This window comes from Micromonospora desertarenae (genome assembly GCF_056150265.1).
On the sequence record NZ_JAXCFQ010000008.1, the window covers coordinates 56570 to 287255 of the forward strand.

Annotated in this window: 204 protein-coding genes and 2 riboswitches (2 of these 206 cut by a window edge); of the genes, 96 read left to right on the forward strand and 108 right to left on the reverse strand. The window is 75.2% G+C overall.

The window, feature by feature from the left end:
- On the reverse strand, positions 1–630 hold the beginning of the coding sequence (locus SM577_RS18060; protein ID WP_474587464.1) for a hypothetical protein. 651 nt of this gene lie to the left of the window's left edge; the window shows 630 of its 1281 coding nt (coding positions 1–630); its start codon is at positions 628–630; its stop codon lies beyond the left edge, outside the window.
- A gap of 366 nt (positions 631–996) precedes the next feature.
- Positions 997–1866 carry a hypothetical protein gene (locus SM577_RS18065; RefSeq protein ID WP_474587465.1) on the reverse strand — a complete coding sequence of 290 codons (870 nt, stop codon included), beginning with the start codon at positions 1864–1866 and terminating at the stop codon, positions 997–999.
- Between the two features lie 228 nt (positions 1867–2094).
- On the opposite strand from SM577_RS18065, the gene SM577_RS18070 reads away from it, so the two are divergent.
- Positions 2095–2688 (forward strand): GNAT family N-acetyltransferase, encoded by a 594-nt coding sequence (locus tag SM577_RS18070; RefSeq protein ID WP_474587466.1) that lies wholly within the window; start codon positions 2095–2097, stop codon positions 2686–2688.
- Between the two features lie 139 nt (positions 2689–2827).
- Here SM577_RS18070 and SM577_RS18075 read toward each other — a convergent pair whose 3' ends face one another.
- Positions 2828–3724: a phytanoyl-CoA dioxygenase family protein gene (locus SM577_RS18075; protein WP_302922281.1), complete on the reverse strand. Its 897-nt coding sequence runs from the start codon at positions 3722–3724 to the stop codon at positions 2828–2830.
- Positions 3725–3880: 156 nt separating this feature from the next.
- Here SM577_RS18075 and SM577_RS18080 point away from each other — a divergent pair, with 156 nt between their 5' ends.
- Positions 3881–4609, forward strand: coding sequence for a helical backbone metal receptor (locus SM577_RS18080; RefSeq protein WP_474587467.1), 729 nt, complete (start codon positions 3881–3883; stop codon positions 4607–4609).
- Positions 4610–4620: 11 nt separating this feature from the next.
- Here the strand turns inward: SM577_RS18080 and SM577_RS18085 are convergent, their stop codons facing one another.
- Both SM577_RS18085 and SM577_RS18090 read right to left on the reverse strand, forming a co-directional pair.
- Positions 4621–5505, reverse strand: a complete 885-nt coding sequence (locus SM577_RS18085) for a TerC family protein (protein WP_302922342.1) — start codon at positions 5503–5505, stop codon at positions 4621–4623.
- 231 nt (positions 5506–5736) lie between these two features.
- Positions 5737–6432, reverse strand: a complete 696-nt coding sequence (locus SM577_RS18090) for a CBS domain-containing protein (protein ID WP_474587468.1) — start codon at positions 6430–6432, stop codon at positions 5737–5739.
- A 213-nt stretch (positions 6433–6645) separates the two neighbouring features.
- Here SM577_RS18090 and SM577_RS18095 point away from each other — a divergent pair, with 213 nt between their 5' ends.
- Both SM577_RS18095 and SM577_RS18100 read left to right on the forward strand, forming a co-directional pair.
- Positions 6646–7203, forward strand: a complete 558-nt coding sequence (locus SM577_RS18095; protein ID WP_474587469.1) for a hypothetical protein — start codon at positions 6646–6648, stop codon at positions 7201–7203.
- A 183-nt stretch (positions 7204–7386) separates the two neighbouring features.
- A complete protein-coding gene (locus SM577_RS18100) occupies positions 7387–7779 on the forward strand; it encodes an FKBP-type peptidyl-prolyl cis-trans isomerase (protein WP_302922277.1) in 393 nt (130 codons plus the stop codon).
- Positions 7780–7839: 60 nt separating this feature from the next.
- On the opposite strand, the gene SM577_RS18105 is transcribed toward SM577_RS18100, so the two are convergent.
- On the reverse strand, positions 7840–8190 hold the full coding sequence (locus SM577_RS18105; RefSeq protein ID WP_302922276.1) for an STAS domain-containing protein: 351 nt from the start codon (positions 8188–8190) through the stop codon (positions 7840–7842).
- 162 nt (positions 8191–8352) lie between these two features.
- On the opposite strand from SM577_RS18105, the gene SM577_RS18110 reads away from it, so the two are divergent.
- Entirely contained in the window at positions 8353–9372 is a 1020-nt protein-coding gene (locus SM577_RS18110) for an SMP-30/gluconolactonase/LRE family protein (RefSeq protein ID WP_302922275.1), read from the forward strand.
- Positions 9373–9450: 78 nt separating this feature from the next.
- Here the strand turns inward: SM577_RS18110 and SM577_RS18115 are convergent, their stop codons facing one another.
- A complete protein-coding gene (locus tag SM577_RS18115; protein WP_302922274.1) occupies positions 9451–10713 on the reverse strand; it encodes a L,D-transpeptidase in 1263 nt (420 codons plus the stop codon).
- Between the two features lie 785 nt (positions 10714–11498).
- Between SM577_RS18115 and SM577_RS18120 the strand changes: the two genes are divergently transcribed.
- Positions 11499–12449: a sugar phosphate isomerase/epimerase family protein gene (locus tag SM577_RS18120; protein ID WP_474587470.1), complete on the forward strand. Its 951-nt coding sequence runs from the start codon at positions 11499–11501 to the stop codon at positions 12447–12449.
- Positions 12450–12474: 25 nt separating this feature from the next.
- Positions 12475–14562 (forward strand): PQQ-dependent sugar dehydrogenase, encoded by a 2088-nt coding sequence (locus SM577_RS18125; protein WP_474587471.1) that lies wholly within the window; start codon positions 12475–12477, stop codon positions 14560–14562.
- A gap of 64 nt (positions 14563–14626) precedes the next feature.
- On the opposite strand, the gene SM577_RS18130 is transcribed toward SM577_RS18125, so the two are convergent.
- The 4 genes from SM577_RS18130 to pdhA all read right to left on the reverse strand — a co-directional run bounded on the left by SM577_RS18130 (position 14627) and on the right by pdhA (position 20041).
- Complete coding sequence (locus tag SM577_RS18130; protein ID WP_474587472.1) at positions 14627–16291, reverse strand: right-handed parallel beta-helix repeat-containing protein; 1665 nt, start codon at positions 16289–16291, stop codon at positions 14627–14629.
- A gap of 170 nt (positions 16292–16461) precedes the next feature.
- A complete protein-coding gene (locus tag SM577_RS18135) occupies positions 16462–17841 on the reverse strand; it encodes a dihydrolipoamide acetyltransferase family protein (RefSeq protein WP_302922270.1) in 1380 nt (459 codons plus the stop codon).
- Positions 17838–18854: an alpha-ketoacid dehydrogenase subunit beta gene (locus SM577_RS18140; protein ID WP_302922341.1), complete on the reverse strand. Its 1017-nt coding sequence runs from the start codon at positions 18852–18854 to the stop codon at positions 17838–17840. Before SM577_RS18140 ends, SM577_RS18135 begins: the two co-directional genes overlap by 4 nt.
- On the reverse strand, positions 18851–20041 hold the full coding sequence (pdhA, locus tag SM577_RS18145; RefSeq protein ID WP_302922340.1) for a pyruvate dehydrogenase (acetyl-transferring) E1 component subunit alpha: 1191 nt from the start codon (positions 20039–20041) through the stop codon (positions 18851–18853). Before pdhA ends, SM577_RS18140 begins: the two co-directional genes overlap by 4 nt.
- Before the next feature lie 72 nt (positions 20042–20113).
- Between pdhA and SM577_RS18150 the strand changes: the two genes are divergently transcribed.
- On the forward strand, positions 20114–20620 hold the full coding sequence (locus SM577_RS18150) for an Lrp/AsnC family transcriptional regulator (protein ID WP_302922269.1): 507 nt from the start codon (positions 20114–20116) through the stop codon (positions 20618–20620).
- 7 nt (positions 20621–20627) lie between these two features.
- Here the strand turns inward: SM577_RS18150 and SM577_RS18155 are convergent, their stop codons facing one another.
- The 3 genes from SM577_RS18155 to SM577_RS18165 form a co-directional block, all read right to left on the reverse strand.
- Positions 20628–21599, reverse strand: coding sequence for a DNA polymerase domain-containing protein (locus SM577_RS18155; protein ID WP_302922268.1), 972 nt, complete (start codon positions 21597–21599; stop codon positions 20628–20630).
- A 73-nt stretch (positions 21600–21672) separates the two neighbouring features.
- Complete coding sequence (locus tag SM577_RS18160) at positions 21673–21999, reverse strand: hypothetical protein (RefSeq protein WP_302922267.1); 327 nt, start codon at positions 21997–21999, stop codon at positions 21673–21675.
- Positions 22000–22248: 249 nt separating this feature from the next.
- Positions 22249–22479 carry a hypothetical protein gene (locus SM577_RS18165; RefSeq protein WP_109900784.1) on the reverse strand — a complete coding sequence of 77 codons (231 nt, stop codon included), beginning with the start codon at positions 22477–22479 and terminating at the stop codon, positions 22249–22251.
- Between the two features lie 183 nt (positions 22480–22662).
- On the opposite strand from SM577_RS18165, the gene SM577_RS18170 reads away from it, so the two are divergent.
- The 4 genes from SM577_RS18170 to SM577_RS18185 all read left to right on the forward strand — a co-directional run bounded on the left by SM577_RS18170 (position 22663) and on the right by SM577_RS18185 (position 26510).
- Positions 22663–23391, forward strand: a complete 729-nt coding sequence (locus SM577_RS18170; protein WP_302922266.1) for a histidine phosphatase family protein — start codon at positions 22663–22665, stop codon at positions 23389–23391.
- A complete protein-coding gene (locus SM577_RS18175; protein WP_302922265.1) occupies positions 23375–24244 on the forward strand; it encodes an NAD(P)H-hydrate dehydratase in 870 nt (289 codons plus the stop codon). Before SM577_RS18170 ends, SM577_RS18175 begins: the two co-directional genes overlap by 17 nt.
- 148 nt (positions 24245–24392) lie before the next feature.
- The gene (locus SM577_RS18180; protein ID WP_474580711.1) at positions 24393–25880 is read left to right on the forward strand and encodes a S8 family peptidase; all 1488 of its coding nucleotides are present in this window, start codon (positions 24393–24395) and stop codon (positions 25878–25880) included.
- Positions 25881–26009: 129 nt separating this feature from the next.
- Positions 26010–26510, forward strand: a complete 501-nt coding sequence (locus SM577_RS18185; RefSeq protein ID WP_302922263.1) for a hemerythrin domain-containing protein — start codon at positions 26010–26012, stop codon at positions 26508–26510.
- A gap of 42 nt (positions 26511–26552) precedes the next feature.
- Here the strand turns inward: SM577_RS18185 and SM577_RS18190 are convergent, their stop codons facing one another.
- Both SM577_RS18190 and SM577_RS18195 read right to left on the reverse strand, forming a co-directional pair.
- Complete coding sequence (locus SM577_RS18190; RefSeq protein WP_302922262.1) at positions 26553–27407, reverse strand: metallophosphoesterase family protein; 855 nt, start codon at positions 27405–27407, stop codon at positions 26553–26555.
- A 97-nt stretch (positions 27408–27504) separates the two neighbouring features.
- Entirely contained in the window at positions 27505–28311 is an 807-nt protein-coding gene (locus SM577_RS18195) for an SDR family NAD(P)-dependent oxidoreductase (RefSeq protein ID WP_302922261.1), read from the reverse strand.
- 151 nt (positions 28312–28462) lie between these two features.
- A riboswitch (ZMP/ZTP riboswitch) is annotated at positions 28463–28552 on the forward strand.
- An 18-nt stretch (positions 28553–28570) separates the two neighbouring features.
- Here SM577_RS18195 and SM577_RS18200 point away from each other — a divergent pair.
- Positions 28571–30007: a glycine hydroxymethyltransferase gene (locus tag SM577_RS18200; RefSeq protein WP_302922260.1), complete on the forward strand. Its 1437-nt coding sequence runs from the start codon at positions 28571–28573 to the stop codon at positions 30005–30007.
- Between the two features lie 164 nt (positions 30008–30171).
- Here SM577_RS18200 and araB read toward each other — a convergent pair whose 3' ends face one another.
- The 8 genes from araB to SM577_RS18240 form a co-directional block, all read right to left on the reverse strand.
- Positions 30172–31830, reverse strand: coding sequence for a ribulokinase (gene araB / locus SM577_RS18205; RefSeq protein WP_474587473.1), 1659 nt, complete (start codon positions 31828–31830; stop codon positions 30172–30174).
- 262 nt (positions 31831–32092) lie between these two features.
- Entirely contained in the window at positions 32093–32353 is a 261-nt protein-coding gene (locus SM577_RS18210; RefSeq protein ID WP_109905009.1) for a hypothetical protein, read from the reverse strand.
- 67 nt (positions 32354–32420) lie between these two features.
- Entirely contained in the window at positions 32421–33863 is a 1443-nt protein-coding gene (locus SM577_RS18215) for an aminotransferase class I/II-fold pyridoxal phosphate-dependent enzyme (protein ID WP_474587571.1), read from the reverse strand.
- Positions 33812–34939, reverse strand: coding sequence for an alpha-hydroxy acid oxidase (locus tag SM577_RS18220; RefSeq protein WP_474587474.1), 1128 nt, complete (start codon positions 34937–34939; stop codon positions 33812–33814). The genes SM577_RS18215 and SM577_RS18220 overlap by 52 nt, the downstream gene beginning before the upstream one ends.
- Complete coding sequence (locus tag SM577_RS18225) at positions 34932–35909, reverse strand: alpha/beta hydrolase (protein ID WP_474587475.1); 978 nt, start codon at positions 35907–35909, stop codon at positions 34932–34934. Before SM577_RS18225 ends, SM577_RS18220 begins: the two co-directional genes overlap by 8 nt.
- Positions 35906–36043 (reverse strand): hypothetical protein, encoded by a 138-nt coding sequence (locus tag SM577_RS18230; protein ID WP_474580706.1) that lies wholly within the window; start codon positions 36041–36043, stop codon positions 35906–35908. Before SM577_RS18230 ends, SM577_RS18225 begins: the two co-directional genes overlap by 4 nt.
- Positions 36040–37263 (reverse strand): cytochrome P450, encoded by a 1224-nt coding sequence (locus SM577_RS18235; RefSeq protein WP_302922255.1) that lies wholly within the window; start codon positions 37261–37263, stop codon positions 36040–36042. The genes SM577_RS18230 and SM577_RS18235 overlap by 4 nt, the downstream gene beginning before the upstream one ends.
- Positions 37264–37325: 62 nt before the next feature.
- On the reverse strand, positions 37326–38630 hold the full coding sequence (locus SM577_RS18240; protein ID WP_302922254.1) for an SGNH/GDSL hydrolase family protein: 1305 nt from the start codon (positions 38628–38630) through the stop codon (positions 37326–37328).
- Between the two features lie 279 nt (positions 38631–38909).
- Between SM577_RS18240 and SM577_RS18245 the strand changes: the two genes are divergently transcribed.
- From SM577_RS18245 to SM577_RS18255, 3 genes are all read left to right on the forward strand, one after another.
- Positions 38910–40484, forward strand: a complete 1575-nt coding sequence (locus SM577_RS18245; RefSeq protein WP_474587476.1) for a class I adenylate-forming enzyme family protein — start codon at positions 38910–38912, stop codon at positions 40482–40484.
- Positions 40481–41692 carry an MFS transporter gene (locus SM577_RS18250; protein WP_474587477.1) on the forward strand — a complete coding sequence of 404 codons (1212 nt, stop codon included), beginning with the start codon at positions 40481–40483 and terminating at the stop codon, positions 41690–41692. Before SM577_RS18245 ends, SM577_RS18250 begins: the two co-directional genes overlap by 4 nt.
- 139 nt (positions 41693–41831) lie before the next feature.
- Positions 41832–42236, forward strand: a complete 405-nt coding sequence (locus tag SM577_RS18255; protein ID WP_302922251.1) for an MmcQ/YjbR family DNA-binding protein — start codon at positions 41832–41834, stop codon at positions 42234–42236.
- Positions 42237–42255: 19 nt separating this feature from the next.
- Here the strand turns inward: SM577_RS18255 and SM577_RS18260 are convergent, their stop codons facing one another.
- A complete protein-coding gene (locus SM577_RS18260; protein WP_474587478.1) occupies positions 42256–43305 on the reverse strand; it encodes an L-dopachrome tautomerase-related protein in 1050 nt (349 codons plus the stop codon).
- Positions 43306–43484: 179 nt separating this feature from the next.
- Positions 43485–43952 (reverse strand): SLOG cluster 4 domain-containing protein, encoded by a 468-nt coding sequence (locus SM577_RS18265; protein WP_474587479.1) that lies wholly within the window; start codon positions 43950–43952, stop codon positions 43485–43487.
- A gap of 136 nt (positions 43953–44088) precedes the next feature.
- Here SM577_RS18265 and SM577_RS18270 point away from each other — a divergent pair, with 136 nt between their 5' ends.
- Positions 44089–44781 (forward strand): SGNH/GDSL hydrolase family protein, encoded by a 693-nt coding sequence (locus tag SM577_RS18270; protein ID WP_474587480.1) that lies wholly within the window; start codon positions 44089–44091, stop codon positions 44779–44781.
- A gap of 36 nt (positions 44782–44817) precedes the next feature.
- On the opposite strand, the gene SM577_RS18275 is transcribed toward SM577_RS18270, so the two are convergent.
- Complete coding sequence (locus SM577_RS18275) at positions 44818–47088, reverse strand: ATP-binding cassette domain-containing protein (protein WP_302922247.1); 2271 nt, start codon at positions 47086–47088, stop codon at positions 44818–44820.
- Positions 47089–47150: 62 nt separating this feature from the next.
- Between SM577_RS18275 and SM577_RS18280 the strand changes: the two genes are divergently transcribed.
- On the forward strand, positions 47151–48122 hold the full coding sequence (locus tag SM577_RS18280; protein WP_474587481.1) for a helix-turn-helix transcriptional regulator: 972 nt from the start codon (positions 47151–47153) through the stop codon (positions 48120–48122).
- Between the two features lie 82 nt (positions 48123–48204).
- Here the strand turns inward: SM577_RS18280 and SM577_RS18285 are convergent, their stop codons facing one another.
- From SM577_RS18285 to SM577_RS18340, 12 genes are all read right to left on the reverse strand, one after another.
- Positions 48205–49563 (reverse strand): ATP-grasp domain-containing protein, encoded by a 1359-nt coding sequence (locus SM577_RS18285; RefSeq protein ID WP_474587482.1) that lies wholly within the window; start codon positions 49561–49563, stop codon positions 48205–48207.
- 2 nt (positions 49564–49565) lie between these two features.
- Positions 49566–50537 carry an alpha-ketoacid dehydrogenase subunit beta gene (locus SM577_RS18290; RefSeq protein WP_302922244.1) on the reverse strand — a complete coding sequence of 324 codons (972 nt, stop codon included), beginning with the start codon at positions 50535–50537 and terminating at the stop codon, positions 49566–49568.
- The gene (locus SM577_RS18295; protein ID WP_474580696.1) at positions 50538–51509 is read right to left on the reverse strand and encodes a thiamine pyrophosphate-dependent dehydrogenase E1 component subunit alpha; all 972 of its coding nucleotides are present in this window, start codon (positions 51507–51509) and stop codon (positions 50538–50540) included.
- Positions 51506–52303 (reverse strand): DUF3050 domain-containing protein, encoded by a 798-nt coding sequence (locus tag SM577_RS18300; protein ID WP_474587483.1) that lies wholly within the window; start codon positions 52301–52303, stop codon positions 51506–51508. Before SM577_RS18300 ends, SM577_RS18295 begins: the two co-directional genes overlap by 4 nt.
- A gap of 1 nt (position 52304) precedes the next feature.
- Positions 52305–53234 (reverse strand): phytanoyl-CoA dioxygenase family protein, encoded by a 930-nt coding sequence (locus SM577_RS18305; RefSeq protein ID WP_302922241.1) that lies wholly within the window; start codon positions 53232–53234, stop codon positions 52305–52307.
- Positions 53231–54322, reverse strand: a complete 1092-nt coding sequence (gene hppD / locus SM577_RS18310; RefSeq protein WP_474587484.1) for a 4-hydroxyphenylpyruvate dioxygenase — start codon at positions 54320–54322, stop codon at positions 53231–53233. The genes SM577_RS18305 and hppD overlap by 4 nt, the downstream gene beginning before the upstream one ends.
- 65 nt (positions 54323–54387) lie before the next feature.
- Complete coding sequence (locus tag SM577_RS18315; protein ID WP_474587485.1) at positions 54388–55626, reverse strand: beta-ketoacyl-[acyl-carrier-protein] synthase family protein; 1239 nt, start codon at positions 55624–55626, stop codon at positions 54388–54390.
- The gene (locus SM577_RS18320; RefSeq protein ID WP_474580693.1) at positions 55623–57239 is read right to left on the reverse strand and encodes a class I adenylate-forming enzyme family protein; all 1617 of its coding nucleotides are present in this window, start codon (positions 57237–57239) and stop codon (positions 55623–55625) included. Before SM577_RS18320 ends, SM577_RS18315 begins: the two co-directional genes overlap by 4 nt.
- Entirely contained in the window at positions 57236–57763 is a 528-nt protein-coding gene (locus tag SM577_RS18325; RefSeq protein ID WP_474587486.1) for a beta-ketoacyl synthase chain length factor, read from the reverse strand. The genes SM577_RS18320 and SM577_RS18325 overlap by 4 nt, the downstream gene beginning before the upstream one ends.
- Complete coding sequence (locus tag SM577_RS18330) at positions 57760–58842, reverse strand: beta-ketoacyl-[acyl-carrier-protein] synthase family protein (RefSeq protein WP_474587487.1); 1083 nt, start codon at positions 58840–58842, stop codon at positions 57760–57762. Before SM577_RS18330 ends, SM577_RS18325 begins: the two co-directional genes overlap by 4 nt.
- Positions 58835–59080, reverse strand: coding sequence for an acyl carrier protein (locus SM577_RS18335; RefSeq protein WP_302922235.1), 246 nt, complete (start codon positions 59078–59080; stop codon positions 58835–58837). The genes SM577_RS18330 and SM577_RS18335 overlap by 8 nt, the downstream gene beginning before the upstream one ends.
- Complete coding sequence (locus SM577_RS18340; protein WP_474580690.1) at positions 59080–59346, reverse strand: acyl carrier protein; 267 nt, start codon at positions 59344–59346, stop codon at positions 59080–59082. The genes SM577_RS18335 and SM577_RS18340 overlap by 1 nt, the downstream gene beginning before the upstream one ends.
- A gap of 15 nt (positions 59347–59361) precedes the next feature.
- Here SM577_RS18340 and SM577_RS18345 point away from each other — a divergent pair, with 15 nt between their 5' ends.
- Positions 59362–60090 carry a 4'-phosphopantetheinyl transferase family protein gene (locus SM577_RS18345; RefSeq protein ID WP_474587488.1) on the forward strand — a complete coding sequence of 243 codons (729 nt, stop codon included), beginning with the start codon at positions 59362–59364 and terminating at the stop codon, positions 60088–60090.
- Here the strand turns inward: SM577_RS18345 and SM577_RS18350 are convergent.
- The 11 genes from SM577_RS18350 to SM577_RS18400 all read right to left on the reverse strand — a co-directional run bounded on the left by SM577_RS18350 (position 60018) and on the right by SM577_RS18400 (position 70812).
- A complete protein-coding gene (locus SM577_RS18350; protein WP_474587489.1) occupies positions 60018–61385 on the reverse strand; it encodes a class I adenylate-forming enzyme family protein in 1368 nt (455 codons plus the stop codon). The two genes, SM577_RS18345 and SM577_RS18350, sit on opposite strands and share 73 nt — an antisense overlap.
- 518 nt (positions 61386–61903) lie before the next feature.
- A complete protein-coding gene (locus tag SM577_RS18355) occupies positions 61904–62206 on the reverse strand; it encodes a hypothetical protein (protein ID WP_302922232.1) in 303 nt (100 codons plus the stop codon).
- A 68-nt stretch (positions 62207–62274) separates the two neighbouring features.
- Positions 62275–62598, reverse strand: a complete 324-nt coding sequence (locus SM577_RS18360) for an antibiotic biosynthesis monooxygenase family protein (RefSeq protein WP_302922231.1) — start codon at positions 62596–62598, stop codon at positions 62275–62277.
- Positions 62598–63842, reverse strand: coding sequence for a beta-ketoacyl synthase N-terminal-like domain-containing protein (locus SM577_RS18365; protein WP_302922230.1), 1245 nt, complete (start codon positions 63840–63842; stop codon positions 62598–62600). Before SM577_RS18365 ends, SM577_RS18360 begins: the two co-directional genes overlap by 1 nt.
- Positions 63839–65113, reverse strand: a complete 1275-nt coding sequence (locus tag SM577_RS18370) for a beta-ketoacyl-[acyl-carrier-protein] synthase family protein (RefSeq protein ID WP_474580687.1) — start codon at positions 65111–65113, stop codon at positions 63839–63841. Before SM577_RS18370 ends, SM577_RS18365 begins: the two co-directional genes overlap by 4 nt.
- A 174-nt stretch (positions 65114–65287) precedes the next feature.
- Positions 65288–65692 carry a cupin domain-containing protein gene (locus SM577_RS18375; RefSeq protein WP_302922228.1) on the reverse strand — a complete coding sequence of 135 codons (405 nt, stop codon included), beginning with the start codon at positions 65690–65692 and terminating at the stop codon, positions 65288–65290.
- Entirely contained in the window at positions 65685–66437 is a 753-nt protein-coding gene (locus SM577_RS18380) for an SRPBCC family protein (protein WP_302922227.1), read from the reverse strand. The genes SM577_RS18375 and SM577_RS18380 overlap by 8 nt, the downstream gene beginning before the upstream one ends.
- Positions 66434–68017 carry an acetyl-CoA carboxylase biotin carboxylase subunit gene (locus SM577_RS18385; RefSeq protein WP_474587490.1) on the reverse strand — a complete coding sequence of 528 codons (1584 nt, stop codon included), beginning with the start codon at positions 68015–68017 and terminating at the stop codon, positions 66434–66436. The genes SM577_RS18380 and SM577_RS18385 overlap by 4 nt, the downstream gene beginning before the upstream one ends.
- Positions 68018–68027: 10 nt before the next feature.
- Complete coding sequence (gene accB / locus SM577_RS18390; protein ID WP_474587572.1) at positions 68028–68672, reverse strand: acetyl-CoA carboxylase biotin carboxyl carrier protein; 645 nt, start codon at positions 68670–68672, stop codon at positions 68028–68030.
- A gap of 92 nt (positions 68673–68764) precedes the next feature.
- Entirely contained in the window at positions 68765–70477 is a 1713-nt protein-coding gene (locus SM577_RS18395; protein WP_474587491.1) for an acetyl-CoA carboxylase carboxyltransferase subunit alpha, read from the reverse strand.
- Positions 70474–70812 carry a TcmI family type II polyketide cyclase gene (locus tag SM577_RS18400; RefSeq protein WP_302922224.1) on the reverse strand — a complete coding sequence of 113 codons (339 nt, stop codon included), beginning with the start codon at positions 70810–70812 and terminating at the stop codon, positions 70474–70476. The genes SM577_RS18395 and SM577_RS18400 overlap by 4 nt, the downstream gene beginning before the upstream one ends.
- A gap of 420 nt (positions 70813–71232) precedes the next feature.
- On the opposite strand from SM577_RS18400, the gene SM577_RS18405 reads away from it, so the two are divergent.
- The 4 genes from SM577_RS18405 to SM577_RS18420 all read left to right on the forward strand — a co-directional run bounded on the left by SM577_RS18405 (position 71233) and on the right by SM577_RS18420 (position 75147).
- A complete protein-coding gene (locus SM577_RS18405; RefSeq protein WP_474587492.1) occupies positions 71233–72039 on the forward strand; it encodes an AfsR/SARP family transcriptional regulator in 807 nt (268 codons plus the stop codon).
- Between the two features lie 121 nt (positions 72040–72160).
- Positions 72161–72508 (forward strand): TcmI family type II polyketide cyclase, encoded by a 348-nt coding sequence (locus SM577_RS18410; protein WP_302922222.1) that lies wholly within the window; start codon positions 72161–72163, stop codon positions 72506–72508.
- A 14-nt stretch (positions 72509–72522) separates the two neighbouring features.
- Positions 72523–73872 carry an FAD-dependent oxidoreductase gene (locus tag SM577_RS18415; RefSeq protein ID WP_302922336.1) on the forward strand — a complete coding sequence of 450 codons (1350 nt, stop codon included), beginning with the start codon at positions 72523–72525 and terminating at the stop codon, positions 73870–73872.
- Positions 73873–74106: 234 nt separating this feature from the next.
- The gene (locus tag SM577_RS18420) at positions 74107–75147 is read left to right on the forward strand and encodes a helix-hairpin-helix domain-containing protein (RefSeq protein ID WP_474587493.1); all 1041 of its coding nucleotides are present in this window, start codon (positions 74107–74109) and stop codon (positions 75145–75147) included.
- A gap of 276 nt (positions 75148–75423) precedes the next feature.
- Here the strand turns inward: SM577_RS18420 and SM577_RS18425 are convergent, their stop codons facing one another.
- Positions 75424–76251, reverse strand: coding sequence for a hypothetical protein (locus SM577_RS18425; protein WP_474580682.1), 828 nt, complete (start codon positions 76249–76251; stop codon positions 75424–75426).
- 245 nt (positions 76252–76496) lie between these two features.
- Between SM577_RS18425 and SM577_RS18430 the strand changes: the two genes are divergently transcribed.
- From SM577_RS18430 to SM577_RS18440, 3 genes are all read left to right on the forward strand, one after another.
- Positions 76497–76703: a hypothetical protein gene (locus SM577_RS18430; RefSeq protein ID WP_302922219.1), complete on the forward strand. Its 207-nt coding sequence runs from the start codon at positions 76497–76499 to the stop codon at positions 76701–76703.
- Positions 76704–76839: 136 nt separating this feature from the next.
- Positions 76840–77493, forward strand: a complete 654-nt coding sequence (locus tag SM577_RS18435) for a class I SAM-dependent methyltransferase (protein WP_474587494.1) — start codon at positions 76840–76842, stop codon at positions 77491–77493.
- A 64-nt stretch (positions 77494–77557) separates the two neighbouring features.
- Positions 77558–78517, forward strand: a complete 960-nt coding sequence (locus tag SM577_RS18440; protein ID WP_474587495.1) for a TIGR03557 family F420-dependent LLM class oxidoreductase — start codon at positions 77558–77560, stop codon at positions 78515–78517.
- A gap of 79 nt (positions 78518–78596) precedes the next feature.
- Here the strand turns inward: SM577_RS18440 and SM577_RS18445 are convergent, their stop codons facing one another.
- The 5 genes from SM577_RS18445 to SM577_RS18465 all read right to left on the reverse strand — a co-directional run bounded on the left by SM577_RS18445 (position 78597) and on the right by SM577_RS18465 (position 87079).
- Positions 78597–80165, reverse strand: a complete 1569-nt coding sequence (locus tag SM577_RS18445; RefSeq protein ID WP_302922216.1) for a right-handed parallel beta-helix repeat-containing protein — start codon at positions 80163–80165, stop codon at positions 78597–78599.
- A 187-nt stretch (positions 80166–80352) separates the two neighbouring features.
- Positions 80353–82449 (reverse strand): APC family permease, encoded by a 2097-nt coding sequence (locus SM577_RS18450; RefSeq protein WP_474587496.1) that lies wholly within the window; start codon positions 82447–82449, stop codon positions 80353–80355.
- A gap of 144 nt (positions 82450–82593) precedes the next feature.
- Positions 82594–82986, reverse strand: coding sequence for a hypothetical protein (locus SM577_RS18455; RefSeq protein ID WP_302922214.1), 393 nt, complete (start codon positions 82984–82986; stop codon positions 82594–82596).
- A 324-nt stretch (positions 82987–83310) separates the two neighbouring features.
- Positions 83311–84081 (reverse strand): DUF5995 family protein, encoded by a 771-nt coding sequence (locus SM577_RS18460; RefSeq protein WP_302922213.1) that lies wholly within the window; start codon positions 84079–84081, stop codon positions 83311–83313.
- Between the two features lie 106 nt (positions 84082–84187).
- Positions 84188–87079, reverse strand: coding sequence for a helix-turn-helix transcriptional regulator (locus tag SM577_RS18465; RefSeq protein WP_474587497.1), 2892 nt, complete (start codon positions 87077–87079; stop codon positions 84188–84190).
- A 260-nt stretch (positions 87080–87339) separates the two neighbouring features.
- On the opposite strand from SM577_RS18465, the gene SM577_RS18470 reads away from it, so the two are divergent.
- Together SM577_RS18470 and SM577_RS18475 are read left to right on the forward strand one after the other, a co-directional pair.
- Positions 87340–89583: an adenylate/guanylate cyclase domain-containing protein gene (locus SM577_RS18470; protein WP_474587498.1), complete on the forward strand. Its 2244-nt coding sequence runs from the start codon at positions 87340–87342 to the stop codon at positions 89581–89583.
- A gap of 115 nt (positions 89584–89698) precedes the next feature.
- A complete protein-coding gene (locus SM577_RS18475; RefSeq protein WP_474587499.1) occupies positions 89699–90595 on the forward strand; it encodes an aldo/keto reductase in 897 nt (298 codons plus the stop codon).
- 40 nt (positions 90596–90635) lie between these two features.
- On the opposite strand, the gene SM577_RS18480 is transcribed toward SM577_RS18475, so the two are convergent.
- From SM577_RS18480 to SM577_RS18505, 6 genes are all read right to left on the reverse strand, one after another.
- Positions 90636–91310, reverse strand: a complete 675-nt coding sequence (locus tag SM577_RS18480) for a flavin reductase family protein (RefSeq protein WP_474580676.1) — start codon at positions 91308–91310, stop codon at positions 90636–90638.
- A 119-nt stretch (positions 91311–91429) separates the two neighbouring features.
- Positions 91430–91993 (reverse strand): dienelactone hydrolase family protein, encoded by a 564-nt coding sequence (locus SM577_RS18485; protein ID WP_474587500.1) that lies wholly within the window; start codon positions 91991–91993, stop codon positions 91430–91432.
- Between the two features lie 89 nt (positions 91994–92082).
- Positions 92083–92463, reverse strand: a complete 381-nt coding sequence (paaI, locus tag SM577_RS18490; RefSeq protein WP_474580747.1) for a hydroxyphenylacetyl-CoA thioesterase PaaI — start codon at positions 92461–92463, stop codon at positions 92083–92085.
- A 31-nt stretch (positions 92464–92494) separates the two neighbouring features.
- The gene (gene paaK / locus SM577_RS18495; protein ID WP_474587501.1) at positions 92495–93802 is read right to left on the reverse strand and encodes a phenylacetate--CoA ligase PaaK; all 1308 of its coding nucleotides are present in this window, start codon (positions 93800–93802) and stop codon (positions 92495–92497) included.
- 177 nt (positions 93803–93979) lie between these two features.
- Positions 93980–94945: a zinc-binding dehydrogenase gene (locus tag SM577_RS18500; RefSeq protein WP_474587502.1), complete on the reverse strand. Its 966-nt coding sequence runs from the start codon at positions 94943–94945 to the stop codon at positions 93980–93982.
- Between the two features lie 266 nt (positions 94946–95211).
- A complete protein-coding gene (locus SM577_RS18505; RefSeq protein WP_302922205.1) occupies positions 95212–95661 on the reverse strand; it encodes a MarR family winged helix-turn-helix transcriptional regulator in 450 nt (149 codons plus the stop codon).
- A 136-nt stretch (positions 95662–95797) separates the two neighbouring features.
- On the opposite strand from SM577_RS18505, the gene SM577_RS18510 reads away from it, so the two are divergent.
- From SM577_RS18510 to crcB, 4 genes are all read left to right on the forward strand, one after another.
- On the forward strand, positions 95798–97018 hold the full coding sequence (locus SM577_RS18510) for an MFS transporter (RefSeq protein WP_474580674.1): 1221 nt from the start codon (positions 95798–95800) through the stop codon (positions 97016–97018).
- Between the two features lie 145 nt (positions 97019–97163).
- Entirely contained in the window at positions 97164–97922 is a 759-nt protein-coding gene (locus tag SM577_RS18515) for a class I SAM-dependent methyltransferase (protein WP_474587503.1), read from the forward strand.
- A 248-nt stretch (positions 97923–98170) separates the two neighbouring features.
- The gene (locus SM577_RS18520; RefSeq protein ID WP_474587504.1) at positions 98171–98701 is read left to right on the forward strand and encodes a fluoride efflux transporter FluC; all 531 of its coding nucleotides are present in this window, start codon (positions 98171–98173) and stop codon (positions 98699–98701) included.
- The gene (crcB, locus tag SM577_RS18525; protein WP_474587505.1) at positions 98698–99060 is read left to right on the forward strand and encodes a fluoride efflux transporter CrcB; all 363 of its coding nucleotides are present in this window, start codon (positions 98698–98700) and stop codon (positions 99058–99060) included. Before SM577_RS18520 ends, crcB begins: the two co-directional genes overlap by 4 nt.
- Positions 99061–99178: 118 nt before the next feature.
- Here the strand turns inward: crcB and cobA are convergent, their stop codons facing one another.
- The 12 genes from cobA to cobN form a co-directional block, all read right to left on the reverse strand.
- A complete protein-coding gene (gene cobA / locus SM577_RS18530) occupies positions 99179–100837 on the reverse strand; it encodes a uroporphyrinogen-III C-methyltransferase (RefSeq protein ID WP_474587506.1) in 1659 nt (552 codons plus the stop codon).
- Entirely contained in the window at positions 100834–101424 is a 591-nt protein-coding gene (locus SM577_RS18535; protein ID WP_302922199.1) for a precorrin-8X methylmutase, read from the reverse strand. Before SM577_RS18535 ends, cobA begins: the two co-directional genes overlap by 4 nt.
- Positions 101421–101657 carry a 4Fe-4S binding protein gene (locus SM577_RS18540; RefSeq protein WP_474587507.1) on the reverse strand — a complete coding sequence of 79 codons (237 nt, stop codon included), beginning with the start codon at positions 101655–101657 and terminating at the stop codon, positions 101421–101423. Before SM577_RS18540 ends, SM577_RS18535 begins: the two co-directional genes overlap by 4 nt.
- The gene (cobJ, locus tag SM577_RS18545; RefSeq protein WP_474587508.1) at positions 101645–103498 is read right to left on the reverse strand and encodes a precorrin-3B C(17)-methyltransferase; all 1854 of its coding nucleotides are present in this window, start codon (positions 103496–103498) and stop codon (positions 101645–101647) included. The genes SM577_RS18540 and cobJ overlap by 13 nt, the downstream gene beginning before the upstream one ends.
- Positions 103495–104733, reverse strand: coding sequence for a precorrin-6y C5,15-methyltransferase (decarboxylating) subunit CbiE (gene cbiE / locus SM577_RS18550; protein ID WP_474587509.1), 1239 nt, complete (start codon positions 104731–104733; stop codon positions 103495–103497). Before cbiE ends, cobJ begins: the two co-directional genes overlap by 4 nt.
- On the reverse strand, positions 104730–105881 hold the full coding sequence (locus SM577_RS18555; protein ID WP_474587510.1) for a cobalt-precorrin-5B (C(1))-methyltransferase: 1152 nt from the start codon (positions 105879–105881) through the stop codon (positions 104730–104732). Before SM577_RS18555 ends, cbiE begins: the two co-directional genes overlap by 4 nt.
- The gene (gene cobM / locus SM577_RS18560; protein WP_474587511.1) at positions 105878–106738 is read right to left on the reverse strand and encodes a precorrin-4 C(11)-methyltransferase; all 861 of its coding nucleotides are present in this window, start codon (positions 106736–106738) and stop codon (positions 105878–105880) included. The genes SM577_RS18555 and cobM overlap by 4 nt, the downstream gene beginning before the upstream one ends.
- Positions 106735–107460: a precorrin-2 C(20)-methyltransferase gene (cobI, locus tag SM577_RS18565; protein ID WP_474587573.1), complete on the reverse strand. Its 726-nt coding sequence runs from the start codon at positions 107458–107460 to the stop codon at positions 106735–106737. The genes cobM and cobI overlap by 4 nt, the downstream gene beginning before the upstream one ends.
- 155 nt (positions 107461–107615) lie before the next feature.
- Complete coding sequence (locus SM577_RS18570; protein WP_302922193.1) at positions 107616–108992, reverse strand: cobyrinate a,c-diamide synthase; 1377 nt, start codon at positions 108990–108992, stop codon at positions 107616–107618.
- A complete protein-coding gene (gene cobO, locus SM577_RS18575; protein WP_474587512.1) occupies positions 108989–109600 on the reverse strand; it encodes a cob(I)yrinic acid a,c-diamide adenosyltransferase in 612 nt (203 codons plus the stop codon). The genes SM577_RS18570 and cobO overlap by 4 nt, the downstream gene beginning before the upstream one ends.
- A gap of 76 nt (positions 109601–109676) precedes the next feature.
- A complete protein-coding gene (locus SM577_RS18580) occupies positions 109677–111965 on the reverse strand; it encodes a VWA domain-containing protein (protein WP_474587513.1) in 2289 nt (762 codons plus the stop codon).
- Positions 111962–115630 carry a cobaltochelatase subunit CobN gene (cobN, locus tag SM577_RS18585; protein WP_474587514.1) on the reverse strand — a complete coding sequence of 1223 codons (3669 nt, stop codon included), beginning with the start codon at positions 115628–115630 and terminating at the stop codon, positions 111962–111964. Before cobN ends, SM577_RS18580 begins: the two co-directional genes overlap by 4 nt.
- Before the next feature lie 319 nt (positions 115631–115949).
- Positions 115950–116079, reverse strand: a riboswitch (cobalamin riboswitch).
- A 311-nt stretch (positions 116080–116390) separates the two neighbouring features.
- On the opposite strand from cobN, the gene SM577_RS18590 reads away from it, so the two are divergent.
- Positions 116391–117110 carry an MBL fold metallo-hydrolase gene (locus tag SM577_RS18590; protein WP_302922190.1) on the forward strand — a complete coding sequence of 240 codons (720 nt, stop codon included), beginning with the start codon at positions 116391–116393 and terminating at the stop codon, positions 117108–117110.
- A gap of 16 nt (positions 117111–117126) precedes the next feature.
- On the opposite strand, the gene SM577_RS18595 is transcribed toward SM577_RS18590, so the two are convergent.
- The gene (locus tag SM577_RS18595; protein ID WP_088994030.1) at positions 117127–117462 is read right to left on the reverse strand and encodes a hypothetical protein; all 336 of its coding nucleotides are present in this window, start codon (positions 117460–117462) and stop codon (positions 117127–117129) included.
- Positions 117463–117620: 158 nt separating this feature from the next.
- The gene (locus SM577_RS18600) at positions 117621–118832 is read right to left on the reverse strand and encodes an MFS transporter (RefSeq protein WP_302922189.1); all 1212 of its coding nucleotides are present in this window, start codon (positions 118830–118832) and stop codon (positions 117621–117623) included.
- A gap of 154 nt (positions 118833–118986) precedes the next feature.
- Here SM577_RS18600 and SM577_RS18605 point away from each other — a divergent pair, with 154 nt between their 5' ends.
- The 3 genes from SM577_RS18605 (at position 118987) to SM577_RS18615 (ending at position 121930) form a co-directional block, all read left to right on the forward strand.
- A complete protein-coding gene (locus tag SM577_RS18605) occupies positions 118987–119973 on the forward strand; it encodes a LacI family DNA-binding transcriptional regulator (protein ID WP_474587515.1) in 987 nt (328 codons plus the stop codon).
- Positions 119974–120250: 277 nt separating this feature from the next.
- Positions 120251–120955 carry an alpha/beta hydrolase gene (locus tag SM577_RS18610; RefSeq protein ID WP_302922187.1) on the forward strand — a complete coding sequence of 235 codons (705 nt, stop codon included), beginning with the start codon at positions 120251–120253 and terminating at the stop codon, positions 120953–120955.
- Between the two features lie 33 nt (positions 120956–120988).
- Positions 120989–121930: an AraC family transcriptional regulator gene (locus SM577_RS18615; protein ID WP_474587516.1), complete on the forward strand. Its 942-nt coding sequence runs from the start codon at positions 120989–120991 to the stop codon at positions 121928–121930.
- 39 nt (positions 121931–121969) lie between these two features.
- Here the strand turns inward: SM577_RS18615 and SM577_RS18620 are convergent, their stop codons facing one another.
- Positions 121970–122662, reverse strand: a complete 693-nt coding sequence (locus tag SM577_RS18620) for a TetR/AcrR family transcriptional regulator (protein WP_302922185.1) — start codon at positions 122660–122662, stop codon at positions 121970–121972.
- 66 nt (positions 122663–122728) lie between these two features.
- Between SM577_RS18620 and SM577_RS18625 the strand changes: the two genes are divergently transcribed.
- Entirely contained in the window at positions 122729–123916 is a 1188-nt protein-coding gene (locus SM577_RS18625) for an FAD-dependent oxidoreductase (protein WP_474587517.1), read from the forward strand.
- 9 nt (positions 123917–123925) lie between these two features.
- Here SM577_RS18625 and SM577_RS18630 read toward each other — a convergent pair whose 3' ends face one another.
- On the reverse strand, positions 123926–124384 hold the full coding sequence (locus SM577_RS18630) for an NUDIX domain-containing protein (RefSeq protein WP_302922183.1): 459 nt from the start codon (positions 124382–124384) through the stop codon (positions 123926–123928).
- A gap of 367 nt (positions 124385–124751) precedes the next feature.
- On the opposite strand from SM577_RS18630, the gene SM577_RS18635 reads away from it, so the two are divergent.
- From SM577_RS18635 to SM577_RS18710, 16 genes are all read left to right on the forward strand, one after another.
- Complete coding sequence (locus tag SM577_RS18635) at positions 124752–125531, forward strand: LppM family (lipo)protein (RefSeq protein ID WP_474587518.1); 780 nt, start codon at positions 124752–124754, stop codon at positions 125529–125531.
- A 115-nt stretch (positions 125532–125646) separates the two neighbouring features.
- Entirely contained in the window at positions 125647–125991 is a 345-nt protein-coding gene (locus SM577_RS18640) for a hypothetical protein (protein WP_088994040.1), read from the forward strand.
- Between the two features lie 11 nt (positions 125992–126002).
- Positions 126003–126611: a glycine zipper family protein gene (locus SM577_RS18645; RefSeq protein WP_474587519.1), complete on the forward strand. Its 609-nt coding sequence runs from the start codon at positions 126003–126005 to the stop codon at positions 126609–126611.
- Positions 126608–127306 carry a carboxypeptidase-like regulatory domain-containing protein gene (locus SM577_RS18650; protein ID WP_474580656.1) on the forward strand — a complete coding sequence of 233 codons (699 nt, stop codon included), beginning with the start codon at positions 126608–126610 and terminating at the stop codon, positions 127304–127306. Before SM577_RS18645 ends, SM577_RS18650 begins: the two co-directional genes overlap by 4 nt.
- Positions 127307–127324: 18 nt before the next feature.
- A complete protein-coding gene (locus SM577_RS18655) occupies positions 127325–128566 on the forward strand; it encodes a phage tail sheath family protein (protein ID WP_302922179.1) in 1242 nt (413 codons plus the stop codon).
- Position 128567: 1 nt separating this feature from the next.
- Positions 128568–129047, forward strand: coding sequence for a phage tail protein (locus SM577_RS18660; protein ID WP_474580655.1), 480 nt, complete (start codon positions 128568–128570; stop codon positions 129045–129047).
- A gap of 1639 nt (positions 129048–130686) precedes the next feature.
- On the forward strand, positions 130687–130812 hold the full coding sequence (locus SM577_RS18665) for a hypothetical protein (protein WP_302922177.1): 126 nt from the start codon (positions 130687–130689) through the stop codon (positions 130810–130812).
- Positions 130812–131564, forward strand: a complete 753-nt coding sequence (locus SM577_RS18670; RefSeq protein ID WP_302922176.1) for a CIS tube protein — start codon at positions 130812–130814, stop codon at positions 131562–131564. Before SM577_RS18665 ends, SM577_RS18670 begins: the two co-directional genes overlap by 1 nt.
- Positions 131561–133156 (forward strand): contractile injection system protein, VgrG/Pvc8 family, encoded by a 1596-nt coding sequence (locus SM577_RS18675; RefSeq protein ID WP_474587520.1) that lies wholly within the window; start codon positions 131561–131563, stop codon positions 133154–133156. The genes SM577_RS18670 and SM577_RS18675 overlap by 4 nt, the downstream gene beginning before the upstream one ends.
- Complete coding sequence (locus SM577_RS18680; RefSeq protein WP_474580653.1) at positions 133156–133494, forward strand: hypothetical protein; 339 nt, start codon at positions 133156–133158, stop codon at positions 133492–133494. The genes SM577_RS18675 and SM577_RS18680 overlap by 1 nt, the downstream gene beginning before the upstream one ends.
- The gene (locus SM577_RS18685) at positions 133491–133985 is read left to right on the forward strand and encodes a GPW/gp25 family protein (RefSeq protein WP_474587521.1); all 495 of its coding nucleotides are present in this window, start codon (positions 133491–133493) and stop codon (positions 133983–133985) included. Before SM577_RS18680 ends, SM577_RS18685 begins: the two co-directional genes overlap by 4 nt.
- Positions 133982–136705, forward strand: a complete 2724-nt coding sequence (locus SM577_RS18690) for a putative baseplate assembly protein (protein WP_474587522.1) — start codon at positions 133982–133984, stop codon at positions 136703–136705. The genes SM577_RS18685 and SM577_RS18690 overlap by 4 nt, the downstream gene beginning before the upstream one ends.
- Complete coding sequence (locus tag SM577_RS18695; RefSeq protein ID WP_302922171.1) at positions 136686–137204, forward strand: phage tail protein; 519 nt, start codon at positions 136686–136688, stop codon at positions 137202–137204. Before SM577_RS18690 ends, SM577_RS18695 begins: the two co-directional genes overlap by 20 nt.
- The gene (locus SM577_RS18700; protein WP_474587523.1) at positions 137201–138130 is read left to right on the forward strand and encodes a carbohydrate-binding protein; all 930 of its coding nucleotides are present in this window, start codon (positions 137201–137203) and stop codon (positions 138128–138130) included. The genes SM577_RS18695 and SM577_RS18700 overlap by 4 nt, the downstream gene beginning before the upstream one ends.
- A 206-nt stretch (positions 138131–138336) precedes the next feature.
- Positions 138337–138792 (forward strand): hypothetical protein, encoded by a 456-nt coding sequence (locus SM577_RS18705; protein ID WP_474587524.1) that lies wholly within the window; start codon positions 138337–138339, stop codon positions 138790–138792.
- Positions 138793–138815: 23 nt separating this feature from the next.
- Entirely contained in the window at positions 138816–139586 is a 771-nt protein-coding gene (locus SM577_RS18710; RefSeq protein WP_474587525.1) for a hypothetical protein, read from the forward strand.
- Here the strand turns inward: SM577_RS18710 and SM577_RS18715 are convergent.
- The 8 genes from SM577_RS18715 to SM577_RS18750 are packed head-to-tail and all read right to left on the reverse strand — an operon-like array spanning position 139531 to position 147189.
- On the reverse strand, positions 139531–140178 hold the full coding sequence (locus tag SM577_RS18715) for a bifunctional 4-hydroxy-2-oxoglutarate aldolase/2-dehydro-3-deoxy-phosphogluconate aldolase (protein ID WP_302922167.1): 648 nt from the start codon (positions 140176–140178) through the stop codon (positions 139531–139533). The two genes, SM577_RS18710 and SM577_RS18715, sit on opposite strands and share 56 nt — an antisense overlap.
- Entirely contained in the window at positions 140175–141188 is a 1014-nt protein-coding gene (locus tag SM577_RS18720; protein WP_474587526.1) for a sugar kinase, read from the reverse strand. The genes SM577_RS18715 and SM577_RS18720 overlap by 4 nt, the downstream gene beginning before the upstream one ends.
- A complete protein-coding gene (locus SM577_RS18725; protein WP_474587527.1) occupies positions 141185–142162 on the reverse strand; it encodes a DUF6807 domain-containing protein in 978 nt (325 codons plus the stop codon). Before SM577_RS18725 ends, SM577_RS18720 begins: the two co-directional genes overlap by 4 nt.
- Complete coding sequence (locus tag SM577_RS18730; RefSeq protein ID WP_302922164.1) at positions 142159–142818, reverse strand: hypothetical protein; 660 nt, start codon at positions 142816–142818, stop codon at positions 142159–142161. Before SM577_RS18730 ends, SM577_RS18725 begins: the two co-directional genes overlap by 4 nt.
- Positions 142802–143680, reverse strand: a complete 879-nt coding sequence (locus SM577_RS18735) for a carbohydrate ABC transporter permease (RefSeq protein WP_302922163.1) — start codon at positions 143678–143680, stop codon at positions 142802–142804. Before SM577_RS18735 ends, SM577_RS18730 begins: the two co-directional genes overlap by 17 nt.
- Positions 143680–144663: a carbohydrate ABC transporter permease gene (locus SM577_RS18740; RefSeq protein WP_474587528.1), complete on the reverse strand. Its 984-nt coding sequence runs from the start codon at positions 144661–144663 to the stop codon at positions 143680–143682. Before SM577_RS18740 ends, SM577_RS18735 begins: the two co-directional genes overlap by 1 nt.
- Positions 144664–144691: 28 nt before the next feature.
- Entirely contained in the window at positions 144692–146038 is a 1347-nt protein-coding gene (locus tag SM577_RS18745) for an ABC transporter substrate-binding protein (protein ID WP_474587529.1), read from the reverse strand.
- 20 nt (positions 146039–146058) lie between these two features.
- A complete protein-coding gene (locus SM577_RS18750) occupies positions 146059–147189 on the reverse strand; it encodes a LacI family DNA-binding transcriptional regulator (RefSeq protein WP_302922160.1) in 1131 nt (376 codons plus the stop codon).
- A 230-nt stretch (positions 147190–147419) separates the two neighbouring features.
- Here SM577_RS18750 and SM577_RS18755 point away from each other — a divergent pair, with 230 nt between their 5' ends.
- The 9 genes from SM577_RS18755 to SM577_RS18795 all read left to right on the forward strand — a co-directional run bounded on the left by SM577_RS18755 (position 147420) and on the right by SM577_RS18795 (position 160915).
- Positions 147420–148748, forward strand: coding sequence for a Gfo/Idh/MocA family protein (locus SM577_RS18755; protein ID WP_474587530.1), 1329 nt, complete (start codon positions 147420–147422; stop codon positions 148746–148748).
- Between the two features lie 24 nt (positions 148749–148772).
- Positions 148773–150203, forward strand: coding sequence for a glucuronate isomerase (gene uxaC / locus SM577_RS18760; protein WP_302922158.1), 1431 nt, complete (start codon positions 148773–148775; stop codon positions 150201–150203).
- Between the two features lie 56 nt (positions 150204–150259).
- Positions 150260–151564 (forward strand): enolase C-terminal domain-like protein, encoded by a 1305-nt coding sequence (locus SM577_RS18765; RefSeq protein WP_474587531.1) that lies wholly within the window; start codon positions 150260–150262, stop codon positions 151562–151564.
- Entirely contained in the window at positions 151555–153045 is a 1491-nt protein-coding gene (locus SM577_RS18770; protein WP_302922156.1) for a mannitol dehydrogenase family protein, read from the forward strand. Before SM577_RS18765 ends, SM577_RS18770 begins: the two co-directional genes overlap by 10 nt.
- Before the next feature lie 140 nt (positions 153046–153185).
- Positions 153186–154334 carry a Gfo/Idh/MocA family protein gene (locus SM577_RS18775; protein WP_474587574.1) on the forward strand — a complete coding sequence of 383 codons (1149 nt, stop codon included), beginning with the start codon at positions 153186–153188 and terminating at the stop codon, positions 154332–154334.
- Between the two features lie 476 nt (positions 154335–154810).
- Positions 154811–155953, forward strand: coding sequence for a pectate lyase family protein (locus tag SM577_RS18780; RefSeq protein ID WP_474587532.1), 1143 nt, complete (start codon positions 154811–154813; stop codon positions 155951–155953).
- Between the two features lie 166 nt (positions 155954–156119).
- The gene (locus tag SM577_RS18785; RefSeq protein WP_474587533.1) at positions 156120–157730 is read left to right on the forward strand and encodes a pectate lyase family protein; all 1611 of its coding nucleotides are present in this window, start codon (positions 156120–156122) and stop codon (positions 157728–157730) included.
- A 97-nt stretch (positions 157731–157827) separates the two neighbouring features.
- Complete coding sequence (locus SM577_RS18790) at positions 157828–158547, forward strand: HD domain-containing protein (RefSeq protein WP_302922153.1); 720 nt, start codon at positions 157828–157830, stop codon at positions 158545–158547.
- A gap of 157 nt (positions 158548–158704) precedes the next feature.
- The gene (locus SM577_RS18795; RefSeq protein ID WP_474587534.1) at positions 158705–160915 is read left to right on the forward strand and encodes an FUSC family protein; all 2211 of its coding nucleotides are present in this window, start codon (positions 158705–158707) and stop codon (positions 160913–160915) included.
- A gap of 17 nt (positions 160916–160932) precedes the next feature.
- Here the strand turns inward: SM577_RS18795 and SM577_RS18800 are convergent, their stop codons facing one another.
- Complete coding sequence (locus SM577_RS18800) at positions 160933–162765, reverse strand: AMP-dependent synthetase/ligase (RefSeq protein ID WP_302922151.1); 1833 nt, start codon at positions 162763–162765, stop codon at positions 160933–160935.
- Between the two features lie 358 nt (positions 162766–163123).
- On the opposite strand from SM577_RS18800, the gene SM577_RS18805 reads away from it, so the two are divergent.
- Positions 163124–164371, forward strand: a complete 1248-nt coding sequence (locus SM577_RS18805; RefSeq protein WP_302922150.1) for a M14 family zinc carboxypeptidase — start codon at positions 163124–163126, stop codon at positions 164369–164371.
- A 54-nt stretch (positions 164372–164425) separates the two neighbouring features.
- Here SM577_RS18805 and SM577_RS18810 read toward each other — a convergent pair whose 3' ends face one another.
- Entirely contained in the window at positions 164426–164938 is a 513-nt protein-coding gene (locus tag SM577_RS18810) for a hypothetical protein (RefSeq protein WP_474587535.1), read from the reverse strand.
- A 368-nt stretch (positions 164939–165306) separates the two neighbouring features.
- On the opposite strand from SM577_RS18810, the gene SM577_RS18815 reads away from it, so the two are divergent.
- Entirely contained in the window at positions 165307–166815 is a 1509-nt protein-coding gene (locus SM577_RS18815) for an Nramp family divalent metal transporter (protein ID WP_474587536.1), read from the forward strand.
- Between the two features lie 49 nt (positions 166816–166864).
- Here SM577_RS18815 and SM577_RS18820 read toward each other — a convergent pair whose 3' ends face one another.
- The 5 genes from SM577_RS18820 to SM577_RS18840 form a co-directional block, all read right to left on the reverse strand.
- Positions 166865–168268, reverse strand: coding sequence for a (Fe-S)-binding protein (locus SM577_RS18820; RefSeq protein ID WP_474587537.1), 1404 nt, complete (start codon positions 168266–168268; stop codon positions 166865–166867).
- A gap of 1 nt (position 168269) precedes the next feature.
- Entirely contained in the window at positions 168270–169535 is a 1266-nt protein-coding gene (locus SM577_RS18825) for an FAD-binding oxidoreductase (protein ID WP_302922146.1), read from the reverse strand.
- Complete coding sequence (locus SM577_RS18830; RefSeq protein WP_474580634.1) at positions 169535–171001, reverse strand: FAD-linked oxidase C-terminal domain-containing protein; 1467 nt, start codon at positions 170999–171001, stop codon at positions 169535–169537. The genes SM577_RS18825 and SM577_RS18830 overlap by 1 nt, the downstream gene beginning before the upstream one ends.
- A 29-nt stretch (positions 171002–171030) precedes the next feature.
- Entirely contained in the window at positions 171031–172614 is a 1584-nt protein-coding gene (aceB, locus tag SM577_RS18835; RefSeq protein WP_474580633.1) for a malate synthase A, read from the reverse strand.
- A gap of 209 nt (positions 172615–172823) precedes the next feature.
- Positions 172824–173213 (reverse strand): YybH family protein, encoded by a 390-nt coding sequence (locus SM577_RS18840; RefSeq protein ID WP_302922143.1) that lies wholly within the window; start codon positions 173211–173213, stop codon positions 172824–172826.
- Between the two features lie 163 nt (positions 173214–173376).
- On the opposite strand from SM577_RS18840, the gene SM577_RS18845 reads away from it, so the two are divergent.
- Complete coding sequence (locus SM577_RS18845) at positions 173377–174279, forward strand: bifunctional helix-turn-helix transcriptional regulator/GNAT family N-acetyltransferase (RefSeq protein ID WP_474587538.1); 903 nt, start codon at positions 173377–173379, stop codon at positions 174277–174279.
- Between the two features lie 6 nt (positions 174280–174285).
- Here the strand turns inward: SM577_RS18845 and SM577_RS18850 are convergent, their stop codons facing one another.
- Positions 174286–175383 carry a PQQ-dependent sugar dehydrogenase gene (locus SM577_RS18850; RefSeq protein WP_302922141.1) on the reverse strand — a complete coding sequence of 366 codons (1098 nt, stop codon included), beginning with the start codon at positions 175381–175383 and terminating at the stop codon, positions 174286–174288.
- Between the two features lie 245 nt (positions 175384–175628).
- On the opposite strand from SM577_RS18850, the gene SM577_RS18855 reads away from it, so the two are divergent.
- Positions 175629–176009 carry a YccF domain-containing protein gene (locus SM577_RS18855; protein ID WP_302922332.1) on the forward strand — a complete coding sequence of 127 codons (381 nt, stop codon included), beginning with the start codon at positions 175629–175631 and terminating at the stop codon, positions 176007–176009.
- 35 nt (positions 176010–176044) lie between these two features.
- On the opposite strand, the gene SM577_RS18860 is transcribed toward SM577_RS18855, so the two are convergent.
- Positions 176045–176812, reverse strand: coding sequence for a Stf0 family sulfotransferase (locus SM577_RS18860; protein ID WP_474587539.1), 768 nt, complete (start codon positions 176810–176812; stop codon positions 176045–176047).
- 46 nt (positions 176813–176858) lie between these two features.
- Positions 176859–177971, reverse strand: a complete 1113-nt coding sequence (locus tag SM577_RS18865) for a hypothetical protein (protein ID WP_474587575.1) — start codon at positions 177969–177971, stop codon at positions 176859–176861.
- Between the two features lie 243 nt (positions 177972–178214).
- Between SM577_RS18865 and SM577_RS18870 the strand changes: the two genes are divergently transcribed.
- Positions 178215–178643 carry a DoxX family protein gene (locus SM577_RS18870; RefSeq protein ID WP_302922139.1) on the forward strand — a complete coding sequence of 143 codons (429 nt, stop codon included), beginning with the start codon at positions 178215–178217 and terminating at the stop codon, positions 178641–178643.
- Positions 178644–178683: 40 nt separating this feature from the next.
- Here the strand turns inward: SM577_RS18870 and SM577_RS18875 are convergent, their stop codons facing one another.
- Both SM577_RS18875 and SM577_RS18880 read right to left on the reverse strand, forming a co-directional pair.
- Positions 178684–179676, reverse strand: coding sequence for an acetylxylan esterase (locus tag SM577_RS18875; RefSeq protein WP_474587540.1), 993 nt, complete (start codon positions 179674–179676; stop codon positions 178684–178686).
- A 55-nt stretch (positions 179677–179731) separates the two neighbouring features.
- On the reverse strand, positions 179732–180769 hold the full coding sequence (locus SM577_RS18880; RefSeq protein WP_302922137.1) for a LacI family DNA-binding transcriptional regulator: 1038 nt from the start codon (positions 180767–180769) through the stop codon (positions 179732–179734).
- A gap of 414 nt (positions 180770–181183) precedes the next feature.
- Here SM577_RS18880 and SM577_RS18885 point away from each other — a divergent pair, with 414 nt between their 5' ends.
- The 6 genes from SM577_RS18885 (at position 181184) to SM577_RS18910 (ending at position 189397) form a co-directional block, all read left to right on the forward strand.
- Positions 181184–182176 (forward strand): ABC transporter permease, encoded by a 993-nt coding sequence (locus SM577_RS18885; protein ID WP_302922136.1) that lies wholly within the window; start codon positions 181184–181186, stop codon positions 182174–182176.
- Positions 182173–183099, forward strand: a complete 927-nt coding sequence (locus SM577_RS18890) for a carbohydrate ABC transporter permease (protein WP_474587541.1) — start codon at positions 182173–182175, stop codon at positions 183097–183099. Before SM577_RS18885 ends, SM577_RS18890 begins: the two co-directional genes overlap by 4 nt.
- Before the next feature lie 54 nt (positions 183100–183153).
- Complete coding sequence (locus SM577_RS18895) at positions 183154–184794, forward strand: ABC transporter substrate-binding protein (RefSeq protein ID WP_474580627.1); 1641 nt, start codon at positions 183154–183156, stop codon at positions 184792–184794.
- A gap of 120 nt (positions 184795–184914) precedes the next feature.
- The gene (locus tag SM577_RS18900) at positions 184915–186444 is read left to right on the forward strand and encodes a GH39 family glycosyl hydrolase (protein ID WP_474587542.1); all 1530 of its coding nucleotides are present in this window, start codon (positions 184915–184917) and stop codon (positions 186442–186444) included.
- A gap of 54 nt (positions 186445–186498) precedes the next feature.
- Entirely contained in the window at positions 186499–187185 is a 687-nt protein-coding gene (locus SM577_RS18905; protein WP_474587543.1) for a YesL family protein, read from the forward strand.
- A 91-nt stretch (positions 187186–187276) separates the two neighbouring features.
- Positions 187277–189397, forward strand: a complete 2121-nt coding sequence (locus tag SM577_RS18910) for an alpha-glucuronidase (protein WP_474587544.1) — start codon at positions 187277–187279, stop codon at positions 189395–189397.
- Between the two features lie 8 nt (positions 189398–189405).
- On the opposite strand, the gene SM577_RS18915 is transcribed toward SM577_RS18910, so the two are convergent.
- Complete coding sequence (locus SM577_RS18915) at positions 189406–190167, reverse strand: ABC transporter permease (protein WP_302922129.1); 762 nt, start codon at positions 190165–190167, stop codon at positions 189406–189408.
- A gap of 151 nt (positions 190168–190318) precedes the next feature.
- On the opposite strand from SM577_RS18915, the gene SM577_RS18920 reads away from it, so the two are divergent.
- On the forward strand, positions 190319–190741 hold the full coding sequence (locus SM577_RS18920; RefSeq protein WP_302922128.1) for an acyl-CoA thioesterase: 423 nt from the start codon (positions 190319–190321) through the stop codon (positions 190739–190741).
- Between the two features lie 40 nt (positions 190742–190781).
- On the opposite strand, the gene SM577_RS18925 is transcribed toward SM577_RS18920, so the two are convergent.
- Positions 190782–192299, reverse strand: a complete 1518-nt coding sequence (locus SM577_RS18925; protein WP_474587545.1) for a peptidoglycan DD-metalloendopeptidase family protein — start codon at positions 192297–192299, stop codon at positions 190782–190784.
- A 175-nt stretch (positions 192300–192474) separates the two neighbouring features.
- On the opposite strand from SM577_RS18925, the gene SM577_RS18930 reads away from it, so the two are divergent.
- The 4 genes from SM577_RS18930 (at position 192475) to SM577_RS18945 (ending at position 198437) form a co-directional block, all read left to right on the forward strand.
- Entirely contained in the window at positions 192475–193590 is a 1116-nt protein-coding gene (locus tag SM577_RS18930) for a DUF4185 domain-containing protein (protein ID WP_302922126.1), read from the forward strand.
- A gap of 108 nt (positions 193591–193698) precedes the next feature.
- Positions 193699–195531, forward strand: coding sequence for a glycoside hydrolase family 3 protein (locus tag SM577_RS18935; RefSeq protein WP_474587546.1), 1833 nt, complete (start codon positions 193699–193701; stop codon positions 195529–195531).
- Between the two features lie 8 nt (positions 195532–195539).
- On the forward strand, positions 195540–197360 hold the full coding sequence (locus SM577_RS18940; RefSeq protein WP_474587547.1) for a serine hydrolase domain-containing protein: 1821 nt from the start codon (positions 195540–195542) through the stop codon (positions 197358–197360).
- A gap of 561 nt (positions 197361–197921) precedes the next feature.
- Complete coding sequence (locus SM577_RS18945; protein ID WP_302922123.1) at positions 197922–198437, forward strand: winged helix-turn-helix domain-containing protein; 516 nt, start codon at positions 197922–197924, stop codon at positions 198435–198437.
- Positions 198438–198561: 124 nt separating this feature from the next.
- On the opposite strand, the gene SM577_RS18950 is transcribed toward SM577_RS18945, so the two are convergent.
- Positions 198562–202926 carry a S8 family serine peptidase gene (locus tag SM577_RS18950; RefSeq protein ID WP_474587548.1) on the reverse strand — a complete coding sequence of 1455 codons (4365 nt, stop codon included), beginning with the start codon at positions 202924–202926 and terminating at the stop codon, positions 198562–198564.
- Positions 202927–203263: 337 nt separating this feature from the next.
- On the opposite strand from SM577_RS18950, the gene SM577_RS18955 reads away from it, so the two are divergent.
- The gene (locus tag SM577_RS18955) at positions 203264–203806 is read left to right on the forward strand and encodes a winged helix-turn-helix domain-containing protein (RefSeq protein WP_474580619.1); all 543 of its coding nucleotides are present in this window, start codon (positions 203264–203266) and stop codon (positions 203804–203806) included.
- 45 nt (positions 203807–203851) lie between these two features.
- On the opposite strand, the gene SM577_RS18960 is transcribed toward SM577_RS18955, so the two are convergent.
- Positions 203852–204748: an AurF N-oxygenase family protein gene (locus tag SM577_RS18960; protein WP_474587549.1), complete on the reverse strand. Its 897-nt coding sequence runs from the start codon at positions 204746–204748 to the stop codon at positions 203852–203854.
- Between the two features lie 48 nt (positions 204749–204796).
- On the opposite strand from SM577_RS18960, the gene SM577_RS18965 reads away from it, so the two are divergent.
- The 12 genes from SM577_RS18965 (at position 204797) to SM577_RS19020 (ending at position 219152) form a co-directional block, all read left to right on the forward strand.
- Positions 204797–205513, forward strand: a complete 717-nt coding sequence (locus SM577_RS18965) for a TetR family transcriptional regulator (protein ID WP_474587550.1) — start codon at positions 204797–204799, stop codon at positions 205511–205513.
- Positions 205514–205589: 76 nt separating this feature from the next.
- A complete protein-coding gene (locus SM577_RS18970) occupies positions 205590–205880 on the forward strand; it encodes a DUF4873 domain-containing protein (RefSeq protein WP_474580617.1) in 291 nt (96 codons plus the stop codon).
- Complete coding sequence (locus SM577_RS18975; RefSeq protein WP_474580616.1) at positions 205870–206742, forward strand: short-chain dehydrogenase/reductase; 873 nt, start codon at positions 205870–205872, stop codon at positions 206740–206742. The genes SM577_RS18970 and SM577_RS18975 overlap by 11 nt, the downstream gene beginning before the upstream one ends.
- A complete protein-coding gene (locus SM577_RS18980; protein WP_302922116.1) occupies positions 206739–207554 on the forward strand; it encodes an alpha/beta fold hydrolase in 816 nt (271 codons plus the stop codon). Before SM577_RS18975 ends, SM577_RS18980 begins: the two co-directional genes overlap by 4 nt.
- A gap of 155 nt (positions 207555–207709) precedes the next feature.
- Positions 207710–208414: a dihydrofolate reductase family protein gene (locus tag SM577_RS18985; RefSeq protein ID WP_302922115.1), complete on the forward strand. Its 705-nt coding sequence runs from the start codon at positions 207710–207712 to the stop codon at positions 208412–208414.
- Positions 208415–208428: 14 nt separating this feature from the next.
- Complete coding sequence (locus SM577_RS18990) at positions 208429–209070, forward strand: hypothetical protein (protein ID WP_474587551.1); 642 nt, start codon at positions 208429–208431, stop codon at positions 209068–209070.
- A 50-nt stretch (positions 209071–209120) separates the two neighbouring features.
- The gene (locus tag SM577_RS18995) at positions 209121–213752 is read left to right on the forward strand and encodes a hypothetical protein (RefSeq protein WP_474587552.1); all 4632 of its coding nucleotides are present in this window, start codon (positions 209121–209123) and stop codon (positions 213750–213752) included.
- Positions 213753–213822: 70 nt separating this feature from the next.
- Positions 213823–215025 (forward strand): D-alanyl-D-alanine carboxypeptidase family protein, encoded by a 1203-nt coding sequence (locus tag SM577_RS19000; protein ID WP_302922112.1) that lies wholly within the window; start codon positions 213823–213825, stop codon positions 215023–215025.
- Between the two features lie 67 nt (positions 215026–215092).
- On the forward strand, positions 215093–216142 hold the full coding sequence (locus SM577_RS19005; protein ID WP_474587553.1) for a zinc-dependent alcohol dehydrogenase family protein: 1050 nt from the start codon (positions 215093–215095) through the stop codon (positions 216140–216142).
- Between the two features lie 70 nt (positions 216143–216212).
- Positions 216213–216812 carry a TetR/AcrR family transcriptional regulator gene (locus SM577_RS19010; protein WP_474587554.1) on the forward strand — a complete coding sequence of 200 codons (600 nt, stop codon included), beginning with the start codon at positions 216213–216215 and terminating at the stop codon, positions 216810–216812.
- Entirely contained in the window at positions 216809–218437 is a 1629-nt protein-coding gene (locus tag SM577_RS19015; RefSeq protein ID WP_474587555.1) for an acyl-CoA dehydrogenase family protein, read from the forward strand. The genes SM577_RS19010 and SM577_RS19015 overlap by 4 nt, the downstream gene beginning before the upstream one ends.
- Before the next feature lie 61 nt (positions 218438–218498).
- Positions 218499–219152, forward strand: a complete 654-nt coding sequence (locus SM577_RS19020) for a spermine/spermidine synthase domain-containing protein (RefSeq protein WP_302922108.1) — start codon at positions 218499–218501, stop codon at positions 219150–219152.
- An 8-nt stretch (positions 219153–219160) separates the two neighbouring features.
- On the opposite strand, the gene SM577_RS19025 is transcribed toward SM577_RS19020, so the two are convergent.
- Complete coding sequence (locus SM577_RS19025; protein ID WP_474587556.1) at positions 219161–220411, reverse strand: YncE family protein; 1251 nt, start codon at positions 220409–220411, stop codon at positions 219161–219163.
- Positions 220412–220457: 46 nt separating this feature from the next.
- Here SM577_RS19025 and SM577_RS19030 point away from each other — a divergent pair, with 46 nt between their 5' ends.
- Together SM577_RS19030 and SM577_RS19035 are read left to right on the forward strand one after the other, a co-directional pair.
- Positions 220458–221063, forward strand: a complete 606-nt coding sequence (locus tag SM577_RS19030; protein ID WP_302922106.1) for an RNA polymerase sigma factor — start codon at positions 220458–220460, stop codon at positions 221061–221063.
- On the forward strand, positions 221056–221787 hold the full coding sequence (locus tag SM577_RS19035) for a hypothetical protein (protein WP_474580607.1): 732 nt from the start codon (positions 221056–221058) through the stop codon (positions 221785–221787). The genes SM577_RS19030 and SM577_RS19035 overlap by 8 nt, the downstream gene beginning before the upstream one ends.
- Here SM577_RS19035 and SM577_RS19040 read toward each other — a convergent pair.
- Complete coding sequence (locus tag SM577_RS19040; RefSeq protein ID WP_302922104.1) at positions 221784–222161, reverse strand: VOC family protein; 378 nt, start codon at positions 222159–222161, stop codon at positions 221784–221786. The two genes, SM577_RS19035 and SM577_RS19040, sit on opposite strands and share 4 nt — an antisense overlap.
- A gap of 166 nt (positions 222162–222327) precedes the next feature.
- Between SM577_RS19040 and SM577_RS19045 the strand changes: the two genes are divergently transcribed.
- Positions 222328–223377, forward strand: coding sequence for an SEC-C metal-binding domain-containing protein (locus SM577_RS19045; protein ID WP_474587557.1), 1050 nt, complete (start codon positions 222328–222330; stop codon positions 223375–223377).
- A 30-nt stretch (positions 223378–223407) separates the two neighbouring features.
- Here SM577_RS19045 and SM577_RS19050 read toward each other — a convergent pair whose 3' ends face one another.
- Both SM577_RS19050 and SM577_RS19055 read right to left on the reverse strand, forming a co-directional pair.
- A complete protein-coding gene (locus SM577_RS19050; protein WP_474587558.1) occupies positions 223408–224268 on the reverse strand; it encodes a class II fructose-bisphosphate aldolase in 861 nt (286 codons plus the stop codon).
- Between the two features lie 17 nt (positions 224269–224285).
- Entirely contained in the window at positions 224286–225218 is a 933-nt protein-coding gene (locus SM577_RS19055; protein ID WP_474580604.1) for a 1-phosphofructokinase family hexose kinase, read from the reverse strand.
- 223 nt (positions 225219–225441) lie between these two features.
- On the opposite strand from SM577_RS19055, the gene SM577_RS19060 reads away from it, so the two are divergent.
- Complete coding sequence (locus tag SM577_RS19060; RefSeq protein WP_474587559.1) at positions 225442–227403, forward strand: YncE family protein; 1962 nt, start codon at positions 225442–225444, stop codon at positions 227401–227403.
- A gap of 159 nt (positions 227404–227562) precedes the next feature.
- Here the strand turns inward: SM577_RS19060 and SM577_RS19065 are convergent, their stop codons facing one another.
- Complete coding sequence (locus tag SM577_RS19065; RefSeq protein ID WP_474587560.1) at positions 227563–228762, reverse strand: citrate synthase; 1200 nt, start codon at positions 228760–228762, stop codon at positions 227563–227565.
- A gap of 68 nt (positions 228763–228830) precedes the next feature.
- Here SM577_RS19065 and SM577_RS19070 point away from each other — a divergent pair, with 68 nt between their 5' ends.
- Complete coding sequence (locus SM577_RS19070) at positions 228831–229964, forward strand: citrate synthase (RefSeq protein ID WP_474580601.1); 1134 nt, start codon at positions 228831–228833, stop codon at positions 229962–229964.
- A 112-nt stretch (positions 229965–230076) separates the two neighbouring features.
- Here the strand turns inward: SM577_RS19070 and SM577_RS19075 are convergent, their stop codons facing one another.
- Positions 230077–230686, reverse strand: partial view of a permease prefix domain 1-containing protein gene (locus tag SM577_RS19075; protein ID WP_302922097.1) — the 3' portion only. The gene runs 86 nt beyond the window's last position; only the last 610 of its 696 coding nucleotides appear in the window; the start codon falls outside the window, past its right edge — the gene reads right to left on this strand; it ends in the stop codon at positions 230077–230079.

A 230686-nucleotide genomic window follows, 5' to 3' on the forward strand; every position in this document is an offset into this window, starting at 1 on the left:
GCCACCGGTGTTGCCGCCGGTCGGCTGCACCTGGCACTCGGCGAGCTGGCGCAGCCCCTGCGGGCGCGGGCCGAACCGGTCGATCGCCGTGGTGATCCGGTCCAGCGTCGCCCGCCGCTTGCCGGCCAGCGGTTGCAGGATCGAGTTGCGGATGAAGGCCTCGCCCTTGTCGCCCTCGGCGGCGAGCCGGCGGTCGGCCTCGGCGATCTGGGTCTGCAGCAGGTTCAGGTTGCGCTCCACCTCGGCCCGGGCCCGGCGGGGCACCTCGGGCAGCTGCCCGGCCACGTCCGGGCAGGCGATCGCGGAACCGCCGTTGGGCGCCTCGCCCTCGCGGACCTCCTGGCACTCCTCGACCGTCTGCTGGCCGTCGCCCCAGTGGTTGCGCACCCACCGGCCGTTCTGCCAGGTACGCGTGGTGCCGTCCCGCCCGCTCGGCGCGGTCGCGCCGGGACTGGGCGCCACGCAGGCCGCGGCCGCCGGCCGGGTGCGGTTCGACCGCCGGTCCTCGGCCGACGAGATCTGGGTCACGGCGACGACGCCACCGAAGACCGCGAGCGTGCCGACGACGGCCAGCAGACGCTTGCTCCGCGCGTTACCGGATGACCGGCGCGCCCGTGTGGACCTGCGCATCGAATTGCACTCCTTCTCGATCCGGTACTTGATTCGTGACCTCGGCGGACCGACGGAATTGAGGTGGCACGCCCCGACGGAAACCGTCCGGGCGGACCGGTGGCATGTCGACGACCGACGATGCCCTTTCCGCACCGTCTCCCGCGTCCCGTGACGCGGATGGGGAGATCCTGTCCATTCCCGCAGGAGTACGAAGCGGCAGCCGCCACGGTTCAATGCGGATCGGACAAAAATTCGCGGCCGGTCACGACGGCCGCACCGGGACCCGGTCGGCGCCCGAACGGCATGGGCGCGCTCGGCTCCCGGGCGGCAACGAGGCGGTCCGCGCCGGAACGGCGACCGGCCGTGCCGGGGCGGAAAGGGGAATCAGTCCACGCAGAGATGGTCGAAGGCGAAGCCGTTCGCCAGTTCGTCGCGCCGCGCCCGCAGCCCGCGGATCTCGGCGCGCAACTCGTCCCGGGAGACCAGGGCCGGCGGATCGGCGTCCAGAGCGGTCAACCGCTCCCCGACGGCGACCGCCGCCAGGTCCTCGGCGAGCCGGGCGGCGTCCACGCCGCACGAGAACCGGTGCTCCCAGACCGACACCCGCTCCACCAGGCAGGCGCCGGGGCGCACCTCGACCCAGCTCCAGCCCTCGGCCGGCCCGTCCTTCCAGGTCACGTGCAGCCCCCGTACGATCGGGTCGGCCAGCCGGCGCGCCACGTACGCCTCCACGGCCGCCGCCCGGGCCAGCGCGCCGAGATCGTTGACGGGCCCGGTACGGCCGTCCGGCAGCCGGCCGAGGATGTCCCGGAAGCCGGTCCCGGCCTCCCCCGGCTCGCCGCCCTCGGCGTACCCGCGCGCGTCGATCACGTACGCCACGATCCGCCGGCCGTGCTCGGCGGCCCGCAGCGTCGGCGACTCGATCCGCAGCACCTCCAGGCCGACGGCCGCGCCGACCGCGTTCTTCATCCGTTCGGCGCGCTGGGCCGCGGAGCCGGCCGGCGCGGCCGGGCCGATCTCGACGGCGAACAGGGGCCGGCCGCTGTCGCCGGCGCAGACCACGAAGTCGAGGCCCGCCCGGATGGCCGTGCTCCACTGGTGGCCGGTGATCCCCGGCGGGCGGCGCTGCACCAGGTCGCCCATCCGCCGGTCGGCGTGCACCACCTGCCCACCCCGGGTCAGCACCGGGGCGCGGCCGTCGTCGGTCGGGATCGCGCGCAGCCAGGAGGCGTGGTCACTACCGGTGCTCGTCATCGCCTGATCCATCCGTCGTCCGTGGGCCGGCCCGAGTCTAGGCGGTCGATCATGGTCGCCGCCTCGTCGGTGCGGCCGACCCGCCCGGGCCGGCGCGGCGCAACCGTCGACCGGGACGAGCCCGGCGGGCCGCCGCGCACCGGCGGGTCGGCGACCCGGTGCCGGGCACCGCGGGCCGGTCGGGCAAAACCGGTTGAGCCGCGGGGGTGGCCGGGCTGGGATGGGCCGGTGACCGTATTCCTCACCACCGAACGGCTGGTGCTGCGCGAGTTCACCGAGACCGACGCGGACCTGCTGGTCGACCTGGACAGCGACGCCGAGGTGATGCGCTACCTGACCGGCGGGCGCCCCACTGCGCCGGAGGTGATCCGCGACCGGACCCTGCCGGCGATCCTCGCGCTCTACCGGCGACCGCCGGGCCTCGGCTTCTGGGCGGCCGTGGACCGGGCCGGCGGCGAGTTCCTGGGCTGGTTCGAGTTCCGCCCGACCCGCGACGGCGACGTCGGCGAGGTGGAACTCGGCTACCGGCTGCGCCGCTCGGCGTGGGGTGGCGGCCGGGCCACCGAGGGCTGCCGGGCCCTGATCGAGAAGGGCTTCACCGAGCTGGGCGTGCGGCGGATCACCGCGAACACCATGGCGGTCAACTCGGCCTCGCGCCGGGTGATGGAGAAGGTGGGCCTGCGGCACGTGCGCACGTACCACGGCGACTGGCCGGAGGCGATTCCCGGCTCCGAGCACGGCGAGGTCGAGTACGCCCTCACCCGCGAGCAGTGGCGCGCCGACCGCGACCGCGTCGGGCCGGCGGCCGGCCGGACCGGCTGAGCCGCCGCGGCGACCCGGTCCGCCGGCGACCGCACCGGCGGGCCGGCGGGGACGCGGCGGCCGCCAGTGCCCGTCCTCGCCGGGGTTCAGCCGGGCCGCCTCGCGGTGCGGGTGGCCGGCCGGGGGCCGTCCGGCCGGCTCATTCGGCGCCCATCACCAGGCCCTCGATGGTGTGCTTCTGCCGGATGGGCACCAGCGCGTCCACCACCGGGCACGGCAGGTGGGCGCGGACCGACTCGGGCAGGCTCTCCCAGTAGCCCCTGGTGACCGCCATGTCGTGGTGGCCGGCGTTGCCGGCGCCGGGGGCGTCCACGCCGAGCACCAGCACCGGACGGGCCAGCGACGACACGTTCGGGGTGCCGCGGTGGATGGTGAGCGCGGACCGCGCGGAGATGTCGCCCCGCCGCGGGTACTTGCGCACCGCACGCCGCTCGTAGCGCGGGTAGCGCTCCTTGGGCGGGAACATCTCGTGGTCGAAGTCCCGGCCGTCGTCCCACTGGGTGCCCGGGGCGATCTCGAACGGGCCCATCTCCTCCACCGTGTCCACGGTGGTCAGGTTGAACGCGAGCGAGGTCAGCCGGCGCTGGCGGCGGGTGTCCTCCGGCATCGGGAAGTCGCGGTGCCACGGCTGCATGGCCGCACCCGGGAACGGGATGTCGAAGCCCAGCTCGACGATCTCGTAGTCGGGGCCGAGGACCGCCCGGCAGACCGCCACCACCCAGGGGTGGGTGACCAGGTCGACGAAGCCGCGCAGCTGTTCCGGGTGGATCTCGACGTACCAGCGCTCCGGGCCCCGCCCGACCGCCCCGTCCGGCCGGGAGCGCGCCTCGCGGAAGGCCGCGTCGATGTCCTCCCCGACCCGGTCCACCCAGTCGACGGAGAACGCGCCCGGGCACGCCGTGATGCCGTCACGGTAGAGGTCGCCGAGCGCCTCGACGGGCACCTCGTCGTCCCCGAACCGGTCGGTGCCGCGCGACGCGACGCGGGTGTCGGACTGCCCGGCGCGCGGCGCGGGTGGACCGGAGTGGGGCCTCATCGGGAACCTCCTGGTGGGGTCGACGCGAGTATTCCAACGTTGTAGAGCGCTGGCAAGGGCGCCGCCGCGGGGTGCCCGGGCCACCCGGACCGGTGCGGGGCCGGGCCGGCGGGTCGGGCATGATCGGCACGACCTGCGCACGAGGAGGTACGCCGGATGCGGGTGGTGTCGCTGGTGCCGTCGCTGACCGAGGCGGTGGCCCGTACCCTGCCCGGGCTGCTGGTCGGCGCCACCGACTGGTGCACCCACCCGGCCGGGCTGGACGTGACCCGGGTCGGCGGCAGCAAGTACCCGGACCTGGACCGGGTGCTCGCCCTGCGGCCGGACGTGGTGCTGCTCAACGTCGAGGAGAACCGCCGCGCCGACGCCGACGCGCTGGCCGCCGCCGGGGTGCCGGTGCGGATCACCTACCCGCGCACGGTGGACGGGGCGCTGGCCGAACTGGCCGCGCTCCTGACCGAGCTGGGCGCCCCGGCCGAACCGGACTGGCTGCGTGCCGCCCGCCGGGCCTGGGCGGCGCCGCCCGCGCTCCCGGTCCGCCGGGCCGTGGTGCCGGTCTGGCGGAGACCGTGGGTGGTGCTCGGCTCCGACACCTTCGCCGGCGACGTGCTGCGCCGGCTCGGCGTACGCAACGTCTACGCCGGGCACGCCGACCGCTATCCCCGCCCCGGCCTCGACGAACTGCGCGCGCACCCGCTCGACCTGGTGGTGCTGCCCGACGAGCCGTACTGGTTCACCGAGCGGGACGGGCCGGCGGCGTTCCCCGGCGTACCCTGCGCCCTGCTCTCCGGGCGGCACCTGACCTGGTACGGCCCGTCGCTGGCCGAGGCGCCCGCGGTGCTGGCCGCCCAGTTGGCCCGCCCGGTGACGCACCCGCCCGGCTGAGCGGCGGCCCGCTAGCCGCCCGCGTGGCGGCGCTCGTGCCGGGCGGTGACCACGCTCCAGCCGATGGAGATCGAGAGGGTCAGCACCACCACGGCCAAGGTGATCCAGACGGGCAGCTTCCCGACCGGGGTCTCGGCCAGCATCAGCTTCAACCCGGCGAAGGCCAGCAGCACGGCCAGCCCGTACCGCAGGTAGCCGAAGTGGCGCAGCAGGCCGGCCAGGCAGAAGTAGAGGCTGCGCAGGCCGAGCACGGCGAAGGCGGTGGCGGTCCAGACGACGAAGGTGTTGGTGGTGATGGCCAGGATCGCGGCCACCGAGTCGATCGCGAAGATCACGTCGGTGGCCTCGATGGCCACCAGCGCCACCAGCAGCAGGGTGGCGTGCCGCCGGCCGCGCACCCGCACGATGAACCGGTTGCCGTGGAAGCGGGGCTCGGTCGGCACCAGCCGGCGGAACACCCGGACCGCGACGTTGCGCTCCGGGTCGACATCCGGCTCGCCGCGCACCGCGAGCCGCCAGCCGGTCCAGATCAGGAAGGCGCCCAGGACGAACCCGACCCAGGCCAGCCGGTGCAGCAACTCCGCGCCGGCGAAGATGAAGACCAGCCGGAAGCCGAGCGCCCCGATCACGCCCCAGAACAACGCCTTGTGCTGGTAGCCGGCGGGCACCCGGAAGTAGCCGAAGAGCAGCGCGAAGACGAAGACGTTGTCCACCGACAGCGCCTTCTCCAGCAGGTAGCCCGAGTAGTAGGCCAGCGCCGGTTCACCGCCGCGCCAGAGCCAGATCAGCAGGCCGAAGGCGAGCCCGGCGGTGATCCAGACCGCGCTCCAGGCCACCGCCTCGCGCAGTTCGATGACGTGGTCGCCGCGGTGGGAGAGCATGTCCACCGCGAGCATGACGGCGAGCACCCCGCCGACCGCCAGCCAGGCCCACAGCGGTGCCGTGAACGTCGCCTCGTCCACCCGGCGCCCTCCGCATCCGTGCCGGCGGCTCTGTGCACGCGTGACGCGCGGCGGCGGCACCGGAGACGCGTCGTACCGAGCCTAGGCGAGCCGCCCGGCGCCCGGCGGCGGTCCGGCGAAGTCCGCCGGGCCCCGCCCCGGCGGGGACGGGACCCGGAGACGCGCTCAGGCCACCGGGGTGGGCCGGCCGTCCACGTCGACCAGGGCGTGGTCGTCCACGTCGTACGCGATCGTGTTCGTCACCCGCACCACGCCGCTGACCTGGCCGGCCAGCCGCCCCGCCAGCTCGACCGCGGTACGCCGGTCGAGCCGGCCGTCCAGGGTCACCTCGCCGTCGCGGACCCGCACGGTGACCAGGCCGTCCTCGACCGCGAGCACCCGGCGCAGCACCTCCTGGACGACGTCCTCGCGGATCTCGGCGTCCGTGCGCAGGTGCACCCGCAGCAGGTCGCCCCGGGTGACGATGCCGACCAGCCGGCCCAGGTCGTCCAGCACCGGCAGCCGCTTGACCTGCTCCCGGTCCATCTGCCGGGCCGCGGCGGGCAGGCTGGCGCCCGGGTACGTGGTCACCGGCGGCGCGGTCATCAGGTCCCGGGCCAGCAGCGCGTCGGCCTTCTCCCGCGCGCTGCGCCGGCGCCGGCCGGCGAAGACCCGCCGCTCGTCCGGGTGGCCGGCGCGTTCGATCTTGTGCAGCAGATCCGCCTCGGACACCACGCCGAGCACCCGGCGGAAGCGGTCCACCACCGGCACGGCGCTGATGCCGCGCCGGACCAGCACGTCGACGATCGCCCGGTACGGGGCTTCCTCGTCCACCGTCGCGACGTCCCGGGTCATCACGTCGCCCACCTGCCATGTCCTCATCACGACCTCCTCGCCGCTGTCACCTGCGACGCTACGGCCGGCGCCGGCGCCGGATCAGGGTCACCGGACCGGTACCCACCCGGCCGAGCGGACCGGTGCGACCGGGGTCCAAAGTCCCGGGCGGTTCGGGCCCGGTCGGCCCTGACCCGCCCGGCACCGGCGGGCGTCCAATGGAGATGCCACCGGGAAGCGCGGTGCGAGGCACGAAGGGACGTGGAGACCATGACCGCGACGATCAAGCGGACCACCGCCGAGACCACCGCTCCGGTGACCGAGACCCGCCGGGAACGGGCCACCCGCTACCTGCTCGCCGGCCTGCGGCTGGCGCTGGGCTGGATCTTCCTCTGGGCCTTCCTGGACAAGCTGTTCGGCCTGGGCATGGCCACCGAGGCGAAGAACGCCTGGCTGGACGGGGGCAGCCCGACCAAGGGCTTCCTCACCTTCGGCGCCACCGGCCCGTTCCAGGACTTCTACCAGGGCATCGCCGGCGCCGCCTGGGCCGACTGGCTCTTCATGATCGGGCTGGCCGCCATCGGCACCGCGCTCATCCTCGGCATCGGGGTGCGCGTCGCCGCCGCGGCGGGCGGGCTGCTCCTGGTCATGATGTGGACGGCCGTGCTGCCCCCCGAGAACAACCCGTTCATGGACGACCACCTCGTCTACGCCGCGGTGCTCGCGGTGCTCGCCCTGACCAACGCCGGCGACACCTGGGGCCTCGGCCGGATGTGGGGCAGGCTCCCGATCGTCCAGCGGTACGGCTGGCTCCGGTAACCGATTCCGAACCCTGCCCGCGGCGGGCGTCACCACCGGTGACGCCCGCCGATCCGCGCGCGGCGGACCGGCGCGGGGGCGGTGGGGCCGCTCGCGAGCGGGTCCGCCGGGCATCGGCGGGCCGCTATCCGGCAGGATCGGCGGTGACCGGACATCACGACCAGTACGGCAGGAGACCCGCGAATGAACCAGGCAGCAGGCGACCGCCCGGGCAAGCCCGAGGTGGGTCCGATCGAGGGCGCGCCGCCGGCCGACCTCGTGATCGAGGACATCACCGTCGGTGAGGGCCCGGAGGCCCGGCCGGGACAGCTGGCCAACGTCCACTACGTGGGGGTGGCGCACTCGACCGGCCGCGAGTTCGACGCGTCGTGGAACCGCGGGGAGGCGTTCGAGTTCCCGCTCGGCGGCGGCCGGGTCATCGCCGGCTGGGACCAGGGCGTGGTCGGCATGCGGGTCGGCGGCCGGCGCCGGCTGACCATCCCGCCGCACCTGGGCTACGGCGACCGGGGCGCCGGCGGGGTCATCAAGCCGGGCGAGACGCTCGTCTTCGTCGTCGACCTGCTCGGCGTCCGCTGACCGGCTGAGCCGACGCGGCCGGGGCGGTGACATCCGTCGCCGACCCCGGCCGCCGCTCGCTCAGCAGGCCACCAGTTCCCGGTCGGAACACTCCTCGACGATCGGGATGACCCGGTGCAGCCCGGTGGCGCGCAGCACCCGGCGGACCGTCGGGTCGGGACCGACCAGCACCAGCTCGCCGCCCCGGCCGCGGACGCGCAGGTGCGCGGCGACCAGCGCACGCACCCCGGCGGCGGAGAGCACCCGGACGCCGGACAGGTCGACCCGCAGCACCGACCGGGCCGGGGCGGCCCAGAGGGCGGACCGCAACGCGCCGACGGTGGCGATGTCGATCTCGCCGGTCACCCGCACCTCCACCGCGTGACCAGCCGCGCTGATCTGCACGTGGAGGCGGTCGTCGCGTTGTCCCATGCCGTCGAATCTAGCCGGCACCCCTGACAGTTCCGACCTGCCGCGGGCCGAATCCGGGTACACCCAGGGTTCGACCCCGAGGCTCACGGGATCCCCCTCAGGGATGACCTTCCCGCCCGCTCGGGGGCGGCGCGGCGGGCATCGGCGGACGAGAATGGCCGGATGGCCGTCCCCCGTCCGCGCGCGCCCTGGCTGATCCGTCCCGTCCGCGAGCCGGCCACCGTGCCGCCGCCGCTGGCCGGGCCGTGGGCCCCGACCGACACCCGGCTCGACGCCGCCGAGCTGCTGCCCCTGCCCGCCGGGGCCACCGGCCCGGAGGACGTGCTGGTCGACCCGGCCGGGCGGGTGGTCAGCGGGGCCGAGGACGGCCGGATCTGGTGGTGGCCGGTCGACGCGCCGCCGGGCAGCGGCCCCCGGCTGCTCGCCGAGACCGGCGGCCGGCCGCTCGGCATCGAGCTGGACCCGCGCGACGGCAGCCTGGTGGTCTGCGACGCGTACCGGGGGCTGCTGCGGGTGACCCCGGACGGGGCGGTGCGGGAGCTGACCGGCGCCGGGGCGCGACCGCACCTGGCCGACAACGCCGCCGTCGCCCGCGACGGCACCGTCTACTTCACCGACTCGTCGTACCGCTTCCCGGTCTCGCACTGGAAGCGGGACCTGCTGGAGCACCGGCCGAACGGGCGGGTGCTGGCCTACCACCCGGGCACCGGGCGCACCGAGGTGGTCCGGGACGGGCTCTACTTCCCCAACGGGATCGCGCTGACCCCGGACGAGTCGGCACTGATGCTGGTGGAGACCGCCACCCACCGGCTGGTCCGGCTCACCCTGCCGGACGCCGGGCTCACCGTGCTGGCCGACCTGCCGGCGTACCCGGACAACCTGACCGGGGTCGGCGACGGCACGTACTGGGTCGCGCTGCCGAGCCCTCGGCTGGCGGCGATGGAGCGGCTGCTGCCGCACCCGCGGCTGCGCCAGTTGGTCGCGGTGCTGCCGGCCGCGGTGCAGCCGAAGCCGCTGCGCTACGGCCTGGTCGCGCTGGTCGACGGCGCGGGGCGGGTGCTGCGGACGCTGCACGGCCCGCGCGGCGGCTACCACATGGTCACCGGCGTCCGGCAGCACGGCGACCGGCTCTGGTTGGGCAGTCTCACCGCGACCGGAGTGGCCCGGGTGCCGCTGGACTGAGCCCCGGCCGCCGGTCGGCGCCACGGGACGGCGCGACCGGCCCGCCGCGGTGGCGGGCCGGTCGGCGTACCCCCTGGATCAGCCGCCGGTGACCGACGGCACCGGCGCCGGCGAGCCACCGGCCACCGCACCCGGGTGCGGCAAGTGACTCGGCGCCGGCCCCAGCCCGGCCGGCACGGGCAGCGCGCTGCCCTTGACGAACTCGTCCCAACCGACGTTCCACGCGGTCCAGCCGTTGCCCTCGGTCAGGGTGACCTCGGTGCCCTTGATGGTGACCAGGTCGCCGACCTGGGTGACGCCCATCAACCAGTCCGCCGCCTCGTTGGAGACGTTGGTGCAGCCGTGCGAGACGTTGGTGTTGCCCTGGTCCCCCACCGACCACGGCGCCGCGTGGATGAACTCACCACCCCAGGTGAGCCGCTGGGCGTCCTCGACGTCCACCACGTACGGGTCGGCCGAGCCCCGGGTGTCGAACGTGGTGAACTCGTGCTTCTCCATGATCACCATCTTGCCGCTGGAGGTCGGCGTGCTCGGCTTGCCCATGCTGACCGGGATCTTGCGGACCAGCTTGCCGTCCCGGTGCACGGACATCTGCTTGGTGGCGTTGTCGATCTCCAGCGACACCTGCCGGCCGATCTTCGAGGTGGCCCGCCGGTCCTCGTCGCCGACGTACTCCTTGCCGATCGGCAGACCCTCCAGCCCCGACCGGACGCTGATCGTGGTGCCCGGCCGCCAGAAATCGGGCGCCCGGTAATAGACCTGGCTACCGTCGGACACCCAGGACCAGGTGCCCGGCTGCGGCGGATTCGTCTTCACGAACAGGCGCCGCTGCACATCCGCTCTGGCCTCTTTCGGAATGGGCGGGTCGAACGCGACGGTTACCGGCATCGCGGTCCCGTACGTCCGATTGCCGGCGAAATACAACGTACTGGTGATCGCCGGTTTCGACGATTTCGGCATGGTGGTGAAGGTGGTCTTCCGGATGGTGGTGGCACCGGAGTCGCCGGTCGCGGTCACCTCGGCGGTGTAGGTCCGCTTCGGTTCCAACGGCGCGCTCGGCACCCAGCCCGAGCCGTCCTCCCGTGGCTCGGCCTTGACCTCCCTGCCCTTGTCGTCGGTGATCCGCACGGCGGTGACCCGGCCGCCCTTGACGGTGGTGCCCACCTCGGCGCTGATCGGGATGTCCCGGGCCCGGTCGGCGGGTGTCAGGCTCACCTCCGGCGGGGCCGAACGGCCCTTGGCCGACTCCGCGCCCTTGCGGTCGGCGGTGCATCCACCCAGGACCAACGGCGTGGCCGCGATGCCCACCGCCAGCAGCGTCAATCGCCGCCTCAACTCCATGATGCGTCCCCCCGTTTACGACTTCCCTTCGCCATATTCTCGCCGCCGGTCCCCGCCGGCCGCGCAATTTCGACGGATTCGGAAAAGCAGTGTGCGACCACTTTTCCCGCGATGTTCTCGATGGCCGGTAATTAGCCGCCGAGCCGATTGGCGCACCGGATCCGCCCGTTCGACCACCCGCGGCCCGGCCGTCCCCTGCGGCCCTGACCGGGATGCCGCCGCCCGCTTCGACACCAGCGTCGGATCTGCCCGTTCCGCGCCGGGCGGCCCGACCGCCCGGCAGCAGGCTGGATCCGCGGCATGCCGGCGCTCCCGTCGCGGGAGCAGGCGCGACCTGCCGCACACCGGGTGGCGCTCCCCCGGGCGCGACCCGCGGATCCGCCCCGGCTCGTGCCGCCCACCGCAGGCCGCGGCGGGCGTGGTTCGCGCGGCGGGGGGCCGCATCCGGCACGTCCTCGGCCGTCCGGCCGGGCCGTGCGGAGTGGACGCCCGGCCACGCCCCTCGCCGGCTTTTGTCGGCGCGAGCAGAAGTTTCGTCGGCGCCAGCGAACCTTTGCCTTCGCTCATCGATAAGGGTACGGTGGCGAAACAGATACAAACTTGTCCATTGGTCGATCCGTTGCCCCGCCCTTGCGGGTGGCCCGCCCGCCTCGACGGGTGGCGTCGCCGCGTCCTGACCACGACCGCTCCGCCGGGCCCGTGCCCGGCCGGTCCGGCGTGCCCGGCGGCCGGCCGGTCGGCCCGAACGGCCGGGCCCGCAACGCCCGGCAGGAAGGACCAGCACCATGGACGAACTCGCGTCCCGACCACCGGCGCCCGGCCCGGCGCCGGTCAGCCGCCGCGGGGTGCTGCGCGCCGCCACCGTCTCGGCCACCGCCGTCGGCGCCGCCGGGCTGCTCGGCGCGCCCGCCGCGGCCCACTCCGGGACGGCGCACGGCCGGCGCCGAGTCCCGACCGACCGGATCAGCATCCAGCTCTACACGCTGCGCGACCAGCTCGCCGCCGACCTGCCCGGCACGCTCGCCGCGCTGCGGCGGATCGGCTACCGCCGGGTCGAGCACGCCGGCTACGTCGGCCGCACGGCCGCCCAGTTCCGGGCCGCCCTGGACGACGCCGGGCTGCGGGCCACCTCCGGGCACGTCGGCATCCCGCAGCCGTTCGACGCGGACGCGTGGGCGCAGGTGCTCGCCGACACCAACACGGTGGGCTGCCGGTACCTGGTCCACCCCTGGTTCGGGCTGGACGCCGAGGGCCGGCCGATCCGGGACCCAGAGCGCTACCGCGCGCTGGCCCGCGACCTGAACCGCGCCGGGCGGATGGCCGAGCGGGCCGGGCTGCGGTTCGGCTACCACAACCACCAGCTGGAGTTCGTACCGCTGACCGACGGGCGGACCGGGTTCGAGATCCTGGCCGCCGAGACCGACCCCCGGCTGGTCCACTTCGAACTCGACCTGTTCTGGACCTGGCGCGGGGCGCGGGACCCGGTGGACGTGATCCGCGCGCACCGGGGCCGGATCCGCCAGGTGCACGTCAAGGACATGGACCACAACGCCAGCTTCGCCGACCTCGGCGACGGCCTGATCGACTTCGGCCGCATCTTCGCCTACGCCCGGGAGGCCGGGATCGAGGAGTACATCGTGGAGCGCGACGACGCGGGCACCCCGCCGCGCGCCCCCGCCGACGCCCTCGACACCGCCCGGGTCGGCTACGCCTACCTCGCCTCGCTCCGCTACTGAGCCACGACCTCGGGGGAACGCCCAGATGAGAAGAGCCGCACTCCTGCCCGCCCTGGTGCTGGTGGCCGCCGGGCTCACCGCGCCGGCCGCACCGGTCACCGCCGCGCCCGCCGCCGCACCACCGGACAGCAGCTTCCAGAAGGTCACGCTCAACGACTACCCGGGTGAGCCGATGAGCCTCGCCGTCCTGCCCGACCTGCGGGTGCTGCACACCTCGCGGACCGGTGAGGTGCGCATCCACGACCCGCGCACCGGGCTGAACACCCTCGCCGCCGACGTGCCGGTGTACGAGCACGACGAGGAGGGCCTGCAGGGCATCGCCATCGACCCGGACTTCGCCCGCAACAAGTGGGTCTACCTGTACTACTCCCCGCCGGGGAACACGCCGGTCGACGACCCGGCGACCCCGGACGTCAACGAGGGGGACGCGCCGCTGGTCGGCACCGAGGCCGACTGGCAACGGTTCCGCGGGGTGCTGCGGCTGTCCCGGTTCAAGCTGGACGGGATGACGCTCGACCTGCGTACCGAGCAGAAGATCATCGACGTGCCCACCGACCGGGGCATCTGCTGCCACGTCGGCGGGCAGATCGACTTCGACGGCAAGGGCAACCTCTACCTGTCCACCGGCGACGACACCAACCCGTTCTTCTCCGACGGCTACACCCCGATCGACGAGCGCGCCGACCGGAACCCGGCCTTCGACGCCCAGCGCACCTCGGCGAACACCAACGACCTGCGCGGCAAGCTGCTGCGCATCCAGGTCAAGCCGGGCGGCGGCTACCGCGTCCCGCCGGGCAACCTGTTCCGGCCGGGCACCCCGAAGACCCGGCCCGAGATCTACGCGATGGGGCTGCGCAACCCGTTCCGGTTCGCCGTCGACCGGCGTACCGACGACGTCTACCTCGCCGACTACTCCCCCGACGCCGGCTCGGCGAACCCGCAGCGGGGACCGGCCGGGCACGGCCGCTGGATGCTGGTGGACAAGCCGGCCAACTACGGCTGGCCGTACTGCGTCACGCCGACCATGCCGTACCGCGACTACGACTTCGCCACCGGCACGCCCGGGCGGTACTTCGACTGCCGCCGGCCGGTGAACGACTCGCCGCACAACACCGGACAGCGCCGGCTGCCGCCGGTCGAGGCGCCGCAGGTCTGGTACCCGTCCGCGGCCTCCGGCGAGTTCCCGCAGCTCGGCACCGGCGGGATCGGCCCGATGGCCGGCCCGGCGTACGACTACGACGGGCGCAGCACCTCCCGGGTGAGGTGGCCCGCCTACTACGACGGCATCCCGCTGTTCTACGAGTGGACCCGGGACTACATCAAGGAGTTCCGCCTGGACCGGGCCGGCGAGGTCGCCGACATCCGGCCGGTGGTGCCCTCGCTGGTGGTGGACAACCCGATGGACCTGGAGTTCGGCCCCGACGGCGCGCTCTACGTGCTGGAGTACGGCGACGGGTACTTCGCGGAGAACCCGGACGCCCAGCTGTCCCGGATCGACTTCGTGCGGGGCAACCGGACCCCGATCCCGAAGATCAGCGCGGACCCGACCGCCGGGCAGGCGCCGCTCACGGTCAGCTTCTCCAGCGCCGGTACGGTCGACCCGGACGGTGACCCGCTGCGCTACGCCTGGGACTTCGACGCCGACGGCTCGGTCGACTCCACCGAGCCGAACCCGACCTGGACGTACCAGACCAACGGCTCGTACTCGCCGACGCTGAAGGTCACCGACCGCACCGGCCGGTCCGCGGCGGCCACCCTGCCGCTGCTGATCGGGCCGCGGGCGCCGATCGTCGAGTTCGTCACCCCGGTCGCCGGCCAGCCGTTCGAGTTCGGGCAGACCGTCGCGTTCCAGGTGAAGGTCACCGACGACCGGCCGGTGGACTGCTCCCGGGTACGGGTCACCTACATCCTCGGGCACGACGAGCACGGGCACCCGCTGTCGACCGCCTCGGGCTGCACCGGCAGCATCGCCACCTTCGTCGACGGTGGGCACAGCGGCGCGCCCAACCTGTCAGCGGTCTTCGTGGCCGAGTACACCGACGCGCCGACCGAGCCGGGCGTACCCCCGCAGACCGGGACCGCCACGGTGGTGCTGTACCCGTCGGCACCCTGACGGGCGGGCCGGCGGCGGCCCCGGGTCACCGGGCCGCCGCCGGCCGCCGGTCGGCACCGACGGCTCACCCCTCGTCGTCGTGGCCGTAGTTGCGTTCCCACCGGCCGCCGTCCGGCGGGGTGTCCGCGCGGATGGCCGCGTCGACGTTGCCGGCCAGGTCGTTGTCCACCACCCGGCACTCCACGCAGCTGCCCTGGTCGGTGATCCACAGTCCGTGGGTCTGGGTGGACGGGTCGCGGTTGTCCCAGATCCGGTTGCCCCGCACGGTCGCCGCGGTGAGCTCCGCGTTGACAGTGATCCCGGCCCGCACCGGCGGCGGGGCCGGCAGCTCGTACGGTGTCCCCGGTTTCGGGGTGTCGCCGCTCCAGGCGGTGAACGCGCCGGGCCGGATCGGCGCCAGGGTCAGCGTCTCGGCGTCGTTCGCCGCCACCACCGCGATCGCCCGGCCGACCCGGACCACCTTGCCCCGGTGCCCGTCGTTCGGCCAGGTGGCGGTCCGGTCGACCACCGACTTCTCGCTGTACCGCACCGAGTCGCCGTGCCCGGTCATCGCCGGCGCCACCTGCCGGCCGTTGTTGCGGATCCGGTTGCCCACCACCATCGCGTCCCGGACCGGCCGGTCGAACCGGATCGCGTCGCCGCTGTTGCCGTAGAAGTCGTTGCTCTCGATGACGATCTCCTCGGCCCTGTCCTGCCCGGCCGAGCCGAGGCTGCGCTGGTGGTAGCCGTGCCGGCCGTTGCCGCTGACCCGGTTGCCCCGGATGGTGTACGGCCCGGGGGTGTTGCCGATGCTGATCCCGTCGCGCAGGTTGCCGTCGATCACGCAGTCGGTGAGGATGCCGCCCCGCCCGGCGGTGTGCGTGGTGCCCTTCGCCGAGACGTGGAAGCCGGCCTCCAGGTTGCCGGTCATCGTGCAGGCCGTGACGATCAGGCCGTTGGCGCCCCAGTCGGAGATGCCGAAGCGGTTGCCCTGGGTGTGGCAGCCGAGCACCCGGATGCCCCGGGGACGCAGCCCACCGGACTCCTGGAGTTCAAGGAAGATGCCGTTGGTGGCGTTGGCCACCGCGCTGCAGTTGACGATGGTGAGCCGCTCGATGCTGCCCCACCCGCCGATGCCGACCCCGATCCCGGCGCCGCCCATCTCGGTGCCGTTGTCCTGCCGTCCGCACCCCACCACCAGCACCCGGTCGATCACGCAGTCCTGGAGGAAGTCGCAGCCCAGCCCGGTGGCCGCGGTGTGGTGGATGTAGAGGTTGCGGAAGACGCCGCGGACCACGTACTGCAACCCGAGGCCCTTGGCCAGCGGGCTGTACTCCGCCGACGCCACCTGCGAGCCGTCGATCTCGAAGTCGGCGAAGGTGCAGTCGGCCAGGTGCCGCTCCCGGTCCGCGCCGTGCAGCTGCGCGGTGTGGAAGGCCAGCGGCACCGGCTCGGCCCGGTTGCCGGCGTTGCTGAGCGCGAACCGGGTCGCCCCCGGTCCGGCGCCGACCAGCGACACGCCGCTGCGCCAGACGGTGCCCGCGTCGCGGATCGAGTAGACCCCCGGCGGGCAGTGGATGACCCGGGCCCGCCCGTCCGCCTCGTACGCGTCGCCGAGCAGGTCGACCAGGGCCGCGAGGGCGGGCTGGTCATTGGTCACCCCGTCGCCGGTCAGCCCGTGGTCGCGGGCGTCGCAGAGCAGCGGCGCCCCGGCGACCGGATGCGGCCGGATGCCGGAAGCCACGGTCATGCCCGGGTGCGCCACGTCGTCTCCCCTCGGCGACTGGGCAGCCCGCTTTCCCGGTCCGCCGGCCGGGAAACGCCCGCCGGCCCGAGCACGCCGCCGGCTGGACGGCCCGCCGGCGGCCCCGGCCCGGGCCGGGCCTGGCCGGGGCCGCCGGTGCCGGTCAGCCGATGGCGTCAGACGGTGGCGATCAGCAGCGCCGGCCGCTCCACGCAGTCGGCGACGTGCCGCAGGAAGCCGCCGGCCACCCCGCCGTCGCAGACCCGGTGGTCGAAGGTGAGGCTGAGCTGGGTCACCTTCCGGACCGCGAGCTGGCCGTCGACCACCCACGGCTTGTCCACGATCCGTCCCACCCCGAGCAGCGCCGCCTCCGGGTGGTTGATGATCGGGGTGGATCCGTCGACGCCGAACACCCCGTAGTTGTTCAGGGTGAAGGTGCCGCCGGTGAGCCGGGCCGGCGGCAGGGTGCCGGCCCGGGCGGCCGCCGTCGTCGCGGTCAGCTCGGCGGCCAGTTCCGCCGTGGTGAGGCGCTGCGCGTCGCGGACCACCGGCACCACCAGGCCCCGGTCGGTCTGCGCGGCGATGCCCAGGTGCACCCCGGCGGACTGGACGATCCGCTGCCCCTCGGTGTCCACCCGGGCGTTGAGCTGCGGGTAGCGGCGCAGCCCGGACAGGCAGATCCGGGCCAGCAGGGCCAGGATGCTCACCGGCGCGTCCGGGGTCGCCGCGTTGATCGCCGCCCGGGTCTCCAGCAGGGCGGTGGCGTCCACGTCCACCCAGATGGTCACCTCGGGGATCTCCCGCCGGCTGCGGGACAGCTTGTCGGCGATCGCCTTGCGGATGCCGGTCAGCGGGACGACCACGTCGCCGGCCTCGGCCGGGCCGAGCCCGACGTGCGCCGGCGGCGGGTCGGCCGGCTCGGGACGGTCCGGCACCGCGGCCAGCCGAGCGGGCGCCGCCGCGGCCACCGCGGCCTCGACGTCGGCCCGGCGGACCACCCCACCGGGCCCGGTGCCACGCAGGGTGGCCAGGTCCAGGCCGTGCTCGCGGGCCAGCCGGCGCACGATCGGCGAGATGACCAGGGTGGCCGGCGCGCCCGGCGGGGTAGCGGTGGCGGGTGCCGGGGCGGGCGGCGCGGCCACGGGCTGCGGGGCGACCGCGAGCCGGGGCCGGCGCCGCCGCCGGGACCCGCCGTGGCCGGTGCCGTAGCCGATCAGCACGTTGCCGGAGCCGGCCCGCTCCTCCTCCCGGTAGGTGGCGTGGCCGGCGGGTTCGCCGCCGCCGGCCGGCGCCGCGGCGGCGTCCAGCGGGGCGATGGTGATCAGCGGCTGGCCGACCGGGCGGACCTCACCCGCCGCGCCGTGCAGGGCCACCACCCGGCCGGCGTACGGGCAGGGCACGTCGACGACGGCCTTGGCGGTCTCCACCTCGACCACCGTCTGGTCCACGCTGACCGTGTCGCCGACGGCGACCCGCCACTCGACGATCTCCGCCTCGGTCAGCCCCTCGCCCAGGTCGGGCAGGAGGAACACCTGGGCCCCGTCGACGGTGGTCATGCCGCGCTGCCTTCCGCGAGCCAGCGCGGGTCCGGCTGGTCGTCCCACTGCAGGCGGGCCACCGCGTCCAGCACCCGGTCCACGCCGGGCAGGTGGGTGTGCTCCAGCATCGGCGCCGGGTACGGGATGTCCAGCCCGCTGACCCGCAGCACCGGGGCGTGCAGGGCGTGGAAGCAGCGCTCCTGCACCCGGGCGGCGATCTCGGCGCCCACCCCGGCGAAGCCCTGCGCCTCCTGGATCACCACGCAGCGCCCGGTGCGGCGGACCGAGGCGGTGACCGTGGCGTCGTCGAACGGCACGATGCTGCGCACGTCCACCACCTCCAGGTCCCAGCCCTCCTCCCGGGCCGCCTCGGCGGCCTCCAGCGCGACCGGCACCGCCGGCCCGTACGCCACCAGGGTGGCGTCGCGGCCGGGCCGGCGCACGACCGCCCGGCCGAACGGCTCGGTACGCGCCGGCAGCTCCGCCTCGGCGCTGGAGAAGTAGAGCTTCTTCGGCTCCATGAAGACCACCGGGTCGGGGTCGGCGATCGCCTCCCGCAGCAGCGAGTACGCGTCCTCGACGGTGGCCGGGGTGACCACCTTCAGGCCGGGCGTGTGCGCGTAGTACGCCTCGCTGGAGTCGCAGTGGTGCTCGACCCCGCCGATGCCGCCGGCGTACGGCACCCGGATGACGATCGGCACGCTGAGCGCGCCCCGGGTCCGGTTGCGCAGCTTCGCCACGTGCGAGGCGATCTGCTCGAACGCCGGGTAGGCGAACGCGTCGAACTGCATCTCCACCACCGGGCGCAGCCCCGACATGGCCAGGCCGACCGCGAAACCGACGATGCCGGCCTCCGCGAGGGGGGTGTCGAAGCAGCGCTTGTCGCCGAACCGGGCCAGCAGCCCGTCGGTGATCCGGAAGACGCCGCCGAGCTGCCCGACGTCCTCGCCGAAGACGACCACCCGGTCGTCGGAGGCCAGCGCGTCGGCGAGCGCCGCGTTGAGCGCCTTCGCCATCGTGGTGGCCATCAGGCGTCCCCTTCCTGCTCGGCCGCGGCCAGTTCGGCGCGGACCTGCTCCCGCTGCTCGACCAGTTGCGGGGTCGGCTCGGCGTAGACGTGGTCGAACAGGCTCAGCGGGTCGACGGTCGGCTGGGCGTTCATCCGGGCCCGCAGGTCGGCCGCGTACTCCTCGGCCTCGGCGGCGACCGCGGCGACGGCCGCCTCGTCCAGCACGCCGCGCGCGCGCAGGTAGGTCTCCAGCCGGGCGACCGGGTCCCGGTCCCGCCAGGCGTCGACCTCGGCGCCGTCGCGGTAGCGGGTGGCGTCGTCGGCGTTGGTGTGCGGCTCCATCCGGTAGGTGTGCGCCTCGACCAGGAACGGCCCGTTGCCGGCCCGCGCGTGCGCCACCGCGCGGGTGAGCACGGCGAGCACGGCCACCGGGTCGTTGCCGTCGACCTGCTCGCTGGGCACCCCGTAGCCGACGCCCTTGTACGCCAGCGACGGCGCGGCGGTCTGCCGGGACAGCGGGACGCTGATCGCGTACCGGTTGTTCTGTACGAAGTAGACCACCGGCGCCCGGAACACGGCGGCGAAGTTGATCCCCTCGTGGAAGTCGCCCTCGCTGGTGGCGCCGTCGCCGATGAAGGCCAGCGCCACGGTGTCCCGCCCCTGGTACGCCTCGCCGTAGGCGAGCCCGGCGGCGTGCACGCACTGGGTGGCCAGCGGGGTGCACTGCGGCGCGGTGCGCCGGGCGGCCGGGTCGTACCCGCAGTGCCAGTCGCCGCGCAGCAGGGTGAGCACCTCGACCGGGTCGAGGCCCCGGGAGACCAGCGCCATCGACTCCCGGTAGGTCGGGAAGACCCAGTCGGTCTCGCGCAGCGCCAGCACCGCGCCGACCTGGCAGGCCTCCTGGCCGCGGGAGGACGGGTAGACCGCCAGCCGGCCCTGCTTGGTCAGGGCGGTGGCCTGGACGTCGAACCGGCGGCCGATCACCATCCGGCGGTACATCTCGGCCAGCGCCTCGGCCGGCGGTTCGGGGTAGTCGGCGCGGGCGGGCAGCGGCGTGCCGGTCGGGTCGAGCAGGCGTACCGGCTCGGCGGCCGGCAGCAGCCCACGGGCCGGGTCGGGCGGGGCGGTCGACCGGCGGGTGGATGCCCTGCGGACCGCCTGGGGTGTGGTCGTCACGGCGGGGACCTCCTGGACGTGTGGTGGGCCTATGCTCCTGCTGTCGGATGATTGACTCAAGATCCGCGCCAATTGCGGGACGGATGGCAGGCAGGAGGCGTCACGGTGAGCCAGGAATCCGGGCCAGGGGTGGACTCGACGACCGGAACGGGACGATCGGCCCGCCCGCTCGACGAGGTGGACCGGCTGATCCTGGACGAGCTGGTCCGCGACGGGCGCACCTCGGTGCGCACGCTGGCCGAGCGGGTGCACGTCTCGCGCACCAACGCGTACGCGCGGGTCGAGCGGCTGCTGCGCGACGGGGTGATCACCGGCTTCCGGGCCCGGGTGGCGCCGGAGGCCGCCGGGCTGGGCACCTCGGCGTACATCGCCCTGAAGATCGAGCAGAACACCTGGCGGGAGGTCTCCGCGGAGCTGGCCCGGGTGCGCTACATCGAGCACGCGGCGCTGCTCGGCGGCGACCACGACGTGCTGGCGCTGGTCCGCGCGCCGGACAACGCCACTCTGCGGGACGTGGTGCTCAACCGGGTGCAGAGCATCGCCGGGGTGCTCTCCACCCGCACCTGGCTGGTCTTCGAGGAGTTCGACGGCGAGCGCAGCCCGTGGGTGTGAGCCGGCGTCACCGCTCGGGCGGCGCCTCCAGGCCCTCCCGGTCCGCCAGCTCCAGCAGCGGCTCCAGCGAGAACCGCCGCTCGTCCAGGCCGGCGTGCGGGTCGCCGCGCTCGGCGAACCGGGCCGGCATCGACGGCACGGCGAAGTCCTCCGGCCGCGCGTCGTCCAGCTCCGACCAGTCCAGCGGCGCGGAGACCAGCGCCCGCGCGGTGGGCCGGATGGAGTACGCCGAGGCCATGGTGTGGTCCCGGGACATCTGGTTGTAGTCGACGAAGACCGGGCGGTCCCGTTGTTCGCGCCACCAGGTGGTGGTGACCAGCTCCGGCAGCCGGCGCTGCATCTCCCGGCCCAGCGCCAGCACCGCCCGCCGACAGTCGCCGAAGCTCCACCGCGGCTCGATGGAGAGGTAGATGTGCAGGCCGCGCCCGCCGGTGGTCTTCGGGTAGCCGGTCAGGCCCAGCTCGGCGAGGAACGCCCGCACCTCGTGGGCCACCGGCACCACCTGGTCGAAGCCCACCCCCGGCATCGGGTCGAGGTCGATCCGGAGCTGGTCGGGGCGCTCCACGTCGGCGGCGGAGACCGGCCACGGGTGGAACCGCAGCGTGCCGAGGTTGGCCGCCCAGATCACCACCGCCAGCTCGCTCGGCGCCACCTCGTCGGCCGTCCGGCCACTGGGGAAGGTGATGTGCGCGGTGCGGACCCAGTCGGGCGCGCCCGCCGGCAGCCGCTTCTGGTAGAAGGCGTCACCGCGGTTGTCCTGCCGGGTGCCGATCTTCGCGCCCGGGAAGACGCCGCGCGGCCACCGTTCCAGCATGGTCGGCCGGTCGCGCAGCGCGCGCAGGATGCCGTCGCCGACGGCCAGGAAGTAGCGCACCACGTCGAGCTTGGTCAGCCCGAGCTCGGGGAAGTAGGGCTTGTCCGGGCTGGAGACGCGGACGACCCGCTCCCCCACCTCGATCTCCTCGGCCGCCGTCGCCACGCCTCACACCGTAGCGGCGACCGGCCCGCGCCGGGGGCAGCGCGCCGAGCGTGACGGCGCCGGCGCGGCTCGCTCAGGCGACCAGCAGGACGCCGACGACGATCAGCGGCAGTCCGACGAAGAGGAAGATCCCGACGCCGGTGAGCACCCGCCCGCCCCCGCCGGTCTCCTGCTCGGGCGCGAGCCCGAAGGTGGTCCGGGCGTCGAGCATGCCGATCCGGCTCAGGGTCAGGTCGCCGGTCACCCCGAGCAGGGCGCCGACGACCACCAGCGCGATGCCGAAGCGGGTGACGAAGTCGCCGCCGGCGACCGCCACCCAGATGCCCGCGGCGGCGGCGACCACCACCAGGGCGACGACGAAGAGCACCAGCGCCTCGCGCAGACCACGGACGACCGTCATCGCCGACCCCACCTCCGTCTCCCGACGGCGGCGCCGCCGTCCGGGACGGACATTGTGCACGGTGGGGACGCCGGACCGCTGCCCCGGACACGGAGCGTGGTCGGCGAGGCGGCGCGCCCGGCCGGGTCGGCGCGGCGACCGGGCACGTGGGGCGGGCCGGCACGACGCGGCGCGGAGACCGGCTCGGCGGCGGCCGGCGCCGGGCACACGGAGGCCGGGCCGGGGTCGCCGGCCCGGCCCCGGTCGAGGTCAGCGACCTTCCTGCTGGAGGCGGTTCATCAACATCTGCTTGCCCTGGTCGCCGGCCTTGCGGTTGTTCTCCTGGATCTTGCGGAACCAGGTGGCGAGTTCCGTGTCGCCCCGGGCGTCGGCGTCGGCGATGTACGTCTCCATCCGATACACGTGCTCCAGCGACATCTGCAACGTGTGGATGAGGTCGTAGTTCTTGTCCCTCACCGGGCTCATCTGTTCCTTGGTCATGGTCGCCACGGCGCAACCTCCCCTGTCGGTCATCGTGGAGCCAGCGCTTACCCGGCCGGGCCGGGTTCACGCCCGCCGGACGGCCACGGTGCCCGACCCCGCCGGCCGGCGCCGGCCGGCCACCGGGCCGGGCCGCCGCGCCCGGGCGATTACCCGCCGGGAGGCCCGGGTACGGGTTGCCCCATGGAACTGGCAGCGCTCTGGATCGTCCGGCACGGCGAGAGCACGGCGAACGTGGCGGCGAGCGCGGCCGAACGCTCCGGCGCCGAGCTGATCGACCTCACCCACCGGGACGCCGACGTGCCGCTCTCGGCCACCGGCGAGGAGCAGGCCCGGGCCACCGGCCGGTGGCTGGCCGGGCTGCCCGCGTCGCGCCGGCCGGACCTGGCGGTGGTGTCGCCGTACCTGCGCGCGGTGCGCACCGCCGAGCTGGCGCTGGCCGGCACCGACATCCCGGTGAGCCGGGACGAGCGGCTGCGCGACCGGGAGCTGGGCATCCTCGACGGGCTCACCGGCCACGGGGTGCGCCAACGGTTGCCGGAGGAGGCGGCGCGCCGGGCCCGGCTCGGCAAGTTCTACTACCGGCCGCCGGGCGGAGAGTCCTGGACGGACGTGGCGCTGCGGCTGCGTACCCTCCTCGGCGACCTGCGGCGCGACCACCCGGGCCGGCGGGTGCTGCTCTTCGGCCACGACGCGCTGGTCTTCCTCACCCGCTACCTGGTCGAGCAGCTCACCGAGGCGGAGCTGATGGCGTTGACCCACGGGCAGGTCATCGCGAACTGCTCGATCACCGGCTGGTCCGCCGACGGGCACGGCCGGTTGACCCTCGACGTGTTCAACGACGTCGCGCACCTGCGCCAGCAGGGCGCGCCGCCGACCCGGGAGGACGAGGTCCATGCCGAACCGGTCTGACACCCCGGTCATCACCCCGCGGCTGCTGCGGGACTGGGCGCTGCCCGTGCCGACCGGCGGCAAGGAGGCCCGCGGCACGGTGCTGGTGGTGGGCGGCTCGCGGTTCACCCCGGGCGCGGTGCTGCTCGCCGGGGTGGCCGCGCTGCGGGCCGGCGCCGGCGTGCTGCAACTGGCCGCCGCCGAGTCCACCGCCGCCGCGCTGAGCATCCAGGTGCCGGAGGCGCTGGTGGTGGGGCTGCCGGAGACCGCGGAGGGCGCGGTCGCGGGCCAACCCGGCGACCGGTTGACCGAGCTGGTGGCCGAGGCGGACGTGGTCGCCGTCGGCCCCGGCCTCAAGGAGATCGACGAGACCCGCTCGCTGCTCGGCCTGGTGCTCGACGCGGCCGGCCCGCAGACCGCGCTGGTGCTCGACGCGTACGCCCTGGGCGCGCTCAGCCACTGCCCGGACCTGCTGGTCGGCTCCGGCCGGCCGGTGGTGCTGACCCCGAACCTGACCGAGGCGCGGCACCTGCTCGGCCGGGAGCCCGGCGACGACCTGGACGCCGAGGCGGCGGAGCTGGCGCGGCGGTACGACGCGGTGGTCTCCCTCTACGGCCACATCGCCACCCCCGACGGGCGCGGTTGGCGGGAGGAGAGCGGCGACGCGGGCCTCGGCACGTCGGGCAGCGGCGACGTCCGGGCCGGGCTGCTGGCCGGGCTGCTCTCCCGGGGCGCCGAGCCGGCGCAGGCCGCGTGCTGGGCCGCGTTCGCCCACGCGGTCAGCGGGCAGCGGCTGGTGCCCCGGTTCGGCCGGATCGGTTTCCTCGCCCGCGAGCTGCTCGACGAGATCCCGCACACGCTCGCCACAGTCTGACACCTTTTGTCCGCCCGAGCGGGTGTGTGTAACGCCACACCGGCTCTCGGCGCTTGTTGCACAGAAGCAAGCATCCTGCCTGCTTCTCGCCGGTCCGCGCTCCCCCGAGGGCGCGTCAACCGGCGGGTAACGGCCCCTGGGAGTCTGTGTGAAGAACCTCCGTCGCAAGACACTGGCCGCCGCGTCCGCCATGACGCTCGGCGTCGGTTTGGCCGTCACCGGTGGGCTCGCGCCCGCCGCGGCGGCCGCCGGCCCGGACACCACGTTCCTGGTCCTCGCGCCGCAGGGCGCGAAGACCGACAAGGCGGCGGCCCGGGTGGCTGCCGCCAAGGGCACGGTGGTGGCCAGCTACGACCAGATCGGCGTGCTCGTCGTCCGCTCGACCAACCCCGACTTCGCCGCCGACGTGGCGGGCGCGGGCGTCGAGTCGGTGGCGTCCACCGCCGGCCTGGGCACCGCCCTCGACGAGGGCGAGACCGTCGAGGTGGCCGCGGCCGACGCCGTGGCCGCCAGCGCGGATCCGACCAAGGAGCCGCTCTTCGGTCAGCAGTGGGACATGCCGATGATCGGCGTCCCGCAGGCCCACGCGATCAACGCCGGCAGCGCCGACGTGGTGGTGGGCGTGCTGGACAGCGGCATCTCCAGCAGCCACCCGGATCTGGCCAGCCAGATCGCCAAGGACAAGAGCGCGTCCTGCCTCGGCGGTGTCGTCGACACCACCGAGTCGGCCTGGAACCCGACCACCTCCGACCACGGCACCCACGTGGCCGGCACCATCGCCGCCGCGGTCAACGGCGTCGGGGTGACCGGGGTCGCTCCGGGCGTGAAGGTAGCCGCCGTCAAGGTCGTCAACAACGACGGCTACATCTTCCCGGAGGCCGCGGTCTGCGGGTTCCTCTGGGCGGCCGAGCACGGCATGCGGGTGACCAACAACAGCTACTACATCGACCCGTGGGAGCTGAACTGCCGCAACGACGCCCGCCAGCGTCCGGTGTGGCAGGCCGTGCAGCGGGCCATCCGTTACTCGCAGAGCAAGGGCGTGCTGCACGTGGCGTCCGCGGGTAACTCCAACTACGACCTCGCCCACAAGATCACCGACACCGGCAGCCCGAACAACGGGACGCCGGAGGTCCGCGAGGACCTCACCAACGCCTGTCTCGTCCTGCCGGGCGAGGCGCCGGGCGTGGTGACCGTCTCGGCGGTCGGCCCGACCGGGGAGAAGAGCTACTACTCCTCGTACGGCCAGGGCGTGGTCGAGGTGACGGCCCCGGGTGGCGACACCCGGTTCCGCACCCAGGGTGCCCGTTCGACGGTCACCGACGGCATCCTGTCGACCACCTTCAACACCGCCACCCGCACCGACGGGTGGGGCTACAAGCAGGGCACCTCGATGTCCAGCCCGCACGCCGCCGGCGTGGCCGCGCTGGCCCTGTCCGCCCACCCGGGCATGACGCCGGGCCAGCTCAGCTCGTTCCTGCAGCGGACGGCCGAGGCGAAGTCCTGCCCCACGGGGGTCTACAACCCGGTGCCGCTCTTCCCGACCGGCCCGAACGTGTACGACTCGACCTGCTCCGGCGGGGCGCGCAACTCGTTCTACGGCGCGGGCATGGTCAGCGCGTACAACGTGGTGCGCTGAGGCGACAGCACGACCAGTGGTGGGGCCCGGCGGCGATCCGCCGGGCCCCACCCGCTTGGGTGACACCAGTTTCCGCAGCTCACCACCGGGGTACCGGACGGACATCCGTCGAATTTAGGAGGTCACCCGGTGTCCACCGATGCCATCGTCCTGCTCAAGGAGGACCACAAGGAGATGCGCCGCCTGTTCAAGGCCTTCCAGGATGCCGAGGAGGGGCCGGCGAGCAAGCGGAAGCAGCTGGTGGGGCAGATCATCGAGGCGCTCACCGTGCACACGTACCTGGAGAACGAGGTGATGTACCCGGAGGTCCGCAAGCTCCTGCCGGACCTGGAGGACGACATCCTCGAGTCGTACGAGGAGCACCACGTCGCCGACCTGCTCTGCGCCGAACTGTTCACCATGGACGCCGAGGACGAGCACTTCAACGCCAAGACGACGGTGCTGATCGAGAACGTGCTGCACCACGTCGAGGAGGAGGAGCAGGAGTGGTTCCCGAAGGTGCGCGAGGCGCTCGGCCGTAAGCAGTTGCAGGAGATCGGCGAGCGGATGATCGAGCTGCGCGACGGCGCCCCCCGCAAGCCCACCGACCCGAAGGCGCTCAAGAAGTCGATGCACGCGGTGACCGCCTGAGCGGCGACGGCGCGACGGGCCCCGGCGCGTCGGGGCCCGTCGTCATGCCGGGGGCGCCGGCAGGATCCGCCGCAGCCGCCCCGGCGGTACGCTGCGCTGCCGCCACTCCCGCGGATAGCCCACCGAGACCTCCTCGAACCGTACGCCGTCGTGCCAGGTGGTCCGGGGGATGTGCAGGTGCCCGTAGACCACCGCGGCGGCGTCGAAGCGCCGGTGCCAGTCGGCGGTCGCCTCGGTGCCGCACCACTGGGCGAAGATCGGGTAGCGCAGGATCCGGGTCGGCTCGCGGACCAGCGGGTAGTGGTTGACCAGCACGGTGGGCAGCGCCGGCTCCCGCTCGGCCAGCCGCCGGCGGGTCTGCTCGACCCGGGCCGCGCACCAGTCCGCCCGGCTCGGGTACGGGTCGGGGTGCAGCAGGAACTCGTCGGTGCAGACGATCCCGGTCCGGTACGCCTCGGCCAGCGCCGCCTCGCGGGTGTCGATCCCGTCCGGCAGCCAGCTGTGGTCGTAGAGCAGGAACAGCGGCGCCACCCGCACCGGGCCGCCCTCCCCCCGCCACACCGGGTACGGGTCCTCCGGGGTGAGCACGCCCAGCCGCCGGCAGAGCGCCACCAGGTGCTGGTAGCGCTCCAGCCCGCGCAGCGTCACCGGGTCGTTCGGCGGGCTCCACAGCTCGTGGTTGCCGGGTGCCCAGACCACCCGGGCGAAACGGTGCGCCAGCAGCCCGAGCGCCCACTCGACATCGGCCACCGTGTCGGCCACGTCCCCGGCGACCAGCAGCCAGTCGTGCGGCGACTCGGGGTGCAGGCCCTCGACGACGGCCCGGTTCTCGCGGTGGTTGACGTGCAGGTCGCTGATGGCGAACAGGCTGCCGCCCGCGCTCCCGTCGGCCACCATCCCTCGATCCTATGGACCGCCCCGCCCCGCCGCGACCCCGGCAGCCGGGCCGGCGGCGCCCTCGGCCCGGACCGGGCGCGTTCCGCGCGACGCCCCCTCAGCCGCCGGAGCCGGGCTCGGCCATCCGGCGGTGTTGCGCGGACTTGAGCTTGTCCGGGACGATCTTGCCGGCGGCGGTCTGCACCTTGTTCAGCAGCGAGCCGGCGGTCACCGTCTGGTCGCCCCGCATCAGCGCCGCGAACCCCTGCTCGGCGACCCGTCGCGGGTCGTCCTTGCGCCCGGAGCCGACCCGGGTGTCCCGCATGTCGGCCCGATCGAAGAACTCGGTGTCCGTGGGGCCGGGCATCAGCGAGGTGACGGTCACCCCGGTGTCCTTCAGCTCGTTGCGCAGCGCCTCGGCGAAGGACTGCACGAACGACTTCGAGGCGTTGTAGACGGCCTGGAAGGGTCCCGGCATGGTCGCCGCGATCGACGAGGTGAACAGCACCCGGCCGGCGCCGCGTTCGACCATGCCCGGCAGCAGCAGCTTGGCCAGGTGCACGGTCGAGCGGACGTTGAGGTCGACGACGGTCAGCTCGTCGGCCAGCTCGGTGCCGCCCACGAACTCCCCGCCGGCGCCGCGGCCGGCGTTGAGCGCCAGCGCATCCACCGCCCGGCCGGTCGCGCGCACGGCCGCCACCAGCTCCTCCACCCCCTCGGGGCGGGCCAGGTCGACCCGGACGGGTTGCACCCGGGGCCCGTTGTCGCGGCGCAGCCGCTGCGCCGCCGTGCCGATGCCCTCGTCCTCGGCGGCGACCACCACGTCGAATCCGTGCTCGACGAACTGCACCGCCAGCTCGTACCCGATCCCGCTGGACGCCCCGGTCACCACGGCGAGTGGTCGACCGGTGGTCGGTGTGCTCATGCTGGCTCCTCTCGTACGCCCGGCCGCGCCGCACCGGTTTCGCGGCCCGCCTCCTGGTGTGCCCCGGGACGGGCGGTCCAACCGCCCGGCACGCAGCCGGCCGGGCGGACGGAGGTGGAGCCGGGCAGCGGGTCGCCGACCCGGTAGGATCAGCCCGGGCCGTGACTGGCGCGTGGGGATGGAGCACCATCGGGAAGCGGTCCCGTCACGAGGACGCACGCCGAGCGCCTGGGCCTTCCGCACGTCACCTGGAGGTCTCATGTCGCTGAACGCCGAATCCACCGCCTTCCGCAGCGCCCTCGAGGTGATCCGCGCGGTCGAACCGCGGGTGGCCGACGCCATCGGGGCGGAGCTGGCCGACCAGCGCGAGTCGCTGAAGCTGATCGCCAGCGAGAACTACGCCTCCCCCGCCACGCTGCTGGCGATGGGGAACTGGTTCAGCGACAAGTACGCCGAGGGCACCGTCGGCCGCCGCTTCTACGCCGGCTGCCAGAACGTCGACACCGTCGAGGCGCTCGCCGCCGAGCACGCCCGCGAGCTGTTCGGCGCCGCGCACGCGTACGTGCAGCCGCACTCCGGCATCGACGCCAACCTGGTCGCGTTCTGGGCCATCCTGGCCGACCGGATCGAGTCCCCGGCGCTGCGGAAGGCGCAGGTCCGGCAGGTCAACGAGCTCACCGAGGCGGACTGGTTCGCGCTCCGCCGCGAGCTGGGCAACCAGCGGATGCTGGGCATGTCGCTGGACGCCGGCGGGCACCTCACCCACGGCTTCCGGCCGAACATCTCGGGCAAGATGTTCGACCAGCGCAGCTACGGCACCGACCCGGCCACCGGCCTGATCGACTACGACCAGGTCGCCGCGGCGGCCCGGGAGTTCAAGCCGCTGATCCTGGTCGCCGGCTACTCGGCGTACCCCCGGAAGGTCAACTTCCGGATCATGCGGGAGATCGCCGACTCGGTCGGCGCCACCTTCATGGTCGACATGGCCCACTTCGCCGGCCTGGTCGCCGGCAAGGTGTTCACCGGCGACTTCGACCCGGTGCCGCACGCGCACATCGTCACCACCACCACGCACAAGTCGCTGCGCGGCCCGCGCGGCGGCATGGTGCTCTGCCAGCCGGAGCTGGCCGACCAGGTGGACCGGGGTTGCCCGATGGTGCTCGGCGGCCCGCTGCCGCACGTGATGGCCGCCAAGGCGGTCGCCCTGGCCGAGGCGCGCCGGCCCGACTTCGCCGACTACGCCCAGCGCATCGTGGCCAACGCCCAGGCGCTCGCCGAGGGGCTGCTGCGCCGCGGCGGCAGGCTGGTCACCGGCGGCACCGACAACCACCTGGTGCTGATCGACGTCTCCGGCTACGGGCTGACCGGCCGGCAGGCCGAGCAGGCGCTGCTCGACTCGGGCATCGTCACCAACCGCAACTCGGTCCCGCAGGACCCGAACGGCGCCTGGTACACCTCCGGCATCCGGATCGGCACCCCGGCGCTGACCAGCCGCGGGCTGGGCACCGCGGAGATGGACCAGACCGCCGAGCTGATCCACACCGTGCTCAGCCAGACCACGCCGGGCAGCAACGCCGACGGCACCCCGTCGAAGGCCAAGTACGTGCTCGACCCGGCCGTCGCCGACAAGGTCAGCCGCCAGGCCAGCGAACTGCTCACCGGCTTCCCCCTCTACCCCACCGTCACCCTCGCCTGACGCGCCCCACCCCGGCACCCCACCCGCCCCGGCCCCGCCCCGCCCCGCCCCGCCCCGCCCCGCCCCCCCGGTTGATCATGAGGTTGGCGGCATGGGTCCGGACAATTCGCACCGCCAACCTCATGATCGACGGGGTGGGGGCGGGGGCGGGGGGCGATGGGGGGTCAGTGGGGGTGGTTGCGGAGGGCGCGGAGGCGGTGGAGGGTGTCGGTGCCGCCGCGGCCGAAGTGGTCGTGCAGGGTCCGGTACTCGGCGTACAGCTGGTCGTAGCGGGCGGCGCGGGCGGGGTCGGGGTGCCAGGTCTCCCGGCGCGGGGCGCCCATCGCCGCCGACGCGGCCGGCACGTCGGGGTACGCCCCGGCGGCCACCGCCGCGTGGATCGCCGCGCCCAGCGCGGCCGGGTGCGCCGAGTCGACCACGTGCAGCGGCCGGCGCAGCACGTCGGCGTAGATCCGCAGCAGCAGCCGGTTGTCGGTCAGCCCGCCGGCGACGGTCAGCTCGTCCACCCGCACCCCGGCGTCCTCGAACGCGGCCACCACGGTCCGCGCCCCGAACGCCGTCGACTCCAGCAGCGCCCGCCAGATCTCCTCCGGCCGGGTGGCCAGGGTCAGCCCGACCAGCACCCCGCTCAGCTCGTGGTCCATCAGCACCGAGCGGTTGCCGCTGTGCCAGTCCAGCGCGAGCAGGCCGTGCCCGCCGACCCGCTGCTCGGCGGCGAGGGAGTCGAGCAGCTGGTACGGGGTCACCCCGAGCGCGCGGGCCCGCTCCGCGTACGACGCCGGCAGGGCGTTGGCCACGTACCAGGCGAAGATGTCGCCGACCCCGCTCTGCCCGGCCTCGTAGCCCCAGGCGCCGGTGGTGACGCCACCGTCGACCACGCCGCACACCCCCGGCACCTCGTGGCAGGCGTCCGCGTTCATGATCAGGCAGGTGGAGGTGCCGAGCACGGCGAGCATCCGCCCCGGCTCGACCGAACCGGCCGCCGCGGCGGTGACGTGCGCGTCGATGGTGCCGACGGCCACCGCGACGCCCACCGGCAGGCCGGTCCAGCCGGCCGCCTCCGGGGTGAGCCCGCCGGCTCGGGCGCCCAGCGGCGCGAGCGGACCGTCGACCCGGGGCAGCAGGCCGTCCAGCCGGGGGTGCAGGGCGCGCAGGAACTCCGCCGACGGGTACCGCCCGTCCTGGCGCAGCCCCTTGTAGCCGGCGGCCGAGGCGTTGCGGGTCTCCCGGCCGCAGAGCTGCCAGACGATCCAGTCGGCCGCCTCGATCCAGCGCTCCGCGCGGTCGAAGACCTCCGGATCCTCCTCCAGCACCTCCAGCGCCTTGGCCAGCTGCCACTCCGCGGAGACCCGGCCCCCGTAGCGGGCCAGCCAGCGCTCGCCCCGCTCGGCGGCCAGCGCGTTGATCCGGTCGGCCTGCCGCTGCGCCGCGTGGTGCTTCCACAGCTTCGGGTACGCGTGCGGCCGGTCGGCCAGCCCTGGCAGCTCGCAGAGCGGGGTGCCGTCGGCGCGGGCGGGCAGCACGGTGCTGGCGGTCGCGTCGACGCCGATGCCGACCACGTCCTCGGGTCGTACCCGGGCGGCGCGCAGCGCGGCGGGCACCGCGGCGCGCAGCACCTCGCGGTAGTCGTCGGGGTGCTGCAGCGCCCAGTCCGGCGGCAGCGGCGGGCCGCCGGGGAGCCGCTCGGTGAGCACCCCGTGCCGGTACGGGTGGACGGCCTCGCCGAGTTCGGCGCCGTCGGCGACGTCCACCACCAGCGCCCGGCCGGAGAGGGTGCCGAAGTCGACCCCGACCACGTACCGGGGCCGCCCGGGTTGCGCCACTGCTCCTCCTCCCCACCGCGACCGGGCGGCGCGGGAGCGGCCGGGCGGCGGCGGGAGGCAACGGTAACAACAACGCCGGGTGAACGGCACGCCGCCGGCGGGCCAGCCGGGACCGGGGCCCGCGCCGACCGGCGCTGACGCACGGGCGGCATCCGGCGGGCGGGCCGTGGGTGGCGGATCGTGGGTGGCGAGCCGTGGGTGGCGGGCCGTGGGCGGCGGGGCCGGCTTCGGCGCGACCGGGTACGGGGGGACGCCGGGCGGGTCAGCCGATCTGCCGCTTGAGGTGGTAGCGGTGCACCTCGGTGCTGCCCTGGACGTTGTTCACGTCCTCGGCGGCGGAGACCAGTTCCCAACCCTCCCGGCCGGCCCGGTTGAGGTGCGCGATCGCCGTGTCGCCGTACGCGGTGATGTCCCGGCGCGACCCGTCCGGGCCGTACCAGATGAAACTGACGTGGAAATTGCGGCCCTGCCCCTGATAGCGGCGGACCAGCAGGGCGTACTCCCAGGCGACCATGGCGTCCATTATGACCGTCCATGCAGGACGCGGAAACGCGGGCAGTCGCGGATTGCCATGCGGTGAACGCGTTGTGTCAGGCCACCCGGTCGGACGTGCCGCGGCGGGCCAGCTCGTCGGTGACCAGGGCGGCCAGCCGGTCCAGGCCGAGGTCGATCTCGGCCGGGGTCACCGCGCTGACCGACAGCCGCAGCGCGGCCACCGGGGTGCCGGCGTCGTAGAAGTGCGCCATCGGCGTCCAGAGCAGCCCGTACTCGCGGGCCGAACGGTGCAGCAGCGCGTCGTCGACCGGGAACGGCACGGTCACCACCACGAAGAACCCGCCGGCCGGCACGCTCCAGCGCACCGGCGCGGCGTCCGCCGGGAACCGCCGGGCCAGCCCGGCGACCAGGTGCCGCAGGTTCCGGGTGTACGCGGCCCGCTCGCGCGCCGTCGCCGCGACCAGGCTGCACCCGTGCTCCAGCAGCGCCCCGCCGACCACCGCCTGGGCGATCGCCGAGGTGTTCACGGTGACCATGCTCTTGATCTTCGCGAGCTGGTCGGCGAGCGGCCCGACCCTGCCGTCCGCGCCGGCCACCCGCTGGTCGGCGACGACGTAGCCGACCCGCGCGCCGGGCAGCACGGTCTTGGCGAACGACCCCAGATAGACCACCCGCCGCCCGGTGTCCAGCGCCTTGAGCGTGGGCACCCGCTGGGCGTCCCCGGCCGGGAAGAGGCCGTACGGGTTGTCCTCCAGCAGCAGCAGGTCCTCCGCCTCGGCCAGGGCGAGCAGCCGCCGCCGGTCGGCCAGGCCCAGGCTCGTCCCGGACGGGTTGGCGAAGTCCGGCATCAGGTAGCAGGCCCGCGGGCGCAGCCCGTCGGCCCGGGCCCGGCGCACCTGGGCGCGCAGATCGGCCAGGTCCACCCCGGCCGGCCCGCCGGCCACCGGGCGCACCGGCAGGTCGAGCAGCCGAGCCGCGCCGGTCAGCCCGACGTAGGTGGGCGCGACGGCGAGCAGCACGTCGTCGGGGCCGGCGCGCAGCGCCCGCAGCACCAGGAACATCGCCTCCTGGCAGCCGACCGTCACCACGATCGCCTCCGGGTCGACGTCGACCCCCTCGTCCACGGCCAGGTTGCGGGCCACCAGGTGGTGCACGACGCCCTTGGTGCGGCCGTACTGGAACAGGGTGCGGTGCACCTGGGCGGGGGTGAGACCGAGGTCGTCGGCGAGGTGGCGGCGGAACGTGTCCAGGTACCGGTGCAGCGCGGCGACGTCGAAGAACTCCTCGTACGGCCGGCCGGCGGCCAGCGACACCGCGTCCGGGTAGTGCTGGGCCACCTCGTTGAGGAAGTTCATCGAGTTCAGCGCCGGGTCGTCGACCGCCGGATGCAGGTCGGCCGTGCTCAGGTCGGCTGTGCTCAGGTCGGCTGTGCTCCGGTCGGCCGTGCTCCGGTCGGCCCCGCTCAGCTCCGCCGGCGCGGCCACGCTCAGTCCACCGTCCGGGTGCGCAGCTCGCGGGCGGCCGCCGGGTCGGCGCAGCCGGTCAGCGCCAGCGCGTCGCGGAACTCGTCGGCGAGCAGGGTCAGCGCCGCCTCCGCCGCGGCCTGGCCGCCCGCGGCCAGCGCCCAGAGCATCGGCCGGCCGACCAGCACCCCGTTGGCGCCCAGCGCCAGGGCGCGCAGCACGTCGGTCCCGCCGAGCACGCCGCTGTCCATCAGCACCTCGCACCGGTCGGCGACGGCCGCGACCACCTCGGGCAGCACGGCGGCGGTGGCCGGCGCGCCGTCCAGTTGCCGGCCGCCGTGGTTGGAGACCACCACCGCGTCGGCGCCGGCGGAGACCGCGAGGACGGCGTCACGCGGGTCGAGGATGCCCTTGACCACCAGCGGCAGCGCGGTGCGCCCGCGCAGCCAGTCCAGGTCGTCCCAGCTCAGCGCGGGCGCGAAGACCGCGTCGGTGTGCGCGGCGATAGCCGAGACGCCTGGCATGGCGGTGTGCGCCAGGTCGTCCCGCCCGGCCGGCAGGTTGGCCGCCACCACGTGCGGCGGTACGGCGAACGCGTTGCGCACGTCGCGCAGCCGCCGGCCGAGGATCGGCACGTCCACGGTGACCGTGAGCGCCGTGCAGCCGGCCGCGTGCGCCCGGTCCAGCAGGTCGGTGACCAGACCCCGATCGCGCAGCCAGTAGAGCTGGAACCAGACCGACCCACCGGCCTTGGCGACCTGCTCGATCGGCACGCTGCCCAGGGTGCTCGCCACGTACGGCACGCCGGCCGCGGCCGCGGCGGCGGCCAGCGCCACTTCCCCGTCCGGGTGCACCAGTCGCTGGTACGCGATCGGCGCCACCGCCATCGGCAGCGCGGACGGCGCGCCGAGCAGGCGGGTCTCGGTGCGCGGGGTCGGCACCCCGCGCAGCACCCGGGGCAGCACCGCCACCCGGTCCAGCGCGCGCCGGTTGGCGGCGAGGGTGATCTCGGCGCCGCTGCCGCCGTCGATGTAGTCCCACACCTCCGGCGGGAGCACCGCCCGGGCCCGCTCCGCGTAGTCGGCCAGGCAGGCCGGCGCGGGTGGCTCCCCCACCGGCCGGGCCGGCTTCGGCAGCACGTCCTCAGCCATCGTCGGTCCCCCTTCCCGCCGGCACCGTGTCCCGGTCGGTGCCGGTCAACCCGAACCGCCCGCGCAGGAACGCGGCGGCCTCGTCCTGGGCGCACCGGCCGTCGTCGAAGACGCCGGGCATGGCGAAGAAACCGTGGATCATCCCGGGGTAGCGGGTGAGCGTGGTCGGCACCCCGGCGGCGCGCAGCCGGTGCGCGTACCGCTCGCCCTGCTCGCGCAGCGGATCGTGCTCGGCGGTGACGACCAGGGCGGGCGGCAGGCCGGTGAGGTCCGGCGCGAGCAGCGGTGAGGCCAGCGGGTCGCGGGCGGCGGCCGGGTCGGGCAGGTAGTGCCGGCGGTACCAGGCCACCGAGTGGCGGTTGAACAGCAGCGGGTCGTCGTCGCCGGCGGCCGTCGCGGTCTGGTCGGTGTTCGGGTAGACCAGCAGTTGCGCGGCGAGCCGGGGCCCGCCCCGGTCCCGGGCCAGCAGGGTGACCGCGGCGGCGAGGTTGCCGCCGGCGCTGTCGCCGCCGACCGCGACCCGCGCCGGGTCCAGGTCGAACTGCTCGGGGTGCGCGGCGAGCCACCGGCTGGCCGCGTGGCAGTCGTGCACCGCGGCCGGGAAGGGGTGCTCCGGGGCGAGCCGGTAGCCGACGGTGACCACCTGGCAGGGCACCGCGTTGGCCAGCCGCCGGCAGATGCCGTCGGCGGTGTCGATGCTGCCCAGCGTCCAGCCGCCGCCGAAGAAGTAGACCAGGGTGGGCAGCGGGCCGGACCCTGCCGGCCGGTACACGCGTACCGGCAGGTCGCCGGCCGGGCCGGGGACGTGCGTGTCGCGTACCTCGTGCACCGGCTCGACAGCGCCGCCGCCGGCCCGGATCGCGGCCAGGTCGGCGGCGCGGGCCTCGGCCAGCGTCTGGGTGTACAGCGGTGGCGTGCCGGCCGCGGCGCGGGCCGCCCGGTACGTGGCCACCTGCGGGTGCAGGCTCATGCCGCACCTCCGTCGCGCGCCGGGCCGACCCGGAGCGCCGTCGCGTCGAGCCGGGCGGTTCGCTCGCTCATGCCGGCGCCGCGGCGTGCGCCGTGCCGGCGCGCCGCGCCGGGCCGGGTGATCCGCTCGCTCATGCGGCCTCCCGCCCGCCGGTGTGCAGCAGCAGCTTGTCGATGCCGCGCAGGAAGAGGCTACCGCTGTAGATCGGCCGCTCGGCGACCGCGAGCCGGGGGAAGCGGCGCAGCAGCCGGGGCAGCGCGAGCCGACCCTCCAGCCGGGACACGGCGGCGCCGAGGCAGAAGTGCAGCCCGACGCCGAAGGCGAGCGACGGCGGGCCGGGCCGGCGCGGGTCGAACCGGTCCGGGTCGGCAAACCGGGCCGGGTCGCGGTTGGCGGCGGCGATCACCAGCAGCACGTTCTGGTCCCGCTCGACCGGCACCCCGCCGAGCACGGTGTCCCGGGGCGCGGCCCGGGCCAGGAAGTGCACCGGCGCCTCCAGCCGGAGGATCTCGTCGACGGCGCCGCGGGTCAGCGCGTCGTCGCCGGGCAGCGCGGCGGCCACCTCGGGGTGGGACAGCAGCAGCGGCAGGCCGTTGCTGAGCATGTAGACGGTGGTCACGAACGCGGCGTTGAACAGCACGATCAGGTTGCTGACCAGCTCGTCCTCGGTGAGCGGGACGTCGCCCGCGTCGACCGCCTCGACCAGGGCGCTGATCAGGTCCCCGCCGGGGCGGCGGCGCCGGTGCGCGATCAGCCCGGCGTAGAAGGCGCGCAGTTCGGCGGCGGCGGCGTTGGCGGCGGCCAGCCGCTGCGGGGTCTTGCCCGCGACGTCCAGGAAGTCGTCGATGCGCTCCACCCGCTGCCGGTAGAAGTCCAGCTCCCCGGCGGGGATGCCGATGAACTCGGCCATCACCCGGGCCGGCATCGGGTACGCGAACTCCGCGACGAAGTCGAACCCGGCCGCCCCGGCGTCGGCCATCCGGTCCAGCAACTCGTCGACCACCCGGACCACCACCGGTTCGAGGGCGCCCAGCCGGCGCGGGGTGAAGGTCTTCGCGAAGACCGCGCGCATCCGGGTGTGGTCGGGCGGGTTGACGAACATCATCGAGGTCTGCAGGGTGCGCAGCACCTCCTGCTCTCGCCAGCCGGGCGGGGCCTGCTTGTACCACTCCGGGTCGCGCAGCACCTGGCTGACCAGGTCGTAGCCGACGGCGACGGCGGCCACCGTGCGGTGCTCGGCCCGCGCCGGCACCGGGCTGACCGGCCCCAGCTCGTGCAGCCCGGCGTAGCAGGGGTACGGGTCCTGCCGGCCCTCGTCGCTGTAGAGCCGGGTCAGCAACTGCGTGACGTCCACGTCGGTCTCCCCCCCGGAAACGGTGGCGCGGGCGGCGGGTGGGCCGCCGCCCGCGCCCGATGTCACAGGCCGAGCAGGCGCAGCGGCACGGCGTCGGCCATCGCCTGGTTGCCGGCGTCGTTCGGGTGGATGTGGTCACCGGAGTCGTACGCGGGCAGCAGCCGGCTGGGCTGGGCCGGGTCGCGCAACACCCGGTCGAAGTCGAGCAGCCCGTCGAACTCGTCGCCGGCGCGCAGCCAGGCGTTCACCGCCTGCCGGGTGGCCTCCTTCTCCGGCGTCCACACCCCCGGGTTGCCGTGCCCCTCGTACGGCGTCAGGGTGGCCACCAGGCTGCGCAGGCCGCGCGCCTTGACCTGCTGGTTGATCTGCCGCAGCGCGGCGATGACCTGCTCGGCGGAGTCGCCGGACATCCAGATGTCGTTGATGCCCAGGTGGGTGACCACGGTGCGGGCATCGGTCTGGGCGAAGACGTCCTCGTCGAGCCGGCTGACCGCGTTCGGCCCCAGCTCGTGGTAGCCGGGGAAGCCGCCCGCGCCGGGCTCCGGCCCCTCGTGGTTGAGCCGGTTGCCGGCCAGGCTCAGGTTGAGCACGCCCGGGGTGCGCACGTCCGGCCGGGCGTCGATCAGCCGGTCGGCGAGCAGGTCGGGCCAGCGCCTGTTGGCGTTGACGGTGCTGCCGTTGCCGTCGCCGATCGAGTCGCCGAGCACCACCACGGAGCCCGGCGAGTGCCGGCGCTGCACGTCGATGCCGGAGAGGAAGAACCAGCAGCAGTTCGGCCGGATGGTGAAGCCCGCGCCGTCGGCGGCGGAGGTCAGGTCGGTGGCGCCGATGAAGTTGGTCTGCCGGGACTGGCCGTGGAAGGTCACCGGGCCGGTCGGGGTCGGGAAGTGCACGGTCAGCACCAGGTCCTGCTGGTCGCCGACCGGGAAGTCGACCGGGTCGCTGAGCAGTTCCGCGCCGCGGTTCATGGTGGCCGAGGCGGCGCCGTTGAAGCGCAGCTCGCGCAGGCTCGCCGGGTCGATGTCGGAGTGGTCGTCGGCGGTGGCGGTGTTCGGTCGGGCGATGGTGGCCCGGCCGACCCGGACCGCCTGCTCGCCGTAGACGTTGCTCAACCGCACCCGCAGCCGGGGACCGCCGACCGAGGTGTGCACCACCATCCGCACGCTCTGGTTGTTCAGCCCGGTGTTGGTCAGGCCGGTGGCGTTGCCCCGGGTCACCGCGGCGGCCCAGCTGCCCGCCCAGACGGCGCGGTCGCCGCGCGCCCCGGAGGTCGACCCCGGGCCGGCGCTGGCGACCACGGCGGGGGTGCCCGCGACCAGCAGCGCGGCGGCGGAAACTGTCACGTGCCATCTCTTCGGAGTCGCCATTGAACCTCCATCGTGGTGGCAGCCCAGGGCCGTCAGGGACGGTCACCGGCTGGACGATGGACCGGAAACTAGCCGCCGCCGAAGATGGGCGTCAATCAACCTGATCGACGCGATCAAATGTCCGCCAGCCCCGCGCGGAGCGCCGTTCGGCCACTCTCCGCCGACGGCGGGAACACCCTACGCTCACAGGCGGCGGCGAGGTGGTCGCCGGCCGCGCGCCACCGCCGCGCCGTGCCCCGGGGGCTGCCCGGGCACCGCCGGACCGGATGGGGACTGCCGATGACTGACGGGCAACGGACCAGCTACGTGCACCGGGCGCTGGCGCTCTTCGCCGGCTGGGGCGAGCGGGCGGCGCTGGTCGGCGGTGACCGCCGGCTCAGCTACGCCGACGTGCACGCCGAGGTGTGCGGGCTGGCCGGCACGCTGCGCGCGCACGGCGTACGGCCGGGGGCGGCGGTGCTGGTCGCGCTCGGCAACCCGGTCGAGGGGCCGCTGGTGCAGCTCGCCCTGCACCTGCTGGGCTGCCGGACGATGTGGGTCGCGCCGGTCACCTCCCGGCACGAGGTCGCCGACTTCGCCCGGCTGGCCCGCCCCGACGCCTTCCTCTACGACGCGCGGGACCCGGCCAGCCTCGGGCCGGAACTGGCCGCCGCGCTGCCCGGCGTGCCGGTCTTCTGCCTCGGTCCCGGCGGCGCCGGCCCCGACCTCACCGCCGCGGTCGGTGACCCGCCCGGTCCCGGCGAGGTGCCGGGCGAGGTGCCGGCGCCGGAGTCGTTCCTGCAGACCAGCGGCACCACCGGCAGCCCGAAGCTGGTGCACCACCGGGAGAGCTTCTACGCGCAGATCCTCACCCTGGCGGCGGACTTCCGCGCCGCCAGCTTCCCGCTGCTGCGGCACCTGTCGCACTCCCCGATGTGGCTCGCCAGTGGCCAGATCACCACCCTGTTCAACCTGTTCACCGGTGGCGTGCTGGTCCTGCGCGACGGCTGGGACCCGGCGCGGTTCATCGACACGGTGCAGCGGGAGCGGATCAACTCCACCTTCGTCACCCCGCCGATGCTCTACGAGGTGCTGGACCATCCGGCGCTGGACGGCGCGGACTTCTCCGCGATGTTCATGTTCAACGTGGGCGCCGGGCCCGCCGCGCCGGCCCGGCTGCGGCAGGCGATCGCCCGCTTCGGCCCGGTGCTGCGCATCGTGTACGGGCTGAGCGAGGCGGTGGTGGTCACCGCGCTGCCCCGGCTGACCGACGACCCGGCGCACCCGGAGCGGCTGCGCTCCTGCGGCCGGCCGTACGGGGACGTGCGGGTGGAGATCCGCGCCGAGGACGGCACGGTGCTGCCGCCGGGCGTCGACGGTGAGGTGTGGGTACACACCGAGCTGCGCTTCGCCGGCTACCACTGTCAACCGGAGCTGACCGCCGACACGCTGGTCGACGGCTGGGTACGCACCCGCGACATCGGGCACCTGGACACCGACGGCTACCTCTACCTGGTCGACCGGTTGCAGGACCGGATCCTCAGCCGGCAGCGCAGCTGGCCGATCTACTCCCGCCCGATCGAGGACGTGCTGGCCGGGCACCCGCAGGTGCGGGCCGCCGCCGTGATCGGCGTTCCCGACGAGGTCGCGGGCGAGCTGCCGTACGCCTTCGTGGTGCCGGCGCCCGGCGCGACGGTGACCGCCGCCGAGCTGATCGACCTGGTGACCACCGCGCTCAGCGACACCTGGGCGCCCGGAGCTGTCGAGTTCGTCGACCGGCTGCCGCTCAACCGCTCGGCCAAGGTGGACAAGTGGGCGCTGCGTGCCCGGTACGCCGCGGCCCACCCGCACGCCGCGATCGGCAGCCCGGCGTGACCCCCCGGCGGGAACTGGTCACCCTGGTCACCGCCGATCTGATCTCCAACCTGGGCAGCCGGATCTCGGTGGTGGCCATCCCCTGGCTGGTGCTGGAGACCACCGGCAGCCCGGCGAAGATGGGCCTGGTGGCGTTCGCCGAGACGCTGCCGTACCTGCTCTCCAGCGCGCTGGCCACGCCGTGGGCGGACCGGATCGGGCTGCGCCGCACCTCGATCCTGGCCGACCTGGCCAGCGCGGCGCTGATGGTCGCGGTGGCGCTCACCCCGTGGCTCGGCTTCGGCGCCCTGGTGGCGCTGGTGGCCGTGGTCGGCGGGCTGCGCGGCATCGGTGACCGGGTCAAGCACGTGCTGTTCCGGCCCGCCGCGGAGGCCGCCGGGGTGCGGCTGATCCGGCTGACCTCGGTCTACGACGGGCTGGGCCGGCTGGTCACCCTCTTCGGGGCGGCCGCCGGCGGCCTGCTGGTCTGGTGGTTCGGGGTGACCGGGGCGATCCTGATCGACGCGGCGACGTTCGGCGTCTGCGCGCTGCTGATCGGCGCCCTGGTCCGCCCGCCGGCGGCCAGCGCGACGCCGGCCCAGCCGGAGGGCTACCTGCGGGCGCTCGCCGGCGGGTTCCGCTACCTGGGCCGGGACCGCACGCTGCTGAGCATGCTGCTGGTGATCGCCGCGCTGAACATGGTGGCGAACGCCAGCATCGCCGTCTACATCCCGCTCTGGGTGGCCGACGTGCTGGGCAACCCGGCCGGGCTGGGCCTGGTGCTCGGCGCCTTCTCGGCCGGCGCCCTGCTGGGCAACCTGCTGTTCACCGTGCTCGGGCCCCGGCTGCCCCGGTACCTGACCTTCGTGGCCGGGGCGCTGCTCAGCGGCACCCCCCGGCTGGTGGCGCTGGCGCTCAGCGAGGAACTGCCGGTGGTGCTGGTGGTGACCTTCCTGTCCGGCATCGGCATCGCCGCGGTGAACCCGCTGCTGGGCGTGGCGCTCTACGAGCGGGTGCCGGCGGAGTTGCAGACCCGGGTGATCGGGCTGGCCGGGTCGCTGGGCTTCGTGGGGCTGCCGGTCGGCGCGCTGCTCGGCGGCTGGTCGGTGGCCGCGTTCGGCCTCGGCCCGGCCCTGCTGGCGATGGCCGCCGCCTGCCTGCTGGTGACCCTGCTCCCCCTCTGCGGCGCCCTGCGCCCCGAGCCGGCCCCCGCCCCCACCACCCCCTGATCCCCGCTCCGGTCGAGCAGCAGGTGGTGGGGGTTCGCGCCCGTGATCGCCCGGACGCTGCCCGACGGCCCGAGCCGGGCGGCGGGCGGGCTGACCGCACGGCCACCCACCGGCGGCGCACGGCGCGTATCGTCGGGGCGTGGCCACCTGGGACGACGTCCGCCGCATCGCGCTGGGCCTGCCGGAGACCAGCGAACACCCGTCGTACAACGGGGCGCCGGCGTGGCGGGTGCGCAAGAAGTCCTTCGTCTTCGACCGCCCGCTGCGCAAGGCCGACCGCGAGGCGCTCGGTCCGGCCGCGCCGGACGGCCCGGTGCTCGGCGCGTACGTGCCCGACCTGGGGGCCAAGGAGGCGCTGCTCGCCGACGACCCGGCCGTCTACTTCACCACCCCGCACTTCGACGGCTACCCGGTGATCCTGGCACGGCTCGACCAGCTCGACGTCGAGGAGCTGACCGAACTGGTGGTCGAGGCGTGGTACGCCTGCGCCCCGAAGCGGCTGGCGGCCGCGTACCAGGCCGGGCAGCCGACCACTCCGTCCTGACCGGGGCGACCGGGCCCGCTCAGCGGTGGTCGTTGGGGGCCGGCCGGGCGCCGACGGGCAGCCGGTAGATCCGCAGCGGCCGCTCGACGCGGTCCCGGCCGCCGCCCAGACCGGCGGTGCGGTGCAGCTGGGTCACCGGGATCAGCAGGTCGCCGCCGCCGTCGAGCCAGAGCGCGTCGGCGAAGGCCAGGCGCGGGTCGGCGACCAGCGGCTCCACCCGCCGGTCCGGGGTGATCCGCAGGATCCGGCGCCGATCCACGTCGCTGAGGTAGATCACGCCGTCGGCGTCGACGGCGGTGCCGCCGGTGCTCGGCGTGTCCAACCAGCGCTCGACGGCGCCGGCGAGGGTGTCGGGCGGGACGTCCGGGTCGTCCAGCCAGCGGGTGGCGACCCGGGCGAGCGGGCCGCAGGCCGGCTGGAAGTACAGGTGGGCTCCGTCGGGCGAGACCTCCAACTGGTCGGCGTGCAGCCGCACCTCGCCGCCGTCCGGGTCGCGCAGCGCGCTGCCGTCTGCGCTCATCGGTCGGCCGGCGGTGGTGCTCCAGTGCCCGTCCAGCACCCGCCGGGCCCGGCCGCTGGGCAGGTCGAGCACGACCAGGGCGGGCGCGCCGGCGTCGGTGAGATAGGCGGTCGGGCCGTGGAACCGGACGTCGTCGAGGAAACTGGTCGGCCGGGTCACCGCGGTCAGGTCGTACGCGCGGGTGATCCGGTCGGTGGCGAGGTCGACGGCGAGCAGGCGGGGGCCGCCCGGCACGGGCGGCGCGCCGAACCCGGGGGCGCCGCTGTCGACGAGCCAGAGCAGCCCGTCCGGCCCGGTCCGCAGGCTGTTCACGGTGACGAAGGCGCCGTCCGGGTCGTGGTCGTCGCGGACGGCGTTCCAGGCCGGGTCCGGGTACGGCACAGCCGTCCGGTCGGCCCGCAGCTCGGCCACCGCGGTCCCCGGCCCGTCGGCGTTCGGGTAGCAGACGAACGTCCGCCCGGCCGCCGTGGTGACCCCGTTCCAGATCCGGTCCGAGGCGTGCACGGGCACCAGCCGGTCGTCCGGCCGGTCCGGCCAGGCACCGCTCATCCCGCCCGCCCCCTCTCGCCCGCCGGCCAGGAAGAGCGGCCTACCCGCCGAGCCGCCCGCCATGCCCACCGCCGCCCACCGCACCCCGGCGGGAGCCGCCGACCCGCGCCGGGCCGACCGGTGCCGCTGGCCGTGGTCCGCCGCACCGGGGCGGCGTGCGCCGGCCGGCTCGGCCGGCGTCAGGCCGGCAGGGCCGCGGCGACCGCCTCCTCCGGCGTGGCTACGTGCACCGGACCGGGCACCGGCCGGCCGTCGGCGTCGCGGATCAGCCAGCCGCCGAGCACCACCACCGGGATGCGGCCGCGGCGCAGGCCCAGCGCCACCTCGCTGAGCGTGCCCCAGGAACCGCCGACGGCGATCACCGCGTCGGCGCTCCACACCAGGATCGCGTTGCGGGCCTGGCCCATGTTGGTGACCAGTACCGCGGAACAGTCGGCCGGACCGGGCTCGGTGCCGTCGTCCGGGCGTACGCCGATCACCAGGCCGGCCCGGGAGCGGGCGCCGGCGGCGACGGCGGCCATCACCCCGCCGCCGGCGCCGCAGAGCACCGTCACGCCCCGCTCGGCGAGCAGCTCCCCCACCCGGCGGGCGTACGCCAGCTCGGTCGCCGTCGCGTCCGCCGGCCCGCAGACCGCCACCTGCACCATCGGCCGCCCCCTTCCGCCGCCCATCATGCCCGCGGCGGTGGTCCTGCCGTGGGCCGGCGCGAGGGTCCACCCGGCGGAGGGCGGCCTGCCCGTCGGGCCGCTGCCCGCGGCCGGCGGGGTCGATTAGCGTACCCCCATGCCATCGACGTTGACCGAGGCGACGGACCCGTGGTGCCTGCGCCCCGGAGAGAGCGCGGCGCTGCTGCGCGGGCATCCGTGGCGCCGCTTCGCGGTGCTGGGTGACAGCGTGGCCGAGGGGCTCTGCGAGCCGGTCGACGGCTACCCGGACGTGCAGTGGGCGGACCGGATCGCCGCCGAGCTGCGGGCCGTCCGGCCCGAGCTGGCGTACCTGAACCTGGGGCGGCGCGGGCTGCGGGCGCACGAGGTACGCGCCACCCAGCTCGCCCCGGCGCTCGCCTTCCACCCCGACCTGGCGCTGGTGGTCTGCGGCGGCAACGACGCCTTCGCCCCGGCCTACGACGCCGACGCGGTGGACGCCGAGCTGACCGCGATGGTCGAGGCGCTGCGGGCCGCCGGGGCGGACGTGATCACCGTCGGGATGTTCGACGTGTCGCACAGCCCGGCGGTCCCGCAGCGGCACCGCGCCGGCCTGGCCGAGCGGATGCGCCGGCTCTCCGCCCACACCGGCGCGCTCGCGGAGCGGCTCGGCACCCTGCACGTCCGGCTCACCGACCACCCGCTGACCGCGGACCCGTCGATCTACAGCAGCGACGGCCGGCACGGCAGCGCCCGCAGCGACGCCATCGCCGCCGCCGAGACGGTCCGCCGCCTCGGCGCCCGCCTCGCCGGCACCCGGCAGGCCGGTTGACCGTCCCGGCCGGATGCCGCTCGGCATCCCCGGCCGTCAGCGCGCGGCCGCCAGGTGCTCGGCGTCGGCCGCCGAGCCGGTCAGCGCCGCGCAGGTGGGGGTGTCCCGGTCCGTGTAGTCGGCGACGTGCCCCTCGTAGAGCACGGTGCCGCCGTGCCGGCCGGGGCCGGGGCCGAGGTCGATGAGCCAGTCGGCCCGGCGGATGACGTCGAGGTTGTGCTCGATGACCACGACGGTGTGGCCCCGGTCGACGAGGCCGTCGAGGATCGCCAGCAGGGTGTCGACGTCGCTCAGGTGCAGGCCGGTGGTCGGCTCGTCGAGCACGTACGTGGTGGGCCGCTCCGTCTCGCGGAGCTCCCTGGCGATCTTGAGCCGCTGACACTCCCCACCGGAGAGCGTGCTCAACGACTGGCCCAGCCGCAGGTAGCCGAGCCCGACGTCGGCCAGGTGGCGCAGCGCGCGGGCGATCTGCCGGTCGGGCAGCCGCACGACGGCCTGGTCCACGGTGAGCGCGTCGACGTCGGCGATCGACAGCCCGTCGACGGTGTAGCCGAGCACCTCCGGGGTGAACCGCCGGCCCTGGCAGGTCTCGCAGACCACCTCCTGCCCGTCCAGGAAGGCCAGGTCGGTGTGGATGATGCCGAGCCCCCGGCAGTCCGGGCAGGCACCGGTGGAGTTGGCGCTGAACAGCCCGGCCGGCACGCCGTTGTGCGCGGCGAACAGCCGGCGGATCGCCGGCGCGATGCCGGTGTAGGTGATCGGGGTGGAGCGCCGGTTGGTGCTGACCGGGCTCTGGTCGATGACCGTCGCGGCGTGCTGGGCCACCAGCTCGGCGGCCAGGCTGGACTTGCCGGAGCCGGCCACCCCGGTCAGCACGGTCAGCACACCGGTCGGTACGGCCACGGTCACCCGCCGCAGGTTGTTGCGGGTGGCGTCGGCGACGGTGAGGCGGCCGGTGCCGACCCGTGGCTCCCGCCGCACCGGCCGGCGCCCGCGCAGTGCCCGCCCGGTCGGGGTGTCGGCGCGGCGCAGCTCGGCGAAGCTGCCCTGGAACACCAGGCGACCTCCGTCGGCGCCGGCGCCCGGTCCGATCTCGACGACCTGGTCCGCGCGGGCCATCACGGCCGGGTCGTGCTCCACGACCAGGACGCTGTTGCCCCGGTCGCGCAGCTGCTCCAGCAACCGGACAGTGGCCGCCACGTCGGCCGGGTGCAGCCCGACGGTGGGCTCGTCCACCAGGTAGGTCATCTCGACCAGGCTGGAACCCAGGTGCTTGACCATCTTGATCCGTTGCGACTCGCCGCCGGAGAGGGTCGTGGTCGGCCGGGACAGGGTGAGGTAGCCGAGCCCGATGGTGGTGATCGCGTCCAGGCGGGCGGTCAGCGCCGCGACCACCGGCGCCACCTGGGCGGCGGTGACGGCGCGGACCACTGCGGCCAGTTCGGTGACCTCCAGCCGGGACAGCTCGCCGATCGTGTGGCCGAGCACGGTGGCCGTGCGGGCCGCCGCGTTGAGCCGGTCACCGTGGCACTCCGGGCAGACCTCCGAGCGGGTGAACCGGCGGATGACCTCCTGCTTGCGCTCGGAGAGGCTGTCGGAGGTGTGCAGGTAGATCCGCTCGAACCGCTCGACCACCCCCTCGTACGCCTTGGGGGGCTTGCGGCCCAGCTTCGCGGCGGCCTCCCCGCCGTACAGCAGCGCCGCCCGTTCCTGCGGGCTCCACTCGCGCAGCGGGGTGTGCGGGTCGAAGGTGCCGATGTCGGCGTACTGGGCGTACCAGTAGCCGCCGTCGCCGAATCCGGGCAGCCGGATCGCCCCCTGCGCCAGCGACCGGTCCAGGTCGAGGAAGCGGTCGACGGCGCTGGCCACCACCTCGCCGAGGCCGGAGCAGGTCGGGCACATGCCGGCCGGGTCGTTGAAGGAGAACCGGTTCGACTCGCCGACGTGCGGCGTGCCCACCCGGGAGAAGAGCAGCCGCAGGTAGGTCCAGGCGTCGGTGACGGTGCCGACCGTCGAGCGGGCGTTGCCGCCGATCCGGCGCTGGTCGACCACGATCACCGGCGACAGGCCGCCGATGTGCTCGACCTCCGGCCGGGTCCACTTCGGCAGCCGGTTGCGGGCGAACGGCGGGAAGGTCTCGTTGAGCTGGTGGCCCGCCTCGGCGGCGATGGTGTCGAACACCAGCGACGACTTGCCCGACCCGGACACTCCGACGAAGACGACCAGCCGGTTGCGCGGGACGTCGACGTCGAGGGCGGCCAGGTTGTTGGTGCGGGCGCCCCGGATGGTGATGCTGCGGTGGTCCATGCCGGGGACGCTACGAGCAGATGTGGCCGGATCCTGACCTCGATCACCGGAAGAATGGGGTCGTGGCGGATGTGACCGGGCGGATGCTCTCCCTGCTGTCGACCCTGCAGAGCGGCCGGTCGTTCACCGGCGACGAACTGGCCCGGCGGCTCGGCGTCAGCCCGCGCACCCTGCGTCGGGACGTCGAGCGGCTGCGCGGCTACGGCTACCCGGTCGACACCCAGCCCGGGCCGGGCGGCTACTACCGGCTCGCGGCCGGCCGGACCATGCCGCCGCTCGTCCTCGACGACGACGAGGCGATCGCCACCCTGCTCGGTCTCGCCTCGCTCGCCGCCACCGGGCCGGCCACGGCGGGCGGACTCGACGCGGCGGCCACCCGCGCGTACGGCAAGCTGGACCAGTTCCTGCCGGCCCGGCTGCGCCCGCGGGTGGCCTCCGTCCGGGCGAGCCTGGAGACGGGCGCGCAGGAGACCCCGCCGGTGGCCGCCGAGCAGGTCGGCCTGCTCGCCGAGGCCATCGACCGGGCCGAGGTGGTGACGTTCGACTACACCGACGCCCGGGGCGGGCGGAGCCGGCGGCGGGTCGAGCCGTACCGGCAGGTCCACCACCTCCTGCGCTGGTACCTGCTGGGCTGGGACCTCGACCGCGCGGACTGGCGGGTGTTCCGGCTCGACCGGGTCGGCGACCCGCTGCGCACCGGCACCGGCTACCGCCGCCGGCCGCTGCCCGCCGGGTCGGCGCTGGAGTACCTGCGCCGCGGCCTGGACCGGACCCGGCAACGGGTCACCCTCGTGGTGGCGGCGCCGGCAGCGCCCGTGCTGGACGCGCTGCGCTACCACGACGCCGAGATCGAGGCGGTCGGCGACCGGCGGGCCCGGGTCACCGTCTCGGTCGACTCCTGGCAGTGGCTGCTGCTCCACCTCGCCTTCCTGGACGCCGACTTCACCATCGACGCCCCACCCGACCTCACCGCGGCCTGCCGCACCTTCGCCCACCGCCTCCTCTCCGCCACCACCCCCGACCCGTCTCGTTGATCATGAAGTTGGGGACGGGACACGCCGGGGCGAGCCGCACCAACTTCATGATCAACCCGGCAGGGTGGGGGGCGGGGGTGGGTCAGGTGGTTACCAGGAGGCCGGAGAGGAGGACGCCGCGGGCGAGGTTGAGCACGCCGTCGCAGCCGGGGAAGCCGGTGCGGATGCAGGCGCCGGCCGGCTGGCGGCCGAACAGGTACGGCGCGATGCTGTAGGGCACCTCGGCGCTGACCGTCTCGCCGGTCTCGATGTGCACGAAGTCCAGCGGGACGGTGTCCGCCGGGACGTACTCCTGGAGGATGAAGCCGCCCCGCTCGGCGAACCGCCGCACCCCGTCACGCCACCGGTCGGCGGCGCACTCCCGCCCGATCAGCACGTCCACCCCGGCCGAGCCGTCGGCCGGCTTCGCCACCAGGTCGGCCTGGTCGGCCACCGCCCGGTCCAGCAGCTCCGGGGTGAGCGCCCAGGTACGCGGCACGTAGCGGTGGATGAGCGCGCGGTCGGCGGCCGGGAGCGCGTCGGCGTCCGCCCAGAGCCAGGCGAAGCCGAGCTTGTTGGCCAGCAGCCAGGCCGCGGCCGACACCCACATCGGCACCGTCCCGGCGGCCAGGGCCGCCTCCAGCGCGTCCACCCCGGCGCTCGGGGTGACCCGGTTGGGCACGAAGAGCCGGAACACCCCGTCGACCGGCGCGCCGTCGACGACCAGCCGGTCGCCGTCGTCCAGCGTCACCCCGGAGACCGGCGCGATCACCAGGTCCAGGCCGAACGCGGCGGCCCGCTCGGCCACCGGGGCGAGCACCCGCAGGAAGCGCTGCGGGTCGTCCAGCCCCGGGTACTCGGCGTCGAAGTCGAGCAGCATGGCCACCCGCGCCCCGTCGGGCAGGCCCAGCCCGGCGCGGATCGCCGCGAACCGGCGGTCCACCGCGGACGGCGCCGCCGCCAGGGGGACCCGGTCGGTGAGGCCCCGGGCCCGGTAGACGTCGACGAACCGGCGGACCACGGTGTCGGCGTCGAACGCGCCGCCGAGGCTGCTGTCGATGTTGTACTCGACCACCCGCGGCACCCCGCCGGAGAGCAGCACGTCCGGCCGGAACGCGGCCAGCAGCTCCTCGCCCAGCGGCTCGTCGTCGTCCAGCAACCGGGTCGCCCCGGCCGGCACGCCGAGCAGCCGGCGCAGCTCCCCCGCCGTGCCGGCGCGTCGCCGGCACGCCTCGAAGATGAGCTGGGCGAGCCGGTCGCAGACCGCGTTGAGCACGTCCAGCGAGGCGCGGTCCATCACCGGCGGCCGGGCCAGCCGCCACTGCCGGTTGTACGTGGCCCGGCCGTCGAAGATCTCCCGCCAGGACTTCGCCCCGGCGGCCACCATCTCGGCCCGTACGTCGGCGGGCAGGTCCAGCCACGCCTGTGCGGCGGACGGCCAGCGGTGGTCAACGTCGATCATGGCTACCCGTCCTTCAGCACGTGGTGGATGGCGGTACGCAACTGGTCCCGGCCGGGTTGCACGGCCCGGTCCAGCGCGGGGGCGAACGGCAGCACCGCGCCGTCCGGGCGGGTGACCCGGCGCGGCGGCGCGACCAGCGGCACCCGCTCGACCATCGTGGCGATCACCTCGCCAGCGATCCCGCAGGACCGGTTCGAGTCGTCGACCACCACCAGCCGCCGGGTGCGGGCCACCGACTCGGCGAGCGAGTCCCAGTCGAACGGATACAGCGTGCGCGGGTCGTAGACCTCCACCGACGCCTCGCCGGCCAGCTCCTCGGCGACCGCGAGCGCGTCGTGCACCAGGTGCCCGACCGCGACCACCGTGACGTCGTCGCCGGGCCGGTGCACCCGGCCCCGGCCGAGCGGCACCGGGGCCAGGGCGGCGAAGTCCACGTCGGCGCGGACGTCCAGCGCGCCGGCCGGGGCGAAGACCACCACCGGGTCGTCGCAGCGCACCGCCGAGACCAGCAGCCCGTACGCGTCCGCCGGGGTGGCCGGCACCACCGTGGTCACCCCGACGTGGGCGAAGAGGCTGTACGGGTGGTCGGAGTGCTGCCCCGCCCAGCCGGTACGGGAGCCGGAGCCGGGCACCAGGTAGGTCACCGGCACCGCGCACTGCCCCCCGGTCATCAGCGGGAACTTGTGCGCGTGGTTGACGATCTGCTCGAAGACCAGGAACAGCAGCGACGGGATCTGGAACTCCACCACCGGGCGCAGCCCGGCCAGGGCGGCGCCGGTGGCGAAGCTGGTGAACGCCTGCTCCGACAGCGGGGTGTCCCGCACCCGCTCCGGGCCGAAGCGCTTGAGCAGCCCGGCGGTGACGTTCGCGGCGCCGACCCGGATGTCCTCGCCGAGCAGGAAGACCGTCTCGTCGCGGGCCAGCTCGTCGGCGAGCGCCCGGGTGAGCGCCCTGCGGTAGGACAGCCGGGGCATCTACCCACCTCCGGTGCGGGCGGTGAGCCCGCTGGCGTACAGGTGCGCCAGCGCGTCGGCCGGGTCCGGCTCGGGGCCGGCCAGGGCGAACTCCACCGCCGCCGCCAGCTCCCGCTCCACCCCGGCGTCCACCGCGGCCCGGTCGGCGGTGGACAGCCGGGCGCCCTGGATCGCCACCGGGTCCCGGGACCGGCCCCGGGCCACCTCGTCGGGCGGGCGGTAGTCGAGGCGTACCGCGTGCTCGAAGGTGTGGTGAACGTCGAACCGGTAGGTGGTGGCCTCGATCAGCTCGGGGCCGCCGCCAGCGCGCAGCCGGGCGACGGCCGCCGTGGCGGCGGCGCGTACCGCCTCGGGGTCCTGGCCGTCCACGACGGTGGCCGGCATGCCGAAGGCGGCGGCCCGCCCGGTGATGCTGCCGGCCACCGCGCCGGCGACCGGCATGGTGGTGGCGTAGCCGTTGTTCTCGCAGACGAACAGCACCGGCACCCGCCAGAGCGCGGCCAGGTTGAACGCCTCCAGCAGCATCCCCTCGTTGACCGCGCCGTCGCCGAAGAAACTCACCCCGACGGTGTCCGCGCCGCGGCGCCGGCGGGCCCAGACCGCCCCGGTGACGATCGCCCCGGACGCGCCGACGATGGCGTTGGCGCCGAGCACGCCGACGCCGAAGTCGGCGGCGTGCATCGAGCCGCCCCGGCCGGCGTTCAGGCCGCTGGCCCGCCCGCACAGCTCGGCGAGCATCCGGGCCGGGTCGGCCCCCTTGGCCAGCACGTGCCCGTGCCCGCGGTGGGTGCCGGCGATCACGTCGTCGGCGCCCAGCGCGGCGCACACGCCGGCGGCGATCCCCTCCTGACCGAGGTACGGGTGGATGCCGCCGACGATGTGCCCGGCGCGGACCAGCTCGATGGCCCGCTCCTCGAACCGGCGGATCAGCCGGACGGTGCGGTAGAGCCGGACCCGGTCGGCGTCGCTCACCGCCCGCGGCCCGCCGTGATCGCGGCGAGGATGTCGTCCCAGAGCCGGGCCCGGGCGGCCAGCGCGGTGTTCACCGTGTCCGCGCACTGCTGCCACTTCGCGTCGTCGTCGCCGCACAGGTCGGCGAGCATCTGCATGGCCATCGGGGTGTGCTGCTCCCCGTCGACCTCGATGTGCCGCTCCAGGTAGTCGACGAAGTGGTGCAGCCGCCGGCTGCGTTCGTTCACGGCGACGACCTGGGCGAACATGTCCGGGATCAGGTCCTCGCGGCCGAACGCGAAGGCCGCCGCCTGGCAGTGCACCGGGGTGTCCTCGATGATCCGCCAGGTGGTGGCGGCGAACGCGGCCGACGGGGCGGGCACCCCGGCCTCGGCCAGCGCCGCGCCCACCGGCCGGCCGGCGCGCAGCAGCTCGACCAGCCGGTCCACCGCGGTGGTGTCCGCGCCGGCCTCCCGCATGCCCCGCACGTACAGCTCGAAGTGGCTGAGGTAGCCGTCGCCGAGCTCGTCGCTCTCCTCCACCATCACGATGTCGTTGATCAACCGGCGGCTGCCGGTCGGCCCGGTCGGGATCCACGGCACGGTGACGCAGGTGAGCTGCCGCTGCAACGACTTCAGCAGCGACATGAAGTCCCAGACCGCGAAGACGTGGTGGGTCATGAAGGTGACCAGCGCCTCGTGGGTGTCCAGGTGGGCGTAGAGCGGGTGCTTGACCACCACGTCACGGCGGTCGGCGACCGCCCGCTCCAGGCGCTCGATCCCCGGGTGCGTCTTGCCCCAGTCGTACCGTGACATGTCAGCCTCCCTGCTGGGCGCGGTGGCGCCAGATGACCGGGCAGTATTCGGGGTCCGCGTAGTCCGGCCGCCCGTCGGCGGTGCGGCGGACCAGCACGTCGTGGTTGTACGCGGCGAGCGAGCCGTCGGAGAGCCGGTACGCCCGCCAGGCGTTGTCGCCGTCCTGCAGGTGCAGCGAGATCGCCTGCCGGGGGCGGCCGCTGACGTTGGCGCCGCTGCCGTGGTAGGTGCGGCAGTGGTGGAAGCTCATGTGCCCCTTGGGGATCACCATCGGGACCTTGCGGATCTCGGCGCCGTTGTGCGCCGCGTTCGCGGCGAGCATCTCCTCCAGCTGGTCGCGGTCGCGCTCGGCGAAGTGCCGCACCACCGTGTCGTCCGCGCCGATCTCCCGCCAGCGGTGCGAGCCGTCGACCATGGTGATGGTGCCCATCTCCTCGCCGCAGTCGTGGAAGGGGATGAACGCGGTCAGCATCTTCTCCGACGACGAGGACGCCCAGTAGTGCTTGTCGAAGTGCCAGGGCACGATGTTGCTCGGCTCGCCGGAGATCGGCGGCTTGTAGATCAGCGTGGACTGGAACACGCGGATCTCCTCGGCCCGGGCCAGCCGGGCGGCGACCGCGCCGATCAGCGGCTTGCGCAGGATCGCGGCGAGCCCGTCGTGCTCGTGGTGGACGTAGTCGTTGTGCCGCTGCACCGCGCCCTTGGCCGGCTCCCAGTAGGCGAGCTTGGGCGGGCGGACCGGCAGCCGGCGGTCCCGCTCGCCGGCGTAGTAGCGCTCGGCGGCCGCCGCGAGGGCGTCCACCTCCTCGTCGGTGAGCAGCTTCTTCGACAGGTACCAGCCGTGCTCGGCGTAGAACCGCACGTCCTCCTCCGAGGGCAGCAGCGCCTCCTCCTCGGCGGTCAGCCTCGGGTCGAACTCCGTCGTGGTCACGCACCCACCCCCTGCGGTACGGCCGCGGTCGCGGCCAGCTCCCGTTCCTTGGCCTCGTAGAGCGCCTTGATGTTGCCGCTGCCGAAGGTCAGCGCCCCGCGCCGCTCGATCAGTTCGAGGAAGAAGGTGCGGCGCACGTGCATCGACTCGGTGAAGATCTGCAACAGCTGCCCGGCGTGGTCCCGGTCGACCAGCACGCCCAGCTCGCGCAGCCGGTCCAGCGGCGCGTCGACCCGGCCGACCCGGGCCTCCAGCTCGTCGTAGTAGCTGCCCGGGGTGGCCGCGAATCGCACCCCCCGGGCGGCGAGCGCGCCGACCGCGGTGACGATGTCGTCGGTGCGCAGCCCCAGGTGCTGCACGCCGGCGCCGGCGTGCTGGTCGAGGAAGGCGTCGATCTGCCCCGGCCGGTGGCTGCGGTCCGGCTCCAGCAGCACCAGGGTGACCCGGCCGGACGGGCTCTGCACCACCGTGGAGTTCATCGCCTGCCCGTCGACCTCGATGTGCTCGGTGAAGATCTCCGCGAAGCCGAACACCTCCCGGTACCGCCCGACCGTCTCGGCGAGCTGACCCGGCGGCACGCAGACCGCCAGGTGGTCGATCTCGGCGAGCAGCGGGTCGCCGCCGCCCGCGGGCGGCGGGGTCGGCTCCACCGCGCCGGGCAGGAAGTCGCGCCGGTCGCCGCGCCGCTCCACCAGCCGGTGCCGCACGTCGCCGAAGCCGCCCACCTCGGCGACGACCACCTCGGCGTCCGCGCCGGTGAAGGTCTCCGGCGGGGTCACCCCGGTCGCGCCCCGGGCCACCAGCTCGGCGTACGCCCCGGCGGCGTCGTCCACCTCGACGGCCACCACCGCCACGCCGTCGCCGTGCCGCTGCACGTACCGGGCGGCCGGGTGCTCGGCGGTCAGCCCGGTGGTGAGCACCAGCCGGATGTCCCCCTGGCCCAGCAGCAGCGAGCGCCGGCCGGCCAGCCCGGTCTCCGGGCCGCCCTGGCCGCACGGCTGGAAGCCGACCGCGCGGCCGAAGTAGAAGGCGGCCTGCCGCGCGTCCCCCACGTAGAGTTCGATGTGGTCGATTCCACGGATGTCCATCTCATCAGCCCTTCCCCCCGTGCTCTGCCGTCGGGCGCGCCCCGCCCGCGGGTAGGTGCCGCCGGTCACCTCCCCGGCCGGGCGGCCCGCGCGAGCAGCAGGCTCACGTTCTGGCCGCCGAAGCCGAAGGAGTTGGTCAGCGCGTACTCCGTCTCCGTCGCCCGGGGCTCCTTGCGGATGTGGTCGGCCGGGCAGGCCGGATCCGGGTCGTCCAGGTTGTGCGTCGGCGGCAGCAGCCCGCGGCCGAGCGCCAGCGCGGTGGCCGCCGCCTCCAGTACGCCGGACGCGCCGAGCAGGTGCCCGGTGAGCGCCTTGGTGGAGCTGACCGGCACCCCGTACGCCCCGAAGACCTCCGCCAGCGCGGTGGTCTCGGCGATGTCGCCGAGCTTGGTGCCGGTGCCGTGCGCGTTGACGTAGCCGACCCGGGCGGCCGGCACGCCGCCGCTGGCCAGCGCCCGCCGCATGCACTCGGCGGCGCCCGCGCCGTCCGGTCGTGGCGCGGTCGGGTGGTACGCGTCGGTGGTGGCCCCGTAGCCGGCCACCTCGGCGTAGCCGGTGGCGCCCCGGGCGGCGGCGTGCTCGGCGCGCTCCAGTACCAGCAGCGCCGCCCCCTCGGCGAGCACGAAGCCGTTGCGCCGGGTGTCGAACGGCCGGCTCGCGGCGGCCGGGTCGGCCCAGCCCCGGGCGAGCGCCCGGGCGTTGCCGAAGGTGTCCGCGAAGGTGGGGAAGAGCGGCGCCTCGCTGGCCCCGCAGAGCACCACGTCCGCCTCCCCGGCCCGGATCAGCCGGACCGCGTCGGCGACCGCCTGGGCGCCGGAGGCGCAGGCGGTGCCGACCGAGGAGCTGTAGCCGCGGATGCCGTACCGGATAGCGATCCGGGCCGACGGCATGTTCGGCAGGATCCCGGTGAGCAGGTACGGGCTGACCGCCGCCCGCCCCCGGGCGGCCCGGGCCAGCACCTGCTCCTCCAGCGTGGACATGCCGCCCACCCCGCCGACGATCACCGCGATCCGGCCCGGGTCGACGTCCCGGCCCACCTCGATGCCGGCGTCGGCGAGCGCGTCGGCCGCGGCGTGCAGGGCGAGCACCACGATCCGGTCCAGCACCCGGGTCTCCGGGCCGGACGCGACGGAGCGCGGGTCGACCGGCGGGAGCAGGCCGGCCACCTCCAGGCAGTCGGCGGCGGGGTGCCCGGCCGGCGGGCGGGCCAGCCCGGACCGGCCGGCGCAGAGCGCGTCGAAGGTGGCGGCGACGCCGCGCCCGACCGGGGTGAACAGCCCCATCCCGGTGATCACGGCGGTCACGACGGAACCCCGGTGAGATAACGCTCGCGCAGCGCGACCTTGCGTACCTTGCCGGTCACGGTGACCGGGATGTCGGCGGCGCGGACCGGCACCACCCGGCGCAGGGTGGCCCCGACGTCCGGGCCGAGCGCGGCGCGGACCCGCTCGGTGCGGTCCTGCGCCGGGTCGGCGCCGGCGGCGAGTTCCAGCAGCACGTCGGTGACCACGGTGCCGCCGTCGGCGACGATCACCACTGTGCAGTCGGTGACGTCCGGGCAGGCGGCGAGGATCCGTTCCTCGGACATCGCGGTGTAGAACCGCCGCCCGTCGCCGGCGTCGACCGAGTCGACGGCCCGGTCCAGGTGGTAGTACCGGCCGTCGGCGTCGGCGTAGACCAGGTCGCCGGTGAGGTACCAGCCGCGTTGGCGGAACCGGTAGGTGGTGACCGAGTCGTTCCAGTAGCCGCGGAACAGCGACGGCGAGTCGATGCCCAGCCAGCCGGGCTGCCCGGGCGGCACCGGGTCGCCGCGCTCGTCGAGCACCGCCACCCTGGTGAACCGGTACGGCCGGCCGATGCAGCGGCCGTACCGGTCGGTGTCGGTGCGGTGGGTGATGTGGAACATCGAGTGCCCCATCTCGCTGGAGCCGAGGCCGTCGATGAAGACCGAGCCGGGCACCCGGACCACCCCGTCGCGGGTGACGGTGTCCCGGGAACCGACCGCGACCAGCCGGCGGATGTGCGGCTCGTGCGAGCAGTCCCCGGTGTTGAACCACAGCCGCACCGAGTCCAGGTCGTACCCGGACAGGTCGAAGCGGGCCAGTTCGGCCCAGGTCACCGAGAAGCCGAACACCCCGTCCGGGCGCCAGCGCTGGATCGCGTCGAGCACCCGCTCGCCGCCCTGCTCGGAGAGGAGGAACATCTCCGCCCGGTTGCCGAGCGCCTGGTTGACCATGAGCACGGTGGCGGTGTGCGGGGCGGGCAGCGCGTTGAGGATCCGGCTGGTGCCCTGGGCCTGCGGCATGGTGAGCAGGTGCCGGGTGGCGGCGAAGAGGCTGGCGTGCGAGTGCAGCACCGCCTTGGGCACCCCGGTGGTGCCGGAGGTGTGGGTGACCACCACCGGGTCGTCGGGGTGGTGCCGGTAGTGCGCGGGGGCGGCGGCCGGGTCGCCGGCGCCCGCCTCGGCGGGGCTGCCGAGCACCGGTACGCCGAGTTCGTGCCCGGCCAGCAGGGCGGCGTGCGGGTCGTCGGCGAGCACCCCGACGCCGCGCAGCCGGCGGATGTACTCGGCGGCGATCTCCGGGCGCAGCTTGCCGTTCATCAGCGCCGGGATCGCGCCGAGCCGGGTCAGCGCGAGGTAGCTGAGCACCATGTCGGCGGCGGCGGTGGCCCAGACCGCTACCGGATCGCGCGGCCCGATCCCCCGGGCGTGCAGCCAGGCGGCCCGGGCGGCGACCCGCTGGTCGAGCCGGCCGAGGGTGAGCGGGTGTTCGGCCGGGTGGCCGTCGACGGCGGTGTCGAAGGTGAGGCCCGGCCCGTCCGGGTCGGCGCCGTGCGCCAGCACCCGGGCCAGCACGTTGCCGGCGCCGACCCGCTCGTCGGCGGCCAGCCGGCCGCGCAGTCCCCTGCTCCTCATCGGGTGTCTCCTCCCCCCAGCAGCACCGCGACGGCCGAGGCCGTGCCGGCGTCGTCGGGTGCGTCGTCGATCAGGACCAGCAACGCCGCGTCGGCGTCGCCGTCGTGCACCAGCAGGTCGGCCGCGGCGATCCCGTCGGCCCGTGGGTCGCCGGTGGGCGCGAGGCAGAGCACCGGCCCGGCCAGCCCCCAGCGGGCGGCCACGTGCCCGGCCACGCTGTTGGGCACGGACTGGAAGAAGAACAGCGGCCCGGGCCGGCGGCCGGCGGCCACGGTGGCCCGCACGTGCGCCGCGCTGGCCCGGTCGCCGTCCGCGCTGACCAGCACGATCGCGCACCGCGCGCCGTCCGGCGCGGGCACGGCCCGGTGGGCGCGGGTGAGGCAGCGCTCCGCCACCGCCGCGACCAGCGGGTTGAACGCCGAGTGCAGGTAGCCGGGCAGCGGCGGCGGCGGGCCGTCGCCGGGTTCCGGCCAGGCCGCCTCGGCCAGCACGGCGAGCCTGGTCGCCCGGTCCGGCCCGGTCACGCCGCACCGACCAGCAGGGCGGTGTTGGCGCCGCCGAAGGCGGCGTTGAGGGTCAGCGCGTACCGGGTGGCGGCGGGTCGGGGCGCGTCCCGGATCACGTCCAGCGGGCAGTCCGGGTCGGGCCCGAGCCAGCCGGCGTTGACCGGCAACTTCCCGTGCCGCAGCGCCAGCACGGTGACCACCAGTTCGAGCAGTCCGGACGCCTCCAGCGCGTGCCCGTGCAGGGCCTTGGTGGAGCTGACCGGGACGGCGGTCGCCGCCGGGCCCAGCGCCGCGCGCAGGGCCACGGCCTCGGCGGCGTCGCTGTGGCCGGTGCCGGTGGCGTTGGCGTTGACGTAGCCGACCGCCTCGGCCGGCAGTCCGGCCCGGGTCAGCGCCGCACCGACCGCGCGGGCCATGCCGCGGCCGGCCGGGTGCGGCTGGCACGGGTGGTACGCGTCGCCGGCGCGGGCCCAGCCGAGCAGGTCGGCCAGCGGCCGGCGGGCGCGCCGGGCGGACTCCAGCACCACCGCGGCGACGCCGTCGCCGAGCAGCAGCCCGGTGCGGCCGGCGCTGAACGGGCGTACCGCGCCGTCGGTGGCGAGCGCGCGGCCGGCGTCGAAGAGGGCGTACTGGTCCGGCTCGACCAGGTAACCGGCGGCGACCACCACCCGGTCGGCGTCCCCGCGCCGGATCAGGGCCGCCGCGTCGGCCACCGCGCTGGTCGCCGAGACGCAGGCGGTGGTGTAGACCCGGGTCGGGCCGCCGAGGCCGGTCCAGCCGGCGAGGGTGCCGGCGAGCGCCGGGACACCCGGGCCGCCGTGCACGGCCAGCAGCAACGCGCAGCCCGCCCGCCGGGCGGCGTCCAGCCCGGCCGCCCGGCAGGCCTCGGTCACCGACTCGGCCAGCTCGTCGGGGAGGTCGCCCACCTCGGGCAGGGTGGCCGCCGCGTCCACCCGCCGGGCGCCGGTGTCGAAGCGGCGGACCGGCCGGAAGGCCGCCGCCCCGGCCAGCACGCCGGCCAGTTGCGCCGCCGCGCCCCGACCGAGGGCGCTGGTCGCGTGTACGCCGGTGAGCTGGACGGCCGCCGCCTCAGCCATCGGCGGCGACGGTCAGGGAGGTCCGGAAGACCGCCAGGGCGTCGTCGACGGTACGGATCCGAGCGAGCTGGTCGTCGGTGAGGTCGAGCGGCCGCTCGTAGCGCTGCTCCACCAGGTGCACCAGCCAGGCCAGCTCCATCGAGCCGATCCGCTCGGGCACCTCGGCGGCCGGTTTCGCGGTGAGCTCGGCGAGCATCGCCACCAGGTCGGCTCGCCCCAGGTCGGGCCGCCCGGTCATCAGGACTGGTCGCTGGTCGCGGTGGCGACGCGGTCGGCGACCAGCGCGGTGAACTCGCCGACGGTCATCAGCGCGAGCTGTTCCGACTCGTCGTCGGCGAACTTCAGCCCGTAGCGGTCCTCCACCCGGACGGCCAGGTCGGCGAGGGCCAGCGACTCCAGGTCCACTCCGGACGGGCCGAGGGTGGTGTCGTCGTCGATCCCCTCGACGTCGTAGTTCATGTCGGCGAGCTGCTCGATGACGAAGGCGCGGACCTCGGTTGACATGGTTAACCTCTTTCCGTGAGCCAGCTACCGGTGCCCGATCGGGACACCGTGCACGTGTGGGTCGGCCGGGGCGCCGGCGGTCGGCCGGGGCCGGCCGGGCGGCTGCTGCGGCGGGCGGGGGCCACGCTGCTCGGCCGCGCGGAGGCGGAGATCGTGGTCGGGCGCACCCGCGGCGGGCGGCCGCTGGTCGGCGCGGCCGCGCCGGGCGGCGGGGAGGTCACGCTGCCGGTCAGCGTCAGCCGCGCGGGCGCGGTGGTGCTGGTCGCCGCCCGCCGGGCCGGTCCGGTGGGGATCGACGTCGAGTGCCGCCGGGAGCTGCCCGCGCTGGCGCTGGCCCGCCGCTGGTACGCCCCGGACGAGGTGGCCTGGCTGGCCGCCCGGCCGGCCGGGGGCCGGGCGGTCGACTTCCTGCGGCTGTGGACCGCCAAGGAGGCGGTGGGCAAGGCGCTCGGGGTGGGGCTGCGCGGTGGCGGCCTGCGCCGGCCGGTGCCGCTGCCCGAGGATCCCGGCGCCGACCTGCTGCGGCCGGTGCCCGGCCGGGCCGACCTGCGGGTCGGGCACCCGGCGGTGGACCGGGAGCTGGTGGTGGCGGTGGCGGTCGCCGACCCCGTCTGCGCGGGCGGTGGCGTCGAGGTGGTCGTGAGTGACGTCGGGCTGGTACAGCGGGCCGGTCACGACGTCGCCGCCGAGCGCAGCGCGTCCCGGGAGCGGACCAGCTTGCCGGTGGTGGTGCGGGGCAGCTGATCGAGCAGCCGCAGCACGCGCGGGCGTTTGTAGCCGGCCAGCCGCTCGGCGAGCAGCTTGTCCAGCGTCTCCTCCGACAGCGGCCCGTCCGGTTGCACGTACGCGGTGATGCCGTCGTCCCAGACCACCACCGCGGCGGCCACCCCGGGCAGCTCGGCGACGCTGGTCTCCACCTCGGTGAGGTCGACCTTCATCCCGCCCACCGAGACCTGCGAGTCGAGCCGGCCGCGGACGGTGACCAGGCCGGTGTCCGGGTCGACCGTGCCGGCGTCGCGGGTACGCAGCCAACCGTCGGACCACCGGGTCGGGTCGCTGAGCCCGACGTACGGCGAGGCGGGGCAGCTGACCCAAAGTTCGCCGTCGACCGCGCGGACCGCGATGCCGGGCGCCGGGGCGATGGCCGGCCGGTGCCGCCCGTACAGGTCGGTGCCGATCACCCCGACCTCGGTCATCCCGTACATGTTGCCCAGCGGCACGCCGAAGCGGTCGGTGAACGCCCGGGCGACCGCCGCCGGGACCAGTTCCCCGCCGGTGGTCATCCGCTTGAACTGGGGCAGCGGCCGACCCGGCCGGGTGGAGGCGAGCAGTCCGATGTGGAACGGCACGCCGAGCACGGTGGCCGGGGTGTCGGCGGCGGCGACGGCGGCGAGCACGGCGTCGCCGCTGAGCCGCTCCGGCGGGACCAGCTCGACGCCGGCGTGCAGGGCGTAGAGCAGGCCACCGACCAGGCCGAGCACGTGCACCATCGAGGGCAGCAGGACGATCCGCTCGCCGGGCAGCGCCACCCCGTCGATCCGGGTGTAGCGGTGCACCTCGGCGACCAGGTCGGCGGCCGTGCGGCCGATCACCTTGGACGGCCCGGTAGAGCCGGAGCTGAGCTGGATCACCGCGTGCCCGCTGCCCGCGGGCCGGTCGGCGTAGCCGGTGACGCCGGCGGTGACGTCGACGAAGACGCGCAGCGCCCCGCCGGAGGTGCGCACCGGCGCCACCACCACCTGCGGGGTGAGCCGGCGCAGCGCCCGGTCGACCTCGTGGTCGGTGAGCCGGTGGTCGAGCAGGATCGCCTGCGCGCCGAGCCGCCAGGTGGCCAGCAGGTGCACCACGTACGCCAGCGAGGGCGGCAGCCGCAGCGCGGCGGCCCCGCCGGGACGCAGCCCGGCGTCGACCAGCCCGGCCTGCGCCTCAGCGACCAGCCGGCGCAGGGCGGCCCGGCCGACCGGTGCCGGCAGCCGCAGGCAGACGGCGTCGGCCGGGCCGGCCAGCAGCACCTCGTCGACCCATTCCGGGTCCGTCACCAACGGGTTTCCTGTCGACCGGTCCATGGTCACCGCCGTCACCGCCCAGCATGGGACAGGGCGGGATCCGCCCAGGAAGAGTGCTTGTCGGGGTGCTGCGGGGGAACCGTACGCCGCCGCTCGGATCCATTGCCACATGCAAATGGCTAGATCAAAACGAGCGGCTGGCCGGATTGCCGACGGCCCGTTCGACGGGGCAGGATCAACCCCGTATGCCCACCGAGCGCTACCGAGTGATGACCCATCGTGCGGATGGCGGGCACTGCCGACCGGACGGCCGATGGCGTTCTTCGACCGGCCCGGCCCGGCGGGGGCGGGGCCGGCAGGGGCGGGTCCGCGGACCCTGCCGGGCCGGCGGCATCGTGTGGACGGCTCGACCCTGGCGAGGCGACCGCGGTGTGGCGTCGGGTCGCACCCCTGCCGGCAGCCACCCGACGGACCGCCCGGCGCGGTCGCCCGACGGACCGCCCGGCGCGGCCGCCCGCGCGGCCGCCCGACGGACCGGGCGGGCGGCGGGGTCAGGGCGCCGGTGGCAGGACCACCCGGGCGGTGCGCCGCTCGCCGTCCAGCGCGCGCATCGCGCGGGCCAGCGTGCCGGCGTGCAGTTCGGTCTCCCCGCGCTCGCGCATCAGTTCGGCCACCGCGGCCACCGCCTTCGCCTCGGCCGCCAGGGCCTGCGCGGCGACCACGCAGCCGAGCGGGTCGAAGTGCCCGCTGTCCCGGGCCGGATTCAGCCGGGCCACCAGGTCGACGATGCGCAGGTACCGCTCGACGAGTTCCCGCTCGGCCCGGGTCAACGCGGGCAGGTCACGTTCGCTCATCCCCGCAGCCTGCCACCGGATCCGGCGGCCGGCCGCCCCGGCGACGGGCGGGCCGGCGGCGGCGGGGTTCAGGCCGGCGTCCCGGCCGGCGTCTGGGCGTGGATGTGGAAGCGCAGCGACCGGGCGTCGGTGAAGCACTCCCGCATTGGCCGGACCAGGTCGCGGTGCTCCGGGCTGCGTTCCCACCGCTCGAAGTCGGCCAGCGCCGCCCACTCGCTGGTGATCAGCCACTGCTCCGGGTCGGTGGCCGAGCGGCAGACCTGGTCCACCAGGTGCCCCGGCACCCCACCGGCGACCTGGTGCCGGATCTGCTCGTACGCGGCGAGGAACGCCTCGGTGCGAGCCGCCGGCACCCGCACCAGGAAGACCACCCGGGCCCGCTGGTCGCTCATCACGCCACTCCTTCCGCCGGCGCCGCGCCGCGCAGCACCAGGGCACTGTTGAAACCGTCGAAGCCCCGCGCGCAGACCAGGGCGGTCCGGCTCGCCGGCCGCCGATGCGTCCGCAGGAAATCCAGCTCGCAGCCGTCGGCCACCTCGTCCGGCCCGGCCGAGGCGGGCAGCGTGTCGTGCCGGAAGGCGAGCAGCGCGGTCGCCACGTCCACCGCGGAACCGCCCTGGTGGGCCCGGCCGGTGAGCGGTTTCTGCGTGGTCACCGGCGGCGGGCGGGTGCCGAAGACGGCACGCAGCGCGGCCGCCTCGGCGCGGTCGTAGCGGGGCACGCCCAGCGCGTCGGGCAGCACCACGTCCACCGCCGCCGGCTCGACCCCGGCCCGGTCCAGGGCCAGCCGGATGGCCCGGGCGTACTGCCGGGGGTCGCCGGCGCCGTCCGGTCCGGTGTGCACGCCGTCGTGGGTGGCGCCCCAGCCGGTCACCTCGCCGTAGATCCGGGCGCCTCGGGCCAGCGCCCGCCCCAGCTCCTCCACCACGAACACCGCGCCGCCCTCGGCCGGCAGGTAGCCGCTGGCGGCGGCGTCGAACGGCCGGTACGCCCGCTCCGGGTCGGCGACGTCGCTGAGCAGCCCGGAGCGCAGCTGGCAGGCCAGCGCGTACGGGCTCAGCGGGCACTCGGTCGCCCCGGCGAGAACCACCGGGGTGCCCCGGCGGATGGTGCGCACCGCGTGCGCCAGGCTGTCCAGGCCGCCGGCGGACTCGGCGGCCAGCACCCCGCACGGCCCCTTGAACTGGTGGTGGATGGAGAGCTGGCCGACGCTGGCCGCGTAGAACCAGGCGATCGACTGGTACGCCCCGACGGTCCGCGCCGGCGACCCCCAGAGCCGTTGCAGTTCCCGCTGGCCGAACAGGTTCCCGCCGGACGAGCTGGCCAGGGTGACCGCCCAGCCGTACGGGTCGGGAGCCCGCTCGGGCAGTCCGGCGTCGGCCAGCGCCAGCCGGGTGGCGGCGAACGCCAGGTGCGTCCACCGGTCGGTCTGCACCAGCCGGCGGTTGTCGGCGTAGCCGGCCGCGTCGAAGCCGGACACCTCGCCGCCGTACCGGGTGGGGTAGCCGGCCGGGTCGAAGAGGGTGATCGGCCCGGTCCGGCGGGTGCCGGCCAGCACGCTCCGCCAGTGCGCGTCCGCGCCGACGCCGCTGGGCGCCACCACGCCGATCCCGGTGACGACGGCCCGGGCGGTCACGCCGGCACCGTCCGCGGCAGCCGGCGAAACACCATGGCGGACTGGAAGCCGCCGAAGCCGCTGCCCACCGAGAGGGCGACGTCCACCGGCAACTCGCGGGCCTCGTTCGGCACGTAGTCCAGGTCGCACTCCGGGTCCCGGGTGGCCCAGTTGGCCGTCGGCGGCACCACGCCGTACTCGATGGCCAGCGCGCACGCCGCCATCTCGATCGAGCCGATCGCGCCGAGCGAGTGCCCCACCATCGACTTGATCGAGCTGATCGGCACCCGGTACGCGGTCTGGCCGAGCGCCCGCTTGAACGCCGCCGTCTCGTGCCGGTCGTTCTGCCGGGTGCCGGAGCCGTGCGCGCTGACGTAGCAGACCTGCTCCGGGGCGATCCGGGCCTGGCCCAGCGCGGCGGTGATGGCCAGCGCCATCTCCACCCCGTCCGGCCGCAGCCCGGTCATGTGGAAGCCGTTGCTGCGGCTGGCGTAGCCGGCCACCTCGCAGTAGACGTGCGCGCCGCGCCGCCGGGCGTGCTCGGCCTCCTCCAGCACCAGCACCGCCGCCCCCTCGGCGAGCACGAAGCCGTGCCGGTCGGCGTCGAACGGCCGGGAGGCGTGCGCCGGGTCGTCGTTGTCCGGGCTGGTCGCCTTGATCGCGTCGAAGGAGGCCACGGTGACCGGGGAGATCGGCGAGTCGGCGGCCCCGGCCAGCACCACGTCCGCCTCGCCGTCGACGATCAGCTGGTGGGCGTAGCCGATGGCGTCGATGCCGGAGGTGCAGCCGGTGGAGACCACCTGGGCCGGGCCGTGCAGGCCGTACCGGCAGGCCACGTCGGCGGCCAGGCTGCTGGGCACCAGCGCCTGGTAGAGGTACGGGCCGCCGCGGGCGTGGTCGACCAGCCACCGGCGGCCGGTGTCGCTCACCGTCACGTACTCCTGCTCCAGCGCCATGGTGCCGCCCACGGCGGTGCCGAGCACCACCCCGGCGTGGTCCCGTTCGGCCTCGGTCAGCGCCAGGCCGGCGTCGGCGACCGCCTCCGCGGCGCAGGCCAGCGCGAACTGCACGTACCGGTCGGCGCGGCGCCGCTCGGCCTCGGTGAGCCCGGCGGCGACCGGGTCGAAGTCGCACTCGGCGGCGATCCGGGATCGGAACGGCGACGGGTCGAAGAAGGTGATCCGGCGGGTCGCGGTACGCCCCTCGGTGATCGCCTTCCAGAACCGGTCCCGGGTCACGCCGCCGGGTGCCACCACCCCGATGCCGGTCACCACCGTCCGGCGCCCACTCACGACGCCACCCCGGTTCGCGACTGCGGGGCTCGCAACCCCGGCTCACTCCTCGCGCTCACGGCGCCTCCTGGGTTCGCGACTGCGGGGCTCGCAACCCCGGCTCACTCCTCGCGCTCACGGCGCCTCCTGGGTTCGCGACTGCGGGGCTCGCAACCCCCGGCTCACTCCTCGCGCTCACGACCCGCCCCGCTGCTCGACCAGCTCGGTGTCGACGTGGCCCAGCTCGGGCCGGGGCGCCAGCGGCCCGAGGTGGAAGACCACCTCGGCCGGCTCGTCGCCGGTGTTGCGCAGCCGGTGCCGGACGTCGACCGGGACGAGCAGCGCCTCCCCGGCGGCCAGCGGCACCGGCTGGTCGTCGAGGTCCACGGTGATCGCGCCGCGGCACACGTACAGGAACTCCTCGCTGTAGGGGTGGTAGTGCTCGGCGATCCGCTCCCCCGGCGCCAGCGCCGCCACCCCCATGAAGCCGGAGGTGCTGCCGACCGTCCGCGGGCCGAGCAGCACCCGCAGCTCACCGCCGCGGCGGCGGTCCGGTGGTACGTCCCGCGCGGCGACCAGCCGCAGCGTCCGCTCACTCATCGTCGCCTCCGGTCGGGGTGTCGGCGGAGGAGCCGGCCGGGATGACGCCGTCGCGGGCCAGCCGCTCGATCCGCTCCCTGATGACGGCCAGTTGCACCGCGCTGTTGGCGTTGATCCGGTCGGTCATGCCGGCGTTGTCCACCGGCGCGGTGGGCTTCATGGCGAAGTCCTGCACCCAGGTCATCCGGGTGCCGCCGGGCTCCTCGGTGTAGCGCCAGTGGATCCGCATGTACTCGAACGGCCCGGTCTCCACCCGCTGCGCGCGTACCTGCCGGGTCGCCGGGTCTGCGGTGCGCTCGCTGACCCAGCTCCAGGCGATCCCGTTCTCGTCCGGGTGCATGGTCAGCCGGAAGCGTACGGTGTCGCCGTCGCGGTGCAGGATCTCCACCCGGGCGTACTCGGTGAACAGCTCGGTCCAGCGGGCGACGTCGTTGGTGACCTCCCAGACCAGCGGCAGCGGCGCGGCGATGAGCACGCTGTTCTCGGTGTGTCCGGGCGGGTCGGCCCGGCGGGCCACCAGCTCCGCCACGGCGGGGATGCTCAGCTGGGCGGCCTGTTCCGGGATCTGCACCTGCCAGCGGTCGGCGACCACCGCGGAGAGCTCCAGCAGGGCCAGCGAGTCCATGCCCAGCTCCTCCAGGGAGGCGGCCGGCGCGCGGGCCGCCGCGTCCGGGTCGAGTCCACAGTGGGCCACCAGGATCTCGGTGATCTCCCCCGTCAGCGGACGGCCATGGGTGACGGTCATCGGGTCCTCCTGTGCGGTCGGTCGGGCGGGCCGGCGGGCCCGCCGGGGCGGGCGGCGTCGGGTGGCCGGTTGGCCGGCGGGTCGGCGGGTACGCCGGCCGGGCGGGCGGCGGGCGGCTCGCCGGTCGGCGGGCGGGCGGCGGGCGGCCCGCCCGGAGGCCGGGCGTCGGGCGGGCGGGTCGCCGGAGATCCGGCCGGCGGTCCGGTCGGCGCGGGCGGCCGGGCCGGGTCCCGGGCGGCGAGCAGCCGGTCGACCAGGCCGGTCGAGTAGCGCCCCTTGCGGAACCCGGGATCGTCGAGCACCAGGCGGACGAACGGGATGGTGGTGCGCACCCCGGGCCCGGCCACGTCGAACTCGTCGAGGGCCCGTTCCAGCCGGTTCAGGGCCAGGTCCCGGTCGGGTGCCCAGACCGCCACCTTGGCCAGCAGCGAGTCGTAGTACGGGCCGACCAGGTAGCCGGGGTGGCCGTGGGTGTCGACCCGGGTGAACGGGCCGCCGGGCGGGAGGAACCGTTCCAGCCGGCCGGGGGTGGGGGCGAAGTCGCGGTCCGGGTCCTCCACGTTGACCCGGCACTCGACCGCCACCCCGTGCGGGCGGACGTCCTCCTGCCGCAGCCGCAGCGGCACCCCGGCGGCGATGTGCAACTGCTCGTGCACCAGGTCGATCCCGGTGATCATCTCGGTGACCGGGTGCTCCACCTGGATCCGACAGTTGATCTCCAGGAAGTGGAACCGCTCGTCGGCGTCGACCAGGAACTCGACGGTGCCGGCGCCGGTGAAGCCGACGTCGAGGACGCCGCGCAGGGCGGCCGCCGCGATCGCCTCCAGGGTGGCCGCGGAGAGCGCCGGCGCCGGGGCCTCCTCGACCAGCTTCTGGTGCCGGCGCTGCACCGAGCAGTCCCGGGTGCCCAGGTGCACGCCGTTGCCGTGCTGGTCGCAGAGCACCTGCACCTCGACGTGCCGGGCGTCGGTGAGGTACCGCTCGACGTACACCCGGTCGTCGCCGAAGACGGCCTGGGCGGCGGCCCGGGTGCGCGCGTACGCCCGGGGCAGCTCCGCCGGGGTGCGGACCACCGTCATGCCGCGCCCGCCGCCACCGGCGGCCGCCTTGACGATCACCGGGTAGCCGATCTCGGCGGCCACCGCCACCGCCGCGGCGGCCGTCGGCACGGGCCGGACGCTGCCCGGCGGCAGCGGCAGCCCGGCGCGGCGCATGAGCGCCCGCGCGGAGGACTTGTCGGCCAGTTCGGCCATCACCCGTGGCGGCGGCCCGATGAAGGTCAGCCCGTTCTGCGCGCAGATCTCGGCGAAGTCGGCGTCCTCGGAGAGGAACCCGTAGCCGGGGTGCACCGCCTGCGCGCCGACCTGCCGGGCCGCCTCGACGATGGCGGCGGCGTTGAGGTAGCTGCGCCGGCTCTGCGCCGGCCCGATCCGGACCGCCTCGTCGGCGAGGCGGACGGGCGTCGAGTCGGCGTCCGCGCTGGAGTAGACCACCGCGGTGCGCACCCCCAGCTCGCGGCAGGCCCGCAGCACCCGCAGGGCGATCTCGCCCCGGTTGGCGATCAGCACCTTCTCGAACATCGCCACCACCTCAGGCCGGTTCCAGGGCGACCAGCGGCTGGTCGTACTCCACCGGCTGGCCGTCCTCGGCCAGCAGCTCGACCACCCGCCCGGCCCGGTCGGCGGTCACCTCGTTCATCAGCTTCATCGCCTCGACGATGCCGACCACCTGGCCCGGCCGGACCAGGTCGCCGACGGCGACGAACGGCGCGGCGCCGGGTTCCGGGGCGCGGTAGAAGGTGCCCACGATCGGCGAGCGCACGGTGGCGCGGGCCCCGTCCGCGCCCGCCGGCGGCGGTGCCGCCGGCGCGGCGGGTTCGGGCGCCGGCCGGGGCGCCGGCGGCGGGCCCGCGGCCGGGCCGGACGGGGCGTGCCACTCCACCTCCAGCACCGTCTGACCGCTGCGCAGCCGGACCCGCCGCACCGGTCCGGCCAGCTCGGCGACGAGTTGTCGGGCGTGCCGGCGCAGCCCGGCCAGCACCGCGTCCACCCCGCCCGGAGCCGCGTCGGCCGGGGCCGAACCGTCGGTCGCCGGGGTCGGGGCCGACCCGTCGGGAGCGGGCGCCGGGGTCGACGGTCCGGCCGCGCCCGCTCCGGGCGTCGGACGGTCGGTGGACGGTTCGGTGGCCGGCGACCGCGCGGGTCCCGGGACCGGTGGCCCGGCGGCCGGCGCCAGGCCGTTCGGGGTGGCCGCCGCGTCGTGCGCCGGCGGGCCGGAGCGGGGCGGCGGGGCGGCCGCGTCCGGGGAGCGGCCGGTACGCGCGGCGGTCACCGGGCACCCGCCCGGACGCCGGCCGCGCCGAAGCGCCGGAACCGCTGCCGTCGCCGGCGCACCAGGGTCGCCGGGGGCACCTCCAGCAGGGGGGTGAGGTTGGCCAGCAGCGCCGCCCGCAGCAGCCGGCCGGCCGCCTCCGGGTCGTCCTGCGCCCCGGTCTCCGGCTCCGGCACCACCTCGTCGGCCACGCCGAGCCGGCACAGGTCGGGCGCGGTGAGCCGCAGGGCGCGCGCCGCCTGCGGGGCCGCACCGCGGTCGGGCCAGAGGATCGCCGCGCAGCCCTCGGGGCTGATCACCGAGTAGACCGCGTGCCGGAGCATCAGCACCCGGTCGGCGACGGCCAGGGCCAGCGCGCCACCGCTGCCACCCTCGCCGGTGATCACCGCGACGACCGGGGTGGGCAGCATGGTCAGCGCCAGGATGTTCTCCGCGATCGCGGCCGCCTGGCCCTGCTGTTCGGCGTCCACGCCGGGATCCGCGCCGGGCGTGTCCACCAGGGTCACCACGGGCAGGCCGAGCCGGGCGGCGAGCCGCATCAGCCGCAGCGCCTTGCGGTGCCCGGCCGGGCTGGCCATCCCGAAGTTGCGGGCGACCAGCTCGGCGGTGGTGTGCCCCTTCTGGTGCCCGACCACCATCACCGGCCGGCCGGCCAGCCGCGCCAGGCCGCCGACCACCGCCGGGCAGTCCCCGCCGAGCCGGTCACCGTGCAGCTCGACGAAGTCGTCGAACGCCGACTCCAGGTAGTCCAGGGTGGTCGGTCGGCCCGGGTGCCGGGCGGCGCGTACGGTCGCCCAGGCGTCGCCGGCCGGGCTCTCGGCCGCCGGCCCGCCGGTGGCGCTTGCCGGCGGGCCGGCGGTGGTCGGTCCCGGTGGGCGGACGTCCGGTGCCGGGTCGGGCCGGCGGGCGGCCCGGGCCGCGGCGAGCAGCGCGGTCAGCCGGCCGCGCAGGGCGCGCCGGGGCACCACCATGTCCACCTGCCCGTGCCGGAGCAGGAAGTCGGCGGTCTGGAAGCCGTCGGGCAGCGCCCGCCCGGTGACCTGGCGGATCACCCGGGGCCCGGCGAAGCCCATCCGGGCGCCGCTCTCGGCGATCACCACGTCGGTGTTGGTCGCGAACGAGGCCGCCACTCCCCCGTACGTCGGGTCGGTGAGCACGCTGACCGTGAGCAGTCCCGCCTCGCGCAACGCGGCGACGGCCTGGCTGACCGTGGCCATCTGCATCAGCGACAGCACGCCCTCCTGCATCCGCGCCCCGCCGGAGGCGGTGACCAGGACCAGCGGGACCCGGTCGGCCAGCGCCCGCTCGGCGGCGCGGGTGATCAGCTCGCCGACCGCGCAGCCGAGGCTGCCGCCGAGGAAGCGGAAGTCCATCACCGCGAGCGCGCAGGGGTGCCCGCCGACGGCGGCGGTGCCGCAGACCACCGCCTCGCCCAGCCCGGTGCCGGCCCGGGCGGCGGTGAGCCGGTGCGGGTACGGCAGCACGTCGACGAAGCCGATCGGGTCCACCTCGGCCGGGCGGTCGGGCAGCGCGGCGAACGAGCCGGGGTCGACCAGTTGGCGCAGCCGGTCGGGCGCGCCGAGCCGGGCGTGGGTGCCGCACTCGGGGCACACGTCGAGGTTGCGGTGCAGCCGCTTGCGGTACAGCAGCGTGGCGCAGCCGGCGCAGCGGGACCAGAGCTGCCCCTCCCGGGACGCGGTGGCGGTCACGACGGCCGTCCGGCGGGCGCGGCGTCGAAGCGGTAGAAGCAGTGCGCCATGGCGTCCCGCGGCGAGCGCCAGTCCGGCAGGTACGGCGAGATGTACGGCCGCAGCCGCGCGCTGACCCGCTCGAACTCGGGATGCCCCCGGGCCGCCTCCACGGCCCCGTCGCCCGGCAGCTCGGTCTCCAGCAGGTGCACGTAGAGGTCGTGCAGCCGGTACAGCGACCGGTGCCGGACGCCGACCAGCTGTGGCAGCTCGGTCGCGTCGGACTCGGCGAAGATCTCCGCGACCCGCGCCTCGGCGGTCGGTACCACCTTCGCGACGATGAGCGAACGGTCCATGGCTGGGCCTCCCCCCACGGCGTCCGGTGCCGGCGACACCGGGCGGACGCGCCGGACGACTGCCGACACGGTGCGCCCGGCGGCGTCACGCGACCGTCACCGGGCATCGCCGCCGGACGACGCGGCGTGGTGACGGTGCGTTGACGCAAGCTGTGTATTCGCTGTCCATCAGCTGACCGGAACACCTCCCGGCGCGCCGGCATAACAGCAGTTCAGAGTGGCTCTCATGGTCACCAGCGAGCGTCGGATCATCGACCGTCGTGTTGACCGAGCGTAATCGTTATTGATAATCTTCGTCGCGGTCACCCCGGCCGGCGCCGCGCGCCGCCGGCGCCGGAGCGAGGTCGACAGTGGCGTCACGGGCGGCCGCGCCGGGGACACAGCAGACAGTCGGGACGAGCGTTCCGCAGGGGGTGCCGCGTGGCCGATGATCCGTCCGTGCCGACCGCCGGGGGGCGTCCCGGCGCCGGCATCTCGCTGCACCTGCTCGGCGGCTTCCGCCTGCTGCACGCCGACGCGCCGGTGGTGGTGCCGCGCGGCCTGCAGCGGGTCATCGCGCTGATCGGGCTGCGGCCGGGAGCCACCCGCAGCAACCTGGCCGGCCTGCTCTGGCCGGACGCGCCGGAGGAGCGGGCGCTCTCCTCGCTGCGGACGGCGCTGTGGCGGCTGCGTCAGGATCCGTGCTGCCCGCTGGACACCAGCGGTGACACGGTGCGCCTCGACCCGGTGGTGCGGGTCGACGTGGACGAGCTGGTCGGCACGGCCGCCCGGGTACGCGACGGCGACGACCCGGGCAGCGCCGCCGGGGCGCTCTGCGCCGGCCGGCACGACCTGCTCCCCGGCTGGTACGACGACTGGGTGCTGCTGGAGCGGGAACGGCTGCGCCAGCTGCGGCTGCACATGCTGGAGCAGGTGGCGTGCCAGCACCTGGCGGCCGGCCGGCACGGCGAGGCGCTGGAGGCCGCCCTGGAGGCGATGGCCGCCGAGCCGCTGCGGGAGACCCCGCACCGGTTGGTGGTGCGGATCCACCTCGCCGAGGGCAACGCCTTCGAGGCGGTGCACGCCTTCTACGTCTACCGGGACCTGCTGCGCCGGGAGCTGCACCTGGAGCCGTCGGCGGCGATGAGCGCCCTGCTCGCCGACACCCTCGGGCCGATCCGGCAGGCCAGCGGCGACGCCGGGCCCCGCCCCCGCCGCGACCCGGCCACCCGCGGCGCGACCCGCTGAACCGGCCCGTCATCGTCGGTACGGCGCGGGTGACGGCCGGGTGACAGGGCGGCGGGCAGGGTGGGCGGCACAGGTGTCCGTGGCCGCTCCCGGTGGGAGCGTCACCGGGGAGAGGGGTCCCATGAGCCGTCTACTGATCGTCAGCAGGATCATCCCGGGTGCGGAGGGACGGGTGGCGCAGATCTTCGCCGAGTCCGACGCGACCGAACTGCCCACCCTGACCGGCGTCCGGCACCGGTCCCTGTACTGCCTGCACGACCTGTGCGTACACCTGATGGAGACCGCGGAGGTCGACCCGGACGCGCTGGCGGAGGCGCGCAACCACCCGCTCTACCGGCAGGTCAACGAGCGGCTCTCGGCGCACACCTCGCCGTACCTGCCGACCTGGCGTTCGCCGCGGGACGCCATCGCCGGCTGCTTCTACCGGTGGGACGCGGCGCCGGCGCCCGCGCCGCGACCGGCCGGGTGAGCGGGCCGATCACGATGGCCGCCCGCACCCCGCACGTCCTGGTGATCGGCGCCGGCACCGGCGGACTCTGCCTGGCGCACGGGCTGCGCCGGGCCGGGATCAGCGTCGCCGTCTACGAGCGGTACCGCACCCGCGGCGAGGGGCTGCTCGGCTACCGGGTCGGCATCGGACCGACCGGCAGCCGGGCGCTGCGCGAGTGCCTGCCGCCGGAACTGTTCGACACCTACCTCGCCACCTGCGCCACGTCGCCGCGGTACTTCAACGTCATCAGCCAACGGATGCGCCAGACGGCGTCGTTCGAGCTGCGGCCGGACACCGACCCGGTCGACACCGAACGCTCGGTGGCCCGGATGACGCTGCGCCAGGTCCTGCTCACCGGGATGGAGGACGTGGTGCACTTCGACAAGACCTTCACCCGCTACGAGCAGCGCGACGACGGCACCGTCACCGCCCACTTCGCCGACGGCAGCACCGCCACCGGAGACCTGCTGGTCGCCGCGGACGGCACCCACTCGGCGGTGCGCCGCCAGTACCTGCCGCACGCGGTCACCCGGGACGCCGGCACCATCAACATCGCCACCCGGATCCCGCTCACCCCGCACACCCGTGGCCTGCTGCCGGAACGGATCCGGCGGGGCATCTCGCTGATCTTCGGCGCCGGCGGGATGATGGGCGTGCTGCACGTGATGGAGTTCAAGTGGGACCGCGACGGCGCCGTGAAGCCGGAGGTCGGCGCGGCCGACGCGGCGGTGCTGGCCCGCTGGCCGGGCCTGGCGCACGACCCCACCCGCGACAACATCAACCTGGTCATCTGGAGCACCGCCCGCCGGTTCCCCGCCGACGTGATGCGCCGCCGGGGCGAGGAGTTGATCCGGCTCGCCCTGCAACTCACCCGCGGCTGGCACCCCCACCTGCGTGAGCTGCTGGCCTGCGGCGACCCGGACAGCGCCCTGCCGATCAGGGTGAGCACGTCGGAGCCGGTGCCGCCGTGGAAGAGCAGCACCGTGACGCTGCTCGGTGACGCCATCCACACCATGACCCCCGGCCGCGGGGTGGGCGCGAACACCGCCCTGCGCGACGCCGCCCTGCTCTGCCGGCAGCTCAGGCTGGCCGCGGCCGGCGACAAGACGCTGGTGCAGGCGGTCGCCGACTACGAGACGGTGATGGTGCCGTACGGGTTCGCCCGGGTCGCCGACTCGCTGAACCGCAGCGGCACCAACGGCGACGACCGGATGTACCACCCGGTGTTCGGCCGGCTCGCGCTGCTCGGCGCCCGGGGCTACTTCACCGTCACCAGCCGGGTGCCCCGGCTGCGGCGCAAGTTCGTCGACGACTTCTACACCTACCGGGGCGAGGAGGACTGACCGCCGTCCCGGCACGACCCCGGCGCGCGGCGGCGCCGGGGTCGTCCGGCTGCCCGCCCCGGCGGCGCGCCCGGCCGCCCCGACACCGTCCGTCGCCCGGCCGGCACCACCGGTAGGGCCCGTCCCACCGGCGCGGACGGATGCCGAGCCTCCCTGTCGTCCGGATCACGCGTGTGCGAAGCTGCGGCGAGTTTTTCTCGCGAGATTCCGACGTGAACGAGAGGGAGGTTTGCCGTGGCGTGGTCTTTCGGGCACTGGCTGATACTGATCGTGGCTCTGCTGGTGGGCCTGGCCGCCGGCTGGGTGCTGCGCGGCCGGCGCGACGCAGCGGCCACCGGCTCGCCCAGTGTGGACGGTGCCGCCGCCGGCGGCATGACGGCCGTGGTGGCCGAGCCGGCGCCCGCCGCCACCACCGATAACGTGCAGCCCGAGGCGACCGTCGACCCGGCCCCGGCCGCGGTCGCCGAGCAACCCGGGCCGGTCGACACCGTACCGGCGCAGCCCGGCCCGGCCGCCCCGGCGGCCAGCACCGTGGATCCGGCGGACATGGCGCTCACCGACGGCCCGGCGTCCACCGTCGACCGCGCCGGCGAGCCGGCCGAGGCCGACGCCGCCCTGGTGACGGAGCGGGCCGCCCGCGACGGCGAGGTCGGTTCCGAGGACGAGGTGCCGGTCAGCGTGCCCGACGTCGACCACTCCGGCACCGACGAGCCGGCCGTGGTCGCGCAGCGGCCGGCGCCCGCCGCCGAGCGGGCCGGCACCGCCGACGCGGCCGAGCCGGGCACGACCGCCGGCACCGACGCCGAGCCGGTCGCGGCCGACCCGGTCGCCGAGCCCGTCGCCGCCGATCCGGCCGGCAAGCCCGTCGCGGTCGACCCGGCCGACGAGCCCGTCGCGGCCAACGAGCCCGTCCCGGCCGGGTCGGACGAGCCGGTGACCGCCGAGCCGCCGGCGCGGCCGGCCGTCGCCACGCCGCCGGTGCGGCCGGTGCCCGCGCCCGCGCCGGCCGCGGAGGCAGCCGGGGACGCCGAGCCGGCCGACGACTTCCGCCGCATCCAGGGGATCGGGCCGAAGATGGCGGCCGCGTTGCAGGCCGCCGGCGTGCGGACCTACCGGCAACTGGCCGAACTGGACGAGGCGGGCCTGCGGGACCTCATCCGGGCCGCCGGGCTGCGCGCCGCGCCCGGCCTCGCCACCTGGCCCCAGCAGGCCAAGGTGCTGGCCGGCGCGCCGGAGGCGGTCGCCGTCCTGCCCGCCGGCGGCGACGACGCCTGACCGCTCGCGGCCCGGCGGTCGACGAACCGACCGCCGGGCCGCGACCGCGGCGCCCGCCGGCCGCGTCCGTCACGGGGCCCCGGCCCACGCCAGCTAAAGCCGCATACCGGACGCGTGGTCGCCCTCGCCCTCATCCCGCGGCAAGCCGCCGGAGGCGCCGTCACCGCCGCACTGACCCGGTCGCCGCCTGACGGTCGGACCGGGCCGACACCAACCGCCGCGAGCCGGCGCGGCATCGCGGGGACATCCACGGTGGTGTGCGGACCGCGAGAGCGGTCACACCAGCGCCTCGGCGTACGGGCGGACCCGCAGGCGCCGTCCGGCGCCGGTGCCGAGGCGTACCTGGAGCCCGAGCGGCGCGGCCGCCCGGCGTACCTCGTCGACGTGCAGCGACCCGTGCCGGTCCACGGTGAGCACCGGCGGTTCCTCCGGGTCGCCCGCGGGGTCGTGGAACGACAGCAGGGTCACCGAGGTCGGCAGGTGCGCCGGATACCCGGCCCGGGCCGCCGCCTCGTCCCGGTGCGCGAGCACGACCAGGTCGTCGAGGTGGGCGAAGTCCGCCACGATGCCCTCGGCCCGCCAGTGCGCGGGCTCCTCGTCGGCGCCGGTGCGGTGCCGGGACCGGTTGGCCGAGGTGATGTAGAGGTGGTCCACCCCGGTCTCGGCGGCGGCCCGGGCGAGAAAGGCGTTGGACGGGCAGACCAGCCCGGGCGCGATCACCTGGGTGGTGCGTACCCCACGGTCGTGCTGGGTCAGGTGGGCGGGCAGCCCGCTGGCGGCCGGCCCGCGGAAGCCGAACGGGCCGGCGCCGTAGAGGGCGTCCATCAGCAGGCGGACCCGCCGCTGCGGCAGCCGGTGCGGCACCAGCGACCAGTCGAACATGCCGGCTATCCGGGCGGGCGTGGCGACGATGCTGCCGACCTGGCCGGCCGGCCGGCCTTTGGCGAGGTTGACCCGGCGCACGGTGGCGGCGTCCGGCCGGGTGACGATGGCGTAGAAGTTCGCGAAGGCGACCGCGACGACCGCGCCGTCGGCGAGGGCGCGGGCCGCCACGGCGACGTCCTCGGCACGGTCGATGAACAGGTGCGGTGTCCAGGCGCCCATGGATCCTCCTCGGCGGGCCGTGGGGCAGTTGTACGTCCCCCGCAGGGCCGGGCACGCGGGTCGGTCCTCGATCCGATAGTCGACCGGCCGGAGCCGGTGCGGGCGGCCGATCCCCCCGCCGTACCACCGGCCGGCCGCGCCGGACGGACGGCCGGTCGGGTCCGCCGATCGGCGGCGCCGTTAGCCGGTCGACGCGATTGGGTACAACGCCTGCACCTCGAAACCCACCACCCCTGGAGGCAGTCATGCGCGGCACCTCGATAGTCGGAGTCCTGGTCGTGATCTGGCTGATCATCGGCGCGATCGCCGCCGGTCAGCGCGGCTACTACGGCGACGACGACACGAACTGCGCGGAGGCCGGCACCATCCTGGTGACCATCGTGGCCGGACCGCTGAACTACATCGGCGCCAACCCGAAGGTCGACTGCGAGCTGCCCGAGCCGTCCCGGTAGGACGTCCCGCCCCGGCCCGCGCTCCGGCGCGGGCCGTCGTGCGTCCGGGTCCGGCAGGTCACCTCCGCCGGACCGGCCCGGCCACGGTGACCGGCCGGGACAGCCGGGCCGGGGCGGACGGTCCAGACTGGTCACCATGTCCGAGACGACCGAGACCCGGCACAGCTACGACCGGGTGGCCGACCGGTACGCGACGGAGATCGGCGACGAGCTGACCGGCAAGCCGCTGGACCGGGCGCTGCTCGCCGCGCTGGCCGAGTTCGGCGCCGGCGGGCCGGTGCTGGACGTGGGCTGCGGGCCCGGCCAGGCGGCGGCCGAGCTGGCCGGGCGCGGCGCGCGGCCGGTGGGCCTGGACCTGTCGCCGGCGATGTGCGCCCTGGCCACCCGCGCCACCGGGTTGCCCTGCTGCGTAGCGGACATGACCGCGCTGCCGGTCCGGTCCGCCGCGGTGGCGGCGATCGTCTGCCTGTACGCGGTGATCCACCTCGACGCGCCCGGGCGGGCCGCCGCCTACGCCGAGTTCGCCCGGGTGCTGCGCCCCGGCGGCAGCGCCCTGATCGCCTTCCACACCCGCGACGCGGAGACCCCGCCCGGACAGGCCCGCACGCACACCGACTGGTGGGGGCACCCGGTCGCGCTGACCTTCCGGTTCCTCGACCCGGCCGCCGAGGTGGCCGCCCTCGCCCGGGCCGGGCTCACCCTCACCGCGCGGCTGGACCGCCAGCCGGACCCCGACCGGGAGCACGCCAGCGAACGCTGCTACCTGCTGGTACGGCGCCCCGCCGGGTGACGTTTGCCGCCGGCCGGGCGGGGAACGGGCGTTGCTCCGAACGGCGTACGGACGGGGGCACGGGATGCAGATCGGCTACAAGCTCGCCGCGGAGGGCTACGGACCGCAGGAGATGATCCGGCAGGCGGTCCGCGCCGAGCAGGTCGGCTTCGACTTCGTCGAGATGAGCGACCACTTCCACCCGTGGCTCGACGTCCAGGGCCACTCGTCGTTCGCCTGGAGCGTGCTGGGCGCCATCGCCGCCCGGACCACCACCCTGCGGCTGGCCACCGGCGTCACCTGCCCCACTGTCCGCTACCACCCGGCGATCATCGCCCAGGCCGCCGCCACCCTGGCCCTGATCTCCGACGGCCGGTTCACCCTCGGCGTGGGCGCCGGCGAGCGGCTCAACGAGCACGTGGTCGGGCAGGGCTTCCCGAGCGTGCGCGGACGGCACGAGCGGCTCCGCGAGGCGCTGGAGATCATCCGGCTGCTCTGGCAGGGCGGCTACCAGTCGTACGAGGGCAAGCACCTGCAGCTGGAGGACGCCCGGGTCTTCGACCTGCCGGACACCCCGCCGGTGATCGCGGTGGCGGCCAGCGGCCCGGACTCCGCCGCGCTCGCCGCCGAGCTGGGCGACGGGCTGTTCGCCACCGAGCCGAAGGGGTCGATCGTCGAGCGCTACCGCTCGGCCGGCGGGCGGGGCCCCCGGTACGCGGAGGTGCCGCTGGCCTGGGCCACCGACGACGGGCAGGCGGTGCAGGCGGTGCTGCAGACCAGCCGCTGGATGGTCACCGGCTGGAAGGTGATGAGCGAGCTGCCCAACCCGGTCAACTTCGACGCCGCCAGCTCGTACGTGGAGGAGCGGCACGTCCGCGAGCTGTTCGCCGTCGGCCCCGACCCGGAGGCGCACGTCCAGGCGGTGCGGCCGTACCTCGAGGCCGGCTTCGACCACATCGTGCTGCAGAACGCCGGCCCGGACCCGGACGGCTTCCTGGACTTCTTCGCCGCCGAGCTGGCCGGTCGGCTGCGCGCGCTCGGCTGAGCCGGACGGGGGCGGCCCGCCGGGGCGATCGGAGGATCGTCCCCAGCGGGCCGCGGATGGGCGGAGCCGATGGTCGCGGTCAGCGGAAGCAGTGGGTGACCGGCACCCGGGAGCCCGCGCAGTTGGTGGGCCGGTTCTCGATGACGTCGGTCTCGTCGTCGACCGTCACCCGCGCCCGGTCGGCGTGGATGCCGCCCGGCGCGCCGGTCGCGCCGTTGCGGATCACCTCGCTGCGGTAGAGCGTGAGCTGCCCGAGGGCGGCGAAGATGCCGCCGCCGGTGGACCGGGCGCCGACGGCGCCGTTGTGGCTCACCTCGCTCTGCCGCACCAGCAGGTTGGACTTCTCGGCGTAGAGGCCGCCGCCGTTGCCGCGCGCGGTGTTGCCGGCCACGACGCTGTCGTCGAGCGGGACCAGCCCCTGGAAGGTGGAGATCCCGCCGCCGTTGCCGGTGGCGGTGTTGTCCCGCACCGTGAGGCGGCGCAGGAACAGCACCGCGTCCGAGTTGGCCAGGCCGCCACCGACCTGGGCGGTGTTGCCGAGGACCTTGGTGTCCGTGACCCGGGTCCGGGCCGAGAAGCTGGCCACGCCACCGCCGTGGGTGGCGGTGTTGTGCGCGAAGGTGCTGCCCTGCACCTCGGCCGCGCCCCGGTAGTTGGCCAACCCGCCGCCGTACGCGACGGCGCTGTTGTCGCGGAACTCGGAGCGGTGCATGGTGAGGACGCCGCCGTTGAGGAACCCGCCGCCCTTGCCCGCCTTGCCGGCCGCGTTGTTCGCCACGAAGGTGCTCTCGTCGACCACCATGTTGCCGTCGTTGAAGATGGCGCCACCGCCGCCCTCCGCCGAGAGCGAGACGCTGTGCGTGATCGTGGTGCGCTCGACGACGGCCGACGCGCCGTGCACGACGTGGATGGCGCCGCCCTCGGCGGCCGACCGGCCGTTGCGCAGGACGACGTCGCGCAGCGTCAACTCCCCGCCGTCGCGGACGGTGAAGAACCGGAACGCCTCGGCGTCGGTCTTCCGGACGATGGTGGCGCCGGAGCCCTCGATGGTCACCGGGTGGTAGATCACCGGCAGGCCGGCCTTGTCGTCGGCCGGGTTGCGGGGCGGCGCCTCGGCGTCACCGGGGTTCTCCGCCGTGTCGGCGGCCTCCCGGGCGTCGCGGATCCCGCCGTCGTACTGGTCGGGCTGGCGGAACGCGTGGGTGAGCGGGTAGGTGCACTCCGGCGCGAGCCGGATCGTGCCGCCGCCCTCGGCGTTGACCCGTACCAGCGCCGCGATGAGCCGGGCGGAGTCGCACGGCACCGCGACCGGTTCCCGGTGCCACCGGTTGCCACCGCCGTCGCGGTGCCGCTGCCGGTCGTCCCCGGTGCGGCGCGACTCCTGCGGGTCGCCTCCGGCGGCCCGCTCCCAGCCGCTGCGCACGTCGTCCGGTCGCTCGCCGGCGCGGTTCGGGTCGGTGTCGCCGTTGCGCACCAGCGCGGGCCGGCCCTGGTCGCCGGCGGCGGGCCGCTGGTCGGCGGCGCTCGCCACGCCTGCGGTGAGCCCCGCGCCGACCACCAGGCTGCCCGCCACGACACCGCCGGCTAAGAACCACCGGGATCGTCGCCTGGGTCGTGCTGGCCGCCCGCTCCCCTGGTAGGTGGACATGACGCTTCCCTGCCTCTCGTGCGTGGATGACACGGCCGCCCCGCAACGGGCGCGGGGTGGCTGGCTCGCCGCAGCCACCGAAGGTCACGATACGGTCGTTAAACGGACAAGTCCGTCGAACATGAATAAAAGCGCCGTTCGCCTTCATCTACCCCAGGGGGACCGAAAGCCCGCGGCCAGCCGTCGGTCAACCACCCACGTGGATGCCGGGCCGGCGGGTGGGATCGGGCTCCGAGCGGCGCAGGATCTCCCGGACCACCGGCGGGGTGTCGCCGCGACCGAGGATCAGGTAGCGCAGCAGGTGGGCGACCGGGCTCCCCTCCGACCACTCGAAGTGCGCGTGCGGCCGCACCCCGGTGGCGTCGCGCAGGGCGAGCAGGATCGCCGCGATGGCGTTCGGGGCGGCCGGGCTGCTGGCCCGCAGCACCCGGAACCCGCCGACCTCCACGCCGTGCACCCGCAGCACCTGGCTGAACCCGGACGGGTCGACCACGTCGATCTCCAGGAAGAGCACGTCGGCCGCGCCCGGCACCGGGTTCATCCCGCGCTGCGCGCGCTCCTTGACGGTGTACTCCTTGACCGCGCCGCTGTCGCGCTTGTTGGCGATCAGGTGCAGCCGGCCGTCGTGCGCCAGCGACTCGCGGATGTAGCGCCGGGCCGGCTCGTCGAACTCGATCCGCTCGGCGCGCAGCTCGGTGGTGCGGCTGACCCGGGAGACCAGCGAGACGGCGATGATGCCGAGGATGAACAGGGCGGAGATGGTGATCCCGTCCGGTTTCTCGATCACGTTCTCGACCAGCGCGTAGAGCAGCACGAGGACGAGCACGGTGAAGCCGGTGGCCAGGCCCCGGCGGTGCTGGCGGACCGCGGAGATGGCCACCGCCACCGCGGCGGAGACCATCATCGCGAGGATCCCGGTGGCGTACGCGCCGGCCTGGGCGTTCACGTCGGCCCGGAAGATGATCGTGATGGCCACGCAGACCAGGGTGTAGACGATCACCACGGGCCGCACCGCGCGGGCCCACTCGGGCGCCATCCCGTACGAGGGCAGGTAGCGGGGCACGATGTTGATCAGGCCCGCCATCGCCGAGGCGCCGGCGAACCAGAGGATCAGCATGCTGCTGATGTCGTACACCGTGCCGAAGCCCTCGCCGACGTGCTCGTGCGCGACGAACGCCAGCGCCCGCCCGTTGGCCGCGCCGCCCGGCGCGAACTCCTCGGCGGGAATCAACACAGTGGTGACGAAGGTGGTGGCGACCAGGTACACCGACATGATCAGCGCGGCGGTGGTGAGCAGCTTGCGGGTGTTGCGGATCCGGGCGGCCAGCCGCGCCTGCGGGTCCGGGCCGCGGCCGGCCACCAGCGGCATCATGCTCACCCCGGTCTCGAAGCCGGACAGGCCCAGCACCAGCAGCGGGAAGGCGAGCACGGCGGTCAGCGCCACCGAGGCGGGCCCCCCGGTGACGGTCAGCGCGGCGGTCCAGTCCGACAGCCGGGCCGGGTCCGCCACGATCTCGGCCACCCCGACCGCCACGATCACCGCGTTGAGGGCGAGGAAGACCGCGACCAGCGGGATCGCCACCACCACCGCCTCGCGGAACCCGAGCAGGAACACGCCGCCGAGCACCAGCAGCAGGAACACGGTCACCGCCACCGCCACGACCGGGCCGCCGAGCCCCGCCGGCAGGTACGGGTTCTCCAGCAGGTGCACGGTGGCGTCGGCCGAGGAGAGGGTGATCGTGATGATCCACGAGGTGGCCACGAAGCCGAGCAGGACGAGGACGAAGATCTTGCCTCGCCAGAACGGCAGCAGCCGCTCCAGCATCGCCACCGAGCCCTGCCCGTGCGGGCTCTCCCGGGCCACCCGCCGGTACATCGGGAGCATGCCGAACAGGGTGAGCGCCACGATCAGCAGGGTCGCCAGCGGGGACAGCGCCCCGGCCGCCACCGCCGCGATACCGGGCAGGTAGGACAGCGTCGAGAAGTAGTCCACGCCGGTCAGACACATCACCTGCCACCAGGCGTGCGACCGGGCCTGCCGCTCGGTGGTCTCCGGGCCGAGCGGCTGCACCTGGTGCTGGAACAGCCACCGGCGCAGCCGGCCCTCCGGCTCCCGCCGGCGCACCAGGTTCTCCACCCGCTCCGGGACGTCGACCCGACGGCCCGCGCGATCGCCGGGCCGGGTCGGGTCGCGTGCGGCACGAAGCTCCGGCGCCGGGCCCCGGGACGCCGGCTGCGGGCGGCCCCGCGGGCGTCGCGTCTTCCCCCGCTGCTCGTCAGCCATCCCCCGTCCCACCCCCAGCCGTCCTGCCCCGACGGTAGGCGGTGCCCGGCCGCCGCCCGGGCGGAACGGACGAAGCCGGCCGGAGTCCCCGCCGGGGCGGGTCCGGCCGGACGCCGGGACGGCTCAGCGGGTCACCGGGACGGCTCAGCGGGCCACCGGGCCGGACAGCGCCCGGGCCAGCCCGTCCGGGTCGGCGACCGTCACCGTGGCCCCCGGGTGCCGCAACCAGCCGCCGGGCAGCAGGGCCGGAACCGGTTCGGCGAACCGCAGGCAGACGCCGGCCCGGGAGGTGCTGCCGAACGTGACACCGGCGTCGGCGAGCGACACGTGCGGGCCGATCGCCCGCCACCAGCGGTACGGCCCGGCGACCTCCACCCCGGTGACGTTGCCCCGGCCGGTCCGCAGCCGCCACGGGCCGAACCGGACGAGAACCTCCGCGTCGTCGACCCGTACCCAGGCGGTCGCCGGCCGGACGCCGAGCAGCGCGAGAGCCGGCCGGAACACCGCGTCGAACCGGAAGGCGAACCGATGGGTCACCGGACCCCACCCCGGCGACGCCCGTCGCCCGGCCGGGCGGGTCGGGGCGGTGCGTCGGGTCGGGGGCGGGGTCGCGCCGCGGGGCGGCGCCAGGCCTGGACGTCCATGGCCCGCGCGTACCCCGTGCGGGCCGGCCGACACCCCCCGGCCGGCCGGCCCTCCCCCACGGTCGCGGCGGGCACCCCCCGGGCCCGGCCGCGATGCCTCCGCGTCCGCCGCCCCTCGCGGGTCGTCCGGCCGGGTCCCCCCGTGCCGGCCGGCGACCCGCCGGCGGACCTGTCCCCGCGCCCCACGTGGGCGGAGCGCGGGGACCCCCCGTCCCGGCTACTGCAGGAACGCCCCCAGGGGCGAGAGCAGCAGCCGACCGAGCAGCGCGGCGTTGTCGTCCAGCCGCGCGCGCTCGCACTCGTGGGCCGCCGGATCGTGCCGGCAGCGCCAGATCTTCTGCGCGTTGCGCCAGGCGACGTCGCGGGTGTACTCGATCAGTTCACCCTGGTACCAGTCGTCGATGTCGCCGTTGAGCATGTCGATGAGCAGTTGCCAGCGGTCCAGGTAGCCGCGCCGCAGCCCCGGGATCTTGTCGGCGAAGATGTTGTTGATCTCGAGGTAGTCGCGGTGCTGGTCGGTGCCGTCGACCGGCTCCGACTCCAGGCTGTCGAACGTGGTGACCAGCGCGAACGGCAGGTCGAAGTTGATGTGCGCGTTCACCCCGGCGGCGGCCGAGGGCAGCGGCCGGGCGTCCGGGCCGCGCATCCGCTCGAACAGGCACGACCAGGCCTTGGGGCAGCCGGGGCTGGAGTCCGTCCAGAGCCGCAACGCGTCGAAGTAGCGGGCCGCGAACTCGACGTCGAGCCGGGACAGGAACACCGGGTCGGCGAACCGGTCGTCGTAGAGACCGTCCAGCACGCTGGTGGTGATGGTCAGGTAGAGCTTGTTGAAGTCGGCCAGCGGGCAGCTCTCCTCCAGCGGAGGCAGCCGCACCAGCAGATCCTGGAGCTTGGTGAGGTGGTCCACCACCGCCGGCACGTCGGCCGGATGGTCGGCGAGCAGGTCGACGATGTCCCGGTGCACGGGCCCCCAGACCGGTTCCGTCATCTTCTCCTCCACCTCGCCGCGCCAGACCCCGTCGGTGACACGGCACAGCCTTCCAGCCGGCGGCGGTCCGCCGGATCAGTAGAACGACGTATCCGTACCGCGCGCGTCAGGCCGACCGGCTACGCAGGTAGATCGCGCTGGCCTGGACCCGGGTGCGGACCTGGAGCTTGTCGAAGATGTGCGACACGTGCACGCCGATGGTCCGCTCGCTGATGAACAGCCGCTGCCCGATCTCCTTGTTGGTCAACCCCTCGGCCACGGCGGCGAGCACCTCGCGCTCCCGGGCGGTCAGCACCGCCAGCTCGTCGCCGTCCGGACCGGCGGCCGCGCCGGCGTCGCCGACCGCGCCGTGCTCCTCCAGGCGCACCCGGGCCCGGCCGGCCAGGGTACGGATCTCCGAGGTCAACGGCACCGCGCCGAGCCCCTGGGCCACCTGGTACGCCTGTTGCAGCAGCTTGCCAGCGGTGGCGCTGCGGCTGCGCCGGGCCAGCAGCGCCTCGGCCTGCCGCAGCCGCGAGTAGGCGGCCGGATAGGGGTGGTTGCGCCGGTCCCACTCGGCCACCGACCGGGCCCACAGCTCCGGATCGTTGCCGTCGAGCCGGCTCACCTCGGCGGCGCAGAGCGCCAGGAAGCCGTCGACCACGTCGCGGACCGGGCGGGCGGCGTGCTCGCTCTTGCGGGCCACCCGCTCGGCGACCTCGCGCAGCCGGCGGACCGCTGTCTGGTCGACCGCCACGGTACGGCTGGCGTGCGCCTCGGCCTCGGCCCGCAGGCCGTGCCAGACCAGCGCGGCGAGGATGCCCACGTCGTCGGAGCGGCTCTCGGTGAGCCCGCGCTGCACCGCCTGCCGGGCCAGGTCGTGCCGGCCCTGCCACATCGACAGCCCGGCGCGCAGGGTGAGCAGCGGGATCACGTGCCGGGCGCCGCCGCCGGCGAGCACCGTCGCCACCGAGTCGAGGTCCCGGTCGGCGGCCTCGATGTCGCCGTAGCCGACGGAGAGGCGGCACCGGGCCAGCAGCAGCTCCACCGCGTCGGCCCCGGACGGGCGGTGGCGCAGCGCCGCCGCGACCACCTTCTCCGCCTCGGCCCACTGGCCGACCCGGAACAGCCCGTTGGTGGCGATGGCCAGCAGCCGCGTCTCGTACGTGCGGCCGAGCCCCAGCTCGGCCACCCGCTCGGCGCCCCGGCGGGCCACCACCACGCCCTCCTCCAGGACGTTCAGCGGCCCGGTGAGCAGCTCCGCCAGGTGCAGGTACGCGCAGGCCACGTCCTCCGGCCGGCCGGCCCGCTCGGCGGTCTCCAGCGCCTCGCGCATCACCGCCAGCCCGGCGTCCGGATCCTCCAGGTACGCCTCGGAGAAGCCGAGCGCCGCGCTGGCCAGCACCACCTCGGAGGTGGAGCCCTCCACCCGCGCGGCCAGCCGCAGCGCCTCCCGGGCGCGCCGGCCGGCGTCGGCGTACCGGCCCAGGTGCAGCAGCAGCTCGGCCAGGTGGGCGGCGGCGGTGGCCCGCTCCCGGGGCGTGCAGTCGGCGGCCTCCAGCACCTTCTGGTACTCGGCCTCGGCCGGGGCGGAACGGCCGGCGGCGGCCAGGTAGCGGGCCCGCCGGATGTGCCGCGCGCAGGCGGATCCGCCGGCGTCGGCGGCCACCAGCTCCTCCAGCAGCGCCAGCGCCCGGGCGTGCTCGCCGCAGTGGTGGGCCGCCTCGGCGGCGTGTTCGAGCAGGGTGGCCCGGTCCACCGCCACCGGCCCGCCAGCCGGGGTGTCGGCCAGCTGCAACGCCACCGACCAGTGCCGGTGCGCCTCGGCGTAGCCGTGCAGCCGTTCGGCCTCCTCGGCGGCGGCCACCGCGGCCGGCAACGCCCGCGCCGGTTCGCCGGCCAGCCGCCAGTGGTGCGCCAGCCGGGCCTGGTGCAGCTCGGCCGGCGCCGCGGTGAGCGCCTCGGCGTAGCGGCGGTGCAACGCGGCCCGCTCGGCCGGCAGCAACTCGTGCTCCAGCACCTCGGCGACGAGCCGGTGCCGCAGCCGGTAACCGTCGTCCGCGCCGACCAGCAGCCGGTGGGCGACCGCCGCGCGAACCGCCTCGATCAACTCGTCCTCGGGCTGCCGGACCACCCGGGCCAGCAGCCAGTGCTCGACCGGTTCCACGCCGGCGGCGACCGCGTGCACCACGGCGTGCGCGGGCTGGGGCAGCGCGTCCACCCGGGCGAGGAAGATCTCGCGCAGCGTGTCGGAGAGCCCGTCCCGCCCGTCGCGCAGGTCGCGGGCCAGTTCCTCGATGACGAACGGGTTGCCGCCGCTGCGCCGCCAGATCTGCTCCGCCGCCTCGGGGGCCAGCGGCCGGCCGACCACGGCGGCGGCGAGCCGCTCGGTGTCGGGGCGGTCCAGCGGGGCCAGGTCGAGCACCCGCACCGACCGCAGCCGGCGCAGCTCGGTGAGCACCCGGCGCAGCGGGTGCGCGCCCTGCAACGACTCGGCCCGCACCGCGGCCAGCACCGACAGCTGGAGATCGCCGAGCCCGGCCAGCAGGTAGAGCAGCAGCTGACGGGTGCTCCGGTCGACCCACTGCAGGTCGTCGAGGACGAGCACCAGCGGCCGCCCCTCGGCGATCAGGTGCAGCCCCCGGGAGACCCGCTCCAGCAGCGCGCCGGCGCCGTCCGTCTCGTCGGCGAAGGTCTGCAGCAGCCCGCGTACCGCCAGCGAGGTACGGGCGTGCGCGGCGGTCAGCTCGGCGTCGAAGCGGCGCAGCGCCTGCAGCAGCGGGTGCAGCGGCGAGGCGTCGCCGATGTCCAGACAGGAACCGGTGAGCACCAGGGCGCCGGCGTCGCGCAGCCGGGCGCCCACCTCGCGCAGCAGCCGGGTCTTGCCCACGCCGCTCTCACCGGTGAGGAAGACCGCGGCGGTGTGCCCCGGCGCCACGTCGTCGAGCAACGCCGACCGCACCGCCGTCAGCAGGTCGGCCCGGCCGACGAGCGGTGCGGTGTCCACATCGCTGGCCATGGCACGCAGCCTAGTCACAGGTCCCCGCACCGTTCTACGGCCGGGACGCGGGTGTGGTACTCCTCGCGTCGACATCGCGACCAAAGGCTGTGCACGGCCGACATACGTCGTTCTGCCGATCCCCCGTCGGCCCGGTGGTGACAGTCTCCGAAGGTCATCAGGCAGGAACGGGGGGAGAGAGGCGGTGTCCAGTGCCCACCACCATCGCCGCAGCGACGCCGGCCGGGTCCGCACGCTGGCCGGTGCCCGAGGAGCGCCGGATGGTCACCGTACTGTTCGTCGACATCGTCGGATCCACCGCGCTGGTCGACCGGCTGGACCCGGAGGACGTCCGGGCCCTGCAACGGTCCTACTTCGACACCGTCGGCGAGGTGCTGCGGCGCTGGCACGGGGTGGTCGAGAAGTACATCGGTGACGCCGTCATGGCGCTCTTCGGCGCCCGCGACTCCGACGGCTTCGACGCGTACCGGGCGGTGCGGGCCGGGCTGGAGATGCAGCGGGCCCTGGATCGGCGGGCGCTGGCCGGTGGGCCGCGGCTGCGGGTGCGGATCGGGGTGGCGACCGGCGAGGCGGTGGTGGACCTGGCCGGCGCCCGCGACGGCGGGCACGGCGCGGCCAGCGGCGCGGTGATCACCACCGCGGCCCGGCTCCAGGGGTACGCCCCGCCGGGCGGGGTGGCGCTCTGCGCGGCCACCCACCGGGCCACCGCCGGCCTGGTCGAGCAGTGCCGGATCCCGCCGGTGGCGCTGGCCGGCAAGGCGTCGCCGGTCGACGTCTGGCACGCCACCGCGCTGGTGCGGCCGGCGCCGGTGCGGCACGACGGCCCGTTCCTCGGCCGCCGTCGGGAGGTCGCCGCCGCCCGGGACCAGCTCGTCCGGGCGGTACGCGACCGCCGCCCGCGCTGGGTGTCGCTGGTCGGCCCGGCCGGCAGCGGGCGCAGCCGGCTGCTGTCCGAGCTGAGCCGGTCCGTCGCCTCGGTCGACGAGGTGCCGGTCCGCTGGTGCCTGGCGCACTGCCCGCCGTACCCGGACCACCCGCTGGCGCCGGTCGCGGAACTGGTCCGCGGCCACACCGGCCTGCGCGCCACCGACCCGCCCGCCCGGGTACGCCGGCGGCTCGCCGCCGCCCTCGCCGGCCTGGTGCCGCCCGAGCGCCTGCCGGCGAGCGTGTCCACGCTGGCCCGCCTGCTGGCCCGGCCCGATGCCGGCGACGCGGCCGAGGCGGCGGCGCTCTGGCGGGAGGCGCTGCTGGCGCTGGCCGCCCGGCAGCCGGTGGTGGTGGCGGTGGACGACGTGGACCGGGCCGCGCCCGAGGTGGCCGACTTCCTGCGGGCGCTGCTCGCCGCGGCCACCGAGCGCCGGCTGCCCCTGGCGGTGGTCACCGCCCACCGTCCGCAGTGGGCGGAGCCGCTGCCGCGGCCGGCGGTGTTGGTCGAGCTGCGGCCGCTCGGCGCGGTGGACAGCGGCCGGCTGCTGCGCCACCTGCTCCGCCGGGCCGGCCGGCCGGTCGCGCTGGTGGACCGGCTGCTCCCCCTGGTCGGGGGCAGCCCCGGCCACGCGGCGGCGTACGTCCGGTCGCTGGTCGAGGGGGCGGACAACGCGGCGGAACTGCCGGTGCCCGAACCGGTCCGCCGGGCCGTCGACGCGCGGCTGGACCGGCTCGACGGCGACCAGCGGGCGGCGCTGATGGCCGTGGCCAGCCGGGCGACGGACTGCCCGGCGCCGACGGTGGACCGGCTGCTCGGCTGGACGCCGGGGCGGGCCCGGCCGGTGCTGCGGTCGCTGGTCGCCCTCGGCCTGCTGACCAGCGGGCCGGCCGGCGGCTACACCGTCGCCGAGGTGGTGGTGCGCCAGGTCGCGTACGCCCGGCTGCCCCGGGCGGTGCGCGCCGAGTTCGCCCGGCGTGCCGCCGGGCCGCGCCACCCCGGGCCGGCGCCGGTCCCCGCCGCCCAGCCGGTCCGCCGACCCGCCGGCACACCCGCACGCCCCGCACCCGGGCCGGGCACCGACCGCCGCCCTCGCAGCGCGCCGGTGCACGCCGTACCGGACCCGGCCACGCCGCGCCGACCGGCCGGCACACCGGCACCCACCGCGCCGAACCTGGCCACGCTGCGCCGGCGAGCTGGCGCAGCGGCACCCGCCGCAACCACGCGCATGAGGACCGCTGTCCCGCCCGCCGGCGCCGCCCGCACCGCGTCCACGCCGGGCCCCGTTCGTCCCGTCGGCAAGCGGGACCGGCACCACGCGTCGCCCCTGATCCGGCCGCCGCGCCGGACGGTGGTGCCACTGCGATCGCCGGCACCACCGGCCCCGCCACCCCGCGCCGGCGGCGACCCCGGCGGCCCCGCGCTGGCAGCGGGCCCCGGCACGGCAGCCGGCGTCGGCGGGCGGTTGCGGCGGGGTGCCGCCGCGTTCGGGGAGGGCGGATCGGGTCGATCCGATCCGGCGGGGGCCGGGCACGGGCGCGCACCGTGGGTGCGGGCGCCGACCCGGGCGGCCGCCTGACGGCGGCCCGGGTGGCCGGTTCTCCCCCACGATCCAAGCTATCAGTCGACACCCCCGGGCGGTATCGGGTGCGCGGCCGAGTGCGCAGGTCAGTGCCGTTGGTTAGGTTCGCCCGATGCCTACCGACGAGATCACCGCGGCCGCCGCGGGCAGCTGGACACTGGGCGACCGCACCGTGCACCGGATGGGGTTCGGCTCGATGCGACTCACCGCGAACCCGGACCGGGAGCTGGCCATCCGCGTCCTGCGACGCGCGTTCGAGCTGGGCGTCAACCACATCGACACCGCCGCCTTCTACTTCTCTCCGGGCGGGCCGCTGCGGGTGGGCACCGGTCCCGTCCGGTACGCCACCGAACTGATCCGCGCGGCCCTGCACCCCTACCCCGACGACCTGGTCATCGCCACCAAGGTCGGCCCGGACTACCGCACCACGGCGTGGAGCGGTGAACTGACCGGCCCCGCCGACCTGCGCCGGCAGGTCGAGGAGAACCTGCGCCGGCTGGGCCGCGACCACCTCGACGTGGTGAACCTGCGGATCGTGCGCCGGCCCGGCGACGACTCGGTGGCGGAGCGCTTCGCCGCCCTCGCCGAGCTGCGGGACGCCGGGCTGATCCGGCACCTGGGGCTGTCCAACGTCCGGGTCGACCACCTCGACGAGGCGCAGGCGATCGCGCCGGTGGTGTGCGTGCAGAACGCGTACGCCGTCGACGCCCACCGGACCTCGGACGAGCTGCTGCGGGTCTGCGGCGAGCGGGGCGTGGCGTTCGTGCCCTTCTTCGCGCTGGCCGGGGCGGGCCGCGAGGCCGGCGCGTCCGCCGAGCACGACGCGGCCGTGCGAGAGATCGCCGACGCGCACGGGGCGACCCCGCACCAGGTGCGGCTGGCCTGGACGCTGCACCAGGGCCCGCACGTGCTGGCCATCCCCGGCACCGGCGACCCGGAGCACCTGGCGCAGAACGTCGCCGCCGGCGCGCTGCGGCTCTCCCCCGACGAGCTGGCCCGCCTCGGCTGACCGCCGCCCCCGGCCCGCGCCGGCGTGGCTGCCCCCCGGTTCACCCGGGCGGCGTCCCGCTTCCCGGGCGCGGGCGTGGGGTCTGGGAGCGGAAGCTGTGGCCGAGTTCGTCGCCCAGGCCGAAGTAGTGGCGGAAGTTGTAGATCAGCGGGCTCCACCGGGACGGGTCGACGTGCTGCGTGCCGGGCACCACGACGCGCGGATCCGCGTGGACCTTGAGCACCTCGGCCTCGACGACGAGGAAGTCTCCGGCGGCGTCGGGGCGTACCCGGGTCGCGCGGGCCTCCAGGTGCAGCGGGCATTCGGCGACCCGGGGCGGCGTGACCAGGTCGGACGGGACGGGACGCAGGCCGGCGGCGGCGAACTTGTCCGGCTCGAAGCGGAAGGCGTCCCGCTTGTGCTCGGGCACGTCGCGCCGTCCGGTCAGCGGGGCCAGCCGCTCCACCGCCGGCCACAGGGCGGGACCGGGGAGGTTCACCACCAGGTCGGGCCGGTGCCGCAGGTTGCGGCCCGTCTGCCCGGCCCGGCCCAGGCCCAGGACGACCACCTGGCCGAGCGCCCAGGCCGACGACATCGGCGCCAGGTTGACCGAGCCGTCCTCGTTCTCCGTCGACAGCAGCACGACCGGGGTGCCGAAGTACAGGATGCTCGGGGTGATCGGCACGTGCTCGGTCGTCACGCCGGTGGTCGGGGAACTGTCCGTGGCTGTGTTCATGGGCGGGACGCTAGGGCGCGGACCGTTCGGCGGCCGGCGAAGGATGACCGGGCGGCCGGATGCCGAGTGCGGCCGGCGTGGCGCCGAACCCGGCACCGCCGGCCGGCCGCCGCCGATCCCTAGCCGGCGAGGAAGTCGCGGCTGCGGTCCCAGAGCCGCTCGGCGGCCCGCGGGTCGTGGTCGGGCACGTCCGGGTCGGTGAACAGGTGCCCGGCGCCCGGGTAGCGGTGGACGTCGACGGTGGCGCCGGCCGCGGTCATCGCCCGCTGCCACTCGTCCACCTCGTCCTGCGGTTCGTACTCGTCCGGGTCGGCCAGGTGCAACTGCACCCGCAGGCCGGGGCGGACCGCCTCCGGCGCGCCGCCGGTGCCGTGCAACAGCAGCAACCTGGCCGTGTCGGGACGCTCCGCGAGCATCGCGCCGGCCACCCCGGCGCCCATCGAGAAGCCGGCGAGCACGGCGTCGGCCGGCGCGTCGCGCAGCGCCGTCCGGGCCCGGTCGAGCACCACCTCCCGGCCGATCCTGTCGAAGAGGGCGAAGCCGTCGGCCACCGTGTCGACGGCCGGCACGCCGTACAGGTCGGGGGTGACGACCTCGTGCCCGGCGGCGCGCAGCCGCTCGGCGGCGCGCAGCACGGCCGGCCGCAGCCCGTACACCGAGTGGAAGAGGACGATGTGTCGCATCGGCCCATCGTGCCCGAGACCCCCGACGGGATCGCCCGCGCCACGCGCGGCCGGCCGCCGCTGCCCGGGCCGGCCGATCCGGCCGCGGGTCAGCCCGGCTGGCCGTTGACGGTGCGGCTGCGGCCGCGGAACTCGGCCACCACCTCGCCGTCCTCGCGGGACACCGTGACGTCGTAGATGCCGCTGCGGCCGTACCGGGTCCGCTCGGTGGCCCGGGCGACCAGCAGGTCCCCCTCCCGGGCCGGCCGGACGAAGGTGATCTCACCGCCGGCGGCGACGGTGACCGGCCCGTGGCTGTTGCAGGCCAGCGCGAAGGCGGTGTCGGCGAGCAGGAAGACGTAGCCGCCGTGGGCGATGGCGTGCCCGTTGACCATCGCGCCGGTCACCCGCATCCGGGCCTCGGCCGTCCCGTCGGCGGCGCGGACCAGCTCGATGCCGAGACTCCGGGAGGCCGCGTCGGCGTCGAACATGTCGTACGCGGCGTTGCGTGCCTCGCCCACGTCAGCCCGCCCGCCGCTGGTCGACGATCCGGCGCATCTTGCCCATCGACCGCTCCACGCCGTCCGGCGCGATCACGTCGACCGCCACGCTCACCCCGATGGTGTTCTTGACCAGGTCGACCAGTTCCGCGCCGGCCCGCTCGGCGGCGTCGACGGTCACCCCGGCGCGCCGCTCGACCCGTATGGTCAGCGTGTCCATCCGCCCCTGCCGGTCCAGGACGCACTGGAAGTGCGGCGACAGCTGCGGGGTACGCAGGATCAGCTCCTCGATCTGGGTCGGGAAGACGTTCACCCCGCGCACGATCATCATGTCGTCGGTCCGTCCGGTGATCTTCTCGATCCGGCGCATCGGCCGGGCGGTGCCCGGCAGCAGCCGGGTGAGGTCCCGGGTGCGGTAGCGGACCACCGGCATGGCCTCCTTGGTCAGCGAGGTGAGCACCAGCTCGCCCCGCTCCCCGTCGGGCAGCACCTCGCCGGTCACCGGGTCGATGATCTCCGGGTAGAAGTGGTCCTCCCAGAGGTGCAGGCCGTCCTTGGTCTCCACGCACTCGTTGGCCACGCCGGGACCCATCACCTCGGAGAGGCCGTAGATGTCGACCGCGTGCATGTCGAGCCGCTGCTCCATCTCCCGGCGCATGTCCTCGGTCCACGGCTCGGCGCCGAAGATGCCCACCCGCAGCGAGGTGCCGCGAGGGTCGACGCCCTGCCGCTCCATCTCGTCGACGATGGCCAGCATGTAGCTGGGGGTGACCATGATGACCTCGGGCGCGAAGTCGCGGATCAGCATCACCTGCCGTTCGGTCATCCCGCCGGAGACCGGGATGACCGTGCAGCCCAGTTCCTCGGCGCCGTAGTGCGCGCCGAGCCCGCCGGTGAACAGCCCGTAGCCGTACGCGACGTGCACCCGGTCGCCGGGGCGGCCGCCGGAGGCGCGGATCGAGCGGGCCATCAACCGGGCCCAGGTCTTCAGGTCGGCCGCGGTGTAGCCGACCACGGTGGGCCGACCGGTGGTGCCCGAGGAGGCGTGCAGCCGGGCGATCCGCTCGCGGGGCACGGCGAACATGCCGAACGGGTAGTTCTCCCGCAGCTCGGCCTTGCCGGTGAGCGGGAAGCGGGCCAGGTCGGCCAGCTCCCGACAGTCGTCGGGGTGCACCCCGGCGGCCTCGAACGCGCGCCGGTAGTGCGGCACGTGCTCGTACGCGTGCCGCAGCGACCAGCGCAGCCGCGCAAGTTGCAGGGCCCGCAGCTCGTCGACGCCGGCCCGCTCGATCGGTTCCAGCTCCTCCGGGCGCGGGGTCCGGTCCTGCATCGCTACCTCCTGGGTGGCTCCTGGCGCGGCCGGCGGGCCGGGTGGCCTCCCCGGGTCGGCCACGCCCGCGCGGTCACCGCGCCCCGGCGCCGGGAGGTCACGCGCCCGCCGATCCGGGTACCGTACGCCCGCCGCCGGGCGGGCACCACCGCCGGGTGGCGCCCGCCCGGCCGGTGCTCAGACGGTCAGCAGCGCCTTGCCGACCACCGCCCGACCCTCGACGGCCCGGTGCGCGTCGGCGGCCCGCTCCAGCGGGAAGGTCCGCCCGATCAGGGGCGCGATCCGCCCGGCCGCCGCCGCGTCGAGCGCGGCCCGCAGGTGCCGGCGGGCCTGCTCCGGCGTGAACTGCACGTCGGCGATGCCGGTGACGGCGATCCGCCGGGCCCGGGCGACCTCGGGGTCGGGGACCGCGAACGCCCCGGCCGGGGTGCCGTGCGCGGAGAACCGCCCGCCGGCGCGCACCAGGTCGAAGGCGGCCCGACCGTAGTCGCCACCGGCGCCGTCGAAGACCACGTCCACCTCCCCGGCGGCGGCGCGCACCCGGTCGGTCCAGCCCGGCTCGTCGTAGTCGACCACCACGTCCGCGCCGAGCCGGCGCAGCGCGTCCAGCTTCGCCGGGCCGCGGGCCGCCGCGACGACGATCCCGCCGGTGGCCCGTACCTCCTGCACCAGGATCGCGCCGAGGCCGCCGGCGGCGGCGGTGACCAGCACCCGGTCGCCGGCTCCGACCGGCACCAGGTCGAGCAGCCCGAACGCGGTCACCCCGTCGTGCAGCAGGGCGGCCGCGTCGGTGAGCGGGACGGCGTCCGGCACCGGCAGCACGCCGTCGACCGGCACCACGGCCCGTTCCAGGTAGCCGCCGCGCTCGTCGGTGCGGGTGACCACCCGGCGGCCGGACCAGCCCGCGTCGACCCCCGCGCCGACCGCGCCGACCGTGCCGGCCACCCCCACCCCCGGCCGGTACGGCGGCCGCACCGGGAAGTACGCCCCGCCCTCGCCGCGCCGGATCATCGTCTCCACCCAGAGCACGTCGGCGGCGGCCACCTCCACGACCACCTCGCCGGGACCGGGCACCGGCTCCGGCGCCTCGGCCAGCGTCAACACCTCCGGCCCCCCGAACGCGGTCACCTCGACCACCCGCATGTCACCCTCCCCGTCGCTCGTCCACTGCGACCAGCTTCGAAGGTGAAGCGGGGTTGAGGTCAACGGGCCACGGGGGTGAGGTGGCCCACCGGTCACGGGTTCTCCGGGTCCCGCTCACGTTCCCGCAGCAGGGAGGACGAACCGGCCGACCCGGGGAAACGGGAACAGCGCCCCGGTCGCCCAGCGCGAACGCGTACGCCTTCGGCGACCTCGGGTCGCGGAACGGCGGCCCCGCGGCCCGGGTGGTACGGCCGCGCGACCGCGGGTCACCGGGGTGCCGGCAACCGGTGCAGGGCGTCGACCAGCGGGGCCAGTTCCGGGGTGGCCTCCGCGTCGGCCAGCGCCTGCGCGAGCACCCGGTCGTGGGTGGGCCGGGCCTGGTCGAGCAGTTCGGAGCCGGCCGGGGTGAGTTCGGTGTAGATGCCACGCCGGTCGTCCGCGCAGAGCACCCGGGTCAGCAGACCGCGCTCCTCCAGCCGGGTGACCAGCCGGGTGGTCGCGCTGTCGGAGAGCGCCGCGGCGCGGGCCAGCTGGCGCATCCGCATGTGCCAGCCGTCCTGCCGGGAGAGCGCGTCGAGCACCGTGTACTCCACCACCGAGAGGTCGTGCCCGGCCTGCAGGGCGCGCTCGAGGGACGCCTCGATGAGGCCGTGCAGCGCGGCGAGGGTGCGCCAACCCTGCGCGCGGATCTCGACCGCGTCGTCGCCGATGCCCATCCGTGCCCCCTCGGACTCCTGGTCGACGTCGAGCTTAGCACGCTTGCGCTGATAGCAGGCGCGTGCAACTATTTCGTTGCTGCCGCGTGTAGTTGCATGCGCTCCCTACCTGTCCCCTTCCCGGAAACGGATGACCATGTCCCCACGCACCCGGTCCCTGCCCGCCGGCCTGCTCGCGCTGGCCGTCGGCGCCTTCGGCATCGGCCTCACCGAATTCGTGATCATGGGTCTGCTCCCCCAGGTCGCCGCCGACTTCGCGGTCACCGAGCCGGTCGCCGGCTGGCTGATCTCCGGTTACGCGCTGAGCGTCGCGGTCGGTGGGGTGGCGCTGACCGCGGCGGTCACCCGGCTGCCCCGCAAGCAGGTGCTGCTCGGCCTGATGGTGCTCTTCATCGTGGGCAACCTGCTCTCCGCGGTGGCCGACGGCTACGGCGTGATGCTGGCCGGCCGGATCGTCGCCGCGCTCTGCCACGGCGCGTTCTTCGGCATCGGCGCCGTGGTCGCCGCCGGGCTGGTCGCGCCGGCCCGCCGAGCGGGCGCCATCGCACTGATGTTCGCCGGACTGACCACCGCCAACGTGCTCGGCGTACCGTTCGGCACCTTCCTCGGCCAGCACTTCGGCTGGCGGTCCACGTTCTGGGCGATCACCGGCATCGGCGTACTGGCGCTGATCGGCCTGGCCCTGCTCATCCCGGGCCGGACGGCCGGCGACACCGCTCCGGCCGGCGGGCTCCGCGGCGAACTGCACTCCTTCACCCACCCGCAGGTGTGGCTGTCGCTGGTGGTCACGATCCTGGGCTTCGGCGGCATGTTCGGCGCCTTCACCTACATCGCGTACACCCTCACCGAGGTCAGCGGCTTCGCCACCGGCACCGTGCCGTGGCTGCTCGTGCTCTTCGGGGTCGGCCTCTTCGCCGGCAACCTGCTCGGCGGGCGGGCGGCCGACCGGTCGCTGGACCGCACCCTGGTCACCGTCCTGGCGGCGCTGAGCGTGGTGCTCACCGGCTTCGCCCTGACCGCCGGCAGCCGGCCGCTCACCATCGCGTCCCTGCTGCTGATGGGGGGCTTCGGCTTCGCCACCGTGCCTCCGCTGCAGATGCGGATCATGCGGTACGCCCACCGGGCCCCGACGTTGGCGTCCGGAGCGAACATCGCGGCCTTCAACGTCGGCAACGCCCTGGGCGCCTGGGTCGGCGGGCTGACCATCTCGGCGGGGCTCGGCTACACCGCCCCGATCTGGGCGGGGGCCGCGGTCACCCTGGCCGGCCTCGGCGTGCTGCTGGCGGCGCTGCGCCTGGCCCGCCGGCGCCCCGACCAGCCGGCCACCGAGCCGGATCTGGTTGCCGCCACGGGATGAGCGCCGGCGCTCGGACACCGCGCCGCCGAGGGCGGGGTCGGGCCGGAACGGCGATCCCGACCCCTCCCTGCCGCTCCTTCGCTATTGCCAAAATATTGCAACAAGGGCTGGACACCGACTCCCGCAGGTAACTAGCCTCCTCGCCATGAGTCCTTACATCACTAACGCGGCGGCCTGGCAGGAGAGCTGGGACCGCCAGCAGGAGGCGTACCTGCCGGACCGGGAGCACCGGTTCGCCGCCATGCTCGACGCGGTCGACGCGGTCCTCGACGGCGAGCGGCCCCGCCTGCTCGACCTGGCCGGCGGCACCGGCACCATCTCCCAGCGCGCGCTGCGCCGCTTCCCCGACGCCGAGGTGACCCTGCTCGACCTGGACCCGGCGCTGCTCGCCATCGCCCGCGCCACCCACGGCGACCGGGTCACCGTGGTGACCGCCGACCTCAACCGACCCGACTGGTCCGCCGCGCTGCCGCACCGGGAGTACGACGCGGTGCTCACCGCCACCGCCCTGCACTGGCTGCCGGGCGACCGGCTGGCCAAGCTCTACGCCGAGGTCCGCGACCTGCTGCGCCCGGGCGGCATCCTGCTCAACGCCGACCACATGCCCGACGACGGCCTGCCGCAGCTCAGCAAGCGCCTGCTGGACCGCGCCCGGGACCGCCGCGACGCCCGGTACGCCGCCGGCGCCGTACTGTCCTGGTCGGACTGGTGGGACCGGGCGGCGGCCGACCCGACGCTCGCCCCGCTGGTCGCCCGGCGCCGGGAGATCTACCCGTCCGGGCACAGCCCGGAGTGGAACCCGCCGGTCTCCTGGCACCTGGCCGCGCTGACCGACGCCGGCTTCACCGAGGTCGGCACGCTCTGGCGCGGCGGCACCGACGCCGCCGTGGCGGCCGTGCGCTGACCTCCGGCACGCCCGCCGCCCCGCCCGGGGACGGCACGGGGCGCTATGGCGGAACCCCGAGATCGCGACACGGCGGGCGGGGGCTGGTGGCGGCCCGCCGCGTCGCGACACGGCGGGCCGGCCGGGGGCCGCCAGGGCCGGCGCGGGAGGCCGAGCGGGGGCGGCACGGCGCGTGGAGCCGGTTCGCCCCGGGCGGTGACCCGGCGGGACCGGCCGGAGACCGGCCCGGGGCCGGCACGCCGGGCGTTATGCTGGCGCCCGCCGCCGGACGGCCGCTCGGCGGCACCCGCGGCTGGGGAGGAGACGTGACCGGTCCGGCCGAGCCGCCGCGGATCGATCCCGACGTCGACCTGCGGGTACCCGGTGACCGGGGCGAACTGGCCGCGCACCCGGCGGCGGTCCTCGGCGCCGTCTCCGCCGGGGGCGTGCTCGGCGCGCTGGCCCGCGCCGGCCTCCAGGCGGCGTTCCGGCACCACCCGGACGGCTTCCCCTGGGCGACCTTCGGGGTCAACCTCAGCGGCTGCCTGCTGATCGGCGTGCTGATGGCCGTGCTCGGCCGGTCCGGCGGCGGACGGCCGCTGGCCCGGCCGTTCCTCGGGGTGGGAGTGCTCGGCGGCTACACCACCTTCTCCACCTACGCGGTGGACGTGCACCGGGCGCTGCTGGCCGGCGCCCCGGCCACCGCCCTGGCGTACCTGGCCGCCACGCTGGTCGGGGCGCTGCTCGCGGTCTGGGCCGGGGACGCCGCGACCGACCGGTGGCTGCGGGGCCGCCGGTGACCGCCCTGCTCGTCGCGCTCGGCGCGGCCGTCGGCGCCCCGCTGCGCTACCTCACCGACCGGGCCGTGCAGGCCCGCCTCGGCTCGGCCTTCCCGTGGGGCACGCTCACGGTCAACGTGGCCGGGTCGTTGCTGCTCGGGGTGGTCACCGCACTGCCGACCGACCCGGCGGTGGGCGCGCTGGTGGGCACCGGCTTCTGCGGCGCCCTGACCACCTGGTCCACGCTGAGCTACGAGACGGTGCGGCTGGCGCGCGGTGGCCGCCGGCTGGCCGCGCTGCTCAACGTCACGGCCAGCCTCGCCGCCGGGTTCGCCGCCGCCACCGCCGGCTACGCGCTCGCCCGCGCCCTCACCGGCTGACCGGCCCGGGGGCGCCACCGGTCGACGGAGCGCCCAACCCGGGCCGACCCGGCCCGGGTTGGGCCGAGTCGTTCCCGACGTCAGCTCCACAGCCTGCGCTCGCCCCCACCCGCCGCCGTCAGCCGCCGGCGGCGCCGAGGGCGGCCACCGGGCCGACCACGAACACCGCCGGCGGCCGGAGGCCCTCCCGGGCGACCAGCGCCCCGATCCCGTCGAGCCGGGCCGCCACGGCACGCTGGCCGGGGTGCCCGGCGTCCTGCACGGCCAGCACCGGGGTGTCCGGGTCCCGCCCGTGTTCCACCAGCACCGCGGCGATCTTGTCGACGGTGTCCACCGCCATCAGCAGCACCAGGGTGCCCCGGGACCGGCCCAGCGCGGCCCAGTCCACCAGGGACTCCGGGTGCCCGGGCGGCAGGTGGCCGGAGACCACCGTGAACTCGTGCGCCACGCCCCGGTGGGTGACCGGCACGCCGGCCAGCGCGGGCGCGGCGACCGCGCTGGTCACCCCCGGCACCACGGTGACCGGCACGCCGGCCGCCGCGCAGGCCAGCACCTCCTCGTGGCCCCGCCCGAAGACGTACGGGTCGCCGCCCTTGAGCCGGACCACCCGCCGGCCCGCGCGGGCGTGCTCGACCAGGGCGGTGTTGATGGCCTCCTGGGCCATCGCCGGGCCCCGGGGCACCTTGGCCGCGTCGATGACCCGAACCCCGGGACGCAGGCCGGTGAGCAGGCCGCGCGGAGCCAGCCGGTCGACCACCACCACGTCAGCGGCGTCGAGCAGCGCCCGCCCCCGTACGGTGATCAGGTCGTCCGGCCCGGGGCCGCCGCCGACCACCGCCACCCGGCCCCGCCCGGGGTCGTGGTCGTGGCCGTGCTCCGGATCGCCGTCGCCGTGCTGGTGGTGATGGTGGTGGTGCCCGCCGACCGGGTCGTCGGGGTGGTCGTGCGGGGTCTGCGGCCGGCCCACCTTGTCGGCGAACCCCGGCAGCGCCACCCGGTACGCGCAGGTGTCACAGTTCATCCGGATGTCCCCGCGCAACGCCTCGGCGTGCCGCTCGAGCACCAGGTCGGCCAGCTCGTCGCAGTCGCCGATCAGGTCGGCCACCCGCACGTCGAGCTCCGGGTGCGCGGCGGCGTACGCGGCGGACCCGGCGACGATCCGGTCCGGCAGCACCCCGGCGAAGAGGAAGTACGGCGCCACCACGATCCGCCGCGCGCCGAGCCGGCGCAGCCGGTCCAGCACCCGGGGCACCGACGGTTCGGCGAGGGAGACGAAGCCGAACTCCACGCCGGCATAGCCGCGCCCCTCCCAGAGCAGCCGGGCCACCTTGGCCACCTCGGCGTTGGCGTCCGGGTCGGTGGACCCCCGCCCGATCAGCGCCACCCAGGTGTCGGCCCGCCCGTCGCCGGCCAGCGCCGCGTCGATCCGCTCGGCCAGGACGGTGTGCAGCAGCGGGTGCGGGCCGAGGGGGCGGCCGTAGCGGTAGCGCAGGCCCGGGTGGCGGTGCCGTTCCCGGGCCAGCGCGGCCGGGATGTCGCCCTTGCCGTGCCCGGCCGCGGTGAGCACCAGCGGCAGCGCGACCAGCGACCGGTGGCCCCGGCCGGCCAGCGCGCCGACCGCGTCGGCCAGCGGCGGGCGGGACAGCTCGATGAAGCCGCCCTCGACGTCGCCGACCGCCCCGGCGGCCCGCCGGCGGATCCGCTCGACCAGTGCGGTGAACTGCGCGACCCCGGCCGCGCTGCGCGTGCCGTGCCCGACGACGACCAGTGCGGTCATGGCTTCTCCTCGACGTAGAGCAGGGCGTTGAGGGCGGCGGCGGCGACCGCCGAGCCACCCTTCTCACTGCGGTTGGACACCCCGGGCAGGCCGCTGGCCCGCAGCGCCGCCTTCGCCTCGACGGCGCCGACGAAGCCGACCGGCAACCCGACCACCAGCGCCGGCCGGGCGTCCAGGGTGACCAGTTCGGCCAGGGCGGTGGGCGCGCAGCCGACCACCCAGACCGCGCCGGGGCCGACCCGGTCCAGCGCGATCCGGACCGCCGCCGCCGACCGGGTGAGGCCGGCCGCGCGGGCCAGCGCCGCGGTGGCCGCTTCGGCGACCGGGCAGAGCGCCTCCCGGCCGGTGATCCCGGCGGCCACCATGGCCACGTCGGTGACCACCGGCGCGCCGGCGCGCAGCGCGGCCAGCCCGCCGGCCAGTGCCGCCTCGACGCAGACCAGGTCGGTGACGTAGTCGAGGTCGGCGCTGGCGTGCACCACCCGTTCGATCACCGCGCGGGTCAGCGGCGGCAGGTGGGACAGGTCCACCCGGGACCGCAGGATCTCGTACGACCGCCGCTCGATCGGGTGGACGGCCCGGCTCACCGGGCGGCCGGGCATACGGCGCTGACCACTGTCGAACTCATCGGTTCCCCTCCACTGTCGGTGCCGGCGGCGCGGATCGCGTCCACCGGGCAGATCTCCAGGCACTCCAGGCAGCCGGTGCACCGGTCGGCGCGCACCTCCAGCCCGCCGGCCACCGGCCGCAGCGCGTGCGTCGGGCAGGTGAGCAGGCAGGCGCCGCAGCCCTGGCAGCCGTACACGGTCACGGCCGCCACCGGTACCCCCGCGGGGTGACCATCCGGCCGGCCACGAACCGGGTGCGGCTGCTGCCCACCACCACGACGCTGTACATGTCGACCAGCGCGGCGTCGACGGTGGCCAGGGTGGCCAGGTGCACCCGCTCGCCGGCGCGGCTGGCGTTGCGCACCACACCGACCGGGGTGTCCGGCAGGCGGTGCGCGGCGAGCAGCCGCAACGCGGCGGCGAGCTGCCAGTCCCGGGTGCGGCTGCGCGGGTTGTAGAGGACCGCCACCAGGTCACCCTCGGCGACGGCGGTCAGCCGGCGCGCGATGACCTCCCACGGGGTGTGCAGGTCGGACAGGCTCAGGTAGGCGTGGTCGTGGCCGAGCGGCGCGCCGAGCAGGGCCCCGGCGGCGAGGGCGGCGGTGATGCCGGGCACGCCGACCACGTCGATCCGCTCGTCGGCGTACTCCAGGGCGGGGCTGGCCATCGCGTACACCCCGGCGTCGCCGGAGCCGACCAGGGCCACCGCCTGCCCGGCGGCCGCCTCGGCGACGGCGGCGCGGGCCCGGGCCTCCTCGGCGCCCAGCCCGCTGGCGAGCACCCGGGTGCCCGGGCGCAGCAGGTCGCGCACCTGGTCGACGTACTGGTCGAGGCCGACCACCACGGCGGCCCGGCGCAGCTCGGCGACCGCGCGCGGGGTGCGCAGGTCGGCCGCGCCGGGGCCGAGGCCGACGATCGCGAGCCGGCCGCGCGGGGCGTGCCGGGCCACCGCGACGGTGGCCATCGCGGTCGCGGTCTTCGGCACCAGCAGCTCGGCCTCGCCGCCGAGCAGCGCGGCCGCCTCGGCGACGCTCGGCGTGCCGACCGCGGCGCGGACCACCTCGCTGGGGTGCGGCACGTCGACCGCCGCCAGCGCCGCGGCGGGATAGGTCACCAGGGGTACGCCGAGCGCGTCCGCGGTGGCCCGGATGCCCGCCTCGTCGGCCTTGACGTCGGCGCTGGCCAGGTGGCGCAGGCTGGCCGGGCTCAGCCCGGCGGCGGCGAGCACCCGGTCGAGCAGCTCGCGCACCTGCGCGGCGGGCACCCCGCGGCTGGCGCCGACCCCGGCGACCAGCGACGGGGGTCGCAGCACGGCGGTCCGCCCGTCGAGCGGCACCAGCCGGTCGGTGACCAGCAGCCGGTATCCGCCGCCGGCCGCCGGCCCGGCGTCCACCACCGGCCCGGCGTCCCGCGACGGTGCGGCGTCCACCGTGGGCCCGGCCTGCGCGGTCGCATCCGCACCCGCGCCAGCAGCGGCGGTCGCGGCCGGACCGGGCAGGTCCGGACCGGGGCGGACGTTGGGCGGCAGCGCTGGCAGCGGCCAGGCGGCGTCGGCGACCAGCGCGACCGGTTCGCCGTCGAGGACGGCGCGGCCGACCGCGGCGACCGCGCCCTCGACCGGCCAGCCGAGCGTGTCCAGCCCCGGCAGGCCGGCCGCGTCGGAGGCGGTGGTCACCACCGGCCGCGCGTCGAGCAGCGCGCCGACCCGTCCGGCGAGGTCGTTGGCGCCGCCGGCGTGCCCGCCGAGCAGCGCGACGGCGTGCCGGGCCGCCTCGTCGACCACCACCACTGCCGGGTCGGTGCGCTTGTCGCCGAGCAGCGGCGCGAGGACGCGCACCACCGCCCCGGTGGCCAGGAACGCCACCACCGCGTCGCACTCCGCCCAGGCGGTGCGCAGCGCGTCGGCGACGGTCGGGCCGGTCACCGGCCGGGCGTGCGGCCAGGCGTCGGCGAGCACGCGGGCGTGCCGGCGGCCGGCGGCGGTGGCCGCGACGAGTCCGATCCGGCCGGCGCGGGGCGCTCCGGCCGGCGCGGCGGTGGTCGGGTGGTTCACGGGCGCTCCCCGGTGAGGACGACCACAGGGTTGGTGGCCGCGAGTCGGATGGATCCGCCGGGCAGGTCGGCGAGGCGGGCGGCGCCGAGTTGGACGCCCTCGACGGCGTAGCCGGCGGCGCGCAGCAGCCCGACCGCCAGGGCGACCCGGTCCACCGCGGCGAGGGTGACCACCACCCGGTCGGGGGCGCGGCGGGCCACGGCGGCGAGTGCGTCGGTGCCACCGCCGCCGACGAAGACGGCGTCCGCTTCGGGCAGCCCGCGCAGCGCCTCCGGGGCGGCGCCGGTCACCACCCGGACGTCGACGCCGTGCCGGTCGGCGTTGACCCGGACCAGCCCGGCGGCGGCCGGGTCCCGGTCCACCGCGACGACCGCCGCGCCGAGCAGCGCGCACTCGACGCCGACCGAGCCGCTGCCCGCGCCCACGTCCCAGACCAGCCGGCCGAGCCGGGGGCGCAGCCGGGCCACCGCCAGGGCGCGGACCTCGGACTTGGTGATCATGGAGTGCCGGTGTGCGTAGGCGTCCTCGGGCAGCGCCCAGCCGCCGGCCGGCGCGGCGGCCGGCTGGTTGTCGGTCCGCATCCCGGCGGCACGGCCGGTTCCGGGGTCGGCCAGGCAGAGCAGCACGTGCGGGTCGGCCCAGCTCCGCGCGGCGGCCTCGGCCGGGCTGGTCTCGACGACCCGTTCGGCGTCGCCGCCCAGGTGCTCGGCCACCACCAGCCGGCGGGTCCAGCCGGCCAGCCCGGCACCGATCTCGGCCGCCCCGGCGCCGGGCGCGGTGAGCACCGCCACCGTCGGCAGGGCCCGGCAGGCGTTCAGCGCCGGCCGCGGGTCCCGTCCGTGCGCGCTCACCACGACCGCGTCGTCCCACGGCCGGCCGGCCCGGGCGAACGCGGCGGCCACGCTCGACACCGCCGGCAGCACCCGCGGGCGCAGCCCGGCGGCGCGCAGCCGGCGGACGATGCCGAAGAAGCCGGGATCGCCGCTGGCCAGCACGACGGCGGGAGTGCCGGCGGCGACGGCGGCGGCGAGCCGGTCCAGCGCGGGGGCGAGCGGCCCCAGCGCGACGGTGGCGCAGCCGGGCGGCACCGGCAGCGCGGCGAGGTGCCGGGCCGCGCCGACCACCAGGCCGGCGCCGGCCAGCGTCGCGGCGAGCCCGGGGTGTGCCGGGCGACCCGCGGCGTCGACCCCCACGACGGTCAACCCGGGCGTCCGGTCGCCCTCGCCCGCCGTCATGCCGCCCACCGGCCGGAGGAGGCGACCACCCGGGAGCCGGCGAAGTCCACCATCGCCACGTCGACGGCCACCGGGTGGCCGGCGAAGCGCAGCAGCACCTGGCGGACCCGCCGGCAGAGCAGGTCACCGGCCGCCCCGAGCAGGCCGGCCGCCGCCCACAGCTCGTACGCGTGCCGGCCGGTGTTGGCGGCGACGACCGCGGCGACCAGGTCGGCGTCGCCGCCGGCCTCGGCGGTGACCGCGCCGAGCAGCGACAGGTCGACCCTGGACCGGGTGTAGTGGGTCATCAGCACGCCGGCGGCGAGCTTGGCCAGCTTGCCGGCCATGCCGACGAAGACCACCCCGGTCAGGCCGTCGGCGACCGCGGCGGTGACCGCCGCGCCGGTGAAGTCGCCCACCTCGACGAAGCAGACCTCCGGCAGCTCCGGCAGCAGCTCCCGGGCGGCCCGCTCGGTGCGCCCGCCGGTGCAGAGCACCACGGTCCGCTGGCCCTGCGCGGCCATCACGTGCACCGCCTGCACCACGCTGGCCCGCCAGGAGGCGGTGGAGAACGGGCGGACGATCCCGGTGGTGCCGAGGATCGAGATGCCGCCGACGATGCCGAGCCGCCGGTTGGTGGTCTTGCGCGCCATGACCTCGCCGCGCGGCACGCTGATCACCACGTGCACGCCGGCGCGGGTCAGGTCGACCACCTCCGCCACCGCTTCGGTGATCATGCGTCGCGGGGTGTCGTTGATGGCCGGCCCGCCGACCGGCAGCCCGAGGCCCGGCCGGGTGACCGTGCCGACGCCGTCGCCGCCGGCCAGCCGCAGCCCGGGCGGCGCCGACCAGCGCACCGTGGCGGTCAACTCCGCGCCGTGGGTGACGTCCGGGTCGTCCCCGGCGTCCTTGACCACCACCGCCTCCGCCCACGGCGCCGGACCGGCGGCCAAGTCGCACCGGCTGACCGCGAAGCGCACCCGCCGCCCGGCCGGCAGCCCGATCTCCACCTCCCGCTGCGGCACGCCGGTGACCAGCGCGGTCACCGCCGCCTTCGCCGCCGCCGTGGCGCAGGCGCCGGTGGTCCAGCCGGTGCGCAGCGCGGTGGGCCGGACCTTCGCGGTACGCGGCAGGTCCGGCTCGCGCAGCGGCGGCTCCGCGTACGTCATGCCCGGGGCCCGTCCCCCGGCCCGGCGTCCCGGGCCCGGCGCAGCTCGGCCCGGGCGGACGGCTCCGCCCGGCGGAAGGTGTGGAAGTGCCCGGGGTGGTAGAGGTGCGAGCGGGTGCCGGCGGCGGCCAGCGCCGGACCGACCAGGAACAGGGTGTGCTTCCAGAACCGGTGCTCCTTCACGGTGGCCGCCAGGGTGCCGACCGTGCAGCGCACCACCAGCTCGTCCGGCCAGGTCGCCTGGTACGCCACGACGGCCGGGGTGTCCGCCGGGTAGCCGCCGGCCAGCAGCTCGGCCTGCACCTGCCCGGAGCGGGCGGCGGAGAGGAAGAGCGCCATGGTGGTGCCGTGCCGGGCGAAGTCGCGTACCCGCTCCCCCGGCGGCATCGGCGTCTTGCCGCCCTCCAGCCGGGTGAGGATCACCGACTGGGCCACCTCGGGGACTGTCAGTTCGCGGCCGACGATCGCGGCGACCGCGGTGAACGAGGAGACCCCGGGCACCACCTCGACCGCCAGCCCGAGCGCCCGGCACAGGTCGAGCTGCTCCTGCACCGCACCCCAGAGCGCCGGGTCGCCGGAGTGGATCCGGGCCACGGCCAGCCCCTCGGCGGCAGCCCGCCGGTAGAGCGGGAGCACCCCCTCGATGGGCAGCTGCGAGGAATCGACGATCTCGGCGCCGGGACGGGCGTACCCGAGCACGTCGGCGTGCACCAGGCTGGCCGCCCAGATCACCACGTCGGCGGCGCCGATCGCCCGGACGGCCCGCAGGGTGAGCAGGTCCGCCGCGCCGGGGCCGGCGCCGACGAAGCACACCCGGCCGGCCGGCGTCGCCCGCTCGGCGGTTTCCGCGCTGGTCACAGCTTTCCTCCCCGACGGTCGCGGCGGGCCGGGACCAGCAGCGTGGACAGGTACGGCAGGTCGTCGCCGGCCAGCTCGACCGGGCCGACCCGCTCGCCGGGCAGCCCGAGCCCCCGGCCCAGCACGGCCTCGCCGAGCCGGTCCTGCCGGCGCAGCTCCGCGACCAGGTCGGCGTGCCGCCGCCAGCCCTTGTAGGCGACCACGCTGCCCGGTCCGGCGAGCGCGTCGGCGAAGAGCGCCAGCCCGGCGGTGGCCGGCAGCAGGGTCAGCGGCTCCCGGCCCTCGCAGAGCGGGACGCCGCTGCGCGCGGAGAGTTCCTGCATGGCGGTGATCCCGGGCACCGTGCGCACCTCGACCGACGGGCGCAGCGCCCGGACGGTCTGCGCCAGGTAGCCGAAGGTGGAGTAGACGTTCGGGTCGCCGATGGTGGCGAAGGCCAGCGCCCGCGCGCCGCCGTCGACCGCGCCGACCACCGCCCGGGCGGCGGCGTCCCAGGCGCGTTCCCGGCGACGGGTCACCCCGCCCCGGTCGTCCAGGGCGAACGGCAGCCGGTGCAGCCGGTCCGCGGCGACGTGCCCGGCGACGGTGGTCTCGGCCCGCCCGGGCCTCGCGGCGAGCCGGTCCAGCACGGGTACGAAGACCACGTCGGCCTCGGCCAGCACCCGGACCGCCCGGAGGGTGAGCAGCTCCGGATCGCCCGGACCGACCCCGACCCCGGTCAGCGTGGCGGCGTCGGCCGGCCCGGACCGGCCGGCGCCCGGCCCGGGCGGGCCGGTGTCAGCGCGCGCGGTCACCGGCTGGCCGCCGGCCAGGCGGCGGGCGGAGGGCGGCTCGGCCGGGGCGCCGCGATCGTCCGCCGGGATGCCGTTCCGCGCGGTCACCGGCTGGCCGCCTCGACCAGGCGGCGGGCGGCCCGCGGGTGGCCGGCCCAGTGCGTGTGCAGGTAGGACGCGTGCACTGCGCCGGCGACGAAGCCGTGCTGGGCGCCGTCCCAGCGCCACGCCGGCCGGTCGCCGTGGCCCGGGTCGGTGGCGGTGCGGTGGAACTCGTGCCCGCGTACCGGGTCGCCGGCGCGGGCCAGCGGGGAGTCGGTGGCGGCCACCGCGTCGCGGTAGCCGAGGGTGAGCCGGTCGGTCATCCGGGCGGTGAGGTCGAGCCGGCCGCACATCGGCGCGCCGTCCAGGCAGCGGCCGAGGTAGAGCAGCCCGGCGCACTCGGCGAGCACCGGGCCGTCGAAGCCGGCCAGCTCGGCGCGGAGCGCCGTGTTGTCGGCGAGCTGCCCCGCGTACGCCTCGGGGAAGCCGCCGCCGACGACCACCGCGCGGGTACCGGCGGGCAGCGCCGGGTCGCGCAGCGGGTCGAAGCCGGCCACCTCGGCGCCGGCCGCGACCAGCAGTTCGGCGTGCTCGGCGTAGCAGAAGGTGAAGGCCGGTCCGCCGGCGACCGCGACGACCGGGCGGCCGGCGCCGGCCGGGCCGCCGACGGCGGCGGCCGGGTCCCAGGCCGGCGCGGTCAGCGGCGGGGCGGTGCGGGCCAGCGCCAGCACCGCGTCCAGGTCCACGGTGGACTCGACCAGGTCGGCGAGGGCGGCCACCGTGGCGACGGACTCCGGCGCCCGCTCGGCGACCGGCACCAGCCCGAGGTGGCGCGACGGCGCGGCCACCGCGGCGGCCCGCGCGACCGCCCCGAGCACCGGTACGCCCACCTCGGCGAGCGCGTCGCGCAGCAGCGTCTCGTGCCGGGCCGAGCCGACCCGGTTGAGCAGCACGCCGCCGATCCGCACGGCCGGGTCGAACGCGGCCATGCCGAGCGCCAGCGCGGCGGCGGAGCGGCCCTGCGCGGTGGTGTCCAGCACCAGCAGCACCGGGGCGTCGACCAGCCGCGCGACGTGTGCGGTGGAGGCGAAGCCGCGCCGGCCGACCGCGCCGTCGTGCAGCCCCATCACCCCCTCGATCACCGCCACGTCGGCCGGCACCGGCACGGACGCGCCGTGCCGCAGCAGCGGCGCGATCCGTTCCTCGCCGACCAGCCAGGGGTCGAGGTTGCGGCCGGGCCGGCCGGCGGCGAGGGCGTGGTAGCCGGGGTCGATGTAGTCGGGGCCGACCTTGTGCGGGCTGACCGCCAGGCCGCGGCGGCGCAGCGCGGCGAGCAGCCCGGTGGCGACGGTGGTCTTGCCGTGCCCACTGGCCGGCGCGGCCACCACCACCCGGGGCAGCGCCCACGGCGCGGCGGGTTCGGCGGCGGGGCGGGTCACCACTCGATGCCCTTCTGGCCCTTCTGGCCGGCGTCCATCGGGTGCTTGACCTTCACCAGTTCGGCGACCAGGTCGGCGGCGGCGACCAGCCGCGGGTCGGCGTCCCGGCCGGTGATGACCACGTGCTGGAACCCGGGGCGGTTCGCCAGGGTGTCGACCACCTCGTCGACGTCCACCCAGCCCCACGTCATCGGGTAGGTGAACTCGTCGAGCACGTAGAGGCCGTAGCGCTGGGCGGCCAGGTCGCGCTGGATCTGCCGCCAGCCCTCCAGGGCGTCGGCGGCGTGGTCGGCGGCGCCGCCGCGCTGGATCCACGACCAGCCCTCGCCCATCTTGTGCCAGGCCACCGGGGCGCCCTGGCCGGTGTGCCGGTGCACCTCGCCGAGCGCGCGGAAGGCGTTCTCCTCGCCGACCCGCCACTTGGCGCTCTTGACGAACTGGAACACCCCGACCGGCAGGCCGGCCGTCCAGGCCCGCAGCGCCAGCCCGAACGCCGCGGTGGACTTCCCCTTCATCTGCCCGGTGTGGACGATCAGCAGTGGGCGGTTGCGCCGCTGCCGGGTGGTCAGCCCGTCGGCGGGTACGTGGCTCGGCTTCCCCTGCGGCATCAGGCGGCGCTCCTTCTCGATCGGTCTTCCCCGGCGATCTTGCAGTTTGGGTCCGTGATTTCTGCGCTTTCGTCCGTCATGCCCGGGCCCGAAGTGCAAGATCGCGGGACTGGGTGGGGTGGGCGGCGAGATGGGTCAGGGGGGCGGTGGCGATCTCGGCCAGGGGGTGGTGGTCGGCGGCGAGGTGGGTGGCGAGGCGGCGGGCCAGGTGGAGGCGGACCGGGCCGGACTCGCAGTCGACGACGACGCAGGGGGCGCCGGTGGCGGCGAGCACGCCCGCCGCGCGGGCGGCCCGGTCCAGCGGCCGGTCGCCGGCGGTGGCCCGGCCGTCGGTGAGCACCAGCACCAGCGGGCGCCGCCGGGGGTCGCGCAGCCGCTCCACCCGGAGCAGCTCGGCGGCGGCCAGCAGCCCTTCGGCCAGCGGGGTGCGCCCGCCGGTGGGCAGGTCGGCGAGCCGGGCCGACGCGGCCAACACCGACGAGGTCGCGGGCAGCAGGGTCTGCGCGCCGGCGCCCCGGAAGGCGACCACGGCGACCTTGTCCCGGCGCTGGTAGGCGTCGGTGAGCAGGGCGAGCACGGCGCCCTTGACGGCGGCCATCCGCTGCCGGGCGCCCATCGACCCGCTGGCGTCCACCACGAAGAGCACCAGGTTGCCCTCGCGCCCCTCGCGGACCGCCTCGCGCAGGTCGACCGGGCGCAGCCGCAGCGGCCCGACGGTGCGGCCCCGGGCGGCCTGGTGCGGCGCGGCGGCCCGCAGCGTCGCCGGCAGGTGCAGCGCGCCGGGGCGGCCGGCCGGCACCCGGGCGCCGGTGGTCCGGCCCCGTCCGGTGCGGGCCCGGGACCGGCGCCCCGGCACGCCGTCACCGACGCCGGGCGCGGTGAGCAGCCGGGCCTTCAGGCCCTGCCGAGGGACGGCCACCGGCTGCCCGCCCGCGCCGGGCGGGCCGGCCGGACCGGTCCGGCCGGAGCCGCCGCCCGTGCCGGTCTGCCCGGTGTCGGCCGGACCGGCCGCCGGGTCGTCGGATCGGCCCGGCACCTCGCCGGCGTCGCCGGAAGAGAAGGGTCCGCTGCCGGCGGCCCGGTCCCGGTCGGCGGCACCGGGCCCGGCGTCCGGTCCGCCCGCGCCGCTCGGCGGGACGCCGGCGGAGCCGTGGTCGTCCCGGGACCCGTCGGATGGGCCGTCGTCGCGGGTGCCGCCGGGACCGCCGTGCGGGCCGGGACCGGGGGTGTCGGGGCCGCCGCGCGGGCCGCCGCCGGAACCGCCCGGGCCGCCGGGGTCGTCGTCGGGGCCGTCGTCACCGGCCCAGTCCAGGGCCTCGTCGAGGCGCTTCTCGTCCAGGCCGGGGGTGTCGAACGGGTCCCGGCGGCGGCGGTGCGGCAGCGCCAGCCGGGCGGCCACCCGGACGTCCTCGACGGTGACCGCGTCCCGGCCGTGCCAGGCGGCGTGCGCGAGCGCGGTGCGCGCGGTGACGATGTCGGCGCGCATGCCGTCAACGTCGAAGGCGGCGCAGACCTCGGCGATCTGGCGCAACGCGGCGTCGGGCAGCCGCACGCCGTCCAGCCGCCGCCGGGCGGTGGCCACCCGGTGGGCGATCTCGGCGTCCGCGGCGGCCCAGCGGGCGGCGAAGCCGACCGGGTCGGCGTCGGCGGCGAGCCGGCGGCGGACCACCTCGACCCGGACGGCGGGATCGCGGCTGGCGCCCACCTCGACGGTGAGCCCGAACCGGTCGAGCAGCTGCGGGCGCAGCTCCCCCTCCTCCGGGTTCATCGTGCCGACCAGCAGGAACCGGGCGGCGTGGCTGACCGAGACGCCTTCGCGCTCGACGTGGCAGCGGCCCATCGCGGCCGCGTCGAGCAGCAGGTCGACCAGGTGGTCGTGGAGCAGGTTGACCTCGTCGACGTAGAGCACCCCGCGGTGCGCGGCGGCGAGCAGGCCGGGCTCGAACGCGCGGACCCCGTCGGCGAGGGCCCGTTCCAGGTCGAGCGAGCCGACCACCCGGTCCTCGGCGGCGCCGACCGGCAGCTCCACCAGCCGGGCGGGGCGGCGCTCGGCCGGCGGCGCGGCCGGGTGCGGGCCGTCCGGGCAGGCCGGGTCGGGGGCGGCGGGGTCGCAGGCGAACCGGCAGCCGGCCACCCGGTCGACCGGCGGCAGCAGCGCGGCGAGCGCGCGGACGGCGGTGGACTTGGCGGTGCCCTTCTCGCCGCGCACCAGCACCCCGCCGATGGCCGGGCTGACCGCGTTGAGCAGCAGCGCGAGCCGCATGTCGGCCATGCCGAGCACGGCGCTGAACGGGTAGCCGGTCACTGCGCTGCCTTCCGTTCGCGACTGCGGGGCTCGCAGAACCGGCTCACTCCTCGCGCTCACTGCCGCTCCTCCAGGTCGCCCTCGGTGGTCAGGTACGTCTCCCGGAGCCGGTCCAGGGTGGCCGGGGCGGGCGCGGCCCACAGGCCCCGGTCGGCGGCCTCCAGCAGCCGCTCGGTGATGCCGCGCAGCGCCCACGGGTTGGACCGCTCCAGGAACTCCCGGGTGGTCTCGTCGAAGACGTACGCGGCCGCCAGGTGCTCGTACATCCAGTCGTCGACCACGCCGGCGGTGGCGTCGTAGCCGAACAGGTAGTCCACGGTGGCGGCCAGCTCGAAGGCACCCTTGTAGCCGTGCCGGCGCATGGCCGCGATCCACTTCGGGTTGACCACCCGGGCCCGGAACACCCGCCGGGTCTCCTCGCCCAGCGTCCGGGTCCGCACGTCGTGCGGCATCGCCGAGTCGCCGACGTACGCGGCCGGGGCGGCGCCGGTGAGGTGGCGGACCATCGCCACCATCCCGCCGTGGTACTGGAAGTAGTCGTCGGAGTCGACGATGTCGTGCTCGCGGGTGTCCTGGTTCTTCACCGCCACCGCGATCCGGGCGAAGGAGCGTTCCATGTCCGCCCGCGCCTCCCGCCCCTCCAGCCCCCGGCCGTAGGCGTAGCCGCCCCAGACCGCGTACACCTCGGCCAGGTCGGCGTCGCTGCGCCAGTTGCGGGCGTCGATCAGCGGCAGCAGCCCGGCGCCGTACGCGCCCGGTTTGGAGCCGAAGATGCGGGCGGTGGCCCGGCGTTCGTCGCCGTGCTCGGCCAGATCGGCGGCGACGTGCGCGCGGACGTGGTTGTCGGCGGCCGGCTCGTCGAGGGCGGCGACCAGCCGCACGGCGTCGTCGAGCAGCGCGACGACGTGCGGGAAGGCGTCCCGGAAGAAGCCGGAGATGCGCACCGTGACGTCGATCCGGGGCCGGCCCAGCTCCGCCAGCGGCACCACCTCGACGCCGGTGACCCGGCGGGACCGGTCGTCCCAGGTGGGCCGGCAGCCGAGCAGCGCGAGCACCTCGGCGATGTCGTCGCCCTGGGTCCGCATGGCGCTGGTGCCCCAGACGGTGAGCCCGACCGAGCGCGGGTACCCGCCGGTGTCGGCGAGGTGCCGGGCGAGCAGCGAGTCGGCGAGCGCCACGCCGACGTCCCAGGCGTTGCGGCTGGGGATCGCCTTCGGGTCGACGGAGTAGAAGTTCCGCCCGGTGGGCAGCACGTTGACCAGGCCGCGGGTGGGCGAGCCGGACGGGCCGGGCGGCACGAACCGGCCGTCGAGCGCGGCCAGCGTGTGCGCCAGTTCGTCGGTGGTCCGCTCCAGCCGGGGCACCAGTTCGGTGGCGGCGAAGCGGAGCACCGCGGCGGCGTCCGGGACGGCCCGGCCGGTGACCTCCTCGACCACCGCGTCGACCTTGTCGGGCGCCCAGCCGAGGGTCTCCATGCCGACCACCAGCCGCCGGGCGAGCGCCTCGATCAGGTCCACCGCGTCGGCGGCGGTGCCGGCCGGCCCGTCGACGGTGTCGCTCAGCGCCTCCGGCGCGGTCAGCCGCTCCCCGGGCGCGGCGAGCAGCGCCTGCTCGTCCAGCCCGTACGCGGCGGCGAGCGCCTGCCGCAGGCCGGGCAGCGCGTACCGGCCACCCCAGACCTGCGGGGCGCGCAGCACGGCGAGGACGAGGTTCACCCGCGGCTCGCCGGTGGGCGCGGCGGCGAGAACGTGCAGCCCGTCGCGGATCTGCACGTCCTTGACCTCGCACAGGTAGCCGTCGAGGTGCAGCACGAAGTCGTCGAAGTCGTCCTCGCCGGGCATCTGCTCGGTGTGCAGGTCGTGGTGCAGCTCGGCGGCGCGCACCAGCGCCCAGATCTGGGCCCGCACGGTGGGCACCTTGGCCGGGTCGAGGGCCTGCACGGTGGCGTACTCGTCGAGCAGCTGCTCCAGCCGGGCCAGGTCGCCGTACGTCTCGGCGCGGGCCATCGGCGGCACCAGGTGGTCCACGACCACGGCGTGCGCGCGGCGCTTGGCCTGGGTGCCCTCGCCGGGGTCGTTGACGATGAACGGGTAGACCAGCGGCAGGTCGCCGAGGACGGCGTCCGGGGCGCAGCCGGCGGCCAGCCCGAGTCCCTTGCCGGGCAGCCATTCCAGGGTGCCGTGCTTGCCCAGGTGCACCACCGCGTCGGCGCCGAAGCCGCCGTCGGCGACCGGCGCGGCCAGCCACCGGTACGCGGCCAGGTAGTGGTGGCTGGGCGGCAGGTCCGGGTCGTGGTAGATGGCGATCGGGTTCTCCCCGAAGCCGCGCGGCGGCTGGATGAGCAGCACGACGTTGCCGAACCGCAGCCCGGCCAGCACGATGTCCCCGCCGTCGGTGTAGAGCTCGCCGGGGGGCTCGCCCCAGTGCTCACGCATCCGTTCGCGCAGCTCGGCGGGCAGCTGGTCGAACCAGCGGCGGTAGCGGTCGCCGGGCACCCGGGCGGGCGCGGCGGCGAGCTGCTCGGGGGTGAGCCACTCGACGTCGTGCCCGCCGGCGGCGATGAGGGCGTGGATGAGCGCGTCCCCGTCGTCGGGCACACGGGCGTCGCCGAGGTGGTAGCCGGCCTCGGCGAGCGCGCCGAGCAGCCGGACCGCCGAGGCGGGGGTGTCCAGCCCGACCGCGTTGCCGACCCGGGAGTGCTTCGTCGGGTATGAGCTGAGCACCACCGCGACCCGCTTCCGCGCGTTCGGCAGCCGCCGCAGCCGGGCCTGCCGCACCGCGACGCCGGCGACCCGGGCGGCGCGTTCCGGGTCGGCGACGTAGCCCGAGAGCCCGTCGGCGTCGATCCGCTTGAACGAGAACGGCACGCTGATGATGCGGCCGTCGAACTCGGGGACGGCCACCTGCATGGCGGCGTCCAGCGGGGACAGTCCGGCGTCGCTGCCGGCCCACTGCTCCCGGGTGCTGGTCAGGCAGAGCGCCTGGATCACCGGCACGTCGAGGGCGGCGAGCGCGCCCACGTCCCAGGCGTCCTCGTCGCCGCCGCCGGAGGCGTCCGCGGCGACCGTGCCGCCGGCGGCGAGCACGGTGACCAGCAGGGCGTCGCAGCCGGCGAAGAGGCCCAGCGGCCCGGCGCCCGAGGTGAGCCCGCGCAGCGAGCCGCAGAAGATCGGCAGCGGGTTGCCACCGGCGGCGTCGACCGCGGCGGCCAGGGTGTCCACGAAGGCGGTGTTCCCGGCGAGGGCGTGCGCCCGGTAGAAGACGATGCCGACGGTCGGCCGGTCCGGGTCGGCGGGGTGCTCGCCGTGCACGCCGTAGGCCGGGGTGGGCGCGGGCGGGGCGAAGCCCTCGCCGGTGAGCAGCACCGTGTCGGAGAGGAACCGGGCCAGCTGGGCGAGGTTGGCCGGCCCGCCCTCGACCAGGTAGGCCAGCGCCTCGGTGGCCACTCCGGACGGCACGGTGGAGGCGGCCATCAGCTCCGCGTCCGGCACCGCCTCGCCGCCGAGCACCACCGTGGGCACGCCGGAGGCGAGCACCGTGGCCAGCCCGTCCGGCCACGCCTGCCGGCCGCCGAGCAGGCGTACGACCGCGAGGTGGACGCCGTCGAGCAGCGCGGGCACGGCGTCGGCGGCGACCCGGGCCGGGTTGGCCAGCCGGTAGTCGGCGCCGCTGGCCCGGGCGGCGAGCAGGTCGGTGTCGGCGGTGGAGAGCAGCAGGATGCGCACGAATGGCTCCGGAGAGTGACGCCCACCCGGTCGACGGAGGCGGCCGGGCGCGGCGGGACGGGTGCTGGTTCAGCGGACGGGCGGCGCCGGCGGCCGGCTCACCGGCGGCGGGCCGGTGCCGGGACGCGGCAGGGTGCGGAACTCAGCGGTGAACGACGGTGCGGCGGCCCGCGGCGGGCGCGGCGGCGCGGCGGCTCAAGGCGGCGGGTGCGCTGGCGCGGCCGGGCCGGGTACGGCGGCCGCCGCCGACGATGGAGACGCGGTGCGTCATCGGGTCCTCCTCGGGTGTCCACGCCCTGGGGTCAACTCCCGACGGCCGAAGTATCCTGGCTCCCGGATCGACGCTCACCCCCGGCCTTCCAACCGCGCACGCACGGCCGTGACTCACGAGGGGGGATCGCTCCCCGGTGACAGTGGCGGGACCGCGCCGGAATCGCACCGGCTTCCTTCACTGCCGTCAGGCCGGGAATGCTGCCACACCCGCCGGGTACCGGTCAACGCGCCCTCGCCGCCCCGCGTCGCCCTGCGCCGCCGTCGAACCGCTCCGATCCGCGCGGAGCCGCATCGCTCCACCACCCGGGCTCTGCGTCAACCCACGCAACGGTTCCCGCCCGCTGAGGCCGCGTGGGTTGACGCCGGGCAGAGGGCACGCGGAGGGGGATGCCGGCGGCGCGGCCGACGTGCCGGGAGCCCGATCTCCGGCGGGGTTTAGGATCTTGGCGGACAGCCGTTTTCCGCACCCGTCCGAGGAGGTGTCGCGATGATCGACATGAGGTTCGAGCACCTCGCCGGGCGAGTCTGGCTCTGCCCCGGCGACCCCGATCCGGCGGCCGTACAGGCCGGCGTCGCGCTGGTCGCCGACGACCGGGGCAGCGTGCTGATCGACGCCGGGCAGAGCCCCGCGCACGCCCGGGAGATCCAGGCCGCGCTGCGCGCCGCCGGGCTGCCGGCGCCGCGCTGGCTGGTCTACACCCACCACCACTGGGACCACGTCTGGGGCGCCTGCGCCTGGCCGGACGTGGAGATCGTGGGACACGTCGCCGGCGAGCGGCTGCTGCGCGAGGAGGCGGCCCGGCCGTGGAGCCACCGGTACCTGCGCGAGCAGGTGCGGGCCAATCCGCGGCTCGGCCCCAGCTTCCGGGCCCGGGCGTTGGCCGTCGACTCGTGGGAGGGCTTCGCGGTGCTGCCGCCCACCCGGACCTTCACCGACGAGCTGGAGCTGCCGGTGGGCGTACGGGTGCGGCACGTCGGGGGCGGACACGCACCGGACTCCACCGTGGTGACCGTGCCGGACTCGGGGGTGCTGCTGCTCGGCGACGCCTACTACCCGCCGCCGGCACACCTGCGCACCCCGGCGGACCGGCCCGACCTGGGCCTGGTACGCCGGCTGCTGAGCGACGACGTCCAGTGGTACGTGGCGAGCCACCAGCCGCCGATGACGCTGGACGAGGCGCGCGCGGCGGTCGCCGCCGAGGCGTGAACCCGCCCTCGTCCGGTCAGCGGGCGCGCCGCTCCGGGTGGGCCCGGTTCCAGGCGCGCATCCGCTCCGGGTAGCCGGTGCGGGCCGCCTCGTACAGCGGCACCGCGTGCTTGCGGGCGATCGCGCCGGCGGCCCGCGGGGTGCCGGTCCGGCGGCGGATCCACTCGCCGTCGTGGGCGATCGCCACCACCGTGGTGTCCGTCGCCGTGGTCTCCGGTTCCAGGTAGAACTCCACGCCCCGGCGGCTGGTCACGAACGCCTCCAGCGCCGCCAGGTCCTCGCGGGTCGCCTCCCGGTCGAGTTTCGTCACCGCTCCCTCGGCGGCCCGCGGCCGCCGGCTGAACCAGCCCATGCCCCGCTCCTCTCCTCGCCCTCCCAGTGCACCACCCCTGCCTGGCAACCCCCTGGACACTCCCTGAGAGCCCCCTGCGCGGCGAACCGGGGATCGTCCGCCGGAAGGTGGGCGTCGACGACCACCTGCTGAGCGATCGTGGTGACCACCGTCGCGGGTCAGCGGGACGGGGGGCGGAGGGCGGGGACCAGGGCGAGGGTGGGCACCAGGAGCAGCGGCACCACCAGCAGGGCCTGCAGCGTGCCGACCCGGTCGCCGAGCATCCCGAGCAGCGGCGGCCCGCCGAGGAACGCGGTGTAGCCGATCACCGCGACCACGCTGACCCGGGCCGGGGCCCGCTCCTCGTCGTCGGCGGCCGCGCTCATCCCGACCGGGAAGCCGAGCGAGGCGCCGACGCCCCAGAGCGCGACGCCGGCGATCGCCACCGGCCCCGATCCGGCCAGCACCGCCGTGGCGGCGCCGACGGTGGCGAGCAGGATGGTGGCGACCAGCACCCGCACCCGACCCCACCGGTCCAGCGCCAGGGTGCCGACCGTCCGGCCCAGTGTCATGCCGACCACGAAGACGCCGAAGACCGCCGCGCCGGCCGCCTCGCTGAGGCCGTGGCCGTCGACGAAGGCGACCGCCAGCCAGTCGTTGGCGCTGCCCTCGGCGAACGCCATCACCAGCACCAGCAGGCCGACCAGCAGGGTGCGCGGCTCCCGCCAGGCGGCCAGCAGGTCCCGCCGGCGGCGGGCCGGAGCCGGGGCCGTCGTGCTCTCCGCCACCGGCAGGAACGACCGGGCGGCCAGCACGGTGCCGACCAGCACCACCACGGCGATCGCGGTCAGGTGGGCGGCGATCGGCAGGCCGAGGCGGGCGGCTCCGGCGCCGAGCGCCGCGCCGGCCACCGAGCCGAGACTCCAGGCCGCGTGGAAGCGGGGCATGACGGTACGCCCGAGCCGTCGTTCCACGGCCGCGCCCTCGACGTTCATCGCCACGTCACAGGTGCCGGAGCCGTAGCCGAGCGCGAAGAGACCGACCGCCACCCCGATCAGCGAGCCGGCGAGGCCGGCGAACCCGGCCAGGGTGAGGCCGGCCGCGACGAGCAGGGTGGAGGCGGCCACCGTCCGGGACGTACCGAGACGCTGGGCCACCAGGCCGGCGGTGGGCATGGCGAGCAGCGCGCCGGCGGAGATCGCGAGCAGCAGCAGCCCGAGCCGGCCGGCGCTGAGCCCGAGCGCCTCGCGGACCGCCGGCACCCGGCCGAACCAGGTGGCCACGGCCAGGCCGTTGAGGGCGAACACCACGGCCACGCCGGTACGGGCGGCGAGCACCGATCGGGGCACGGCCGGGGCCGGTGCGGCGGGTGGGGCGGTGGCGGGACTCACGGCGGGTTTCCTTCCGGTGGACGCACTTCCCCTCGATCGCACACCTGAGAGCGTTCTCACCACAACCCGGTGCCACCCCTTACCCACCGGCCCCGTGGCGCGGGATGATGCGGTGGGGACCGCCGGCGGGCGGCCGACCACGGGGAGGACAGCGATGACGACGGCACGCCGACCACCGACCCTCCAGGACGTCGCCGCGGCGGCCGGGGTCTCCCGGGCCACCGCCTCGCGGGTGCTCGCCGGCACCGGCTACGCCGCGCCGGTCACCCGCGACCGGGTCAACGCGGCCGCCGACCGGCTCGGGTACGCGCCGAACCTCGCCGCCCGGGCGCTGGTCCGGGGCAGCGGCGTGCGGCTGGTGGTCGTGGTGGCGGGCGCCGACGCCAGCGTCCTCGACGACCCGTACGTCGACCGGGTGGTCGGCGCGGCGGCGCGGGTCTGCGCGCCGTACGGGTTGGGGGTGGTGCTGCACTGGTTGCCGACCCGGGAGCCGGCCGGGCTGCGCCGGCTGGCCGAGGACCGCAGCGTGGGCGGGCTGGTCCTGGTCAACACCACCGAGGCGATGCTCGCCGCGATCCCCCGGGCGCTGCGCGGCCGGGTGGCCTCGATCGGCATCGGCTCCGCCCTGGTGCCCTCGTTCGACGTGGACAACGGCGGTGGCACGGCGGCCACGGTCCGCCACCTGTACGCCACCGGGCGCCGCCGCATCGCCATGGTGACCGGCCCGCGCTGGCTCTCCTGCGCCGGCCGCTCGGTCGGGGCGTACCAGCAGGTGATGCGGGACGCGGGGCTGCCGGTGCGGCTGGTGCCCGGCGACTTCACCGCGAGCCGGGGCCGGACGGCGGCCGGTGAGGTGCTGGCGCGCTGGCCGGACACCGACGCGATCGTCGGGATCAGCGACGCCACCGCGCTCGGGGTGATCGACCGGCTGCGCGGCGACGGCGTCGGCGTGCCCGGCGACGTCGCCGTGACCGGCTTCGACGACATCCCGCTCGCCGCGATGACCACGCCCGCGTTGACCACCGCGACCCACCCGGTGGCGCAGATCGCCACGGCCGCGGCGACCGCCGCGCTGGCCGGCCGGCCCGCGCCGCCGGTGACCGTGTTCCCGTCCCGGCTGATCCGCCGGGTCAGCGGCTAGGACCGGACCGGCCGCGGCTGGGCTGGGGCCGGACGGCCGCGGCGGCCCGGCCGGGCGGCCGTAGCGGATTCCCGTTCCGGCATCCGCGCCACGGCGACCGGCCGCAGGGCGAGCGCCGCCACGGCGACCCGCGGCGCCGGGCGGACCGGCCGGCGCGACGGCACCGGATCCGCCGGCGAGCCGGCGAGCGGCCGGCGCGACGACCCCGGGGTTAGCCGCCGGTCAGCGGGGTATCCGCGGGCGCACGCCCGCCCAGGAACTGGAGAGCGGTGATCCCGTGGCCGAACCCGCGCCGCCGCACCGGCAGCCGGAGGAGAACCCGCGGCACGGCCGGCTGACCACGCGGCCGGCCGCGCCGACCGCGCTGGCCGCCGCCGGGCTGGCCGCGCTGACCGACCCGCACGGCGGGCAGTTGGCCATGGTGTACGCCCCGGAACCGGTCGACGGGCCACCGTACCGGCTGGTGCTGCTCCTGCACGGGGCCGGCGGCTCGGCCCGGCAGGGGTTGGACCTGCTGCTCCCGGTCGCCGACGAGCACCGCCTGCTGCTGGTCGCCCCGCAGGCCGAGTCGAGCACCTGGGACCTGATCGTCGAGGGGTTCGGGCCGGACGTGCGGCGGGTGGACGGGTTGCTGGCCACCGCCTTCGCCGGCTACCCGGTCGACCGGGTGGCGGTCGGCGGGTTCTCCGACGGCGCCTCGTACGCCCTCTCCCTGGGCCTGACCAACGGCGACCTGGTCGACGCGGTGGTGGCCTTCTCCCCCGGTTTCGCCGCGCCGCAGGTCACCCACGGCCGGCCCCGGGTGTTCGTCTCGCACGGCACCGCCGACCCGGTGCTGCCGGTCGACGTGTGCAGCCGGCGCCTGGTCCCCCGGCTGCGCGGCCTCGGCTACGACGTCACCTACCAGGAGTTCGCCGGCGGCCACGAGGTGCCCGCCGGCACCCGGCAGCAGGCCGTCGCCTGGCTCGGCGGGCGAGGCTGAGGGCACCGCCGCCCGGCTGGCTATGATCCGGGCGTGGACGGGCTGACCGGGTTGCTGGACGGGGCCCGGGCCCGGGGCGCGTTCCTGCTCCGGTCGGTGCTGGACCCGCCGTTCGCGCTGCGCATCGAGGACCGGGCGCCGCTGACCGTGGTGGCGCTGGTGCGCGGTGCCGCCTGGGTGGTGCCGGACGACGGCGAGCCGGCCCGGCTGGGCCCCGGCGACGTGGCGGTGCTGCGCGGGCCGCACGCCTACACCGTCGCCGACGACCCGGCGACCCCGCCGCAGGTGGTGATCCACCCCGGCCAGCGGTGCACGACGCTGCGCGGCGAGCCGCTGACCGCACTGTCTGGGCTGGGCGTGCGCACCTGGGGCACCGGCCCGGACGCCTCGACGGTGATGTTGACCGGCACCTACCAGCTACCCGGCGAGCTGAGCCGGCGGCTGCTCACCGCCCTGCCGCCGCTGCTGGTGGTCACCGGCGACGACTGGCGCAGCCCGCTGGTGCCGCTGCTGGCCGAGGAGGTGACCCGGGACGCGCCGGGGCAGGAGGCGGTCCTCGACCGGCTGCTCGACCTGCTGCTGATCGCCGCGCTGCGCACCTGGTTCGCCCGGCCCGGCACCGCCCCGGCCTGGTACGCCGCCGCCGGTGACCCGGTGGTCGGCCCGGCGTTGCGGCTGCTGCAGCAGGACCCGGCCCGGCCGTGGACGGTGGCCGCGCTCGCCGCCGAGGTGGGCGTCTCCCGGGCGGCGCTGGCCCGGCGTTTCACCGACCTGGTCGGCGAGCCGCCGATGACCTTCCTCACCGGGTGGCGGCTGGCCCTCGCCGCCGACCTGCTGCGGGAGCCGGACGCCACGGTCGGCGCGGTGGCCCGGCGGGTCGGCTACGGCAGCCCGTTCGCGCTCAGCGCGGCCTTCCGGCGGGTGCACGGGGTGAGCCCGAGCGCACACCGGGTCGGCGCCGCGACCGGCGACTGAACCGGCCGGCCGGGACCGGCCTCGCCGGTGCGGCCGGCGTCAGGCCGGGTCGGTGGCGGCGCGCAGCAGGGTGCGTACGGCCGCCGCGAGGTCGGCCCGGCTGGCCGGGCTGCCCGGCGGCGGGGCGCTCAGCGCTCCGGCGCCGACCAGCCGGTCGAAGAGCAGCCCGTCGACGAACGCGACGAACTGGTCGCCTCGCCGGCGCGGGTCGGGCGCGCCGGCCCGGGCGAGCAGGTCGCGTGCCTGCACCCGCAGGCCGGTGCCGTGTTCGAGGATCTGCCGCAGCTCCGGCCGGTGCACCGCCTCCAGCAGGCAGGCGTACCGGGCCAGGGTGCGACTGCGGCCGGCGGTGAGCCAGCGGTCCAGCACCGCTGCCACGCCGGCGGCGAGCCGGTCGAGGTCGTCCGGGGTGAGCGGCGGCCCCGGCGGCCCGGCCGGCCGCTGCCCGGCCGGTAGCTGCTCGGCCGGCGGCCGCCCGGCCGGTAGCTGCTCGGTCGGTAGCTGCTCGGTCGGTAGCTGCTCGGCGACCAGGTCCGCGCGGTCGAGGTCGGCCAGCCGCTGCACCACCGCCTCGATCAGCGCCCGGCGGGTTCGCAGGTAGGCGGAGGTGGTGCCGAGCGGCACGCCGGCCCGGGCGTCGACCGCCCGGTGGGTCAGCGCCCGCATGCCCCCCTCGGCGAGCAGCTCGATCGCCGCGTCGGCCAGTGACGCCACCCGTTCCGCCCGTGCCATGCCCCTCCTCGGCCCGCTTCTACGGATGTAGTATGCCCTTCTACAGACGTAGAAGGGGCGGGTGCGATGGACGCGACGCGGACGGCGGTCGTGGTCGGCGGCGGGATCGGCGGTCTGGCCGCCGCACTGGCCCTGCACCGCGCCGGCTGGCGGGTCACCGTGCTGGAGCGCGCCCCCGAGCTGCGCGAGGTCGGCGCCGGGCTCACCCTGATGGCGAACGCGCTGCGCGGGCTGGACGCCCTCGGGCTCGGGCCGGTGGTCCGCGCCCGGGGGCGGCAGGCCCCCGGCGGCATCCGCACCGCGGGCGGGCGCTGGCTGTCCCGGTTGGACGCCGACGAGATGGCCCGGGTGCTGGGCACCACCGCGCTCGGCATCCACCGCGCCGACCTGCACCGGATCCTGGCCGACGCGCTGCCGGCCCCGGCGCTGCGCACCGGCGCCGAGGTGGACGACGTGGACCCGGACACCGGCGAGGTGCGCTACCGCCGCCACGGCGAGCCGGCCACGCTCCGGGCCGACCTGGTAGTCGGTGCCGACGGCCTGCACAGCGTGCTGCGCCCCCGGCTCTGGCCCGAGGCCCCGGCCCCGGTGTACGCGGGCTCGACCGCCTGGCGCGCGGCGATCCCGTTCCCGGCGCCGGTGCCGGCGGCGATCAGCTGGGGCCCGGCCGCCGAGTTCGGCATGGTGCCGCTCGGCGAGGGGCGGGTCTACTGGTACGGCGCGGTGACCGCCCCGCCCGGCGGGCGCGCCCCGGACGAACTGGCCGCCGTGCGCGAGCGCTTCGGCGCCTGGCACGACCCGATCCCGGCCCTGCTCGCGGCCACCCCGCCGGAGGCGGTGCTGCGCAACGACATCCTCCACCTCGGCACGCCGCTGCCGTCGTACGTGCGGGGGCGGGTCGCGCTGCTCGGCGACGCGGCGCACGCGATGACCCCCAACCTCGGGCAGGGCGCCTGCCAGGCGATCGAGGACGCGGTGACGCTCGGTGCGGTCTGCGCCGGCGGGGCGGCCGACGTGCCCGCCGCGCTGGCCGCCTACGACCGGCAGCGGCGGCCGCGCAGCCAGGCCGTCGCCCGGGCGGCGGCCCGCACCGGCCGGTTCGGGCAGCAACTGCGCCACCCGGTGGCGGTCGCGCTGCGCAACACGCTGATCCGGCTGACCCCGGCCCGCTCCGCGCTGCGCGGCATGGCCCGGTACGCCGACTGGCAGCCGCCGACCGCCAGCGCCCCGCCCCACCCCGCACCAGGCCGCTGACCCGCCCGGTCAGCCGGCGGCGGGGGGCCGGCCGGCCCGGCCGGTGGCGGCGAGCGCGGCCAGCCGGGCGTGCTCGAGCGAGCCGAGGAACCGGGCCAGCACCTCGACGGTGCCCGGGGTGTACGGCCGGCCGTCGAGGACCTCCTCGGCGGGCACGAACAGGATCGCCGCCCCCTCGCCGAGCACCACGTCGTCCTGCCCGGCACCGGTCGCGCCGCAGAAGTAGTGCTTCACCCGGCCCAGCTCGGGCAACTCCTGCCGGGCGAAGAGGCGCAACCCGTGCTCGGCGCGCAGCCCGGTCTCCTCCCACAGCTCGCGGACGGCCGCCTGCTCGGCGGTCTCGCCCGGTTCGCCGTGTCCGCCGGGCAGACCCCAGACGTTCGGATGCTTCGGGGCGTGCTCGTCGCGCAACTGCAGCAGCAGGCGCCCGTCCCCGTCCACCAGCAGCACGGCCGAGATCGAGATCATGTCGCAGCGTAGCCCGAGGCCGGCGTGATACCGGAGCGTCATCGTGATGGCTCTCCGGTGCCACCCTCGCCGGGACATTTGCCGATCCGCGACACGCCGGGCGGGTCGACGGCGGGCAACCGGCGGCGCGGGCGCCGGGAAATTGGCACCCGGCGGCCAACCTTTCAGATTAGCTATTCGACCGGTGATCGGCCTCAACCGAACGTGACAACGAGCCGGTAAGATCGGCGACTTCGTTGTGACTGATCGCTGACTGCTGACCGTGATCCGGATCACACAGACTGTGCCCATGATGACGGGACTCGTCCGCGGCAGAGCGCTCCGCGTCGCGGGGTGTCTCGCTCTCGTGGCCGTATTGAGCGGCTGCATGGAACTGAACATGGGGCTGGCCGTCAACGCCGACGACACGGTGACCGGCCAGCTCCTGCTGACCGCCCGGAAGACCGTGTTGACCAGCGGGAACCGGACTGTCGAGGCGGGCTTCGCCGAGCTGCGGCAGAACATCCCGGCACTGCCGCCCGGCGAGGAGACCCGCTACGAGGACGCCCGGGTCTTCGGTTTCCAGATCACCTATCGGAACACCCCGCTGAGCGATTTCAACAGCGAGAGCGTGAAACTCGTCCGGGACGGCGATCTCTACCGGTTCACCCTGCCGCTCGACCCGCAGAAATACGGCGGCAAAATCGCCGAAAAACACCCGCAGAGTCAGCAGGATTTCCTGCGGCTGATGTCGTTCGAGATTTCGGTGACCTTCCCCGGCCCGGTACGCGAGACCAACGGCACTGTCAACGGACGGTCGGTCAGTTGGCAGGTCGGCAGCAACCAGAACAAGCCGGCCGAATTGCGAGCGGTCGCCGAGGCGCCACCGCGGCCGTCGGCCGCCGCCGCCGAGGACGACGCCGGGGGCTTCCCCTGGCTGCTGGTCGTCGCCGGGGCGGTCGGCCTGCTCGTCGTCGCCGTCGTCGTCGTACTGCTGCTGCGGCGGCGCCCGGCGGCGCCCGCGACCGCCGGTGCGGCCGCGCCCGGGCCGGCGCCCGCCGGCCCTGCGCTGCCGGGCCAGCCGGGCGGCCCCACCCCGCCGGGCCGGGTGCCCGGCGGCCAGCCGGCGGCGGGATCGACGCCCGCCGGCCCGCCGGAGTCCGCCTGAGACACCCCACCCGCTCCCGTCCGCCGCCGCGGACGGGCCGTCGGAGACTCCCCGGAGCCGCCGGCCCGCACCACCACCCCGGTCGCACCACCGCACATCGAAGGGGGGATCGGCCATGAACGATCTCTTCACCTGGGCCGCCCTGGGCAGCCTGACCGGCGCGAGCGCCGCCACGCTGCTGGCCACCAACGTCATCGGCGGGCTGATCGGCCCGAGCGGCGACAAGGCCCGCAAGTGGATAGCGCTGGGCATCGCGCTCGCGCTGTCCTACCTCACCGCGGCGTTCGCCACGGACGCCGGCGCCGAGAAGTGGATCATCGCGTTCTTCAACGGCCTGGTCATCTTCTCCGCCGCGCTGGGCATCAACCAGCTGCCGCCCGGCAACCGGCAGGCGACCCAGGCGTCGCCCACCCAGCTCGCGCAGGGTCGCGAGCCCCGCATCATCCGCTCCTGGGTCTGAGAGGTGCCGCCATGATCTACGGAATCGTCAGCACCGCCGTGCACGTGGCCACCGGCGCCGTCCTCGGCCAGCTCGCCGGCGGCACCGTCGGGCTGCTGGTCGGCGCGGTGCTCGGCCTGCTGGTCGGCGGGGTGTTCGGCTGGGCGGTCGCCTCGGCCCGGGTCTACGGCGCCGACCCGAAGGGGGTCCTCCTCTTCGTCGTCGACCACACCTGGAGCCTGCTCAACACCGTGGTCGGCGCGACCTACCTGGCCGTCCACCTGGTCTTCGGGCACTCCCTGGACCGGGCCACCTCGCAGCACAGCTGCCGGGTCAACGTGGTCGAGGGCGTCTCGCCCCGCTACGCCACCACGATCGGCACGGTCTGCGCCGGGTCCGGCCCGGGCATCCAGCGCCACGAGGACGTGCACATCCTCCAGGCCCGCATCCTCGGCCCGCTCTACATCCCGCTGGTGCTCGCCAACTACGTGCTGTTCACCATCGCCCCGGTCTGGTTGCTCTACCACGACCACAGCAACGCGCCGATCAACCGGTTCACCCGCTACTTCGAGATCGGCGTCTACCCGCACGTGTGGAACGAGGCCATCGCCTACCGGGTGCAGGGGACCCCGCCGCGATGACCACCGGTGCGCGCGGTCCGATCGAGACGGCCACCGCCGAGCTGGCGGCGTGGCTGGCCGGGGCGGCGGGGGAACCCGTCCCGGTCGGCCCGCCGCGGCCCGACGACGACGGCGCCCGGCTGACCCTCTGGCCGCTGGAGCTGCGTGCGGCCCGGCAGACCCGGGGCAGCGGCGGCGTCCGCGAGCCGTACCGGTTCACCGTGCGCTACCTGCTCTGCGCCGGCGGGCCGGCCGCGCTGCCCGGGCTGGACCGGGTGCTCACCGCCGCGACCGCCGGCGGCGAGCACACGGTGGTGCTGGAGGCCGGCGACCCGCGACTCTGGCAGGCGTTCGGCACCGGGCCCCGACCGGCCCTGCTGATCGACGTGGCCGCCCAGGTCGCCCACGCCGGCACGGCCGCGCCGCCGGTGCTGGCCCCGCTGCGGCTGCGGCAACTGGAACTGCTGACCTTCGACGGGCGGGTGGTCGGCCCGGCCGAGCAGCCGCTCGCGGCCGTCCGGGTCGAGGTGGTCGGCCAGCCGTACGCGACCAGCACCGATCCCGCCGGCCGGTTCCGGATGGTCGGCGTGCCGCACGACCCCGACCACCCCGGCCCGGTGCGGCTGCGGCTGACCAGCCGCGGCCAGGTGCTCACCGCCGAGGTCGACCCGGCCGAACCGGACATCGTCATCGTCTGCCCACCACCGTCCCGCTGACCCGATCCGGGAGGACCGATGCCCACCTACTTCTCGCCCGGCATCTACGTCGAGGAGGTGCCCAGCGGCGCCCGCCCGATCGGACCGGTCGGCACCAGCACTGCCGCGTTCGTCGGCGTCGCGCCGGACCGCGGCGCCCACCTCGGCCGGGCCCAGGCGGTCAACAACTGGTCGGACTTCCTGCGGCTCTACGCCGACGGGGAGCGGCTGGAGAGCACGCCGCTGGCCCGGGCCGTGTTCGGTTTCCTGGACAACGGCGGCACCCGGTGCTGGGTGGTCAACGTCGGCGAGGACGGCGCGATCACCGGCACCGGCCAGCGCCGCGCCGGCCTGCAACTGCTGGAGGCCGTCGACGAGATCTCCATCCTGGCCGCGCCCGGCTTCCACGACCCGGTGTCGCACGAGGCGCTGCTCAGCATGGCCGAGCGGACCCGCACAATGGTGGCGATCTGCGACCCGCCGCCGGACGTCGACGACATCTCCACGCTGACCCGGGTGGCCACCCCGAGCGGCGGCAAGCCCCCGAAGCCGGCCGACGGCTCCGGTGGCGGTTCCGGCGGTTCGGGTGGTTCCGGGGGTTCCGGCGGGGAGGCGGCGCACCGGCCCCGGCAGTCGGACTTCGGCACCTTCTACTACCCGTGGCTGCGGGTCCGCGACCCGCTCAGCGGAGAGCTGGTGCTCACCCCGCCGAGCGGGCACATCGCCGGCATCTGGGCCCGCACCGACGCGCTGCGCGGGGTGCACAAGGCGCCGGCCAACGAGCCGGTACGCGGCGCGGTGGACCTGGCGTACCTGGTCACCCGGCCCGAGCACGACGTGCTCAACCCGAAGGGCGTCAACGTGATCCGCTACTTCGCCGGCGAGGGCATCCGGGTCTGGGGCGCCCGTACGCTCGCCGCCGAGGCCAGCGAGTGGCGCTACCTGAACGTGCGGCGGCTCTCCATCGCCATCGAGCAGGCGATCGCCAACGGCACCCGGTGGATGGTCTTCGAGCCGAACGACTTCTCGCTGTGGCGCTCCATCCGCCGCGACATCGGCGCCTTCCTGACCCGGGTCTGGCGGGACGGCGCCCTGCTGGGCCGCACCCCCGAGGAGGCGTTCTTCGTCAAGTGCGACGAGGAGACCAACCCGCCGGACGTCCGGGACGCCGGCATGGTGGTCGCGCACATCGGCATCGCGGTGGTGAAGCCGGCCGAGTTCGTGGTGTTCAAGCTGAGCCAGTGGGCCGGCGGCGCCGAGACCGAGACGATTGGAGGCTGACATGCCGACCACGGCCACCCCGCAGCCGGGCGCCCCGGTCGACCCGTACCGGGCCTACAACTTCAAGCTGCTCGTCAACGGCGTCACCAACGGGCACTTCACGGAGGTCAGCGGGCTGGAGATGAACATCCCCGCGCTGCCGTACCGGGAGCAGGGCAACGACCGGATCCGGATGATCCCCGGCCAGGCCGAGTACGAGCCGGTGACGCTGCACTTCGGGCTCACCGCCTCCCGGGAGCTGTGGGACTGGGTGCACGCCGTCGCCCGGGGCATGGTGAGCCGGCGCAACGTGTCGATCGTGCTGCTGGACGCCGCCGGCACCACCGAGGTGCTCCGCTGGAACATGATCAACGCGTGGCCGACCCGCTGGCGCGGCGCGCACCTGAACACCCTCGGCCAGGAGATCGCCATCGCCGCGCTGACGCTGCGCTACGAGGGTCTGGAACTGGAGACCGGCGGTGCCGCCCCGACGCCCGCGTAGCTGGCTGGCCGACCGGCTCCGCGCCCTCGCCGGCGGCGCGACGCGCCTGGCCGGGATCGTCGAGCCGGACACGTCGACCGGGTCCGGCCGGGACGCCCGGCGCGTCACCCCGGCCGGCCCGGAATCCGGGGACCGCCCCGGACGGCTGGCGTCCGGCGCGGGCGGCCCGACGCTCCGCGCAGCCGCCGACCGGTCCAACATGGACGGCGCGGCCACCCGCACGGCCGGCGGCCGGCCCAGCCGGGACGACGCGACCACCCGCACAGCTGATGGCCGCCTCGGCCAAGGCGACGTGACCGCCCGCCCGGCCAGTGGCCGAGCCAGCCTGGGCGACGCGACCACCCGCACGGCCGGCGGCCGGATGGAGCCCACCGGTTGGCCCTTGCGCCGCCCCGGTGAGCCGCCGGAGCACTGGCTCCGCCTGGTCGCCGCACACGCCCCCGGCCTCCTCCACGACCTCCCCCACGCTGTCCCCACTCCCCCGCCCCCGTCGCCCCACAGTGTTGATCAAGGCGGTCCCGTCAGCGACGGCTACACCCCTGACGGACAGCCCGTGCTCAACGGGCCCGGGGAGCTGGCGGTCGGGCGGGCCGCCGGGGATTGGGGGGTCGTGCTGCGGCCGGCCGTGCCGCCGGTAGCGGGTGATGCTGGCGCCGCCGCGGCGGGCAGCGACGGGGTCGGCGCCGGCCGGGCCGGCCCGGCCGAGGCGGGCGCCGGCCGGGCCGGCCCTGCCGAGGCGGGCGCCCGCGGGGCAGGCGCTGCCGGGGCAGGCGTCGGCGGCGGTGGGGCGGGCGTGGGCAGGGTGGGCGGCGGTGGGGCGGGCGTTGCGGGTGATGCGGCGGTCGCACCCGGAAGGCGGGTGCGCGGCCCCGGGTTGAGCGGCCTCGGGGGGCCGGAGGCAGGCCCGGCTGGCATGGCTGCCTCCGCCAGTGCCCGTCCGGGTGCACACCCGACCGACCCGGGACCACCCCCCGGCCCCCAGCGGGGTGCGCACCGGACCGGGCCGGGATCAACCGGCGCCGACCGAACGGGTCCGTACCGGACGGACCTGGGAGCACCCGGCGCCACCCGGCCGGGCGCAGACCGGACGGTCGGTGGGACAGCGGCGCTCACCCCGGACTCGGGTGGCACCAGCGGGTGGAACGTCGGCGACATCCGGACCCGAGGCACCGGTACGGGCCCGCCCGGCGCCGCCGCCGCCGGCCGAAGCCGAGGTGCGGACGGCAGCTCCGGCCCGCCCGGCACCGGCCGCGCCGGCGAGGGCAGCACCGGCGCCCCGGGCCACGGCGCGATCGATGCCGGCCACCCGGCTCCCGGCCCTGCCCCGGGTACGCCATCCGCGCCCCCCGCCCCCGGCCAGGGTGGCGGCGCATCGGGTGGCCCGGTGCGGTTCGAACCGAACTCCGGTCGGGCCGGCACGGGCGGCGGGAATCGCGACGACGCCGTTCTCCGCCGGCCCGACCCGACTCACCCGACCACCCACCCCACTCCCCCGCCGCCCACCCGGAGCACGCGGCAGATCTTGGACGATTCCGGCCTCTACCGGGGCCGTTCCGTACCAAGATCTGCGGCACGGGTACGCGGCGCGGAGGTGGGGTCGCGGTGGCCGGGGCTGCCTGAGGGCGGCGCGGGTGGGAGGGTGCCCCCGGCCGTCGGCGACCGGTGGCCGGAGCTGCCCGACGACCGGGCGCTGTGGACGCCGGCCGGGGACACCCTGGACCAGGCGCACCTGCACCGGCTGGACCGGGAACAGGCGGGTGCCTGATGGAACGGGTCGCCTTCCTCGTCGACGCCACCGGCGACCGGGTGGACTGCCTGCTCAACCCGGAGACCGTGCAGGTGACCCGGCTGGCCGGGATCCGGCCCCGGGGCGCGGCGGGCGGCCAGCTCACCGGGGCCGGGCTCGCCGACGACCCGCTGGTGTTCACCGGCGGCGGGCGCACCGAACTCGTCCTCGACCTGCTCTTCGACGTGGACTTCGCCGAGGGCCAGGTCCGCCCCACCGACGTGCGGGAACTCACCCGACCGCTGTGGCTGCTCGCGGAGAACTCGGCCACCGAGCACGGCTGGCTGCGGCCGCCGTTGGTGCGGCTGGTCTGGGGCAAGACGTGGAACGTTCCGGGCGTGATCGTCGCCGTGGCGGAACGCTTCGACGCGTTCACCGTCACCGGCTCGCCCCGCCGGTCCTGGCTGCGGCTCAAGCTGGTCCGGGTGGCCGAGTCGGCCGACCGGGCACGGGAGGGCTTCGCCGAGGAACTCGCCGCCGCCGGCACCCCGGCCGCCGCGCCCGGCAGCGCCGTGGTGGCCGCCGGCGACGGCGCGGCCGAGCCCGACTACTCGGGCGTACGGTTCGACCTGCTCGCCCACGACGCGCTCGGCTCCCCGCTGCGCTGGCGGCTGCTGGCCGAGCACAACCGGATCACCGACCCGCTGACCGTGCCGGCCGGCACCGCCCTGGCCGTCCCACCGCCGGCCGCCGGCCCGGCCGCCCCCGCGTCGCCGGGAGGTGCCCCGTGACCGTCGCCGCACCCCGCGCGCTGACCGTGCTGCTCGACGGCGCCGCGCTGCCCGACGGCACGAGCCGGCGGGTGGCGTCGGTACGGGTGGCCGCCCGGCTCGACCAGCCCACCCAGTGCGAGGTGGCGCTCACCACCGCCCCCGGCGCCGCCGCGCTGACCCCGCCGGTACGCACCGGCGGCACGCTCGACGTCCGGCTGACCGACCGGCCCGAGGCGCTCTTCGCCGGAGAGGTCACCTGCGTGGAGGTCGAGTACGCCGCCGACGGTTCCGCCCTGCTGCGGGTGCGGGCGTACGACGCGCTGCACCGGCTGCGCAAGCGGCAGCGGTTGCGGGTGTTCGAGTCGGTGACCGCCGCCGACCTGGCCGGTGAACTCTGCGCCGATGTCGGGCTGACAGTGCTGGCCGAGACCGACGGGCCCCGGCTGGAGCGGCTGGCACAGCACCGGCACACCGACCTCGACCTGCTGCTGGAGACGGCCGGCCGGGCCGGGCTGCACCTGGCCGTCGACGGTGACCGGCTGCGCCTGGTGACCCTGGCGGGGTACGGCGAGCCGGTCCCGCTGGAGCTGGGCCGCTCGGTGCACACGCTGCGGCTCTCCACCAACCTCGACGCCGCGGCCGGGGACAGCGCGGCGCTGGGCTGGCACCCGCAGCGGGCCGAGCCGATCAGCCAGCGGGCCGCCGCGCCGCGCTGCGGGCGGCGCACCGCCGCCGACCCGGATCCGGCGGACGTCGGCGCGGACGGGGTGCGTACCGCGGTGGACCAGCCGGGGCGCAGCGACGACGAACTCGCCGCGCTGGCCCAGGCCGGCCTGGACGCCCGGGTCGCCGCCCTGGTCACCGCCGAGGGGGTGGCCGAGGGCGATCCGGCGCTGCGCCCGGGCCGGCGGATCACGCTGACCGGGGTGGCCGCGCCGGCCGAGGGCAGCTACGTGCTCACCGAGGTGGTGCACACCGTCGACGGCAACGGTCACCTGACCCGGTTCGGCACCGCCCCGCCACCGCCGCCACCGGCCGGCCCACCCGCCCCGGCGGTGCTCACCCTGGGGGCGGTCACCGACGTCACCGACCCGGACGGGCTGGGCCGGGTCCGGGTGACGCTGCCCGCGTACGGGGAGTTGGACGCCGGGTGGCTCGGGGTGCTCTGCCCGGGCGCCGGCCGGGGCAAGGGGATCGTGGCACTGCCCGACCCGGAGGACACCGTGCTGGTGGCGCTGCCCGGCGGCGAGCCGGCGGCCGGGATCGTGCTCGGCTCGCTGTTCGGCGCGGTCGAGCCGTACGACGCGGGGATCCACGAGGGACGGGCGGGCCGCTGGTCGCTGCGGACCGCGGGCGGGCAGTCGATCGTGGTGGACGACGCCGGCCGGCGGCTGCGGCTGGCCACCGACGGCGGCAGTTGGCTGGAGCTGACCCCGGAGCTGGCCACCCTGCACGCGGCGAGCGACCTGGTGCTCTCCGCGCCCGGCCGGGCGATGGTGGTCCGGGCCCGCAGCGTGGACTTCCTGCACGCCGAGGCGGCCGAGGACGCGGAGACCGCCGCCGAGCGGGCCCGGACCCTGGCCCGCGCCCAGCACGAGGGAGGTGGCTGATGCGCTGGATCCACCGCGAGTCGGTGATCAGGTGCGACCACGACGGCCGGGTGGAGAACCGGGCCTCGCAACGGTGGGTCACCGTCACCGGCGTACCGGTGCTGGTGGACGCCGACCCGGAAGGGCGCGAGATCACCGCCTGCCCGAACTACGGGCCGACGATCAAGCCGTGTGCGAGGACGCTGCGGGTGCGGGTCGGCTACAGCGACTGGCTGCGGATCGACGGGCACCGGGTGGTGCTGTCCCACCTGGACGGCTTCACCGACGGCACCCCGCCCGGCCTGGTCCACCACCGGGTGCGCGACCCGCGCCAGCGCTTCCTGGGGGCCGACCGGTGAGGGCGTTCCGGTTCCTCGGCGCCGGCTTCGACGCGGGTCGCACCGGTGGGCTCGCGCTGACCGCGGCCGGCGGGCTGGCCATGACCGAGGGCGACGAGACGGTACGCCAGGCGCTGTTCCTGCTGCTGTCGACCACCCCCGGCGAGCGGCTGATGCGCCCCGGCTACGGGTCCCGGCTGCACCGGCTGGTCTTCGCGCCGAACGACGACACCACCGCCGGGCTGGCCATCCACTACGTCCGGCAGGCCATCGCCCGCTGGGAGCCCCGGGTCGAGGTGGTCGACGTGGACGCCGGCCCGGACCCGGACGAGCGGTGGCGGCTGGTGATCCGGCTGGACTACCGGATCCGGGCCAGCCTGGCCCCCGGCCAGCTGGTCTTCTCGGTCGACCTGCTGCCCGCCGACGACCCGGCCGACACCGGCCCGGCCACGGGCGCCCGACCTGTCGACCCGCCCGACCCGGCGGACCGCGCGGAGGGAGCGCCGTCATGACCCTGCCCGTGCCGCACCTGGACGACCGGACCTTCCTCGACCTGGTCACCGAGGCCCGGGAGCGGATCCGCCAGTCCTGCCCGGGCTGGACCGACCTGTCCGCGCACGACCCGGGAATCGCCCTGGTGGAGGCGTTCGCGTACCTCACCGAGGTGATGATCTACCGGCTGAACCAGTTGCCGGAGAAGGCGTACGTGTCGTTCCTCAACCTGCTCGGGGTGACCCGGCACCCGCCGGCGGTGGCCTGGGCGGACGTCCGGTTCACCCGGACCGGCGGGGACCGGGGCGCGATCCGCATCCCGGCCGGCACCCGGGTCGCCGCGGCCCGCGGCGCCGATCCCCGGCCGGTCGTCTTCGTCACCACCGAGCCGGCGCTGCTGCCCGCCGGGCAGGCCGAGGTGACCGTCCGGATGCACCACTGCGAGCCGGTGGAGGCGGAACTGCTCGGCGTCGGCACCGGACAGCCCGGCCAGGTGCTGCGCGCCGCGCGGGCGCCGCTGGCGCGGACCGCCGAGCCGCTGGACCTGCTGCTCGGGGTGGAGGTGCCGGCCGGCTCGGTGGAGCTCGGCGCGGCGGCGCGGGAGCACGAGGGGCGCACCTTCGAGATCTGGCGGCCGGTGGACAGCTTCGCCGGCGTCGGCCCGCAGGCCCGGGTCTACCTGGTCGACCGCTGCTCCGGCACGGTCACCTTCGCCCCCGCCCTGGACCTGCGCGACCCGCCGCCGGACGCGACGGACGCCGCCTCCACCGGTCCGGCCGGCCCGGACGGCGGGGCCGGCCCGGACGGCAGGGCCGGTCCGGACGGCGGGACCGGTCCGGACGGCGGGACCGGCCCGGACGGCGGGACCGGCCCGGGCGGCGCGGGTGGGCCGGTGACCGTGGCGGCGGTGCCGCCGGCCGGCCGGCAGATCCGGCTCTGGTACCGGGCCGGCGGCGGACCGGCCGGCAACGTGGCGGCCGGCACGCTGACCAGCCTGCGCGACCCGCTGCCCGGGGTGCGGGTGGAGAACCCGGCTCCGGCCGCCGGTGGGCGGGACCTGGAGTCGCTGGAGTCGGCCCTGCTCCGCGGCCCGTACGAGTTCTTCGCCCAGCAGCGGGCGGTGACCGCGCGGGACTACGAGGTGCTCGCCGCCGGCTCCGGCGCGGTGGCCCGGGCCCGCGCCTTCACCCGCGCCGCCGTCTACAGCTACGCCCGCCCGGGCGAGGTCGAGGTGCTGCTGGTGCCGTACGTGCCGGACGCGGCCCGGCCCGGCGGCCGGCTGCCGGTGGCGGTGCTGCGCGAGCACGAGGTCGAGGAGGCCCGGGCCCGGGTCGAGGCCGACCTGGACCGGCGCCGGGCGCTGGGCACCAGTTGCCGGGCCGGCTGGGCCCGCTACAAGGCGGTGTCGATCCGGGCCCGGGTGGTGGTACGCCGCGAGGAGGACGCCGACGCGGTCCGCCGCCGCATCCACGACCGGCTGCACTCCACGCTCAGCCCGCTGCCCACCCCGCTCAACCCGACCGGCTGGGCGTTCGGCGAGCCGCTGCGCGCCTCGAACGTGTACCGGCTGCTGGAGCACGCCGAACCGGGGGTGCGCTACGTCGAGTCGGTGCGCTTCGTGGTCGACGAGGCGCCCGACGGGCAGGTCGGCACCGTCGCGGTGGACCAGTACCAGCCGCGTACCTGGTACGCCGGGCGCGGGCCGGTGCTGTTCCGCTCCACCAACGCCGGCGCGGGCTGGGAGCCGGCCGGCCGGTTCGACGGCGAGACGGTGCTGCGGGTGGCCCCGGCCCCGGCCCCGACCCGCCCGGGCATCGTGCCCCGCCCCGGCGCGGTCGCCGCGGTCACCCTGCGCTCCGGCGGCGGGTCACGGGTGCACCTGAGCACCGACCTGGGCGAGACCTGGTCGCTGCTGACCGACCTGGCCTCCCGGATCACCGACCTGGCCTGGATCGACCGGGACGGCGCCGGCGCGCTGCTGGTCGCCACCGACGCCGGGCTCTACGAGGTGTCCCTGCTGCCCGGCGCGGTGCCGTTGCAGATCCTGGTCGACCCGGCCGACGCCGACCGCGGCTTCTACGCGGTCCGCGCGTTCGTCTCCGAACGCGGCGCGCCCGGGGTGGCGGTGGCCGCCCAGGCCGGTTTCGGCGTCTACCTGTCCACCGCGGCCGGCCGGCCCGGCACCTTCGGCCACGTCGGCCTGGCCAACGTGGACAACCGGGTGCTCGCCGTGCAGTACGACGGCCCGGCCACGCTGCTGTGGAGCGGCACCGGCGAGCCGGACCCGAAGAAGCCCGGCCAGGGTTGCTACCGCACCCGGCTGTTCGAGTCGGACGTGCAGTGGCAGGCGGTGCAGGCCGGCTGGATCGGCGGCACCTGCCGCGATCTGGCCTTCGCCGGCCCGCTGGCGGTCGCCGCCACGCAGAGCGGCGGGGTGCTCCGGCTGGACACCCTGGCCGCGCAGCCGCAGTGGGCGCCGGTGATGGTCAACTGCGGGCTGCCGCTGCGGGACCGGACCCGGTTCCTGCCGGTGGACGCGATCGCCGCCACCGCCGGCCCGGACCGGCTGATCCTGGCCGGCGGCGAACGCGGGGTGTACCGCAGCGGCGACGCCGTCGACTGGTCGGCCAGCGCCAACCAGGCCACCGCCGACGTGGTGACCGTTCCCGAGACCTGGCTGCTCTGCTCCGGCGAGCACGACATCGAGGTGGTGCGGCAGGATGCGACGCGCGGCGATTGAGCGGCTGCTGCCCGCGGCGTACCAGCGGGCCTGCGTGCCGGGCAGTGTGCTGTGGGCGCTGCTGGACGTGATGGAGGCGCTGCACGCCCCGGACGAGGCGGTGCTGGCCGACGTGGACGCGCTCTTCGCCCCGTACCGGGCGCCGGACGCCATGGTCGTCCAGCTGACCCGCTGGGTGGCGATGGACCACGTGGTGGTCTCGCCCCGGCCGGACGCCCCGCTGCCGCTGCCGCTGGGCCGGCTGCGGGACCTGGTGGCGCACGGCGCGCTGCTGGCCCGCTGGCGCGGCACCCCGTACGGGCTGCGCCTCGCGCTGGAGGTGGCCACCGGGCTGCGCGGGTTCGTGCTGGCCGAACCGGCCGACCGGCCGTTCCACGTGGTGGTGCGGGTGCCCGCGGCCGCCACCGCGCAACAGCTCGCCGTGGTCGCCCGCATCGTCGAGGCGGAGAAGCCCGCGTCGACCACCGTCGAGATCGTCGTCGCAGAGGAGCCCTCATGACCACCGAGTGGGCGGTCGTCGCGGCCGCCGAGCAGTTCACCCTGGACGCCCGGAACACCGGCGAGCTGACCTTCACCGTCTCCAATCCCGGCGTCGCGCCGGACACCGTCGTCTTCGACGTGGCGCCCGGCGAGGGCAGCCAGCGCTCCTGGTTCACCGTCACCGAGCCGCAGCGGGTGGTGCCCGGGCAGGGCTCGGTGTCGTTCCTGGTCCGGCTGGTCGTGCCGGCGGGCACCGCGCCGCGCCGCTACGACATGACCGGGTTCGCGTACTCGGCGAACACCGCGCCCGAGGAGAGTTCCCGCTCCAGCGGGCGGGTCACCTACGAGGTCCGCGCGGTCACCCCGGCCCGGCGCAGCCCGTGGCCGTGGATCGCCGCCGCGGCGGCGCTGGTGCTGCTCGCCTCGGCGGTGGTGGTCTTCCTGGTCACCCGGGACGGCGACCCGGTGACGCCGGGCGAGCCGCGGGTGGTCACCGTGGAGGCGGAGGACCTGGTCGACGGGGCGACGGTGCTGTCGCCGCGGGGTGCCGCGGCCACCGTGGTCCGGCAGCCGAACTGCTGCGGGGTGGTCTGGTCGCAGGACACCCAGCTGTTCTTCCAGGGCCGGGCGATCGGCGACCAGGTCACCGTCACGGTAACCCTGCCCGCGGAGGCCACCTGGCGGTTCGCCACCGTGCGCACCACCTCGTTCGACTACGCCAACACGGTGTTCACCATCGACGGCACCCAGGTCGGCGACGTCTTCCTCGGCTTCAGCCCGGCGGTGGTCCGCACCGACTGGATCGACGTGGGCACGGTCCGGCTCGGGCCGGGCCCGCACCGGATCACGCTGGTGGTGGTCGGCAAGACGCAGGGCACCGACCGCTACTTCGCCGGGATCGACGCCATCCGCTTCACCGAGGTCGCCCCGGCGGACACCCGATGAGCGAGCGCAGCGAGCGAATGAGCCGGCTCAGCGCGAAGGTGCCTCAGGACGGCACCCAGCGCAGCGGAGTGCCGTCATGAGCGAGCGCAGCGAGCGAATCATCAGGCTCAGCGCGAAGGTGCCTCATGACGGCACGCAGCGCAGCGGAGTGCCGTCATGAGCGAGCGCAGCGAGCGAATCATCACGCTCAGTGCGACGGTGCCGTCGTGAGTGGCCGGCAGAAGGCGCTGCTGGCCCTGCTCGGCGTCCTGCTGCTGGCGCTCTTCGCCGTCGCGGTGGCCGGCGGCCGGGACGACCGGGGCGACCCGGCGGACCGGTCTGGCCTAATCGACCGGCTCGGTCGGCTCGGCGGCGAACGGGCAGCGGTGGACCCGGCGGCGGTGGCCGCGGAGTGCGCGGTCGAGCCGGGCCGGCTGGTCTTCACCGGCGGCTGCGCGCTGCGGGTCGCCGATCCGGGCGGGCTGCGCACGCTGGTCCTGCGCAGCCCGGCCCGGTTCACCGTCGAGGCGCCGGCCCCCGGGGACGTCGACGTCACGGTGCGCGACGGCGTCGAGCCGGCCGCCGACGGCGCGGTGGTCCGGGTGGCGGTGGACCGGCCGACCACCGTCCTGCTGGGCTGCCCGGGGCTGGGCACCTGCACGGTCACCGTCGCCCCGTCCTGACCGCCGCGAGGAGGAGGCCCGCCATGGGCGAGTTGCGCAAGCCGTTCCTGCTGCTGGCCATGCTGGCGATGGTGCTGGCGGTCGCGGTGGAGTTGGGCGCCGGGCTGCTCACCGGCGGCGGGGACGCCGGCGCGGCGCTGCGGGACAGCGCCGGGGCGCTGGACGTGGAGCTCGGCGAGGTCTCCGGGGTGACCGAGCCGTCCGGCCGCGGCACCGGCTACCTGGCGCTGGTCGACGCGGTGGCGGTCTGGACCACCGGGCTGTTCTGCCTGAGCCTGCTGCTGTCCGAGCGCGTGCAGGGCCGGGTGCAGGGGGTGGCGACGCTGGTCTTCGCGATCGTGCTGATCCTCGTGTCGCTGGTCGCGCTGCTGGTCGCCCTCGTGGAGCTGTCGGTGATGGTCTCGCTCTTCCTGGCCGCGCCGTTCGGCACCCTGGCGTACCTGGCGCTGTGGGGGTTCTTCCCGGTCGGTGAGGCGGCGCTGCTGCTCGGGCTGGTGCTGCTGCTCAAGCTGGCCTGGGCCGGGCTGCTGCTGGCCGCGCAGCCGCGCTTCGCGCAGAACAAGGGCCTGGTCGCGCTGGCGCTGACCACGCTGCTCTGCACGGTCGTGCTGGAGTTCCTGCACCGGCTGGTGCCGGTGATCCTGGTCAGCGTCGTCGACGACATCGGCGCGCTGGTCTTCGCGGTGGTCGCCCTGGTCTGGGGTGTGGTGCTGCTGGTCGGTTCGGTCCCGGCCATCGTCAAGGCGGTCCGGGCGACCGGCGCCCTGGCTGATCGGCCGGCAACCCGCTCCTGACCAGCTCGGCCAGCCGGTCCAGCTGGTCGGGGTCGGCCAGCGCGGAGCCGACCGCGACCACCCGCGCCCCGGCGGCCAGGAAGTCGCCGGCGTTGCGCGCGTCCAGGCCCCCGGTGGCCACGAAGGTCAGCTCCGGCAGCGGCCCGGCCACCGCCCGGAACCAGTGCGGGCCGAGGCTCACCGCCGGAAACGCCTTCAGCCAGCGCAGCCCGTGGTCCCGGGCGCGCTGCGCCTCGGTCGGGGTGGCCACGCCGGGCAGGTGCGGCAGGCCGTAGCTCGCCGCGGCGTCCGCCACCGCCAGGTCCAGGCCCGGGGCGACGGTGAACGCCGCGCCGGCCGCCGCGGCCTGGCGTACCTGCGCCGGGGTGAACACCGTGCCCGCGCCGACCCGCCGGTCACGGTCCCGCCCCTCGGCCACCGTGGCGCGCAGCGCGGTCACCGCCTCCGGGGTGCGGACCGGCACCTCGACCACGCGGATCCCGAGGTCCCAGGCCCGGTGGGCCAGCCGGACGGTCTCCGTCACCGGCAGGTCGCGCAGGATCACCATCACCCGCGCGTCGCCGAAGACCCTTTCCAGGTCGTGCGCCGTCATCGTCCGCTCCCTCCGTCGTCGCCGGCCAGCACGTCGGCCGGGTCGAGCGCCGACCAGTCCGCCTCGGGCAGCGCGGCCAGCGTGTCGAGGTGGCTCCGGTCGGCCGGCGGGGCGGTGTCCCCGGCGACGGCCAGCACCCGTGCGGCGGTGAGGTGCCCGAGCCGCAGGCCGGCGTCGACGCCGGCACCGCGCAGCAGCGCGGAGAGGAAGCCGGCCGCGAACGCGTCGCCGGCGCCCACCGGCTCCCGTACCGGAACCCGCAGCGCCGGGACGAAGCTGGCCGCCCCGGCGCGCGGCAGTGCGGTGGCGCCGACCGCGGCGTCCTTGACCACCACCAGGTCCGGGCCGGGCAGCAGCCGGCGCACCGCCGCCGGGTCACCGCTCCCCCAGAGCCGCCGCGCCTCGTCGAGCCCGACGAAGACCACGTCGGCCCGGTCCGCGACGCGGTGCAGCACGGGGGCGGCCCGCCCGGCCGGCCAGAGCCGGGGGCGGTGGTTGACGTCGAAGCTGACCAGCGCCCCGGCCAGCGGCCGGGTGGTGACCGCCCGTTCCACCAGTGCCCGGCAGGAGGGGGACAGCGCCGGGGTGATGCCGGACAGGTGCAGCAGCCGCGCCCCGGCCAGCCGGGCGTCGGCCAGGACGGCCGGGGTCAGCCGGGACGCGGCCGAGCCGGCCCGGTAGTAGTGCACGTCGGTGCCGTCCGGGCCGGGGTCCTTGAGGTACAGGCCGGTGCGGGCGCGCTGGTCCACCGTCACCGGACGGACGTCCACCCCGGCGGCGGCCACCCGCCGCACGACCAGCCGGCCGAACGGGTCGGCGCCGACCCGGCTCACCCAGGCCGTGCGGTGACCGAGGCCGGCCAGCGCGACGGCCACGTTGGACTCGGCGCCACCGACCGCGACCGCGAGCCGGTCGGCCGCCTCCAGCGGCGTCCCGGCGGTCGGGCTGAGCACCACCATCGACTCGCCCACGGTCACCACCTCGGGCGGGTCGCGGTCCGGCCCGGTCACGGCCGCTCCGGGTCGAGGGCGGCGGCCAGCGCGGCGGCCGCGTCCCGGTCCAGCGTCCCGTCGGCGACGGCGACCCGGTGCCGGCCGGCACGCCCGGCGCCGGCGGGCACCACGCAGGGCCGGTCGAACGCGAACGCCACGCACACCCCCGGGTACATCTCGGCCCGGACGAACCACCGGTCGCCGGGGCCGAGCCCGGTGAAGACCAGGGTATACGCGGCGCCACCCGCCTCGGCGCGCAGCGCCAGCCAGGGCTCGGCGGAGCCGTTGACCGCGGCCTCCCCCTGCCCGGTCGCGGTGAACACCGCCGGCGGCCGGTCCGCCACCGCCCGCCAGAAGAAGCCGCCGTAGCCGGCGCCGCCGGGGCGGCCGTTGGTGGCCGGGCTGCCCAGCGGCACGTCCCGCCCCGGCGGCGCGGTGAGGGTGTAGTCGAGGTCGAGCCGCCACGCGTCCGGGTGCCCCGGCAGCGCCGCGACGGCGATGGCGCGCCGCTCGGCCAGCAGCACCGCCCCGGCCGGGTCGCGCCACTCCAGCCGGTGTGCCAGCCGCCGTGGCGAGCGGTGCAGCCACTCGGTGTGCGCGATCCGGCCGTGGTCGGCGCGCCAGGTGTAGCCGACGTCGCGCACGTAGGTGCGCCCGCCCCAGAGGTTGGTGCCGTCGACGTCCTGCACCGCCAGCGAGGCGCCGAGGTGCCAGACGTGGTCGGCGGGGAGCGCGTCGGTCACCACCGTGCCGGCGCGGGTCCGCACCGGGTGCAGGTACGGCCGGGGACCGTGCCGGGCGTCCAGCCGGGGCGCCACCCGGTACCGGGCCACCTCGACGCCGTCGACCAGCAGCCGCGGGTCGTCGCCGTCCGGCCCGGCCGCGGCCCCGGTGCCCTCGGCGCCGGCCGTCCCGGCGGGCGGACGGACCGGTTCGGCGGCCCCGGCCGGCTGGTCCGGGCCGGCGGCGGTGGGCTGCGGGGCCGCGGTCACGACGGCTCCGGGCGGGTGACCGGGCGGCGGTCCACCGCGTACAGGGCGGCCAGGGTGTAGCCGGCGAGGATCGGCACCGCGACCGGGGTGACCAGCACGGCGAGCAGCAGGGCCACCCCGGCGGTGCCGGCCAGCGCGGCCCAGCGGGCCGGGTGGTCGAGGCAGGCGCGGGCGGCGGTCCGGGCGGCCGGCCGCCACCGCCCCCCGGTACGGCCCACCTCGACCACGACCGCACCGGCGTAGCCCGCGACGGCGACGGTGACCAGCACGGTGACCGCCAGCGCGGGCGTGCCGCCGGGCACCCGGCCGCCGGCCAGCGCGGCCAGGTCGGCGGCGAGCAGCCCGGCGCCGGCCAGGGCGAGCAGGGAGACCGGCACGCCGGCCGGCACGGCCCGGGCGAACCGGGCCAGGGTCTGCCGCGCCGAGGGCCACCCGCCGGTGCCGAACCGGTCGTGCACGGCGGCGCTGGCGGTGGCCGCCGCGGCGGCGGCGGTGACCAGTGGCAGCGCGGCCACGGTCAGCAGGATGCCGAGCAGGGCCAGGTCGGCGGCGTCGGCGAGCACGTCGCGCCAGTCGCGGGTCACCCGTTCCGGCGCGTCCGGCGGGGCGGCGGCCGACGCACGGCCGGGCCCGGCCGGTTCATCCCTTGAGGCCACTGGTGTTGATCCCCTCGACGAGCATCCGCTGGAAGGCCACGAAGAACCCGAAGACCGGCAGCAGCGACAGCACCGACATGGCGAACATCGGGCCGACCGCGCTCTGGCTGGTCGAGTCGATGAACAGGGTCAGCGCCACCGGCACCGTGTAGTCCTCCAGGTCGGAGAGGAAGACCAGCTGCCGGAAGAAGTCGTTCCAGGTCCAGATGAACGAGAAGATCGCGGTGGTGACCAGCGCCGGGCGGCTCAGCGGCAGGATGACGTGCCGGAAGATGCCGAACGCGGTGGCGCCGTCGATCTTGGCGGCCTCGTCCAGTTCGCGCGGGATGCCGCGCATGAACTGCACCATGAGGAAGACGAAGAACGCCTCGGTGGCCAGGAACTGCGGCACCAGCAGCGGCAGGTACGGCCACTCGCCGCCGACCAGGCCGAGGCTGCGGAACAGGATGTACTGCGGCACGATGAGCACGTGCCCGGGCAGCAGCAGGGTGCCGATCATGACGGCGAACCAGACGCCGCGCAGCCGGAACCGCAGCCGGGCGAAGGCGTACGCGGCGAGCAGGCAGGACACCGCGTTGCCGAGGACGGTGAGCAGGCTGACCATGGCGCTGTTCAGGAAGAACCGGCCGAAGCTGACGTCGAAGTTGCGCCACCCCTCGGTGTAGTTGCCCGGGGTGAACCGCTCCGGCAGCAGGCCGATGTTGCTGGCGATCTCCTGCTGGCTCTTCACCGAGGTGCCGAGCATCCAGACCAGCGGGTAGAGCACCACCGCGAGGATCACCAGCAGCACCAGCAGCCGCAGCGCCGAGCGGCTGCGCGGCCGGGCGCCGGCCGCCGGCGGGCGCGTGGTCGCCGCCACCATCACCGGTCCTCCCCGTCGGAGTAGTGCACCCAGAACCGCCCGGTGCTGAAGAAGATCACCGTGATCACCGCGACGGCTACCAGGAAGACCCAGGCCATCGCGGAGGCGTAGCCCATCTCCAGGTCGGTGAAGCCGGTGATGTAGAGGTTGAGCGTGTACATCAGGGTCGAGTCGACCGGCCCGCCGGTGCCGTTGCTGAGCACGAACGCGGCGGTGAAGCCCTGGAAGCCGTTGATGGTCTCCAGGACCAGGTTGAAGAAGATGACCGGGGAGAGCATCGGCAGGGTGACGTTGACGAACTGCCGCCACCGGCCGGCGCCGTCGACCGCCGCCGCCTCGTACAGTTCGGTGGGCACCTGCTTGAGCCCGGCCAGGAAGATCACCATGGGCGCGCCGAACTGCCAGATGGCGAGCACCATGAGCGTCTCCAGCGCCCAGTCCGGGTCGTTGACCCAGGGCTTGCCGGTGACGCCGAACAGGGCGAGGAACGAGTTGACGGCGCCGTCCCGGTTGAACATGTTCACCCAGACGATGGCCAGCGCGACGCTGCCGCCGAGCAGCGACGGCAGGTAGAACAGCCCGCGGAACACCCCGACGCCGCGCCAGGCCCGGTTGAGCAGCAGCGCCACCCCGAGCGCGGCGGCCAGCTTCAGCGGTACGGCGACCAGCGCGAAGGTCAGCGTCACCCGGACCGAGTGCCACCACGAGGGGTCGGCGGTGAACATCCGCTCGTAGTTGGCCAGCCCCACCCACTCCACCTCGGACCAGGGGGTGAGGATGTCGTAGTTGGTGAAGCTGAGGTAGAGCGACAGCAGCATCGGGATCGCCGCGACGGCCATCAGGCCGATGAGCCAGGGCGACAGGAAGACGTACCCCGCCAGACCGTCGCCGTGCCGGGACCGCCCGGGCCCGCGCCGGTTGGCGCGGGGCCGGACGGATCCGGGGCCACGACGGGTCGGGTCGGGCGCCGTGGTCAGGGCCACGAGCCGGCTCCTCTCCGTACGACGACGGTCAGGCGATGGCGGACTTGCAGGCCGCGACGAACTGGGCGGCCGCCTCGGCGGGGGTGGCCCGGCCGTACTGCGCGTTCTCGGCGGCCTTGACCAGTTCCGAGCGGACCTTGCTGTGGCCCTTGATCGGCACCTGCGGTGACTCGCCGAACTTCTGCGCCAGCTCGGCCTCCACCGCGATGGACTGCTTCATCGCCGGGTCGGTGGTGTCGTCGCTGACCACCCGGCGCAGGTCCTGGTTGGACGGCAGGCCGCGGTCGGTGCCGAGCAGCTTGACCGCCTCCGGGTCGTTCATCAGGAAGTTGATCACGTCGACCGCGACGTCCCGGTGCTTGCTGCCGCGGAACACCGACCAGTACATCGACGCCCGGGCCCACTGCGCGCTCGGGTCACCCGGGTACGCCACCACGCCCAGCTCGTCCTTGGTGTTCTTCTTCAGCTCCGGCATCTGGTTGACCCAGACCCAGGAGGTGGCCGCCTTGCCGGTGACCACCAGCTGCTTGCTGATGTCGGTGACGTTGCCCTCGTGGATGACGTCCGGGGTGGGCGTGGCGCCCCGGTCCCGGGCGCCCTTCCACAGCTCGAACCAGCGGGTCACGTCCTCGGCGGTGAAGCCGAGTTCGCTGCCGGAGTACATGTCCTTGCCCTGCTGGCGCAGCCACACCCAGAACGCCTTGTAGTCGGCGCTCGGGTCCTGGGTGCCGGGCACCTTGGCGGTCCTGGCCACCCGCTCCGCCCAGGCGATGTGCTCCTCCCAGCTCATCCCGGTGGTCGGCTCGGGCAGCCCGTGCTTGGCCAGCAGCGACTTGTTGTAGACCAGGCCCTGGGTGTTCTCCCCGGCGGCCAGCCCGGCGAGCTTGCCGTCGACCACCCCGTACTGCCAGAGGCTCTTGGGGAACTTCGAGGTGTCGAGCTTGCCGGAGCTCTGGTACGGGGTGAGGTCCAGCGTGGTGTTGCGGGCGGCGTACTCGGCCAGGAAGTTGTCGTCGATCTGGAACAGGTCCGGCGGGTTGCCGCCGGCGGTGAGGGTGGCCAGCTTGTCGAAGTAGCCCTGGTTGGCCTGCCAGGTCTTCTCGAACGTCACGTTCGGGTGCTTCTTCGTGTAGAGGGCGAGGGCCTCCTCGGTGAGCTTCGCCCGGGCCTCGCCGCCCCACCAGAAGACGGAGAGCTTCACCGGGGCGTTCGGGTCGGTCGCCGGGTCGTCGCCGCCGCTGGCGGCGGCCCCGGCGATCAGCGGCGCGGCGACCGCCACGGCGAGCAGGCCGCGCAGCAGCCGGCGGCGGGGCAGCGGGGTACGGTAGGTGCGCCCGGCGGGCGCGCTGGCGGTGGGGGGCGTTGCGGGGTGCATGTGCGCTCAACTCCTCGGCGTTAGGAGGCGACGCCGTCACCGGTGGCCACCACCGGGTCGCCCGGGCCCGCAAGGCGATGCGGGCCCGGGCCTGCCGGGGCGGCCGAGGGACGGTCCCGGCCGGCATGGGGGCCCGGCCCGGTCGAGTCGCGGATGACCAGTTCGGTCTGGAGCATTACCTGTGCGGTGGTACGACGGGCGCCGGCTGCCGTGCCGGCGCCGATCCCCCGCGCGGCACGCGGCGGCTCGGCGTCCTGTTGCAACAGCATGTCGACGGCCGTCCGGCCGGCGGCCGCGGTCGGCGTGGCCACCGTCGTCAGCTTGGGACGGGTGAGCCGGCTCAGCGCGATGTCGTCGACCCCGACGACGCTCACCTGCTCCGGCACCCGGATCCCGAGTGCGTCGAGCCCCTCGATGAGGCCGATCGCCATCAGGTCGTTGTAGGCGAGCACGGCGGTGACGCCGCTGCGCTGGACCTGCTCGGCCAGCGCCAGGCCACCGGTCTCGGTGGGTGGGTTCGGGCCGAGCACTGTCAGTTCGGCGCCGCCGGCCCGGGCGGCCGCGCCGGCGGCCCGGCGGATCTCCCGGTTGGTCCAGGAGCCGCGCGGTCCGCCGAGCAGCGCGATCTCCCGGTGGCCGAGGCCGAGCAGGTGCTCCACCGCCGCCCGGGCCCCCTGCCCCACGTCCATCAGCACGCACGGCAGGCCGGTCAACTGGCGGTTGACCACCACCAGCGGGACCTCCCGGCTGAGCTGCTCGATGAGGCTGTTGCTCATCCGGGGGCTGCACAGCAGCACGCCGTCGACCTGCTTGGCCAGGGCGTGGACCAGTTCCTCCTCGGTGGTCGGATCCTCGTTGGTGTCGGCCACGAAGACGTGGTAGTCGCGGTGCCGGGCCTGCCCCTCCGCCGCCTTGATCAGCGGCGGGAAGAACGGGTTGGCGATGTCGGCGATGATCAGGCCGATGTTGTGCGTCCGGCCGGTGATCAGTGCCCGGGCGGCCCGGTTGGGCCGGTAACCGAGGTCCTCCGCGCAGGCCAGGACCCGGACCCGGGTCTCCGGGTTGACCAGGTGCGGCGCGGAGAAGGTGCGGGAGACCGTGGAGATGTGCACGCCCGAGGCCCGCGCGACGTCCCTGATGGTGACTGGCACGGCGTCCCTCCGATGTGGCGGCGGTCACGGGTGCCGCCAATTAATGCAAACGGTTGCTCCAGTGTCAACGGGGGATGGTTACAGCTCGATTTCGGCTGCGCTCCCACCGAGCGTACGTATCAGTGCGAATCCTATCAAAAGCCGCCGATTCCCTTCGAGGCGTTGACTCGCCAGCATCGATCGTGATTACTTCACTGCAAACCTTTGCAGCTTCCCGGGAGGCCGACCAGATGTCACCCCAGGCCAGCGGGCGTCTCCGGTACGCCGTGGTGGGCACCGGCGCGCGCGCCGAGATGTTCGTCCGGGCGCTGGTGCGCGACCACCCCGACACCGCCGAGCTGGTCGCCTTCGCCGACGTCAACCAGGCCCGGATGGACGCGCACAACCGGTGGCTGGGCGAGGCGGGCCACCCCCCGGTGCCCACCTACCGGGCCGACGACTTCGCCGCGATGCTCAACAGGGAACGGGTCGACGTGGTGTTGGTGACCAGCGTGGACGTCACCCACGACGGCTACATCGTGGCCGCGCTGGAGGCCGGCTGCGACGTGGTCACCGAGAAGCCGATGACCGTGGACGCGTCGCGCTGCGCACGGATCCTGGACGCGGTGGCGCGTACCGGCCGGCGGGTGACGGTGGCCTTCAACTACCGCTACAACCCGCTGCACGAGCAGGTGCGCCGGCTGCTCGCCGAGGGCGCGGTCGGCGAGGTCGGGTCGGTGCACTTCGAGTGGCTGCTCGACGTCCGCCACGGCGCCGACTACTTCCGCCGCTGGCACCGGGACAAGGCCGCCTCCGGCGGGCTCATGGTGCACAAGGCCAGCCACCACTTCGACCTGGTGAACTGGTGGCTGGACGCCCGGCCGGTGGAGGTCTACGGCGCCGGGCGGCTCTTCTTCTACGGCGCGGCCGGCCGCCGGCACGGCTACGCCCGCGACTACGACCGGGCGCACGGCTCCCCCGCCGCCGGCGACGACCCGTTCGCGCTGCGCCTGGCCGCGCATCCCCGGCTGCGCGAGCTCTACCTCGACGCCGAGGCCGAGGACGGCTACCACCGCGACCGCAACGTCTTCGCCCCCGGCGTCACCATCGAGGACGACATGGCGGTGCTGGCCCGCTACTCCACCGGCGCCACGATGACCTACCACCTCACCGCGTACGCGCCCTGGGAGGGCTACCGGGTGATGGTCAACGGCAGCCGGGGCCGGCTGGAGCTGGAGGTCACCGAGAGCGCGTACGTCAGCCCGGAGGCGGCCGGGGCGCTCAAGGGCGCCGCCCTGCACGGCGCGGAGGCCGCCGCCGAGTCCGGCGGCGCGACGCTCACCCTGCGGCCGTTCTGGCAGCCGCCGCGGGCGATCACCGTCGAGGGCCACACCCGCCAGGGCCACGGCGGCGCGGACGCGCGGATGACCCGGGTGCTCTTCGGCGGCGCCCCGGACCCGCTGGACCGGGCCGCCACCGCCCACGACGGCGCACTCGCCCTGCTCACCGGGCTGGCCGCCAACCGGTCCTTCGACACCGGCCGGCCCGTCCGGGTCGCCGACCTGCTGACCCTGCCCTGACCTCGACCCCGGGAGCCGCATTCCGTGCCCACCATGCCCCGTACCGACCTGCTCCTGCCCGCCGAGCCGGGCCAGCGCGCGCTGGCCCGGGAGCTGTACGCGCTGGCGGCCGAGCTGCCGATCATCTCCCCGCACGGGCACGTCGACCCGGCGTTGCTGGCCGAGGACCGGCCGTTCCCCGACCCGGCCCGGCTGCTCATCGTCCCCGACCACTACCTGACCCGGATGCTGCTCAGCCAGGGCGTACCCCCGGCCGAGCTGGGCGTGCCGAGCCGGGACGGCAGTCCGGTGGAGACCGACGGCCGGCGGATCTGGCGCCGGTTCGCCGCGCACTGGCACCTGTTCCGCGGCACCCCGTCCCGGCTCTGGCTGGAGCAGACCTTCACCGAGGTGTTCGGGGTGGGCACCGCGCTCTCCCCGGCCACCGCCGACGCGGTCTACGACGAGCTGGCCGCCCGGCTGGCCGAGCCGGGCTTCCGGCCCCGGGCGCTGTTCGAGCGGTTCAACATCGAGGTGCTCGCCACCACCGAGTCCCCTCTGGACGACCTGGGGCAGCACGCCAAGCTCGCCGCGGACGGCTGGGGCGGGCCGGGCGGCCGGGTGGTGACCACCTTCCGCCCGGACGACGTGGTGGACCCGGAGTTCGACAACTGGCCGGCCAACGTGGACCGGCTCGGCGAGCTGACCGGCGAGGACACCGGCCGGTACGCCGGCTACCTGGCCGCGCTGCGCGCCCGGCGGGCGGCGTTCGTCGCGGCCGGCGCCACCTCCTCCGACCACGGCCATCCCACCGCCCGGACGCTCGACCTGGCCCCGGCCGAGGCGGCGACGCTCTACGACCGGCTCCGGCGGGGGCGGGCCGAGGCCGGTGACGCGGAGGCGTTCCGGGCGCACATGCTGCTGGAGTTCGCCCGGATGTCGCTGGAGGACGGGCTGGTCATGCAGCTGCACCCGGGCGCGGTGCGCAACCACAACCGGTGGCTGCACGCCCGGCACGGCCGCGACGTCGGCGGCGACGTGCCGCAGGCCACCGAGTACGTGCACGCGCTCGCCCCGCTGCTGGACGCGTACGGCAACGATCCCCGGCTGCGGGTGGTGCTCTACACCCTGGACGAGTACACCTTCACCCGGGAACTGGCCCCGCTGGCCGGTGGCTACGCCGCGCTCTACCTCGGCGCGCCCTGGTGGTTCCTGGACTCCCCCGAGGTGCTGCGCCGGTTCCGGGAGGCGGTCACCGAGACCGCCGGGTTCTACAACACCGCCGGCTTCGTCGACGACACCCGGGCGTTCTGCTCGATCCCGGTGCGCCACGACGTGGCCCGCCGGGTGGACGCCGGCTTCCTGGCCCGGCTGGTCGCCGAGCACCGGTTGCCGATGGCGGAGGCCGCCGAGACCATCGTGGACCTGGCCTACCGGCTGCCGAAACGGGTCTTCAACTTCGGGGAGTCGCAATGAGCGTGCGGAGTGCGGCGCGGCGGAGCCCCGCGGTCGCGAACGAGAGGGGAACCGGCATGAGCGTCACCATCACCTCCGTGGACGTGCACGACGTCCGGTTCCCGACCGCGGCGCGGGGCGACGGCTCGGACGCGATCAACCGGGGCGACTACTCGGCCACCTACGTGGAGCTGGGCACCGACGCCGGGCCGACCGGCACCGGCTTCACCTTCACCAACGGCCGGGGCAACGAGCTGACCTGCGCCGCCGTCCGGGCGCTGGAACACCACGTGCGCGGTCGCACGGTCGCCGAGATCGCCGCCGAGCCGGTGGCGTTCTGGCGCTCGCTCGTCGCCGACGTGCAGCTGCGCTGGCTGGGGCCGGAGAAGGGGGTCATCCACATGGCCACCGGGGCGCTGGTCAACGCGGTCTGGGACCTGCGGGCCAAGCTGGCCGGGCAGCCGCTCTGGCGGTACCTGGCCGAGCTGCCCACCGACGACCTGGTCGGCTGCGTCGACTTCCAGCACATCGCCGACGCGCTCACCCCGGACGAGGCGGCCGCCCTGCTGGACAAGGGGCGCGACGGGCTGCCCGACCGGCTGGCCGCGCTGGAGCGCGACGGGTTCCCCGCGTACACCACCTCGGTGGGGTGGCTGGGCTACCCGGACGGCAAGGTGCGGGCACTGACCCGGCGGGCGTACGCGAACGGCTGGCGGGCGATGAAGATGAAGGTCGGCGGGCCGCTCGCCGACGACCTGCGCCGGGCCCGGATCATCCGGGCCGAGATCGGCCCGGACGCGCTGCTGATGATGGACGCCAACCAGGTGTGGGGGGTCGACGAGGCGATCGCCGCGATGACCGTGCTGGCCGAGGTGGACCCGTACTGGATCGAGGAGCCCACGCACGCCGACGACATCCTCGGCCACGCCCGGATCGCCCGGGCCGTCGGCGAGCTGACCGGCGGGCGTTGCCGGGTGGCCACCGGCGAGGTCGCCGCCAACAAGGTGATCTTCAAGCAGTTGCTCCAGGCCGAGGCGATCGGGGTGATGCAGGTCGACGCCTGCCGGGTCGGCGGGGTCGACGAGGTCCTCGCCGAGCTGCTGATGGCGGCGAAGTTCGGGGTGCCGGTCTGCCCGCACGCCGGCGGCGTCGGGCTCTGCGAGTACGTCCAGCACCTGGCGATCTTCGACTACCTGCGGGTGGGCACCAGCCTGGACGGCCGGATGATCGAGTACGTCGACCACCTGCACGAGCACTTCGTCGATCCGGTGCGCACCCGCGACGGCCGGTACCTGCCGCCCACCGCGCCCGGCTACAGCAGCACCATGCGGCCGGAGTCGGTCGCCCGGTTCCGCTTCCCGGACGGTCCGGCATGGCGCTGACCGTCGGCGCGTCCCGGCTCGGGCTCGGCTCGCTGCGCCGGCTGCCGGCGGCGAGCCGGCCGCTGCTGCGCCCCGGCACCGTGCCGGCCGGCGTGCTGCACCTGGGCCTCGGCGCGTTCCACCGGGCCCACCAGGCGGTATACACCGAGGCGGCGGTCGGCGCGGCCGGCGGCGACTGGGGCATCGTCGGCGTCGCCCCGCGCAACGCCGCGCTGGTCGAGGACCTGACCGCGCAGGACAACCTGTTCAGCGTCACCACGCTGGCCGCGGACGGCGTGACGACCCGGGTGGTGGGCGCGCTGGCCGGGGTGCGGCACGCGGCCAGCGACCCGGCGGCGGTGGTGGCGTTGCTCGCCGACCCGGCGATCCGGGTGGTCACGCTGACCGTGACCGAGAAGGCGTACCAGCTCGACCCGGCCAGCGGTGCACTGCGGCCGGACCCGGCGCTCGCCGCCGACCTGGCCGGTGACCGGCCGCCGGCGACCGTGCCGGGGCTGCTGGTGCGCGGCCTGCTGGCCCGGGCCGCCGCCGACGCCGGGCCGGTCGCGCTGGTCAGCTGCGACAACCTGCCGGCCAACGGCCGCCGGCTGCGCGGCCTGGTCGAGCAGGCGCTGGCGTACGCGGGCGCGCCCGGGCACGCCGTGGGCTGGGTCGGCGAGCAGGTCTCCTTCCCGGGCACCATGGTGGACCGGATCGTGCCGGCCAGCACGGCGGAGACCCTCGACGTGGCCCGCCACGCGCTCGGGGTGACCGACCTGGCAGCGGTGGCCGCCGAGCCGTACGCGCAGTGGGTGATCGAGGACGACTTCCCCGGCGGCCGGCCGGCCTGGGAGCGGGCCGGTGCGGTGCTCTGCGCCGACGCCGGCCCGTGGGAGCGGCTGAAGCTGCGCGCCCTGAACGGGGTGCACTCGGCCACCGCCTACCTCGGCGCGCTGGCCGGCTGCGCGACTGTCGCCGACGCGCTCGCCCTGCCGCACCTGGCCGACGTGCTGCGCCGGCTGGTCGCCGAGGACGTCGCGCCCAGCTTCACCCCGCCCGACGGGATCCGGGTGGTCGACTACGGCGAGCAGGTGCTGGACCGGTTCGGCAACCCGGCGATCCGGCACCGCACCCTCCAGGTGGCGATGGACGGCTCGCAGAAGCTGCCGCAGCGGGTCCTGCACACCATCGCCGACCTGCGCGCCGCCGGCCGGCCCGCGCGCTGGGCCGCGCTGGTGGTCGCCGCCTGGCTGCGCTTCGCCCAGGGCGCCGCCGACGACGGGTCCCCGCTGCCGTTGCAGGATCCGCTCGCCGACCGGATCCGGACCGCGCTGGCCGCCGCCCGGCCCACCCCGGCCGGCGCGGTGGACGCGGCCTTCGCCCTGCGCGAGATCTTCCCCGCCGAGGTGGCCGAGGACGCCGAGGTCCGCGCCGACGTGGTGGGCTGGCTGACCGACCTGACCCGGCACGGGGTGCCGGCGACCCTGGCCGGTGCCCGGTGACCGGCCCGCCCCCGCCGGGCTCGCCCCGGCCCGGCCCGGCGGTCGCCGGCGAGCCGGTGGTGGCACCCGCCGGCCGGTCCGGGTCACACCCGGTCGCCGGGGGCGGGGGCGAACCCGGCCGGCCGGGCGACCCGCCCCGGGTGGCCCTGGTCGGGGCGAACGGGCACGGACGCTGGCACCGCCGGGTGCTGGCGCCGCTGCACGCGGCCGGCCGGCTGCGGCTGGCGGCCCTGGTGGACCTGCGGCCGGTCGAGGACGACCCGGCCGCTCCGGTGCCGGCGGAGACCACCGTGCACACCGACCACCGGCAGATGCTGGCCGCCGTACGGCCGGACGTGGTGGTGGTCTGCACCCCACCGCACACCCACCTGCCGGTCGCCCTGGACGCGCTCGCCGCCGGCGCGGACCTGCTGCTGGAGAAGCCGCCGGTGCTGTCGACGGCCGAGCACGACGAGCTGGCCGGCGCGCTGGCCGCCACCGGCCGGGCCTGCCAGGTGGGGTTCCAGGCGCTCGGCTCGGCGGCGCTGACCGAGCTGACCGCGGCGGTGACCGCCGGCCGGCTCGGCCCGGTCACCGACATCGCCACCGTCGCCGCGTGGCGGCGCACCGACGCGTACTACGCTCGGGCGCCCTGGGCCGGCCGGCGTACCCTGCACGGCCGGCCGGTGCTGGACGGCGCGCTGGCCAACCCGCTGGCGCACGCGGTGATGCAGTGCCTCGCGGTCGCCGAGGCGGTGGCCGGTACGCCGGTGCGGCCGGCCAGCATCGAGGTGGAGCGCTACCGGGTGCGCCCGATCGAGGTGGAGGACACCGCCGTGCTCCGCATCCGGCCGCGCACCGGGCCGCCGGTGCTGGCCGCGGTGACCCTGGCCGGCGAGGACTTCGTCGCCGGCGAGGTGCTGGTGACCGGGGACGCCGGGCGGGCCGTGCTGGAGTACCCGACCGACCGGCTGCTGCTGCCCGGCGACACCGGGCCGCGCGAGGTGCCCGGGCGGCGAGGGCTGCTGGAGAACCTGCTGGAGCACCGGGCCGACCCGGCGGTGCCGCTGATCGCCCCGCTGGCCCGGACCGCGGCGTTCACCGCCGTGCTGGACGCGCTCCGGTCGGCGCCCGAGCCGCAGCTGCTCGCTGGCGACCTGGTGGAGCCGCTCGGCGCCGGCCCGGAGCGGGTGCTGTGCCTGCGCGGTGTCAACGAGGTGCTGCGCCGGGCGGCCGAGCGGGGGCGGCTGCCCTCGGAACTCGGCGTGCCGTGGGCGGTGCCGCCGTACCGGACCGCACCGTCGGAATAGCAGAGCGGACCGGACCACCGGAACAGGAGGCCGCAACACTCGGCAAATCGAGCCCGCCACCGTATCGGGCAACTACTGACAATCACCGGCCGATCCCGGCCGGACGATGCCGGATGAGCCGGACAACTGCAACATTCCTGCATATCTTTGATATTGACCTCGATAAACCTCCATTCCTATCGTTCGTGATGAATGCGGTATCCCGACGAAGGAACGGACGATGTCGATGCGGAGCTTCGCAACCGGTGCGGCGCTGGCCGCACTGATCCTCGTGGCGGCCCCGCCACCGGCCGCGGCCACCGCCCCGCCGGCCGCGGCCACCGCCCACGCCGACGGGCAGCTCTCCTGGGCGGCGCGCCAGCTCGGTCGGCAGACCCTGCCGCCGGGCGACGGCTGGGCCGCCGCCGGGCGACGGCTGGGCCGCCGCCGGGCCCGGCACCACCGGCGGCGCCGCGGCCACCCCCGACCAGGTCAGCGTGGTCACCACCCGGGCCGGACTGGTCGCCGCGCTCGGCGGCGACAACGCCACCAACGCGGGCAACGCCACCCCGAAGATCGTGTACGTGGCCGGCACCGTCGACGGCTTCGAGGGCCCGGACGGTCACCTGCTCGACTGCGCCGACCTGGCCGACCCGGAGTACTCGCTCGACGCCTACCTGGCCGCGTACGACCCGGCGGTGTGGGGCCGGGTGGCGCCCAGCGGCCCGTTGGAGGCGGCCCGGATGCGGTCGGTGGCCAACCAGACCCGGCAGACCCAGATCAACGTCGGCCCGAACACCACCATCGTCGGGCTGCCCGGCGCCCGGCTGACCGGACTGACCCTGATGATCGACCGGGCCCCGAACGTCATCGTGCGCAACCTGACCCTCGACGACGCCCGGGACTGCTTCCCGGCCTGGTCCCCCACCGACGGCGAGACCGGCAACTGGAACTCCCAGTACGACCAGATCTCGGTGCGCCGCAGCGAGAACGTCTGGATCGACCACAACACCTTCACCGACGGCGACAACCCGGACAGCGTTCAGCCGAGCTACTTCGGCCGGCCGTACCAGGTGCACGACGGTTCGCTGGACGTCACGCACACCGCCAGCCTGGTGACCGCCTCGTACAACCGGTTCGTCGGGCGGGACAAGGTGCTGCTGATCGGCTCGTCCAACACCGTCGGCCCGGACGTCGACCGGCTGAAGGTGACGCTGCACCACAACCTCTTCGACTCGGTGCTGCAACGGCTGCCGCGGGTGCGCTTCGGCCAGGTGGACGTCTACAACAACCACTACCGGTTGGGCGGCGACGGGTTCGCGTACGCGATCGGGGTCGGCGTGCAGTCGGCGGTGCACGTGGAGAACAACCACTTCAGCCTCGCTCCGGGCATCACCGCCGCGGACCTGCTCCACGACTGGGGTGGCACCGCGGTCACCACCCGCGGCAACTGGGTCCGGGCCGGCGCCGACCGGGCCCGACCGGTCGACCTGGTGGCCGCGTACAACGCCGCGCACGACCCGGACCTGGGCGCCGACGCCGGCTGGACGCCGACGCTGCGACGCGGCCCGGTGCTGCCCGCCCCGCTGGTCCCGTTGGCGGTGGCCGCCCTCGCCGGTGCCGGCCGGCTGCCGCTCTGACCGCCCACCCGCGCACCGTTCACCCGCGCACAACGCCCACCCGCGCTCCGTCCACCCGCGCACCGCCCGGCCACCCCCTGCCGCGGCCCGCCGGGACCCCCACCTCACCCACCCTCGTGGGCCACCGAGGCCCGCGCGTCGCCACCCCCACCCCGAGGAGACCCCCGTGCGTTCCAGACACCTGCCCCGCGGGGCACTGACCGCCGCCGGCGCCGGCCTGACCGCCCTCCTGCTCGCCGTCGGCGTCACCACCGGCGCCCACGCCGCCACCCTGTTCGCCGACAGCTTCGACGACGGCACCGCCGACGGCTGGTCCAAGTCCGGCGGCGACTGGACGGTGGTCACCGACGGCACCCCCGCCTACCGCCAGGGCAACGCCGGCAGCGAGCTGGCCCGGGCCTTCGCCGGGCAGACCGGCTGGACCGACTACCAGGTGCAGGCCCGGGTCAAGCCGCTGTCGTTCAGCGGCACGAACCGGATCGTCGGGCTCGCCGCCCGGGTGGAGAGTTCCACCCGGATGTACCGGCTCGCGCTGACCAACGCCGGCCGGGCCGAACTCCAGGTGGTCAACGGCAGCTCGATCACCCCGCTCGGCTCGATCCCGCTCGCGGTCGGCACCGGCACCTGGTACACGCTGCGGATCGAGGCCGACGGCGGCACGGTCCGCGGCTTCGTCGACGGCACCCCGGTCGGCGCCGGCGCCGGCACCGCGTACGACGCCGGACGGATCGCGCTGGTCACCGCGTACGCCAGCGCGGTCTTCGACGACGTGCGGGTGGACGGCGCCGGCGGCACCCCGCCCACCACGACCCCGCCCACCAGCACCCCGCCGACCACCGCCCCGCCCACCACGCCACCGCCGACCACCCCGCCGGCCGGGCTGGTCGGCTGGGCCACCCGCAACGGCGGCACCACCGGCGGCGCGGGCGGCGCCACGGTGACGGTGACCGACGCGACAGCGCTGGCGAACGCGGTCAAGGGCGACACCCCCACCACGGTCCGGGTGAGCGGCAGGTTCGGCTGCTCGACCGAGATCCGCAGCGGCTCGAACAAGACGATCGTCGGGGTGGGCGCCGCCTCCGGCCTCACCGGCTGCGGGCTCAACCTGCGCGACGTGCGCAACGTGATCGTCCGGAACCTGACCATCGCGAAGGTGCCCGCCGGGGTGGGCAACGGCGACGCCATCCACCTGGACAACGCCAGCAACGTCTGGATCGACCACAACGACCTGTCCAGCGACACCACCAGCGGCACCGACCACTACGACGGCCTGCTGGACATCACCCACGGCTCGGACTACGTCACGGTCTCCTGGAACCGCCTGCACGACCACGTGAAGTGCTCCCTGGTCGGGCACAGCGACGGCAACTCCGGTGAGGACGCCGGCCGGCTGCGGGTGACCTACCACCACAACCTGTTCGGCAACTGCTTCCAGCGCAACCCCCGGGTCCGGTACGGCAACCCGGTGCACGTGTTCAACAACTACTACGTGAACACCGCCAACCCGTCCTACGGCTACGGCATCGCCAGCACGTCGGGCGCCGGGGTGCTGGTCGAGGGGAACTTCTTCGAGAACATGACCGATCCGACCCACGTCGGCGAGGGCTCCTCCCCCGGCGGCGCGCTGGTCGCCCGGGACAACCACTTCGTCAACTCCGGGGTGCCGCAGACAGCGGGCAGCGTCGCCGCCGTCCCGTACCCGTACGCCCTGGAGCCGGCCGCCGGTGTGAAGGCGACGGTGACCGCCGGCGCCGGCACCGGCCGGGTCACCGGCTGACCCGCCGCCGCGGGTGGGGTCGGCGGTCGCCGGCCCCGCCCGTCGGGTGGCCGACCGCCGGACCGGACCCGTGGTGAAGATCCGCTATAAGTGACGCATGGACTTCCCCGCGTACCTGGCCACCATGCCGATGCACGCGATCACCGAGATCCACGGCGAACCCGGCCTGCTGGAACGGTTCCGGCTGGAGATCCGGGCGTTCGACGAACCCGCCCGGCAGCGGCTCACCGCCGCCCTCGACCTCGCCGCCGACCTGCACCGCGACGACCGGCGGGTACGCGAGCCGTACCTCAACCACCTGCTGCGGGTGGCGATCCGGATGATGCACCACTACCAGGTGCGCGACGTGGACGTGATCGTCGCCGGGCTGCTGCACGACGCGGTCGAGGACCACCCCGACGAGTTGGCCGGCGACGAGGAGGTCGCCGACCCGACGACGGCGGCGCTGGCCACCCTCGCCGACCGGTTCGGCCCGCGGGTGGCCCGCCTGGTCGCGGCGGTCACCAACCCGGCGTACGACCCGGGGCGCGACCGGCACGAGCAGTACCGCGAGCACGTGGCGGCGAGCCTGGAGCGCGAGCCCTGGGCCCGGGTCATCAAGGTCTCCGACTTCACCGACAACGGGGTGGGCGTGATCCACACCGTCGGCCCGAAGGTGGCCTCGTCGGCGGCGAAGTACCGGCCGCTGGTGCCGGTCTTCCGCGACCTCGTCACCCGCCCGGACACCCCGCTGTCGGCCCCGGTCAAGCGGCACATCCTCGACCAGCTCGACCTGGCCGAGGAGCGCTTCAGCGCCATCCTCGACCAGCCCGCCTGACGGCCCGGCCGCCTCCCCCTGACCGCCCGGCCGCCGCTCCCCGACCTCGGCGCGGACCGGCGACCGCCCGCGCGATTTGCCGGCAAAGCCGGTCCACGGCGGGTGGTTCCCGCGATGATGGGTGACCGGGGGTGCGGACCACGAACCGGGGGGCAACGTGCTCGGAACCAGCCTCCTGGGCCGGCTCCGGCGGCGTGACCCGGGGTACGCGGTGCTGCGCCGGGCCGCCCGGCTGACCCTGGTCGCCGCCGGCGTCTTCTACGCCTGCCGGTACGGCCTCGGCGATGCCGTGCTGGCCACGTACGCGCTGTTCGGCACCATCGCCACCGGGATGTTCGTCGAGCTGCCCGGCGCGGCCCGGCAGCGGGCCGGGACCCTGCTGGCGGCGCTCCCGGTGGCCTGGGCGCTGATCACGGCGGGCACCCTGCTGGCCGGCGACACCTGGGCGGCCGCCGCGGGCATGCTGGTCGTCGGCTTCGCCGTGGTGTTCGCCGGGGTCGGCGGGCCGCGCCTGCTCGGGCTGGCCAGCGCGTTCCAGCTCTTCTACATCCTGGCCTCCTTCCCGCCGTACCAGCCGGCGACCCTGCCGGCCCGGCTCGGCGGCGTGACCCTCGGGGTAGCGCTGCTCGCCGCCGCCGAGGTGGTGCTCTGGCCGGATCCGGTCCCGGTCCCCTACCGGCGCCGGCTGGCCCGGGCGGCGGACGACCTCGCGGCGCTGCTGGACGCGACGGCCGCCGCCCACACCGGCCCGACCGGCGAGCGGCACGACCTGGACGCGCGACACGACCTGGAGGCGGGGCACGACCTGGAGGCGCCGCGCGACCGGGCGGCCGCGGCGGTGGCCGGCCTGCGGATCGCCGACCTGCCCGCGCCCCAGCGGCCGACCTCGGCCGGTGCGGGTGACCGGGCGCTACGGGCCGCCGCCGCCGCGGCGCAGGAGATCCTGGTGATCGCGGACCGGTTGGCCGCGGTGGCACCGTCGCGCCCGGTCCCCGACCCCGCGGCGGTACGCCTGTTGCGCCGCTGCGCCGAGACGACCCGCGCCGCCGGCCACCGCCTCCGTGCCGGCGGGCCGCCGGTGCCGCTGGACGACCTGGCGGTGGCGGTCCGGCGGGCCGAGTCCGGCTACGCGGCCGATCCGCACGAGCCGCCGGACCTGCCCCGGATGTGCCGGGACGCGACCGCGCTGGCCCTCGCCGACCAGGTCCGGCTGCTGGCCACCGCCGCCGGGTCGCGCACGGGTCACCCGCAGACCGCGGCAGCCGCCGCCCACCCGGGGTCGGCCGACGAGGCCCGGCACGGGCCGTGGGTGTGGTACTGGCGGCAGTTGCGGGCCCACCTGACGCTGCGCGCCGCCCCGGTCCAGACGGCGCTGCGCCTGGCGGTGGCGCTGGCCGCCGCGCGGGTGGTCGCCGGGACGCTGGACCTCCAGCACGGCTTCTGGGTGTTGCTGGCCACCCTCACCGTCCTGCGCACCTCGGCCGCGGACACCCGTACGGCGTTGCGGCCGGCGCTGCTCGGCACGATCGCCGGCGCCGCCGCCAGCGGCGCGCTGATGTTCGTCGCCGACCGGGCGGTGATCTACGCGGTCGCGCTGCCGGTCGCCATGGTGCTGGCGTTCTCGGTCGGCCGGCTGCTGGGTCCGGCCTGGGCGCAGGCCATGTTCACCGTGCTGCTCACCTTCGTCTTCGCGCAGCTCGCGCCGGAGGGCTGGCGGCTCGCCGAGGTCCGGCTGGTGGACGTCCTGCTCGGCGGGGCGGTCGGGGTGCTCGCCGGGGTGCTGCTCTGGCCCCGGGGGGCGAGTCACGACCTGCGCCGCAACGTGGCCGGCCAGTTGGCGGCCGGCGCGGAGGTGATCGGGCGGACGGTCGAGGCGGTGCTCGGCGACGGGTCGCCGGAGCCGGCCCTCGGGCGGGCGCGCCGGGCGTTGGTGCTGGCCGACGCCTCCTACCTCCAGTACCACGGCGAGCGACCCGACCCGCGGCTCAGCCAGGTGGACTGGCAGGGCGTGCTGGCCGCCGGGCAGCACGTGGTGCGGGGCGCGGAGTCGCTGTTGCGCCGCAACCCGCCCGGCTGCCTGGCCGGGTGGCCCGGCGCGGCGGCGCTGCTGCGGGACTCCGCGCAGCGGCTGCGGTCGGCGTACCGGGAGGCCGCGCAGCGGCTCGCCGAGGGCGGGCCCCCCGGCCCGGTGGCCACCCCGGCGCGCTGCCCCGAGGCCCTGGACCGGATCCGTCCGGCGCTCGACGGTCGCGGCGCCGGTCTGCCGGTCCGCCACCTCGTCGAGGTCGACCTGTGGCTCGCCGGTCTCGCCGAGACCCTCGGCCGGCTCGGAAGGCCAGCGGAGCGGTCGCGGCACGCTCCCGGCTGACCGGGGCCCGGGTGCGGTCAGTGCCCCCGGTACAGCGCCTCGATCTCGTCGGCGTAGCGCGTCGCCACCGCCTCGCGTTTGATCTTCAGCGTCGGGGTGAGTTCGCCTTCGGCCTCGGTGAGGTCGCGCGGCAGGATCCGGAAGGTCTTGACCTGTTCCGCCCGGGACACCGTCGCGTTCGCCCGGTCCACGGCGGACTGGATCTCGCCGCGCAACTCCGGGTTGTCGCGCTGCTCGGCGACCGGCAGGTCGGGCAGGCCGCGCGCGGCCCGCCACCGCGACCAGGCGTGCTCGTCGACGGTGACCAGCGCGGTCACGTACGGGCGGCGGTCGCCGACCAGCATCACCTGGCTCACCAGCGGATGCTCGCGGATCGCGTCCTCGATCGGCGCCGGCGCGAGGTTCTTCCCGGCCGCGGTCACCATGATCTCCTTCTTCCGGCCGGTGATCCGCAGATAGCCGTCCTGGTCGAGGCCGCCGAGGTCGCCGGTGCGCAACCAGCCGTCGCTGGTGAACGTCTCCCGGGTGGCGTCGGGGTTGTTCCAGTAGCCGGGGAAGACCACCGGGCCGTGCGCGAGGATCTCACCGTCGGCGGCGACGCGGATCCGCACGCCGGGTATCGGGCGTCCGGCGGTGCCGATGCGCATGGCCGACGGGGGGTTGACCGTCAGCGCCGGCGAGGTCTCGGTCAGCCCGTACCCCTCCAGCAGCGCCATCCCCGCGCCCCGGAAGAAGTGCCCGAGCCGGTCCGCCAGCGGCGCCCCGCCGACGATCGCCAACCGGCACCGCCCGCCGAGGGTCGCGCGCAGCTTCCGGTACGCCAGCAGCTCGAAGACCGCGTGCGCCAGGCGCAGCAGCGGCCCGGGCCCGCGCGGGGCGTCCAGCGCCCGGCTGTAGCGCACCGCCACCCGGTCGGCGAGCTCGAACAACCGCGCCCGGTTGGCCTCGTCGGCCTTCTGCCGGGCCCGGTTGTACATCTTCTCGAACATCCGGGGCACCGCCAGGATGAACGTGGGGCGGTACCTGCGCAGTTGGTCGAGCACGCCGCTCATGTCGGCGCTGTGCACCATGGTGGCCCGGCTCTGCACCATGCCGACCTGGATCAGCCGGGCGAACGCGTGTGCCAGCGGCAGGAACAGCACCGTCGAGGCGCCCGGGTGCAGCAGGTCCCGCAGCACCTCGACCGCGCCGGTGACGTCGCAGTGGATGTTGCGGTGGGTCAGCACGCAGCCCTTCGGCCGGCCGGTGGTGCCGCTGGTGTACACGATGGTCGCGACGTCCCCGCCGGTCACCGCGCGCCGCCGGGCGTCCACCCGCGCGTCGTCGACGGCGCGGCCCTCCCCGGCCAGGGCGATCAGGTCGCCGCCGTCGATCCGCCACACCCGGCGCAGCGCCGGCAGGTCGTCCCGGAAGCCGGCGAGCATCCCGGCGTGCCCACCGGTCTCCAGCACGCAGCCGACCGCGCCGGAGTCGGTGAGGATCCACCGCAGCTGGTCGGCGCTGGAGGTGTCGTAGATCGGCACGGTGACCGCGCCGATCGACCACAACGCATAGTCGACGAGCGTCCACTCGTAGCGGGTGCGGCTCATCAGCCCGACCCGGTCGCCGTGGCCGATGCCGGCGGCGACGAACCCGCGGGCCAGGGCGAGCACGTCGTCGCGGAACTGCCGGCAGGTCACCGGCTGCGGGCCGGTACGCAGCGGGCGCGGCGCCGGCCAGGACCGGGGCACCGGGTCCGGGCGCAGGAACTGCACCGTCTCGGGCGCCGTCTCGGCGTTCTCCCACACCACGTCGGCCAGGCCCACCGACCGGGCCTCGGCGACCACCGGTTCGACCGACACGTCCTGCACGTCAACTCCCCCGTTCATCCGTCACCGGCACGCGGGGGCCCGCCGGGGTGGCTCCGCGGCCATCATGGCCCGACCGGCGGTGCGGGCGGCGGCGAACGGCGAAAGTGCGCTCGCCGCGGTCGGCGTTCTCGGGCGCGGACGCGGCGGGTGGGACGATTGTCGGCTTCGCCGGCGCGCGACCGCCCCGGCATTTCGGCACTCGTAGGAATTCTGCACAGACCACAGAAAAATCGAAGGATTCCGTTGCATCCCGGCCACCTGCCGGAAAGGATCGATCCAACCCACCGGTGATTACTCCCGGGCGCTCCCCGATCCGGTCCGCGCCCGGCGCCGGCGTGGGTCCAGGAAAGGAGCACGCGTGCAGTTTCATTCGACGCCGACGATTCTCCGACCCCGGAAGGCGCTGGCCGCCGTCGCGCTGACGGCGCTGGCCGGCTCGATCCTCGCCGCCCCGCCCGTCTCGGCCGCCGCGCCCGAGGGGCCGGGCGAGGGCAGCTGCCGGACCGCCGACGACCCGTCCTGGTCCGGCTGGAGCAACCACGAGCAGGTGGGCCAGCGGTTGGCGCAGATCGAACAGACCAGCGGCGGACGGGTGGACGTCGAGGTGGTCGGGCACTCCCCGCAGGGCCGGGAGCTGTGGGCGGCCCGGGTCGGCACCGGCGACAAGGTGCTGCTGGTCACCAGCGCCATCCACGGCAACGAGCGCACCGGCACCGAGGCCCTGCTCGGGATCCTCAAGCACCTCGGCAGCAGCGGCGACGCGCAGACCCGGAGCATCCTGAACGAGATCACCTTCGTGGCGATGCCGATGGTCAACCCCGACGGCGGGGAACTCAACCGGCGGATGAACGTGCGGTCCTGGGACGAGACCGTGGCGCAGTTCCCGCAGCTGGCCGGCGCACCCCGGGCCTGGTACCACCGGCTCAGCGGGGACGGCATCGACCTGCCCGGCTACGACCTCAACCGGGACTTCAACCCGGACCTCGACTACGTGCCGCGGGCCGCCGACCTGCCCGGGCGGGACACCGACGCCGGGTTCTTCCTCTCCCCCGAGTCGCGCGCGATCCGGGACGTCTACGTCGGGCTGCGCGCCGAGAAGGGCGCCGTCGACGCGTACGTGGACCTGCACCACATGGGCCCGTGCGACCGGCTCACCGGTGGCGAGCAGGACGGCCGGCTGATCTCCGTGTCGCTGGACTACCCGCCGCTGGGCGTGCAGGACGGCGCCGCGTACCGGGCGGCCTGGCCGGCGCTCGACCAGGACAAGTCCCGCCGGTACGCCCTCACCGTTGCCAACGGCCTGCTGGCGAAGTACGGCAACCAGTCCAAGCTGGCCGCGGTGGGCCGGTACTTCCACCCGGACGCCCGCGAGTACGCGGGTCAGGGCCGGTCCGCGTTCGCCCTCAACGGCACCGGGACGGTGCTGTTCGAGGTGCGCGGCCAGCAGGACGACCTGGGCCAGAAGCAGCACGGCATGCTGGTGGAGAGCGTGCGTACCGGGGTGGAGTCGCTGCTCGCCGGCCTGGCCGACGGCACCGTTGACCGGGTCGACGGGGACGACTTCTTCGACCTGCCCGACTACGGCTGGGACACCGCCGCCGACTGACCAGGGCAGCGTGGCCGGGGCGGCGTCGGCCGCCCCGGCCGCCGGCTGTCGGGATCAGGCGGGGATCGCGTCGACCAGCTTGCGCAGCAGCGCCTCGTTGGCGGCGGCGTCGTCGTTGAAGCTGCTGATCTGCACCGTGTAGGCACCCGCCTTGCTGATCACCACGGCCTCGGCTTCGGTCCCGCCGGCGGCGAGGTAGCCCTGGTCGCCCCGGTCGATGTCGGACACCCGCTCGAACCGCTTACCGGCCTGTTCCCTGCTGTAGTCGTAGGTCGCCTGACCGGCCACCTCGGAGGCGAGGGTGATGGTCAGGATCGCGACCCCGTTGTCGTCACGGAACAGGCAGTTGCCGTCGGCGTGCATCGTCCGCCCGACGAGGTCCGAGGCACGCTCCGGGGTGAACGGGCAGGACGGGCGCTCGACGGCCGCCGGGTCGCCGTCGACGAGGCCGTCGCCACCGTCGACCTGCTCCGCCGCCCCGGGCGAACCGTCCGGCCCGTCGGAGCCACCGCATCCGGTCAGAGCCAGCGCGACCGCCAAGGCCGCCGGCGCGATCCACCGCCGCATGTCCACCCCTCGCTCTCGTACGCGTCGACGACACCGGGCGCCGACCGCCCCCGGTCCGCTCGGCCGGGCCGCCCACCGGTCGCCGCCGTCACCGTCGCCCCGGACGGTTCGGCACGCCTCGACGCTAGCTTTCCCACCACCGTCGCCGAATCGGGGAAATCCCTATCTACTGACCGGCCCGGTTCCGCCGGGATCGAGGGCTTCCGGCCGGCCACCGGTGGCGGCGCGGATCATCGGCGCGGTCCGACGATCATTTCCGGATGCGCCGCGAAATGATCAGAAAATCGTCGCGCGCAGAACAGTTATTGCTTCCGGGTTAACGAAGTATGACGATTGATCAGGGGGCCCTTCCCATAAGGAGGTTCTTCATGACCGAAGTGACTGAGGCCCCGGACGTCCGCAGCTATCCACTGGGAAAGAGCCGCCCTCCGCTGGCCGTGGCGGACCTGCCCGAGCCGGAAGAGGTGTTCGGCGTACGCAAACTCGGGCTTCCGCAGCTGTTCAAGTACGCGCTCGGCCCGAGCCTGATCGCGCTCGGCATCTCCATCGGCAGCGGGGAGTGGCTGCTCGGCCCGCAGGCGGTGGGCCAGTTCGGCTTCGTCGGGGTCGGCTGGGTGATCCTCGTGTCGGCCGTGCTCCAGACGTTCTACAACGTCGAGTCGTCCCGGTACGTGATGGCCACCGGCGAGGCGCCGGTCGTCGGATGGGGGCGCGTGCCGCCCGGCTACCTGCTGTGGGTGCCGCTGGCGGTGTTCCTGGTCATCTTCGCGTTCATCGCCGGTGGCTGGGCCGCGTCCGCCGGGCAGGGCCTGTACGCGCTGGTCCACGGCGAGGTGCCGCCGGCCGGCGCCGAGGAGCCGCGGCTCTGGGCGATCGGCCTGCTGGTGCTGGTCTTCCTCATCACGGCGGCGGCCCGACGGATCAGCCGCACGCTGGAGCTGGCCAACTGGCTGATGGTCGGCACCATCCTGGTCGCGCTGCTCTTCATCACCCTGCTCGTGGTGCCCGGCAGCCTGTGGTGGGAGGGCATCCGCGGGTTCTTCACCCCGGCCGCGCCGCCGGCCGGCATCACCGCTACCCAGCTGGGCGGGCTGGCCGGCTTCACCGCGCTCGCCTCCGGCCTGAACTGGTACGTGATGGGCCACTACCGGGACAAGGGCTACGGCATGGGTTACCGCACCGGCTACATCTCCGGCCTGCGCGGCGACCGGCGTGAGCTGCTCGCCAGCGGCGTCACCTTCCCGGACGACGCCGCCAACGCCGCCCGCTGGAAGCGCTGGTACCGGCTGCTGCTCACCGACATGTGGGGCATCTTCTTCGTCGGCGCCATGCTGGGCATGCTGCTGCCCACCATCCTCATGGCGCAGGCGGTGGAGCTGTCCGGCGAGACGCCGACCACGGCCACCGTGCCCACCTTCGTGGCCACCGCGCTGGAACCCGAGTACGGGCAGGTGATGTTCTACGGCATGCTGCTGATCGGCGTGCTGATCCTGTTCAGCACCCAGCTCGGCATCTTCGAGGCGATGGTGCGGGTGACCACCGACGCCGCGCACGCCACCAGTCCCCGGCTCCGTCGCCTGCTGGAGGGCGACCCCCGCCGGTTCTACTACCCGTTCATGCTCCTGCTACTGGTGATCATCGCGGTCATCCTGCACCTCGCGCTGCCGGTCAGCCTGGTGCAGTGGTCGGCGAACATGTCCAATCTGGGCGCACTGATCTTCCCGTTCATGCTGATCTACCTGAACCGCCGACTGCCCCGCGCGGCGCGCCCCCGCTCGTGGCACTACGCACTGCTCGTCGTCAATGTCATCTTCTTCGGCTTCTTCTTCGTCAACTTCATCGCCGACTTCGTGGGCGACCCGCTGGTCACCTTCTGACCGGTCGGATCCACCGACGGCGCCCCTCCCGCCGCCAGCGGGAGGGGCGTCACGGCACCAGGTCGGTGACCGGCCGGGCGCGGATGGAGGCGTCCAGCACCTGCGCGGTGTGGGCCAGGGCGACCGTGCCACCGAGCCGGGCGGCCGCCGCGGCCACCTGCATCAGGCAGCCCGGGTTGGCGGTGACGAGCAGCTCGGCGCCGGTGGCCAGGACGTCGCGGGCCTTGCGCTCCCCGAGCTGCGCCGCCGGCTCCGGGTTGAGCACGTTCCAGACGCCCGCCGATCCGCAGCAGATCTCCGGGTCGGCGATCTCCCGCAGTTCCAGCCCGGGTATGCCGCGCAGCAGCTCGCGGGGTTGTGCCCGTACCCCCTGGGCGTGCGCCAGGTGGCAGGCGTCGTGGTAGGCGACGGTCACCGGCAGCGGGTGCCGCCGGGCCACCGGGCCCAGCTCGACGAGCAGCTCGGCCAGGTCGCGTACCTTGCCGGCGAAGGCGGCCGCGCGCTCGGCGTACGCCGGGTCGTCGCGGAGCAGGTCGCCGTACTCCTTCAGCGACGACCCGCACCCGGCGGCGTTGACCACGAACCGGTCGATGCCGGCGGCGTCGAAGACGTCGATCAGCGCCCGGGCGAACCGCCGCGCCTCCGCCGAGCGCCCGTTGTGGACGCTGAGCGCGCCGCAGCAGCCCTGCCGGTCGGGCAGGACGACCACCTCGCAGCCCTCCGCGGCGAGCACCCGGGCGGTGGCCGCGTTGACGTCGGGGAAGAATGCCCGCTGCACGCAGCCGGTGAGCATACCGACCCGCGCCCGCCGCTCGCCGTGCGCCGGCAGCCGGGCCGGCAGCCGGGCCGGGCGCCCGAGCGTGGGGGCGAGCGATTCCAGGGTGGCCAGCGTCGGCGCCAGTCGCGCCGCCAGGCCGCTGCGGCGTACCAGGCGTCGCAGCCCGCTGGCCTGGTACGCCCGCAGCGGCCCGCGCAGCAGCCGCAGCCGGCGCGGGTACGGGAACACCTGGAAGATGGCGGCCCGCAGCAGCCGCTCCCGGCGCGGCCGGGGGTGCCGGCGTTCCACCTGCTGCCGGGTGTCCTCGATCAGCCGGTCGTAGCGGACCCCGGACGGGCACGCGGTCACGCAGGCCATGCAGCCCAGGCAGCGGTCGAAGTGCCGCACCATGGACGGGGTCAGCGGCTCGCCGTCGAGCCCCTCCTCCATCAGGTAGATGCGCCCGCGCGGGGAGTCCATCTCCTCGCCCCAGAGCAGGTAGGTGGGGCAGGTGGGCAGGCAGAAGCCGCAGTGCACGCAGTCGTCGATCAGGTCCCGGCGGGGTGGGTGGTGGTCGTCGAAGGCCGGCTCGCCCGGTGGGCCGGCGACCGGCCCGAGCACGTCCGGTGGGGCGCTGGCGGGCCGGCTGCCCGTGGGCCGGGCGACGCCGCGCCGGGCCGGGAGTTCGCTCGCCATCTCAGATCCCTCCGACGAAGCGGCCGGGCGCGAACCGGGCGTCCGGGTCGAACTGCGCCTTGACCCGGTGCATCAGTTCCAGTCCACCGACCGGCCCCCACAGGTCGACCCGGTCGCGCACCGCCGCCGGCGCGGTCAGCACCACGGCGTGCCCGCCGGCGGCCGCCGTCGCGGCGCGCAGGTCCGCGACGATCCGGGCCACCGCGTCGGGCCGGGCGGCGCCGGGCAGGCCGGCGTAGAGGACGCCGGTGCCCGCCGAACCGCTGACCCGCACGGGAATTCCGTGCCGCCGCCCCGCCGCCCGAGCGGCCGTGAGCAGTCCCGGGACGCCGGAGAGCGCGGCGGTCAGCTTCAGCCCGACGTCGCCCATCCGCCACGGGTAGGCCGGCCACCACGGCGGCGGGGTGTCCGAGGCGGTCGCGGCGGCGCCGAGCAGGCGCCGGGTCGCGGCGACCCGCTCGCGGACGCCGGACGGTGTGCCCTCGATCAGCACCGCGACCTCGACGCCGCCGTCGGGCGGGGCGTGCACCTCCAGCGCGCTGGGCACGAGTTGCGCGCCGAGCACGGCGGCGACCAGCCGACCGGCCTCCGCCTCGCCGTCCACCGGCCGACGCACGTACCCGCCCGCGGCCGGCAGCGGGTGCAGCCGGAAGGCGCACTCGGTGATCAGGCCGAGCGTGCCGTACGAGCCGGTGAAGAGCTTGCCGAGGTCGTAGCCGGCGACGTTCTTCACCACCTTGCCGCCGGCGTGGGCCACCACCCCGTCCGGCCGCACCACGGTGATGCCGATCAGCAGGTCCCGGACGGTGCCGTAGCGCATCCGGCGCGGCCCGCTGGTGTTCACCGCCACCGCGCCGCCGACCGTCGCGCCCGCGCCGCCGGGCAGCGCCGGCGCGTCCAGGGCCAGTTGCTGTCCCGCCGGGGCCAACCGGGCCGGCAGGTCCGCCAGTCGGGTGCCGGCCCGCACGACGACGATCAGGTCGCCGGCGGCGTGCTCGACCACCCCGGTGAGCCGCCCGGTGTCGACGACCAGGTCCAGCCGGCGGGGCGGGTTCGCCCAGTCCTGCTTGGTCAGGCCACCGGCGACGACGACGGCGAGGCCGTGCGCGGCCGCCACCCGCAGGACGGCGGCGGCGGCCTCGGTGGAGCCGGGCGCGGCCCGGTAGCGGGCCGGCACCCCGGCCACCGCGTCGCCGGCGCCGGCCGGGCGGACGGCGTCGGCGTCGCCGGCCGCGTCGCGGAGGGCGGCCAGCACGTCGCCGGACATCAGAACAGCTCCGCCAGGCCGGCCTCCTGCGCCGGGTGGGCGCCCCGGCGCCGGCCGGGCACCTCACCGCAGAGCCGGGGTGTCGGGAAGACCTTGCCCGGGTTGGCCAGCCCGCGCGGGTCGAAGGCGCACCGCAGCAGCTGCATGGTGTCGAGGTCGTCGTCGGTGAACATGCGCGGCATGAAGGTCACCTTGTCCATGCCGACGCCGTGCTCACCGGTGATCGAGCCGCCGTGCTCGACGCAGAGCTCGAGGATCGCCCCGGAGACCTCCTCGGCCTGCTCGGCCTGGCCGGCCACGCCGTCGTCGAAGAGGACCAGCGGGTGCAGGTTGCCGTCCCCGGCGTGGAAGACGTTGGCCACCCGGACGCCGCGCCGGGCGGCGAGCTCGGCGATGCGGCGCAGCACCTCGGGCAGCGCGGTGCGCGGGATGACGCCGTCCTGGACGATGTAGTCGGGGCTGATCCGGCCGACCGCGGCGAACGCCGACTTGCGCCCCTTCCAGATCAGCGCCCGCTCGGCGTCGTCCGCGGCGACCCGGATCTCCCCGGCGCCGTTGTCCCGGCAGAGCCGCTCGACCTCGGCGAACTGGGCGTCCACCTCGGCCGCCGGACCGTCCAGCTCGACGATCAGCACCGCGCCCGCGCCGGCCGGGTAGCCGCAGCGCACCGCCGACTCGGCGGCGGAGATGGCGAGCGCGTCCATCATCTCGATCGCCGCCGGCACCACCCCGGCCGCGATGACGGCCGAGGTCGCCGCCCCCGCCTCGTCGGTGGACGGGAAGGCGGCCAGCAGCGTACGGACCGACTCGGGCAGCCGGACCAGCCGCACGGTGACCTCGGTGGCGATGCCGAGCGTCCCCTCGGAGCCGACGAACGCGCCGAGCAGGTCGTAGCCGGGCGGGTCCGGGGCGCGACCGCCGAGGCGTACCAGGTCCCCGTCCGGAGTGACCACCTCCAGTCCGGTGACGTGGTTGGTGGTGAACCCGTACTTCAGGCAGTGCGCGCCGCCGGAGTTCTCCGCCACGTTGCCGCCGATCGAGCAGATCTGCTGGCTGGACGGGTCGGGGGCGTAGTAGTAGCCGTACGGGGTGGCCGCCCGGGTGACCTGGAGGTTGATCACGCCGGGCTCGACCACGGCCCGCTCGTCGGCCGGGGCGACCTCCCGGATGGCGCGCAGCCGCGAGGTGACCACGAGCACCCCGTCGGCGTGCGGCAGTGCCCCGCCGGACAGGCCGGTGCCGGAGCCCCGGGCGACGAACGGCACCCCGGCGTCCACGCAGGCCCGGACGGTCGCCGCGCACTCGGCGGCGGTGCCCGGCAGGGCGACCAGAGCGGGGATCACCTTGTACTGGGCGAGCCCGTCGCACTCGTAGGTGCGCAGCTCCTGCCGGTCGGTGATCACGTGCTCGGCGCCGAGGACCGCCCGCAGGGTCGCGGCGAGGGTGCCGATGTCCGTCGTGGTCATCGCCGGCCTCCCGTCGCGGTCGCTGGTGGTCAGGGCATCCGCTCGTACGCGGGCAGGGTCAGGAAGTCCACGAAGTCGTCGGCGACGGCGACCGCCATGAACAGCGACCGCGCCTCGGCGTAGTCGGCCGGGTCGCCCGGCAGCTTCGCCAGTTCCTCGTCGGCGAGCCGCTCGACCAGGTCCCGGTCGACCTTCTCACCGGTGTCGTCGAGGGTGACGCCGTTGTGCAGCCACTGCCACACCTGCGAGCGGGAGATCTCGGCGGTCGCGGCGTCCTCCATCAGGTTGAAGATGGCCACCGCCCCGGTGCCGCGCAGCCAGCTCGCCAGGTACTGGATGCCGACGCTGATGTCGTTGCGCAGCCCGGCCTCGGTCCGTTGGCCGGGCGTGCCGCGCACGTCGAGCAGCTGGGCGGCGGTGACCCGTACCTCGTCGCGGGTCCGGTCGAGCTGGTGGGGCCGGTCGCCGAGCACGCGGTCGAACACCTCGCGGCAGACCGGCACCAGGTCGGGGTGGGCCACCCAGGAGCCGTCGAAGCCGTCGCCCGCCTCCCGGGTCTTGTCCTCGCGGACCTTCGCCAGCGCGGTCTCGTTGACCTGCGGGTCGCGGCGGCTGGGGATGAAGGCGGCCATCCCGCCGATCGCGTGCGCGCCGCGCCGGTGGCAGGTCCGCACCAGCAGTTCGGTGTACGCGCGCATGAACGGCGCGGTCATGGTCACCGCGTTGCGGTCGGGCAGCAGGAAGTCCCGTCCCCGGGTGCGGAACTTCTTGATGACGCTGAACATGAAGTCCCACCGGCCCGCGTTGAGGCCGGCGGAGTGCTCGCGCAGCTCGTGGAGGATCTCCTCCATCTCGAACGCCGCCGGGTAGGTCTCGATGAGCACTGTCGCCCGGATGGTGCCGCGCGGGATGCCCAACCGCTCCTGGGCGAGCAGGAACACGTCGTTCCAGAGCCGCGCCTCCAGGTGGCTCTCCAGTTTGGGCAGGTAGAAGTACGGCCCGGAGCCGCGGTCGAGCTGCCGGGCGGCGCAGTGGAAGAAGTACAGGCCGAAGTCGACAAGGCTGCCCGAGGTGCGTTCGCCGTCGACCAGGATGTGCTTCTCGGTCAGGTGCCAGCCGCGGGGCCGGACCACGATGGTCGCCAGCTCGCCGTCGCGCAGGGCGTAGCGGCGGCCGTCCGGGGCGGTGTAGGAGAGCGTCCGGTCGATCGCGTCGCGCAGGTTGAGCTGGCCGCCGATCACGTTCTCCCACAGTGGCGTGTTGGCGTCCTCCTGGTCGGCGAGCCAGACCTTCGCGCCCGAGTTGAGGGCGTTGATGGTCATCTTCGCGTCGGTCGGCCCGGTGATCTCCACCCGGCGGTCGACCAGGCCGGGCGCGGGCGGAGCCACCCGCCACTCGCCGTCACGGACGTGCCGGGTCTCGGGCAGGAAGTCCAGCAACTCACCGGCGGCCAGCGCCGCCTCGCGTTCGGCGCGCCGGGCGAGCAGCTCCCGCCGTCGGGCGTCGAAGGCGCGGTGCAGCTCGGCGAGGAAGGCGAGGGCCTGCGGGGTGAGGATCTCCGGGAACCGGTCGTGCCGGGGGCCGGCCAGTTCGACGCCGTCGGGCATACCCATGACGCGCTCCTCACCGTCGAGGGCAGATGCAGTCGGATCGATCGACGGGATGCTGGCGTCGACTCTAGTGCCGAGGTGGGCGGATCGCGAGGGTCGCCGGCCGTCCCTGCCCGATCAGATCTTCCACAGCGCTACCCGGTCCCGCCCGATCCACCCGTCGCTACGCTGCGGGGTGGGCGGGCGACAGCCGCTGGCACCGGGCGCCGGGATCAGGGGGTGTGGTGCGGCGCGGAAGGCTCGGGGCTGAACGGCCACTCCTCGAAGGCCAGGCACCGGCCGTCCGCGGTGAACGTGAGGATCCACAGATCGCGGAACACCTGGGGGCGAGGGCCGCCGTATCGCACTTCCAGCCGTACGACCGCCTGCGGGTCGTCGACGGCGATGATCTGGAAGTCCATCTCGAACTCCTCGCCCGGCCCGGCGCGTTCGGCGTCCCACAGCCTGCGGATGGCGTCGAGACCCCGATGCGGCTCCTGGAACGGCGACATCTGGTAGGTGGCGTCGCTGGTGAAGAGCAGGTCGAGCTGGTCGGTTCCCGCCGTCCGCCAGGCGGATTCATAGGCCCGGATCCAGGCTGCTACGCCAGACCTGTCGGTCATCGCGGGCTTCCCTTCTGGCGGCGGCGCCGGGGTGGACCGCTGCGGGACCAGTGTCGCAGCGTCGGGACACGAGACGGAGGAAAAGGCGATCGCCGACCCGGTTTCGGGACGGTCGACGACCCCGCCTGGCGACCACGCGGTAAGCCTGACTAAAGTCAGGTATATGGACTCCCCGCTCATCGCCGCGGTGCGGCGGTTCAACCGGACGGTCACCCAGCGGGTCGGCGCGCTCGACGACGAGTACATGGCCCGCGGCCGCCCGCTGGCGCAGGCCCGGCTGCTCTGGGAGATCGGCCCCGGCGGCGCCGAGGTCGCCGCGCTGCGGGTCCGGCTCGGGCTGGACTCCGGGTACCTCAGCCGGCTGCTGCGCACCCTGGAGAGCGACGGGCTGGTCACCGTCGGGCCCGCCGAGCAGGCCGGCGACCAGCGGGTCCGCACGGCCGTGCTGACCGCCGCCGGCCGGGCCGAGTGGGCCGAACTCGACAAGCGCTCCGACGAGCTGGCCTGGTCGATCCTCGCGCCGCTGACCGAGGCGCGCCGGGAACGGCTGGTCGCCGCGATGGCCGAGGTCGAGCGGCTGCTGGTCGCCTCGATGGTGGTGATCGAGCCGTGCCCGCCGGGCGACCCGCGGGCCCGGGCCTGCGTGCGGGCGTACGCCCGGGACGTCGGGCGCCGGTTCGACGACGGGTTCGACCCGGCGCTGAGCAACCCGGTGCGCGACGAGGAACTGGTCCCGCCCGCCGGCGTGTTCCTGCTCGCCACCCTCAACGCCGAGCCGGTCGGCTGCGGCGCGGTGAAGCTGCACCCGGGCGCGCCCGCCGAGATCAAGCGGGTCTGGGTGTCGGACACCGTGCGCGGGCTCGGCATCGGCCGGCGGATGCTGGGCGAGCTGGAGCGCTACGCCGCCGAGCGGGGCTGGACCACCGTCCGGCTGGACACCAACCGCAACCTCACCGAGGCGATCACGATGTACCGCGCCGCCGGCTACCGGGAGGTCGAGCCCTACAACACCGAGCCCTACGCGCACCACTGGTTCGCCAAGGACCTGGCCCCGGTGGGACCGTGACCCCGGTCAGCACCGCCACCAGCAGGGCGGGAAGCGCAGGATCCGGTCGTCGCCGGGAGCCGGGGTGCCCCGCCCGTCGCGGTTGCTGGTGGTGACCCAGAGCGAGCCGTCCGGCGCGACGACGACCGTACGCAGCCGGCCGTAGCTGCCGACGAGTTCCGCGGTGGGCGTGCCGGCGCCGCCCGCGGCGTCGAGCGGCACGACCCACAGCCGGGTGCCGCGCAGTGCCGCCACGTAGAGCCGCCCGCCCGCGATCGCCGCCCCGCTGGGCGACGCCTCGGCGGGCCGCCACGTCACGATCGGGTCGCGGAAGCGTGGGTCGCCGGCCACCCCCTCCACCACCGGCCAGCCGTAGTTGCCGCCGGGCACCACCCGGTTGACCTCGTCCCAGCTGCTGGCGCCGAACTCGGTCGCGTAGAGCCGGCCTCGCCAGTCCCAGGCCAGGCCCTGCACGTTGCGGTGGCCGAGGCTGTAGACCGGCGAACCCGGGACCGGGTTGTCCCACGGCACGCCACCGTCGGGCCGCAGCCGCAGGATCTTCCCGTTGCGGCTGCGCGGGTCCTGCGCGGTGGCCGGCTGGGCGGCGTCCCCGACGCCCGCGTAGAGCATCCCGTCCGGGCCGAAGGCGATGCGCCCGCCGTCGTGCGAGCTGGCCCGGGCCAGCCCGCTGAGGATCGGCTGCTGGACGTTCGGCGCGGCCAGCCGGAAGCGGACTATCCGGTTGTCCACGGCGGAGGTGAAGTACGCGTAGACGTAACCGTCGGCGCGGTAGCGCGGCGAGACGGCCAGCCCGAGCAGCCCGGACTCGCCGACCGCCGAGACGCCGGCGATCCGCGCCACCTGCCGGGGTGCCAGACCCCGCCCCACCCGCAGGACCCGCCCGCTGTTCCGCTCGCCGACCAGGGCGCTGCCGTCGGGCAGGAAGGCCAGCCCCCACGGCGCTTCCAGGCCGCCGGCGACCACCGACGGCCGGGTGAAGTCGTACCCCCACCAACCGGACGCCGGGCCGCTCGCGGGCCGGTGCGCGGTGACCGGCGCGGGCGCCCCGGCCACGCCGAGGCAACCGGCGAGGGCGATGGTGGCGACAACGCTGCGTCTTCTCATGCCGGCCCCCTCGGGCTCTCGCGACACACGCCGGGCGACACCGGCGCCGCCCGCCGGTCGAGCGTGGACGGGCGCTCCCCCAGCCTGCGGCGCCCGCCGTCTCGACGGCGTCACCGCGACCACACGGGCCGCCGCCGGGCGGAGACGCCGCCCGGTCGATCGCACCCGGCGGGTACGGTCGACCGCCCGGGTTGCCGTGCCGCCCGCGCCCCGGCCCGGTGGCGAGCGGTGTTCATGCTGGAATGGTGATTCGCTTCGTGCTCAACGTGCTGTGGCTCGTCTTCGGCGGCGGCCTGGTCCTCGCGATCGGCTACGGCATCGCCGCCCTGATCTGCTTCGTCCTCGTCGTCACCATCCCGTTCGGGGTGGCGTCGCTGCGCCTGGCCGGGTACTCGTTGTGGCCCTTCGGCCGCACCGTGGTGCCCAAGCCGGGTGCGGGTGTCGCGTCCGGCCTGGCCAACGTGCTCTGGGTGGTGCTGGCGGGCTGGTGGCTGGCGCTGTCCCACCTGGTCGCCGGCGTCGCGCTCTGCGTCACGATCATCGGCATCCCGTTCGGGGTGGCCAACTTCAAGCTCGTCCCGGCGGCGTTCTGGCCGCTCGGGCGGGACGTCGTCGACGCACCGTAGGCCCGCGGCCGCCCGGCACCGGGCGTGCGGGCAGCTCAGCCGTCGACCGGCTCCGCCCGGTACCGCTCGATCCAGTCCCGGTTGAGCCGGTCGGCCTGGCGCCGGTGCCGGGCCACGATGGCGCCGTCCCCGGCCGGCGGCTCCAGGCCGAGGAAGTCCAGCACACCGCGGGTGGCGGCCACCGTGTCCTGGTCGAGGTCCTCGTACCGCACCCGGTACGGCCGGATCCCCCGGGCCGCGAACCACGCCTCCCAGGCCGCGTTGTGCTCCTCGATCACCTGGAGGTAATGCCGGATCCCGGCGGCGTCGAAGCGGGGTGCCCGGCCGGTGCCGGCGTTTCCGCTGATCTCCCCGTTGCCGCCGACGAACCAGGCGCCGGTCTGCTCGGCCCGCAGCCAGGAGACCGCCTGGGCCAGCACGTCGTCGCGGCGCAGGAAGACGAAGCGGGTACGACCGAACGCCCGGTCGAGCAGCGCGGTGTCGGCACCGGACAGGTCGGGGTGGACGGTCGCGAGGCGGGCGACCAGCTCCTCCACCGCTCCCCACATGAGCTTCGCACCGAACACCCCGTTGCCGGTCCGGCCCTCGGCCAGCGCGGCACGCAGGTAGTCCGCGTAGTCGACGCGGCCGTCGGCGGCGCGGGGCAGCCGCCACCGGTCGGCCCAGAGCGGCTCGTCCGGCGCCCGGAAGTACGCCTGCGGGTGGCCGGCGACCCCGGTGGACTCCAGCAGCCCGAGCAGCAGCGAGCTGCCGGTACGCGGGGTGGCGCAGACGAAGTACGAGTCGACCCGGTCCGCTGGCATGGGCACACCCAAGCGCACCGCCGGTGCGCGGCGCAACCGAGTTGGCTCAGCCCGGCCGGCCGGACCGGGACCGCCGCGACCAGGCCAGGACGAGCAGGCCCACCACCAGCAGACCCAGCCCGACCGCCCCGGCCGCCACCATCGGCCGGACCCCGCCGGCCTGATCGCCGGCGACCCGGTCGGCCCGCGCGGGTGCGGTCGGCACGGGGGTGGTCGGGGCACTGGTCGGCCCGGTGGTCGGGGCGGTGGGTGACCCGGTGGACGGGCCGGCCGCCGGGTAGCGCAGGATGCTCGGCCGCGTACCCGGCGGCTGGTCGGCGGTCTCGGAGACGGTGAGCAGAAAGCGCCCGTCCCGGCTGTAGGTGATCGACTCACCCTGCGGCTCGTCGGGCAACGGGGTGACCCGCGGCGTCCCGCCGGTCAGCGCGGCGATCACGTCGCCGCCGGTGACGTCGAACTCGAACGCGTCGGCGTAGGTGCGCAGCACGACGCGCTCCCCGCCCGGTGCGGTGGCGGCACCGGTGACCGCCGTCCGGCCGAGCACCGAGAACGGGTTGCTCGTCGTGGTGGCCGGCAGCCGGACCTGTCCCACCTCGGCCAGGGGCACCGTCGCGCCCGGCCGCAGGGCGGCGCTCGGCGCGTAGAGCACGCCGGAGTACTTGGACACGATCACCGGTCGGCCGTCGCCGGTCAGCAGCATCGCCTCGGCGTCGTGCGGACGGTCCGGATAGGCCATCCGGTACAGCACCGGCCGGGCCGCTCCCGGGGCGAGCTTCCAGACCGCGACCGTCTGCCGGGACCGGTCGTTGTCGCCGATGTCGGCGACCCACACCGTGCCGTCCGCGCCGACGGCGAGATCCTCGGTGTCCCGCGGCCGCGACGGGTAGGACACGGTCCGGGTCACCGCGCAGTCCGCGGCCAGGAAGAAGATCCGGCGGCGGGCCGCGTCGTCGGCGCCGTCGTTGACCACGACGTACCCGTCGTCCGTGGCGGCCATCCCGGAGATCTCGGTCAGCCGGTCGTCGCGGATCCGGCACACCGGGGCTCCCGGCGCGGGCGTCGGAGCGGCCACCGCGCCGCTCGGCGCCGGCAGGGCGAGGACCGCGGCCACGGCCGCGCCGGCCGACAGTCGCCGGGCCGTCGGGTCACGTCGTCGCATCACCGGCAATCCTTCCATCACCGGTCCAGCCGGCCGGGTCCGACCGGTCGCGCGTCGGGTTCGGGCCGACCGCGGGAGCCGGTCACCGCCGCCGGGCGGGTCGCGGCGACCGCCGCACCGATCGGCGGCCACATCCCGCCAGCAGCCATGGGAGCGTTCCCACAGTGGGGGAAAGTATCGACACGACTAAATGCGCCTCGGCATCCTGGGGCCCGATCGGTTCCCTCGAACGGAGGTGTCGGAATGCGTCCTGAGCAGATCGTCGGACCGGCGGTGTCCCTCTTCCGCGCGGTCATCGGGCTGCTGTTCCTCTGTCACGGTCTGGCCTCGCTCTTCGGTGTCCTCGGTGGCAACCGGGGCACCGGCGAGGCGATCCCGCTGGGCCAGTGGCCGGGCTGGTGGGCCGCGCTGATCCAGGGGGTCTGCGGCGGGCTGGTGCTCCTCGGCCTGTTCACCCGGCCGGCCGCGATCCTGGCGTCCGGCTCCATGGCGTACGCGTACTTCATGGTGCACCAGCCGGACGCCCTGCTGCCGCTGCGCAACGGCGGTGAGCTGGCCGTGCTGTTCTGCTGGTCGTTCCTGCTCATCGCGGTGCTCGGCCCCGGCGCGTGGGCGCTCGACCCGCTGCTGCGGGCCCGCCGCGCCAGCCGGACGCCGGTGCCCGCCCAGTGAGCGGGCGAGCGCCGGAGGTGACCCGGGGGCGCGGCGGGGGTCAGTGCCCGAGCACCCCGGCCAGCCAGCGCAGCTGGCGGCGCACCTGCACCGCCGCCCCGCCCTCGTGCTGGTTGAACGGGTAGACGTGCAGCTCCCGCTCCGGTGGCGCGGGCCGCCCGGTGCCGGCGCCGTACTGGTTGTAGGCGGCGAACCCGGTGCTCGGCGGGCAGACCTGGTCGCGGAGGCCGATCCCGAAGTGCGCGGGCGCGCAGGCCCGGCGGGCGAAGGCGACCCCGTCGACGTAGGAGAGGGTCCGGCGGACCGGCTCCTCCGCCTCCCGGTTGGCCGCCAGGTACTGGGCGATCTCGCCGTACGGCGAGGCGTCGGTGATCTCGATGGCCCGCTGGATGTGGCAGAGGAACGGCGCGGTGGTGACCAGCGCGGCGAGATCGGCCACGAGCCCGGCCACGGCGAGGGCGAGGCCGCCGCCCTGGCTGTTCCCGGCCGCGACGACCCGGCTGGCGTCGACGCCCGGCAGCGCGCGGACCGCCTGCACGGCGCGCACCGCGTCGGTGATGAGTCGCCGGTAGTGGTAGCTCTGCGGCGTCAGGATGCCCCAGGTCACCGGCCAGGGGCCGCCGGGCGCGCCGGCGCCCGGGTCGGCGGTGTCGCCGCCGCCGTACCGGCCGGACTGGCCCCGGGAGTCCATCAGCAGGTGCGCGTAACCGGCCACCGGCCAGGTCAGGCGCTCGTGCGGCAGGCCACGGCCGCGCCCGTAGCCGACGTACTCCACCACCGTGGGCAGGGGCCCGTCGGTGCCGGCCGGACGGGTGTACCAGGCCCGGACCGGGTCGCCGCCGAAGCCGGCGAAGGTGACGTCCCAGGAGTCGACCAGCCGCAGGTCGGTCGGCTCGGGCCGGACGTCGAGCAGCACCGGCCGGGCGGCCTCCGCCGCCAGCGTGCCGCGCCAGAACTCGTCGAAGTCGTCCGGCTCGGCCACCACCGGCGCGTACCGCCGGAGTTGGTCGAGGGGAAGGTCGAACAGGGCCATGGCTCCTCGCGGGTCGGTTCGGCGGGGTGGGTTCAGCGCCGTCCGGCGCGGCGGGTCAGCGGGAGTGGGCGGGTGGCGCGGTGGTCTCCCGCACCACCAGCTCGGTGACCAGGTCGATCCGGCTCGTCGGCGGGTCCACGCCGCGCGCCAGGTCGAGCAGCATCTGGGTGGCGGTGCCGGCCATGTCGCCGAGCGGCTGGTTGACAGTGGTCAGGGCCGGTCCGATCCAGGCCGCCACCGGCAGGTTGTCGTACCCGATCACCGACAGGTCCCCGGGCACGTCCAGGCCGAGCTGGCGTCCGGCCCGGAGCACCCCCATCGCCTGCATGTCCGAGCCGGCGAAGATCGCCGTGGGGCGGTCCGGCCGGGACAGCAGTTCCAGCCCGTGCGTGTAGCCGGCGTCCACGTAGAAGCTGCCGAACCGGACCAGCTCGGGGTCGATCGGCAGGCCGGCCTCGTCGTGCGCGGACCGGAAGCCCGCGGCCCGGGCCCGGCTGCACAGCACGTCCTCGGGCCCGGAGATGATCCCGATCCGGCGGTGACCCAGCTCCAGCAGGTGGCGGGTGGCGAGCAGGCCGCCGTTCCAGTTGTTCGAGCCGACGGTGGGCACCGAGGCGGAGGTCGCGCTGTCGGTGTCCACGACGACGAACGGGACCGACCGCCTCCGCAGCTGCTGGTGCTGCGACTCGGACAGGTGGCAGAGCACGAACAGCATGCCCAGCGGCGGGTGCGCGAGCACCTCGTCCAGCCACTGCTGGGACGGGCGGTGGCGCCCGCCGAGCTGGGACAGGAGCACGCCGACCTCCGCGGCGGCGGCCACCGACTCGACCCCACGGATGATCTCCATCGCCCACTCGTTGGCGAACTCGTGGAACACCAGGTGGATCTGGCGGGAGCGGGCCGACTCCCGGCGCGACCGGCGGCGGTACCGGTGCCGGTCGAGGCTGGCTTCGACGCGCGCCCTGGTCTCGGCGGCGACGTCCGAGCGTCCGTTGAGGACCTTCGAGACGGTCGCCACGGAGACGCCGACCTCTTCCGCGATGGTCGCGATGGTGGCGGGGCCGGGTGCGCGCGCCGGGCGGGACGGTGTCATGGAACCTCATCCGCGACGTCCGAAATTTTCGGCGAACCCTAGCACAGCGGACCGCCGGCCACGAGGCCGGCGAATCGATCGTCAGCCATCTCCCTGGTCACGGGCGTCGATGGCTGGTCGGCGGCCCAAAGCGTGGGAGCGGCATCTTCACCACCCTTGACACACCCGGAGTGGGCCCCTAGGTTTCCGCAGCAAGTACCGGGAGGTTACCGAAACTTTCGAAGTTGGCCATCACACCGCACGTTCCGGAGCCGGATGCGGCGGCGTCTGGTCGACGTGAAGGGGTGTGCATGACGAAGCAGTCGCCCGCCGACCGACCACCACCCGGCCCGGGCGCCGTCCGTCCACCCCGGCCGGACCGGGCACGGCACCGTCCGGCCACGGTCCCCCCGCTCGCCGCCTAGGAGACCGCCGATGAGCACCCCCGGAACGCTGCATCCGCCACCGCCGGCACCCGATCTGCCCGCGACCGGGACGGCCCCGGCGCCCCGCCGCCGCAAGCGCCGCCGCACCTGGCGTCAGGCGGTACGCCGGGACTGGCAGCTCTACTCGCTGGCGGTACTGCCGTTGCTGTTCTTCCTGATCTTCCGCTACCTGCCGATGCTCGGGAACGTGATCGCCTTCCGCCGGTTCGAGCCGGGCGGGAGCATCTTCGGCGAGCGCTGGGTCGGGCTGCGGTACGTGCGGATGTTCCTCAACGACCCGTCGTTCTGGGAGGCGTTCACCAACACCCTGGTGCTGGGCGCGCTGACCCTGCTGTTCTGCTTCCCGCTGCCGATCGTGCTGGCGTTGCTGCTCAACGAGATCCGCACCCGCAAGCTGAAGCAGTTCGTGCAGTCCGTGTCGTACCTGCCGCACTTCCTGTCGATCGTGATCGTGGCGGCGATGGTGATGCAGCTGGTCTCCGTCGACGGGACGGTGAACCAGCTCGTCCAGGCCGCCGGCGGCGAGCCGGTGCCGTTCCTGCAACGGCCGGAGTGGTTCCGGACGATCTACGTCTCCTCGGAGGTCTGGCAGACCGTCGGCTGGGGCACCATCCTCTACCTCGCCGCGCTGACCACCGTGGACGACAACCTCTACGAGGCGGCCCGGATCGACGGCGCGAACCGGTGGCGCCAGACCTGGCACGTGACGCTGCCCGGCATCCGCCCGACGATGGTCACGCTGCTGATCCTCAACATCGGCACCTTCATGGCGGTCGGGTTCGAGAAGATCCTGCTGCTGTACAACCCGCTGACGTACCCGACCGCCGACGTCATCTCCACGTACCTGTTCCGGATGGGCTTCGGGTCCAGCAACTTCAGCTACGCGGCCGCGATCGGGCTGTTCGAGGCCGTGATCGGGCTGACCCTGGTGCTGTCGGCGAACCTGATCGCCCGCCGCACGGTGGGAACGAGCCTGTGGTGACCACCGGGACCGGACAAGCCCCGCCGCGGCCGCGCCCACGGCCCCGTCGCTCCCGGGTCAGCCGGGGCTACCGGGTGTTCCAGGCGGTCAACGCCGTGATCCTGACCGGCGTCGTGGTGGTGACGTTGTACCCGTTCGTCAACATCGTGGCCCGCTCGCTCAGCGACGAGGCGTACATCATCGCCGGCCAGGTCAGCCTGGTGCCGCGGGGGTTCAACCTGGACACGTACCGGCTGGTCATGTCCGACTCGATGTTCTGGACGAACTACCGCAACACGGTGGTGTACACGGTGGTCGCCACGGTCATCGCGATCGTGCTGACCACCTGCTACGCGTACGTGCTGTCGAAGAAGCATCTGCGGGGCCGCTCGGCGCTGGTCGGCATCGCGGTGTTCACCATGTTCTTCTCCGGCGGGCTGATCCCCAACTACGTCCTGGTCACCAGCCTCGGGATGAAGAACACCATCTGGGCCATCGCCGTACCGAACGCCATCAACGTGTTCAACCTGCTGGTGATGAAGGCGTTCTTCGAGAGCCTGCCGGTGGAACTGGAGGAGGCGGCGGCCGTCGACGGCCTCAACACGTACGGCATCCTGCTGCGGATCGTGCTGCCGCTGTCCAAGGCGGTGGTCGCCACGATGGTGCTGTTCTACGCGGTCTCCTTCTGGAACTCGTGGTTCGCCGCGTTCCTCTACCTGGACCAGCAGGATCTCTGGCCGGTCACCGTCTACCTGCGCAACCTCATCGCCGGGGCGACCGGCGCGGAGAACGTCGGCGCCATCGCCGAGGCCGACGAGGTCCAGGCCGAGGCGACGCTCAAGGCCGTGACCATCGTGCTCACCACCCTGCCCATCCTGCTGGTCTACCCGTTCGTGCAGCGGTACTTCGTCTCCGGGGTCATGCTCGGCGCGGTCAAGGGCTAGCCACCGGTCTCCGCCATGTCCCACCCGTCCCCCACCCCACCGAAAGGATCCGCCGTGTTCCACAGATCGCGGCGCCGGCTCGCGGTAGCCGCCGCCGGCCTGCTCGCCCTCACCACCCTCGTCGCCTGCGGCGACGACTCGTCCGACGCGAACGACCTCGCGGAGAACCGGGTCGGCGCGATGGCCGACTACGGCGTCGGCGCCCAGTTCAAGGCCACCGAGCCGCTCGCCTTCTCGGTGCTCTACAACAACCACTCGAACTACCCGCTGAAGAACGAGTGGCTGTTCTGGTCGGAGCTGACCAAGCGGACCAACGTCAAGCTCGAACCGGTCGCCGTGCCGGCGAGCGACTACGAGCAGAAGCGCAGCCTGCTGATCGGCGCCGGCGACGCGCCCTTCATCATCCCGAAGACCTATCCGAACCAGGAGGACGCCTACGTCTCCTCCGGCGCCATCCTCCCGGTCAGCGACTACCTCGACCTGATGCCCAACCTCAAGGACAAGATCTCCAAGTGGAACCTCGGGCCCGAGATCGACACCCTGCGGCAGGCCGACGGCAAGTTCTACCTGCTGCCCGGGGTGCACGAGAAGCCGTGGCACGACTACTCGCTAGCGGTCCGCACCGACGTCCTCGATGAGCTCGGCCTGGCGGTGCCGAAGACCTGGGACGAGCTGTACACCGTGCTCAAGGCGATGAAGGCGAAGTACCCGGCCACCTACCCGTTCTCGGACCGGTGGAGCAAGCCGCACCCGGGCGGCAACCTGCTGAACCTGCTCGCGGTGACCCACGGGCTGGCCGGCGCCGGCTGGAACTACCAGCACGCCAGCTGGGACCCGAACGCCAGGAAGTTCCAGTACACCGCCGCCACCGAGCAGTACAAGCAGCTGCTGCAGTACCTCAACAAGCTGGTGACGGAGGGGCTGCTCGACCCGGAGAGCTTCACCCAGACCGACGACCAGGCGCGGCAGAAGCTCGCCAACGGCAAGTCGTTCGTGATCAGCGCCAACGCGCAGACCCTGGTCAACGACCACCGGCCAGACCTGGCGAAGACCATCCCGAACGCGAAGCTCGTCAAGATCCCGCTGCTGGTCGGCCCGGCGGGCGAGATCAACCCGGCCAGCCGGCTGGAGAACGGCGTGATGATCTCGAAGAAGGCGCGTGACAGCAAGAACTTCGTGGCCATGATGCAGTTCGTCGACTGGCTGTGGTACTCCGACGCGGGGCAGGAGTTCGCCCGCTGGGGCGTGGAGGGGACGACCTTCGTCAAGGACTCCGCCGGCAAGCGCACCCTGGCCGCCGACGTCAACGTGGTCGGGCTCAACCCCAAGGCGAGCAAGCACCTGCAGAAGGACTTCGGCTTCTACAACGGCGTGTTCGCCTACGGCGGCAACCCGGACCTGGTGCAGGCGTTCTTCTCCGCCGAGGAACAGGAGTTCCAGCGGGTGATGAACGCCCGGGCCCCGATCCCGGTGGCCCCGCCGTACCCGTTCACCGACGAGGAGCGGGAGCAGGCGTCGCTGTGGGAGACCCCGCTGCGCGACCACGTCACCCAGGCGTCGCTCCAGTTCATCCTCGGCCAGCGCGACCTGAGCCAGTGGGACGCCTACCTGACCGAGCTCAAGGGCAAGAACATGGACCAGTACCTGGAGATGGTCAACAAGGCGTACGACCGCTACCAGAAGGAACACAGCTGAGCTGACGAGCCGTCGGGTGGCGCCGCCACCCGCGCCACCCGACGGCCCGCGCCGGCCTCACCCGACCGGCCGCAGCCGCCCCACGACAGCACCCCGCCGCACCGAGCACTGAGGACGACGATGCGCATCTCCGTACCGGAGCACCCCTCGGGCCGGTTGACCGACGCCTGGCGCGCCTGCGTCGGCACCGGCCGGTTCGACCTGGCGCTGCGCCGCGACTACCAGGAATCCCTCGCCCTCGTGCAACGCGAGATCGGCTTCCGGCACATCCGCGGGCACGGGCTGCTCAGCGACGGCGTGGGCATCCACCGCCCGTACGAGTACCAGGGGTCGCGCCGGGTACGGCACGCGTTCACGTACGTCGACCAGGTGGTCGACGCCTACCTCGACCTCGGCGTCCGGCCGTTCGTGGAGCTGGGCTTCATGCCCACCGGTCTCGCCTCCGGCGAGCAGACAGTGTTCTGGTGGCGCGGCAACGTCACCCCGCCCCGCTCCTGGACCGAGTGGGCGCACCTGGTCCGGGCCACGGTCGGCCACCTCGTCGACCGGTACGGGCTCGACGAGGTACGCGGCTGGCCGATCGAGGTCTGGAACGAACCGAACCTGCCGGCGTTCTGGGCGGGCGCCGACCAGGACGCCTACCACCGGCTGTACGAGGTCACCGCGCACGCGGTCAAGGAGGTGGACGCCGCGCTCCAGGTCGGCGGGCCGGCCATCTCCCCCGGCGCCGACGAGTGGCTGGTGCCGTTCGCCGAGTTCGTCACCGCCCGGTCGGTGCCGGTCGACTTCGTCAGCCGGCACGCGTACACCTCCGGGCCGGCCCGGCACGTGCCCTTCGGCACCCACCAGACCCTGGCGCCGGCGGGCAGCCTGCTGGAGCAGTTCGCCAGCCCGCGGCGGCACCTGCGCGGCACCGCGCTGGCCGACCTGCCGGTGCACATCACCGAGTTCAACTCCTCCTACCGGCCGGACAACCCGATCCACGACACCGCCTTCCACGCCGCGTACCTGGCCCCGGTGGTGGCCGCCGGCGGTGACCTGGTCGACTCCTTCTCCTACTGGACGTTCAGCGACGTGTTCGAGGAGGAGGGGGTGCCGACGTCGCTGTTCCACGGCGGCTTCGGCCTGCTCACCCACCGCCAGATCAAGAAACCCACCTACCACCTGTACGCCTTCCTGGCCCGGATGGGCGACCAGGTCCTCGCCCGCGGCCCGGACCACCTGGTCACCCGCGACGCCACCGGCCGGATCACCGTGCTGGCCTGGGCGCCGGTGGACGTGACCGGCCGCGAACCGGTCCCCGACCGGCACACGGTGCGCCTGTCGGTGCCGCTGCCGGGGTCCGCGACCACCGCCTTCCTGCTGCGCTCGTCGGTCAGCGAGGAGGCGGGCAACGCCTGGCGGGCGTGGTGCGAGATGGGCCGGCCGCCGTCGCCGCGTACCCGGGAACTGGACGCCCTGCGGGCGGCGGCCGAGCCGGCCCGGCGCCACGCCAGCCTGCCGGTGGCGGCCGGCCGCGTCGCGCTCGACCTGCACCTGGACCGGCACGAGGTGACCCTGGCCGAACTCACGGCGGTGACCGACGAGACCCCGCCGTGGTGGGCCGACGACCCGCTGCTCGGCGGCCACCCCGGGACGGACCCGACATGAGCGAGCGTCAGCGAGCGAATCATCAGCACAGCGCGGAGGTGCCTCATGGCCGGCATGAGTGACGTCGTCGGGACCCAGCGCCAGTTCGGCGACGGACCGCTCTCCCGCGCCGCGGCGCTGATCTACACCCTGCTGGTGGTGGAGGTGCTGCTGCTGGTCAGCACCGCGCCGGGCCTGGTCACCCTGTTGCTGCTGGACCGGGACGTGAGCAACCTGCCGCTGGTCGCGGCCTGCGCGCTGCCGGTCGGCCCGGCCGTCTCCGCCGGGTTGTACGCGCTGCACCACCAGCGCCTCGACCTGACCGACCTGCACCCCGCCCGGGTCTTCTGGCGCGGCTACCGGGCCAACCTCGGGGTGCTGCGGATCTGGGTGCCGCTGCTGGTGTGGCTGATCGTCATCGCGGTGAACCTCGCCCACCTGTCGGCCGCGGGCCTGCCGCGCTGGTGGGCGGTGCCGCTGGTGGGCGTCGGCGCGGGCGCGGCGGTGGTCGGCGTCAACGCGCTGGTCATCACGTCGCTGTTCACGTTCCGGGTGCGGGACGTCGTCCGGCTGGCCCGGTACTTCGTGCTGCGTACCCCGGTCGTCACGCTCGGCCACGCCCTGCTGCTGGTGGCGGCGACGGCGGTGGCGCTGGCCACCTCCGAGGCGGTGCTCGCGGTGCTGGGCGCGGTGCTGGTGCTGGCGCTGCTGCGCGGCAGCGACCCGATGATCGCGGTGGTCCGGGAGGAGTTCACCGCATGAGCGGGGTCGACCTGCTGACCGGTGACCGCGTCGAGGGCGGCGGGCCGATCCGGCTCGACGCCCGGGGCGTCGTGGTGCTCCTGGAGGAGTCGTGACCGGCGGCGTCCACCCCGCCTGGCTGCCGCCGGAGGCCTTCCGCCCCCTCGGTACCCGGCGCAGCCTGGTCGCCGGCGACGGGCCGCTGGTGGAGACGGTGTACCGGGAGGTGGCGCGGGCCTGCGACCGGTACGGCGGCTCGGTGCGCCGCCCCGGGCCGGCCGGCGGGGCCGACCGGATCGACCTCGTCCTCGCGGTGACCTCGGCCGGGCCGCTACCCGCGGCGGCGGAGGCGGTCGCCGCCGACCGTCGGCGGTGGGCGGGGACGCTCGGCGCCGAGGGTTTCCTGCTGGGCCGGCGAGGCGGTGTCACGGTGGTGCTGGCCGAGCAGCCCGCCGGACTGCTCTACGGCCTGTTCCAGGTGGTCCGGCTCGGCGAGTCCGCGTTCGGCGCGGCGCACCCGCCGCGGCCGCACCGCCCGGCGAGCCGGCTACGCATGCTCGACCACTGGGACAACATCGACGTGCACCCGGTGATGGGGCAGGTCGAGCGCGGCTACGCCGGCGGCTCGATCTTCTGGCGGGACGGCACCCGCCGCGCGGACCTGGCCCGGGTCCGGGACTACGGGCGGCTGCTGGCCGCCGTCGGCGTCAACGCCGTCTCGGTGAACAACGTCAACGTCCACGCCACCGAGGCGCGGCTGCTCACCGACCGGCTCGACGACGTCGCGGCGATCGCGGACGTGCTGCGGCCGTACGGGGTCCGGGTGCACCTGTCGGTCACCTTCGCCGCACCGGTCCTGCTCGGCGGGCTGCCTACCGCCGACCCGCTGGACGAGCGGGTGCGCACCTGGTGGGCCCGGACCACCCGCCGGGTGTACGAGCGCATCCCGGACTTCGGGGGCTACCTGGTGAAGGCGGACTCAGAGGGGCAGCCGGGTCCCTTCTCGTACGGGCGCAGCCACGCCGACGGCGCGAACGTGCTGGCCGACGCGTTGGCCCCGTACGCGGGCGTGGTGCACTGGCGGGCCTTCGTCTACAACCACCGCCAGGACTGGCGCGACCGGTCGACCGACCGGGCCCGCGCCGCCTTCGACCACTTCGCCCCGCTGGACGGCCGGTTCCGGGACAACGTGATCCTCCAGGTCAAGCACGGTCCGATGGACTTCCAGCCGCGGGAGCCGGTGTCACCGGTGATCGCCGCCATGCCCGCCACCCGGCTGGCGGTGGAGTTCCAGGTGACGCAGGAGTACACCGGCCAGCAGCGGCACGTGTGCTACCTGGGCCCGTGGTGGAGCGAGGTGCTCCGGTTCGCGCCGTGGGGCGACGGCGGGCCCACCGTCGCCGAGGTGGCCACCGGCGCGCGCGACGGCGGGTCGCCCGGCGGCGGCCTGGTCGCGGTCTCCAACGTGGGCGACGACCGCTACTGGACCGGGCACCCGCTCGCCCAGGCCAACCTGTACGCCTTCGGCCGGCTCGCCTGGGACCCGGGGTTGGACCCGGCGGCCGTCCTCGACGAGTGGATCGGCCTCACCTTCCCGCCGGCGGCGCCCCAGCCCGCGCCGACCGGCGTGGGCCCGGCGGCGGCCGAGGCCGGGCGGGACGGCGACCACGAGGTGCTACGGCGGACGCTGCACGAGATCATGGACGGCTCCTGGGGCACCTACGAGCGGTACACCGCGCCGCTGGGCGTCGGCTTCATGGTCCGCCCCGGACACCACTACGGTCCCGACGTGGACGGCTACGAGTACACGCCCTGGGGCACGTACCACTTCGCCGACCGGGACGGGGTGGGCGTCGACCGGACCCGGGCCACCGGAACCGGGTTCACCGGCCAGTACCCGCAGCCGTGGTCGGAGGTGTACGAGTCGCTCGACCGCTGCCCCGACGAGTTGCTGCTCTTCTTCCACCACGTGCCGTACGGGCACGTGCTGCACAGCGGCTCCACCGTCATCCAGCACATCTACGACACCCACTTCGCGGGGGTGGCGCAGGTGGCCACGATGCGGCTGCGGTGGAGCCGGCTCGCCGGGCTGCTGGACCCGGGGGTGCACGCGCGGGTGGCCGAGCGCCTCGACGAGCAACTGCGCTGCGCCGAGGAGTGGCGCGACCAGGTCAACGCCTACTTCTTCCGCAAGTCGGGGGTGCCGGACGAGCACGGCCGCCGCATCCCCTGAGGCTCCGGTCAGCCCAGCGCCGCCGACCGGGCCGGCAGCAGCCGGCCACGGGCGACGAGTTCGACGGTGAGCACGACCGCCACCGCTTCCACCGCCAGGAGTCCGACCAGCACGAACACCTGGGTGATCCCGGCGGTCAGCGGGTCCGCGCCGCCGAGCAGCACACCGACGAACGCGCCCGGCAGCGTCACCAGCCCCACCGTGCGGGTCTGGTCCAGCGCCGGAACCAGCGCCTGGCCGGCGACCGGGCGGCAGACGAGCAGAACCGCGTCCCGGGGCAGCAGCCCCAGCGCCAGGCCGGCCTCCACCTCGCCCCACCGGGCGGTCAGTTCGTCCAGGATCCGCCGGCCGGCCAGCGAGGTCGCGGTCATCGCCCCGCCGATCAGGATGCCGGCCACCGGGATGACCGCGATCCCGCGCAACGGCACCAGCCCGGCCAGCAGCAGCCCGGCCACGACGGACATGCTGCCCACCACGATCGGCACGGCGGCCCACCAGCCCTGGCGGCCGCGGGTGATCCGTCGACCGGCGGTGCCCGCCGCCACCACGCACATCAGCACGACGAAGCCGGCGGTGGCCCAGAGCGACACCACGATGGCGGTGATCAGCAGCGAGACGGCCGCCAGCTGGACCGCCGCCCGGCCGGCGGCCACCAGGATCTGCCGGCCGTGCCCCAGCTTCCCCACGGTGGCGACGACCGCCGCCGCGACGGTCAGCACGACCAGCGCCACCCCCAGCTTGGGGCCCACCACCAGGATCGTCGACGACATCAGGCCAGTCTGCCGCCACCGCCGGACGGTCGCCCGAGGAACTGGCGGGCGGCGCTTCGGGGGTCACTGTTGGCTGTGCCCGTTCCCGATCCCGGTGCTGGTCGGAGGCGTGCCGGCCGGCGATGTCGTATCCGTCGGTAGGCTCTGCGGTGTGGGAGATCCGTTCCAGGTACGCATCACCGTCCGGGGCTACGAGCTCGACACCCAGGGCCACCTGAACCAGGCCGTCTACCTCCAGTACGCCGAGCACGCCCGGTGGGAGTGCCTGCGGGCCGCCGGCATCTCGCAGGACCGGCTGATCGCCACCGGCGTGGGACCGGTCGCCCTTGAGGTCACCCTGCGGTACCTGCGCGAGCTGCGCGGCGGTGACGAGGTGGACGTGACCTGCGTGTTCCACTGGGGCGAGGGCAAGACCTTCCGGATCGAGCAGGATTTCGTCCGCGCGGACGGCACCCGGGTGGCGGCGCTGACCGGGGTGGGCGGTCTGCTCGACCTGTCGGCCCGGCGGCTGCTGCCCGCCCCGCAGGAGCGGTTCCGCGAGCTGGCCGCCGACCGGCAGCCACTCAACCTCTGATCCCCGGCGGCGGCTGCGCGGGAAGCGACCCGACCGGCGGCTACAGGGCTCCGCCCCAGTTGTCGGTGACGATCCGCCCGGTGGTGTCGTCGAAGAAGCGGTGTTCCAGGGTGCCGTTGCCGATCCGGTAGAAGACGTGGTGCTGGCCCGGCGTGGACAGGCCGGCCGGGTCGTCGGTCACCACGCCCCGGGCGCCCCAGTTGTCCACGCCCGGGTTGACCCCGGGCCACCAGTACCAGTGCACGAGGTCACCCGACGCCGTGCGACCGAAGATGTGCTGCTGGTCACGGTGCACGAACGCGTGCGGGTTGCCCACGAACGCGCCGCCCGGCCACACCCCGCCGTTGAGGGTGCCGGACGGGTCGTCGAAGAACCGGTGCTGAAGGTCGCCGTCGGCGTTGCGGAAGAACACGTGGTGCTGGTTGCCGCCGTAGGAGAAACCCGTCGGATCCGACGCGACACCCGAGGTCACACCCCAGTCGTCCGTGCTCGGGTTGATTCCCGGCCACCAGTACCAGTGGATCAGTCCACCCGACGCCGTGCGACCGAAGACGTGCTGCTGGTCCCGGTGCACGAAGGCGTACGGGTTGCCCACGAACGCCCCACCCGGCCACACCCCACCCGCGACCTGCCCCGTGTTCAGGTCGTAGAAGCGATGCTCCAGATGACCGTCCGGATTCCGGTAGAACACGTGCTGCTGACTGCCGTACCCGAACCCCGTCGGGTTCGACATCACCCGCCCGACCGTGTTCCAGTCGTCCAACCCCGGCGAGCCCATCCCCGGCCCGAACCACCAGTGCCGCAACGTGTTGTCGCTTCCCCGGGCGAACACGTGCTGCTGGTTCGCGTGCGCGTACCCGACCGCCCTACCGGTCAGCGGACCCCCACCCCAGTCCGCGCGCACCACCCCCGACCCCGGCGACCACGACAGGTTCGCCAGCGTCCCGGCCGAACCGACCGCCACGTAGTGCTGTCCACCGCCGAACGTGAACGCCCGGCCGGCGACCGGTTCGGCGGAGCGGCCGCAGTTGTCGCTGGTGAGGTAGCGCTGGTTGTACGAGCCCGGATACGGCGCGAGGGAGGCGCCGTTGATGACGATGGTCTGCCCCACCCCGTTGTAGAGCTGCTCGTAGTGGATGTGCGCGCCGGAGGAGTTGCCGGTGCTGCCGGTCAGCCCGATCTGCTGCCCCTGGGTGACGGTCGCGCCGTTGGCCACCGAGTACGCGGCGAGGTGGAAGTAGTAGGTCTTCCACCCGCCGCCGTGCTCGATGGCGATGTAGTTGCCGGCGCCGCTGGGCTGCGCGTACCGGTAGGCGGTGCCGGCCGCCGAGGCGAGCACGGGGGTGCCGTTGGTGACGCCGCCGTCGGCGCGGACGAAGTCCAACGCCTGGCGGACCTCGCTGCCGTGGTGGCTGTAGGTCCACCGTTGGCCGCACGGGAACGGGGCCTTGAAGACGGGCGCGGCGTGTGCGGGCGTCGCGGCGACGAGGACGCCGGCGGCCGCCAGGCACGCCACCAGAATCGCGGCGATGCCCGCCCGAGGGACAGCTCTGGTCATGACGCGACCTCCCGCCCGGTTGCCGGTGACGAGCTGGCCGGCGTTGAGCTCCGACTGCCGCGAGTCTGGAGAGACACCATGACGCCTGTCAATGGAATCGCGAAAAATTCCGGCAGAGCGAGAAGGGATCCCTGAAGACATCCTTCGGCAACTCCGGCGCCGCTTGACTACCGTCATGACCATCAATCGCCGCACCCTGCTCGGCCGGGTCGCCGTGGTCGGCGCGGCCACGGCGACCGGCGCCCTGCTCGCCCCCGGGGCGGCCCGGGCCGCGTCCTGGAAGAAGCGCCTCACCGGCGCCGACCTGGACACCAACCACCGCTGGCAGGTCGCCGGCACCGACCTCGGCATCCCCTACGTGCTGGAGAACGGCTCGATCGGGTACCTCTTCGGCGACACCTTCAACACGCCGTGGCCGGAGGGCCCGCCGCTGCCGAACGACTGGCGCTCACCGGTGATGCTGCGCTCGAACATCCACCCGGGCGCCGCCGGCGGCGTGGTCTTCGACAGCGCGGCCCGGGTCGCCGGCAACGGGCGGGCCCCGGAGCTGATGCACAACGGCCACAACGGAATCGGCATCGACGGGCTCTGGGAGGTGACGGTCATCCCCAACGACGGCATCAGCTTCCCGGAGACCGGCCGCCAGCTGATCTCGTACATGAGCATCGAGAACTGGGCCTCCGCCGGGCCCGCCGGGCCACACTGGCGGTCGCGGTACGCCGGGCTGGCCTTCAGCGACAACGGCAACGACTTCGTCCGTACGCCGCTGAAGTGGTGGAACAACGGCACCAACACCGACCCGTTCCAGATGTGGACGATGCAGCGCGACGGCGACTGGGTGTACGTCTTCTCGGTGCGCTCCGGGCGCCAGGACGGCCCGATGATGCTGCGCCGGGTCCGCTGGGACCGGCTGTTCTACCCCGAGTCGTACGAGGGCTGGGGCTGGAACGGCAGCAACTGGGGCTGGGGCCGACCGTGCACGCCGATCCTCACCGGCCGCTTCGGGGAGCCGTCGGTACGGCGGCTCGCCGACGGCACCTGGGTGATGTCCTACCTGAACTGCGCCACCGGCTGCATCGTGACCCGTACCGCCGGCGGGCCGGACCAGGTCTGGACGGCGGAGAAGGTGCAGGTCACCCCCTGGCAGGAGCCGGGCCTCTACGGCGGCTTCATCCACCCGTGGTCCAGCCGGCGGGCCAACGACCTGCACCTGATGGTGTCGAAGTGGACCAGGACGCCGGACGGCCGGAGCACCGCCTATCACGTCAGCCAGTTCGTCGGCACCGCCTGAGCGGCGTCGGCCGCACCGCCCGGGAGCGCGGTTCTTGTAGCAAACCTTCTTGACGATTAATCGATGTGTAGCTAAGTTTCAGCCATCCGGACTGAGAGGTCGTCGTCTATGAAGACCCGACTCGTCATCGCGACCGTCCTGGTGGCCACCCTGGGGACCACCCTCTCGCCGCTGCCCGTCCAGGCCGTCGCCGACTCCGCCACCGACTCCCCCGCCGCGCCGCCGCCCGCCGCCGAACACGGCTGGGTCACCTCGACGCTGCGGCACATGAGCCTGGAGCAGAAGGTCGGCCAGCTCTTCGCCACCTACGTCTACGGCACCGACGCGACCGCGCCGACGGCCGCGGACCGGGCCGCCAACCGGGCGGCGTTCGGCGTCGAGACGCCGGCCGAGGTGATCGAGGAGTTCCACCTCGGCGCGGTCTGCTACTTCTCCTGGTCGCACAACCTGGACAGCCCGCGGCAGATCGCCACGCTCTCCAACGGCCTGCAACGGGCCGCCCTCGGTGCCGGCGGCAAGGACCGCGTCCCGCTGCTCATCTCCACCGACCAGGAGCAGGGCGTGGTGCTGCGGATGCCCGCCCCCGCCGCCCAGTTCCCCGGCGCGATGGCCCTGGGCGCCGGGCGCTCGCCGCGCGACGCCCGATCCGCGGCGGAGATCACCGGGCGCGAGCTGCGCGCGGTCGGCATCCACCAGCCGTACGCCCCGATCGCCGACGTCAACGTCGACCCGGCCAACCCGGTGATCGGGGTACGGTCGTTCGGCGCCGACCCCACCCTGGTGGCCGAGCTGACCGCCGCGCAGGTCACCGGCTTCCAGCGGGACGCCGGCACGACAGCGGTGGCGAAGCACTTCCCCGGTCACGGCGACACCGACAACGACAGCCACACCGACCTCCCGGTGATCAACCACACCCGCGAGGAGTGGGACCGGATCGACGCGCCGCCGTTCCGGCGGGCCATCGCCGCCGGCGTCGAGTCGGTCATGACGGCGCACATCGTGGTGCCGGCGCTCGACCCCTCCGGCGACCCGGCGACGCTGTCGCCGACCATCCTCTCCGGCGTGCTGCGCGGCGAACTCGGCTTCCGCGGCGTGATCGTCACCGACGCGCTGAACATGGCCGGGGTGCGGCAGAAGTACGGCGACGAGCGGGTGCCCGTGCTGGCCCTCAAGGCCGGCGCCGACCAGCTGCTGATGCCGCCGGACCTGCGGCTGGCCCGGGACGCGGTGCTGCGCGCGGTGGCCACCGGCGAGCTGACCGAGCGGCGGATCGACGAGTCGGTCCGGCGCATCCTGGCCCTGAAGTACCGGCAGGGCCTGGCCGGATCGCCGCTGGTCGACGTCGAGGCGGCGGTCCGCACCGTCGGGGCGGCCGAGCACCTCGCCGCCGTCACCCGGGTCACCGACCCGACGCTCACCGCTGTCCGCAACGACGCCGGGTTGCTGCCGCTGGCCCGCACCGACCGGTCGGTGCTGGTGACCGGCTGGAACAGCGCCGCCTTCGCGCCGGTCGCGACGGTCGCCGACGGGTTCGCCGCCCGCGGCGCCCGCGCCACCGCCCGACCGGCGACCCTGCCGTCGGACCAGGCGATCGCCGCGACCGCCGCCGAGGCGGCCCGGCACGACCTCACCGTGGTGCTGGTGAACAAGGCGTGGGACGTCGCGGTCACCGACCCGCGCGCCAGCCAGCGGCGGCTCGTCGCGGCGCTGCTCGCGACCGGCCGACCCGTGGTCGTGGTGGCGGTCCGTGACCCGTACGACATCGCGTACCTGCCGGGCGTCTCCAACTACCTGGCGACCTACTCGTACACCCGGGCGGCGATGGACGCGCTCGTCCGCGCGCTGCACGGCGAGCTGTCCCCGCGCGGGCGGCTGCCCGTCACGATCCCTACCGCCGACGGCGGGCTGCTCTACCCCTACGGCCACGGCCTGACCTGGTAGGAGGAACCATGCCGGCGAGGACTGTCCGCACCACGATGGGCGTGCGCCGGGGCCTCGCCCTCGGCCTGGCCGTGGCCGTGCTCGGCACGGCGATGCCGGCGACCGGGGCGGCCGCCGCCGAGCGGGCCCCGGCCGGGTCCGAGCCGCCGGCCGTCACGCCGGCCGACCTCCGGTTCCGCCACGACACGCTGCGCTACGGCGACGCCCGCGAGGTGGGGCTGCTTCCCGAGCACGTGGACCGGATGCCGGCCGACCTCACCGGGTACCTCGAACCGACCCCGGACCACCCCGGCCATCCCACGTACGCGGGCGCCGTGGTGCTGGCCGCCAAGGACGGCGTGGTCGTGCAGCACGCCGCGGTGGGTTCGGCGGTGCGCTACTCCGCCGTCGGGCCGCCACCCGGGCTGGTCGGGGTGGAGCTGCCCGCCGACCAGCGGCTCCCGATGCGGCCCGACACCATCTTCGACCTGGCGTCGGTGTCGAAGCTGTTCACCACGATCGTGGTGTTGCAGCAGGTCGAGCGGGGCCGGGTCGAGCTGGACGCCCCGGTCGCCCGGTACGTCCCGGAGTTCGCCGCCGGCGGCAAGGAGGCCGTCACGGTACGCATGCTGCTCACCCACACCTCCGGGCTGCCCGCGTTCACGGCGCTGTGGAGCCGGTACCCGACCCCGGCCGAGCGGTTCGCCGCCGCGCTCGCCACGCCGCTGGCCCCCGGCGCGACGCCCGGCACCCGGTACGTGTACTCCGACCTCGGGCTGATCGCGCTCGGCGTGCTGGTGGAGCGGGTGACCGGCCGGTCGCTGGCCGACCTGGTCCGCGACGGCGTCACCGCGCCACTGGGCATGACCGACACCGGCTACAACCCGGCGCCGGAGCTACGCTCGCGCATCGCCGCCACCGAGTACCAGCCGTACGCCGGGCGCGGCATGGTGTGGGGCGAGGTGCACGACGAGAACGCCTGGTCGCTCGGGGGTGTGGCCGGGCACGCGGGTGTCTTCTCCACCGCGGCGGACCTGGCCGTGCTCTGCCAGACCTTGCTCAACGGCGGCGAGTACCGGGGCCGACGGATCCTGCATCCGGACACGGTGCGCGCGATGCTGGTCAACTACAACGCGCCGCTGGAGCAGGCCTACCCGGAGAGCGACCGCGGGCTCGGCTTCGAGCTCAACAAGCACTGGTACATGATGGGCCTGTCCTCCCCGGTGGGGTTCGGGCACACCGGGTTCACCGGCACCTCGCTGGTGGTCGACCCGCTCTCCCACTCCTTCGTCATCCTGCTCAGCAACCGGGTGCACCCCGACCGCGGCTGGGGCAGCAACAACGTGGCCCGGCGGGCCGTCGCGGCCGATCTCGCCGAGGCGATGCCGGTGCGGCCCCGGTCGCGGGAGGCGTGGCGGGCCGACCCGCGGGACCTCGCGACGGTCACCCTCACCGCACCGCTGCGCCGGGCGGCCCGCGGCGGCACCGCGAGCTTCCTGCTCTGGTACGACACCGAGCCGCGCTACGACAGCGCCCGGTTCGAGGTCTCCGCCGACGGCGGTCGGACCTGGGCGCCGGCGCCGATGCGGCTACGGCACGGCGGCCAGCGCTGGGCCAGCGACGGCACGGTCACCGGCTACGGCGGTCGGGTCTGGTGGCAGGTCAGCGTCGAGCTGCCTGACCAGGCGACCCACCTGCGTTGGAGCAGCAGCACGGATGTCTCGGCCCGCGGGCGCGGGGTCTACGTCGACCGGATCGTCGCGGCGGACCGGGCCGGCCTGCTCTTCCACGGCGAGGGCCGGGACGCCACGCGTCTCGTGGCGGACGGGTGGTCGCCCGCCCGCGCCTGACGGACCGCCGTCGCCGGGCCGCCGTATCTCGCGGCCCGCCCGGCGGACCACAACGGACTGCCACTTACATCTGTAGATGCGTCAATGTGATGTCGGATTTCCTTACCGGCGGTGGGGCCGGGGCGGATATCGTGGAGGACGGCCCGGACAGCCCGGCCGAGCCGCCCGGACATTGACCGTCAGATCGAACCGCACCACTATTTCCGCCGTCCCACCCCGACCCCGTCGCCACACCGCCGGCTGGACCCGGCACCGGTCGGTACGGCCCCTGCCCGGTGCGTGGCAGGCGGCCACACCACACGGCCACCCGCCCGGGCCAGGCGTCGAACCCATGCCCACCACCTCGACCCCGGGCCCTCGCCGACATCCGGCCGAATTCGGTCAAGCCATACTGAAAACGTTTACACCCGCATTCGGAAGAACGCCGCGGGCATTTACGGATGCCTACGCGCAACTATTTTTAACCGTACCGATATAAAGCGCAACTAAGGTCGCAGATGATTGACGGGCGTCGTCGGATGACCGCCCGACAATCGTGGGGGGAACGGGGAAGGTGGGGTAATGAGGGGGATCCGGGTGGCTTCCCTGGCGATCGGCATCGCTTCCTCGCCGGCGGAGCGCAGGCAGCTCGCGCGACTGCTCGGCGGGTCCGAGGCGTTCCTGATCGTCTCGACGGTGGACCAGGCGCGGAAGTTCCTCGACGTGGCCGAACCGCCGAGCGATCCGCCGGCCGCCCCGCCGGACCAAGCGGTGGCCACCGAGACCGCGCCGGAGGGCACCGCGCCACCGCCGCCGGGCCTGACCGTCGACTCGGACCGGCGGGTGCTGCGGTGGCTGGACCGCGAGATCGGGTTGACCCGGCTGGAGCACGACCTGCTGCGCTGCCTGGTCGGCGCGCCCGGGCGGATCTGGACCTACGAACGGCTGCACCGCGAGGTCTGGGGCAACGAGCACCTCGGTCGCGGGTCCGACATGCACTCCGTGGTGCGGCGGGTACGGCGCAAGCTCGCCCGGCTGAACGCCGCAGCGACCATCCACGCGGTACGCGGGGTCGGCTTCCGGCTCGCCCCGGTCTGACCCGCGGGCATCGCGACGGGCGGTCCGCTGTCGCCCGAGCCGGCGCCGGGCGCCTCCCGCCGGACGTGAACCGGCCCGCCTGGTGGACGACCAGGCGGGCCGGCTCGGTCAGCCGACCGTCAGGTCAGCAGCGGATGGGCGACAGGGCGAAGTCCTCCACGGTGGGTGTGGTGGTGTTGATCCTCGTCTGACGGGTCTGGGGCTTCCAGTCGTCCTTGGCGACGATCATCGTCATCGGGTTGTTCCGGCGGTCCATCCAGTAGGCGTACTTGCCTTCGGCGTCGGTGGCGAAGGTCCACGACATCGCCCACGAGTCGATCTGGACGACCGCACCGGGCAGCGGCGAGCTGGCACCCTGGCAGCTCGTCCCGGTCACGGTACCCATCAGCTTGCCCCAGGTCTTCGGCGGATTGACGTTCATGGTCACCGCCACCGGCGACACCGTGTACGGGGTGTTCTCCTTGATCGCCACCGAGGCGGTGTAGGTGCCCGGCTGGTCGACGTTCGCCGTCATCCCGACGGTGACCGTGACCTGCTCGCCCGGCGCCAGCGTGGCCGACGTCTTGTCGATCGTCATCCAGCTGACGTCGGCGGCCGCCTCGGCGCACTCCTCGAACCCGGGCAGCACCTCGCTGTCCGGCGTCGCGGTGAAGCTGCCGGACGAACCGCCGATCTTGTAGAAGCCGCACGCCGCGCCACCGCGGTAGCGCGCCGTGTTGGCGTTCGGCAGGTTCGACCACGAGTTGGTGGCCGGGTCGTACGCGAAGCCGGCGTTGGTGATGGCGCCGCCCTGCGAGCCACCGACCACCAGGAGCTTGCCGTTCGCCACCGCGAACGAGCTGGCCCAGTTGTCGGCCGGCGCGTCGGGAATCGCGGTCCAGGCGTTGGCCCCCGGGTCGAAGGCGTAGCTGGCCTTCTGGGAGGCGGAGCCGTCGTTGCCGCCGGTGCAGTAGACGACGCCGTCGATCCCACCGCAGGACGCGAACGCGACCGACTTCGGGTAGTTCGGTAGCGTCTCCCAGCTGTCGGCGCCCGGGTCGTACCGGACCACGCTGTTCGACATCGGCGTACAGGCCGCGGTGGTGCAGCCGCCGATGGCGTAGAGCTTGCCGTCGACGACCGCCTGACCGGCGGCGGAGCGTGCCGCCGGGTTGTCGGCCACCTTCGTCCAGGCGTTCGCCCCCGGGTCGTACGACCAGGTGGTGCCGGACGGACCGGCCGCCGCCCAGCCGCCGGTCGCGATGATCTTCCCACCGACGACGCCCACCGTCATGGCGTTGCGCGCCTCGGGAAGATCGGCGATCGGCGCCCAGCTCTGCGCGATCGGGTCGTAGACGAAGTTCTTCGTGGTGGACGCCGAACCGTTGCCGCCGGCGATCGAGTACACCTTGCCGTCCAGGTTCACCACCCGGTTGTCCATCACGTTCGCCGGGTAGTCGGCGATGTCCGTCCACGGCGCGGCCTGCGGGCCGACCGCGGCGGTCGCGTTGCCCGCCATCCCGGACGCCCGGGCGGCGAACGACGTCGGGACGTTCAGCCGCTGCTCGGGTGCGCCGTTGGACCCGATCACCTGCTGCTCGGTCAACCGGGACCCGTCGGCCCGGAGGAGCTCGAACCCGCCGTCGCGCTCACTGAACTCGACCTCGACCGGCGCGCCGCCGGTGTTGGTCACGGTGAACGCCCTGCTGGCCTTGCCGGTGGGCATCTGGAGCGTGGCGCTGACCTGGGCCGGTTTGACCGAGAGCCGGCCGGCCGCGAGCCGGAAGTTGGCGGCGGTCGCCCAGTCGGCCTGCACGTCGACGGCCTTGCTCTGGCTGACGTAGTTGCCGGCCGAGGCGGTGAACGTGTGCGTCCCGGTCAGCGAGGAGAACAGCCAGTAGAAGCCGTCCGCCAGCTCGGTGTCGTCCGGGGTCGCCACCGTGGTGGCCTTCTCCGCCGGCCGGTCCTTGCTGGTGACGGTGGCGCCGTTGACGTAGCCGTCGTCGTTGCGGTCCCGGACGTGCCCGAGCACCAGGCCGCCGTTGGTCGGCCGGCAGATGACCTCGCTGCCGATCAGGACGTTGTCGACCTGCCACCACCACTCGAACGAGGCGTCGTAGTAGTGGAAGCGGACCTGGACCTGCGCCTGCCCGGCGGCCTGCGGGATCGGGATCTCGGTGACCCGCGGCCCCCGGACGTCGGCCGCCTGCCGGAGCACGTTGGTCCAGGTGGCACCGCCGTCGAGGCTCAGGTCGACGTCGGCGCGGTCCGGACCCAGCTGGTTGAAGTCCTGGTTGAACCGGATCACCGGCGCCGCCACGTCGGTCAGGTCGACGACCGGGCTGACCAGCGAGCTGTCCTGCCGCCCGCCGGAGCCGTACTCGTCGCTGTCGATGATGGCGAAGTTGCCGGTGCCGCCGGTCAGGTTGCCACGGTTGCCGTCGTCGGTGAACTTCCACACCTGGCCGGTACCGGCGTGGTCGACCACCGACCAGCCGGCCGGGACGCCGGTGCCGTCGAAGGTCTGGTAGACCCCGTCGGAGCCGAACGTGTAGCCGGGCGCCGTGGTGCACGCGTTGGTCTGCACCGGTACGGCGATGTTGGCGGTGACGTTGCCCGAGCCGACGACGACCTCCTTGGTCACCGTCTGGTATCCGGGGTACTGCGGTTCCACCTTGAGGGTGTAGGTCGCCCCGGCCGGCAGCGTGAGGCTGTAGCGGCCGTTGATCGGCGTGGTGTAGTCGGACACGCCCGACGGGCCCTGCACGGTCACCTTCGCGTAGAGCGGCCAGCCGTGCCCGGAGCCGTCGGTGACCGCGCCGCCGACGGTGACGCTCGGCACCGCCGTCAGCGCGACGTCGACGGTGGTGGTGGCGTTCTGGGTGACCGTCGCCGGCACCGTCCGGCTCTGGTAGCCGAACGCCGCCACGGCGACCTGGTAGTCGCCCACCGGCAGCAGCGACGAGTACCTGCCGTCGGCCCCGGTGACGAGCTGGCGGGACGCCGGACCGGTCACGGTCACCGTGGCGTCCGCGATCGGGGCGCCGGTGGCCGCGTCGGTGACGGTGCCGGCCAGCGTGCCGGTGTCACCGATCGGGGCGGCGTTGAGCAGCGCCAGCGCGTCCAGCCGGCCCTCACCGAAGACGTTGTTGTCGTCGGTGGTGCCACCGCACTGGGCGTCGGCGCTGTCGATCGCCGTGTTGTCCAGCAGCGCGCGGGTCGCGTCCACCTCGCCGACCATCGCCGGTGCCGCCGACCACAGCAGCGCGATCGTGCCGGCCAGGTGCGGCGCCGCCATGGAGGTGCCGCTGATGGCGCCGTAGCCGCTGCCCGGCAGGCTCGACCGGACGTTCACCCCGGGTGCCGAGATGTTGGGCTTGGTCTCGCCGTTCTGCCCCGCGCCCCGGGCCGAGAAGTTGGCGATGTTGTTGTTGACGTCGTACGCGCCGGAGGAGTAGTTGCTGGCCAGGCTGCCCGGCGAGCCGCTGGTCTGGCACCCCGGTCCGCTGTTGCCGTTGGAGAAGACACCGAAGATGCCCGACTCCTTCCAGGCCAGCGTCACGTCCTCCATGAACGGGTCGTTGGAGGGCAGCCGGGTACCCCAGGAGTTGTTGATGATGTTCGGCCGCTTGCTGGCGTCCGGGTTCTGGCCGTTGACGTCGGTCGGCTCGAGCATCCACTGGCCGGAGGTGACCAGCGCGGCGTCGCTGGGGCAGCAGCCGTTCGCGGCGATCCACTTGACCTCGGGGGCGACGCCGATCTGGTTCGCCCCGTCGGAGCCGACCATCGTGCCCATGGTGTGCGTGCCGTGGCCGTCGCCGTCGCACGGCGTCGCGCAGGTGCCGGCGGCGTTGAACCAGTTGTAGTTGTGGTCGAACGTGCCGTCGCCGTTGTTGCCACGGTAGGAGTTGACCAGCGCGGGGTGGTCGAACTGCACACCGGTGTCGATGTTGGCGATGGTGATGCCCTCGCCCTTGACGCCGTACTGGGACCAGACGTCGTCGGCGTTGATGTTCGCGATGCCCCACTCGAGGGCGTTCACGGTCTTCTCGTCGGTGCCCTTGATGGTCTCCGGCACCTCGTAGGCGACCGGCGCGTACAGGCCCTCGACCTCGGCGTGCGCGGCGAGGTTTTGCGCCATCGCCAGCGAGCCGCCGCTGACCCGGATGGCGTTGGTGGCCCAGAAGCTCTGGTACTTCGCGCCGGCGGTGTCCAGTTCGGACCGGACCTTGGCCTGGCTCTCGGCGGCGGTCTTCTTCAGCGCCTCCGCCACCGCGGTGCCCCGCTTGGCCCAGCCCTTGATGCCCCTGGCCTGGCTGAGGTCGGCCCGGTCGGTGAAGCGGATCCAGAAGTCGCCCTCGGTCTTGCCCTCGAGCTGCTTCGCGAGGTCCGGCCGGATCTTGTCCGACGGGGAGGCCGCACCCGCGGCCGTTGCGGCCGACGCGGCCTGCGCGCCGGTCCCGGTGGCCAGGCCTGCGGCGACGAGGACCATCGCCGCTGCGGCGCTCACCAGGGTTCTGGCTGTGCGCCTCCTGTGTGGACGTCTGAACATCGGTGCTGCCTCCTTCAGAACGACCCAGATTCGAGTGAGCCATGTGAAGGGGTTTGGGGGACGACGTCCCATGTGGATGTGAGCGGAACGGCTGACCCCCTCCAGGCCCCCCAGGCATCGCGCGGGTCACGCCGGCTGCCCGAGTGGACACTATGATCTAGAGGAAAGGACGATCAAGAACTTGCCGTAAGCAACTTGTCACTATCGGTTTGCTGCCTGGCGGCAAGGTTGCCATTTATTGTCAGACGACGATGGAACTGGGCAGACGCTGCCCATCGTTTTCGGGACGGGTGCGGTGGCCGAGGACGACGAGAGCACGGTGCCGGGTGGGTCCGAACCGGCCGAGGAACTGTTCCCGCTGCTGATCGCGGTGACACCGTCGCCGGCCGAACGGATCCGGCTCGCCGAACGGCTCGACGGCATCGCGCCCCTGCTGCTCGTCGCGGACCTCGACGAGCTGCGCCGGCTGATCTCGGCGCCGCGGCAGCTGCCCCGCGGGTCGCCGGCGCCGGCCGTGCCGTCGGCCGAGGACACCCTGCGGATCGACTCGGCCCGCTCCACCGCCCACTGCCGCGACCGGGAGGTCGGCCTGACCCGGCTCGAACACGACCTGCTGAGCTGCCTCACCACCGAGCCGGTGCGGGTCTGGAGCTACGCCGAGCTGCACCGGGCGGTCTGGCGCAACGAGGGGCTGCGGCGCAAGGCGGACGTGCAGTCCGTGGTGAAGCGGCTGCGGCGCAAGCTCACCGAGCTGGGCACCGGGGTCACCATCGACACCGTGCGCGGGGTCGGCCTGCGGCTGACCGACCACCGGCAACCGAGGGTCGCCGGCGCCTGACGGCTGCCTGACACGAGCAGCGGCCGGCGCGGTGTCGTCGAGCGGTCAGATCAGGCCGGCGCGGGTCCACAGCAGACGCCCCGGTCCGGCCACCAGGCCGAGGCCGGCCAGGTGGTCGTGGACCTTGGCGGCGGACCAGCGCAGCGTGGCGCGCCAGTGCGGGTTGGCGCGGGCGGCGGCGCGGCCGACCTCCGGCGGGATGCCGACGGCCGCGTACGCCTGCGGATGGACCAGGCGGTTGGCGATCGAGTAGGCGGCCCGGCCGATCAGCAGCCGGGCGTACGACAGGCCGACCGGCCCGGCCGCGTCGACCTGGCGGGCCAGTTCGGCGCGGGCGAACCGGACGTGCCGCGCCTCCTCGACGACGTGGATCCGCGACACCATCCGGATCAACGGCTGCAGCGACTCGTCCGCCATGATCTCGCGCTGGAACGCGTCGAGGATCTCCTCGGCGATGAGGATCGCGGCGTACATCCGCGGGCCGGTGGCGGTGGCCTTGAGGAAGCGCCCGAGCAGGTGGTCGACCGGGTCCGCGCGGTAGACCGGACAGCCCATCGCCTCGATGAGCCGGCCGAACATGATGGAGTGCCGGCACTCGTCGGCCACCTCGGTGAGCGCGTACTGGGCGTGCCGGCTGGTCGGGTCGGCGTCGTAGTAGTGCCGGATCAGCATCTGCATGAGGATCGTCTCGAACCACAGTCCGGCGCTGGCCGCGCTGGCCACCTCGTGCTTGGTCAGCTCGACGCGCTGCTCCTCGGTGAGGTGTGCCCACAGCGGGGTGCCGTAGAGGCTGCTGCGGCCCGGCGGCAGCCAGTACGCCCCCGGCACCGGCGGCGCATCCCAGTCGATCTCGACGACCGGGTCGTAGCTGGTGCGCAGGGAGGAGGTGAGCAGCCGGGTGGCGAGCGCCTCGCGCTCGGGCCGGTCGGACGTGGTCTCCATGACCCCTCCATATTGACGTGACGCCCGGTAACTGTTACGAGTAGTAGCATGCAATCGCCGGTGACGGATGTCAATGGATCGGAGCCTTCGGGCGACCCGCCCGCGCCGCGGGCCAACGGCCGTCGGGACCGCTGGGCGGACCATCGGGAACAGCGGCGGCAGGAGTTGATCGGGGCGGCCGTGCAGGCGCTGCTGCGGCACGGGCCGGAGGTCGACATGGACCAGGTGGCCGCCACGGCCGGGGTGAGCAAGCCGGTCCTCTACCGCTACTTCGCCGACAAGTCCCAGCTCTGGCTGGCCGTCAGCGAGGTGGTGGCGGCCCGGGTGGTCGACACCGTGGCGCCGGCGGTCGAGCAGGTCCGCGAGGAACGCGCCCTGGTCGAGGCGACCATCGACGCGTACCTCGGGGTGATCGAGTCGGAGCCGAAGCTCTACCGCTTCCTGATGCACCAGTCCAGCCATCCCGGCATCCACCAAGTGGTCGCCGGCACCAGCCGGCAGGTGGCCGCCGGTCTGGCCCGGGTGATCGGCGACCGGCTGCGCGCGCTCGGCCTCGACGCCGGCCCGGCCGAGCCGTGGGCCTACGGCCTGGTGGGCTTCGTGCAGGCGGTCGGTGACTGGTGGACCACGAACGGGCAGCCGATCCGCCGGGCGGCCCTCACCGACTACCTGACCACGCTGCTGTGGAGCGGCATCGAGGGCGTACGGCGCAGCGCCGACCTGCCCCGCGAGCTCACCCGCGCGCACGAGCGGATCGTGCCGTGAGCCGGCCCGGGCCGACCAGGCGGTTGCGCGGCGCGGCGGCGCCCCGTGCCGCCGGCGGGCGCGGCGAGGAGGCGGCATGAGCTACCACGGCCCGGCGCGCCTGGGCGACACCCCGGTCCACGTGCACCTGAGCGGGCGGTGGGAGCCGGTCGACGGCCGCTACCACTGGGGCGGGCGGGTCGAGCCGGAGCCGGCGGTGGCCCGGCTGGTCCGCGCCGGCCGGCGCGACGTGGAGGTGGCCATCGCCGGCCGGACCAGCCCGGCCCGGCTGGCCGAGGTCGACCCCTGGGGTGGCGTACGGATCACCGGCGTGGGCGGCCCGCCCTGGCCGGACGAGGCGGAACGGGAGCACGCCGATGCGCGGTGACCTCGCGGGCCGGACGATCCTCGTCACCGGAGCGGCCCGCGGCATCGGTGCGCGGCTGGCCCGCCAGGCCGCCGCCCGGGGCGCCCGGGTGGCCGTCGTCGGGTTGGAACCCGACCTGCTCCGGCAGGTCGCCGCCGACCTCGACGGGCACTGGTACGAGTGCGACGTCACCGACCAGGCGGCCGTGGACGCCGCCGTCGCGTCCACCGTGGAGCGCTTCGGCGGGATCGACGTGGTGGTCGCCAACGCCGGCATCGCCAACCTCGGAACGGTCGCGCTGGGGCCGGTCGACGCGCTGGTGCGTACCGTCGAGGTGAACCTCTGCGGCGCGATCCGGACGGTCAGCGCGGCGCTGCCGCACCTCACCGCCGCCCGCGGCCACGTCCTGGTCGTCTCCTCCGCCGCCGCCTTCACCGCGATGCCCGGGATGGCCGCCTACTGCGCGTCGAAGGCGGGCGTCGAGCAGTTCGCCAACGTGCTGCGGCTGGAGACCCGCCGGCACGGCGTCACCGTCGGCACCGCGCACCCGATCTGGATCGACACCGACCTGGTCCGCGACATCCGCGACGACCTGGCCTCGTTCCGCGCCACGCTGCGCCGGCTGCCCCGGCCGCTGTCCACCGTGGTGCCGGTCGACCGGTGCGCCGCCGCCCTGCTGCGCGGCATCGAGCGCCGCAGCCGCAAGGTCTACGTGCCGCGTTCACTCGCCGTGGTGCAGGCGCTGCGGCCGCTGGTGCTCAGCGGTGTCACGGACGCGCTGGTCACCCGGCTGGGCGGCCGCACCCTGGTCGACCAGATGGAGGACGAGGTACGCGGGCTCGGCCGCTCGTTCGGCCGGACGTCGGTGGAGGGGCGGTCGTGACTGTCCACTTCCGCCGCGCCGGCAGCGGTGAGCCGCTCGTGCTCATCCACGGCATCGGGCACCGCCACCAGGCGTGGGAGCCGGTGTTCGACCGGCTCGCCGCCCACCACGAGGTGATCGCGCTCGACCTGCCCGGCTTCGGGAACTCCCCGGTGCCCGCCGCGGGCATGCCCGCCGACATGGCCGCCACCGTCGCGGCGATCCTGCCGGTGCTCACCGGGTGGGGACTGGAACGGCCGCACGTGGCCGGCTACAGCCTCGGTGGGGCGATCAGCCTGGAACTCGCCGCCGCCGGGGCGGTCGCCTCGGCCACCGCCCTCTCCCCCGCCGGCTTCTTCACCCCGGCCGAGCGGCGCCGGGCGCTGGCCATCCTCCGGCTGCTGCGGGCCAACGCGTACCTGCCGACGCCGGTCATGCGGGTCGCGCTGCGGTCGGCGTACCTGCGGGCGATGTGCTTCGCGCCGCTGGTGGCCCGGCCGCGGTCGCTGGACTTCGAGCGCGCGCTGGGCGACGCGCTCGCGCTGCGGCGGGCGGTCGGCTTCGGCACCGTGGCCCGGGCCGCCCGCGACTACCGCTTCGACTGCGCCCGGCTGGCCGGTAGCGCGGTGCCGGTGACGGTCGGCTGGGGCGACTGCGACCGCATCTTCGGCGTCCACCAGGCGGAGCGGGTCCGGGCCGGGCTGCCGGCGGCCCGGGTGGTGACCCTGCCCGGCTGCGGGCACGTGCCGATGAGCGACGACCCGGACCTGGTCGCCGCCCTGATCCTGGAGACCACCGGCGCGGTGTCCCGCCCCGACCGGCCGGCGGACTGACCACCGCCCCGGCGCCGTCAGGTTCGCCCTCCCCGGCCCTTCGGCGGGTGTGACCGGCGTCACGTCGAGCCGCGGTAGGGATGCCACGGTCGGCTCCGACCCCTCACCGAACAGGCGCCCGGAGCGGGTGCCGGGGATCGAGAGGACGTGACGAGATGACGAAGGTGACCGCCCAGCTGTCGGTGTCGGTGGACGGGTTCTACGCCGGCCCACGGCACACCGGCGACGGCGACTGGATGACCTCCGCCGAGAGCGCCGGCTTCTTCCGGGTCACCCGCTGGGTGACCGACGCGGTGGCCTGGCGCGAACGGCAGGGCTTCGCCGGCGGCGAGCGGGACACGAACTCCGACGTGGTCGCCGAGTCGTTCGAGGCCGCCGGGGCGTACGTGATGGGCCGCCGGATGGCCGACGGCGGTGAGCTGCCGTGGGGCGAGGAACCGCCGTTCCGCGCGCCGGTCTTCGTCGTCACCCACCGCCCGAGGGCGCGGCTGGAGCGCAAGGGTGGCACCAGCTTCACCTACGTCACCGACGGCGTGGCCAGCGCCGTCGAGCAGGCGCGGGCGGTGGCCGGCGGTCGGGACGTCGCCGTGGCCGGCGGCGGCAGCCTCGTGCGCCAGGTGCTCAAGGCTGGCCTGCTCGACGAGTTGGAGCTGCACGTCGTACCGGTGGTGCTCGGCACCGGCCTGCGGCTGTTCGACGCGGACCTCGACCTGGCCGAGAAGGAGGGGATCGAGTTGACCCAGCTCCGGGTCATCCACACGCCGCAGGTCACCCACATCCGCTACGCGGTGCGCGGCCGCGCCCCGCTGCTGCTCGACGACCGTGGCAGCGGCGGCGGCCCGACGATCGTCAGGTCGTGACGTGCTGAGTCGGATTGGCGACTGAACGACTCGTCGCCAATCCGCCGGCATCGCGGGTGAGGCAATATGGGAAAACCTCAGCCCGCCCATCGAAGGGTGCCGCCGTGCCGGATCCCCTTACCCTCTCCGCGGTCGGAATCGTCGCACTGACGGAAGGCGTGAAATTCCTCTACGGCCTGGCCGGTGACCTGTTGCGGCGACGACGCGAACGCCGCGACGACGACCGGGCTCCGGTTACCGAGCCGGTGTCGGTGGCCCTGCCCGACGAGGCGTTCCAGGGCCAACTGAAGGACCCGGTCGCCCACTTCGACCGGCTCGCGGACCTCGATTCGTCAATTCGCGAGCTGCGGGCGAAGCTCGCCGACTACGCCGAGGGAATCGACGAGCTGAGCCCCGACGACCGGGAAAGCCTGGAATACGTCGACGGGCTGCGGCGGGCTCTCGAAACGGTTCTCGGTCAGCGCATCGTCTTCCGCGGCGAGGCGGTGCCCGCCGACGGGTCCGTCGTGGGCACCGCCACGGTCGACGAGGTGCTCGGTTACCTCGCCGGGTTGCGGGCCCGGAGCATCAGTGGCGGGGCGCGCGGGCACGTCGAGGCGGGGCGGGTCGGCCCGGGTGGGTCGGCCGTCGGCCTGGAGGCCGACACGATCCGGTAGGCCGGGAAAGCACCAGCGGCGGCACACTCCTGCTCACGGTGAGGCGCTCGATGACGACTGACGCCAAGGCCGCGGCTTCCCAGCCCGACCCGACATCCAACGGCCATCCCGGCGGGCCCGCCACCGCTGGCCCGAATGCGCGGCCGTCCGGGATCGGGCCCGACCCCTCGCTGCTCGCGGATCCCGCCTTCTTCGTACCGCGCCGGTGGCTGGAGTCCCAGGTTGACGACTGGCTCACGAACCCGGCGGCGAAGAACGCCCGCGTCCTGGTCATCTCGGGGCCGCCCGGCACGGGCAAGAGCCGATTCCTGTACGGCATCACCGTCCGTCTCGCGGCGGCGGCGGACGGCCCTCGACTCGGTGCGCTGATCCTGCGGGACGTACGGGCCACCCGCATCGACGAGTTCTCCTGGCCCTCGTTTCGCGACCAGCTCCTGGCGCTGGTCGACGCTCCCGCCCTGTCGACGGTGGCCAGGAGCGTCTCGGCGGACGTCCGCGTCGGGTCGGTGACGGGCGGTAAGGCCGTCGGGATCGAGGTGACGAATCTCCTGCTGGGCACCACCGACCCGGTGCGCGAGCTGCGCGAGGTCGTGCTGCCCGCCCTGGCGAACCTGCCGGCCGGCGCGCCGGTCGTCGTGGTGGTCGACGGGCTGGACGAGGCGTACCGCGACAACGCCCGCGACTTCCTCGACGTGATCAAGGTGCTCGCCGCCGCCGTGTCCCGCTGCCCGGCCTCCGACCAGGGCCTCGGCCGTCTCCGCCTGCTGCTCGCCAGCCAGCCCGAGGTACCGGTCAACCTCACCCCGCTGCTGCAGCCCACCCTGATCGACCTCGCCAGTCCGGGCAAGGCGGACCGGCAGGACCTGGAGCGCTACGTGGGTAACCTGCTGCACGAGCTCGACGAGACCCATCGCACCCGGCTGTCCCGGCTGATCGCCGAGCAGGCGGACGGGGTGTGGGTGCTGGCGTTCTACGCCGCGCGGAGCATCGCGGACGACGTCGCCGCCGGAGACGGTCCGCCGGAGACGGTCGCCATGCCGGCCAGCCTGACCGAGGTGTACGGCGACGCGCTGGACCGGATGCGGGAGCGGGTCGACGGCCGTTGGCAGCAGGCCCTCGCGCTGATCGGCCTGGTCGCCGCTGCGCAGGACGTCGGCGCCGCGCTGCCCGACGACGTCGCGGCCGCCGTACTCGGGCTGGACGGCAACGCGCTCAACCGCCTGCTCGCCGACACCCGCGCGGTGCTCCTGCGCGGGCACGACGCGCGCTTGCGCTTCTTCCACGGCGACTTCGGGCGCTGGGTCTCCGACGGCGGCCTCGGGCCCGAGGGTGTCCTGGACGCCCACAACCGGCTCGCGCAGACGCTGTCCGACCTCGGCCGCCGGAACTGGGCCATGGCCGGCCGCTACGCCCTCGCGTACGTCGCCCCGCACGCGCTGGCCGCGGCGGAGCTGGGGATCGGCAAGATCTCCCACGGTTCCCAGGTCGACCGCTGCCTGGAGCTGATGTCCGATCGGCGCCGGCTCGCCGCCGACCCGTCACCGCGGCACTGGCTGGACCACCTTCAGCAGTTGAGTGAGATCTGCTCGGCGGGTGTGTGCCTGCCCGGAACGCAAGAGCCGCTCGCCGGCCTGGTCAGCCGGCTGCGCCCGATCCTGCAACTGGCGGTCGGCAGCTCGGTGATCAAGGAGCTGAGCACCGCCCAGGTCGACGAGTTCGAGACGCTTCACGACCAGGGCGACACCCGGGCGGCCAAGCTCTGGCTCAACGAGAACGCCCCCCGCCACGAGTCGGTCGTCGATCGCGAGGTCCGGCGGCTGCTCGGCGACGTTCTCGACGGCTGGCGACCGGAGCCCGACCCGGGCCTCCCCCGTGGCGAACTCGCCGCCGACTACCGGGCGGCCTGGAAGCGGACCCGGGAGCCGCGCCTGCTGTCCCGGGCCGTGGCGGCGTACGAGGAGTCGTTGGGCTTGACCCCGGTGGACCATCCGAGCCGCACGGCCCGCCTGATCGGGTTGGTCAACTCGTTGGTGGACCGGATCGACGCCGACGCGGAGCAGGACGGCGACCTGGACCGGCTGCTCCAGCTACAGCTCGAACTGGTCGACCGCGACGACCTGGAGGACCCGGCTGCTTCCCGGGCCGTGCTGGCGCACTGGCTGCACCGGCGATGGCGGCGCGCTCCCACGGAGCATCCGACCGATCTCACCGCGGCCGTCGCGGCCTTCGAGGCGTCGCTCGGTTCGACGCCGGTCGACCATCCCCGGCGCACCGGGCGACTCAGCGGTCTGGTCAACACGCTGATCGGACGGATCGACACCGACGCGGAACAGGATGGCGACCTCGACCGGCTGATCCAGGCGCAGACCGAACTGGTCAGCCGCGACGACCTGTCGGAGCCGGCGACGTCCTGGGCACTGCTTGCCCACTGGCTCTACCGGCGGTGGCGGCGCGACGCCAACGCGCACGCCGACGATCTCTCCGCGGCTGTGCGAGCCTACGAAACGTCGCTGAGCCTGACGCCGAGGGACGACCCGAAGCGGACCGGGCAGCTCACCGGCCTGGTCAACGCGCTGACCGGCCGGATCGACACCGACACCGAGCAGGACGGTGACCTCGACCGGCTGCTCCAGGTACAGGCCGAACTGATCGCCCTGGACACCGTGCCGGACCGGGCGGTCGCCTGGAGCGTGTCGGGACAGTGGTCCTATCGTCGGTGGCAGCGGGACGCCACCGAGCACCCGGACGACCTCACCGCCGCCATCACCGCCTTCGAGAACTCCCTGCGCCTGACCCCCGCCGACGATCCGAAGCGGACGGTGCGCCTGACCGGCCTGGCCAACGCGCTGGGTGGGCGGATCGACACCGACACCGAGCAGGACGGTGACCTCGACCGGCTGGTCGAGGTGCAGGCCGAACTGGTGACCCGCGACGACCTGAAGGACCCGCCGACCTCCCGCGCCATCCTCGGGCAGTGGCTGCACCACCGATACCAACGCAAGCCCGCCGAGCACCCGGACGATCTCCCCGACGCCATCGCGGCCTTCGAGGATTCCCTCCGTCTGACCCCTGCCGACCATCCGAAGCGGACCGTACGCCTCACCGGCCTGGCCAACGCGCTGGCCAGCCGGATCGACACCGACGCCGAACAGGACGGCGACCTCGACCGGCTGATCCAGGTGCAGACCGAACTGACCACCCGCGACGACGTGCCGCACCCGGGAACCGCGTGGGCGATATCCGGGCAGTGGCTCTTCCGGCGCTGGCAACGAGGGCCCGTCGATCAGTCCGCCGCCCTCGACGCGGCCGTCGCCGCGTACGGCCGGGCACTGGACCTGATCTCCCCGGACCACCCCAACCGGGCGCCCTGCCTGGTCGGCCTCACCAACGCGCTGGCCGGCCGGATCGACACCGACGCGGAACAGGACGACGATCTGGACCGGCTCCTCCAAGCGCAGGGCGAACTGGTCACCCGGGACGATCTCCAGGACCCCGCGGCGTCCACGGCCGTGTTCGCCCACTGGCTCTTCCGGCGGTGGCGCCGCCAGCCCGGGGAGCACCCGGAGGACCTCACCGCCGCCATCACCGCCTACGAAGCGGCACTGCGCCCGCTCCCGGACGACCATCCGAAGCGGAGCGGCCGCCTCACCGGCCTGGTCAACGCCCTCGCCAGCCGAGCCGACACCGACGCCGAACAGGACGGCGACCTCGACCGGCTGATCCAGGCGCAGAGCGAACTGACCGCCCGCGACGACGTGGAGGACCCGGCCACCTCGTGGGCCATCCTCGCCCACTGGCTCCACCGCCGCTGGCAACGGAACTCGGCCGAGCACCCGGACGACGTCGACCTGGCGGTCAGCGCCTTCGAGAACTCGCTGCGCCTGACCCCCGCCGAGCACCCGAAACGGACCGGCCGCCTGACCGCGCTGGCCAACGCCCTCGCCGGGCGGATCGACACCGACGCCGAGCAGGACGGCGACCTCGACCGGCTGCTCCAGGTGCAGACCGAGCTGGTCGACCGGGACGACGTGGAGGACCGAGCGGCCTCCTGGGCCGTCCTGGGGCACTGGCTCCACCGGCGCAGCGAGCCACGGAGCGGGCGAACCCGGGTCTACCTGCACGAGGCGATACATGCCCTCGAAACGTCGCTGGCGGCGACGCCCGCCGACCACCCGAACCGGACCGGTCGCCTGGCGGGCCTGGCCAACGCGTTGGCCGCACGCGTGGACACCGACGCGGAACAGGACGGCGACCTGGACCGGCTCCTCGAGGTGCAGACCGAACTGGTCGCCCGCGACGACCTGCAGGACCGCGCCGCCTCCACCACGCTCCTGGCGCACTGGCTGCACCGACGGTGGCGACGCCGCCCCACCGGACACCCGGAGGATCTCGCCGAGGCCATCACGGCGTTCGAGACAGCACTGAGCCTGACCCCCGCCGACCATCCCAATCGCGTGAATCGGCTGGTCGGTGCGGCGAACGCGCATGTGCACGGGGAACTCAGCCAGGTGGCGGGCGCGGAACTCGACAAGGCGCTCCGCTACGCCGCAGAGATTCGCAGGCTGCGCGAATCAGACCTCGACGGCCTGGTACCGGCCCTTCGGCGCCTGGTGCGACTCGGTCCGGACAATGCGGGCGCCGGTGCCGATTCCACATTCCGCATCCCGCACCAGTCCCGGTGACGCCGGGCGCCACCGCCGGGCTTTGCGGAAACGGAGTTCGGCGAGCGTGCCGACGATTACGTTCGGGATCGTGAGCACCTCTTCGGTCACCGCAGCGGCGCTCGGCGCCATCCTGGTCCTGCCCGTGGTCGCGGTCGCGCCGCCGGCCCGGGCCGCCGCCGCGCCGCACGTGCCGTGTCCCGCGGTGAAGCCGCCGGTACCGCCGCCCGCCGCGCCGTCGCCGCCACCGGTCGATCCCGCCCACCGGGCCGTCGGCGGGCCGGCGCTGGCCACGGCGGGGCTGGCCGTTCCACCGGGTGCGCCGAAGGCACCGGCGGTGACCGCCACCTCCTGGCTGGTCGCCGACCTGGACAGCGGCGCGGTGCTGGGTGGCTGCGCCCCGCACGAGCACCGCACTCCGGCCAGTGTGCAGAAGCTGCTGCTGGCGGCAGCCCTGATGCCCCGCCTCGACCCCACCCTGATGGTCGAGGTGACCCGGGCCGACCTGCGCGACCTCGATCCGGAGAGTTCGCTGATGGGGGTGGTGCCGGGCGGCCGGTACTCGGTGGAGAGCCTGTGGCTGGGGCTGCTGCTCAGGTCGGGCAACGACGCGGCCAACGCCCTGGCGCGGGTGGGCGGCGGGGCGGCCGGCCGGCCGGGCGGCGTGCGGGCGATGAACGAGGAGGCGCGCCGGCTGCGGGCCTACCAGACGCACGCCGCGACGCCCTCGGGGCTCGACGGACCCGGGCAGTACACCAGCGCGTACGACCTCGCGCTGATCGCCCGCGCGACCTTCGGCCGGGAGGACTTCTGCCGGTACATCGCGACCACGCGGGCGCTGATTCCGGCGCAGCCGACCAACCCGGCCTTCGAGATCGTCCACGACCGGACGCTGCTCGGCGTCTACCCGGGCACGGTCGGCGGCAAGACCGGCTTCACCGACCTGGCCCGGCAGACGTACGTCGGTGTGGCCGAGCGTGACGGCCGGCGGCTCGCGGTGACCCTGCTCGGCGCGGAGACCGCCCCGCTGGGCAGCCTCGGCGAGGCGTCCGCGCTGCTCAACTGGGGTTTCGATCTTCCCGACGGCGCGTCCGTCGGCGAGCTGGTCGGCCCGGAGGAGAAGACGTACGACCAGCCCGTGGTCCCGGTGAAGGGCGAGCGGCAGAACGGGGAGTCCTCGTCGCTGTCGTGGCCCGCCGGGCTCGGCCTCGGCGCCGCGCTGGCGTTCGCCGTCCTGGTCCTGGCGATCCCGTGGTGGCGCCGGGCCGCACGCCGGGGAGCCCGCGAACGGTAGGACGCCCGGTCGGGACGGGTCGGGGGCTGCCGAGGCCGACGGTCCCCGGCATGTGAGGATGCCGCCCATGCGTGCGGTGATCTTCGACGAGTTCGGTGCCCGGCCCGAGGTCCGCGACGTCCCCGATCCGGTGGCGCCGCCCGGTGGCGCGGTCATCCGGGTCGAGGCGACCGGGCTGTGCCGCAGCGACTGGCACGGCTGGCAGGGACACGACCCCGACATCCGGCCGCCGCACGTCCCCGGTCACGAGTTCGCCGGGGTGGTCGCGGCGGTCGGCGCGGGCGTCCGCGGCTGGCGGGCCGGCGACCGGGTGACCGCGCCGTTCGTCTGCGCCTGTGGCCGGTGCCCGGCCTGTCTGGCGGGTGACCAGCAGGTCTGCGAACGGCAGACGCAGCCGGGCTTCACCCACTGGGGCTCGTTCGCCCAGTACGTGGCGGTGCACGACGCCGAGGTCAACCTGGTCCGCCTCCCGGACGAGCTGGACTACCCGGCCGCGGCGGCGCTCGGCTGCCGGTTCGCCACGGCGTTCCGGGCGGTGGTGAGCCAGGGGCGGGTCGCCGCCGGCGAGTGGGTGGCGGTACACGGCTGCGGCGGGGTGGGGCTCTCCGCGGTGATGATCGCGGCGGCGTGCGGGGCGCGGGTGGTGGCGGTCGACGTCGCGCCGGGCGCGCTCGAGCTGGCCGTCCGCTGCGGGGCGGCGGTATGCCTGGACGGCAGTGCGCTGTCCGGCCCGGGCGCGGTGGCCGCCGCCGTCCGGGAGGCGACCGGCGGCGGGGCCCACCTGTCGCTGGACGCGCTGGGCAGCCACGCCACCTGCGCCGCCTCCATCGAGAGCCTGCGGCGGCGCGGCCGGCACGTGCAGGTCGGGCTGCTCCCCGTCGCCCAGGGCCGGCCGGCGCTGCCGATGGAGCTGGTCATCGCGTACGAGCTGGAGCTGCTGGGCAGCCACGGCATGCCCGCGCACGCCTACCCGGAGCTGCTGCGGCTGGTCACCGACGGGGTGCTGCGCCCCGCCGAGCTGGTCACCCGCACCATCGGCCTGGCCGAGGTGCCCGCCGCCCTGGCCAGCATGGACCGGCCCGCGCCCGGCGGGATGTGCCTGATCCGTCCGAGCTGACCGGGGCCTGCCGACCGGGTGGCGGTCCCGGCCCTTGTCCGCAAGGAGTGAACGGTGGTTCAATCCTTGCGTGGTGTACCGGAGCACCGAGCGGGTGAAGGCCCGGCTGAGCGCCTCGCGCCAGCGGATCATCACCGCCGCGCTGGAGATCATGGCCGGGGCCGGATACGCCGGCTGCTCGGTCGCCACGGTCGCCGAGCGGGCGGGCGTGGCCACCGGCACCGTCTACCGCCACTTCCCCACCAAGGCCGACCTGTTCGCCGAGGTGTTCCGCACCGCCTCGCGGCGTGAGGTGGACGCCGTCGCCCGCGCCGCGGCGCTGGAGCGCACCGCCGCCGCGCAGGTGTCCGCCGTCGTCGAGACGTTCGCCGGCCGCGCGCTGAAGTCCCCGCGGTTGGCGTACGCGCTGCTCGCCGAGCCGGTCGACCCGGCGGTCGACGCCGAGCGGCTGGTCTTCCGCCGCGCGTACGCCGACCTGATCGCCGGCTACGTGGCGGCGGGCGTGGCCGGCGGCGAACTGCCGCCGCAGGACCCGGAGCTGACCGCTACCGCGCTGGTCGGCGCCCTGGCCGAGGCCATGGTCGGCCCGCTCGCCACCGGGGTCGCCGGCCCCGGCACCATCCCCGGTCTCATCACGTTCATCCACCGCGCGTTGGGAGTGTCGCCGTGACGACGCACGAGGTCATCAACCAGGTTCCCCCGCTGGTCGGCTACGACGCGGCGGACGACCCGGCCCTGCTCGACGGGCTCCAGCGGGAGGGCGCCGGGTGGGCCGCCGCCGAGCTGCACGAACTCGGCCGCCTCGGCGGCGGCGAGGCGGCGATCGAGTACGGGCGGCTGGCCAACGACCACCCGCCGGTGCTGCGCACCCACGACCGCTACGGCCACCGGATCGACGAGGTGGAGTTCCACCCCGCCTGGCACGAGCTGATGCGCACGGCGGTCGCGCACGGGCTGCACGCCGCCCCGTGGGCGGACGACCGGCCGGGCGCGCACGTGGCCCGGGCCGCCAAGTTCTACACCTGGCGGCCCGACGCCGGGCACGGCTGCCCGATCTCGATGACCTACGCGGCGGTGCCGGCGCTGCGTCACGCGCCGGAGTTGGCCGCGCGGTACGAGCCGCTGCTCACCGCCACCAGCTACGACTTCGGGTTGCGCGCGCCACTGACCAAGCGGGGCCTGCTGGCCGGCATGTCGATGACGGAGAAGCAGGGCGGGTCGGACGTGCGCGCCAACAGCACCACCGCCCGCCCCGAGCCGGACGGCAGCTACCGGCTGCTCGGGCACAAGTGGTTCACCTCGGCGCCGATGTGCGACGTCTTCCTCACCCTCGCCCAGGCGCCGGGCGGGCTCACCTGCTTCCTGGTTCCCCGCGTCCTGCCCGACGGCACCCGCAACCCGATGCGGCTGATGCGGCTGAAGGACAAGCTCGGCAACCGCTCCAACGCCTCCGCCGAGATCGAGTACGAGCACGCCGTCGCCTGGCGGGTCGGCGACGAGGGCCGCGGCGTCCGCACCATCATCGACATGGTCAACCTGACCCGCCTGGACTGCGTCATCGGCGCGGCGGCCGGGATGCGCCAGGGTGTGCTCACCGCCGCCCACCACGCCACCCACCGGCAGGCGTTCGGCCGCTACCTGGTCGACCAGCCGCTGATGCGCAACGTGCTGGCGGACCTCGCGGTCGAGTCCGAGGCGGCCACCGTGCTGATGATGCGGCTGGCCGGCGGGACCGACCGCTCCGCGCGCGGCGACGCCGGCGAGACCGCGTTCAAGCGGCTCGCCCTGGCCGTCGGCAAGTACTGGGTGTGCAAGCGCTGGCCGGCGCACGCCGCGGAGGCGCTGGAATGCCTGGGCGGCAACGGCTACGTCGAGGAGTCCGGCATGCCGCGGCTGTTCCGGGAGTCCCCGCTGAACTCCATCTGGGAGGGCTCCGGCAACGTCGCCGCGTTGGACGTGCTGCGCGCGCTCGGCCGGGAGCCCCAGGTCATGGCGGCGTTCCAGGCCGAGGTGAGTGCCGCCGCCGGCGCCGACGCCCGGCTCGACGCCGCGGTACGCCAGGTGCGGGCCGACCTGTCCGACACCGGTGACCTGGAACTGCGGGCCCGCCGGGTGGTCGAGCGGCTGGCGCTGGTGTTGCAGGGCTCGCTGCTGGTGCGGCACGGGCACCCGGCCGTCGCCGACGCCTTCTGCGCCTCCCGGCTCGGCGGCGACCACGGTCAGGCGTTCGGCACCCTGCCCAGCGGCGTCGACTTCGCCGCGATCATCGCCCGCGCCGTGCCCAAGCTGGGCTGACGCCCCGCCGGTCCCCGGAAATGCGGCGGACGGCGGGGGCGCCCTGGCATAGGTTGGCGGGGTGGAGAGCGTGGCCGTCACCGTCGAGCGCCGGGTCACCGAACGCGGGGAACTGGTGCTGCGCACCGACGCGGGGCACTACGAGGTGATCAGCAACGGGGTGTTCCTGATGGACACCCGGGCCGGGCGGTCCGAGCGGCTGCTGGTCCAGGCGGCGCTGGCGGCGGTACCCGGGCACCCGCGGCTGCTCATCGGCGGGCTCGGGGTGGGCTTCTCGCTGGCGGAGGCGGCCCGCTCGGCGCGGGTCGCGGAGATCACCGTCGTGGAGATCGAGCCGGCGCTGGTCGCCTGGCACCGCAGCCACCTGTCCCGGTTCAGCGAGCACGCCCTGGACGACCCCAGGGTGCGGGTGGTGACCGCCGACATCGTGTCCTGGCTGCGCGGGACCGACCAGCGCTTCGACGCGATCTGCCTGGACGTGGACAACGGTCCGGACTGGACGGTCTTCGACGGCAACGCCGACCTCTACGGGGTCGACGGCGCCGCGCTGCTCCGGTCCCGGCTGCGCCCCGGCGGCGTGCTGGCGGTCTGGAGCGCGGCGCACTCCCCCGGGTACGCGCGACGGCTGGCCGAGCACGTCGGCCCGGTGGACACCCACCGCGTCCCGGTGCCGCGCGGCGAGCCGGACGTCGTCTACCTCGCGCGGGCCCGGTAACCCGATCGTCAGACGCGCCCGGCCAGGCTGTGCAGCGCCACCAGGCCAGGCACGGCGGCACGGCCGAGTTCCCGGCCGGTGGCGGGGTCGTACCAGCTCACCGCGCCGGTCTGGCCCACGTGCAGGCGCTCGCCGCCGGGGTTCAGCAGCAGGCCGGCGACCGGCTCGCGGACCCGCCACTGCGCGGCCTGCCCGAGACCGGCCAGGTCCACGGTACGTACCGTCGTGCCGGCGCCGATGAAGAGGCGGTCACCGTCGGCGGCGACGTGGGCCGCGCCGGTGGCCGTCGCCAGGGTGGCCGTCCGGCGTACCGTCAGCTCCTCGGTGGAGATCTCCGCGACGCCGCCCGAGGCGACGTCGGCGACGTAGAGTCGACGCCCGTCCGGCGTGATCGCCATGCCGTGACCGCTCGCCGGGCCCTCCCCGAACGGGTGCGGCAGGTCGACGCAGTACGCCCACCGCTCCACGAGGTTCAGCGTGTGGACGAACGCGTGCGCGTTGCCCGGCCGGCCGCTGACCAGGTCCCGGGTGTGCCGGTGGCCGGGCTGGTGGGTGTAGAGCGTGTAGAGGGTGCGGCGGTCCGGGGCGAGCACGGCCTGGCGCCCGTCGCCGCGCATCTCCTCCTCGGCGCCCGGCGGCACCGGTGTCTTGGCGCGGGTGGCGAGCGGACCGGGCGCGCCGGTGGCGAGGTCGACCACCCGGACCCGGTAGCGGTCCGGCGCCGCCGCCGGCAGCCACTCGAGGACGAACAGCCCGGTGAGGTCCCCGGTGAACGCCTCGGGTACGAAGTTGCCGCGCAGGTCGAGCCGCTGCCGGACCCCGCCGCCGTCGGCGATCAGCACCGGCGTGACGTCCCGCCCGACCGGACGGCCGGCGGTGACGCGCACCTGCTCCGAGGTGAGGGCCACCGCCGTACCGTGGGCGGCGACGGCCTGCGGCACCCACCGTCCCGGCAGGACGACCCGGGGCGACGTGCGGCCGGTGGCGGTGTCGGCCCGCCAGAAGGCGGTGTCGGCACCCTGGGGCGCCGCCGCGTAGACCGTCCGCCCGTCCGCGTTGGCGACGGCGTGCGGGAGCGTGCGCCGCTCCGCGCCGCGCAGGACGCCGAGGCCGCCGGCGAGTTCGACGAGCAGCGGGTCGGGGATCGCGGCGGCCGGTGCCGTGGCCCCGCCGGTGGGATCGCAGCCGACCAGCGCGGCGGCGCCGGCCCCGGCGAGCGCGGTCAGCAGGGTACGCCGCGGAAACGTCGTCGTGGCCATCATGTCTGGGTGACACCGCCGTGTCCGCCGAGGTTCCGGCCGGCGGGTGGAACCTCGGCGGCGTACGCGGTGTCATGAGGTCAGTCCCCCGGAGGTTGCCCTGGACGACGACGAGTTCGTCACCCGCGCCCGCGCCGGTGACCTGGAGGCGTACGAACTCCTGGTCGCCCGGCACACCGCGTCCGCGCACCGGACGGCGGTGCTGCTCGGCGCGGGCTCGGACGCGGAGGACGTCATCCAGGAGGCGTTCGTGAAGGGATACCGCAAGCTCTCCCGCTACCGGGGGGAGGCGTCGTTCCGCTCCTGGCTGCTGGCCATCGTGGCGAACGAGACCCGCAACCTGCACCGGTCGCGGGGCCGGCGGGACGGGCTGGTGCTGCGGGCCGCGGCGAACCGGGAGCCGGAGGCCGGCGAGGATGTCGCGGTGGGCGCCGTGCTCGCGGCGGAACGCCGTGCCGCGCTGGTCGACGCGCTGCGCCGGCTGCCGGAGAAGGACCGCGAGGTGATCGTCTGCCGGTTCTTCCTCGACCTCAACGAGGAGGAGACCGTGACCATGCTGGGCTGGCCCCGGGGCACTGTCAAGTCACGCACCTCCCGGGCGCTGGTGAAGCTCCGCGCCCTGCTCGACGGTGCGGAGGTCCGCGGTGGATGACCTCGAACGGGAGCTGCGGGCGCTGTCCACCTCGCTGCGCACACCCGAGCCGCCCGACGTCGCCGCCCGGGTACGCGCCCGGCTCACCGCCTCACCCGCGCCCCGGCGGATCCGCTGGCGCCGCTGGCGGCTGCACCTCGCCGCGGTGCTCGTCGCGCTGCTCGTCGCCCTGCTGCCACCGGGGCGGGCCGCCGTCGCCGACGCCGTGGCGGGGCTGTTGCGCTTCGCCGGCATCACCGTCGACACGTCGTCGGGGCCGGCCCTGCCCACCGGCACGCCGTCGGCGATGCCGTCGCAGCGGCCCGCCTCCCTGGTCGAGGCGCAGCGGGCGGTGCGCTTCCCGATCCGCGTGCCGACCGCGCTCGGCCCGCCCGAGCAGGTGCTGGTCGCCGACCCGGACGGCATCGGCGGCCACCGGGTCGCCACGCTGCTCTACCGCGGCGGCGCGCTGCGCCTCGACGCCTTCGACGGCGGGCTCGACCCGGTGTTCCAGAAGCAGACGAGCGGGTCCGGCGCGGAGTGGGTGCAGCTCGACGGGGACTTCGCCGTCTGGGTCGGCGGCCCGCACGCCGTGGCGTACGTGGACCGCACCGGCACGGTCCGGGTGGAGACCGCGCGGCTCGCCGGCTCGACGTTGATCTGGCAGGAGGCCGGCGTGACCTACCGGCTGGAGGGCGAGGTCACCAAGGCCGAGGCGATGGCGATCGCCGGCACCCTGGACTAACCGCGCTGGAGTTCCTGGACGGTACGGGACAGCAGGCAGAACTCGTTGCCTTCCGGGTCGGCGAGCACGACCCAGCTGACGTCGGGGGGCTGCCCCACGTCGGCGCGTCGGGCACCGAGGGCGAGCAACCGGTCCAGCTCCTCCGCCGTGGACACACCGTCGGCACGCAGGTCGAGATGCAGCCGGTTCTTGATCGCCTTGCCCTCGGGCACCGCCACCACGTCGATCATCGGCCAGGAACGGGGGGCGGCCGCGATGGTGATCACCTCGGGGTCCTCGTCGACGACCTGCCAGCCGAGCACCGAGCACCAGAAGTCGGCGATCAGACGTGGTCGGACGGCGTCGATGACGATGGCGCTGAGACTGCTCGGCATGCCGTCATTCTCCCCCACCGGTGGTGCCGCCCCGACCCGGGCGCGGCGCGGGTCACCAGCAGCGGCCGAGGTGTCGACACCCCCACCCGACACGGTGGAGGGTGTGAGATCGGCGTAACAGGTGATCCGCGAGTGCACCGGGGGGACCCCGACGTACCGTGAGATCGTGCCGACGACAGACGTGATCACCAGCGCCGACCTCGCCGAACTGCGCCGCTCGGCGCTCGGGACGGCCAACCCGCTCGGCGTCGCCGCCGAGCTGGCCGAGGCGGTGGAGCAGGGCCGGCTGGCGGAGCCGGCGGACGCCGGGGACGCGTTGACCCTGGCCGCCGAGATCGCCGAGGTCCGGGCGCGGCTGGACGCCGCACTCCGGTACGCCGAGCGGGCCGTGGCGGCGTACCCGTCCGGGGACGACCCGCGGGCCGGCGCCGCCCGCGCGCTGCGGGCCCGGATCCTGTTCCGGGCCGGTGGCCGGGAGGACGAGGCGATGGCGGACCTCACCGCGCTGCGCCCGCTGCTGACCGAGCAGCCGGACGCGCCCGCGTACCTCAGCGCGGCGTTGGACGCCGGCGGCCGCACCGGGCTGGCCGAGGAGTGGCTGAGCGCAGCGGTCGACACCCTGCTCGGCGAGCGCGCCACCACCGCCGAACCGGCCGGCTCGACCGCTGCCGCCGCCGGAGCGGCGCTGGAGGTCGGCCCGCCGGAGGCGCCCGGCGTGCTGTTCTTCCTGCTGCAACAGCGGCACCGGGTGCGCCGCGACCTCAACCTGCCGCACGACCGCAACGACGACCTCGCCGACCGGCTGGAGGCCCGACTGGTCCGCCGGGCCCAGCAGCGGCAGGCGGCCGAGCCCGACCTGCTCTTCTGGCCCCGGGCCGAGTTCGACCGGCTGCTCGCCGAGCAGGCGGCGCTGACCGAGGCGTACGGGCCGGACTGGGACGCGCACCGGGCCCGCCTGGAGAAGGAGTTGGTGCGGCTGGCCGGGGCCGGCCGCACCGGGCTGCACGTGCTCACCGCATCGGTGGACGGGTTGGTCGGCTACGCCGGCCGGCACGACGGCGACCCGGCCGACCCGGAGGTCCGGGCCGGTTACGCGCGCGAGCTGGCGGCCCGCCCGGCGGCGCGGATCGGCTGGCCGCCGGAGCGCAACGACGCCTGCTGGTGCGGCTCCGGCAGCAAGTACAAGAAGTGCTGCCTGCCGCGCTCCCGCGGCTGACCGGCTCGGCCCGGGCCGCCGGCTCGGTGGTCAGCCGGTGGGGGCGGCGAGCAGCCGGAGGAAGTGCTCGACGGTCCGGGCCATCGCGGTCCGGCCGAGCGACAGGTACGCCCGCGGGTCGGTGCCGCCGGGGTCGTCGGCGAGGCGGCCCCGGACCGCCGCGGTGAACGCGACGTTCAGCGCGGTGCCGATGTTGATCTTCACGATGCCGCCGGTCGCGGCCTGGACGAGTTCGGCGTCGGAGACGCCCGACGAGCCGTGCAGCACCAGCGGCACGTCGACCGCGTCCCGGAGCTTGGCGATCAGCGCGTGGTCGAGGGTGGCCGTCCGGGTGGTCATCGCGTGCCGGCTGCCGACCGCCACGGCCAGCGCGTCCACCCGGGTCGCCGCCACGTACGCCGCCGCCTGGTCCGGGTCGGTACGGGCGCCGGGCGCGTGGGCGTCCAACGGCGCCTCGCCGTCCTTGCCGCCGATCCAGCCCAGCTCTGCCTCGATCCAGAGCCCGTGCCCGTGGGCCCAGTCGGCGGCCCGCCGGGTCGCCTCGACGTTGGCCGCGTAGGGCAGCCCGGCCGCGTCGTACATCACCGAACTCACCCCGGCGTCGGCGGCCTGGCGCAGCAGCGCCTCGTCGCGCACGTGGTCCAGGTGCAGGGCGACGTCGACGGCGGCGGCCCGGGCCACCTCCACGGCGGCCCGGGCGATCGGCAGCACCCGGCCACCGTGGTACCTCACCGCGTTCTCGCTGATCTGAAGGATGGCCGGGGCGCCGACCCGCTCGGCCGCGTCCACCACGGCCTCGGCGTGTTCGAGGGTGATGACGTTGAAGGCGGCAGCCGCGCGGCCGGCGCGGGCGGCCCGCGCGACGAGGTCGGCGGTGGCGGTCAGGGGCATGGCGGACTCCGGGGTGTTCAGGTGGTGTGCGGCGTCGGCGTGCGGGTCCCGGCCGGCCGGGGGGCGAGCCGGTGGTAGGTGTCGGCGTCGAACTGGCCGGCGCGGGGCGCCCTCACCGTGGCGGCGGAGAGCGCCACCGCCTCCGCCAGCCGGTGCGGCCACGACGTTCCGGTGTGGATGCCGGCCGCGATCGCGGCGACGACCGAGTCGCCGGCGCCGGTCGGGTTCCCGGCCAGGGGCGCCGGCGGCTCGGCGCGGAAGGTGCCGTCGGGGGTGACGGCGAGCAGACCGGCCGGCCCCAGCGACGCCACCACCGCCCGCGCCCCCGCCGCGCGGAGCGCCTCGGCGGCGGCGAGCGGGTCGGGCAGGCCGGTGGCCTCCGCGAGTTCGGTGGCGTTCGGCTTGACCACGTCCGGGCCCGCCGCGAGGCCGGCGCGCAGCGGCGGCCCGGCCGCGTCCAGGATCACCGGTACGCCGGCCCGCGCGGCGGCGCCGGCCAGCTCGGCGTACGCGGTGTCGGGCAGCCCCGGCGGCAGGCTGCCGGAGAGGACCAGCACCGACGCCCCGGCGAGCAGCCGGCGCACCTGCCCGCGGAGTGCCCGCCACTCCGCGTCGGACACCGCCGGGCCGGCCTCGTTGAAGACGGTGGCGTCGCCGCTGCCCCGGTCGACGACGGTGAACGTGCGCCGGCTCTCCCCCGCGGTGTCGACCAGCCGGTGGGCGATGCCGTGCCGGTCGAGGTCGGCGGCGACGGCCGCGCCGGTGAGGCCGCCGCGGAACGCCACGGCGACGGTGGGCAGCCCCAGCGTGTGCAGGACGCGGGCGACGTTGACGCCCTTGCCGCCGGCCTGGGCGGCGACGTCGCTGACCCGGTGGCTGCGGTGCGGCACCAGCGACGCGACGGTGTGCGTGATGTCCAGGGCGGGGTTCAGCGTGACCGTGACGATCATGTCGCGTCCGGGCCGGCCGTGTCAGGGTGCCGCATGACCCCTCCGAGTTTCCGCATTGGGGCTGGACCGTAATACGGCGATCGGGCTCCTGGCAACCGGCCGCGTGCCCTGCCGGCCGGGCCGGGCCGACGCAGCCACCGGGGAGTCGCCGCCGACCCTTGACGGTCCACTTCGACAATCATTAAGGTCCGGGCCGTAATGACGCGGACGAACGGAGACAAGGATGCCCCTCAGCCGTCGATCACTCCTCGCCGGTAGCTGCCTCACCGGCGCTGCCCTGGCGGTGGGCCACGGATCGCTCGCCACCCCGGCGTTCGCGCAGGACGACGAGCAGCTCACCCCGACCAGTTTCGGTCCGGCGTCCCTGACCGCCGCCGTCCGCGGCGCCGCCGTCATCGGCGACAGCGTCTTCATCACCTCCCGGTTCAACACGCCGGAGGGGAAGATGCGGCTGGGCGAGTTCGACGTCAACACCGGCGAGATGCGCAGCATCGACGACCTGCCCATCGCGAGCAACGGTGGCCAGAAGCTCGCCGCCGACGGCCGGTACGTCTACATCGGCCCGGCCGGCAGCGCGTACGTCCACCGGTTCGACCCGCAGACCAAGGAGCTGGTGGCCTGGGCGCGGGCCGGGGGCAGCACCACCTGGTACTACGACATGGTCGTGCACGGCGAGCACCTCTACCTCGGCACGTACCCCGACTGCACGGTCAAGCGGGTCCGGCTGGCCGACGCGACCGTCGAGACGTACGGCCGCATCTCGACCTCCCAGTACGCGGCGGCCGTGGCGGTCGACGACGAGTACGTCTACGGCGGCTCGGCGGCGCCCGGCACCCTGCTGGTGTGGCCGAAGGCCGGCGGCGCCCCGACCGACCTGACCGCGCACCTCAGCGCCTCGCCGGTCGGCATCCTCGACCTGGTGGTCTCCGACGGCGTCATCTACGTGGCCAGCGGCCGGCAGCTGATCTCGTTCCGCCGCGACGGCTCCGACCGGGTCTCCCGGGACATCCCGGCCGAGGACCGCTACATCGACCAGCTGACCGTCGGCGGGGACGGCAAGGTGTACGCGCTGACCCGGCTCACCACCAACCTGTACGAGGTGACCGCGGACGGCCTGGTGAAGGTGGGCAAGCCGCTCGCCGACGTGGAGAACCAGCTGCTCGCCCCGCTGCCCGGCGGCGCCCTGCTCGGCGTGAGCGGCCTCGGGCACGTGTGGCGGGCGACGCCGAACGGCGCGGCCACCGTGTGGCAGACCGCCACCCGCGGCTTCGGCTACCCGGAGACCATCCAGTCGATGATGCGGCACACCCGCAACACCGTCTGGGTCGGTGGCCACTACGCGATGACGGTGCACCGCCCGGAGGCCGGCACCAGCCAGCGCTTCGACGTCAACGGCGAGGTCAAGGCGATGGCCGAGGGGAAGGCCGGCACGGTGTACGCCGGCCTCTACCCGAGCACCCAGATCGTGGCGATCGACCCGGACAGCTTCGCCGTCACCGTGCTGGGACTGCTCGGCAACGAGCAGCTGCGCACCAAGCGGATCCACGTCGACCGGCCGCGCAACCAGCTGATCGTCGCGTCCAGCCCGCAGACCACCAAGCACACCGGCGCGCTGACCTTCATCGACCTGTCCGACAACACCGTCGACTCGCACCGGGAGTTCCTGCCCGAGCAGAGCGTGATGGACGTGGTGGTGCAGGGCACCACGGCGTACATCGCGGGCGACACCTACGGCGAGGGCACCAGCGGCCCGGTCCGCCGGACCGCGCAGGTGGCGGCCGTCGACATCGTCACCCGCAAGCTGCTCTGGCGCGAGGAGATCAAGCCGGACTGGCAGTCGTACGAGAGTTTGTACGTGGTCGGCAACCTGCTCTACGCGATGGGCCGCCGCCCGCGTGGCGCCTGGTTCGCCTACGACCTGAGCACCCGCACCATCGTGATGGAGGGGGACCTCGGCGGGTACGGCCAGTTCAACGGGGTCGACGGTCGGGTCTTCTCCTGGGTGCACTGGACCAACGACATCTGCGAGCTGCCGACCGTCCCGGGCGGCGAGGTGACCACGCTCTACGACAACGTGCCGCGGGGCTGGTACAACAACCCGGCGTTCAACTTCACCCCCGACGGCAAGGCGACCTGGGGCATGCTCGGCATGGACCTGGCCCGCTTCCCGCTGCCCAGGAGGTAGCCCGGCAGGCGGAGCGCCGACCGGGCCTCGTCGTGCGTCGGGGGTTCGCACTCCCGACGTACGACGAGCCCGCCGGTCCGTCCGCCCTGCCCTCGTCCGGCGGCAAAGGCGCGAGGCGACCCCGCCCGCGTCCCGGAAGCTGTGGCCACCACCCGCGGTTCACCCCGACGCCGGGGGCGGCCCGGTGTAGCCACTGCTCCACCGGAACCGGTTGCTCGGCTGGGCGTACTCCTCGACGACGTGGGCGATCCAGCCCGCCGTCCGGGCGACCGCGAAGATCACCTCCGCGGCGCCCGGGCCCATGCCGGTCGCGTGCGCCAACGCGGCCACGGCGAAGTCGACGTTGGGCAGGGCGCCCCGCCGCGCCGCCGTGGCGATCAGGTCGTCGACGGCCCGCCGCAGCTCGCCCCCGGTCGGCAGCTCCGCGACGAGATCGAGCAGGGCGGCTCCGCGCGGGTCGCCGTCCGGGTACAGCGAATGCCCGAACCCGGGCAGCGCGCCGGTGCGCAGCCACTCGGCGATCGAGGCCGGCGCCCCGTCCCGCAGCGCCGCCTCGATCATCCGGTAGACCCGGCTGCCGACGGCTCCGTGCATCGGCCCGTCCAACGCGCCGAGGCCGGCGAGCACCGCGGCGTAGGGGTTCGCCCGGGTCGACGCCGCGACCCGGACCGCGATGGTCGAGGCGGCCAGGTCGTGGTCGGCGAGCAGGACGAGTGCGGCGTTGAGCGCCCGGACGCCGTCCGGGTACGCCGGCGTGCCGGTCAACCGGGACCACAGGCGGGCCGCCAGGCCGTCGTCCGGTGGCGCCTCGCCGACCGGGGGCAGGGCGTCGACCATGGTGGACAGCAGTCCGGGCGCGAGCTCGGTGACCGTGGCCGGCGCCAGGTCGAAGCGCAGCGGGTCCATCGCGGCGGCGACGGCGACGATCACCGGCAGCCGGTCGAAGACCCGGGCCCGGGCGGGCAGGTGCGCGCTGGCCCGCCTCGCCCGCTCCAGGGTCTCCGGGGACGCGGTGAAGGCGGCGTGCCGCCGCTCCCCCGTCCAGAGCCAGTGCGCGACCTCCTCGAACGGCGTCGTCGGCGCGAGGGCGGCAGCGTCCAGCCCCCGGTAATGCAGCCGCCCGTAGGCGATCAACGTGGTGGCGGTGCGCATCGCCGGGGCGGCGTCGCGTTCCGGCCGGGTGGCCTGCGTACGGGCGGCCAGCCGCTCGACGTCGGCCAGCCGGAACCGGCTCAGCCGCTCGCCGGGAACCTTGACCCGGTCAAGCAAACCCCGGCTGACGTACGCGTAGACCGTCTCCGGCTTGATGCGCAGGCGGTGCGCCACCTCGGCGGTGGTCAGCAGGGGTTCCCCGGGCATGTGGCCATGCTCTCACATTGACTGAATCAATGTTGACTGGCCCGGTTCGCCGACGCGAGGCTGCCGGCATGGCTGACACCATCACCGTTCCGCGCGGGCTCGCCGGCGTCGTGGTCACCGACACCACCATCGGCCACGTCCGCGGCCACGAGGGCTTCTACCACTACCGCCAGTACTCGGCCATCGACCTGGCCGAGCGCCGCACCCTGGAGGACGTCTGGGCGCTGCTCGTCGACGGTTCCCTCCCCACCGAGCCCAAGGCGCTGCACGAGGAGATCGCGCCGCTGCGCCACATCCCGCCCGCGGTCGCCGCCGCCCTGCCCGGCATCGCCGCCGCCTCGGCGGCGCAGGACCCGATGAGCGGGCTGCGCGCCGCGCTGGCCGTCGCCGGCCTCGCCGGCGGAGCCCGCCCGCTCTACGACACCCCGCCCGCGGAACGCCGCGCCCAGGCGATGGCGCTCTGCGCCCTCACCCCCAGCCTGTTGGCCGCGCTGTTCCGGCTGGGCGCCGGGCTGGAGCCGATCGCGCCGCGCGACGACCTGCCGCACGCGGCGAACTACCTGTACATGATCAGCGGCGAGGAGCCCTCCGAACTCCACGCCCGGGCGATCGAGCGCTACCTGATCGCGACCGTCGACCACGGCTTCAACGCCTCGACCTTCACCGCCCGGGTCGTCGCCTCGACCGGCGCCGACATCTACGCCTGCGTCGGCGCGGCCCTGGGGGCGCTGTCCGGCCCGCTGCACGGCGGCGCTCCCAGCCGGGCCCTCGACACCCTCGACGCCATCGGCTCGATCGACCGGGCCGACGCCTGGCTGCGCTCCCGGATCCGGACCGGCGAGCGGATCATGGGGTTCGGGCACCCGATCTACCGGACCGAGGACCCGCGGTCCCGGATGCTCAAGGGGATCGCCCAGAGCCTCGGCGGTGAGCTGGTGGACCTCGCGGTGGCCGTGGAGGAGCGGGTGCTGTCGCTGCTGGCGGAGCTGAAGCCCGGCCGCGAGCTGCACACCAACGTCGAGTACTACGCGGGCGTGGTCATGCACCTGTGCGGGCTGCCCCGTCAGATGTTCACCCCGACGTTCGCCACCAGCCGGGTCATCGGGTGGTGCGCGAACGTGCTGGAACAGGCCGCGGACTCGAAGATCATCCGGCCGGACTCGCGCTACGTGGGCCCGACCCCGCCACAGCCGGTGCCGTGAGCCGGCCGGCGGGCTGGCTCGGCCGGCTCACCCCCCGGGCCGGCTCTCCGCCCCTCAGCCGGCCCGGCGCCGGTAGGCGCCTCGGGTCTCAGGGCCGCCGTGGCCACCGACCTCAGCCCTCGCCGGTGGCGACGAGCGGGGCACGGGCGCACCGGCGGCAGGCCCGGGCCGAGGCCGCGATCCGGGCGTGCACGGCGAGGGCGAGCACGGCGATGAGCGCGCCGAGCGGCCAGCTCCCGGCCAGCGTCGCCGCGACGGCCAGGGTGAGGGCGCTGGTGGCGAGCGCGGCGGTGGCGGTGGTGCCGGCCCAGGCGACCATCAGCGGCAGCCGGTGCGGGGTGGGCAACCGGCGGGCCAGGGCCCCGGTGACGGCCAGCGCGGCCCCGGCCAGCAGGGCCGCCGCGGCGGCCACGCCACCCAGATGGGCGGCCAGCGTCTGGGCGACCCGGGGCGCGTGCCGGCCCTGGTCGCCGCCGACGACCGTCACCAGCGCCCAGCAGGCCAACAGGAAGGGAACGGCGAGGACGACCGCACGGGCGGTGTGCCGGGCCTGGGCGACGGTGAGTTCCCGCTGGAAGGCGGGCGCGACCTCGTCGACACTGCCGAAGTCGCGCACCGCCTGGCGGGCGGCGTGGTCATCGGGGGTCGCACCACCGGCGAGTGCCGCCGCGGCGTCGGCGAGGCCGTCGCGTGCCTCCGTCAGCATCCGGGCCTTGACCCGG

What these genes read in the sequence shown, in the direction of transcription:
- SM577_RS18065 (WP_474587465.1), bottom strand. Translation starts at nt 1,866, where the DNA reads ATGACGAGCACCGGTAGTGACCACGCCTCCTGGCTGCGCGCGATCCCG.
- SM577_RS18075 (WP_302922281.1), bottom strand. Translation starts at nt 3,724, where the DNA reads ATGAGGCCCCACTCCGGTCCACCCGCGCCGCGCGCCGGGCAGTCCGAC.
- SM577_RS18080 (WP_474587467.1), top strand. Translation starts at nt 3,881, where the DNA reads ATGCGGGTGGTGTCGCTGGTGCCGTCGCTGACCGAGGCGGTGGCCCGT.
- SM577_RS18085 (WP_302922342.1), bottom strand. Translation starts at nt 5,505, where the DNA reads ATGCTCGCGGTGGACATGCTCTCCCACCGCGGCGACCACGTCATCGAA.
- SM577_RS18090 (WP_474587468.1), bottom strand. Translation starts at nt 6,432, where the DNA reads ATGAGGACATGGCAGGTGGGCGACGTGATGACCCGGGACGTCGCGACG.
- SM577_RS18100 (WP_302922277.1), top strand. Translation starts at nt 7,387, where the DNA reads ATGAACCAGGCAGCAGGCGACCGCCCGGGCAAGCCCGAGGTGGGTCCG.
- SM577_RS18105 (WP_302922276.1), bottom strand. Translation starts at nt 8,190, where the DNA reads ATGGGACAACGCGACGACCGCCTCCACGTGCAGATCAGCGCGGCTGGT.
- SM577_RS18110 (WP_302922275.1), top strand. Translation starts at nt 8,353, where the DNA reads ATGGCCGTCCCCCGTCCGCGCGCGCCCTGGCTGATCCGTCCCGTCCGC.
- SM577_RS18115 (WP_302922274.1), bottom strand. Translation starts at nt 10,713, where the DNA reads ATGGAGTTGAGGCGGCGATTGACGCTGCTGGCGGTGGGCATCGCGGCC.
- SM577_RS18120 (WP_474587470.1), top strand. Translation starts at nt 11,499, where the DNA reads ATGGACGAACTCGCGTCCCGACCACCGGCGCCCGGCCCGGCGCCGGTC.
- SM577_RS18125 (WP_474587471.1), top strand. Translation starts at nt 12,475, where the DNA reads ATGAGAAGAGCCGCACTCCTGCCCGCCCTGGTGCTGGTGGCCGCCGGG.
- SM577_RS18130 (WP_474587472.1), bottom strand. Translation starts at nt 16,291, where the DNA reads ATGACCGTGGCTTCCGGCATCCGGCCGCATCCGGTCGCCGGGGCGCCG.
- SM577_RS18135 (WP_302922270.1), bottom strand. Translation starts at nt 17,841, where the DNA reads ATGACCACCGTCGACGGGGCCCAGGTGTTCCTCCTGCCCGACCTGGGC.
- SM577_RS18160 (WP_302922267.1), bottom strand. Translation starts at nt 21,999, where the DNA reads ATGACGGTCGTCCGTGGTCTGCGCGAGGCGCTGGTGCTCTTCGTCGTC.
- SM577_RS18165 (WP_109900784.1), bottom strand. Translation starts at nt 22,479, where the DNA reads ATGACCAAGGAACAGATGAGCCCGGTGAGGGACAAGAACTACGACCTC.
- SM577_RS18170 (WP_302922266.1), top strand. Translation starts at nt 22,663, where the DNA reads ATGGAACTGGCAGCGCTCTGGATCGTCCGGCACGGCGAGAGCACGGCG.
- SM577_RS18175 (WP_302922265.1), top strand. Translation starts at nt 23,375, where the DNA reads ATGCCGAACCGGTCTGACACCCCGGTCATCACCCCGCGGCTGCTGCGG.
- SM577_RS18190 (WP_302922262.1), bottom strand. Translation starts at nt 27,407, where the DNA reads ATGGTGGCCGACGGGAGCGCGGGCGGCAGCCTGTTCGCCATCAGCGAC.
- SM577_RS18195 (WP_302922261.1), bottom strand. Translation starts at nt 28,311, where the DNA reads ATGAGCACACCGACCACCGGTCGACCACTCGCCGTGGTGACCGGGGCG.
- SM577_RS18200 (WP_302922260.1), top strand. Translation starts at nt 28,571, where the DNA reads ATGTCGCTGAACGCCGAATCCACCGCCTTCCGCAGCGCCCTCGAGGTG.
- SM577_RS18210 (WP_109905009.1), bottom strand. Translation starts at nt 32,353, where the DNA reads ATGGACGCCATGGTCGCCTGGGAGTACGCCCTGCTGGTCCGCCGCTAT.
- SM577_RS18220 (WP_474587474.1), bottom strand. Translation starts at nt 34,939, where the DNA reads ATGGCTGAGGACGTGCTGCCGAAGCCGGCCCGGCCGGTGGGGGAGCCA.
- SM577_RS18225 (WP_474587475.1), bottom strand. Translation starts at nt 35,909, where the DNA reads ATGAGCCTGCACCCGCAGGTGGCCACGTACCGGGCGGCCCGCGCCGCG.
- SM577_RS18230 (WP_474580706.1), bottom strand. Translation starts at nt 36,043, where the DNA reads ATGAGCGAGCGGATCACCCGGCCCGGCGCGGCGCGCCGGCACGGCGCA.
- SM577_RS18240 (WP_302922254.1), bottom strand. Translation starts at nt 38,630, where the DNA reads ATGGCGACTCCGAAGAGATGGCACGTGACAGTTTCCGCCGCCGCGCTG.
- SM577_RS18245 (WP_474587476.1), top strand. Translation starts at nt 38,910, where the DNA reads ATGACTGACGGGCAACGGACCAGCTACGTGCACCGGGCGCTGGCGCTC.
- SM577_RS18260 (WP_474587478.1), bottom strand. Translation starts at nt 43,305, where the DNA reads ATGAGCGGTGCCTGGCCGGACCGGCCGGACGACCGGCTGGTGCCCGTG.
- SM577_RS18265 (WP_474587479.1), bottom strand. Translation starts at nt 43,952, where the DNA reads ATGGTGCAGGTGGCGGTCTGCGGGCCGGCGGACGCGACGGCGACCGAG.
- SM577_RS18270 (WP_474587480.1), top strand. Translation starts at nt 44,089, where the DNA reads ATGCCATCGACGTTGACCGAGGCGACGGACCCGTGGTGCCTGCGCCCC.
- SM577_RS18275 (WP_302922247.1), bottom strand. Translation starts at nt 47,088, where the DNA reads ATGGACCACCGCAGCATCACCATCCGGGGCGCCCGCACCAACAACCTG.
- SM577_RS18285 (WP_474587482.1), bottom strand. Translation starts at nt 49,563, where the DNA reads ATGATCGACGTTGACCACCGCTGGCCGTCCGCCGCACAGGCGTGGCTG.
- SM577_RS18290 (WP_302922244.1), bottom strand. Translation starts at nt 50,537, where the DNA reads ATGCCCCGGCTGTCCTACCGCAGGGCGCTCACCCGGGCGCTCGCCGAC.
- SM577_RS18300 (WP_474587483.1), bottom strand. Translation starts at nt 52,303, where the DNA reads ATGTCACGGTACGACTGGGGCAAGACGCACCCGGGGATCGAGCGCCTG.
- hppD (WP_474587484.1), bottom strand. Translation starts at nt 54,322, where the DNA reads ATGGACATCCGTGGAATCGACCACATCGAACTCTACGTGGGGGACGCG.
- SM577_RS18320 (WP_474580693.1), bottom strand. Translation starts at nt 57,239, where the DNA reads ATGAGGAGCAGGGGACTGCGCGGCCGGCTGGCCGCCGACGAGCGGGTC.
- SM577_RS18330 (WP_474587487.1), bottom strand. Translation starts at nt 58,842, where the DNA reads ATGGCTGAGGCGGCGGCCGTCCAGCTCACCGGCGTACACGCGACCAGC.
- SM577_RS18335 (WP_302922235.1), bottom strand. Translation starts at nt 59,080, where the DNA reads ATGACCGGGCGGCCCGACCTGGGGCGAGCCGACCTGGTGGCGATGCTC.
- SM577_RS18340 (WP_474580690.1), bottom strand. Translation starts at nt 59,346, where the DNA reads ATGTCAACCGAGGTCCGCGCCTTCGTCATCGAGCAGCTCGCCGACATG.
- SM577_RS18355 (WP_302922232.1), bottom strand. Translation starts at nt 62,206, where the DNA reads ATGAGCGAACGTGACCTGCCCGCGTTGACCCGGGCCGAGCGGGAACTC.
- SM577_RS18360 (WP_302922231.1), bottom strand. Translation starts at nt 62,598, where the DNA reads ATGAGCGACCAGCGGGCCCGGGTGGTCTTCCTGGTGCGGGTGCCGGCG.
- SM577_RS18375 (WP_302922228.1), bottom strand. Translation starts at nt 65,692, where the DNA reads ATGAGTGAGCGGACGCTGCGGCTGGTCGCCGCGCGGGACGTACCACCG.
- SM577_RS18380 (WP_302922227.1), bottom strand. Translation starts at nt 66,437, where the DNA reads ATGACCGTCACCCATGGCCGTCCGCTGACGGGGGAGATCACCGAGATC.
- SM577_RS18385 (WP_474587490.1), bottom strand. Translation starts at nt 68,017, where the DNA reads ATGTTCGAGAAGGTGCTGATCGCCAACCGGGGCGAGATCGCCCTGCGG.
- SM577_RS18400 (WP_302922224.1), bottom strand. Translation starts at nt 70,812, where the DNA reads ATGGACCGTTCGCTCATCGTCGCGAAGGTGGTACCGACCGCCGAGGCG.
- SM577_RS18410 (WP_302922222.1), top strand. Translation starts at nt 72,161, where the DNA reads ATGAGCCGTCTACTGATCGTCAGCAGGATCATCCCGGGTGCGGAGGGA.
- SM577_RS18415 (WP_302922336.1), top strand. Translation starts at nt 72,523, where the DNA reads ATGGCCGCCCGCACCCCGCACGTCCTGGTGATCGGCGCCGGCACCGGC.
- SM577_RS18425 (WP_474580682.1), bottom strand. Translation starts at nt 76,251, where the DNA reads ATGGGCGCCTGGACACCGCACCTGTTCATCGACCGTGCCGAGGACGTC.
- SM577_RS18430 (WP_302922219.1), top strand. Translation starts at nt 76,497, where the DNA reads ATGCGCGGCACCTCGATAGTCGGAGTCCTGGTCGTGATCTGGCTGATC.
- SM577_RS18435 (WP_474587494.1), top strand. Translation starts at nt 76,840, where the DNA reads ATGTCCGAGACGACCGAGACCCGGCACAGCTACGACCGGGTGGCCGAC.
- SM577_RS18440 (WP_474587495.1), top strand. Translation starts at nt 77,558, where the DNA reads ATGCAGATCGGCTACAAGCTCGCCGCGGAGGGCTACGGACCGCAGGAG.
- SM577_RS18445 (WP_302922216.1), bottom strand. Translation starts at nt 80,165, where the DNA reads ATGTCCACCTACCAGGGGAGCGGGCGGCCAGCACGACCCAGGCGACGA.
- SM577_RS18450 (WP_474587496.1), bottom strand. Translation starts at nt 82,449, where the DNA reads ATGGCTGACGAGCAGCGGGGGAAGACGCGACGCCCGCGGGGCCGCCCG.
- SM577_RS18460 (WP_302922213.1), bottom strand. Translation starts at nt 84,081, where the DNA reads ATGACGGAACCGGTCTGGGGGCCCGTGCACCGGGACATCGTCGACCTG.
- SM577_RS18465 (WP_474587497.1), bottom strand. Translation starts at nt 87,079, where the DNA reads ATGGCCAGCGATGTGGACACCGCACCGCTCGTCGGCCGGGCCGACCTG.
- SM577_RS18470 (WP_474587498.1), top strand. Translation starts at nt 87,340, where the DNA reads ATGGTCACCGTACTGTTCGTCGACATCGTCGGATCCACCGCGCTGGTC.
- SM577_RS18475 (WP_474587499.1), top strand. Translation starts at nt 89,699, where the DNA reads ATGCCTACCGACGAGATCACCGCGGCCGCCGCGGGCAGCTGGACACTG.
- SM577_RS18480 (WP_474580676.1), bottom strand. Translation starts at nt 91,310, where the DNA reads ATGAACACAGCCACGGACAGTTCCCCGACCACCGGCGTGACGACCGAG.
- SM577_RS18485 (WP_474587500.1), bottom strand. Translation starts at nt 91,993, where the DNA reads ATGCGACACATCGTCCTCTTCCACTCGGTGTACGGGCTGCGGCCGGCC.
- paaI (WP_474580747.1), bottom strand. Translation starts at nt 92,463, where the DNA reads ATGTTCGACGCCGACGCGGCCTCCCGGAGTCTCGGCATCGAGCTGGTC.
- paaK (WP_474587501.1), bottom strand. Translation starts at nt 93,802, where the DNA reads ATGCAGGACCGGACCCCGCGCCCGGAGGAGCTGGAACCGATCGAGCGG.
- SM577_RS18500 (WP_474587502.1), bottom strand. Translation starts at nt 94,945, where the DNA reads ATGCGGGTGGTCGAGGTGACCGCGTTCGGGGGGCCGGAGGTGTTGACG.
- SM577_RS18505 (WP_302922205.1), bottom strand. Translation starts at nt 95,661, where the DNA reads ATGGGCATCGGCGACGACGCGGTCGAGATCCGCGCGCAGGGTTGGCGC.
- SM577_RS18510 (WP_474580674.1), top strand. Translation starts at nt 95,798, where the DNA reads ATGTCCCCACGCACCCGGTCCCTGCCCGCCGGCCTGCTCGCGCTGGCC.
- SM577_RS18515 (WP_474587503.1), top strand. Translation starts at nt 97,164, where the DNA reads ATGAGTCCTTACATCACTAACGCGGCGGCCTGGCAGGAGAGCTGGGAC.
- SM577_RS18520 (WP_474587504.1), top strand. Translation starts at nt 98,171, where the DNA reads ATGCTGGCGCCCGCCGCCGGACGGCCGCTCGGCGGCACCCGCGGCTGG.
- cobA (WP_474587506.1), bottom strand. Translation starts at nt 100,837, where the DNA reads ATGACCGCACTGGTCGTCGTCGGGCACGGCACGCGCAGCGCGGCCGGG.
- cbiE (WP_474587509.1), bottom strand. Translation starts at nt 104,733, where the DNA reads ATGACGGCGGGCGAGGGCGACCGGACGCCCGGGTTGACCGTCGTGGGG.
- SM577_RS18555 (WP_474587510.1), bottom strand. Translation starts at nt 105,881, where the DNA reads ATGACGTACGCGGAGCCGCCGCTGCGCGAGCCGGACCTGCCGCGTACC.
- cobO (WP_474587512.1), bottom strand. Translation starts at nt 109,600, where the DNA reads ATGCCGCAGGGGAAGCCGAGCCACGTACCCGCCGACGGGCTGACCACC.
- SM577_RS18590 (WP_302922190.1), top strand. Translation starts at nt 116,391, where the DNA reads ATGATCGACATGAGGTTCGAGCACCTCGCCGGGCGAGTCTGGCTCTGC.
- SM577_RS18595 (WP_088994030.1), bottom strand. Translation starts at nt 117,462, where the DNA reads ATGGGCTGGTTCAGCCGGCGGCCGCGGGCCGCCGAGGGAGCGGTGACG.
- SM577_RS18605 (WP_474587515.1), top strand. Translation starts at nt 118,987, where the DNA reads ATGACGACGGCACGCCGACCACCGACCCTCCAGGACGTCGCCGCGGCG.
- SM577_RS18620 (WP_302922185.1), bottom strand. Translation starts at nt 122,662, where the DNA reads ATGGCACGGGCGGAACGGGTGGCGTCACTGGCCGACGCGGCGATCGAG.
- SM577_RS18625 (WP_474587517.1), top strand. Translation starts at nt 122,729, where the DNA reads ATGGACGCGACGCGGACGGCGGTCGTGGTCGGCGGCGGGATCGGCGGT.
- SM577_RS18630 (WP_302922183.1), bottom strand. Translation starts at nt 124,384, where the DNA reads ATGATCTCGATCTCGGCCGTGCTGCTGGTGGACGGGGACGGGCGCCTG.
- SM577_RS18635 (WP_474587518.1), top strand. Translation starts at nt 124,752, where the DNA reads ATGGAACTGAACATGGGGCTGGCCGTCAACGCCGACGACACGGTGACC.
- SM577_RS18640 (WP_088994040.1), top strand. Translation starts at nt 125,647, where the DNA reads ATGAACGATCTCTTCACCTGGGCCGCCCTGGGCAGCCTGACCGGCGCG.
- SM577_RS18645 (WP_474587519.1), top strand. Translation starts at nt 126,003, where the DNA reads ATGATCTACGGAATCGTCAGCACCGCCGTGCACGTGGCCACCGGCGCC.
- SM577_RS18650 (WP_474580656.1), top strand. Translation starts at nt 126,608, where the DNA reads ATGACCACCGGTGCGCGCGGTCCGATCGAGACGGCCACCGCCGAGCTG.
- SM577_RS18655 (WP_302922179.1), top strand. Translation starts at nt 127,325, where the DNA reads ATGCCCACCTACTTCTCGCCCGGCATCTACGTCGAGGAGGTGCCCAGC.
- SM577_RS18660 (WP_474580655.1), top strand. Translation starts at nt 128,568, where the DNA reads ATGCCGACCACGGCCACCCCGCAGCCGGGCGCCCCGGTCGACCCGTAC.
- SM577_RS18670 (WP_302922176.1), top strand. Translation starts at nt 130,812, where the DNA reads ATGGAACGGGTCGCCTTCCTCGTCGACGCCACCGGCGACCGGGTGGAC.
- SM577_RS18680 (WP_474580653.1), top strand. Translation starts at nt 133,156, where the DNA reads ATGCGCTGGATCCACCGCGAGTCGGTGATCAGGTGCGACCACGACGGC.
- SM577_RS18690 (WP_474587522.1), top strand. Translation starts at nt 133,982, where the DNA reads ATGACCCTGCCCGTGCCGCACCTGGACGACCGGACCTTCCTCGACCTG.
- SM577_RS18695 (WP_302922171.1), top strand. Translation starts at nt 136,686, where the DNA reads ATGCGACGCGCGGCGATTGAGCGGCTGCTGCCCGCGGCGTACCAGCGG.
- SM577_RS18700 (WP_474587523.1), top strand. Translation starts at nt 137,201, where the DNA reads ATGACCACCGAGTGGGCGGTCGTCGCGGCCGCCGAGCAGTTCACCCTG.
- SM577_RS18710 (WP_474587525.1), top strand. Translation starts at nt 138,816, where the DNA reads ATGGGCGAGTTGCGCAAGCCGTTCCTGCTGCTGGCCATGCTGGCGATG.
- SM577_RS18715 (WP_302922167.1), bottom strand. Translation starts at nt 140,178, where the DNA reads ATGACGGCGCACGACCTGGAAAGGGTCTTCGGCGACGCGCGGGTGATG.
- SM577_RS18735 (WP_302922163.1), bottom strand. Translation starts at nt 143,680, where the DNA reads ATGGTGGCGGCGACCACGCGCCCGCCGGCGGCCGGCGCCCGGCCGCGC.
- SM577_RS18745 (WP_474587529.1), bottom strand. Translation starts at nt 146,038, where the DNA reads ATGCACCCCGCAACGCCCCCCACCGCCAGCGCGCCCGCCGGGCGCACC.
- SM577_RS18755 (WP_474587530.1), top strand. Translation starts at nt 147,420, where the DNA reads ATGTCACCCCAGGCCAGCGGGCGTCTCCGGTACGCCGTGGTGGGCACC.
- SM577_RS18765 (WP_474587531.1), top strand. Translation starts at nt 150,260, where the DNA reads ATGAGCGTCACCATCACCTCCGTGGACGTGCACGACGTCCGGTTCCCG.
- SM577_RS18770 (WP_302922156.1), top strand. Translation starts at nt 151,555, where the DNA reads ATGGCGCTGACCGTCGGCGCGTCCCGGCTCGGGCTCGGCTCGCTGCGC.
- SM577_RS18790 (WP_302922153.1), top strand. Translation starts at nt 157,828, where the DNA reads ATGGACTTCCCCGCGTACCTGGCCACCATGCCGATGCACGCGATCACC.
- SM577_RS18810 (WP_474587535.1), bottom strand. Translation starts at nt 164,938, where the DNA reads ATGCGGCGGTGGATCGCGCCGGCGGCCTTGGCGGTCGCGCTGGCTCTG.
- SM577_RS18815 (WP_474587536.1), top strand. Translation starts at nt 165,307, where the DNA reads ATGACCGAAGTGACTGAGGCCCCGGACGTCCGCAGCTATCCACTGGGA.
- SM577_RS18820 (WP_474587537.1), bottom strand. Translation starts at nt 168,268, where the DNA reads ATGGCGAGCGAACTCCCGGCCCGGCGCGGCGTCGCCCGGCCCACGGGC.
- SM577_RS18825 (WP_302922146.1), bottom strand. Translation starts at nt 169,535, where the DNA reads ATGTCCGGCGACGTGCTGGCCGCCCTCCGCGACGCGGCCGGCGACGCC.
- SM577_RS18830 (WP_474580634.1), bottom strand. Translation starts at nt 171,001, where the DNA reads ATGACCACGACGGACATCGGCACCCTCGCCGCGACCCTGCGGGCGGTC.
- aceB (WP_474580633.1), bottom strand. Translation starts at nt 172,614, where the DNA reads ATGGGTATGCCCGACGGCGTCGAACTGGCCGGCCCCCGGCACGACCGG.
- SM577_RS18840 (WP_302922143.1), bottom strand. Translation starts at nt 173,213, where the DNA reads ATGACCGACAGGTCTGGCGTAGCAGCCTGGATCCGGGCCTATGAATCC.
- SM577_RS18845 (WP_474587538.1), top strand. Translation starts at nt 173,377, where the DNA reads ATGGACTCCCCGCTCATCGCCGCGGTGCGGCGGTTCAACCGGACGGTC.
- SM577_RS18850 (WP_302922141.1), bottom strand. Translation starts at nt 175,383, where the DNA reads ATGAGAAGACGCAGCGTTGTCGCCACCATCGCCCTCGCCGGTTGCCTC.
- SM577_RS18860 (WP_474587539.1), bottom strand. Translation starts at nt 176,812, where the DNA reads ATGCCAGCGGACCGGGTCGACTCGTACTTCGTCTGCGCCACCCCGCGT.
- SM577_RS18865 (WP_474587575.1), bottom strand. Translation starts at nt 177,971, where the DNA reads ATGCGACGACGTGACCCGACGGCCCGGCGACTGTCGGCCGGCGCGGCC.
- SM577_RS18870 (WP_302922139.1), top strand. Translation starts at nt 178,215, where the DNA reads ATGCGTCCTGAGCAGATCGTCGGACCGGCGGTGTCCCTCTTCCGCGCG.
- SM577_RS18875 (WP_474587540.1), bottom strand. Translation starts at nt 179,676, where the DNA reads ATGGCCCTGTTCGACCTTCCCCTCGACCAACTCCGGCGGTACGCGCCG.
- SM577_RS18880 (WP_302922137.1), bottom strand. Translation starts at nt 180,769, where the DNA reads ATGACACCGTCCCGCCCGGCGCGCGCACCCGGCCCCGCCACCATCGCG.
- SM577_RS18885 (WP_302922136.1), top strand. Translation starts at nt 181,184, where the DNA reads ATGAGCACCCCCGGAACGCTGCATCCGCCACCGCCGGCACCCGATCTG.
- SM577_RS18900 (WP_474587542.1), top strand. Translation starts at nt 184,915, where the DNA reads ATGCGCATCTCCGTACCGGAGCACCCCTCGGGCCGGTTGACCGACGCC.
- SM577_RS18905 (WP_474587543.1), top strand. Translation starts at nt 186,499, where the DNA reads ATGAGTGACGTCGTCGGGACCCAGCGCCAGTTCGGCGACGGACCGCTC.
- SM577_RS18915 (WP_302922129.1), bottom strand. Translation starts at nt 190,167, where the DNA reads ATGTCGTCGACGATCCTGGTGGTGGGCCCCAAGCTGGGGGTGGCGCTG.
- SM577_RS18925 (WP_474587545.1), bottom strand. Translation starts at nt 192,299, where the DNA reads ATGACCAGAGCTGTCCCTCGGGCGGGCATCGCCGCGATTCTGGTGGCG.
- SM577_RS18930 (WP_302922126.1), top strand. Translation starts at nt 192,475, where the DNA reads ATGACCATCAATCGCCGCACCCTGCTCGGCCGGGTCGCCGTGGTCGGC.
- SM577_RS18935 (WP_474587546.1), top strand. Translation starts at nt 193,699, where the DNA reads ATGAAGACCCGACTCGTCATCGCGACCGTCCTGGTGGCCACCCTGGGG.
- SM577_RS18940 (WP_474587547.1), top strand. Translation starts at nt 195,540, where the DNA reads ATGCCGGCGAGGACTGTCCGCACCACGATGGGCGTGCGCCGGGGCCTC.
- SM577_RS18945 (WP_302922123.1), top strand. Translation starts at nt 197,922, where the DNA reads ATGAGGGGGATCCGGGTGGCTTCCCTGGCGATCGGCATCGCTTCCTCG.
- SM577_RS18960 (WP_474587549.1), bottom strand. Translation starts at nt 204,748, where the DNA reads ATGGAGACCACGTCCGACCGGCCCGAGCGCGAGGCGCTCGCCACCCGG.
- SM577_RS18965 (WP_474587550.1), top strand. Translation starts at nt 204,797, where the DNA reads ATGCAATCGCCGGTGACGGATGTCAATGGATCGGAGCCTTCGGGCGAC.
- SM577_RS18970 (WP_474580617.1), top strand. Translation starts at nt 205,590, where the DNA reads ATGAGCTACCACGGCCCGGCGCGCCTGGGCGACACCCCGGTCCACGTG.
- SM577_RS18975 (WP_474580616.1), top strand. Translation starts at nt 205,870, where the DNA reads ATGCGCGGTGACCTCGCGGGCCGGACGATCCTCGTCACCGGAGCGGCC.
- SM577_RS18985 (WP_302922115.1), top strand. Translation starts at nt 207,710, where the DNA reads ATGACGAAGGTGACCGCCCAGCTGTCGGTGTCGGTGGACGGGTTCTAC.
- SM577_RS18995 (WP_474587552.1), top strand. Translation starts at nt 209,121, where the DNA reads ATGACGACTGACGCCAAGGCCGCGGCTTCCCAGCCCGACCCGACATCC.
- SM577_RS19005 (WP_474587553.1), top strand. Translation starts at nt 215,093, where the DNA reads ATGCGTGCGGTGATCTTCGACGAGTTCGGTGCCCGGCCCGAGGTCCGC.
- SM577_RS19025 (WP_474587556.1), bottom strand. Translation starts at nt 220,411, where the DNA reads ATGGCCACGACGACGTTTCCGCGGCGTACCCTGCTGACCGCGCTCGCC.
- SM577_RS19040 (WP_302922104.1), bottom strand. Translation starts at nt 222,161, where the DNA reads ATGCCGAGCAGTCTCAGCGCCATCGTCATCGACGCCGTCCGACCACGT.
- SM577_RS19050 (WP_474587558.1), bottom strand. Translation starts at nt 224,268, where the DNA reads ATGCCCCTGACCGCCACCGCCGACCTCGTCGCGCGGGCCGCCCGCGCC.
- SM577_RS19055 (WP_474580604.1), bottom strand. Translation starts at nt 225,218, where the DNA reads ATGATCGTCACGGTCACGCTGAACCCCGCCCTGGACATCACGCACACC.
- SM577_RS19060 (WP_474587559.1), top strand. Translation starts at nt 225,442, where the DNA reads ATGCCCCTCAGCCGTCGATCACTCCTCGCCGGTAGCTGCCTCACCGGC.
- SM577_RS19065 (WP_474587560.1), bottom strand. Translation starts at nt 228,762, where the DNA reads ATGCCCGGGGAACCCCTGCTGACCACCGCCGAGGTGGCGCACCGCCTG.
- SM577_RS19070 (WP_474580601.1), top strand. Translation starts at nt 228,831, where the DNA reads ATGGCTGACACCATCACCGTTCCGCGCGGGCTCGCCGGCGTCGTGGTC.